Annotated in this window: 188 protein-coding genes and 12 pseudogenes; 90 read left to right on the top strand and 110 right to left on the bottom strand. The window is 62.6% G+C overall.

Annotated elements, in window-relative coordinates:
* The first annotated feature begins 124 nt into the window (after positions 1 to 124).
* Positions 125 to 1,144, top strand: a complete 1,020-nt coding sequence (locus tag MMB74_RS12605) for a GlxA family transcriptional regulator (protein ID WP_277428952.1) — start codon at positions 125 to 127, stop codon at positions 1,142 to 1,144.
* A gap of 3 nt (positions 1,145 to 1,147) precedes the next feature.
* On the opposite strand, the gene MMB74_RS12600 is transcribed toward MMB74_RS12605, so the two are convergent.
* Positions 1,148 to 2,566, bottom strand: a complete 1,419-nt coding sequence (locus MMB74_RS12600) for a PLP-dependent aminotransferase family protein (protein WP_277428951.1) — start codon at positions 2,564 to 2,566, stop codon at positions 1,148 to 1,150.
* A 160-nt stretch (positions 2,567 to 2,726) separates the two neighbouring features.
* On the opposite strand from MMB74_RS12600, the gene MMB74_RS12595 reads away from it, so the two are divergent.
* Positions 2,727 to 3,476, top strand: coding sequence for an NAD(P)-dependent oxidoreductase (locus MMB74_RS12595; RefSeq protein WP_277428950.1), 750 nt, complete (start codon positions 2,727 to 2,729; stop codon positions 3,474 to 3,476).
* A gap of 25 nt (positions 3,477 to 3,501) precedes the next feature.
* On the opposite strand, the gene MMB74_RS12590 is transcribed toward MMB74_RS12595, so the two are convergent.
* Positions 3,502 to 4,404, bottom strand: a complete 903-nt coding sequence (locus tag MMB74_RS12590; RefSeq protein ID WP_277428949.1) for a LysR family transcriptional regulator — start codon at positions 4,402 to 4,404, stop codon at positions 3,502 to 3,504.
* Positions 4,405 to 4,531: 127 nt separating this feature from the next.
* Between MMB74_RS12590 and MMB74_RS12585 the strand changes: the two genes are divergently transcribed.
* Positions 4,532 to 4,996 carry a heme-binding protein gene (locus tag MMB74_RS12585; protein ID WP_277428948.1) on the top strand — a complete coding sequence of 155 codons (465 nt, stop codon included), beginning with the start codon at positions 4,532 to 4,534 and terminating at the stop codon, positions 4,994 to 4,996.
* A gap of 28 nt (positions 4,997 to 5,024) precedes the next feature.
* On the opposite strand, the gene MMB74_RS12580 is transcribed toward MMB74_RS12585, so the two are convergent.
* Positions 5,025 to 5,672 carry a TetR/AcrR family transcriptional regulator gene (locus MMB74_RS12580; protein WP_277428947.1) on the bottom strand — a complete coding sequence of 216 codons (648 nt, stop codon included), beginning with the start codon at positions 5,670 to 5,672 and terminating at the stop codon, positions 5,025 to 5,027.
* A 76-nt stretch (positions 5,673 to 5,748) separates the two neighbouring features.
* On the opposite strand from MMB74_RS12580, the gene MMB74_RS12575 reads away from it, so the two are divergent.
* On the top strand, positions 5,749 to 6,381 hold the full coding sequence (locus MMB74_RS12575; RefSeq protein ID WP_277428946.1) for a glutathione binding-like protein: 633 nt from the start codon (positions 5,749 to 5,751) through the stop codon (positions 6,379 to 6,381).
* A gap of 68 nt (positions 6,382 to 6,449) precedes the next feature.
* Here the strand turns inward: MMB74_RS12575 and MMB74_RS12570 are convergent, their stop codons facing one another.
* Complete coding sequence (locus tag MMB74_RS12570) at positions 6,450 to 6,914, bottom strand: cupin domain-containing protein (protein ID WP_277428945.1); 465 nt, start codon at positions 6,912 to 6,914, stop codon at positions 6,450 to 6,452.
* A gap of 95 nt (positions 6,915 to 7,009) precedes the next feature.
* Here MMB74_RS12570 and MMB74_RS12565 point away from each other — a divergent pair, with 95 nt between their 5' ends.
* The gene (locus MMB74_RS12565) at positions 7,010 to 8,506 is read left to right on the top strand and encodes a PLP-dependent aminotransferase family protein (protein ID WP_277428944.1); all 1,497 of its coding nucleotides are present in this window, start codon (positions 7,010 to 7,012) and stop codon (positions 8,504 to 8,506) included.
* Positions 8,507 to 8,650: 144 nt separating this feature from the next.
* On the opposite strand, the gene fdhA is transcribed toward MMB74_RS12565, so the two are convergent.
* On the bottom strand, positions 8,651 to 9,847 hold the full coding sequence (gene fdhA, locus MMB74_RS12560; RefSeq protein WP_277428943.1) for a formaldehyde dehydrogenase, glutathione-independent: 1,197 nt from the start codon (positions 9,845 to 9,847) through the stop codon (positions 8,651 to 8,653).
* A 275-nt stretch (positions 9,848 to 10,122) separates the two neighbouring features.
* On the opposite strand from fdhA, the gene betB reads away from it, so the two are divergent.
* The 3 genes from betB to MMB74_RS12545 all read left to right on the top strand — a co-directional run bounded on the left by betB (position 10,123) and on the right by MMB74_RS12545 (position 13,924).
* Complete coding sequence (gene betB, locus MMB74_RS12555; RefSeq protein ID WP_277428942.1) at positions 10,123 to 11,601, top strand: betaine-aldehyde dehydrogenase; 1,479 nt, start codon at positions 10,123 to 10,125, stop codon at positions 11,599 to 11,601.
* Positions 11,602 to 11,625: 24 nt separating this feature from the next.
* Positions 11,626 to 13,383, top strand: coding sequence for a choline dehydrogenase (gene betA / locus MMB74_RS12550; RefSeq protein WP_277428941.1), 1,758 nt, complete (start codon positions 11,626 to 11,628; stop codon positions 13,381 to 13,383).
* Positions 13,384 to 13,615: 232 nt separating this feature from the next.
* A complete protein-coding gene (locus MMB74_RS12545; protein ID WP_277428940.1) occupies positions 13,616 to 13,924 on the top strand; it encodes a DUF4148 domain-containing protein in 309 nt (102 codons plus the stop codon).
* A 239-nt stretch (positions 13,925 to 14,163) separates the two neighbouring features.
* Here MMB74_RS12545 and MMB74_RS12540 read toward each other — a convergent pair whose 3' ends face one another.
* Positions 14,164 to 15,216, bottom strand: coding sequence for an NAD(P)-dependent alcohol dehydrogenase (locus tag MMB74_RS12540; RefSeq protein ID WP_277428939.1), 1,053 nt, complete (start codon positions 15,214 to 15,216; stop codon positions 14,164 to 14,166).
* Positions 15,217 to 15,407: 191 nt separating this feature from the next.
* On the opposite strand from MMB74_RS12540, the gene MMB74_RS12535 reads away from it, so the two are divergent.
* On the top strand, positions 15,408 to 16,394 hold the full coding sequence (locus MMB74_RS12535; RefSeq protein ID WP_277428938.1) for an AraC family transcriptional regulator: 987 nt from the start codon (positions 15,408 to 15,410) through the stop codon (positions 16,392 to 16,394).
* Between the two features lie 44 nt (positions 16,395 to 16,438).
* Here the strand turns inward: MMB74_RS12535 and MMB74_RS12530 are convergent, their stop codons facing one another.
* Positions 16,439 to 17,428: an aldo/keto reductase gene (locus tag MMB74_RS12530; RefSeq protein ID WP_277428937.1), complete on the bottom strand. Its 990-nt coding sequence runs from the start codon at positions 17,426 to 17,428 to the stop codon at positions 16,439 to 16,441.
* A gap of 257 nt (positions 17,429 to 17,685) precedes the next feature.
* Between MMB74_RS12530 and MMB74_RS12525 the strand changes: the two genes are divergently transcribed.
* Positions 17,686 to 18,681, top strand: coding sequence for a sensor domain-containing diguanylate cyclase (locus MMB74_RS12525; protein ID WP_277428936.1), 996 nt, complete (start codon positions 17,686 to 17,688; stop codon positions 18,679 to 18,681).
* Positions 18,682 to 19,217: 536 nt separating this feature from the next.
* A complete protein-coding gene (locus MMB74_RS12520; protein WP_277428935.1) occupies positions 19,218 to 21,404 on the top strand; it encodes a M1 family metallopeptidase in 2,187 nt (728 codons plus the stop codon).
* Here the strand turns inward: MMB74_RS12520 and MMB74_RS12515 are convergent.
* Genes MMB74_RS12515 through MMB74_RS12490 form a run of 6 tightly spaced genes read right to left on the bottom strand, consistent with a single transcriptional unit; the run spans position 21,379 to position 28,505 of the window.
* A complete protein-coding gene (locus MMB74_RS12515; protein ID WP_277428934.1) occupies positions 21,379 to 21,864 on the bottom strand; it encodes a dihydroneopterin aldolase in 486 nt (161 codons plus the stop codon). The genes MMB74_RS12520 and MMB74_RS12515 overlap by 26 nt on opposite strands.
* Positions 21,861 to 22,487 (bottom strand): sarcosine oxidase subunit gamma, encoded by a 627-nt coding sequence (locus tag MMB74_RS12510; protein WP_277428933.1) that lies wholly within the window; start codon positions 22,485 to 22,487, stop codon positions 21,861 to 21,863. Before MMB74_RS12510 ends, MMB74_RS12515 begins: the two co-directional genes overlap by 4 nt.
* The gene (locus MMB74_RS12505; RefSeq protein WP_277428932.1) at positions 22,477 to 25,503 is read right to left on the bottom strand and encodes a sarcosine oxidase subunit alpha family protein; all 3,027 of its coding nucleotides are present in this window, start codon (positions 25,501 to 25,503) and stop codon (positions 22,477 to 22,479) included. Before MMB74_RS12505 ends, MMB74_RS12510 begins: the two co-directional genes overlap by 11 nt.
* 1 nt (position 25,504) lies before the next feature.
* Complete coding sequence (locus MMB74_RS12500) at positions 25,505 to 25,828, bottom strand: sarcosine oxidase subunit delta (protein WP_277428931.1); 324 nt, start codon at positions 25,826 to 25,828, stop codon at positions 25,505 to 25,507.
* Between the two features lie 24 nt (positions 25,829 to 25,852).
* A complete protein-coding gene (locus MMB74_RS12495; RefSeq protein WP_277428930.1) occupies positions 25,853 to 27,097 on the bottom strand; it encodes a sarcosine oxidase subunit beta family protein in 1,245 nt (414 codons plus the stop codon).
* Between the two features lie 22 nt (positions 27,098 to 27,119).
* Entirely contained in the window at positions 27,120 to 28,505 is a 1,386-nt protein-coding gene (locus tag MMB74_RS12490) for an L-serine ammonia-lyase (protein WP_277428929.1), read from the bottom strand.
* A gap of 313 nt (positions 28,506 to 28,818) precedes the next feature.
* On the opposite strand from MMB74_RS12490, the gene MMB74_RS12485 reads away from it, so the two are divergent.
* On the top strand, positions 28,819 to 29,889 hold the full coding sequence (locus MMB74_RS12485) for a GlxA family transcriptional regulator (protein WP_277428997.1): 1,071 nt from the start codon (positions 28,819 to 28,821) through the stop codon (positions 29,887 to 29,889).
* Positions 29,890 to 30,073: 184 nt separating this feature from the next.
* Here the strand turns inward: MMB74_RS12485 and MMB74_RS12480 are convergent, their stop codons facing one another.
* From MMB74_RS12480 to MMB74_RS12465, 4 genes and pseudogenes are all read right to left on the bottom strand, one after another.
* Positions 30,074 to 31,021: a choline ABC transporter substrate-binding protein gene (locus MMB74_RS12480; RefSeq protein ID WP_277428928.1), complete on the bottom strand. Its 948-nt coding sequence runs from the start codon at positions 31,019 to 31,021 to the stop codon at positions 30,074 to 30,076.
* Positions 31,022 to 31,115: 94 nt separating this feature from the next.
* Positions 31,116 to 32,102 (bottom strand): GlxA family transcriptional regulator, encoded by a 987-nt coding sequence (locus tag MMB74_RS12475; RefSeq protein WP_277428927.1) that lies wholly within the window; start codon positions 32,100 to 32,102, stop codon positions 31,116 to 31,118.
* Positions 32,103 to 32,118: 16 nt separating this feature from the next.
* Positions 32,119 to 33,027 carry a choline ABC transporter permease subunit gene (gene choW, locus MMB74_RS12470; protein ID WP_277428926.1) on the bottom strand — a complete coding sequence of 303 codons (909 nt, stop codon included), beginning with the start codon at positions 33,025 to 33,027 and terminating at the stop codon, positions 32,119 to 32,121.
* Positions 33,020 to 34,300: pseudogene (locus MMB74_RS12465) on the bottom strand (glycine betaine/L-proline ABC transporter ATP-binding protein); the annotation flags it as partial. The pseudogene MMB74_RS12465 and the gene choW, both read right to left, overlap by 8 nt.
* A 235-nt stretch (positions 34,301 to 34,535) precedes the next feature.
* Here MMB74_RS12465 and MMB74_RS12460 point away from each other — a divergent pair.
* From MMB74_RS12460 to MMB74_RS12445, 4 genes are all read left to right on the top strand, one after another.
* Positions 34,536 to 35,432 (top strand): TorF family putative porin, encoded by an 897-nt coding sequence (locus MMB74_RS12460; protein WP_277428925.1) that lies wholly within the window; start codon positions 34,536 to 34,538, stop codon positions 35,430 to 35,432.
* A 113-nt stretch (positions 35,433 to 35,545) separates the two neighbouring features.
* Positions 35,546 to 36,346: a CDP-diacylglycerol diphosphatase gene (locus MMB74_RS12455; RefSeq protein WP_277428924.1), complete on the top strand. Its 801-nt coding sequence runs from the start codon at positions 35,546 to 35,548 to the stop codon at positions 36,344 to 36,346.
* Positions 36,347 to 36,542: 196 nt separating this feature from the next.
* Positions 36,543 to 37,076 carry a hypothetical protein gene (locus MMB74_RS12450; protein ID WP_277428923.1) on the top strand — a complete coding sequence of 178 codons (534 nt, stop codon included), beginning with the start codon at positions 36,543 to 36,545 and terminating at the stop codon, positions 37,074 to 37,076.
* Positions 37,073 to 37,576 carry a hypothetical protein gene (locus MMB74_RS12445; protein WP_277428922.1) on the top strand — a complete coding sequence of 168 codons (504 nt, stop codon included), beginning with the start codon at positions 37,073 to 37,075 and terminating at the stop codon, positions 37,574 to 37,576. The genes MMB74_RS12450 and MMB74_RS12445 overlap by 4 nt, the downstream gene beginning before the upstream one ends.
* Positions 37,577 to 37,866: 290 nt before the next feature.
* Here MMB74_RS12445 and MMB74_RS12440 read toward each other — a convergent pair whose 3' ends face one another.
* The 4 genes from MMB74_RS12440 to MMB74_RS12425 all read right to left on the bottom strand — a co-directional run bounded on the left by MMB74_RS12440 (position 37,867) and on the right by MMB74_RS12425 (position 43,619).
* Positions 37,867 to 39,873: an acetyl/propionyl/methylcrotonyl-CoA carboxylase subunit alpha gene (locus MMB74_RS12440; protein ID WP_277428921.1), complete on the bottom strand. Its 2,007-nt coding sequence runs from the start codon at positions 39,871 to 39,873 to the stop codon at positions 37,867 to 37,869.
* A gap of 36 nt (positions 39,874 to 39,909) precedes the next feature.
* Entirely contained in the window at positions 39,910 to 40,698 is a 789-nt protein-coding gene (locus tag MMB74_RS12435; RefSeq protein WP_277428920.1) for an enoyl-CoA hydratase/isomerase family protein, read from the bottom strand.
* 77 nt (positions 40,699 to 40,775) lie between these two features.
* Positions 40,776 to 42,383 carry a carboxyl transferase domain-containing protein gene (locus MMB74_RS12430; protein ID WP_277428919.1) on the bottom strand — a complete coding sequence of 536 codons (1,608 nt, stop codon included), beginning with the start codon at positions 42,381 to 42,383 and terminating at the stop codon, positions 40,776 to 40,778.
* A 54-nt stretch (positions 42,384 to 42,437) separates the two neighbouring features.
* Positions 42,438 to 43,619: an isovaleryl-CoA dehydrogenase gene (locus tag MMB74_RS12425; protein WP_277428918.1), complete on the bottom strand. Its 1,182-nt coding sequence runs from the start codon at positions 43,617 to 43,619 to the stop codon at positions 42,438 to 42,440.
* 203 nt (positions 43,620 to 43,822) lie between these two features.
* On the opposite strand from MMB74_RS12425, the gene MMB74_RS12420 reads away from it, so the two are divergent.
* The 3 genes from MMB74_RS12420 to MMB74_RS12410 all read left to right on the top strand — a co-directional run bounded on the left by MMB74_RS12420 (position 43,823) and on the right by MMB74_RS12410 (position 46,246).
* On the top strand, positions 43,823 to 44,632 hold the full coding sequence (locus MMB74_RS12420) for a TetR/AcrR family transcriptional regulator (protein ID WP_277428917.1): 810 nt from the start codon (positions 43,823 to 43,825) through the stop codon (positions 44,630 to 44,632).
* Positions 44,633 to 44,759: 127 nt separating this feature from the next.
* On the top strand, positions 44,760 to 45,770 hold the full coding sequence (locus MMB74_RS12415) for a DUF2891 domain-containing protein (RefSeq protein ID WP_277428916.1): 1,011 nt from the start codon (positions 44,760 to 44,762) through the stop codon (positions 45,768 to 45,770).
* A 179-nt stretch (positions 45,771 to 45,949) separates the two neighbouring features.
* Positions 45,950 to 46,246, top strand: a complete 297-nt coding sequence (locus MMB74_RS12410; RefSeq protein ID WP_277428915.1) for a hypothetical protein — start codon at positions 45,950 to 45,952, stop codon at positions 46,244 to 46,246.
* Positions 46,247 to 46,271: 25 nt separating this feature from the next.
* On the opposite strand, the gene MMB74_RS12405 is transcribed toward MMB74_RS12410, so the two are convergent.
* The 4 genes from MMB74_RS12405 to MMB74_RS12390 all read right to left on the bottom strand — a co-directional run bounded on the left by MMB74_RS12405 (position 46,272) and on the right by MMB74_RS12390 (position 51,692).
* The gene (locus MMB74_RS12405; RefSeq protein ID WP_277428914.1) at positions 46,272 to 48,563 is read right to left on the bottom strand and encodes a glycogen debranching N-terminal domain-containing protein; all 2,292 of its coding nucleotides are present in this window, start codon (positions 48,561 to 48,563) and stop codon (positions 46,272 to 46,274) included.
* Between the two features lie 159 nt (positions 48,564 to 48,722).
* The gene (locus MMB74_RS12400; RefSeq protein WP_277428996.1) at positions 48,723 to 49,505 is read right to left on the bottom strand and encodes an alpha/beta hydrolase; all 783 of its coding nucleotides are present in this window, start codon (positions 49,503 to 49,505) and stop codon (positions 48,723 to 48,725) included.
* Between the two features lie 101 nt (positions 49,506 to 49,606).
* Entirely contained in the window at positions 49,607 to 50,476 is an 870-nt protein-coding gene (locus tag MMB74_RS12395) for an MOSC N-terminal beta barrel domain-containing protein (RefSeq protein WP_277428913.1), read from the bottom strand.
* 178 nt (positions 50,477 to 50,654) lie between these two features.
* The gene (locus MMB74_RS12390) at positions 50,655 to 51,692 is read right to left on the bottom strand and encodes a rod shape-determining protein (protein ID WP_277428912.1); all 1,038 of its coding nucleotides are present in this window, start codon (positions 51,690 to 51,692) and stop codon (positions 50,655 to 50,657) included.
* A gap of 192 nt (positions 51,693 to 51,884) precedes the next feature.
* On the opposite strand from MMB74_RS12390, the pseudogene MMB74_RS12385 reads away from it, so the two are divergent.
* Positions 51,885 to 53,557: pseudogene (locus tag MMB74_RS12385) on the top strand (AarF/UbiB family protein).
* Positions 53,558 to 53,655: 98 nt separating this feature from the next.
* Here MMB74_RS12385 and MMB74_RS12380 read toward each other — a convergent pair.
* From MMB74_RS12380 to MMB74_RS12370, 3 genes and pseudogenes are all read right to left on the bottom strand, one after another.
* Positions 53,656 to 54,738 (bottom strand): annotated as a pseudogene (locus MMB74_RS12380) (L,D-transpeptidase); the annotation flags it as partial.
* A gap of 446 nt (positions 54,739 to 55,184) precedes the next feature.
* A complete protein-coding gene (locus tag MMB74_RS12375; protein ID WP_277428910.1) occupies positions 55,185 to 56,846 on the bottom strand; it encodes a peptidase S1 in 1,662 nt (553 codons plus the stop codon).
* A gap of 144 nt (positions 56,847 to 56,990) precedes the next feature.
* Entirely contained in the window at positions 56,991 to 58,616 is a 1,626-nt protein-coding gene (locus MMB74_RS12370; RefSeq protein ID WP_277428909.1) for a S53 family peptidase, read from the bottom strand.
* Between the two features lie 367 nt (positions 58,617 to 58,983).
* Between MMB74_RS12370 and MMB74_RS12365 the strand changes: the two genes are divergently transcribed.
* Positions 58,984 to 59,490 carry a DUF1993 family protein gene (locus MMB74_RS12365; protein ID WP_277428908.1) on the top strand — a complete coding sequence of 169 codons (507 nt, stop codon included), beginning with the start codon at positions 58,984 to 58,986 and terminating at the stop codon, positions 59,488 to 59,490.
* A 106-nt stretch (positions 59,491 to 59,596) separates the two neighbouring features.
* Here the strand turns inward: MMB74_RS12365 and MMB74_RS12360 are convergent, their stop codons facing one another.
* The 9 genes from MMB74_RS12360 to MMB74_RS12320 form a co-directional block, all read right to left on the bottom strand.
* Positions 59,597 to 60,235, bottom strand: coding sequence for a LysE family translocator (locus MMB74_RS12360; RefSeq protein WP_277428907.1), 639 nt, complete (start codon positions 60,233 to 60,235; stop codon positions 59,597 to 59,599).
* Positions 60,236 to 60,559: 324 nt separating this feature from the next.
* Positions 60,560 to 62,425, bottom strand: coding sequence for a biosynthetic-type acetolactate synthase large subunit (ilvB, locus tag MMB74_RS12355; protein ID WP_277428906.1), 1,866 nt, complete (start codon positions 62,423 to 62,425; stop codon positions 60,560 to 60,562).
* A 298-nt stretch (positions 62,426 to 62,723) separates the two neighbouring features.
* Positions 62,724 to 62,924: a copper chaperone gene (locus tag MMB74_RS12350; RefSeq protein WP_277428905.1), complete on the bottom strand. Its 201-nt coding sequence runs from the start codon at positions 62,922 to 62,924 to the stop codon at positions 62,724 to 62,726.
* Between the two features lie 301 nt (positions 62,925 to 63,225).
* Positions 63,226 to 64,455, bottom strand: coding sequence for an MFS transporter (locus MMB74_RS12345; protein WP_277428904.1), 1,230 nt, complete (start codon positions 64,453 to 64,455; stop codon positions 63,226 to 63,228).
* A 103-nt stretch (positions 64,456 to 64,558) separates the two neighbouring features.
* A complete protein-coding gene (locus MMB74_RS12340) occupies positions 64,559 to 66,091 on the bottom strand; it encodes an efflux transporter outer membrane subunit (protein ID WP_277428903.1) in 1,533 nt (510 codons plus the stop codon).
* Positions 66,088 to 67,176: an HlyD family secretion protein gene (locus MMB74_RS12335; protein WP_277428902.1), complete on the bottom strand. Its 1,089-nt coding sequence runs from the start codon at positions 67,174 to 67,176 to the stop codon at positions 66,088 to 66,090. The genes MMB74_RS12340 and MMB74_RS12335 overlap by 4 nt, the downstream gene beginning before the upstream one ends.
* 12 nt (positions 67,177 to 67,188) lie before the next feature.
* Positions 67,189 to 68,820 (bottom strand): MFS transporter, encoded by a 1,632-nt coding sequence (locus MMB74_RS12330; RefSeq protein ID WP_277428901.1) that lies wholly within the window; start codon positions 68,818 to 68,820, stop codon positions 67,189 to 67,191.
* A 686-nt stretch (positions 68,821 to 69,506) separates the two neighbouring features.
* Complete coding sequence (gene mug / locus MMB74_RS12325; protein WP_277428900.1) at positions 69,507 to 70,067, bottom strand: G/U mismatch-specific DNA glycosylase; 561 nt, start codon at positions 70,065 to 70,067, stop codon at positions 69,507 to 69,509.
* Positions 70,060 to 71,025 carry a GlxA family transcriptional regulator gene (locus MMB74_RS12320; RefSeq protein ID WP_277428899.1) on the bottom strand — a complete coding sequence of 322 codons (966 nt, stop codon included), beginning with the start codon at positions 71,023 to 71,025 and terminating at the stop codon, positions 70,060 to 70,062. The genes mug and MMB74_RS12320 overlap by 8 nt, the downstream gene beginning before the upstream one ends.
* Positions 71,026 to 71,336: 311 nt before the next feature.
* Here MMB74_RS12320 and MMB74_RS12315 point away from each other — a divergent pair, with 311 nt between their 5' ends.
* From MMB74_RS12315 to MMB74_RS12280, 8 genes are all read left to right on the top strand, one after another.
* Entirely contained in the window at positions 71,337 to 74,162 is a 2,826-nt protein-coding gene (locus MMB74_RS12315; RefSeq protein ID WP_277428898.1) for a 2-oxoglutarate dehydrogenase E1 component, read from the top strand.
* A gap of 6 nt (positions 74,163 to 74,168) precedes the next feature.
* A complete protein-coding gene (locus MMB74_RS12310) occupies positions 74,169 to 74,747 on the top strand; it encodes an AraC family transcriptional regulator (RefSeq protein WP_277428897.1) in 579 nt (192 codons plus the stop codon).
* A gap of 28 nt (positions 74,748 to 74,775) precedes the next feature.
* The gene (locus tag MMB74_RS12305; RefSeq protein WP_277428896.1) at positions 74,776 to 75,075 is read left to right on the top strand and encodes a helix-turn-helix domain-containing protein; all 300 of its coding nucleotides are present in this window, start codon (positions 74,776 to 74,778) and stop codon (positions 75,073 to 75,075) included.
* A gap of 57 nt (positions 75,076 to 75,132) precedes the next feature.
* Entirely contained in the window at positions 75,133 to 76,077 is a 945-nt protein-coding gene (locus MMB74_RS12300) for a LysR family transcriptional regulator (protein ID WP_277428895.1), read from the top strand.
* Positions 76,078 to 76,332: 255 nt separating this feature from the next.
* The gene (locus MMB74_RS12295; RefSeq protein ID WP_277428894.1) at positions 76,333 to 76,635 is read left to right on the top strand and encodes a helix-turn-helix transcriptional regulator; all 303 of its coding nucleotides are present in this window, start codon (positions 76,333 to 76,335) and stop codon (positions 76,633 to 76,635) included.
* Positions 76,636 to 76,732: 97 nt separating this feature from the next.
* Complete coding sequence (locus MMB74_RS12290; protein ID WP_277428893.1) at positions 76,733 to 77,791, top strand: alkene reductase; 1,059 nt, start codon at positions 76,733 to 76,735, stop codon at positions 77,789 to 77,791.
* 18 nt (positions 77,792 to 77,809) lie between these two features.
* Complete coding sequence (locus MMB74_RS12285) at positions 77,810 to 78,568, top strand: SDR family oxidoreductase (protein WP_277428892.1); 759 nt, start codon at positions 77,810 to 77,812, stop codon at positions 78,566 to 78,568.
* Between the two features lie 106 nt (positions 78,569 to 78,674).
* The gene (locus MMB74_RS12280) at positions 78,675 to 80,408 is read left to right on the top strand and encodes a tetratricopeptide repeat-containing glycosyltransferase family protein (RefSeq protein ID WP_277428891.1); all 1,734 of its coding nucleotides are present in this window, start codon (positions 78,675 to 78,677) and stop codon (positions 80,406 to 80,408) included.
* A 115-nt stretch (positions 80,409 to 80,523) separates the two neighbouring features.
* On the opposite strand, the pseudogene MMB74_RS12275 reads toward MMB74_RS12280, so the two are convergent.
* Positions 80,524 to 80,929, bottom strand: a pseudogene (locus tag MMB74_RS12275) (DJ-1/PfpI family protein); the annotation flags it as partial.
* 7 nt (positions 80,930 to 80,936) lie between these two features.
* On the opposite strand from MMB74_RS12275, the pseudogene MMB74_RS12270 reads away from it, so the two are divergent.
* Positions 80,937 to 81,164 (top strand): annotated as a pseudogene (locus MMB74_RS12270) (rhodanese-like domain-containing protein); the annotation flags it as partial.
* On the opposite strand, the gene dapA reads toward MMB74_RS12270, so the two are convergent.
* Positions 81,130 to 81,987 carry a 4-hydroxy-tetrahydrodipicolinate synthase gene (gene dapA / locus MMB74_RS12265; RefSeq protein WP_277428890.1) on the bottom strand — a complete coding sequence of 286 codons (858 nt, stop codon included), beginning with the start codon at positions 81,985 to 81,987 and terminating at the stop codon, positions 81,130 to 81,132. The pseudogene MMB74_RS12270 and the gene dapA overlap by 35 nt on opposite strands.
* 350 nt (positions 81,988 to 82,337) lie before the next feature.
* On the opposite strand from dapA, the gene MMB74_RS12260 reads away from it, so the two are divergent.
* From MMB74_RS12260 to MMB74_RS12240, 5 genes are all read left to right on the top strand, one after another.
* Positions 82,338 to 83,630: an aspartate carbamoyltransferase gene (locus MMB74_RS12260; protein ID WP_277428889.1), complete on the top strand. Its 1,293-nt coding sequence runs from the start codon at positions 82,338 to 82,340 to the stop codon at positions 83,628 to 83,630.
* A gap of 226 nt (positions 83,631 to 83,856) precedes the next feature.
* A complete protein-coding gene (locus MMB74_RS12255) occupies positions 83,857 to 84,540 on the top strand; it encodes a 2Fe-2S iron-sulfur cluster-binding protein (protein WP_277428888.1) in 684 nt (227 codons plus the stop codon).
* 18 nt (positions 84,541 to 84,558) lie between these two features.
* Positions 84,559 to 85,581 (top strand): xanthine dehydrogenase family protein subunit M, encoded by a 1,023-nt coding sequence (locus tag MMB74_RS12250; RefSeq protein WP_277428887.1) that lies wholly within the window; start codon positions 84,559 to 84,561, stop codon positions 85,579 to 85,581.
* Positions 85,578 to 87,800, top strand: coding sequence for a xanthine dehydrogenase family protein molybdopterin-binding subunit (locus tag MMB74_RS12245; RefSeq protein ID WP_277428886.1), 2,223 nt, complete (start codon positions 85,578 to 85,580; stop codon positions 87,798 to 87,800). The genes MMB74_RS12250 and MMB74_RS12245 overlap by 4 nt, the downstream gene beginning before the upstream one ends.
* Positions 87,801 to 87,840: 40 nt before the next feature.
* On the top strand, positions 87,841 to 88,431 hold the full coding sequence (locus tag MMB74_RS12240) for a nucleotidyltransferase family protein (protein WP_277428885.1): 591 nt from the start codon (positions 87,841 to 87,843) through the stop codon (positions 88,429 to 88,431).
* Here the strand turns inward: MMB74_RS12240 and MMB74_RS12235 are convergent, their stop codons facing one another.
* On the bottom strand, positions 88,432 to 89,457 hold the full coding sequence (locus tag MMB74_RS12235) for an NAD(P)-dependent alcohol dehydrogenase (protein ID WP_277428884.1): 1,026 nt from the start codon (positions 89,455 to 89,457) through the stop codon (positions 88,432 to 88,434). It abuts the gene before it with no gap.
* Positions 89,458 to 89,588: 131 nt separating this feature from the next.
* Here MMB74_RS12235 and MMB74_RS12230 point away from each other — a divergent pair, with 131 nt between their 5' ends.
* The 8 genes from MMB74_RS12230 to MMB74_RS12195 all read left to right on the top strand — a co-directional run bounded on the left by MMB74_RS12230 (position 89,589) and on the right by MMB74_RS12195 (position 98,685).
* A complete protein-coding gene (locus MMB74_RS12230; protein ID WP_277428883.1) occupies positions 89,589 to 90,524 on the top strand; it encodes a LysR substrate-binding domain-containing protein in 936 nt (311 codons plus the stop codon).
* Positions 90,525 to 90,742: 218 nt separating this feature from the next.
* Positions 90,743 to 90,889 carry a hypothetical protein gene (locus MMB74_RS12225; protein WP_277429001.1) on the top strand — a complete coding sequence of 49 codons (147 nt, stop codon included), beginning with the start codon at positions 90,743 to 90,745 and terminating at the stop codon, positions 90,887 to 90,889.
* A 225-nt stretch (positions 90,890 to 91,114) separates the two neighbouring features.
* Complete coding sequence (locus tag MMB74_RS12220) at positions 91,115 to 92,656, top strand: methyl-accepting chemotaxis protein (protein WP_277428882.1); 1,542 nt, start codon at positions 91,115 to 91,117, stop codon at positions 92,654 to 92,656.
* A 239-nt stretch (positions 92,657 to 92,895) separates the two neighbouring features.
* Entirely contained in the window at positions 92,896 to 94,647 is a 1,752-nt protein-coding gene (locus MMB74_RS12215) for a penicillin-binding protein 2 (RefSeq protein WP_277428881.1), read from the top strand.
* 118 nt (positions 94,648 to 94,765) lie between these two features.
* Entirely contained in the window at positions 94,766 to 95,854 is a 1,089-nt protein-coding gene (pdhA, locus tag MMB74_RS12210; protein ID WP_277428880.1) for a pyruvate dehydrogenase (acetyl-transferring) E1 component subunit alpha, read from the top strand.
* Positions 95,847 to 96,830, top strand: a complete 984-nt coding sequence (locus tag MMB74_RS12205) for an alpha-ketoacid dehydrogenase subunit beta (protein WP_277428879.1) — start codon at positions 95,847 to 95,849, stop codon at positions 96,828 to 96,830. Before pdhA ends, MMB74_RS12205 begins: the two co-directional genes overlap by 8 nt.
* Positions 96,827 to 97,951, top strand: a complete 1,125-nt coding sequence (locus tag MMB74_RS12200; RefSeq protein WP_277428878.1) for a dihydrolipoamide acetyltransferase family protein — start codon at positions 96,827 to 96,829, stop codon at positions 97,949 to 97,951. Before MMB74_RS12205 ends, MMB74_RS12200 begins: the two co-directional genes overlap by 4 nt.
* Before the next feature lie 578 nt (positions 97,952 to 98,529).
* Positions 98,530 to 98,685, top strand: a complete 156-nt coding sequence (locus MMB74_RS12195) for a DUF3309 family protein (RefSeq protein ID WP_277428877.1) — start codon at positions 98,530 to 98,532, stop codon at positions 98,683 to 98,685.
* A 139-nt stretch (positions 98,686 to 98,824) separates the two neighbouring features.
* Here MMB74_RS12195 and MMB74_RS12190 read toward each other — a convergent pair whose 3' ends face one another.
* Positions 98,825 to 99,535 (bottom strand): MgtC/SapB family protein, encoded by a 711-nt coding sequence (locus MMB74_RS12190; RefSeq protein ID WP_277428876.1) that lies wholly within the window; start codon positions 99,533 to 99,535, stop codon positions 98,825 to 98,827.
* A 184-nt stretch (positions 99,536 to 99,719) separates the two neighbouring features.
* On the opposite strand from MMB74_RS12190, the gene MMB74_RS12185 reads away from it, so the two are divergent.
* Positions 99,720 to 100,259 (top strand): DUF4142 domain-containing protein, encoded by a 540-nt coding sequence (locus MMB74_RS12185; protein ID WP_277428875.1) that lies wholly within the window; start codon positions 99,720 to 99,722, stop codon positions 100,257 to 100,259.
* An 81-nt stretch (positions 100,260 to 100,340) separates the two neighbouring features.
* On the opposite strand, the gene MMB74_RS12180 is transcribed toward MMB74_RS12185, so the two are convergent.
* Entirely contained in the window at positions 100,341 to 101,642 is a 1,302-nt protein-coding gene (locus MMB74_RS12180) for a UDP-N-acetylglucosamine 1-carboxyvinyltransferase (RefSeq protein WP_277428874.1), read from the bottom strand.
* A gap of 614 nt (positions 101,643 to 102,256) precedes the next feature.
* On the opposite strand from MMB74_RS12180, the gene MMB74_RS12175 reads away from it, so the two are divergent.
* Entirely contained in the window at positions 102,257 to 102,880 is a 624-nt protein-coding gene (locus MMB74_RS12175) for a YigZ family protein (RefSeq protein WP_277428873.1), read from the top strand.
* Between the two features lie 808 nt (positions 102,881 to 103,688).
* On the opposite strand, the gene MMB74_RS12170 is transcribed toward MMB74_RS12175, so the two are convergent.
* Both MMB74_RS12170 and MMB74_RS12165 read right to left on the bottom strand, forming a co-directional pair.
* Positions 103,689 to 104,915, bottom strand: coding sequence for a diguanylate cyclase (locus MMB74_RS12170; protein ID WP_277428872.1), 1,227 nt, complete (start codon positions 104,913 to 104,915; stop codon positions 103,689 to 103,691).
* Between the two features lie 78 nt (positions 104,916 to 104,993).
* A complete protein-coding gene (locus MMB74_RS12165; protein WP_277428871.1) occupies positions 104,994 to 106,169 on the bottom strand; it encodes a GGDEF domain-containing protein in 1,176 nt (391 codons plus the stop codon).
* Between the two features lie 435 nt (positions 106,170 to 106,604).
* Here MMB74_RS12165 and MMB74_RS12160 point away from each other — a divergent pair, with 435 nt between their 5' ends.
* Complete coding sequence (locus MMB74_RS12160; RefSeq protein ID WP_277428995.1) at positions 106,605 to 107,078, top strand: ABC transporter substrate-binding protein; 474 nt, start codon at positions 106,605 to 106,607, stop codon at positions 107,076 to 107,078.
* A gap of 162 nt (positions 107,079 to 107,240) precedes the next feature.
* Positions 107,241 to 107,723, top strand: coding sequence for a hypothetical protein (locus tag MMB74_RS12155; RefSeq protein WP_277428870.1), 483 nt, complete (start codon positions 107,241 to 107,243; stop codon positions 107,721 to 107,723).
* Here MMB74_RS12155 and MMB74_RS12150 read toward each other — a convergent pair.
* A complete protein-coding gene (locus tag MMB74_RS12150) occupies positions 107,716 to 108,495 on the bottom strand; it encodes an NAD(P)H-dependent oxidoreductase (protein ID WP_277428869.1) in 780 nt (259 codons plus the stop codon). The two genes, MMB74_RS12155 and MMB74_RS12150, sit on opposite strands and share 8 nt — an antisense overlap.
* 71 nt (positions 108,496 to 108,566) lie before the next feature.
* Here MMB74_RS12150 and MMB74_RS12145 point away from each other — a divergent pair, with 71 nt between their 5' ends.
* A complete protein-coding gene (locus tag MMB74_RS12145; RefSeq protein WP_277428994.1) occupies positions 108,567 to 109,481 on the top strand; it encodes a LysR family transcriptional regulator in 915 nt (304 codons plus the stop codon).
* A gap of 208 nt (positions 109,482 to 109,689) precedes the next feature.
* Here the strand turns inward: MMB74_RS12145 and MMB74_RS12140 are convergent, their stop codons facing one another.
* Both MMB74_RS12140 and MMB74_RS12135 read right to left on the bottom strand, forming a co-directional pair.
* On the bottom strand, positions 109,690 to 110,109 hold the full coding sequence (locus tag MMB74_RS12140) for a type II toxin-antitoxin system VapC family toxin (RefSeq protein ID WP_277428868.1): 420 nt from the start codon (positions 110,107 to 110,109) through the stop codon (positions 109,690 to 109,692).
* A complete protein-coding gene (locus tag MMB74_RS12135; RefSeq protein ID WP_277428993.1) occupies positions 110,096 to 110,329 on the bottom strand; it encodes a DNA-binding protein in 234 nt (77 codons plus the stop codon). Before MMB74_RS12135 ends, MMB74_RS12140 begins: the two co-directional genes overlap by 14 nt.
* Positions 110,330 to 110,885: 556 nt before the next feature.
* On the opposite strand from MMB74_RS12135, the gene tssI reads away from it, so the two are divergent.
* The 4 genes from tssI (at position 110,886) to MMB74_RS12115 (ending at position 116,892) form a co-directional block, all read left to right on the top strand.
* The gene (gene tssI, locus MMB74_RS12130) at positions 110,886 to 113,573 is read left to right on the top strand and encodes a type VI secretion system tip protein TssI/VgrG (RefSeq protein ID WP_277428992.1); all 2,688 of its coding nucleotides are present in this window, start codon (positions 110,886 to 110,888) and stop codon (positions 113,571 to 113,573) included.
* A gap of 35 nt (positions 113,574 to 113,608) precedes the next feature.
* The gene (locus MMB74_RS12125) at positions 113,609 to 115,561 is read left to right on the top strand and encodes an alpha/beta hydrolase (RefSeq protein ID WP_277428867.1); all 1,953 of its coding nucleotides are present in this window, start codon (positions 113,609 to 113,611) and stop codon (positions 115,559 to 115,561) included.
* A gap of 74 nt (positions 115,562 to 115,635) precedes the next feature.
* Complete coding sequence (locus tag MMB74_RS12120; RefSeq protein WP_277428866.1) at positions 115,636 to 116,592, top strand: T6SS immunity protein Tli4 family protein; 957 nt, start codon at positions 115,636 to 115,638, stop codon at positions 116,590 to 116,592.
* Between the two features lie 12 nt (positions 116,593 to 116,604).
* Complete coding sequence (locus MMB74_RS12115) at positions 116,605 to 116,892, top strand: PAAR domain-containing protein (protein WP_277428865.1); 288 nt, start codon at positions 116,605 to 116,607, stop codon at positions 116,890 to 116,892.
* Positions 116,893 to 117,634: 742 nt separating this feature from the next.
* Here the strand turns inward: MMB74_RS12115 and MMB74_RS12110 are convergent.
* Complete coding sequence (locus MMB74_RS12110) at positions 117,635 to 117,814, bottom strand: hypothetical protein (RefSeq protein WP_277428864.1); 180 nt, start codon at positions 117,812 to 117,814, stop codon at positions 117,635 to 117,637.
* A gap of 727 nt (positions 117,815 to 118,541) precedes the next feature.
* Between MMB74_RS12110 and MMB74_RS12105 the strand changes: the two genes are divergently transcribed.
* From MMB74_RS12105 to MMB74_RS12090, 4 genes are read left to right on the top strand one after another with little or no spacing between them, the layout of a single operon-like run.
* On the top strand, positions 118,542 to 119,903 hold the full coding sequence (locus MMB74_RS12105; RefSeq protein ID WP_277428863.1) for a heme-binding protein: 1,362 nt from the start codon (positions 118,542 to 118,544) through the stop codon (positions 119,901 to 119,903).
* A gap of 19 nt (positions 119,904 to 119,922) precedes the next feature.
* Complete coding sequence (locus MMB74_RS12100) at positions 119,923 to 122,004, top strand: ferritin-like domain-containing protein (protein ID WP_277428862.1); 2,082 nt, start codon at positions 119,923 to 119,925, stop codon at positions 122,002 to 122,004.
* A 13-nt stretch (positions 122,005 to 122,017) separates the two neighbouring features.
* Positions 122,018 to 122,974, top strand: coding sequence for a DUF692 domain-containing protein (locus tag MMB74_RS12095; protein ID WP_277428861.1), 957 nt, complete (start codon positions 122,018 to 122,020; stop codon positions 122,972 to 122,974).
* Positions 122,971 to 123,810, top strand: a complete 840-nt coding sequence (locus MMB74_RS12090; protein WP_277428860.1) for a DNA-binding domain-containing protein — start codon at positions 122,971 to 122,973, stop codon at positions 123,808 to 123,810. Before MMB74_RS12095 ends, MMB74_RS12090 begins: the two co-directional genes overlap by 4 nt.
* Positions 123,811 to 123,994: 184 nt before the next feature.
* Here the strand turns inward: MMB74_RS12090 and MMB74_RS12085 are convergent, their stop codons facing one another.
* Positions 123,995 to 124,594 (bottom strand): hypothetical protein, encoded by a 600-nt coding sequence (locus MMB74_RS12085; protein WP_277428859.1) that lies wholly within the window; start codon positions 124,592 to 124,594, stop codon positions 123,995 to 123,997.
* Positions 124,595 to 125,906: 1,312 nt separating this feature from the next.
* On the opposite strand from MMB74_RS12085, the gene MMB74_RS12080 reads away from it, so the two are divergent.
* Positions 125,907 to 126,764 carry a hypothetical protein gene (locus tag MMB74_RS12080; RefSeq protein ID WP_277428858.1) on the top strand — a complete coding sequence of 286 codons (858 nt, stop codon included), beginning with the start codon at positions 125,907 to 125,909 and terminating at the stop codon, positions 126,762 to 126,764.
* Between the two features lie 115 nt (positions 126,765 to 126,879).
* On the opposite strand, the gene MMB74_RS12075 is transcribed toward MMB74_RS12080, so the two are convergent.
* Both MMB74_RS12075 and MMB74_RS12070 read right to left on the bottom strand, forming a co-directional pair.
* A complete protein-coding gene (locus MMB74_RS12075; protein ID WP_277428857.1) occupies positions 126,880 to 127,749 on the bottom strand; it encodes a hypothetical protein in 870 nt (289 codons plus the stop codon).
* A gap of 528 nt (positions 127,750 to 128,277) precedes the next feature.
* Positions 128,278 to 129,711 (bottom strand): annotated as a pseudogene (locus MMB74_RS12070) (tyrosine-type recombinase/integrase); the annotation flags it as partial.
* A gap of 189 nt (positions 129,712 to 129,900) precedes the next feature.
* Here MMB74_RS12070 and MMB74_RS12065 point away from each other — a divergent pair.
* Together MMB74_RS12065 and MMB74_RS12060 are read left to right on the top strand one after the other, a co-directional pair.
* The gene (locus MMB74_RS12065) at positions 129,901 to 131,490 is read left to right on the top strand and encodes a Mu transposase C-terminal domain-containing protein (protein ID WP_277428856.1); all 1,590 of its coding nucleotides are present in this window, start codon (positions 129,901 to 129,903) and stop codon (positions 131,488 to 131,490) included.
* Positions 131,490 to 132,359 carry a TniB family NTP-binding protein gene (locus MMB74_RS12060; RefSeq protein WP_277428855.1) on the top strand — a complete coding sequence of 290 codons (870 nt, stop codon included), beginning with the start codon at positions 131,490 to 131,492 and terminating at the stop codon, positions 132,357 to 132,359. Before MMB74_RS12065 ends, MMB74_RS12060 begins: the two co-directional genes overlap by 1 nt.
* A gap of 117 nt (positions 132,360 to 132,476) precedes the next feature.
* Here the strand turns inward: MMB74_RS12060 and MMB74_RS12055 are convergent, their stop codons facing one another.
* From MMB74_RS12055 to MMB74_RS11975, 17 genes and pseudogenes are all read right to left on the bottom strand, one after another.
* Positions 132,477 to 132,698: a hypothetical protein gene (locus tag MMB74_RS12055; RefSeq protein WP_277428854.1), complete on the bottom strand. Its 222-nt coding sequence runs from the start codon at positions 132,696 to 132,698 to the stop codon at positions 132,477 to 132,479.
* 354 nt (positions 132,699 to 133,052) lie between these two features.
* Complete coding sequence (locus MMB74_RS12050; protein ID WP_277428853.1) at positions 133,053 to 133,211, bottom strand: hypothetical protein; 159 nt, start codon at positions 133,209 to 133,211, stop codon at positions 133,053 to 133,055.
* Between the two features lie 14 nt (positions 133,212 to 133,225).
* Positions 133,226 to 133,432, bottom strand: coding sequence for a hypothetical protein (locus tag MMB74_RS12045; RefSeq protein ID WP_277428852.1), 207 nt, complete (start codon positions 133,430 to 133,432; stop codon positions 133,226 to 133,228).
* 47 nt (positions 133,433 to 133,479) lie between these two features.
* Positions 133,480 to 133,935, bottom strand: coding sequence for a hypothetical protein (locus tag MMB74_RS12040; RefSeq protein ID WP_277428851.1), 456 nt, complete (start codon positions 133,933 to 133,935; stop codon positions 133,480 to 133,482).
* Between the two features lie 31 nt (positions 133,936 to 133,966).
* Positions 133,967 to 134,245, bottom strand: a complete 279-nt coding sequence (locus MMB74_RS12035) for a hypothetical protein (RefSeq protein WP_277428850.1) — start codon at positions 134,243 to 134,245, stop codon at positions 133,967 to 133,969.
* A 744-nt stretch (positions 134,246 to 134,989) separates the two neighbouring features.
* Entirely contained in the window at positions 134,990 to 135,400 is a 411-nt protein-coding gene (locus MMB74_RS12030) for a hypothetical protein (RefSeq protein WP_277428849.1), read from the bottom strand.
* Between the two features lie 52 nt (positions 135,401 to 135,452).
* On the bottom strand, positions 135,453 to 135,683 hold the full coding sequence (locus MMB74_RS12025; RefSeq protein ID WP_277428848.1) for a hypothetical protein: 231 nt from the start codon (positions 135,681 to 135,683) through the stop codon (positions 135,453 to 135,455).
* A 450-nt stretch (positions 135,684 to 136,133) separates the two neighbouring features.
* On the bottom strand, positions 136,134 to 136,352 hold the full coding sequence (locus tag MMB74_RS12020; RefSeq protein ID WP_277428847.1) for a hypothetical protein: 219 nt from the start codon (positions 136,350 to 136,352) through the stop codon (positions 136,134 to 136,136).
* A 25-nt stretch (positions 136,353 to 136,377) separates the two neighbouring features.
* Entirely contained in the window at positions 136,378 to 136,950 is a 573-nt protein-coding gene (locus tag MMB74_RS12015; RefSeq protein ID WP_277428846.1) for a biotin/lipoyl-containing protein, read from the bottom strand.
* Positions 136,951 to 136,977: 27 nt separating this feature from the next.
* Positions 136,978 to 137,691, bottom strand: a complete 714-nt coding sequence (locus tag MMB74_RS12010; protein WP_277428845.1) for an endonuclease NucS domain-containing protein — start codon at positions 137,689 to 137,691, stop codon at positions 136,978 to 136,980.
* A gap of 11 nt (positions 137,692 to 137,702) precedes the next feature.
* Positions 137,703 to 137,966: a hypothetical protein gene (locus tag MMB74_RS12005; protein WP_277428844.1), complete on the bottom strand. Its 264-nt coding sequence runs from the start codon at positions 137,964 to 137,966 to the stop codon at positions 137,703 to 137,705.
* Positions 137,967 to 137,992: 26 nt separating this feature from the next.
* A complete protein-coding gene (locus MMB74_RS12000) occupies positions 137,993 to 138,433 on the bottom strand; it encodes a hypothetical protein (protein WP_277428843.1) in 441 nt (146 codons plus the stop codon).
* A 36-nt stretch (positions 138,434 to 138,469) separates the two neighbouring features.
* Positions 138,470 to 138,871, bottom strand: a complete 402-nt coding sequence (locus MMB74_RS11995) for a type II toxin-antitoxin system VapC family toxin (protein ID WP_090872272.1) — start codon at positions 138,869 to 138,871, stop codon at positions 138,470 to 138,472.
* On the bottom strand, positions 138,871 to 139,107 hold the full coding sequence (vapB, locus tag MMB74_RS11990) for a type II toxin-antitoxin system VapB family antitoxin (RefSeq protein ID WP_090872269.1): 237 nt from the start codon (positions 139,105 to 139,107) through the stop codon (positions 138,871 to 138,873). The genes MMB74_RS11995 and vapB overlap by 1 nt, the downstream gene beginning before the upstream one ends.
* A gap of 241 nt (positions 139,108 to 139,348) precedes the next feature.
* Positions 139,349 to 139,600 (bottom strand): annotated as a pseudogene (locus MMB74_RS11985) (tyrosine-type recombinase/integrase); the annotation flags it as partial.
* Complete coding sequence (locus MMB74_RS27415; protein ID WP_346780679.1) at positions 139,597 to 140,727, bottom strand: hypothetical protein; 1,131 nt, start codon at positions 140,725 to 140,727, stop codon at positions 139,597 to 139,599. The gene MMB74_RS27415 and the pseudogene MMB74_RS11985, both read right to left, overlap by 4 nt.
* A gap of 2,886 nt (positions 140,728 to 143,613) precedes the next feature.
* Positions 143,614 to 143,796 (bottom strand): hypothetical protein, encoded by a 183-nt coding sequence (locus MMB74_RS11975; protein ID WP_277428842.1) that lies wholly within the window; start codon positions 143,794 to 143,796, stop codon positions 143,614 to 143,616.
* A 173-nt stretch (positions 143,797 to 143,969) separates the two neighbouring features.
* Between MMB74_RS11975 and MMB74_RS11970 the strand changes: the two genes are divergently transcribed.
* Genes MMB74_RS11970 through MMB74_RS11960 form a run of 3 tightly spaced genes read left to right on the top strand, consistent with a single transcriptional unit; the run spans position 143,970 to position 146,009 of the window.
* Positions 143,970 to 144,596 (top strand): hypothetical protein, encoded by a 627-nt coding sequence (locus MMB74_RS11970; protein WP_277428841.1) that lies wholly within the window; start codon positions 143,970 to 143,972, stop codon positions 144,594 to 144,596.
* Positions 144,597 to 144,608: 12 nt separating this feature from the next.
* Positions 144,609 to 145,283: a hypothetical protein gene (locus MMB74_RS11965; RefSeq protein ID WP_277428840.1), complete on the top strand. Its 675-nt coding sequence runs from the start codon at positions 144,609 to 144,611 to the stop codon at positions 145,281 to 145,283.
* 57 nt (positions 145,284 to 145,340) lie between these two features.
* Positions 145,341 to 146,009, top strand: coding sequence for an RES family NAD+ phosphorylase (locus MMB74_RS11960; protein WP_277428839.1), 669 nt, complete (start codon positions 145,341 to 145,343; stop codon positions 146,007 to 146,009).
* Between the two features lie 133 nt (positions 146,010 to 146,142).
* Here MMB74_RS11960 and MMB74_RS11955 read toward each other — a convergent pair whose 3' ends face one another.
* The 9 genes from MMB74_RS11955 to MMB74_RS11915 all read right to left on the bottom strand — a co-directional run bounded on the left by MMB74_RS11955 (position 146,143) and on the right by MMB74_RS11915 (position 154,367).
* Entirely contained in the window at positions 146,143 to 147,240 is a 1,098-nt protein-coding gene (locus MMB74_RS11955; RefSeq protein ID WP_277428838.1) for a hypothetical protein, read from the bottom strand.
* The gene (locus MMB74_RS11950; protein WP_277428837.1) at positions 147,240 to 148,526 is read right to left on the bottom strand and encodes a hypothetical protein; all 1,287 of its coding nucleotides are present in this window, start codon (positions 148,524 to 148,526) and stop codon (positions 147,240 to 147,242) included. Before MMB74_RS11950 ends, MMB74_RS11955 begins: the two co-directional genes overlap by 1 nt.
* 125 nt (positions 148,527 to 148,651) lie before the next feature.
* Complete coding sequence (locus MMB74_RS11945) at positions 148,652 to 149,215, bottom strand: hypothetical protein (RefSeq protein ID WP_277428836.1); 564 nt, start codon at positions 149,213 to 149,215, stop codon at positions 148,652 to 148,654.
* 15 nt (positions 149,216 to 149,230) lie between these two features.
* Complete coding sequence (locus MMB74_RS11940; RefSeq protein ID WP_277428835.1) at positions 149,231 to 149,710, bottom strand: hypothetical protein; 480 nt, start codon at positions 149,708 to 149,710, stop codon at positions 149,231 to 149,233.
* Between the two features lie 16 nt (positions 149,711 to 149,726).
* Positions 149,727 to 150,323, bottom strand: coding sequence for a hypothetical protein (locus MMB74_RS11935; protein WP_277428834.1), 597 nt, complete (start codon positions 150,321 to 150,323; stop codon positions 149,727 to 149,729).
* Between the two features lie 15 nt (positions 150,324 to 150,338).
* Complete coding sequence (locus MMB74_RS11930) at positions 150,339 to 150,902, bottom strand: hypothetical protein (RefSeq protein ID WP_277428833.1); 564 nt, start codon at positions 150,900 to 150,902, stop codon at positions 150,339 to 150,341.
* Between the two features lie 586 nt (positions 150,903 to 151,488).
* Positions 151,489 to 153,351 (bottom strand): site-specific integrase, encoded by a 1,863-nt coding sequence (locus MMB74_RS11925; RefSeq protein WP_277428832.1) that lies wholly within the window; start codon positions 153,349 to 153,351, stop codon positions 151,489 to 151,491.
* Between the two features lie 2 nt (positions 153,352 to 153,353).
* Positions 153,354 to 153,638 carry a hypothetical protein gene (locus tag MMB74_RS11920; RefSeq protein WP_277428831.1) on the bottom strand — a complete coding sequence of 95 codons (285 nt, stop codon included), beginning with the start codon at positions 153,636 to 153,638 and terminating at the stop codon, positions 153,354 to 153,356.
* A 45-nt stretch (positions 153,639 to 153,683) separates the two neighbouring features.
* Positions 153,684 to 154,367, bottom strand: coding sequence for a hypothetical protein (locus MMB74_RS11915; protein ID WP_277428830.1), 684 nt, complete (start codon positions 154,365 to 154,367; stop codon positions 153,684 to 153,686).
* Positions 154,368 to 155,023: 656 nt separating this feature from the next.
* On the opposite strand from MMB74_RS11915, the gene MMB74_RS11910 reads away from it, so the two are divergent.
* Entirely contained in the window at positions 155,024 to 155,173 is a 150-nt protein-coding gene (locus tag MMB74_RS11910; RefSeq protein ID WP_277428829.1) for a hypothetical protein, read from the top strand.
* Between the two features lie 352 nt (positions 155,174 to 155,525).
* Here the strand turns inward: MMB74_RS11910 and MMB74_RS11905 are convergent, their stop codons facing one another.
* Positions 155,526 to 156,761, bottom strand: coding sequence for an MFS transporter (locus MMB74_RS11905; RefSeq protein WP_277428828.1), 1,236 nt, complete (start codon positions 156,759 to 156,761; stop codon positions 155,526 to 155,528).
* Between the two features lie 195 nt (positions 156,762 to 156,956).
* Between MMB74_RS11905 and MMB74_RS11900 the strand changes: the two genes are divergently transcribed.
* Positions 156,957 to 157,841, top strand: a complete 885-nt coding sequence (locus tag MMB74_RS11900; protein WP_277428990.1) for a LysR family transcriptional regulator — start codon at positions 156,957 to 156,959, stop codon at positions 157,839 to 157,841.
* A 36-nt stretch (positions 157,842 to 157,877) separates the two neighbouring features.
* On the opposite strand, the gene bktB is transcribed toward MMB74_RS11900, so the two are convergent.
* The 7 genes and pseudogenes from bktB to MMB74_RS11865 all read right to left on the bottom strand — a co-directional run.
* Positions 157,878 to 159,065, bottom strand: a complete 1,188-nt coding sequence (gene bktB / locus MMB74_RS11895; RefSeq protein ID WP_277428827.1) for a beta-ketothiolase BktB — start codon at positions 159,063 to 159,065, stop codon at positions 157,878 to 157,880.
* Between the two features lie 81 nt (positions 159,066 to 159,146).
* Positions 159,147 to 160,934, bottom strand: a complete 1,788-nt coding sequence (locus MMB74_RS11890; protein ID WP_277428826.1) for an acyl-CoA dehydrogenase — start codon at positions 160,932 to 160,934, stop codon at positions 159,147 to 159,149.
* A gap of 223 nt (positions 160,935 to 161,157) precedes the next feature.
* Positions 161,158 to 162,213: an AraC family transcriptional regulator gene (locus tag MMB74_RS11885; RefSeq protein ID WP_277428825.1), complete on the bottom strand. Its 1,056-nt coding sequence runs from the start codon at positions 162,211 to 162,213 to the stop codon at positions 161,158 to 161,160.
* A 36-nt stretch (positions 162,214 to 162,249) separates the two neighbouring features.
* The gene (locus tag MMB74_RS11880; RefSeq protein WP_277428824.1) at positions 162,250 to 163,074 is read right to left on the bottom strand and encodes a GNAT family N-acetyltransferase; all 825 of its coding nucleotides are present in this window, start codon (positions 163,072 to 163,074) and stop codon (positions 162,250 to 162,252) included.
* Positions 163,075 to 163,162: 88 nt separating this feature from the next.
* On the bottom strand, positions 163,163 to 164,329 hold the full coding sequence (gene ampC / locus MMB74_RS11875; RefSeq protein ID WP_277428823.1) for a class C beta-lactamase: 1,167 nt from the start codon (positions 164,327 to 164,329) through the stop codon (positions 163,163 to 163,165).
* Between the two features lie 360 nt (positions 164,330 to 164,689).
* Positions 164,690 to 165,064: pseudogene (locus MMB74_RS11870) on the bottom strand (LysR substrate-binding domain-containing protein); the annotation flags it as partial.
* A 293-nt stretch (positions 165,065 to 165,357) separates the two neighbouring features.
* A pseudogene (locus MMB74_RS11865) lies at positions 165,358 to 165,867 on the bottom strand (LysR family transcriptional regulator); the annotation flags it as partial.
* Positions 165,868 to 165,983: 116 nt separating this feature from the next.
* On the opposite strand from MMB74_RS11865, the gene MMB74_RS11860 reads away from it, so the two are divergent.
* Complete coding sequence (locus MMB74_RS11860) at positions 165,984 to 166,859, top strand: aldo/keto reductase family oxidoreductase (protein ID WP_277428822.1); 876 nt, start codon at positions 165,984 to 165,986, stop codon at positions 166,857 to 166,859.
* A 49-nt stretch (positions 166,860 to 166,908) separates the two neighbouring features.
* Here the strand turns inward: MMB74_RS11860 and MMB74_RS11855 are convergent.
* A pseudogene (locus MMB74_RS11855) lies at positions 166,909 to 167,610 on the bottom strand (GNAT family protein); the annotation flags it as partial.
* Between the two features lie 197 nt (positions 167,611 to 167,807).
* On the opposite strand from MMB74_RS11855, the gene MMB74_RS11850 reads away from it, so the two are divergent.
* The 3 genes from MMB74_RS11850 (at position 167,808) to MMB74_RS11840 (ending at position 170,131) form a co-directional block, all read left to right on the top strand.
* A complete protein-coding gene (locus MMB74_RS11850; protein ID WP_277428989.1) occupies positions 167,808 to 169,250 on the top strand; it encodes a PLP-dependent aminotransferase family protein in 1,443 nt (480 codons plus the stop codon).
* 78 nt (positions 169,251 to 169,328) lie between these two features.
* Entirely contained in the window at positions 169,329 to 169,607 is a 279-nt protein-coding gene (locus tag MMB74_RS11845; protein WP_277428820.1) for a hypothetical protein, read from the top strand.
* A gap of 215 nt (positions 169,608 to 169,822) precedes the next feature.
* Positions 169,823 to 170,131: a hypothetical protein gene (locus tag MMB74_RS11840; protein ID WP_277428819.1), complete on the top strand. Its 309-nt coding sequence runs from the start codon at positions 169,823 to 169,825 to the stop codon at positions 170,129 to 170,131.
* 28 nt (positions 170,132 to 170,159) lie between these two features.
* Here MMB74_RS11840 and egtD read toward each other — a convergent pair whose 3' ends face one another.
* The 4 genes from egtD to ggt form a co-directional block, all read right to left on the bottom strand.
* Entirely contained in the window at positions 170,160 to 171,152 is a 993-nt protein-coding gene (egtD, locus tag MMB74_RS11835) for an L-histidine N(alpha)-methyltransferase (RefSeq protein WP_277428988.1), read from the bottom strand.
* Positions 171,153 to 171,165: 13 nt separating this feature from the next.
* Entirely contained in the window at positions 171,166 to 172,377 is a 1,212-nt protein-coding gene (gene egtB, locus MMB74_RS11830) for an ergothioneine biosynthesis protein EgtB (RefSeq protein WP_277428818.1), read from the bottom strand.
* Between the two features lie 89 nt (positions 172,378 to 172,466).
* A complete protein-coding gene (locus MMB74_RS11825; RefSeq protein ID WP_277428817.1) occupies positions 172,467 to 173,414 on the bottom strand; it encodes a DUF72 domain-containing protein in 948 nt (315 codons plus the stop codon).
* Between the two features lie 123 nt (positions 173,415 to 173,537).
* Positions 173,538 to 175,244: a gamma-glutamyltransferase gene (ggt, locus tag MMB74_RS11820; RefSeq protein ID WP_277428987.1), complete on the bottom strand. Its 1,707-nt coding sequence runs from the start codon at positions 175,242 to 175,244 to the stop codon at positions 173,538 to 173,540.
* A 309-nt stretch (positions 175,245 to 175,553) separates the two neighbouring features.
* On the opposite strand from ggt, the gene MMB74_RS11815 reads away from it, so the two are divergent.
* On the top strand, positions 175,554 to 176,648 hold the full coding sequence (locus tag MMB74_RS11815) for an Imm72 family immunity protein (protein ID WP_277428816.1): 1,095 nt from the start codon (positions 175,554 to 175,556) through the stop codon (positions 176,646 to 176,648).
* Between the two features lie 293 nt (positions 176,649 to 176,941).
* On the opposite strand, the gene MMB74_RS11810 is transcribed toward MMB74_RS11815, so the two are convergent.
* Positions 176,942 to 177,427, bottom strand: a complete 486-nt coding sequence (locus tag MMB74_RS11810) for a hypothetical protein (RefSeq protein WP_277428815.1) — start codon at positions 177,425 to 177,427, stop codon at positions 176,942 to 176,944.
* Between the two features lie 678 nt (positions 177,428 to 178,105).
* On the opposite strand from MMB74_RS11810, the gene MMB74_RS11805 reads away from it, so the two are divergent.
* Positions 178,106 to 178,807 (top strand): BPSS1780 family membrane protein, encoded by a 702-nt coding sequence (locus MMB74_RS11805; RefSeq protein ID WP_277428814.1) that lies wholly within the window; start codon positions 178,106 to 178,108, stop codon positions 178,805 to 178,807.
* Between the two features lie 78 nt (positions 178,808 to 178,885).
* A complete protein-coding gene (locus MMB74_RS11800) occupies positions 178,886 to 183,337 on the top strand; it encodes a DEAD/DEAH box helicase (protein ID WP_277428813.1) in 4,452 nt (1,483 codons plus the stop codon).
* Positions 183,338 to 183,342: 5 nt separating this feature from the next.
* Here the strand turns inward: MMB74_RS11800 and MMB74_RS11795 are convergent, their stop codons facing one another.
* Positions 183,343 to 184,557, bottom strand: a complete 1,215-nt coding sequence (locus tag MMB74_RS11795) for an EAL domain-containing protein (RefSeq protein ID WP_277428812.1) — start codon at positions 184,555 to 184,557, stop codon at positions 183,343 to 183,345.
* 256 nt (positions 184,558 to 184,813) lie between these two features.
* On the opposite strand from MMB74_RS11795, the gene MMB74_RS11790 reads away from it, so the two are divergent.
* Positions 184,814 to 185,773 (top strand): chemotaxis protein, encoded by a 960-nt coding sequence (locus tag MMB74_RS11790; RefSeq protein ID WP_277428811.1) that lies wholly within the window; start codon positions 184,814 to 184,816, stop codon positions 185,771 to 185,773.
* Positions 185,774 to 185,864: 91 nt separating this feature from the next.
* Here the strand turns inward: MMB74_RS11790 and MMB74_RS11785 are convergent, their stop codons facing one another.
* Positions 185,865 to 186,326: an Lrp/AsnC family transcriptional regulator gene (locus tag MMB74_RS11785; protein WP_277428810.1), complete on the bottom strand. Its 462-nt coding sequence runs from the start codon at positions 186,324 to 186,326 to the stop codon at positions 185,865 to 185,867.
* A gap of 119 nt (positions 186,327 to 186,445) precedes the next feature.
* Positions 186,446 to 187,099, bottom strand: a pseudogene (locus tag MMB74_RS11780) (ABC transporter transmembrane domain-containing protein); the annotation flags it as partial.
* A gap of 251 nt (positions 187,100 to 187,350) precedes the next feature.
* On the opposite strand from MMB74_RS11780, the gene MMB74_RS11775 reads away from it, so the two are divergent.
* Entirely contained in the window at positions 187,351 to 187,740 is a 390-nt protein-coding gene (locus MMB74_RS11775; protein WP_277428809.1) for a hypothetical protein, read from the top strand.
* A 116-nt stretch (positions 187,741 to 187,856) separates the two neighbouring features.
* Here the strand turns inward: MMB74_RS11775 and tkt are convergent, their stop codons facing one another.
* Positions 187,857 to 189,950, bottom strand: coding sequence for a transketolase (gene tkt, locus MMB74_RS11770; RefSeq protein WP_277428808.1), 2,094 nt, complete (start codon positions 189,948 to 189,950; stop codon positions 187,857 to 187,859).
* 232 nt (positions 189,951 to 190,182) lie between these two features.
* Between tkt and MMB74_RS11765 the strand changes: the two genes are divergently transcribed.
* From MMB74_RS11765 to treF, 5 genes are all read left to right on the top strand, one after another.
* A complete protein-coding gene (locus MMB74_RS11765) occupies positions 190,183 to 190,416 on the top strand; it encodes a DUF2795 domain-containing protein (RefSeq protein ID WP_277428807.1) in 234 nt (77 codons plus the stop codon).
* Between the two features lie 174 nt (positions 190,417 to 190,590).
* Positions 190,591 to 191,064, top strand: coding sequence for a PRC-barrel domain-containing protein (locus tag MMB74_RS11760; RefSeq protein WP_277428986.1), 474 nt, complete (start codon positions 190,591 to 190,593; stop codon positions 191,062 to 191,064).
* Between the two features lie 829 nt (positions 191,065 to 191,893).
* Entirely contained in the window at positions 191,894 to 192,091 is a 198-nt protein-coding gene (locus MMB74_RS11755) for a hypothetical protein (protein ID WP_277428806.1), read from the top strand.
* A 101-nt stretch (positions 192,092 to 192,192) separates the two neighbouring features.
* Positions 192,193 to 192,936, top strand: a complete 744-nt coding sequence (gene phbB / locus MMB74_RS11750; protein ID WP_277428805.1) for an acetoacetyl-CoA reductase — start codon at positions 192,193 to 192,195, stop codon at positions 192,934 to 192,936.
* A 200-nt stretch (positions 192,937 to 193,136) separates the two neighbouring features.
* Entirely contained in the window at positions 193,137 to 194,879 is a 1,743-nt protein-coding gene (treF, locus tag MMB74_RS11745; RefSeq protein ID WP_277428804.1) for an alpha,alpha-trehalase TreF, read from the top strand.
* Positions 194,880 to 194,898: 19 nt separating this feature from the next.
* On the opposite strand, the gene MMB74_RS11740 is transcribed toward treF, so the two are convergent.
* Complete coding sequence (locus tag MMB74_RS11740) at positions 194,899 to 195,222, bottom strand: chemotaxis protein (RefSeq protein WP_277428803.1); 324 nt, start codon at positions 195,220 to 195,222, stop codon at positions 194,899 to 194,901.
* A gap of 233 nt (positions 195,223 to 195,455) precedes the next feature.
* On the opposite strand from MMB74_RS11740, the gene MMB74_RS11735 reads away from it, so the two are divergent.
* Both MMB74_RS11735 and MMB74_RS11730 read left to right on the top strand, forming a co-directional pair.
* Positions 195,456 to 195,662: a hypothetical protein gene (locus MMB74_RS11735; RefSeq protein WP_277428802.1), complete on the top strand. Its 207-nt coding sequence runs from the start codon at positions 195,456 to 195,458 to the stop codon at positions 195,660 to 195,662.
* A gap of 127 nt (positions 195,663 to 195,789) precedes the next feature.
* Positions 195,790 to 196,317 (top strand): PRC-barrel domain-containing protein, encoded by a 528-nt coding sequence (locus MMB74_RS11730; protein ID WP_277428801.1) that lies wholly within the window; start codon positions 195,790 to 195,792, stop codon positions 196,315 to 196,317.
* 195 nt (positions 196,318 to 196,512) lie between these two features.
* Here MMB74_RS11730 and MMB74_RS11725 read toward each other — a convergent pair whose 3' ends face one another.
* The 6 genes from MMB74_RS11725 to MMB74_RS11700 all read right to left on the bottom strand — a co-directional run bounded on the left by MMB74_RS11725 (position 196,513) and on the right by MMB74_RS11700 (position 202,183).
* Positions 196,513 to 197,778, bottom strand: a complete 1,266-nt coding sequence (locus MMB74_RS11725; RefSeq protein WP_277428985.1) for a cytochrome c — start codon at positions 197,776 to 197,778, stop codon at positions 196,513 to 196,515.
* A 104-nt stretch (positions 197,779 to 197,882) separates the two neighbouring features.
* On the bottom strand, positions 197,883 to 198,299 hold the full coding sequence (locus MMB74_RS11720; protein WP_277428800.1) for a hypothetical protein: 417 nt from the start codon (positions 198,297 to 198,299) through the stop codon (positions 197,883 to 197,885).
* Between the two features lie 3 nt (positions 198,300 to 198,302).
* Positions 198,303 to 198,917, bottom strand: coding sequence for a cytochrome c oxidase subunit 3 (locus tag MMB74_RS11715; protein ID WP_277428799.1), 615 nt, complete (start codon positions 198,915 to 198,917; stop codon positions 198,303 to 198,305).
* Position 198,918: 1 nt separating this feature from the next.
* A complete protein-coding gene (ctaD, locus tag MMB74_RS11710; RefSeq protein ID WP_277428798.1) occupies positions 198,919 to 200,928 on the bottom strand; it encodes a cytochrome c oxidase subunit I in 2,010 nt (669 codons plus the stop codon).
* Positions 200,929 to 200,938: 10 nt separating this feature from the next.
* Positions 200,939 to 201,901: a cytochrome c oxidase subunit II gene (gene coxB / locus MMB74_RS11705; protein WP_277428797.1), complete on the bottom strand. Its 963-nt coding sequence runs from the start codon at positions 201,899 to 201,901 to the stop codon at positions 200,939 to 200,941.
* Between the two features lie 12 nt (positions 201,902 to 201,913).
* On the bottom strand, positions 201,914 to 202,183 hold the full coding sequence (locus MMB74_RS11700; RefSeq protein ID WP_277429000.1) for a hypothetical protein: 270 nt from the start codon (positions 202,181 to 202,183) through the stop codon (positions 201,914 to 201,916).
* A gap of 195 nt (positions 202,184 to 202,378) precedes the next feature.
* On the opposite strand from MMB74_RS11700, the gene MMB74_RS11695 reads away from it, so the two are divergent.
* The 9 genes from MMB74_RS11695 to MMB74_RS11655 all read left to right on the top strand — a co-directional run bounded on the left by MMB74_RS11695 (position 202,379) and on the right by MMB74_RS11655 (position 213,176).
* Positions 202,379 to 203,554 (top strand): HlyD family secretion protein, encoded by a 1,176-nt coding sequence (locus MMB74_RS11695; protein ID WP_277428796.1) that lies wholly within the window; start codon positions 202,379 to 202,381, stop codon positions 203,552 to 203,554.
* A 15-nt stretch (positions 203,555 to 203,569) separates the two neighbouring features.
* Positions 203,570 to 205,135 carry a DHA2 family efflux MFS transporter permease subunit gene (locus MMB74_RS11690; protein WP_277428795.1) on the top strand — a complete coding sequence of 522 codons (1,566 nt, stop codon included), beginning with the start codon at positions 203,570 to 203,572 and terminating at the stop codon, positions 205,133 to 205,135.
* Between the two features lie 49 nt (positions 205,136 to 205,184).
* Entirely contained in the window at positions 205,185 to 206,765 is a 1,581-nt protein-coding gene (locus MMB74_RS11685; RefSeq protein WP_277428984.1) for an efflux transporter outer membrane subunit, read from the top strand.
* 86 nt (positions 206,766 to 206,851) lie between these two features.
* Positions 206,852 to 208,030, top strand: a complete 1,179-nt coding sequence (locus MMB74_RS11680) for an enolase C-terminal domain-like protein (protein WP_277428794.1) — start codon at positions 206,852 to 206,854, stop codon at positions 208,028 to 208,030.
* Positions 208,031 to 208,046: 16 nt separating this feature from the next.
* On the top strand, positions 208,047 to 209,045 hold the full coding sequence (locus MMB74_RS11675) for a hypothetical protein (protein WP_277428793.1): 999 nt from the start codon (positions 208,047 to 208,049) through the stop codon (positions 209,043 to 209,045).
* Positions 209,042 to 209,755: a gluconate 2-dehydrogenase subunit 3 family protein gene (locus MMB74_RS11670; protein WP_277428792.1), complete on the top strand. Its 714-nt coding sequence runs from the start codon at positions 209,042 to 209,044 to the stop codon at positions 209,753 to 209,755. The genes MMB74_RS11675 and MMB74_RS11670 overlap by 4 nt, the downstream gene beginning before the upstream one ends.
* Positions 209,745 to 211,388, top strand: a complete 1,644-nt coding sequence (locus tag MMB74_RS11665; protein ID WP_277428791.1) for a GMC family oxidoreductase — start codon at positions 209,745 to 209,747, stop codon at positions 211,386 to 211,388. The genes MMB74_RS11670 and MMB74_RS11665 overlap by 11 nt, the downstream gene beginning before the upstream one ends.
* Positions 211,389 to 211,466: 78 nt before the next feature.
* Positions 211,467 to 212,039 carry a DUF3005 domain-containing protein gene (locus MMB74_RS11660; RefSeq protein ID WP_277428790.1) on the top strand — a complete coding sequence of 191 codons (573 nt, stop codon included), beginning with the start codon at positions 211,467 to 211,469 and terminating at the stop codon, positions 212,037 to 212,039.
* Between the two features lie 117 nt (positions 212,040 to 212,156).
* Positions 212,157 to 213,176, top strand: coding sequence for an SDR family oxidoreductase (locus MMB74_RS11655; RefSeq protein ID WP_277428789.1), 1,020 nt, complete (start codon positions 212,157 to 212,159; stop codon positions 213,174 to 213,176).
* 46 nt (positions 213,177 to 213,222) lie between these two features.
* Here the strand turns inward: MMB74_RS11655 and MMB74_RS11650 are convergent, their stop codons facing one another.
* The 4 genes from MMB74_RS11650 to MMB74_RS11635 all read right to left on the bottom strand — a co-directional run bounded on the left by MMB74_RS11650 (position 213,223) and on the right by MMB74_RS11635 (position 218,768).
* Positions 213,223 to 214,638: a hypothetical protein gene (locus MMB74_RS11650; RefSeq protein WP_277428788.1), complete on the bottom strand. Its 1,416-nt coding sequence runs from the start codon at positions 214,636 to 214,638 to the stop codon at positions 213,223 to 213,225.
* A gap of 44 nt (positions 214,639 to 214,682) precedes the next feature.
* The gene (locus MMB74_RS11645) at positions 214,683 to 216,122 is read right to left on the bottom strand and encodes a hypothetical protein (RefSeq protein ID WP_277428787.1); all 1,440 of its coding nucleotides are present in this window, start codon (positions 216,120 to 216,122) and stop codon (positions 214,683 to 214,685) included.
* Complete coding sequence (locus tag MMB74_RS11640; RefSeq protein WP_277428786.1) at positions 216,119 to 216,934, bottom strand: hypothetical protein; 816 nt, start codon at positions 216,932 to 216,934, stop codon at positions 216,119 to 216,121. The genes MMB74_RS11645 and MMB74_RS11640 overlap by 4 nt, the downstream gene beginning before the upstream one ends.
* Positions 216,935 to 217,025: 91 nt before the next feature.
* Positions 217,026 to 218,768: a hypothetical protein gene (locus MMB74_RS11635; protein ID WP_277428785.1), complete on the bottom strand. Its 1,743-nt coding sequence runs from the start codon at positions 218,766 to 218,768 to the stop codon at positions 217,026 to 217,028.
* 581 nt (positions 218,769 to 219,349) lie between these two features.
* Here MMB74_RS11635 and MMB74_RS11630 point away from each other — a divergent pair.
* Positions 219,350 to 224,515, top strand: a complete 5,166-nt coding sequence (locus tag MMB74_RS11630; protein ID WP_277428784.1) for an autotransporter domain-containing protein — start codon at positions 219,350 to 219,352, stop codon at positions 224,513 to 224,515.
* A 22-nt stretch (positions 224,516 to 224,537) separates the two neighbouring features.
* Here the strand turns inward: MMB74_RS11630 and MMB74_RS11625 are convergent, their stop codons facing one another.
* From MMB74_RS11625 to MMB74_RS11610, 4 genes and pseudogenes are all read right to left on the bottom strand, one after another.
* On the bottom strand, positions 224,538 to 226,331 hold the full coding sequence (locus MMB74_RS11625) for a thiamine pyrophosphate-requiring protein (RefSeq protein ID WP_277428783.1): 1,794 nt from the start codon (positions 226,329 to 226,331) through the stop codon (positions 224,538 to 224,540).
* A gap of 78 nt (positions 226,332 to 226,409) precedes the next feature.
* Positions 226,410 to 229,244 (bottom strand): DNA ligase D, encoded by a 2,835-nt coding sequence (ligD, locus tag MMB74_RS11620; protein WP_277428782.1) that lies wholly within the window; start codon positions 229,242 to 229,244, stop codon positions 226,410 to 226,412.
* Between the two features lie 53 nt (positions 229,245 to 229,297).
* Positions 229,298 to 230,113 (bottom strand): annotated as a pseudogene (locus MMB74_RS11615) (Ku protein); the annotation flags it as partial.
* A gap of 145 nt (positions 230,114 to 230,258) precedes the next feature.
* Entirely contained in the window at positions 230,259 to 230,417 is a 159-nt protein-coding gene (locus tag MMB74_RS11610; protein WP_277428781.1) for a DUF1328 family protein, read from the bottom strand.
* Positions 230,418 to 230,686 lie beyond the last annotated feature (269 nt).

Raw genomic sequence — 230,686 nt, 5'->3', positions numbered from 1 at the left:
GCCCGCCCATCCTAGGGTTAAGCCGTATGGCATGCTTGTTGCCCTCGATCCCACAATGAAAACGCGCCTTTGGCTCGGCAAGACCAGCGGCAGCACACGATTCGGATTCGAAGGAACACCCCACATGTCGCCTGATCGCACTGCGTCGCTTTCAAACTTCGCGTTCATGGCTTTGCCCAACTTCACGATGATCGCGTTCTCGAACGCGGTCGAAGTGCTTAGGATGGCGAACTATCTCAGCGGCCAGGAGCTGTATCGCTGGACCGTCGTGAGCCCCGACGGAGGTCCGGTCACGGCCAGCAACGGCCTCGCCGTCGAGACGGCGCCGGTCGCATCGCTCCAGCAGCAACCGGACGTCGTCTTCGTGTGCGGCGGCGTGGATGTGCAACACGCGACGACGAACACGCATCTATCGGAGTTGCGTCGCTTCGCGCGATCCGGCGTCGCGCTCGGCAGCCTTTGCACCGGCACGTACGCGCTCGCTCGCGCGGGCTTGCTCGATGGATACGCATGCGCGATCCATTGGGAGAACATGTCGGCGCTGAAGGAAGAGTTTCCCAGCACGCGTTTCTTGAAAGAGCTGTTCGTCATCGATCGCGATCGCATCACTTGCACGGGCGGGGTCGCGCCGCTCGACATGATGTTGCACCTGATCGCCCCCCGGATCGGCACGCCGCGCGTCACGCAGATCGCCGAGCAATTCATCGTCGAGCATGTCCGCGATACGAGCGCTCAGCAACGCATGCCGCTCGTCGCCCGCTTGGGGTCCGCGAACAAGTCGCTGTTCGAAGTCATCGCATTGATGGAGAACAACATCGAGGAGCCGCTATCGCGCGAGGAGCTCGCGCGGCTCGCGAACATGTCGCAGCGGCAGCTTCAACGCTTGTTCAGAGAACATCTGGGCATGACGCCCACGCACTACTACCTCACGCTGCGCCTGCGCCGCGCACGCGAACTGCTGTTGCAAACCGACATGTCCATCATGCACATCACGATGGCGTGCGGCTTCCAATCGGCGTGCCATTTCAGCAAGAGCTATCGCGACGCGTTCGGCACCGCGCCCACGCGCGAACGCCGCAAGCAGGTGGCGCCGTTTGCCGGCGCGCCGAGCGCCGCGCCGGTAGTGCCTGCGCTGCACTGTTGAAACTCACTCGATAGCGAACGCAGCGCGCAAACCGCGCGCGATCTCTCGCGCTTGCGCGGGCGACCCCACGTTGGTGAAACCCATCAGCAAGCCGTGGCTGCGCCGGCGCAGCGCAGTCGTCGCATACCGCTCCGAAAGCGCCTGACACGCGAATCCCGCTTTTTGGGCCCGGCGCGCCAGCGTGCGATCGCCGACGCGCGCGCGAATGCGCACGACCAGATGCATCCCCCCGCGGGTCGGATCGACCTCCAGCCGCTCACCGAGCGCCTCGCGCAATGCCTGCACGAGCCAAGCGCGCCGTCGCGCATAGAGCAAGCGCATTTTCTTCAAATGACGGGCGAAGTGTCCAGCCGTCAATAGTTCGGCAACCGTCTCCTGCAACAAGCGCGAACCGCGGCTCGGCGCGGCGCGAAGCGCGCGTTCGAACGCGGGTGCGGTTGCCTTCGGGGCCACCACATACCCGAGCGATAGCGCGGGGAACAGCACTTTCGAAAAGCTCCCGGCATAGACGACGCGGTCGCGCGCATCCAAGCTCTTGAGCGCGGGCAACGTAGGCCCGGCGTAGTGAAACTCGCCGTCGTAGTCGTCTTCGAATATCCAAGCCTTCGCATGCGACGCCCAGTCGAGCAACGCTAGCCTGCGCGCGACCGTCATCGAGACGCACAGCGGCGCTTGGTGCGACGGCGTCACCACGGCCATACGAGCGTGGGGCGCCCCCTCGCGACCGGCCGCGTCGTTCAGGCCGTCCGCGTCGACGGGGACCGGATGCGCAATCCACGACCCGCTTTCCAACACCGTGCGCGTGAGCGGGTAGCCGGGATCTTCGATCCATACGGTCTCGCCACGCCGCAGCAGCACGCTCGCCGCCAACGTGAGCGAGGCGCAATAGCCTGTCGTGACGAACACCTGATCGGCGCTGCACGGAACACCGCGCGACACGAGCAGATATGCGGCGATGGCTTGCCGAAGCGCGGGCTCCCCGCACGGATCGCCATATCCGAGATCAGCTATCGAGCTCGTCCGAACGCGGCGCGCCGCGAGCCTTGCCCACACTTTGCGCGGAAATGCATCGAGCGCCGGGATGCCCAATTGCAGCGGCAACGGCGACTGAGCTTGCGACGCCAGCGAGGCGAGCCGCTTCGGCTTCGATGTTATCGTGGCCCGCCCCACTGGCGCAGGTGCGGAAGCACGCCCGGCGCGCGGCGCGCGCGGCAGATGGGGCGACACGATCGTCCCGGCCGGACCGCGCGCCAATAGGTAGCCTTCTCCGGCCAGCCGCTGATACGCGGCTTCGACCGTGCCGCGCGCGACGCCCAACTCGCTCGCCAGCGTACGCGCGGACGCCACCCGCACTCCCGGCGCGAGCACGCCGGTGTCGATCGCCATCAACAAGCGCTCGTAGATTTGGCGTGCGAGCGGCACCCGCGTTCGCCTATCGATGGGGGAAAACGCAGCGTTTCGATGAACGTCGCGCGGCGCGCGCTTTGACGATGGCCTAGTCATTTCACGTGATTTTGGTTCTTTTCACTGGTGCATCGTACGCGCAAACTCGCGCAATCCACAACCGAGGACCCGATCCATCATGAGCGAAACCATCTTTCTTGCTGGCGCAGCCGGCGCGATCGGCGCCGCACTCACGCCGTTGCTTGTCGAAGCGGGCTATGAGGTCTACGGAACGACCCGGCGTCTCGATCGCACCGACGGCATTCGGGCGGCAGGCGCGCACCCGATCCTCGTCGACGTGTTCGATCGCGAAACGTTGGCCGATGCAATCGAGCGCATCGCACCGTCGATCGTGATCCATCAGTTGACCGATCTGCCGCCAGGACTCGATCCGAAAGCCATGGGAGACGCCATCGCGCGCAACGCCCGCATCCGCGCCGAAGGGACCGCCAACCTCGTTGCGGCGGCGCGCGCTGCGGGCAGCAAACATATCGTCGCGCAAAGCATCGCATGGGCGTATGCGAGCGGACAGGCGCCGTATGCGGAGTCGCAGCCGCTCGACTCCGAGGCGCAAGGCGCCCGCGCCATCACGGTCAATGGCGTGATCGCGCTAGAGCGCTCTGTCTTGAGCTTCAATGAATCGGGCGGCATCGGCACCGTGTTGCGCTACGGGAATCTGTATGGTCCGGGAACGGGCCGCGAGACCGCACAGGGGGCCAGCCCCTTGCATGTCGACGCTGCGGCTTGGGCTGCCTTGCTTGCCGTGCAGTGCGCGCGCGGCGGCGTCTTCAACATCGCGGAAGACGGCGCGGAAGTGACGAGCGAGAAGGCCAAGCGCGAATTGGGCTGGCGTGCGGCTATGCGGTTCGCGCAGTCGCCCGCGCAGTAAAGGGCCCGCCGATGCGCGCCAGCGATCAGCTTCGCGCCAGCGCGCGCTCGGTTTCCGGGACGATCCGTTGCGCGAGAAAGTCCACGAGCGCGCGCACCCGCCTAGGCAGCGCGCGCCGGCTCGGCCAGACGAGATGGATCGGGGCCGGCTCGGGTTCATACTCGGTCAAGACGAGTTCGATGCAGCCTGCGTCCAAGTACTCCTGCACTTGGCCCAACGGCGCACGCGCAATGCCGAGCCCAGCCACCGCAGCCCGATTGCACGCTTGCGCGTGGCTCGATCGAAACCGCCCTTTGACACGGACAACCCGACCGTCGGGGCCGAATCGCCAAGATTCCGCCTCGATGCTCTTTCGCAGCAGGCATTCATGACCGGCCAAGTCTTCGGGCACCCGCGGGTACCCCCGAACGGCGAAGTAACCCGGCGCGCCGAAGATCACCCGCCGCAGCGTGCCAATGTGCCTCGCCTTCAGATCCGACGGCGGGAGCGCGCCCAGTCTGAGCGAAACGTCGATGCGCTCCGCGGCCAAGTCGACGTGCCGCTCCGATAACGACAACTCGATGGCGACGTTGCCGTGCAGCGTCATGAAATCGGCGACGGCAGGCGCCAAGTAGTGCGTCCCGAACCAGGTCGGAGCCGCCAACCGGATCGCACCGCGCAGCTGCGGCCCTTGGTCGGCCAGCGCCTCGCGCGCCGCAACGATCTCGCGCATCGCCGGCCGGATTCTGTCGATGAACGCAAGACAAGCGGGCGTGGCGTGGACGCGCCGTGTCGTCCTGATGAAAAGCGCCACGTTCAATTGCCGTTCCATCGCCGCCAACGTCCGGCTGACCGATTGCAGCGAACGCCCCAATGCAGCGGCCGCGGCGGTCAAGCTGCCGTGATCAGCCACGGCCAGCAACACCGCGTAGTCCTCGTCTGCCCTCATATCTGGATTCTCTCGATTTACGGAAGAATGACTGACGATTCCCGCCGCTACCGCGGGCCTCGAACAAGGCCTACATTCTAGGCCGAGGCATGACATTCGCCTCGATCTTCCTTAAAAGAGAAACCGCATGACCGACACGAACGACACCCTTCCTACGCTCTCCACCCTTCGCTACGGCGCACCGATTACGTTCGAGCTTGCCCAACGCGTCGCGCAGGCCGCGCAGCGCGAGGCGCAGCGCAACGGCTGGCCGATGGTGATCGCGATCGTCGATAGCGCAGGGCATTTGGTTTTATTGCAGCGGCTCGATCAAGCGCAGCTTGGCAGCATCGAAGTCGCTCGGCAAAAGGCACAGACTGCCGTGTACTTTCGCCGCCCGACCAAGCGCTTCGAAGACGCGCTAGCGCAAGGCGGGCTGCATCTGCGCTTGCTCGGCATGACGAATCTGACGCCGCTCGACGGCGGCCTGCCGCTCGTCGTCGACGGCGAAGTGGCAGGAGCAATCGGTGTCTCGGGCATGCAGTCGCACGAAGACGCCAAGGTCGCGCAAGCAGGCGCGGCGGCGTTGGACTCGTTGAACTCCTTGCACTAGCGCCCGGCGCTTGCCGCCCAGCGGTCAGTTAGACCCCGCCCTTGGCCGCACCGGCGGCGCATATCATCGCAACGCCGGCCTCGGCCGTCGCCCGCAGCGCCGCTCGCTTGTCTCCGGCACGCGAGCGTACCGCTAGCGTGTGCAAGATGGCGGACGCAATCTTCGCCAGCATGGCTGCATCCGCGTCGGGCCCCAGTTCCCCGTGCGCTTGCGCGCGAATGAACCGCGCCTCGAAGGCACGATCGAACGCGCGCAATCCCTTGGCTAGGATCTCGCGCACGGCATCGTCATTCACCGCCTCCACGGCCGCGGTGCCAATCAGGAAGCACCCCTGCGGCGGGTTACCGGCGCAAAAGTAAAGCCCCAGGGCAAGATCGTAGACACGCCGGAGGGCATAGGCGAGCGGCGCATCGCCGCTCAACGCCTCTTCCATCGCGATTCGATTGACTTCGACATAGCGTTCGAGCGTGGCGAGATACAGCGCACGTTTATCGCCGAACGCGCCGTATAGGCTCGGCCGGTTCATGCCCGTCGCGGCGCTCAGTTCATCCAGCGTCGTCGCGCTATACCCGCTTTGCCAGAACGTATCGCGCGCTCGGGTCAACGCTTGCTCGGCGTCATAAGCCCGAGGACGTCCGCGCGAGCGCCGCTCGCTCACATCATCTTTTTGTACCATTTCGAATAAAATACTTGACGCAGTGAATTTCTGTTCAATATAGTACAAAAATCAAACGAGGAGGAGGAGGTCGAACATGGAGCTGTACTTTTCGCCGCTGGCGTGTTCGCTGGCTACGCGTATCGCGTTTTACGAAGCCGGGTACGAGGCGCGATACATGCAGGTGGATACAAAATGCAAACAAGTGCTCGGAGGAGGCGATTTCTTCGAGATCAACCCGGTGGGACAAGTGCCGGTCCTACGCACTGACGAGGGGGTGTTGCTGTTCGAGAACACGGCCATCCTGCCATACGTGGCCGATCGTCTCCCTGCGGCCAAGCTTGCGCCCGCCGGCGGGTTCGAACGTGCCAAGCTCCAGCAGTGGCTGGGCTTCATCAGCACGGAATTGCACAAGGCGCTGTTCGTGCCGATGCTCGATCCCGCCGCACCGGAAGACGTCAAACGCTATGCGCGCGAAAAGGTCGCGCTGCGCATGAGCGTGCTGCAGCAGCACCTGAGTTCTCGGGAATGGTTGCTCGACGCGTTCAGCGTTGCCGACATTTACCTAGTGGTGGTGCTCAACTGGGCACGCTATTGCGACGTCGATATCGCACATTGGCCTGCGGTCCACGCCTATTTCAAGCGGGCGTTGGCCAGGCCAGCCGTGGCGCGAGCGTTCGAAGAGGAAATGGCGCTTTATCGGGAAGCGCTCGCACGCGAAAACGCGTAGCTCACGGCACAGCACGGCAGGACACTGCCCGGCGCGCACCCTCGCGCCGGGCGGATTCCTTCGCCCGCTCAATCGACGAGATCGAGCACGTTCAGCCCATTTGCTTCGCAGTACTGACGATAGGCATTGAACTGCGTCTCGGCGGAAACGCGGTTGCGCACGGCGCCATCCGCGCCCAAGAAGTCGACCTCGCCGTATACGACCACGAATACCGTCAGCGGCACTTCGCCGACCACCTTCCACCAATCGGTATTGCCCGGCGGCTCATAGACATACTCGCCCGGGCCCACGCGCTCCCCCGTGCACAGCACCCGTTCGCCTTCGAGATTGAATGCGTGAATTTCGCCGGTATGGCGATGCAGCGGCATCGTTGCACCGGGGCTCATGCGCATCATTTCCACGAAACCGCGACCATCGGCAAAAAAGCGTAGCGGCTTCCACGACTTGACCGGCGATTCGGGAATCCATGGCATGTCATGTGCGCTCGCGATGCGCGCGGGAAGATATTGGATCGTCGATTCAAACTCGCTCATGAGCTTGGCTCCGGTACGGGCGACAAAAGCGCCGTTTCATGTGCTCACTTTAGCGGTACACTGGACCGTTTTTTGAGCCGGATTTCACCCGTTTCATGGAACCAGTTTTCGAGTTTCCACTCTCGCTCGACAAGCATGGGCCGCAGACCCTCGCGCGGCGGCTCCATCAACAGTTGCGCGCCGCGATCGTCGAGCAGCGGTTGGCCGCCGGAACACCGCTGCCATCGACGCGCCGCGTGGCGCAGGCTTATGGCGTCGCGCGCAATACCGTCATCGCCGCGTACGACCTGCTGATGGCAGAAGGTTTCATCGTGACGCGCCCCGGTGCGGCGGCCGAGGTGGCGGATCTGGCGCAGTGGCGGCAGATGGCCCCGCGCACTCGCACTCGCACTCGCACTCGCACGCGACCGGCGCCGCCGCCCGCCATCGATTGGCGCAAAGCGCAATCAAGCGAGAAACCTATCGGCTCTGCGGCGACGGCGGCGTCCGCTCGCGGCTTCCACCTTGGCCTGCCTGATCATCGCTGGTTCGCCGCGGACGTTTGGCGCCGCTTGTTGCTGCACTCGAGCAGCTTCGCGCTGCCCGACGCGTTCGGCTACCCGTCCGCCGCGGGCCGCCCGTTACTGCGGGCTGCCATCGCACGGTGGGTCGCCTACACGCGCGCAGTGGTCTGCACGGAGCAGGACGTAGTCGTCACATCGGGCGCGCAACAAGCGTTCGACTTGCTCGCGCGCGTGCTCGTCGCGCCCGGCCATACCAAGGTCGCGATCGAAGACCCGGGTTATCCGCCGCTTCGCGCGGCCCTGCTCGCGGCCGGGGCGCAACTCTTGCCGGCGCCGGTCGACGAATACGGGCTCATCGTCGATACGTTGCCAGCCGATGTCCGGATCGTGTGCGTCACGCCATCGCACCAATTTCCCACCGGCGTCGCAATGTCGCTCGCGCGTCGGCAAGCATTGCTCGACTTCGCGCGACGCACCGGTGCGGTCATCATCGAAGACGACTACGACGGCGAGTTCCGTTATGGGAGCGACCCGCTCGATGCGCTGCAGACGCTCGACCGCGAAGCGCGAGTGATCTACGTCGGCACGTTTTCGAAGATCATGTTTCCTTCGCTTCGAGTGGGCTATGTCGTGGCGCCACCATGGTTGATCGGCGCCTTGGCCGCGGCCAAGCAATGCGCCGACAACGGCGGCAACGTGGCGCTTCAAGAGGCGCTCGCACGCTTCATCCTCGACGGACACCTGGCGAAGCACACACGCGCGATGAGAAAGCGCTATGCGAGCCGGCGCGATGCGTTGCTCGGCGTAGTCGAGCGCGAACTCGGCGAATGGTTGATCGCGGTCCCGCCTAGCGCAGGCATTCACTTGTACGCCAGGTATCGAGATCGCCGCCAGGCGAAGCGGATCGCGACGCTCGCCGCGCATCATGCTGCCGGCGCACAGCCTGCCGGCGACTTTCTACTCGATCGCCAAACGACGTTCGACAGCGGTATCGCGTTCGGTTTCGGCTATATCGACGAAGCCGAGATCGAGGGCTCGATTGGCAGATTCGCAAGCGCGCTGCGCGGCAGCTATGCGAGCGCCGATTGATATGGGCGAACCGAACTCGCGTGTATGCCGATGGACGGTTGGTACAGGGATCGAACTGCCTTCGAGACCCATGGTGCGAGCCTGGGGCGCCGCCGGATAACGTTTTGCCGCGCGGCGCCCTACACGCTCAGGTTTAGGCTAGGCTCAGGCCGCCTTGAGCATGCCGTGCGGGTCGATGACGAACTTGCGCGGCGCGCCGCCGTCGAACGCGCGGTAGCCTTCGGGCGCTTGATCGAGCGAAATGACGGTGACGTTGACGATCTTCGCGATCGGCAATCTGTCCCACAGGATGGCTTGCATCAAATTGCGGTTGTATTTCATCACCGGCGTTTGGCCTGTATGGAACGAATGGGACTTGGCCCAGCCAAGGCCCAGCCGCAGGCTCAAGCTGCCGCGCCGCGCCGCCGGATCGGCCGCGCCCGGATCGTCCGTGACGTAAAGGCCGGGGATGCCGATGGCGCCGGCCGCACGCGTGACTTCCATCAGCGAGTTCAATACGGTGGCCGGCGCTTCTTGCGTGTGCGCGTTGCCGTGTCCGTGCGCTTCGAAACCCACGCAATCGACGGCGCAATCGACTTCCGGTTTGCCGAGAATTTGCTCGATCTGCTCGCCGAGCGAAGCGTCCAGCGACAGGTTCACGGTCTCGAATCCCATTGCCTTCGCGTGCTCGAGACGCTCCGCATTCATATCGCCGACGATCGTCACCGCTGCGCCCAGCAAACGCGCGGACGCCGCGGCCGCCATCCCGACGGGGCCCGCGCCGGCGATATAGACGGTCGAGCCCGGTTTGACGCCTGCGGTGACGGCGCCGTGATAACCCGTCGGCAAGATATCGGACAAGCAAGTCAGATCGCGAATCTTCGCGAGCGCTTGATCGCGATCGGGAAACTTCAGCAGATTGAAATCGGCGTAAGGCACCAGCACATACTCGGCTTGCCCGCCAATCCACCCGCCCATATCGACATAGCCATAAGCGCCGCCGGCTCGCGATGCGTTCACGTTCAAGCAGACGCCGGTGTGCTGGTCCTTGCACATCGGGCAGCGGCCGCAGGCGACGTTGAACGGCACGGAAGCGATATCGCCGATCTTGAGCGTCTCGACGTCGCGTCCCACCTCTACCACCTCGCCGGTGATCTCGTGGCCGAGCACGAGCCCAACGGGCGCCGTGGTGCGGCCGCGCACCATGTGTTGATCGGAGCCGCAAATATTCGTGCTGACCACCTTCAGGATCACGCCGTGCTGGATCGAGCGGCCACTCGGATCGACCATCTTCGGATAGTCGATCGATTGCACTTCGACCTTGCCCGAACCTTGATACACGACACCTCGGTTGCTGCTCATCGTATTCGTCTCCTTTCGTCTCGATCGCCGACGGGCGATCATCTTGCGGCGGGGCGCGCAACGCTGGAATTCGCAAAAACACGAGATGCGCGCCACTCGCTCGCTGCCGTTTGCAGCGTAGTCCGCAACGGGCCGCCGCGATCGTACAAAACGCGACACGTGCTTGCTAGAACACGACACGCGGCGCGCGATCCGGTCCATATCGATTGAACGGCGGACGCAAAACGCCTATCGTGGAAGCCTTCGAAAGACTGACGAAAATTCTGGAGAGTTCGATGACCTTGTCCTCCGTCTACGGTCCGCAGCGTCTTTACATCGGCGGGGCCTACGTCGACGCGACATCCGGCATGCAGTTCGAAACGTTCGATCCGGCAACCGGCGAACGCTTGGCCACGCTCGATCAAGCGAGCGCCGCCGATATCGAACGCGCGGTGGCGTCGGCGCGCGAGGGGCAGGCCGCGTGGGCCGCGCTCGGCGCGATGGCGCGCTCGCGCATTCTGCGCCGCGCGGTCGAGCTGCTGCGCGAACGCAATGACGAGCTGGCCGAACTCGAAATGCGCGACACGGGCAAACCGATCGCCGAGACGCGCACAGTCGATATCGTGACGGGCGCCGATGTGATCGAGTACTACGCCGGGCTCGCGCCCGCGCTCGAGGGGCGCCAGATCCCCTTGAGAGAGGACTCGTTCGTTTATACGCGGCGCGAGCCGCTCGGAGTCTGCGCCGGGATCGGAGCATGGAATTACCCGATTCAGATCGCCTGCTGGAAGTCGGCGCCGGCGCTCGCCGCCGGCAACGCGATGATTTTCAAGCCGAGCGAAATCACGCCGCTGTCGGCCCTCAAGCTAGCGGAAATCTACACGGAAGCCGGTGTGCCGCCGGGCGTTTTCAACGTCGTGCAAGGCAACGGCGCCGTCGGTTCGATGCTGGCCGAGCATCCGGCGATCGCGAAGGTATCGTTTACCGGCGGCGTGGAGACGGGCAAGAAGGTGATGTCGCTGGCCGGCGCGTCGTCGTTGAAGGAAGTCACGATGGAACTGGGCGGCAAGTCGCCGCTGATCGTGTTCGACGATGCCGATCTCGAACGCGCGGCCGATATCGCCGTCACCGCGAACTTCTTCAGCGCGGGCCAAGTGTGCACCAACGGTACGCGCGTATTCGTTCACCGTTCGGTCATGGAAGGATTCGAAGCGCTCGTCGTCGAGCGCGTCAAGCGTATTCGCATCGGCAAGCCCTCCGATCCCGAAACGAACTTCGGGCCGCTTGCAAGCGCCGCTCAGCTCGACAAGGTGCTCGGCTATATCGAGAGCGGCAAGCAGGACGGCGCGCGCGTCGTCATTGGCGGCAAGCGCATCGTCGACGGCGAATTCGCTGGCGGCCAATACGTGCAGCCCACGGTGTTCGGGCAATGCCGCGACGATATGCGCATCGTGCGCGAAGAAATTTTCGGTCCCGTGATGTGCCTGCTTGCGTTCGACGAAGAGCACGAAGCCATCGCGAGGGCGAACGCAACGCAATATGGCTTGGCGGCAGGGGTCGTGACCGAGAGCCTCGCGCGCGCGCATCGCACGATCCACCGTCTCGAAGCAGGTATCTGCTGGATCAACACGTGGGGCGAATCGCCGGCGGAGATGCCGGTCGGCGGCTATAAGCAATCGGGCGTCGGCCGAGAAAACGGCATCGGCACGCTCGAGCATTACACGCAGATCAAATCGGTGCAGGTGGAGCTCGGCCCTTATCGGCCCGTGTTCTAGGCTCCGTTGCTAAGGAGAGCGCTCGTGAGTGCTAACGAATACGACTACATCATCGTCGGCGCGGGGTCGGCGGGCAATGTGCTCGCCACGCGATTGACGGAAGACGCCGACGTCACCGTGCTGCTGCTCGAAGCGGGCGGCCCCGATTATCGCCTGGACTTCCGCACGCAAATGCCGGCCGCACTGGCCTATCCGCTGCAAGGCAGGCGCTATAACTGGGCCTACGAAACCGAGCCCGAGCCATACATGAACAATCGGCGCATGGAGTGCGGGCGGGGCAAAGGGCTAGGCGGCTCGTCGCTCATCAACGGCATGTGCTACATCCGCGGCAATGCGCTCGACTACGACGGCTGGGCGCAAAACGAAGGGTTGGGGAACTGGAGCTATCTGGACTGTCTGCCCTACTTCAAGAAGGCGGAGACGCGCGATATCGGCCCAAACGCCTATCACGGCGGCGATGGCCCCGTGCATGTCACGACGAGCAAGCCGGGCAACAACCCGCTGTTCGGCGCGATGGTCGAGGCCGGCGTGCAGGCGGGCTACGCACGCACCGACGATCTCAACGGCTATCGCCAGGAAGGGTTCGGTCCGATGGACCGCACCGTCACCGCGCAAGGCCGCCGGGCGAGCACCGCGCGCGGTTATCTCGACCAAGCGCGGCAGCGGCCGAATTTGACCATCGTCACGCATGCGCAAGCCGATCGCGTCATATTCGCCGGTCAACGCGCAAACGGGGTGACGTACCTGCACCGCGACACGCCGGTGACCGCCCATGCGCGACGCGAAGTGCTCGTCTGCTCAGGCGCGATCGCCTCGCCGCAATTGCTGCAGCGCTCGGGCGTCGGCCCGGGCGAGTGGCTGCACGAAGCGGGCGTGCCGATCGTGCTGGACCTGCCGGGGGTCGGCCGCAATTTGCAGGACCATCTCGAGATCTATATGCAGTACGAGTGCAAGGAGCCGGTTTCGCTCTATCCCGCGCTCAAGTGGTACAACCAGCCCGCGATCGGGTTGGAATGGCTGATCAAAGGAACGGGCATCGGCGCGAGCAATCAGTTCGAAGCGGGCGGCTTCATCCGCACACGCGACGACGACCTCTGGCCCAACATCCAGTACCACTTCTTGCCGATCGCGATCAACTATAACGGCTCCAACGCCATCGAAATGCACGGCTTCCAAGCGCACATGGGGTCGATGCGCTCGCCTAGCCGCGGCCGGATCAAGCTGCGTTCGCGCGATCCGCGCGCGCATCCGAGCATCCTCTTCAACTACATGGCCGAATCGCTCGATTGGCGCGAGTTCCGCGACGGCATCCGCATCACGCGCGAAATCATTGCGCAGCGTGCGCTTGATCGTTATCGCGGCAAAGAGCTCAGCCCCGGCGCCGACCTGAAATCCGATGCGGAGCTCGATGCATTCGTGCGCGGCCGAGCCGAAACCGCCTATCACCCCTCGTGCTCGTGCGCGATGGGCTACGACAACATGTCGGTCGTCGATGCCGAAGGGCGTGTGCACGGCATCGAAGGCCTGCGTGTGGTGGATGCGTCGATCATGCCGCGCATCACGACCGGCAATCTGAACGCGCCAACGATCATGCTGGCCGAGAAGATCGCCGATCGGATCCGCGACCGCGCGCCGCTGGCGCGCGCGGACGTGCCCTATTACGTGGCGCAGGGAACACCGGCGCGCAATGCACAAGCCGCACACGGGCCTTCATCGAACGAGGCCAGACAGCTCGCGTCGTCGTCCGAACGATCCGCTGCGACGTTGACCATATCCCACTAGCCGGCGCCTCCTCGCCGAAAACGCTTCGGTGAGCGGCCCCGGGTGTGCGAAAGACGCGCAGCCGGGCACGCCGCCCGACCGGCGCGCCCGCGCCGATTGTGAACGAATTTGCAATGATGATTTATCAAAATAGGCGTTAACCCTAAGACCTCCAATAGCTACACTGCAGTCATCGGTTCACGCAATGAACGCGATGCAACAGATAGATAAATAACTTTTGGAGGTAATTACCATGAAATCGCTGATCAATTCCGTCGTTATCGCTGCCGCTTTTGCCGCCCCCGTTGCCGTTTTCGCGCAAACCAATGCGCCTGTGACGCGCGCTCAAGTCAAGGCCGAACTGGTTCAATTCCAACAAGCCGGTGGCCGCACCAATTTCAGCAACGACCCGTACTACCCGGCGGACGCGCAAACCGCGCAAGCGCGCGTCAACGCGCAAAACGTCAATGATCAAGCTGTCGGCGGCGTTCACGCCGGATCGTCGGCGGCGGGTGCGCCAGCCAAGGCCGACGGGGCCAAATCGTTGTTCTTCGGCATCTAATCGCCGGTTAATGTGACAAACCGCTCAGCGCCGCATGAACAGAAACGCTGAGCGGCGCAAACAAATATTCGCTGCGTCGAACGAAATCGGCTTGCTTTCAGGCAAGCCGATTTCGCGCCGATACCTCCGCCGCCGGACACCGGCGGTTTCGCCTAGCCCTTAATTCGGCTAGGCGCTTTTTCTGTGGATGCGAAGCATCGTATAACCGCCGGCCATCGGCGGCGCCACGCGGCGTTAAGCTACTGTCGCAGCGAATCGAGGTCGATCACGAAGCGGTACTTTACATCGCTCTTCAACATCCTTTCGTAAGCTTCGTTGATGGCCTGCATCGGAATCATTTCGATATCCGATGTAATGCCGTGCTCGCCGCAAAAATCGAGCATTTCTTGCGTCTCGGCGATGCCCCCAATGAGCGAGCCCGCCAGACGGCGGCGCTTGAAGATCAGGTTGAACACCTGTGGCGACGGGTGATCGTGCTCGGGCGCGCCGACGAGCGTCATCGTCGCATCGCGTTTGAGCAGCGCGATGAACGGATTGAGATCGTGCTGCGCGGCCACCGTATTGAGGATGAAGTCGAAGCTGTTCAGGTGGGCCTGCATTTGCGCCGGATCTTTCGAGATCACGACTTCATGAGCACCGAGGCGCTTCGCATCTTCGATTTTCGACGGCGACGTCGTGAACAGCACGACGTGCGCTCCCATTGCGCGCGCGAGCTTCACGCCCATGTGGCCGAGGCCGCCCAAACCGACGATGCCCACTTTCTTGCCGGGGCCCGCGCCCCATTGGCGCAGCGGCGAGTACGTCGTAATGCCGGCGCACAATAGCGGCGCGGCGCCCGCGGGGTCGAGGTTGCCAGGCACGCGCAGCACGAACGCTTCATCGACGACCACGCTCGTCGAATAACCGCCGTAGGTGGTCTCGCCGCTCACACGATCGACGCCGTTATAGGTGCCGACGAAGCCGTTCTCGCAGTATTGCTCCAGGCCCTCGGCGCAGCTTGCGCACGTACGGCAGGAATCGACGAGGCACCCTACGCCAACGAGATCTCCGCTCTTGTAACGCGTCACGGCGGGACCGACCTGGGTGACGCGGCCAACGATTTCATGACCCGGAACGACGGGATAGACGGTATTGCGCCATTCGTTACGCGCTTGATGTAGATCGGAGTGGCAAACGCCGCAAAACAACACCTCGATTTGCACATCATGCTCGCGCAAGTCGCGGCGTTGAATGTCGAACGCAGCGAGAGGAGAATCGGCATCCTTTGCGGCGTAGCCGTGGGTCGTATACATATCTGATCACTCCTGCAAGGATGCGGCGCTTCGACATGAAGCATCGCAGCAGCACATGGTAGAAACTCGCACGCCCCTACGGAATGCCTGAATCTATCGAACGTTTGCCTATTTCTCTCGGCGGCAAGCGAAATCGCCGAATCGGCGCTATATTTCGAGCCCGATTCTCCTAAATTGTGCGTTCGACGGCCATGTCCCTGCCCGCCTCGACCTCTTCATTCGTCAGTCCAGCGCAAGCGCGCATGGTGGAACTGCTGGCCACGCTCGCCCCCGGCGAGGGTTATACCTATTCGGCGCTCGACGGCGTGAAGTTCATGCGAACGAACGTATCGATTCCGCGCGTGCCGGTCATGTACGAGCCGAGCATCGTCATCGTGGCTCAGGGGCGCAAGCGCGGCTTTCTCGGCAGTCAAGCATTCATCTACGATGCGCAGCACTATTTGGTGCTGTCGGTGCCGCTGCCGTTCGAGTGCGAAACCGAAGCGACGCCGCAAGAGCCGATGCTGGCCATTTCGTTACGCATCGACTTGAGCGTGATCGCCGAAATCTTGATGACGCTCAACGATACGCGCGGCCCCATGGACAGCGAGCCGCGCGCCGTGTACGCGACGCCGCTCGATCGCACGCTGAGCGACGCGGTGCTGCGATTGCTCGAGTCGCTGGCTTCGCCTCACGACGCGCGCATACTCGGCCCTTCGATCGTGCGTGAAATCTGCTATAGGGTGCTGACCGGATCGCAAGGGGACATGATCCGCGCGGCGCTCACCCATCAGGATCACTTCGGCAGAATTGCAAAAGCCTTACGACGCATTCATACCGGGTTCGCCGACAATCTCGACATCCCCACGCTCGCACGTGAAGCCGGGATGAGTCCGGCCGTGTTTCACGCGCAATTCAAAGCCGTGACGGAGACTTCGCCGATGCAATACGTGAAGACGACGCGGCTGCATCAGGCGCGGCTGCTCATGATGCAGAACGGACTGAACGTCAGCGCGGCCGCGACGCGCGTCGGTTACGAAAGCGCCTCGCAATTTAGCCGGGAATTCAAGCGCTTGTTCGGGTTGAGCCCAGTCGATGACGTCAAGCGCTTGCGCGGCGACGACCTCCCGCCTACGCGCGCCGACGCCACCGCGACGCAAGCCAAGCGCAACGCGCCGCGGCACTTCACCACCGAATAGTCGCCCAATAGCGCGGCGCGACTCCCGCTGACCGCGCCCAACTGTTAGCGCGTCGCGTCGCCGAACCGATATTCGTGAGTCAGCTCGTCGAGCTTCGCCTTCAATTGCGGGGCGAGCGTCAGATCCAGCGCTGCCAGCGTGTCGCCCAACTGCTCCGGCCGGCTCGCGCCGAGAATGGCGGAAGTCACGACGTCGTTCGCCAGAACCCATGCGACCGCGACCGTCGACAGCGTGAGGCCTGCGTCGGCCGTCAACTGCTTGAGCGCTTCGATCGTCGCGAACTCGCGCTCATGCCAATAACGGGCCTGATAAAGCGCTCCCGCCGTGCCCACGGTGAAGCGGCCCTCGGGCGGCGGCGTCTCGCGCCTGTGCTTGCCGGTCAACAACCCGCCCGCGAGCGGGTTGTAGGGCATGACTGCCAAGCCTTCCTCCTGCGCAAGCGGCAGCAGCTCGCGTTCGATCTGACGAAACAGCAGGTTGTAGCGGGGCTGAACCGAAACGAAGCGCGCCGTGCGCAACGCATCGGCGCGCCCGAGCGCCCGTGCAAGGCGATACGCCAGAAAATTCGAAACCCCGACGTAGCGTGCGCGGCCCGAGCGCACGATGACGTCGAGCGCTTCGAGCGTCTCATCGAGCGGCGTATCGAGATCGTCGGAGTGCAGCTGATAGAGATCGACGTAGTCGGTGTCGAGCCGCTTGAGCGAAGCGTCGATGGCGTCGAGCAAGTGCTTGCGCGAAGCGCCCCGGTCCCACGGGGACGGCCCCATCTCCCCAACGGCCTTGGTTGCGAGCACGAAGCGAGCGCGCTTGCCTTTGAGCCAGCGGCCGACGATCTCCTCGGTGCGCCCCACACGCGATAACCCGCCGCCGAGCGGGTAAACGTCGGCCGTGTCGATGAACGTCACCCCGGCATCGGCTGCCGTATCCATGATGCGGATCGACGTCGCCTCGTCGATCTGAAACCCGAACGTCATCGTCCCTAGGCAAACCCGCGACACGTTGAGCCCGGTCGCGCCGAACTTGCGGTATTGCATTCACTGTCTCCCGAAGCGTGCCGCAATGCGCGGCGAAAGGGCAAGGATAACCCTATGTCGAGGCGGGTGCTTCGGCCCGCGCAGGCGCCCCCGCCACGCAACGGCCCGCTCCCACGCCTTGCGCGCACCGAATGCGGCGGCAATGCCCCGAAACAGCCCCCGATCGCCGTTCTATTCGGTCCATCGGGTTGCAACGATTGGCCGTACCCTGCATTGGTCGAAGTGGGCTCCCATACCCGTCCCGAATCGGAATCGAAATGCAAACGCCTTCTTATCCATCCAACGAAGCCGCGCGAATCGCGGCGTTGCAGTCGCTGCACGTTCTCGATACGCCGCCCGACGAGCGCTTCGATCGCCTGACGCGCTTAGCCAAGGCCCTGTTCGACGTGCCGATTTCCGCGGTTTCCCTAGTCGATGCCGACCGGCAATGGTTCAAATCGTGCACGGGCCTACCCGTACGGCAAACCCCGCGCGACGTGTCGTTCTGCGGGCACGCGATTCTCGAGGACGCGCTGTTCGTCGTCGAAGACGCCCTCACCGATCCGCGCTTCGCCGACAACCCGCTCGTCACGAGTGCGCCGTGCATTCGCTTTTACGCAGGCTTCCCATTGACGCTGCGCACCGACCTTCGAATCGGCGCATTTTGCATCGCCGATACGAAACCGCGCACGTTCGATCAGACGCAGCGCGCGTTGCTGTGCGATCTGGGCCGAACCGCCGAGCGCGAGCTCGAAGCCGTGGAACTGGCGGCGACCGACGATCTGACTGGCCTCTACAATCGGCGCGGCTTCGAAGCGATGGGACTGCACCTGTTGCGGTTGTGCAAACGCGCACAATCGCGCGCATCGCTGCTCTTTTTCGATTTGAATGGGTTCAAGCTGATCAATGACGGTTACGGCCACGCGGAAGGCGACCGCGCAATCGTCGGTTTCGCCAACGTGCTACGCCGATCGATGCGCGAGACCGACGTGCTCGCGCGCCTGGGCGGCGATGAGTTCGTGGCGCTCGTGACAGGCGTCGATCCGGGATCGGAGGCACAAATCATCGAACGCGTGCAACGAGGGGTGCAGTGTTACAACGGTGAGGCCCGACGCGGATACGACCTGAAGTTCAGCGTAGGCCTCGCGCCTTACGATACGTCGGAGGAACCGTCGGTGACGCATTTGATCGATGTCGCGGACCACGCCATGTATGCGAACAAACGCGCCGGGCAAGCAGCGCGCGCGCTGGATGCTCAGCTCATGCACGAATGAACGACGTACAGACCGTCCCATTTAATAAAAATTAAAAACAAATCACCATCCCGAGTCAAATTTTCATATTTAAAATGTACTCGGAATACATTACCTCAATCATCCCACCCGAATCGTCATAGGACACTACAAATAATCGTAGCGTGCGCTGCACCATAACCGTTATTGAAATAAAAATCTGAAAGGAAGTTGACACGCGCGACGGTGCGCCCCTAATCTCTCTGCATCGTCTGCCGCCGCTCAGGCACGGTTCGCATGGCTTGCTTATCGTCGCTTGACACTGCGACTAGGCGCACTCCCGAAAGACAGTCCTGTTCGTTTTTATGTTTTTGGTCCGTTCTGTTTCATTTTTTAATTAGCAGTCCTATCTAACCATGCAACCTTAGGTTCAATCGTAAAACGAGCCTGGGCAACGCACGCCCACGACTATCGAACGACTCGATCGCTCGCGGGTATCGCTTTGCCTTTCTCGAGATAGCGGGGAAAAAGAAATTCATATCGCAATGAATGAACACTTTCCAGTCGAGGGTTGAAAAATGCGCCTTTCCTTTCCACTCAATACGAAGTTTCACTGCATCTCGCTAGCCGCGGCTCTGGCGTTGGCCGGTTGCGGCGGAGGAGACGGCTCGTCCGCCGCGGGCACGCGAGCAGGCGCCGCAACGACGCCTTCCACGCCGCCCGCAGCCGTCACTTCCCCTGCAACGCCGGTCGCCGCGACGCCCGGCATCGACAAGACCGTTGCGCCGGTCGAAATGCCGGACACCGTCACACCCGTCAACTACCGGCTGTGGTTCCGGCCCAATCCCGCGTTGAACGCATTCGACGGGCGCGCTGACGTCGAGATCAAGGTGCTCAAGAGCGTCAATGCGATCGTAGTGGCTGCGCACCGGCTCACGTTCACGAACGGCGCCCTGATGTTGCAACCGGGGAACATTCCGTTGATTGCGACGCCGCAAGACGACGGCGACTACTATCAGTTGCGCCCCGCGAGCGGTCAGATCGCACCGGGCACCTACTCGTTGCATATGGAGTGGAAGGGCATCATCAACTTCAAGACATACGACGATCCGGCCACGAAGACGGGCGGCAGCTGCGGCAACGACCCGTATCCTGGATGCTCGGCCGCCGAAGGCGTGTTCCGCGTCGACTTGAAAGCGACCGACGGCAAAACCAGCGGCGCGATACTCACGCAAGGCGAATCCGATCTTGCACGGCAATGGTTTCCCGGCTGGGACGAGCCCGCGTTCCGCCCAACCTACGAGGTCAGCGCGGACGTGCCGCAAAACTGGCGTGTCGTCTCCAACGCAGCCGAGAAGGACGAAGTCGACGTCGACCAGGGCTACAAGCGCGTCACGTTCGAAAAGACGCCGCCGATGCCCTCGTACCTATTGTTCTTCGGCGGCGGCCAATTCGACATCTTGGAGGACGATTTCTCTACCCCGCTGTCGGACGGCAAGGGCCTGCATTTGCGGATCTTCACGCCGCCGGGCATGAAGGACTGGGCCAAGCCCGCCATGCAGCAGACGAAGCAGGCGCTCGATTTCTACTACCGCTACACGGGCGTGCCCTTGCCGCTCAAGAAGTTCGACACGATCGCCGCCAACGACGCCTTCAAAGCCGAAAAAGACCTGAATTTCGGCGGCATGGAGAACTGGGGCGCCATTCTCGAATTCGCCGACGACATCTTGCCCCCGCCGGGCACGACGATGTCGAACTATGGCGTCACCGTGCTGACGCACGAGGCGGCGCACCAATGGTTCGGCGATCTCGTCACGCTCGATTGGTGGGACGACGTCTGGCTCAACGAATCGTTCGCGACGTTCTTCGAGAACAAGACGAAGGTCGCCTTCTTCCCGGATCGATTCAGTTGGGAGGGGGAAGTCAAGAACAAATACCGCATCATCGCGGCCGATCTCGCCTCGACTTCCTACCCGATTCAGCCGAACTTCAACGCATGGGCGTCGAACGATTTCGTCATCAACGCCGCACCGTTCGTCTACGACAAGGGCGGCCAGGTGCTCAAGATGTTCGAGGGTTATCTGGGCGAGGACGTGATGCGCAAGGGCCTGCAGCAATACTTGACCGACTATGCCTTCGGCAACAGCACGCCCAAGCGGCTCTGGGACGAGCTGTCACGCGCCAGCGGCGGCGAGCCGATGAACGCCATCGGCGACAGCTTCGTGCGTCAAACCGGGGTGCCGCTCGTCTCGCTGGAAACGCAATGCGACATGACGAGCGACCAGACCGTCGTCTCGCTCAAGCAGCAGCCGTTCCCGAACAAGAACCTTTATCCGGGCTCGCAGTGGACGATTCCGCTGACGCTCGCTTATGGCGACAACCTCGCGAACAGCAAAACGATCGCGATGAAGGACACGAGCATGCAGGTGCGTTTGCCCGGTTGCGGCGCAGTGCTGGCCGATCCGAGCGGGCAAGACTATTACGTCGTCAATTACGGCGACAACGCTTGGGGACAACTGCTGGCCCAACGCAACGCGCTGCAAGATCCGCCGCGCCTCACGAATCTGAAACTCGAGGCGCATCTGCTGGTTGGCGCGGGGCTGGCCGATCCGTCACGCGAGCAGAGCATCGGTTCGATCTCGGTCGCGCCGAGCATCGCAGCGCGGATGCAACGTCTCGAGAGCACGCCGGTGCAAACCGTGGTTCGCCGCGTGCCGTTCTACCAAGGGCGGTTGAAGGCTACGCAGAAGCCGAAGTCGAATTGATGCTGTCGGTGCGGCGGCGGGCGTCGTAATCCGCCCGCGTCCAATCCAGCTCGATGCCGATACGCTGCGTGCCAGGCCGAATCTTCGGCTTATACAGCACCAGCGTAACGGTATCGAGTGCGCCCCACTGCTCGAACGAGAGCGCCGCCAGCTCCATCGCCAGCGTTTCGAGCAACCTCGTATGCGGCTTCATTTCCAAGAACCGCGTCAAGCGTTCGCAATACTGCTCGTAGTCGATCCATTCGTGGGCATCCGTTTCCGCCGGCGCGCATCGATACCCCAGCCGGGCATCGATCATGACCGGCTGAGGCGCATCATGCTCATGCGCGTGAATGCCGACGCGCGTGTGCGCCTCCAGCCCCTCGACGAACACGGACCATCCGCGCCCGCCGCGCCCCGGAAGAGGGGCGGCGCCGCGCCAGAGCGCCGCGTCGACGGCGAAAGGCTCGCTCGGCTTCACGATACGATCGGCGCGGCCGCGTCGAGCATGATGCGGCAGAAGTAGTCGGCAAAGCTGCGGCGCACGACCAGCTCGAACGCATCGTAGGCAGTCGGGATCAGGATGATCGACGCCTTGAAGTAATGACTCTGCGCGCATTGACCCGGCTGCAGCACCTGCGGGTGCAGATCGAGCGGGCACCCGCGGGCGATCACATCCCGCACGCGATCGCCGCTAGCCTCCAACACGGTATAGCCGCTGCCGACGTCCACGGCCGACGCGAACAGCGTGCCCATCGCCCTGCGCAGTTTCGCTTCGAGCTCGGGCGTGCGCGCTTCGTTCGACCGTACGAGCCATTCGTCCGGCCCGAGCCAAAGCACGTCATACTCCGCGCCTTTAGCGACCGTGTTCGGCTTGACCGGCAGGCGAACCCCGATCGCGCGCTCCACGGCGGCGACGAACTCGCGATCGCGCGCATCGCCACGCAGGTTTGCCAGATCGAGGAAGGGCCGCTCGCGCAAGCGAAACGCCTTCGCCTGCAGCGCCTGATTGGCATCGAGGAGCGCCTGTGCGCCGACGAGGGGCGATTCGAGCGGAGAACGCACATCCGCTACCGCCGCATTGCTTCGGTTTTCATTCCACATGTTGACGCACTCCTTCGACGTCATAGAAGACGGGGCTCGCAATCGTCGCCGCCATCGATTTGCCGTTCAGATCGATCGATACCTTCTGCCCCATCTTGCCGAGCCCGCCCTTCACCACGGCCATGGCGATCGAGCGCTTCAGAATCGGGCTGTAGTAGCTCGACGTCACGTGCCCGAGCATCGGCACGGGTTCCGTGGCGACTTGGTTCGCAGCCGGTCCGTTGACGCCCTGCGGCAAGATCTGGCTGCCTTCGGGCAGGACGTACGAAGGATCGTCCGTTAGGAGCCCTACCAATTGTTTGCGGCCCTCCTTCGCCGTATCTGAGCGCGTGAGCGAACGCTTGCCGAGGCAATCCTTCGTCTTGGCCACGAGACCACCCATGCCCAAGTCGAACGGCGTCATCGAACCGTCGGTATCTTGGCCGACGATGATGTAGCCCTTCTCGGCACGCAGAACGTGCATCGTCTCGGTGCCGTAAGGCGTGATGTCGAACTCTTGGCCCGCCGCCATCAACGCTTCCCAGACCGCGCGACCTGCGTTGGCCGGCACGTTGACCTCGTAGGCGAGCTCGCCCGAGAAGCTGATGCGCATGATGCGTGCGGGAACATCGGCAACCTTCCCCTCCCGGAACGTCATGAACGGGAACGCTTCGTTCGAAAAATCGACGTCTCGGCATACCTTGCGCAGCACCTTGCGGCTGTTGGGGCCAACCACCGCAAACGTGGCGAAGTGGTCGGTCACCGACGTCATACGCACCTTCATGTCGGGCCATTCGGTTTGCACCCAACGCTCGAGCCAGGTCAGCACGCGTGCGGCGCCGCCGGAAGTCGTCGACATCAGATAGTGTTGCTCGCCCAAGCGCGCGGTTACGCCATCGTCGAACACCATGCCGTTCTCGTCGAGCATCAAGCCGTAGCGGCACTTGCCCACTTCGAGCTTCGACCAGGGGTTCGTGTACACCCAGTTCAACAGCTTTGCCGCGTCGGGACCCTGCACGTCGATCTTGCCGAGGGTCGAAGCGTCCATGATGCCGACACTCGTTCGCACCGCGAGGCATTCGCGGGCAACCGCGGCATGCAGATCCTCGCCGGCTTTCGGGAAGTACCAAGGGCGCTTCCAGTTGCCCACGTCCTCGAACAATGCGCCATGCTCGACATGCCATTCATGAATGCAGGTCTTGCGGATCGGATCGATGAAGTCGCCGATCTCGCGGCCCGCGATCGCGCCGAAAGTGACCGGCGTGTAATTGGGGCGGAACGTCGTCGTCCCGGTTTCGGGAATCGTCTTGCCAAGCGCCTGGGCGAGAATCGCCATGCCGTTGATGTTGCCAAGCTTGCCTTGATCCGTGCCGAAACCCATCGCCGTATAACGCTTGACGTGCTCGACCGATTCGAAGCCTTCACGCGCGGCAAGCAGAATGTCGGCCGCCGACACGTCGTTTTGAAAATCGACGAACTGCTTCGGCCCGCGCGACGCGCGCTCATGGCTACCGACGAGCCACAGCGGAAGCATCTTCGATTCCTTGATATCGGCCACTTGCGGCGACGCGGGGCGCGAGGCGCCCTTGAAACCGAGCGCACGCGCAGCCTCGACACCAGCGTCGATTGCAAAGCGCACGCCGCGCGCGAGCCCGAATTCGCCCGATGCCGCACCCACGCTGACTTCGGGCTGCATGCCCTTGCCCGGCACGAAGCAGGCTTTCTCGTCATGCCAATGCGCCTTGCCGCCCGACTGCGCGAACAGGTGCAGCACAGGGCTCCATCCGCCCGACATCGCCACGAGATCGCACGACAAATTCGCGACGGTCCCGCCCACTTTGCCGCCCGCGAACGACGCGACTTCGACCGAGGTCACCTGACGCTTGCCGGCAGCTTGATTGATCACGGCGCCCGTCATCACGACCACGCCGTGACGGCGCGCCGCGGCGGGCAGCGAGCCATCGCTTTGAGCACGCGGATCCACCACCGTGACCTTCGCGCCGCTCGATCTCAAATCGAGCGCGCATTGATAGCCGTCGTCGTTATTCGTGAAGACGACCGCCTCGCGTCCCGGAAGCACGCCGTAGCGATGGATATACGTCGACACGGCCGACGCCAGCATGATCCCGGGCAGATCGTTGTTGCCGAACACGAGCGGCCGCTCGTGCGCACCCGTGGCCAGGATCACGCGTTTGGCGCGAATCTTCCAAACCAGTTCTCGCGTACCCTTGCGCATCGACACGGGCAAGTGATCGGTCAGCCGCTGCACGACGGTCACGAGATTGTGATCTTGATAGCCGAACGCGGTGCTGCGCGAGAGCACTTTGACGTCGGGCATCTGAGCGAGCGCATGTTCGATCTTCTCGACCCACTGCACCGCGCTTTTTCCGTCGATCTGCGCACGGCAGGAAAGGAGCGAGCCGCCCAGCTCGCGCTGATCGTCGACGAGGATCACGCGCGCGCCGGCGCTGCCTGCCGCATGGGCCGCGGCGAGCCCTGCCGGACCGCCGCCGACGACGAGCACATCGCAATGAGCGAAGCACTTGTCATAGCGATCGGCGTCGGGCGTATCGGGTGCCTTGCCCAGGCCGGCGGCTTCGCGAATCTTCTCCTCGTACTTCGGCCACCACTTGCGCGGCCACATGAAGGTCTTGTAGTAAAAACCTGCCGGAATGAAGCGCGCGATCTTTTGATTGATGGCGAGCTTGTCGTTCTCCAAGGAAGGCTCGGCATTGACGCTGCGCGCAACGAGCCCTTGATACAACTCGACTTCGGTCGCGCGCGCATTCGGCACGGTGTACGCCCCGTTCTCGAGTTGAACGATCGCGTTCGGCTCTTCCACGCCGGCCGTCACGATGCCGCGCGGCCGGTGATACTTCCAGCTTCGCGCAACGAAACGCACGCCGTTGGCGAGTAGCGCCGAGGCGAGCGTATCGCCTTGATAGCCCTGATAGGTCCGGCCGTTGAACGTAAACGTCAGCGGAATCGCCCGGTTGACCCGGCCGCCGGTCGCCAAGCGATCTTTTTGATTGCTCATGTTATTTGCCCCCTTGCGTGTTCTTGCGCGCAGACCCGTTCGGCTCACTCGCGCCCGGCGCTGCCGCGCCCCCGAACGTTTCATAGCCGTGGAACGCATAGCTCACGGTATCGCGAGTGGCCATGAACCAGCGCCGGCAGCCTTGCGCATGCAGCCATTGCTCGCGATGCACGCCGCGTGGATTCTTACGCATGAACAGGTAATCGCCCCACTCGCGATCGCTCAGTTTCTCGGGCTCCAACGGGCGTGCAATATCGGCCTCGCCGCCGCAGGAAAACTCGCTTTCGGCGCGCGGCCCGCACCAAGGGCATTCGATCAGCAACATGTGATTCTCCTTCGTAGCGGTGCGTCAATGCGCGACGGCGGCAGCGCCGTGCTCGTCGATGAGGTGGCCCGTATAGAAACGATCGAGCGAGAACGGCGCGTTCAGCGGATGCGGCGCATCGTTCGCGATCGTGTGCGCGAACACCCACCCCGATCCGGGCGTCGCCTTGAAGCCGCCCGTCCCCCATCCGCAGTTGAAATAGAGCCCCTTGACATCGGTCTTGCTGATGATCGGGCAGGCGTCGGGCGAGACATCGACGATGCCGCCCCACTGCCGGTTCATGCGCACGCGCGAGAACACGGGGAACATTTCGACGATGGCCTCCAGCGTGCCTTCGATGACATGAAAGCTGCCGCGCTGCCCAAACCCGGTGTATTGATCGATGCCCGCGCCGATCACGAGATCGCCCTTGTCGGATTGGCTGATATACGCATGCACCGCGTTGGACATCACGACGGTATTGACCACGGGCTTGATCGGCTCGGACACGAGCGCCTGCAGCGGGTGGCTCTCGAGCGGCAAGCGCACGCCCGCCATGTCGGCGAGCGTGGTGGTGTTGCCCGCGGCAACCACGGCCACCTTCTTCGCCTTGATGAAGCCCTTCACCGTATCGACGCCGACCACGGCGCCGCCTTGTCGGCGAATGCCCGTCACCTGGCAGTTTTGGATGATGTCGACGCCATGCGCGTCCGCGCCGCGGGCGAAACCCCAAGCCACCGCATCGTGCCGCGCCACGCCGCCGCGCCGTTGGAACGACGCGCCGAGCACCGGATAGCGGGCGTTCAGGTTGATCGTCGGCTCGATCTCCTTGATCTGCTCGGGCGTCAGGAATTCGGCGTCGACGCCATTCAGGCGGTTCGCGTTCACGCGCCGCTGCGTATCGCGCACGTCCTGCAGCGTATGGGCCAAATTCATCACGCCGCGCTGGCTGAACATGACGTTGTAGTTGACGTCTTGCGACAGCCCTTCCCAAAGCTTCATCGCCTTCTCATAGAGCGCGGCCGATTCGTCCCACAGATAGTTCGAGCGAATGATCGTCGTATTGCGCGCCGTATTGCCGCCGCCGATCCAACCTTTTTCGAGCACGGCGATATTGCGCACGCCGTGCTCCTTGGCAAGGTAGTAGGCTGTGGCAAGGCCGTGCCCGCCTCCGCCGACGATCACGACGTCGTACTCGCGCTTGGGTTCGGGGCTGCGCCATTGGCGCTCCCAGTTCTCGTGGTACGACAACCCGTTGCGCACCAGACTGAATATCGAAAAGCGGCTCATAGCGGTGGTCCCGATGGGTCGATTAGCATTCGATGACGTTCACGGCCAACCCGCCGCGCGACGTCTCCTTGTATTTGGTCTTCATGTCCGCGCCCGTCTCGCGCATCGTTTTGATGACCGAATCGAGCGAAACATAATGTTGTCCGTCGCCTTTGAGCGCCATGCGCGAGGCGTTGAGCGCCTTGATCGCTCCCATCGCGTTGCGCTCGATGCAGGGAATCTGCACGAGCCCGCCCACCGGGTCGCAGGTCATGCCGAGGTTGTGCTCCATGCCGATCTCGGCCGCATTCTCGACTTGCCTCGGCGTGCCGCCCATGACGGCCGCAAGCGCCGCGGCGGCCATCGAACAGGCCACGCCCACCTCGCCCTGGCAGCCCACTTCCGCACCCGAGATCGATGCCGTCTCTTTGTAGATGATGCCGATCGCGGCGGCCGTCAAAAGGAAGTCGACGATGCCGTTCTCGTTCGCGCCCGGCACGAATTTGACGTAGTAGTGCAGCACTGCCGGAATGACGCCGGCCGCGCCGTTCGTCGGCGCCGTGACGATCCTGCCGCCCGCGGCGTTCTCCTCGTTCACGGCCATGGCATACAGATTGACCCAGTCGAGCATGGACAGCGGATCGCGCAGCGACTCTTCCGAACGCGCGCGCAGATTCTTGGCGAGCTCCGCGGCGCGGCGCTTCACGCGCATCGGGCCGGGCAGCTCCCCTTCGGTGCGGCAGCCGCGCTCCACGCAGGCGGCCATGGTGCGCCAAATGGCGAGCAGTCCTTCGCGCACCTCGGCGGGCGAGCGCGTGACGCATTCGTTTTCGAAAGCGACTTGGGCGATCGACAATCCGCTTTCGGCACATGCGCGCATCAAGTCGGCGCCGGTGCGAAACGGATGCGGCACTTGCGCGCCGGCTCGCACGCCATTGACGCGATCGCCCTCGCGATTGACGACGAAACCGCCGCCGACGGAGTAATACTCTTTTTCCACCAACAGTTGGCCGTGCTCGTCGAAGGCCTGAAACCGCATGCCGTTGGGGTGAACGATCGTCGTGCCGCTCATCAGCTTGCGATAGAACGAGAGATCTTCCTTTTCCTCGAAACGGATTTCCGAGCGGCCCAGCAGTTGCAGCGCCTTGCTCGATCGAATCGCCGCGAGCCGCGGCTCGATCAAGTCGGGATCGATCGTATCGGGCAAGTTGCCCTCGAGGCCGAGCAAGACCGCCTTGTCCGTGCCGTGTCCCTTGCCCGTGGCGCCGAGCGAGCCGTAAAGCTCGACTTTGATGCGGCGCACATAAGCGAGCAGATTGGCGTCCTCGACATGCGCGACGAAGCCGCACGCCGCGATCATCGGCCCGACGGTGTGCGAACTGGACGGGCCGATGCCGATCTTGAATAGATCGAAGACGCTTACGTTCATGGGGCTGCCTCGCGTTGGGATCGTTCGATCGTTTCGGTTGATCGCTCGATCGTTGAGAGAGACGATTTACGCGGATTCGGGCCGCTACGCATGGACTCAAGTACACCAAAGCGTAAAATTCCCCGATAGAACAAAAACGGCATCGCCTTGGGATGCCGCCGCCAAACGCCGAGCCAATAGGCCATTGCGTGCGTTTGAACTATGATTGGCGGCGGAAAAACACAAGCGTCGCAGGTGCACTGCGGCGACGCTGTATGCATACGCCGCTGGTTGGGTCCCTCTATTCTTCATGAGCTTCATTAGCTTCATTCGCATGAACGCCGTCGATCCGTCACCGCTCGTTTCACCCCTCTCGCGAGAGCGCATCCGCTTCGGCATCGTGTTGCTGCCCAATTTCACGCTGACGGCGTTTTCCGGCTTCGTCGATATGCTGCGGCTTTCGGCCGACGATAGCGATTTCAGCAAGCCCGTCCGGTGCGCTTGGAGCGTCGTCGGCAAGGCGCTCGCGCCCGTGCGCGCGAGTTGCGGCATTCAGATCACGCCGTGGGAGACATTCGACGAGGCTGAGCCGTTCGACTACGTCGTCGTGGTGGGCGGGCTGCTGCATTCCGGGCCACAAGCGGATGACGAAACGCTGGCCTTCATTCGGCGCGCCGCAAGCGGCGGCGCCACGATAGTCGGGATTTGCACGGGCGTCTTCACGCTGATGCGAGCGGGCGTGCTCGAGGGCCACCGCGTGTGCGTGAGCTGGTTTCACTACTGGGATTTCATCGAGCGCTTCCCGTCGGCAAACGCCGAGATGCTCGTAGCCGACCGCCTGTTCGTGATCGATCGGCGGCGCATCACGTGCTCCGGCGGGCGGGCTTCGATCGACGTCGCCGCGGCCATCCTGCTGCGGCACTTCGAGCATTCGACGGTGCAGAAGGCGCTGCGCATCTTGCTCGTGGGCGAAATGCAGAAAGGCAACGCGCCGCAACCGCATCCGCCGGGGCTCGAACCGGCTACGCATCCGAAGATCAAGCGCGCGATTCTGTTGATGGAGCAGCATGTCGGGCGCGCGCTGCCGCTCGAGGAGCTGGCCTGCAAGCTCGATCTTTCGCCGCGTCAGCTCGAGCGGCTGTTCAAGGCGCAAACGGGAAAGACGCCGCAGACCTTCGCCAAGCACGTGCGTCTGCGCACCGCCGCCTGGTTGTTGACGAGTTCCGACAGAAGCGTCGCGGATATCGCATCGAGTTGCGGCTTCTCCGACGCGTCGCATCTGGGCCGCGAGTTTCGCAAGCAGTACGGCATGCCGCCCGTGGCGTTCCGCGAGCAACGGGCGGGCAGCGAGTCCAATGATAAGGAGTACGAAGAGTATTTCTCGGCGTCGGGCGCGCTTTCGTAGCGGTTGTTAGCTCGCGCGAGCGTGTCTCGCTTTGCGATGCGTTCCGCGCGATTTAAAGGCTTCGCGCATTTTCTTCTCGGCTTCTGCGTCTGCTTCCGCCTCTCCGTCTGCTTCTCCGTCGTTCGACACGAGTACCCGTGCGACGCACTGCCGAGACAAGTGCGTCGCGCGAGCGCGGCTCTAATCAATGCGTCGAAATATACGACTTGACGGCGGCCAAGCCATCCTTGCCATCGATCGTCGTCACACCCGCCAGCCACTTGTCGAGCACCTGCGGGTTCTTCTTCAGCCACTGCGCAGCCGCCTTGTTCGGGTCCTGTTTGTCCATGATCGGCATCATGACGTGATTCTCGATGTCCGTCGTGAAATGCAGATTCGACACGAGTTTCGCGGCGTTGGGGCAGCGCGCGGAATAGTCGGGCGGCGTTGCCGTGAAAACCTTCGCCTCGCCGTAGTTCGGCCCGAAGACATCGTCGCCGCCGCTCAAGTAGTCGATCTTCATCTGCACGTTCATCGGATGCGGTTCCCAGCCGAGGAAAACGATCCACTGCTTTTCGCGCGTCGCCTTATTGACCTGAACGAGCATGCCCGCCTCGCTCGATTCCACGAGCTTGAACTTGCCGAGTCCGAATTGGTTGGCGTCGATCATCTTCTTGATCAGCGCATTGCCGTCGTTACCGGGTTCGATGCCGTATATGCGGCCGCCGAGCTTATCGGCATACTTTTGAATATCCGCGAATGTTTTCAAACCGCCGTTATAGACATAATCGGGCACGGCGAGCGTGTATTTGGCCCCGGTCAGATTCGGCGTGGACAGCACTTCGATTTGCTTAGCTTTGACGAACGGTTCGATCATCGGGTCCATGGTCGGCGACCAGTAGCCGAGAAAGACGTCGATCTGTTTGCTCTTGATGCCGGCGAACGTAATCGGCACCGAGGCGATCGTCTTCGTCGGGTTATAGCCGAGTCCTTCGAAGACGGTCGAGGCGAGCCCCGTCGTGGCGGCGATGTCGGTCCACCCCACGTCGGCGAATCGCACGTTGCGGCATGCGGCCGGATCGGCTGCATTGGCGCTCGTCATCAAGATCGCAGCGGCCGCAGCCAGACCGCACTTCATCAAGCGATGGTTCATATACTCTCCTCAGTTCGCACAGTTATGTCGGCGCTTGGCCGTTTTCGAGAACATCGACCGCAAAGACAAGAATGCCTAAACCATCGCAGCAGCATCAATGCGCCTGCCGGCGCTCCCGGCTTGGCGCATAGCCGAACTGAGCTCGATAGGCTTTGCTGAAATGACAGGGTGATTGAAAGCCGCAAACCGAGGTGACGCGTGCGATCGACGTATCGGTCGTTCTGAGCAGGTCGCGCGCGCGCCGTAGCCTCAGCGAAAGGTAGTAATGCGTTGGCGATACATCGAGGTACACCTTGAACATGCGCTGAAGGTGGCGCTGCGAGAGCCGTACGAGACGCGCCAGTTCCTCGAGCGACAGCGGCTCTTCAATGTTGGCCTCCATGAGCCGTACGACTTCGATCAATTCGGCTCGCGAAAAACCGATGCGCGCATCGACCGGAATCGGCTGATGGTCGGAAGCGCTGCGGATTCGCTCGAGAATGAACTGGGCCGAAACCTGTGCCGCGAGATTGCGGCCGCACCGCTCGCCCACGAGGTGCAACATCAAATCGAGCGGCGCCGTGCCGCCCGTGCAGGTCAAACGGTCTCGATCGATGACGAAGAGTTCGTCGGAGAATTTCACGCGAGGAAATTCCGCGTGCAACGCGGACATGTCCTCCCAATGCACGGTGCAGCGATAGTCGTCCAGCAAGCCGGCGCTCATGAGCGCATAAGCGCCCGTGCACAGGGCACCGAGCGGCACGCCGCGCGCGCCGAGATCGGCGAGCAGCGCCTTCACGCGCGTATCGACCGCACTGCGAATTTGCGTGCCCCCGCAGACGATCAGGACGTCGGGCACGCCGACTTCCTCGAGGGTGCGCGTGGGCGTGACCGTTACGCCGTTGCTAGCGCGCACCGGCACGCCGTCGGTCGAGATGACCGACCAACGATAGTGCGAGGCGCGGCCGACATAGTTCGTCATCCTCAGGACTTCGACGGCGCTCGTGAACGCGATCATCGAAAAGTTCGGCAGCGTCAGAAACCCGAAATGCACGGGTGCGAACTGAGCCGCTTCAGGCTGCATCACGGTGGCGGGCGTCATGCTGGCCTCGCTCGCGTCAGCTTTGCGTCGCGGGCTGCTGGGCGCCGCCGCGCAGCCGCATCACACTGCGCAACCCTTTGAAGCGCGGCGCGTTCGCCATCCCGGGCGTGCGGCCGAAGCTTTCGGTAATGCGATCGAGAATGATCGCCAGCAAGACGACGGACAAACCGCTCTCGAACCCGAGACCGATGTCCAGCCGTTGAATACTGGCCAGCACGTCGTTGCCCAAACCGCCTGCGCCAACCATCGACGCAATGATCACCATCGAGAGCGCCATCATGATCGTCTGATTGACGCCCTGCATGATCGAAGGCAACGCGTTCGGAAACTGCACCTTGTAGAGCAGTTGCAATGGCGTGCAACCGAACGCCTGCCCCGCCTCGACGATTTCGCGATTGACATGGCGAATCCCGAGGCTCGTCAAACGCACCGCAGGCGGCATCGCGAAGATCACCGTCGACAAGATGCCGGGAACGCGGCCGAGGCCGAACAGCATCGCTGCCGGAATCAGATAGACGAACGCCGGCATGGTTTGCATCAGATCGAGAATCGGCCTCACGACGAGGGCGACATGCTTGTCCTTGGCCGTCCAAATGCCGAGAGGAATGCCGAATACAAGGCTGATCAGCGTCGACGATAGCGTCAACCCGAGCGTGATGACCGTCTGATCCCAGAACCCCGTCGCGTAAATCAACAGCAACGACAGCGTGGTGAAGAACGCGAAGCGCCAGCCGACTCGCCACAACCCTATGGCGATAAAGAACGCCATCAGCGCCCACATCGGGATGATTTGCAAGCTATGTTCGACGAGAGCGGCGAAGGCTTCGATCCCGCGCCCGATCGCGTCGAACGTGCGGCTGTCGTGATCGAGCAGATAGTGAACGGATTGGTCGACCCAAGTGCCGAGCGGAATGAGTTCAGACATGGGAGCCTCGCGTGCGGGTGATGGCTTGAAGGACGACGGCGCGATCGACCGAGCCGCAATAGCAGCCGTCGTCGTCGACGACGGGCAGAGGGCGCGCGTTCGCTACGACGCGCGAAACGACCTGGTCGAGCGGCGCGTTACGCGCGATCGACTCGACCTGGGTGAGTTCAGGGCTGCTCGCGCCTAACGCCTCGCGCGTGACGAAGCCGCGAAATTTGCGCTGTGCATCGAGCACGAATGCGTAATCGGCGCTGCCGTTCAACGACGCCGCGATGCCGGCGGCATTGAACTGCCTGACGAGCGGCACGGCATCGGTCTGCATCAAGTCGCCCGCCGTCAGATAGCGGCTCGTGTCGACGCCCTCGAAAAAGGCACGCACGTAATCGTTCGCAGGGCGGCCGATGATTTCCTGCGGCGTGCCAAGTTGCACGAGGCAACCGCCTTCCATGATCGCGATGCGGTTGCCGATGCGCAGCGCCTCTTCCAAATCGTGCGAGACGAACAGAATCGTGCGGCGCTGCTCTTTTTGCAGTTGCAGCAACACGTTCTGCATTTCCTTGCGCTTGAGCGGATCGAGCGCCGAGAAGGCTTCGTCCATGATCATCAGCGACGGGTTCACGGCGAGGGCGCGAGCCAGACCGACGCGCTGTTGCATGCCGCCCGACAGCTCGGCCGGCAGCTTATGGGCGAATGGCGCTAGCCCGACTTGCTCGAGCACCGTCATCGCGCGCGCTTCGCGCGCCTTGCGCGAGAGCCCGGCCACTTCGAGCCCGAACGCCGCGTTCGACAGCACGGTGCGCTGCGGCATGAGCGCGAACGACTGAAACACCATGCTCATGTCCGTTCGACGCAGCGCGGTGAGCTCGCGGCGCCGCGCCGATGCGATGTCGCGTCCGTCGATCAGCACCTGACCCGCGGTCGGATCGACGAGCCGATTGATCAGGCGAATCAGCGTCGACTTGCCGGAGCCGGACAGCCCCATGAGGACGAAGATTTCGCCCTCGGGCACATCGAACGAAACGTTATGCACGCCGACGATCTGGCCTGATCGCGCGAAGATTTCATCCTTCGTCGCGCCGGCCGCCAGCATCTCGAGCGCTTGCTTGGGGTTCGTGCCGAATACCTTGCAGAGCCCCTGCACCCTTACCTTCGGTGAACTCATCTCTTCCGTCTCCTTGCGGCAGGCCGACGCCTGCACAGTCTGCCTACATGGTTGCGAGAAAAATCCCCGGGCGGCCGACGAATTCCGACGCACGCTTGCGAAAATGCGACACGGGCGTCGTCCCGCAGCTGCCTTTGTCCCCCGCCGAGCGCCGAAGCATAAGGCCGCGCGCCACAAATGCAAACCGCGCACGCGATCGGCATGTCGCGAAAGCACAAATTTCCGTCCAAAAACGCCACGGCACGGCGTATATCGGCTGGCAATACTCAGCCAACCGGATCCGCACCCGATAAGCATCCGAGAGAGCTGACCGGCCATACCGATTACAACGACGACGGAGCGCATCATGACTCACTCGAAAACGAAGTCACGCCTGAAATCCGCCGCAGTCAGCGGCGCGGCGCTTTTGGCCGGATCTCTGTATGCGCACAATACGCTCGCGCAGACGGCCGAGCCGAGCGCTGCCAGTGCGCCGGCCGCAACGGCTGCGAGCGCGCAGCCGGCGGCCCCGGCAGCGCCCGCCGCTTCGCCGTTCACCGCCAACGTCACGCTTGCGTCGCAATACGTCTCGCGCGGTTTCCGGCAGACGTGGGGCAAACCGGCGATTCAAGGCGGGTTCGACTACACGCATTCGAGCGGACTGTTCGCCGGAACGTGGCTCTCGAGCGTCAGCAGCAAGTTCATCGAAGGGGGTAGCGTCGAGTGGGATTTGTACGGCGGATACGGCGGCGCGCTCGGCGATCTGTCGTACACGGGCACGCTTTACTACTATGTGTACCCCGGCGCGCGCATGTCGGCAAGCAACACGAGCTACAACTATGGCGAGTTCGTCGCGGCGTTGACCTACAAATGGTTCACGGCGAAGTATTGGCTGACCTATACGCCGAATTACTTCGGCTATGACAGTCAATCGCTCGGGATAGGTAGCGGCAAGGGCAGCCGAGGCTCCGGCTACCTCGACTTGAACACGAACGTCGATCTGACGCACGGCTTCTCCCTGCTCTTGCATTACGGCTGGCAGCGCGTGCAGAACTTCTCGGCATACAACTGGCAAGACGCGAAGGTTGCCGTATCGAAGACGTTCGACGGCGGCTGGACCTTGACGGGCGCGGTGACCAAGGGCTGGGGCGCAACCAACGCCTACGATCACTACACCACGGGCGCGCCCGATTCGTCGGGCAACATCGCCGTGTCGAACCCGTTGCAAACGACGTTCTTCGCGACGCTCACGAAGGTATTCTGATGGCTGCCGCCTTCGGCGGCAGCGCACGGACGGCGCTGCGCAGTTTGGCGTCGTCCGCCTGGCTTACGTGACACAATGGCCGCGTCTCGTCATCCGCACCTACGCGACAGGCCATGTTCAACTCGATTCGCCGCCGCGCTCTAGCGCTAGCCGCTTGCGCCGCCCTCATCGCATCCGGATGCTCGGTGCTGGCGGCAGCCGATCCCAACGCACTCTGGCAAATCGTCAGCTTCGACTGCGTGCCCGCCGCGCGCACGACGGGCAAGCCCGGCATCTGCGCGACGGTCGATCTTCCTCGTCGCTTCGCCATCTTGCGCGATCGACAGGGCGTGGCGCAGCATCTGTTGATCCCGACCGATCGGATTTCCGGCATTGAAAGCCCTGGCCTGCTTGCCCCCGACGCACCGAATTATTGGGCCGATGCATGGGGCGCGCGCAGTTTCGTCGAAGCCAGCCTGAAGAAAGCGCGACGCGCTCCGCTCGCCGATGACGAAATCGGACTCGAAATCAATTCGGCGATGCGGCGCTCGCAAGAGCAGTTGCACATCCATATCGACTGCATGCGCTCCGATGCGGTATCGGCGCTGGCCGCGCATCGCAGCGATCCGCCGCGCGCGTGGGCTCCGCTCACGATCGACGGCGCCCGCTACCGCGTGATGCGCATGCCGGGCCCCGCCTTCGACTTCAATCCTTTCGACATCGTGGCCGGCGGCACGACGAGTCCGGCCGCGATGGCCGGGCAAACGATTCTCGTCACCGGCGCAGGCCCTTCGGCCGAGCAGGCGGGATGGTTGATCGTCAACAGCAGCATCGATGCGGATGCCGGAACGGGCTCGGCCGAAGCCCTGCTGGATCATCGATGCGCGAATGCACGCCTAAATCCCCCTTCCGCTCAATCGCGAACATCCTCGTAGCGGTTCGCTCATACTGCAACTTTGCAATTTTTTGCAATTTTCGAATGCCCTTTTTTAATCCATTGCTGCAAAATGCCGCGGCGTCGCGCGCGCCGCGGCGCCTCATGAGGCGCTGAAACGCTCGCCAAGCGCAAGGCGTGCTTCATGCTGTCAGTTCGTAATAAAGCAAAGGGCTATGGATAAAAAGGCAGCGGATATGCAAAAGACAATGCGCCGGTTCGCGGCCGCCGCGCTCGTCGCAGCGGCCATCGCCGATTTGAGCGGCTGCAGTTCCATGTACACGGAAAGCGCCTCGGCTGGCGCCGGTATCGCCGGCGCAGCCGTCGCATCGAAAGTCACCCGCAACGCGGCGGTGGCGACCGGTATCGGTCTTGGCGCAGTCGCCGCCGCCAAAGCAGGCGTGCAGTACACGGAACGGATAGTGCACCGCGACACGCAAAATACGATCGCGGCAGCTGCCGGGCCGTTGGCCGTAGGCGCGGTCGCGCCGTGGGCGAGCCGGCATAGCGTCCCGCTCGATCCCGACGAGCACGGCCGCGTCACGGTTAGCCGCACGATCAGCACGGGGGCGTTGGACTGCAAGGAAATCGTGTTCTCCGTCGATCGCGCTGCGACCAAGAACGACGCGGCGTCGAGCGCGTTTTACGTCGCCTCGGTTTGCCGCGACGGCAATACGTGGAAGTGGGCGTCGGCCGAGCCTGCCACCGAACGATGGGGCGCCTTGCAATGAGAGAGCGCGCGATTCTCGTCGCGCTCGCGTGCATCGGCGCGGGCGCCCTCGTGAGCGGCTGCGCGTCGATCGGCGCGGCGAGCGGTGCGGTAGCGGGCATAGCGACGGGCGCGGTCACGGCCAACCCCGCGGTCGGCATCGGTGTGGGTATCGCGGTGCAATCGGCCACCGACGAAGCGGTGAATCGCTATATGCGCGCCATGCATCGCGACCAGCAAGATGCCATTGCCGCGCTAGTCGGGCAAACGCCGGTTGGCGCCGCGCAACCGTGGCGCGTCGAACACACGCTCCCGATCGAAAACGGTCACGGCGAAGTGCGCGTGACGCGCGAAATCGACAGCGCGCTGGCCACGTGCAAGGAGTTTGCGTTCTCGTTCGTGGACGGCAACAAGCCCGATTCGAAGGTGTACTGGTTCACCGCCAGCGCTTGCAAGCAGGGAGCCCAATGGAAGTGGGCCTCGGCCGAGCCGGCGGTGGAGCGCTGGGGCACGCTGCAGTAACGGGCTTTTTTCGTTCCGCGTCGCGAATCTCGAGCGTTTATTCGTGTCAGGAATAAACGCGTTTTATGCCTGTGGAGAATATTTTCGCTGATCGCCCGCGGCTGCGTGTCACGGGTGGCCTACGCGAGGCCGCGCAACGCCTTCACGCAATGAAGGCCAAACGCATCGCCTAACGAGGCGGGGCGATTGCAGTTGTCCCGTTTCGTCTTCGCCTTCCGCGGCTTCGTCTCCCCGCGCGAGCACCTCACCGCCGCGACACTCATGCCGGCGGCGTCGCCCAGCCGACCGCCCTACTGCGCCTCCATGACGAGCAACTGCGCACCGTCTGCCACTTGGTCGCCCACCCCGTAGAGCACTTCGGCAACCTTGCCCGCGGCGGGCGCACCGATCGTATGCTCCATCTTCATCGCCTCCATCACGATCAGCGGCGCGCCTTTCTCCACCACGGCGCCCGGCTCGACGAGCACGGCAATCACCTTCCCCGGCATCGGCGCGGTCAAGCGCCCTTCGCCATGCTCGGCATCGGCCGCATGGGCCAGCAAGTTCTGCCACTCGAACGCCAGCGCCGCGCCGTGGCAAAACACGTGAAACACGTCGCCGTCGATGAACACGCGCCCAGTGATGCGCTGCTCGCCCAGACGCGCTCCGAATGCATGCGGCTCGCTGCCGCGCCACCAATCGAACGCGTCGCGCTGGCCGTCGTGCTCCAACTCGCGCACCTCGCCCTCGCGCGTGTAAGCGACCTTGAAAGCGGCGTCGTTTTCCACGTCGCGCCATTCGATCGTTTGAAGGTAACGGCCGTTCAGGCGCCAATGCGATAGCGCATCCCACGGCGACGCGCCATGTGCGACGCCCCCCTCGCGCGTGAGCAGTGCCGCGCACGCCAATGCCATGGCAGCCTTGAACGGCCGCTCCACCGGTGCGAACAAAGCATCGTAATGACGCTCGATCAGGCCCGTATCGAGATCTGCCGTCGCAAACGGCTTGCTTTGCACGATGCGCTGCAAGAACGCCACGTTGGTTTGCGGGCCTACCGCCTCGCAAGCCTGCAACGCGCGGGTCAAGCGCGCGAGCGCTTCGTCGCGATCGGCCCCGTGCACGATCAGTTTGGCGATCATCGGATCGTAAAACGGTGTGATCGTATCGCCTTCGCGCACGCCGCTATCGATCCGCACCGGCGCTCGCTCGGGCGCGCCGATCGCGAACTCGACGCTCTGCGGCATGCGCAGATACTTGAGCGTGCCCGTCGATGGCAAGAACCCGCGCGCCGGATTCTCGGCGTACACGCGCGCTTCGATCGCATGGCCGTCGATGCGCAATTGTTCTTGCGCGAGCGGCAGCGGCTCGCCGGCGGCCACGCGCAGTTGCCATTCGACGAGATCCTGCCCCGTGATCATTTCGGTGACCGGATGCTCCACCTGCAGCCGCGTATTCATCTCCATGAAATAGAACGCGCTGTCGGTCATGATGAATTCGACCGTGCCCGCGCCGACATAGGAGACCGCCTGCGCCGCCGCCACCGCGGCTTCGCCCATCGCGCGTCGCACGCGGTCGGAGAGCCCGGGCGCAGGCGCTTCCTCGAGGACTTTTTGATGGCGCCGCTGCACCGAGCAATCGCGATCGAACAAGTAAACCGCGCCGCCGTGCCGATCGGCGAACACTTGCACTTCGACGTGACGCGGACGCGTCAAATACTTTTCGATGAGCACGCGATCGTTGCCGAAGCTGCTTGCCGCCTCACGCTTGCACGATGCCAGCGCGGCAGCGAAGTCTTCCCGCTTCTCGACCACGCGCATGCCCTTGCCTCCGCCCCCGGCGCTCGCCTTGAGCAACACCGGGTAGCCGATGGCATCGGCTTCGCGCTGCAGCAACTCGGCATCTTGCTCGTCGCCGTGATAGCCCGGCACGAGCGGCACGTCCGCTGCGTGCATCAGCGCTTTGGCCGCCGCCTTCGACCCCATCGCCGCGATGGCCGACACCGGCGGCCCGATGAAAACGAGCCCGGCCGCCTCGCACGCTTGCGCAAATGCTTCGTTCTCCGAAAGGAATCCGTAGCCCGGATGAACGGCCTGTGCGCCCGTGCGCAATGCTGCATCGATGATGCGCTCGATGCGCAGATAGCTCTCGCTCGCCGCCGCACCGCCGATATGGACCGCTTCGTCGCATGCCGCCACGTGCTTCGCATTGGCGTCCGCATCGGAATAGACGGCGACGCTCGCAATCCCGAGCCGCTTGCACGTCGCGGCCACGCGGCAGGCGATCTCGCCGCGATTCGCAATCAAAATCTTGTTGAACATGGAGTGTCTCGCAGTGAAGCGGCTATGGGATGGCGGTCAGTGCGCTGCCCACGCGGGCGCGCGCTTTTCGAGGAACGACGCGACGCCTTCGCGCCCCTCCTCGCTCGCGCGGATTCGCGCGATGCGGCGGGCGGTATCGTCGATCAAGGTTTCGTCCAACACGCGGCCGGCGACGTCTTGCACCAGGCGCTTGGATTCGCGCACCGCCTGCGGGCCATTCGCGCACAGCGCAGCCGTGATCTTTCCGATGCGGGTATCGAGCGCATCGGCGGCGACCACTTCATGCACGAGCCCGAGCCTTAGCGCCGTCGCGGCGTCGAACGGCTCGGCCGTCGTGAAATAGCGGCGCGAGGCGCGCTCGCCCAGCGCACGAATGACGTACGGCGCGATCGTCGCCGCAATGAGGCCGAGCCGCGCTTCGGAGAGGCAAAAGCGCGCCGAGTCCACGGCGACGACGATGTCGCTCGCCGCGACGAGACCGACGCCGCCTGCGAAGGCATCGCCCGACACACGCGCGACGACCGGCTTCGAGACACGGTAGATGGCCGACAACATATCGGCGAGACGGCGCGCGTCGACCCGATTTTCCTCGTCGGAGAACGTGGCCATCTTCTTCATCCAGTTCAGATCGGCCCCTGCGCAAAACGCCGGGCCGTTGGCCGCGAGCACGATCGCACGCACGTCGTCGCGCGCATCGAGTCGACGGAACGCATCGGTCAACTCGGCGATCGTCGTCTCGTTGAACGCATTGCGAACGTCGGGGCGATTGAGCGTCACCGTCGCCACATGGGCCGCAAATCGAACTTCCAACATGCTGTACTGCATTGAGCGTCTCCTTGCCTTGGGCTAGGTTGCGTTCGCCCCGAATCCAAGCTTGCGAACGCGCCTTGCCCGCATCACCATCACATTCTGAACACGCCGAAGCGCGTCTCCTCGATGGGCGCGTTCATCGCCGCCGAGAGCCCGAGGCCCAACACATCGCGCGTTTGCGCCGGATCGATCACGCCGTCGTCCCACAACCGCGCGCTCGCGTAGTACGGATGCCCTTGATGCTCGTATTGCTCGCGAATCGGGCGCTTGAACGCTTCTTCCTCGTCGGGGCTCCACGTGCCGCCTTTCGCTTCGATCCCGTCGCGCTTAACCGTGGCGAGGACCGAAGCGGCCTGCTCGCCGCCCATCACCGAGATGCGCGCGTTCGGCCACATCCATAGGAAGCGCGGCGAATAAGCACGGCCGCACATGCCGTAATTCCCCGCACCGAACGAGCCGCCGATGATGACCGTAAACTTGGGCACCTTGGCAGTCGCAACGGCGGTCACCATCTTCGCCCCATTTCTCGCGATCCCTTCGTTCTCGTACTTGCGGCCCACCATGAAACCCGTGATGTTTTGCAGGAACACGAGCGGGATCTTGCGCTGGCAGCAAAGCTCGATGAAGTGCGCGCCCTTGAGCGCTGATTCGGAGAACAAGATGCCGTTGTTGGCGATGATGCCGACGGGGTGGCCCCAGATATGCGCAAAGCCGGTGACGAGCGTCGTGCCGTAACGCGCCTTGAATTCGTCGAACTCGGAATCGTCGACGATGCGGGCGATCACTTCGCGCACGTCGAACGGCTTGCGCGTATCGACGGGAATCACGCCGTAAAGGCTTTGGGCATCGTAGCGCGGCGGCTTCGGCGCGCGCAGGGCAAGCGCGGGCTGCTTCGTCAAGTTGAGCTTGCCGACGATGCCGCGTGCGAGCGCCAACGCGTGCGCATCGTTCTGCGCGAGATGATCGACCACACCCGACAAACGCGTGTGGACATCGCCCCCGCCGAGATCCTCGGCGCTCACTTCCTCGCCCGTGGCCGCTTTGACGAGCGGCGGGCCGCCCAGAAAGATCGTGCCTTGATTCTTGACGATGATCGATTCGTCGCTCATCGCGGGCACATAGGCACCGCCCGCCGTGCACGAGCCCATCACGACGGCGATCTGCGCAATGCCCGCGGCCGACATGTTCGCTTGATTGAAAAAGATGCGGCCGAAATGATCGCGATCGGGAAACACCTCGTCTTGATTGGGCAGGTTCGCGCCGCCCGAATCGACGAGATAGACGCACGGCAGCCGGTTTTCGAATGCGATTTCCTGCGCGCGCACGTGCTTCTTGACGGTGATCGGATAGTAAGTTCCGCCCTTGACCGTCGCATCGTTGCAGACGATCACGCATTCTTGTCCCGCGATGCGGCCGATCCCCGTGATGACGCCCGCGCCCGGCGCCGCATCGTGATACATGCCGAACGCGGCCAGTTGCGAGAACTCGAGAAACGGCGTGCCGGGATCGAGCAACTGCGCGATTCGATCGCGCGGCAGCAGCTTGCCGCGCGAGACGTGCTTGTCGCGCGCGGCCTGGCCGCCGCCCATCGCGACATGCGCGACCTTCGCGCGCAGATCGGCGACGAGCGCCTCCAGTGCGGCGGCATTCGCTCGAAACTCGTCCGAGCGTGGGTTCAACTTGCTTTCGATGATCGGCATAAGCTCGGTGCTCCGTCTCGCAGCTTGTAACTCAAAGGTGGATCGAGAGCGGCGTCAAACCGTCTCGGCGAACAGCTCGCGGCCGATCAGCATGCGGCGGATTTCGCTCGTGCCCGCGCCGATTTCGTAGAGCTTCGCATCGCGCCACAACCGGCCGACAGGGTATTCGTTGATGTAGCCGTTGCCGCCGAGAATCTGGATGGCTTCGCCGGCCATCCACGTGGCTTTCTCCGCCGTATAGAGAATGACGCCCGCGCAATCCTTGCGCACTTGCCGCACGTGTTCCTTACCGAGCGTGTCGAGCTGGCGGCCCACCGCGTACAGATAAGCGCGGCATGCTTGCAACGTGGTGTAGAGATCGGCGACCTTGCCTTGGATCAGTTGAAATTCGCCAATCGCCTGGCCGAACTGCTTGCGGTCGTGAATGTAGGGCACGACGGCGTCCATGCAGGCGAGCATGATGCCGGTCGGGCCGCCGGCGAGCACGGCGCGCTCGTAGTCGAGGCCGCTCATGAGCACCTTCACGCCGCCGTGCAGGCTGCCGAGGATGTTTTCCTCCGGCACTTCCACGTCTTCGAACACGAGCTCGCCCGTATGCGAGCCGCGCATGCCGAGCTTGTCGAGCTTTTGCGCGACCGAGAAGCCCTTCATTCCTTTCTCGGCGATGAAAGCCGTGATGCCGCGCGGGCCGGCTTCGACGTCCGTCTTCGCATAGACCACGAGCGTGTCGCAATCGGGCCCGTTCGTGATCCACATCTTGGTGCCGTTCAATACGTACCGATCGCCGCGCTTATCGGCGCGCAGCTTCATGCTGACGACGTCCGAACCGGCGTTGGGCTCGCTCATCGCCAGCGCGCCGACGTGCTCGCCCGACACGAGCTTGGGCAAGTATTTGCTCTTTTGCGCCGGGGTGCCGTTGCGGTGGATTTGATTGACGCAGAGGTTCGAGTGCGCGCCGTACGACAAACCGACCGACGCCGATGCGCGCGAAATCTCTTCCATCGCCACCATGTGCGCCGTATAGCCCATGTTCGCGCCGCCGTACTCCTCCGAAACGGTCATGCCGAGCACGCCGAGTTCGCCGAACTTGCGCCACAGGTCCATCGGGAATTGATCGGTGCGGTCGATCTCGGCCGCGCGGGGGGCGATTTCCTTCGCAGCGAAATGGGCGAGCGTATCGCGCAGCATGTCGATGTCTTCGCCGAGCGCGAATTGCAAACCAGGCACATTGCTCATGGATGTCTCCTCGAATTCCGATTGGGGCCGGACCGGCCCGCGAGCGGCAAGCGCGCTCGATCACCGCGCATTTCACGCCACATTTACGTAAGCGTCAACAATTTTTTTGAGGAATACTCATTTTCCCATATACCCACATGCCGTGCGCCAACACAGGTGCTACTATCCTATGCACCATCCGCGCCGATCCGCCAAAGTTGAATATGACTCAAGCCGTTGAAGAACCGAAGGCCGAAGCAAGCGGCGCCCGTCGCCAGCCGGCCGGACGCAAGTCGCAGCAACGCGTAAAGGACATTCTTCGGGCCGGGCGCGAAGTGTTCTCGGAAAAAGGCTACGAGCGCGCGACAACGGCCGAGATCGCCCAACGGCTCGGCGTGTCGGAGGCGACCGTCTTCAGCTACTTTCGCGGCAAACGCGAACTGTGCGCGCGCGTGATCGCCGATTGGTACGACGAAATCATCGCCGCCATCGAGACCGGGCTGCCGCGAGAGAGCGGCCCGCGCCAACAATTCGCCTTCATCGTTCGCACCCATCTGCGCTTGATGCTCGTGCACGGCACCGGCATGTGCTCGCTCGTGTTGTCGGAAGGCCGCGCGAAACATCACGAATTGAGCGCCGAACTGACGGCGTTGCAACGCCGTTATACGGCTCCGCTCATGCGGGTGCTCGCGCAGGCGCAGCAAGCGGGACAGATTCGCACCGATGTGCCGCTGCGCTTGATGCGCTCGATGGTGTTCGGCCCGATGGAGCACGTGCTGTGGGACGCAACGCTGGGGCAGCGCACCCCCGACATCGACGCCACGGCAGAACGCCTCGTCGATGTGCTCTGGACCGCGCTGCAGCCGCCCGCGCCGGCCGTTGCGTCGCTGCTGCGCCTCAAGGACGACTTGAGCGAGGCGATGCGTCGCTACGAAGCGGCCCCCCAGTTCGAACGCGACGAGCGCGACGAATCCGAGGCATCGGTCGCGGCTAACGGCAAGCGCCAAACGCGACGGGTCAAAACGGGCGATTGAAACGGCGGTGCGGCTGCCGCCATCGTCGAGTTCCCAGCGCCCCCCGAATCGTTCTCGCCCATGGCTTGCCGAAGCTTTTGCGCCGGACTATCGTTAGCGCACTCCATCCGATCGACTTCCCGCCTCGATGACGACTCGACTCACGCCCGCGATTGCCGCCAAATTCGCCGCCCTCGCACTGGCCCATCTCACCCGCGAATACCCGAACAAGCTCACGCACTCGCTCGCCGGCCCGCAAGACGTGCGATCGCCGCGTGAACTTCATCCGATTTTCTACGGCAGCTACGACTGGCACTCATGCGTGCATGGCTATTGGTTGCTGTTGCGTCTGCTGGACCGATATCCCGGCTTGCCGCAAGCGCCGCAGATTCGCGCCGTCGTGGACGCGCATTTCACGCCAGCCAATGTGGCGGGCGAACTCGCTTACTTGAGTCTGCCTCACAATAGTGGGTTCGAACGGCCGTATGGCTGGGGCTGGTTGCTCGCGCTCGCCGGTCAACTCGATGCCATGCGCTCCACCGAAGCCACGCGATGGGCCGCGACGCTTGCGCCGCTGACGGGCTGGTTCATCGAGCGCTTCACGGAGTTTTTGCCCAAGGCGACTTATCCGCTGCGCGTCGGGACGCATTTCAACACCGCGTTTGCGCTTGCGCTCGCGCTCGATTTCGCGCGCGAAACGGGCAGAACGTCGTTCGGCGCGCTGATCGAAGCCACTGCCCGGCGCTGGTACGAGCATGATGTCGACTGCCAAGCATGGGAGCCGAGCGGCGACGAATTCCTCTCGCCGACGCTCATGGAAGCCGAATTGATGCGGCGCGTATTGCCGCTCGACGCATTCTTCGTCTGGTTCGATCGGTTCCTGCCGCGTCTTTCGCAGCGGCAACCGGCAACCTTGTTCACGCCGGCCACCGTCACCGATCGCACCGACGGCAAGATCGCACATCTGGACGGCCTGAACTTGAGCCGCGCGTGGTGCCAGCGTTCGATCGCAGCGGCCCTGCCCGAAGGCGACGCGCGCAAGCTTGCATTAGAGCAAGCAGCGCAAACGCATCTGAATACGGCGCTCGCTCACGTCGCCGGCGATTACATGGGCGAGCACTGGCTTGCAACTTTTGCTTTGCTTGCACTCGAAGCCTGACCGCCCCCGTCGCGCCTTCTCCGTGTCGGGCCGGCGCCGTGCATTTTTAAGCTTTTTTTAAGCATCGCTGCCTAGATTTCATGCGCATCGGCGTGCGGCGACGGGCGAGTCGATCGCGCGCCGCACACCGTTGCTGCCGCGAAGGCAGCTACGCTTTCTCACGACGATGAGGTCCAGCCATGTCTCATCCACTAATCGCATCGCTGAGCATCGCCTGCGTGGCCGGCATGCTTCCGCTCGCCGCTCAGGCAACCGACGATACCGCGCTGTCCGCTCCGAACCCGCTGCTTTCAGCGACGCAACTCGCGACCGGCAACTTCACGGTGCTGCACGTCAAGTCCGGCGCGACGAATTCCGGCGCGCGCATGGCGCCGCTTATCTACGGGCCCGACTTCGTGCCCAAGTGGCAACTGCGCCCGGGCATGCCTCGCACGGGTGCATCGAAACTGCAAGGCGAACGGTTCCGCTTTCGCTGAAGACCGAGGCCGAGGCCGCGCGGCATCACAACATTGCCACGACGCGTACGTTTCCGTCGTTGGTCGACGGAACCACCTTCTCGCCGAGACGCCGGAACGTGATCGATACCGAGCCTTCGCCGACGCGCAGATTGCGCAATTCGAGCCAGTCGATCCCTTCTGGCAGTGCGGGCTGATCGATGCGCACCTCGCCACGCACAGCGTCGACGGTGACGCCTAGACATGCTTCGAGCATCATGAACGGCGCGCCCGCGGCCCAGGCTTGCGGCAGACAAGCCACCGGATAGGCCGTGGGCGGCTCGCCGCGCCGGCGTGTGAAGCCGCAAAAAAGCTCCGGCAGGCGCATATCGAAGCTGACGGCCGCTTCGAACAGGGCCTGCAGCAAACGCACGGCGGCCTGCTTGTTGCCGTAGCGCGCCAGCCCGCGCGCGCACAGCGCGTTATCGTGCGGCCAAACCGACCCGTTGTGATAAGCCATCGGGTTGAAGCGCGCTTGCCCCGCGGCGAGCGTGCGCACGCCCCATCCCGTATGGAACAGCGTCGATTGCAGTTGCTTGGCTACCGCCTCTCCCCGCGCGCGCGAGGGCAGCCCGAAGGCGAGCAAGTGCCCGGCATTCGACGCGAGCACGCGGCATAGCTCGCCGTGGCCATCGAGGGCAATGCCGTAAAAATCCTGATCGGGCATCCAATACAGTGCCTCCACGCGCTCGCGCAGCGCCGCGGCACGAGCCGCGTAGCGCGCCGAGTCTTCGGCCAGCCCGCGTTGCGCCGCGAATCCGGCCATCGTATCGAACGCCGCACTCGCGTAAGCCTGCACTTCGACGAGTGCGATCGGGCCGTCGGGCATTCTGCCGTCTGCATGAAAGACCGAGTCGTGGCTATCCTTCCAGCCTTGATTGGCGAGACCACGATCGGACTCGCAACGATAATCGACGAGCCCGTTGGGGTTCTTGTCGCAGACATTCGCGACCCACTGTGCGGCGCGCTCGAGCGCCGGCCATAACTCGGCGATGAATGCTTGGTCTCCCGTGCGAGACGCATAGGCGCCAGCGAGCACGATGAACAGCGGAGTGGTGTCCACACCGCCGTAGTACAGCGCGAATGGCACCTCGCCCGTAGCGGCCATTTCGCTCTTGCGCATTTCATGCATGATCTTGCCCGTCGCCGCATCGCGGAACTTCGAATCTTCGCGGGCCTGATGTTCGGCAAGAAAACGCAGCACGCCGCGCGCGAGCCACGGCTGCAGCCATAAGGTCTGCAACGATGTGACGACTGCATCGCGCCCGAACGGCGTCGAGAACCATGGGATGCCCGCGTATGGATAGGGCCCCGTCGGCAGGTCCGTCGTAAGCAGGCTCAGATCGGCGAACGAGCGCTCGATCCATGCGTTGAACAATGGATTGCTCGAGCGCACCCGGGCCGTCGCCCGACGGCGTTCGCGCATCGACAAGTGTGCGTTCGCCAGCGCCGCGCGCACAGCCGCCCGCCCTACGCGCGGCCGCACGGCGTCGATCTGCGTCAAATGCGCCGGGTGCGAACTGTGCGGCGGCTGCGCAACTTGCGCACTCGTCGGCTCGGCCCCTTGCTGGGCCGCCAGCGCATGGGTGTGGGTCGCGACCGACAGGTAAATCGAAACGCAAGCGTGCGCCGACAGTTCGATCGTGTAATCGGCGCGATCGGCGAACAAGTGATTCGGCGTCGGGGCGAATGCGACGTCGACGTGCCGTTGCACTCGATCTAGGCCAACATAGCCTAGACGCACGTCGTCGCGGCCGACCTTCGGCGGCTCGTTGGTGCCGTGTTGCGTGCGCTTCAAGCCGCGCACTTCGAACATGTCTTTGAAATCGCTGGCGAACGAGATCGACAGCGGCACGACCGCGTCGCTGTAGCCGTAGTTCGTCAACGTAATCGCTTCGTAAAGGACCGTGCCGCTCAGGATGCGCAAGCGTTCGACGTGAATCACGCCCTCGGGCGTCCCTTCATCGCCTATGGGCGGCAGCGGCCTATTCGTGAGATGCGCCGTGAACGAGGCATTGTCGTTGCTGACGTTGCCCGAGAGCAGCGATGGCGCTCTGCCGCCGAACGTGAGCCGCAATTGCGACAGCATGCGCGTGTCGTTGACGAACAGACCGTCGTCGACACCGTTGATGTCCCCCAGGGGATCGTTAACGACGAATGTGTCGCCCGACTTCAAGACATACTGGCTCGTCCGGGCGATGTAAGGGTGCTCCGGCGCGATGAATGCGCCGTCCGGCTCGCCGCGCAACGGGGCGCCGGTTTGCGTTGGGGTGTCGCTGAGTGCTTCGGTGTCGAGCATCGTTTAGCTCCTTTGCTCCAAGCCCATGCTGTGCAGGCCGTCGGCCTGCCTCGATTGTAGGCGACCCATGCATAGAACAGCCGAACAAGCCAAAGTTTCCGCGTTCAGGCAGCGGCGCAAACCCGATGCCCGCGCGGCGCGCCTACCCAACCGGCGCGCTCAATCCAATTCGCGCAGAAATTCGTCGACGTGGCGATTGAACGCGCTGGGGTGCGCCAGATTCATTCCATGCGAAGCGCCGCGTATCGTATGGCGCCGGACATCGGGCAGCCAACCCTCGAGCATATTCACGTTGCGCCGGAACAAGTCGGGGCTCTTCTCGCCGTCGATCAGGAGCGCCGGGCACCTCAAACTCCATGCGTCTTCACGCCGGTAGGCGGGCAGCGGGTCCTTGAATTGCAACGGTAGCGTCGACGCATTGTCCAGCGCCATCGCGCGAAACGCCTGCGTGCTCTTGGCCCACGAGCCGACCCGGCTTACCGAATCGACGAACAGCTGCACGCCGGGCTCCGTGTGCCCCTGTTCGATCAATTGAGCGGCGCGCGCGCGCAGCGCATTGACCGTATCGGGCAGCACCGCATGGGGCTGCGCGGGCGCCGATAGCGGGCCGCCCGGATCGGCGAGCGTGAGCGTTTGCAGGTGCTGGGGATGACGCACGGCGAATTGAAACGCTACCGCGCCCCCGCGCGAATGGGCGACAACGTGTGCGGGGCCGCCGTCGAGCTTTTCTAGGAATTCGGCGAGCTCGTCGGCGTGCCGGCTCCAACTGAACGGAAACGTGCGCGGCAAACCCGGCAGCGGCCAATAATGCGTCAAGCTCACGGCGACGCAGCGGTAGCGGCCGGATAAGCCCGCAAGTTGCGGTTGCCAATACCGATAGTCGCAAAGCGAGCCGTGCACGAATAGGATGAGCGGGCCGGCGCCGCGCTCGACGTAAGGCATGCGCAGGCCGTTGTCGAGGGCAATCGAGCGGACTTCGTCGACAGGCGCTGCCGAGACGCGGCCCGCCCTAGCGGAGTGAGCAGTCATGAGCGCGGTCTCGCTCATGCATCGAAGCGCAGTTCGGCGTCGACCGTTTGACCGACCTCCAAGATGCCGCCAACACCGGCGAGAATGATGGCGTTCTGCCCGAACGTGAGCGCGCCGTCCATGCGGCTGTCGGCGCGGTAGGCGCTCAGGGTATCGGTCGGTTCCGTCGGCCAGCGCGGGTCTGGCATGCCGCGGGCTTGATCGATCGTGGGAATCGGGCAGCGCGTGCATGGCTTGACGATGCGCAGCGCGATCTCCCCGCTCGCCGCGGCAATCGATAAGGACTCTGTGTAGTCCTCTTCGTAAGCGGGCATCCCCTCGATGACGAGGTTCGGCCGAAAACGATTCATCGGGATCGGATCGACGCCTTTGCTTGCCAAACGCGCGTTCAAGTCGTCGAGCGAGGCCTGGCCGATCACGAGCAGCGGAAAGCCATCGGCGAAGTAGACGTTCGCCGCGACCTCGCCCGTCCAGTCGCGGCTCGCCGTCCGTTCATAGCCTGGCTCGAAACGCACGAGGCGCACCGGCTCGCCGAGGAAATCGGAGAACCAGCGCTCGGCCTCTTGCCCTGCATCCAGCGCCGGCACCGTATCGCCCCAGACCGAAGCCGCGACGACGGGCGCCCCCTCGAGCGCGGCAGCGTCGAGCGCAAGACGCAGCGTATCCATGCCCGGCGCGCGGACGGCCAGCGCATCGCCTTCGAACGCTGGCTGAACCAGCGCAAGACGTGCATGCGTACGTTGACTGATGAAGCGGCCGCGCGCATCGATCACCATCCAGTTGCGATCGTACTCGAGGCCGTAATGGGTTAGGCGCACAGCGTCGCGCGCAATGGCGGCACACGACTTGATGGGATAAACGTTGAGTTGGCTGATCGAGGGCATAAACGGCCGGCGCTAGCGAACGCAGAGAACGAAATGGGGATGGTACCACCGGGGCGGCCAGCTCTCGGCCCCCGCTCATCGCAACCCGAATCGGACCTATGCGCCGCGCCGCCGTGAGCGGCGCTGTCCCGAGCGGCACGCGCCCAATCGCGCCCCGCGCCGTGTGGAATTTTCCGATTTATTGCAAGAACGAGGCCGAATCGACATAGTCGGCCGCCGCGCCCGCCCCGCGCACGGCGCAGGTGAGCGGCTCGTCCGCGATGCGCACGGTCAGTCCGGTTTCCTCGCAAAGCCGCTTGTCGAGATTGGCCAACAACGCGCCGCCGCCCGTCAGCACGATGCCCGTGTCGGCGATGTCGGTGACGAGTTCGGGCGGCGCGTTCTCGAGCGCATTCTTGACGGCTCCGATGACGGTTTTCAACGGCACGGCCAGCGCCTCGGCCACGTCGTGGTTGGTCAACTCGACCGTGCGCGGCAGGCCGTCGTTCAAGCTGCGTCCGACCGCGCGCATCCGCTGGTGCGGCACGTCGAGCGTCGCCGTGCCGATCGTCTTCTTCACGAGTTCGGCCGTCTGATCGCCGAGGATCACGCCGTAAGTGCTTCGCACATGGCTGACGATCGCCGCATCGAATTGGTCGCCACCCACACGCACCGAGGTTTGGTAGGCCACGCCTCCAAGCGAGACGACCCCCACCTCCGTGGTGCCGCCGCCGATGTCGACGACCATCGAGCCGCGCGCCTCCGAGACGGGCAACCCGGCTCCGACCGCGGCAGCCAGGGATTCGCCGATCAGCGTCACTCTGGCGGCCCCGGCGGCCAGCGCCGCCTCGCGGATCGCGCGCCGCTCGACCGCCGTCGCATTCGACGGGACGCAAATCGTGAACTCGGCTCTGCGGCCGAACATCGAGCGCAGTCGCGCCATATCGATGAACTCGCGGAACATGCGCTCGGCGGCGGAAAAATTGGCGATGACGCCATGGCGCATCGGCCGCACGGCTTCGACGTTGCCTGGCGAACGCCCGAGCAATTGCTTCGCTTGATCGCCGACCGCGGTCACGCGGGCCTGGCCGACATCCGTGTTCTTCTGGAAGCAGACGACCGACGGCTGGTTCAGGACGATGCCTTTGCCGCGCGTATAGATGAGCGTGTTGGCCGTGCCGAGATCGACTGCCACGCCTTGTGGGAACAGTCGATTGAAGAATGCATGATGCGACATCGTTGACTCTCTCATGGATGACAACAACGACGTACGTCCCGTCGAGGCAGGCGAGGCGCACGTTGTGCTCGTTGCGGGTAAGCACCGACGGGCCGATGTCCCCTTTACGGCAAGGCGAGGCGCAACTTTAGGGGTCAGTAGAGTTTTTCTCGTTGTGCGCCGCCGCAACAAGCCGCCTTCATCGCACTTTCGATGACATCCGTGCATGCACACGGCCAGCGGCTCGTGGCATGCTTGCCGTCCGTATCCTTACCAATTTGTCCGGCTTTCCGTCTCCTTTTATGCGCACTACGTTTCGCCGGCTGCTCCTGCTGTGTTTCGCGCTGCGCTACGGCGCGCGCCTGCTGTGGTCCGCCACGCCTCGCGAGCACCGCTTGCATTGGGTCGCCACGCTAGCGCTTCGGCTGCACGCGTCCCCGCATGCAAGAGAAGCACTGCATAGAGCGCTCCCGCTCCTGGGGCCGCTCGCCAGCGCCTTCGCTAGCCAATTCGCGCAGAATCCGCAAGCGCTCGTCCGCTCTCTGCACGAGGCGTTCGACCTGATCGCCCGCGCAGAAGCCGCGCTCGCCGCGCCGCTCCCTCCCGACGCCGTGCTGCCCGCACTGCGCGCGGCGCTGCCGCGCCCGCCCGACCTCGCTTTCGCCGCCATCGACCTCGTCGCGCTCGACAGCAGCATCGGCGAACAGGTGCATGCCGCTCAGTTGGCCCGGCCAGAGAGCACGACTCGCGAAGGCCGCGGTTATGTCGATGTCGCCGTCAAATTGCTCAGGGTGCAGGAGATCGAGCGCATCGACGACGATATCGCCGTGCTCGGATGGGTCGCCCGCTGGCTCGATCGCTTTCTGCCCGCCGCGCGCGCGTTGCGGTTGCATCCGCTGGCACAAGCCCTTGCGGTCGAAGTGCAACGCCGCTTCGACCTACGCGCCGAGGCGGCGAATCTGTCGCAGACGGGGCAGCATTTGCGCAACGACGAGCGCGTCGTCGTGCCGGACGTCGTTTGGGAGCTGAGCAGCGACCATGCGCTCGTCATCGAGCACATCGAGACGCTCGCGGTGACCGATCTGGACGCGCTGCGCCGGCGCGGCATCGATCAGGAGGCGCTGGCCGAGCGCGTCGTCGAAGTGATCGTCGAGCAAGCGTTCTCCCACGGTTTTTTCCACGCCGCTCTGGACGCCGAACGCTTGCGCGTGAGCGTCGAGTCCGCCACGTTCGGCAAGCTCGTGTTCGGCGACGGCAAAGCCATGACGACGCTCAGTGAGCCGGAGCGCGAATTCTTCATTCATGGCGCTTGCGCGTTGTTCGAGCAGGAGTACGGCCAGTTGGCGGCGATGCACCGCCAAGCCGGTCACGTCGCCCCCGAGACGCGCGGCGAACTATTGGAAGCGGAGTTGCGCACGCGCGCGGAACCCCATTTCGCCGCAACGATCGACGCTCGTTCAGCCGCCGCGCTCTTGCAGCACCTGCTCGGCGCTGTCGAGCCATTCGACGGCCAGATCTCTGCGGCGCTCGCGCTCGCGCATCAAGCGCTCGAGCGGGCCGAATCGATCGCGCGCACGCTCGCGCCGAGCCTCGACACCTGGGCCATCGTCAAAGGCTCGCTCAAGGCGCTGGCCCGAGAGGACGTCGGCCACCGCGGCTGGATCAAGCGCCTTTCGCGCGAATTGCCGCATCTGGCGACGATGCCGCGTCTGCCGACGCTGCTCGCCCAACGTCTTCAGCATTGGCACGAGCACCACGAACGGCGCGATTCGGTCGCCTGGCTCGTGCAACTGCGGCGCGAGCAGATTCTCACGCGACGCTTGCTGTGGGCCTGTGCGCTGGGCGGCATGCTGCTCGGCGCGGGAGCGATCTGGCTGGGCCGGTAATGCGTCGTGCCGAGGAGGCCGCACAGCGTCGTCGAGCTTGGGTCGGGCTTGGGTGGCGGATTGATTGATCGGCGCGTCAGCGAACCTTGGGCACAACCTTAGTCCGCCGTGTCGGCATTGCCCCGCATCCGCGCCCGCAGCTCCGGCCGCGGCAGCGGCGACCATGCGGGCCGGACTTTCGCTCTCGAATCGATCACGACCAAATAGCGCCCGGCCCATGGGGTGACGGCACGGTCCGGATGCAAGACCCAAAGGCCGATGCCGGCATCGGCCACCGCCTCGTATTCGGCGTCGAGCACCCCGTGATGGTCCAGGAAGCGATCGAGGGAATTGGGGATTCGCACACAGCCCTTCGAGTGGCGAATGCCGAGTAAGGGCTCGAGCTTGTCGGGGTCGGTCGCATGCATTTGAAAACGCATCGACGATATTCCACCCTTGCCCCAACCGCGCTCGGCATCGGTCCAACCGAAATCGAAAATGCGCATGTCGCGTGCGCCGTAGCCGCGTATGCCGTTTTCGTTCAGCGTGCCTTCAGCCCGAAAATCCATGTTGCTCGGCGTATGCTCGAACACGCCGAGCGGCGTGACGAAATGGTCGTAGCGGCCCGGCCACCCCGTCGAGACCGGTGAGGCGCCGATCAGTGTCCACTTGCTGGCCGGGTCGCCGCGGAAAAAGATGAACAGTGCTTGCACGTTCGGATTGCGGTCGACGAGCACCACGTACTGCCGCGCTAGCGCGCCAAGCCCCTTGGCCGCCAACGCGGCTTGCAGCCGCTCTCCATAGGCCGATTGGTCGGCCGGCGGAACCGCCAAGCGCCGCGTCACGTCGCTTTCGAATTGGCTGGCGAGTTTGAGCGCTTCCCGCGGGTCCAGATGAGCGGCAACGTCGGCGGCGTGCTTGGCGGCGGTCGATACTGCCGCCGATGCTGCGGACGCCGCCTCGGCGATGGCGGCGGCTTGCGCCGCGGACGTCGCTGATGACGCCGATGCAGGAGATGCCGCGGATGTCGCTGAAGCTGAACGTGCGCCGGATGCAACGGACGTCGGCGCTCCTGCGGCCGCCGCGGCCGCACCGAGGACAGCCGCTCGAGCCGCTGCCACGGCCGATGCGGATGCCGATGCTGCCGGCGTCGAAGCCGAAGCCGAAGCCGAAGCCGCAGCCGCAGCCGAAGCCGGTGTCGAGCCTGAACCCGATGCGGGCGAGGCCACCTCCGCACTTAGGGCGAATAACGGCCAAGTCAGCAATGCGCCGACAACAGCGCGAACGGCCACAGAGCAGCGAGTTCGTGTGCGGTTTCCTCGATAACTTTGCTTATACGAGTCCTGGTTGCTCAACGCGCTGCCTCCCGGACGGCGCTCTGGACGCCAACCGGCCATTCTTACATCGGTCATCAATGGTGGTCGCCAAAAGTTGCTTCCCCAGACACCGATGCAAGAAGCGCGCCCATGATCGAGAAAGGTCGAGGCTGACCGGGCAGCCTCCGGGCGGCGGTAAAAAAAACGGCGGTGCCGACCAGCGTCGACACTGCCGCTCGACTTGCCAGCGGGAACCTGGCTACGCCCTCGCAAGCGCGTTTGTCGCGTTTGTCGCGCTTTCCTCCTACGCCTTGCCGCTGCCCAACGGCCGCTTACGAACGATGCTGCTGCTGCAACGTGCGCACACGCGCCATCGCAGGCGCATCGGCGCTCACGGTGTCGTACATCTTCGCCAAATCGGCTTTGAGCGCAGTGCGTGAGCCGCCATCGAGATAGACCATGTGGCCCGACGGATAAAACCGTGCCGACAAGTTGTTGCGGACCGACTGCTCGATCAACGGCATCTGCTGTAAATCGAGCACCGTCTGATAGAACGGCGTCACAAAATCGTAAAAACCGTTGGCCGACAGCACCTTCAGGTCGATATTGAGCGCCATCACGGCGGCCAAGTCGCCCGCCGTATACAGGATGATGTTCCCGTGCGCGTCCTTGCCCTTTTGCTCGCCCGTCGGGTCGGTGTGACTGAAATCCCAATACTTGAAAGCCTGATCGTTCAAGTCGGTGAACGAGGAGGTGGACGTGTACTTCAATTGCTCGTTCAGGTACTCGTTCCACATCGTCGTGTAGACGCCCGAAACGGCCGTCATCGTCGGATCGTTGCCACCCGAGTTGGGATCGATTTGCCCCGCGATGCCGGTGTCGATCGCCGTCACGCGCCCGTCGTAGGCGCCAAGCGCCATGCCCTTGGACTTGAGCAGCGTCGTCAAAAACAGCGAATTGCCGCGGCTGTCGTAGCCGGCGATGTCCAAGCTCCACGCAAGCAGCGTCGCCTTATCGATACCGGTGTACTGCGATAGTTTTTCCACCACGGCGTTGTCGGTCTGCGGGAACTTGCGCAGGGCGGTCAGGTAGTCGGTGCGAGCGAACTGTGCCACTTCTTCGACGAACGCGCCGAGATCGGAAGGCCTCGGCGCGATACCGAGCCGCTTGTGGTACCAAGCATCGGCCGCCGCCGTCGGCAATGCGCCCACCGGATTGCCCGCTTGCGCGTAATCGAGGATCGACGACTGCAGCGTCACGCCGTTCAAATCGATGCCGTCCTCGTGCAGCATGTATGCGAGCACGCAACTGCGCGCGGTGCCGTACGATTCCCCGAACAGGTACTTCGGCGAGTTCCAGCGATCGTTCTTGGTCAGAAAACGCTTGATGAACTGCTTAATCGAGCGGGCGTCCTGATCGACGCCCCAGAAGTCGCGATTCTTATTGGGCGCAATGGCCGCCGAGTAACCGGGCCCGACTGGATTGATGAAGACGAGATCGCTGCGATCGAGCAAGCTGTCGGGATTGTCCTCGAGCGTATAGGGCGCCGGGGGGGTGAAACTGGGCATCGACGTCTTGATGCGCTTGGGTGCGAACGAGCCCAGCAGAACGAAGACCGCGGACGAACCCGGGCCGCCGTTATAGAAAAACGTGACGGGCCGCGTCTGTTCCTGCTGTTTGTCCTCGGTGAACGCAACGTAGAACATTTTTGCGTTCGGCTTCGAGCTCGATTCGTCGACCGTGACCAAATGGCCGGCCGTCGCCGTGTAGTCGATCTTCCTTCCGCCGATCGTGATGGAGTGGTGGGTGATCGCCGCCGTTTCGCTCGTATCCGTGACGAAATCGTCGGGCCCCTTCCCGTAGGCCACTTCATCGTAGAAAGGCCGGTCCCCCTGCTGACGACTCAAGAAAACGTGCGGCATCGAGGCTCTGCCCGGCGAGGGCGCATGAGCGTTGTGTGGCGACGGTTGCGGGCTGCCCGTATCGGAATTCATCGTAATCGCTCCATCGGTTATGGCCGGCACGCGGGTCCGAGCGCATGCACCGGCTACGTTGGCGAACTACTCCTCTTTGCCCTCGCGACGCGACCCGACGCGCGGACGAGAAGACCTACCCAGAAAACCTATTTAGTCAACCTACTACGGCTGGCCGCCGGATTTGCCGCCGGACTTGCTGCTTGATCCCGGCGCCGACGTGCTCAGTGCATCGGCAATGCGACGGCCGTTTGGACTGCCCAGACCCGTGCAAGCGTCCCACCCCGGCGCAGCGGCATAGCTGCCGTTATTGCCAGAAGTGATGTCGTTGAACGCATGCGCCGATGCGTAGAGCTTCGCGTTCAAAAACCCAGCCGCTTTACCGGCATTCGCGTTGATACGCGCAACGAGCCCCGCGAAGAGCGGCGCCACGGCGCTCGTCCCGCCGACAGGCGCGCTCTGCCCATCGATGAGCACCTCGTAGCCGGAGCTCGGCGACGCGTCCGCGGCGATGTCGGGCACGCCACGCCCCGTCAACGGCGCCGCCGTGCCGTCCACGCGCGCCGCCTTCAGGCCTTCCTGCCAGCGAGGCAGAGCAAAGCGCGCGCTGATGCCGCCACCCGTTGCCCCGCCCGCAGCCCCGTCGTTCCACACTACTTCTCTCGCGATCGACTTGCCCGCCGAGGCCGTCAAATGCGTGCCGCCGCACGCAAGCACGTAGGGGCTTGCGGCCGGAAAGTCGACGTTGTCGGCGCCGTCGTAGGCGCCATCGCTCGAACCGCTATCGCCCGAAGCCGCGCAAACAGTCACGCCGAGCGCCACCGCCGAGCGCAGCGTGTCGTTGAAACTGGTGATCGCCTGCTCCGTCCACGAATGCTCCGGACCACCCCAACTGATCGACAAGACCGATGGCTTGTTCGCGGCATCGTGCAGCGCGTGCGAAACGGCATCGATGAAACCCGCATCGCTGTTCGGCGAGAAGTAGACAGCGATCGACGCCTTCGGCGCAACCGCGCCCGCGATTTCGATATCGAGCGTCACCTCGCCATCGGCGCTGCTCGGATCGCCCGTGGGACGATTGCCTCCGCCGTCGACCGGCACGGACACGACACGCGGGGTAGGCACGCCGAGACGGCCGAAGTAGGCAGACAAGTCCGACGCCGCATAGCCTCCGCCCAGCTCGATCAAGCCGATGCATTGACCGGCGCCGTCACCGTCTGGAAAACCGTAGAGCGCAGCCAGTTGCAAGGGCGTGAATACCTGCGCGGCGGCGTGCGTCGTCAAGGGACCGGACACCGGGCGCAGCCGAAAATGCGGTCGCGCTTGAGGTCGGTTGTCGAGCCCCAGCACGGCCGTGACGACTTCGGCAATCGCATCCGGGATCGTAATCGCACCCGTACGGCCGCGATAGCGCCCGAGCGCGGGATGCTCGTAGTCCGAAAGCTCCACGCCGAACGCGGCTTGAAAATGCTCGGCCGTTCCGGCCAGCACTGCTTTGGCGGCGCATGGGTCTTGCCGCTCGACGCGTAATTGGTATTCGCGCGCAAACGCTTCGAGCTTCGCGAAATCCTCGGGCGCAACGGCGAAACGCGTTTCGAATTCCTCGCGCGAGAGCGGCTCGGCGTGATTTTCGGCAATGCGCCGCGCCAGATCGTCGAGTTCGCGTTCGCCGCGGCGGCGCAGCGTGACGACGACGTGAAGGGTTTCGTTCGGGTCGATCGGACCGAGGCACTTCGAATCCGCAACGGCTGCACGATCGCTGCCGGCAAGCCTCTGTCTCGCTTTGGTCATGTGTGACGCTCCTCACGCGGTGGGTACGTCGAAGCTCCGACACACGCCTTCCCCACACAGTTCCTGATGCCGCGCGCCACGCGAGCGCGCCGCAGAGAAATGGCGATGGACCAAGGAAAGGCATTCGTCGGACAACTCACCAAAGTGTAGTGCATCGAAGGCCGTGCGCAGCGTGCGCCAGGCGAACGTTGGCCGTTCGGTCTACGCTATGACCGCTCGGCACGGCTATGCCATTTGCACTCCAGCAAACATTGCGGCGCCGGCATATGATTGCCGCGCGGCGGCGCGAATCGATTGACGCGCCGCGCCGTCTGCCCCTGCGGCCGACCGTTTGGAAAACGCCAGATAAAAAAGGAAGACTCTCGACATGACCCTGTCTATGTACCAAGCCTCGGTGCCCGTATTCGCACGCGGGCTCACTAACCTGCGCGCCGTCCTGCAAAAAGGGCACGACCATGCTTTGACACAGCACTTCGAGCCGTCGATCTTGCTGTCGAGCCGGCTCTATCCCAACATGCACCCGTTGACGCGGCAGGTGCAGATTGCCTCCGACGCGGCGAAGTTTTGCGTCGCACGGCTGGCCGGCGTCGAGCCGCCCAAGTACGAGGACGTGGAGACGACCTTCGACGAGCTATACGCGCGTATCGACAAAACGCTCGCTTACTTGCAAGGTTTCGAGGCGGCGCAGCTCGAAGGCAGCGACTCGCGCACGGTGACACTGACCGTGCCGAGCGGCAAGCACGAATTCATCGGGCACGCGTACCTGCTTCATTTCGCGGTGCCGAACTTTTTCTTCCATGTGACGACGGCTTACGCCATCTTGCGCCACAACGGCGTCGAGCTTGGCAAGTTCGATTACCTCGGTCGCACTTAAGCGCACGACGAACAGCGCCGTCATGCCCGATATCCTTTGGGGCTATCGGCCTTGACGGCGTGCGGCGTGCGGCGTGCGCAATCGTTCGGGCTATATCGGGTTTGTTTCAGTCGAGGGATAGACGCACGGCGAAGCCAAGCAGCGCTGCCGAGAATGTCCAGCGCTGCAGTGTCTGCGCGAGCGGGTATTTGCGCAGTAGCACGGCAATGCGCCCCGCGCCTACGGCATAGAGCGCATCGAACAGCATGCCGACGACGAGCAGCACGATGCCCAATTCCGCGACCTGCAGCGCGATGGGACCGGCGGCAGGCCGCAAGAATTGCGGAAGCAGCACGGAGCAAAACAGCAGCGCCTTCGGGTTCAGCAAGTTCGTCAACAGCCCCTTGACGAACGCTTGCCGCAGCGCGCCGGGCTCGTTCGTCTGCGGGCTCGCGGCGCCGCTCGCTTGCAGCGCGAACATCGGCGAACGAAAGATTTGAATCGCGATGTAAGCGAGATAAACCGCGCCGCCATATCGAACGATTTCGTAGAGCCACGGCGCAGCCTTGAGCAGCGCGGCCACGCCGCATGCCGAAAGCGTCACGTGCGTTGCCCGGGAGACGGCGAGGCCGCCGGCCGCGGTCAAGCCGGTGCGCGTGCCGCGAGCAATGCTGGTTTGGAGGATCAACGCCATGTCGGGGCCGGGAATCGCGTATACGACGATGAGCGCGACGATGAAAGTAATGAGCAAGTCGGCGGAGACCACGGCAACCTCGGGAAATCGTATGGTGTTCAGGGTGTCATATTGTGCCGCGCGATGCGGAGCGATTTTCGGCAAAATTCCTCGACCATTCGCCATTTTTTAGTGCTTTCCACCCATAATCCGCTGCTAAATCACGACATTCCACTAACCTCGAAGGCGATTCATCCGAACCTGCCACCGCAGCCCCACGGGCCCTCGATCCGTGGGGATCTGGAACCGAGCGCTCGCCGAGTCGCGGGGGCGGGGCGGCCGCTCATGGCACGTTGGTCAGCGTCTTCTTCGTGATGTGTTATGCGCCGCACGAGCAGATTGTCGCGATCGTCCCGGCTAGAACATGTCAGAAGTGCCTTGAGGACCGTCGCGCATGCGCCCCAGTTCCCCGCCATCTCTAGACGGGATGAACGGACCGGTGATCATGTCCGAATAGCTCATGCCGGGCCCAACCATCGGAAACACATCGGCATCCTGATCGATCATGACTTCGAGGAACGCGGGACCATCGAACGCCACGAAAGCTCGGAGCTTTTCCTCGACTTCGCTCAGTAGCTCGACGCGCTGCGCGAACTCGAACCCGTCGGCACGCGCAGCCATGACAAAGTCCTTTCGATGCAGCGACTTGTCGCTCTTGCACAGGCGCCCGTCGTAGAAGAGGCGCTGCCACTGCCGAATCATCCCGTCTCCGAGGTTGTTGAACAGCAGCACCTTGACCGGCACGCCATATGTGGTCGCAGTCTCCAGATCGCCGACATTCATGCGCATGCTGCCGTCGCCGTCGATGTCGATCACGAGGGCATCCGGACGTCCCATCTGGGCGCCGATCGCGGCGGGCAGGCCAAAGCCCATCGTCCCCATACTGCCCGACGTGAGAAAGCTGCGTGGCTCGACGAAGTCGAAGAACTGCGCGACCCACATCTGGTGCTGGCCCACGCCTGTGGTAACGATGGCCCGCCCGCCTGTCATCTCGCTCAGCTTCTCCACCACGAACTGCGGCTGAATGAGCGGGCTGGCGCGGTCATAATTCATCCCGTATCGCTGCTTCAGCTCCCTGATGTGGTCGAGCCATGCCAAAGGCGCCTGCGCGTGCGTTTCGTGTTGTATCAGCGAAACCAGGGTATCTTTCGCGTCGCCCACGTGGCTCCAATGCGCGCGCTTCACCTTGTTGATCTCCGCTTCGTCGATATCGATGTGCGCGATATGGCGCGCTCGCGGCGCGAATGCATGCGGGCGGCCGCCGGCGACACGATCGTCGAATCGCGCGCCCACGGCAATCAGGAAGTCGCAGTCTTCCACCGCGTAGTTCGCGCAGGCAGCGCCGTGCATGCCTAGCATGCCGAGCCCCAACTCATGCTTCACGGATATCGAGCCAAGCCCCATCAGGGTGCTCACCACGGGAATGCGGTAGCGCTCGGCGAACTGCCGCAGTTCAGCCGTCGCGCCGGCGGTCATGACGCCCCCGCCCGCATACAGCAGCGGGCGCTTGCTTTGCGCCAGCAGGCCGAAGAAGTCGTCGCGCTTGCTCGCTTCGAGACGCGCACCCTTCGCCACCTTGCGAAGTCGGTCCGAGTAGCCACGAAACGCAAGGGTGCCGTGCCCCTGCCAGGTGCCGGTCCAGTTCTGGATGTCTTTGGGCACATCCACGACGACCGGGCCAGGACGGCCAGTGCGCGCGACTTCGAACGCCGTGCGCATCGTCTGTTCGAGCTTGTTCGGATCGGTCACCAGAAACACCTGCTTCGCGCACGCCGACATGATGTTGAACACCGGCGCTTCCTGGAAAGCGTCGCTGCCTATCGCGGCGCGCGGTACCTGCCCACAGATGAGGACCACCGGGACCGAATCGCCATTGCAGTCGGCAATCGGCGTCACCGCGTTGGTCGCGCCGGGCCCCGACGTCACCATGAACACGCCGACCTTTCCGCTCGCGCGTGCGTACCCTGCGGCCATGAAACCGGCGGTCTGTTCGTTGGCGGGAACGACGAGGTTGATCTGACGCTCGGGCTCGTCGGCGTGCAGTTCGTTGAAACGAAACACCGCGTCGTAGGTCGGCAGGATCGCGCCGCCGCTATAGCCGAACACTGTATCGACACCCTGCTCGCTGAGTACGCGCAAGATGATGTCGGCACCCGAGATCGGTGCGCCGGGCAGCGGCGCTTTCTGGAGGCATTCCGGAGCAAATTTCGAGTTCTGGGTCATAGCTGGTTCGCACGGAAACGGGCGCTGATACGATCAGCGGCCAAACACAACGGATCATTTCCCTTCCAACTCGAGAACAGCATGTGTTCCCGACCAGATCGTGGACGACGGCGCTAGCGGGTTCTCCGCATGCACAGTCCACCCGGCACTCTTTCGACGTGCGCCTGGAAATAGCGGGAGAAAGGGTTTTGAAGATTCTGACAACGATCGAAGCGGCGCGCGTCAGCAATAAGGCTGTTCATAGGCCAGGACGCGCCGCATCTGGGCCACCACGGCTGATGGCTGACGTTCCTACCATTCACCATTCGGCAATGCCCACCTCCATATCCTCGTCGTAGAACGCAACGAGAAACTCTTCGGGCATCAACCACGAATCGACGCTCACGGTTTGCGCGCCAACATCGACATCGACCTTCGCGTCGGCGTCTACAGACTTCATCGCATGCACGATCGTCGCGAGATCGTCGGCGCGAATTTCAGTCTTCATCGCGAACTTCATTTTTCACCTCTCTGGCTGGATATCCAGCCCCAACTATAGGATCAACACCCCCTGCCACCAACCAAGTTCGCCTCAATTCACTCGTTACATCGCGTAACGCAAACCGAGAGCACGGGGGCCATTCATGGCGACAACCGGCCTCGTTCCCTCGACGGCAAGGCCGGCCGCCAGCGTGCCGGCGGGCTGTTGGGCGATACCCGCGTCGATGCAGCGATCCGGATGTCGACGCTCGAATCTCGTCAAGCATGGCATCGCCCCTAACCGCAGGAGATTCCTGCCAGCAGATGCTCGCTGCCTCGTGTCAATCTGCGTTTGACGGGACTCGGCCGGCGGACTGGCGAGGCACGCCCGCCCAGTGGACGGCGGCGGCAACGATCCCGAGAACGACACCGAAGGCGACGATGCCCGACCAGCCAAAGCGGCTCATGAGCCAGCCGCTAACCGCTGCACCGACTGCGCCGCCGAAGAAGGTGGCCGTCATATACAGGCTGTTGATGCGCCCTTGTGCCTTCGGATCGACCGAGAAGGCGCGCGTCTGGTTGGAAACGAGACCGGCCTGCACACCGATATCGAGCACGATCACGCCCACGATCAGTTGCGTGAGCGACGTAGCCGCGCCGGAGAGAATCAGGTAAGCAAGCGTCGCGATGCCGATACTCGCGCCGATGACCTTGCGAAAGCCCACGCGGTCGGTGGCGTTACCGCCCAGCGATGCGGCGAATGCGCCGGCCGTGCCGATGATTCCAAAGCCGCCCGCCCAGGCGCTGCCGAGGTGCCACGGTCCGCTCTTGAGCAGCGCGGCGAGATTGACCCAGAAGGCGTTGAAGCAGGCCCACAGCAACGCCTGGATAATCATCGATTCGCGAATCGGACGATTGTCGCGAACGAGGGGCCACAGCGATGCGAGCAAACGGCCATACGAAAGATTCGTGGATGGCACGCCCTTCGGCAGAAGCGCAGCGGCAGCAATCAAGACCGGCACCATGAAAGCGGCTTCCGCACCGTACACCACGCGCCAACCCCACGTCGCGCCAATCACGCCCGCGATCGTGCGGCCGACCAGAATGCCGACCATGATGCCGCTCACGACGGTGCCGACGTTACGGCCGCGCTCGCTCGGCAACGACATGACAGCCGCGAAGGGCACGAGCTGCTGGGGTACGCAGCTCACAATGCCGAGCGCAAACGAGGCCGCGATCAGCGCCCAGATGTCGTGCGCAACAGCCGCCATCGCCGCAAAAACGAGCGCGAGCACGATTTGCGTGAGCACGAGCCTGCGCCGGTCGAAGCGGTCGCCAAGCGGCAGCAGAAGCGCGAGGCCAGTCGAGAAGCCGAAAAGTGCCGCGCCGGCGACGAAATCGACCGCCGTAATGCTGACCCGCAGGCTCGCTGCGATTAGCGGCAGGATCGGCTGCGTGCAATAGATATTGGTGATTACTGCGCCTGCGATGATCGCCATCATGACGACCTTGCCGCGCGATGCGACGGCGGGCGTAGCTGCACTTTCTCGAGTGCTTGGTGATCCACTCACGACAGCCTCCTTTTTCCTAGAATTTCTCCGGTAGTCGCAACCATTTTCCGCGATCCAGATTGAGGTCGAACGTCACGCACTTGCATTCACGTCGCGCCATGGATTACCCGCCATATGTCGACTCCCATCCGCCTCCCAGCGCTTTGCAAAGCGTAATGAGATTCGTGGCCGCCGTGGCTCTGCTCTGCTCGAGATTGCTTTGCGCTTCGAGCAACTGCTTCTGCACGTTCAACACGTCGAGGTAATCGAGCGCCCCGGCCTTGTATCGATCCCGCGCGACCGAGAGCGCGCGCTCGTTCATGGTCACGGCCCGGGCCAACCGGTCGCGGCGGCACTGCTCGGCGTCGTAGGCGACGAGCGCGTCGTCCACCTCCTGCCACGCGCGCAGCACCGTCTCCCTGTAGGCAATCGCGGCCTCCTTCTGTTGTGCTTCGCGCAGCTGAAGCATGCCTTTCAGGCGACCACCTTTGAAGATCGGAAATGTAATGGAGGGGCCGGCGACGAACTGGCCGGACGCCCAACTGGCCAGACTCGAGAGTTGAAGACTCTGAAAGCCCGCGCTTCCGTTAAGCATGATGCGCGGATAAAAATCAGCCTTCGCCACGCCGATCGACGCTGTCGCCACGTGCAGTTCGGCTTCCGCCTTACGGATATCCGGGCGGCGCCGCACGAGTTCGGAAGGAAAGCCGATCGCCACCTGCGCGGGCAACGCGGGCACCTGCTGAGTTGCGGCGAGCGTATGCCCCAGCGCGCCTGGCTCCTCGCCGAGCAGCAGGCCGATTGCATTGATCGTCGTTTCGGAGTGCGATTCGAGCGTGGGAATTAGGCTCTCGATATTCTCCACCTGGGCCGCAGCGTTCGAAACATCGAGATCGGTGGTGACGCCTTCATGCTCGCGCACCTGCGTGAGCTTCAGCGCGTCGTTGGCAATGTCTAGGTTTTGATGCGCGATCTGCAGGAGCTCCTGCGTGTCGCGCAGTTCGATATAGTCTCGCGCAAGCTCCGCGCGCGCGCTGAGCAAGACCGCGTTCCGGTCCTCATACGAGGCGTCGGAAAGCGCAGTCGCCGCTTCCACGCTGCGTCGCACGCGGCCCCAGATATCGATCTCCCATGACGCGTCGAAGCCGGCCTGATACAGGTTATAGGCAGGCGAGCCCTTGGACCCCGGCATGGCCGCCACACCGAGAGGCGCGGCGCCGGAAGCCGACTGCGGCTGACTCTGCGTCGGGGTCGCCCCAAGCAGCGAGAGAACGCCGTTCTCGCTGCCGCGTTCGCGGTTATACGATGCGGCGCCGTCGAGCGTCGGATATTCGGCTGCGCCCGCCACGCGCCGCTCGGCGCGGCTTTGCAACAGGCGCGCCGACGCAGCCGCCACTTCCAGGTTCGCATCGGCAAGTTGCTTTTCCAGGCCGTTCAACACGGGATCGTTGAACAACGTCCACCATTGCCGACCGAACCGGCCTTCCACGGCTTTGCTCTGCGCCTGCTCCGTCTGCGTACGGTTGAAAACCTCTGGCGTCGACGACTTTGGCGGTTCGAAGTCGGGACCCACCGTGCAACCCACAAGTGCCAGGAAAGCCACGCATGCGAGAATCTCGAGAACGATCGCACGAATTGAATATTGGCTCGTGTTCATTTTCTTTCCGCTGCCTCGGCTGTCCCTTCTGCGCCCCGCCCAACGGCCACCTCGGCTTCCACTGAGAGGCCGACCCCCAATGCGGCTGCAGCGGGCTGTCCGCGATCGATCGTGATCTTGACTGGCACGCGCTGCACCACCTTCGTAAAGTTGCCCGTTGCGTTGTCAGGCGAGATCGGTGCGAAGCTCACGCCGGTGGCCGGCGCGAGGCTGTCGATGCGGCCGTGAATCACGACGCCGGGAAGGCTGTCGACCGTCACGCGCGCCCTTTCACCGGGCCGCATATTGGTGATCTGGCTCTCCTGGAAGTTGGCGACGACATATGCATCCGAAAGCGGAACGATTGCCAGCAAAGGCGCGCCGGGCGTCACGAATGCGCCGACCCGCGCCGAGCGGCGTCCCACTTTGCCGTCGACGGGCGCGCGGACTTCCGTATAGGAAAGGTTGAGCTTCGCCTGTTCGAGCACCGCTTCGGCGTGTTCAAGCGCGCCAGCGGCCTTCTCGCGCTCGGTGCGCAGGACGTCCAGATTCTGTTTCGTGGCCATCAGAACCGCCCGATCGTGCGACTGCTGCGCAAGCTGCTCGGCGAGCGTGCTCGATGCCTGTTGTTGCTCCTGCGCGGTCCCCGCCCCCGCAACGGAAAGGTTCTGATAGCGCGACGCGTTCGCCCGCGCGAAGCCGATCGCCGCGTCGTCGGAGCGCAGCGTGGCACGCGCCTGGTCGACGAGCGAAGGCTGGCGCGCGATCTGCGCGTCAAAGTTTGCCACCGACGCCTTCGCGCCCACCACCTGAGCCTCGGCGCTCATCAACGCGGCGCGATAGTCGCGCTCGTCGATGCGCACCAACAGCTGACCCGCCTTCACGTCTTCATTATCATTCACCAGCACGTCGGTGATCTGCCCCGAGACTCGCGGCGCCACGAGCGTGAAATCCGCAGCAACGTAGGCGTCATTCGTGGATTCGGAACTGGCGTGAGACAGGAGCTTCGTGCCGGCCCACGTAGCGACGCCGGCAACGACGGCGAGCGCTGCAAGACGAAGCCATTTCAATCTGGGCGGTGCGGGGATGGGATTGGTCGATGACATGGAAAACGTACCTCATTTCGAAGCGGGCGGCATGGTGCTCCACGGCGGATAGATCCGCACCGGCAACACAGGGACAAGAAGAAGCAGAGCGAGCGCAACGCACGCCATCACCCGATAGAGATCGGCGCAAGTCAGCACCACTGCCTGCTCGTGAATACGGTGCGCGAGTTGCCTCAGCGCAAAGGGTGTGACGAGGCCGGGGCTTGCCACCAGCGCGCGGTTGCCCAGTTGGTCGACGAGCATGCTCGAATGGAAGTGTCCGCGCGCGGTGCCCACGCCTTCGAGCAGACCCGTCGCTATTGCGGCGGAGAACGTCTTGAGCGTATTGAACATTGCCGAAGCGAACGGGCCTTCCGTTGGCGGCAAACCCGTTGTTACGCCCATGAGGATCGACATGATCACCATGGGCTGTACGATGATCTGCAGCGCCTGCAGCACATAGAAGTTGTCACGAATCCACTCGGACGTCACGAAGCTGCCGAGAGCACACGTCGTGAACATCAGTGCCAGCCCTGTCGCGATCACCCAGCGATGATCGGCGCGCCGCGTGTTCAATAAAGCCGCCGTCAAGGGGAGCGTAATCAGCAGCGGAATGGCAAGCAACAGCGAAAGCGGCGCCGTCTGCAGCGGCCGGTACGCGTGAACTTTGGCGAGAAACTGCCCGGGTATCGCCGCGACGCCCACGAGCAGGATCACTGCGCCGAACAAGGTCGACAGCCCGTGCGTGAAATTTCTGCGCTCGAGCAACTGGAGCTTGAAAAATGGCACGGGCTGAAACCACTCGTTGACTAGGAAGACCACGAGAAGCAGCCCGCCACCGCAGAACATCACGCGGATAAAGTCCGATTCGAACCAGTCGAGCCGGTCGCCTTGCAGAAGCCCCGTCACGAGCATGGCGAACGCGGGGAAGCCTGTAACGAACCCGACCCAGTTGAACGTGCGAAAGCGTTCGAGCTTGACGGGATCGGCGGGCAGGCCCTGCTGAATCGCAACACAGCACAGCAAGCCGAGCGGAATGATTTGCCAGAATGCCATGCGCCAGTTCACGAACTCCGTCCACAACGCGGCGAGCGGTGTGCCGAGCGCAGGGCCGAAGGTCGCCGTGAGCGCATAGCCGGCGAGCCCATACAGTTTGAATTTCGGCGGCAGATAACGCAGCGCCACGATGATCAGCATGGGGGGCAGACAGCCGCCCGCGATTCCCTGGAAGATACGCAAGACATAGAGCGTCGCCAGATTCGGCGCGAACGGGCACAGCAACCCAAAGAACATCGTGGCTAGCACGGCGCCAATCGTGAAGCGCTTGAGCGTAAAGGTGATGCCGAACCAGGGCGCGAATACCATCGTCGCGACGTTGGCGGCTTCGAAAAGTGAAGTGAGGTACGTCCCGTCGTCATGTCCGATCAGGAACGCGCCCTGGATATCTGCCATCGCCGCCGCCGTCACCTGTTCGTTGAGGATGGCCAGCAACGAAGCGAACAGCATGCCGAGCAGGCCCACCACGATTCGTCCAGTAAACGCAGCTTGCGCGGGGGCAGGCTGCGTCGGCGCCGCAGCTTCGCGCACCGGGCGCGGTTCCAGTACCTGTGCGGCCGTTGCCGTTGCCGTTGCCGTTCCAGTCGTCAAAGAGTCCGCAGTTGTCATGGCGATCATCAACTTCTCGGGTTTCGTTAGCTGTACCGTTTGAGATGGCTATTCCACTGAAAGCCAATTCAGCGCGCAGCATTCTCACGCGATGCGATGACCGCACTATCGGTTCCGCCTCGCATCGTTACTATCCACTGACGGCTTTATTGTCAGAGATGAGCCCGATTTCTTAAAGTCTCGCTTGGTTTGATTTTGGGCCATCTATTACGGGAATTCGGCCAGGCCATCCGGCCATGATCCGCCCATCGCGTATGCGCTGCGTCATTGCAAACCCGACTGATTATGCGCGGGTCATTGCTGCGCGCTTTTGGGTCAATCGAGGTGAGGAGGCCATGCCAGATGGAACGCGATGCTTAGAATCGCGGCCTATAAATACAGGACACGGGTGAATCGCAGTAGACACGATCAATGAAAGTCTGAACACGAACCAGAAACAGTAGACAAAAAACCTCTTTTGCTTTTGCTTTTGCTTGTGCTTTCGTTTGCCAGAGACTCGGCATGGGAAGTCAAGACGGCAGATTTCGCGAGATGCAGGTTCTTGTAGCCATCGTCGAACGCCGTAGCTTCAGCGCCGCCTCCAAAAAATTCGGCTCGCTTACCACTCGTCGACGTTCGCGGTGCGCCTGGGGTCCGTGAGCGAAGAGGCACAGCGAAGCGCATGCCCCACATCTACAGCCGCTCGTTCATCCACTCGATAACCGAGCCGCAATACGAAGTTCACGGTAGGCGCTCACGAGCGCGTCGAGGCTGAATGCGCGATTCAAGCCGCTCGGGTTGGGCAGAACCCAAACGAGCGCGCCGCCGAACTTGCTGGATTGCAAACCCCACTGAATATCTCGCTTGCCGGACATTTCAGCCAGCGCCATCTTGCCAAGAAAGGCGACAAACCGTGGCGCGTAGCATCGAATCTTCAGCTCCAATCGTGCCGCGGCAGCCCGAAGCTCGGCTCCCGACAATTCGTCCGCGCGTGGCGTCGCGCGCGAGACCGCCGTAGTCAGACCAAAGCCATGCTGCAGCAACTCACGGTCGTTCTCGGGGCGGAACTCCTCCGGCGTAAAGCCGGCGCGGTGAAGCACTCGCCAAAACCGGTTCCCTCTGCCATCGAAGTGGCGCCCCGTGGCCACCGCACGCATGCCCGGATTGATCCCGCAAAACAATACCGACAAGCCGGGTTCGATGATGTCGGGAAGAAACGTCGCGGAATCGGCGTTTGCTAGCTCCGCAGGGGAATTGCCGCTATGCACTCGCCTCCCCGCGGAATCGCAGGCGATATTGTTTTGGCGTGACGTTAAGGCGCCGCGAGAATGTCGTGCGCATATGCGTGGCACTACGAAAACCACATTTGAATGCGACGGTCTTGAGCGGCGCATCCGTGTCCTCCAAAAGCTTCCTCGCCGTGTCGACGCGAATCTGCTCCACGAACACGGAGGGCGTGACCTTCGCGTTCTTCGCGAATATGCGCGACAAGGTGCGCCGGCTCACGGAAGCCGCGCTTGCAAGCGCCTCGATCGAAAGCGTATCGGCGATATGCTCGCTCACATAGCGATACACCTTGTTGAGTATGGGGTCCTCATCCTTGCCCGCGCCGATGTATGGGCTGTACTGAGACTGACCGCCTTCGCGCTGGATATACACCACCAGCCGCTTAGCAACCCGCACCGCCAATTCGTGCCCCCAGTCTTCCGCAACCAGCGCGAGGCACAAATCGATGCCCGCGGTCACGCCCGCCGACGTGAACAACCGCCCGTCACGAACGAAAATGCGATCCGGCCGCACAATGGCGTGCGGGAATTCATTGGACAGACGGCCGGCATCCGACCAGTGAGTCGTCACTTCCTTGCCATCGAGAAGCCCCGCATGAGCCAGGACAAATGCGCCGTTGCACACGGAACCAAAGCGGCTCGCGCTGCGCGCCTGATTTTGCAGCCAGGCGCGCAACTCGTTCGACGGATGAACGTCGGGCAACTGCGGCCCGCCAGCTACGAGGAGCAGGTCCCATTGCATGTCGCTGTCGGCATAGCCACGCGAGACAGCCAGTTGCATCCCATTCGAGCAAGTCACGGCTCCCGCCGCGCGCCCTACGAGCGTCACCTCGTAGCGCTGATGCTCGGGGAGAAACGTGTTTGCCTCTGCAAACACATCGAGTGGGCCTGCAACATCTAGCGCCTGCACACCATCGAATACAACAATGGCGACTTTCATGCCGTGACCTTCAGTGGTGGTGTCCCAACAAGGACCGTGGCGCAGCTTAACGCACGGTCGTTAGCCGATGCAGTCGGTCCCCGGAAAAAGTATTTTGCGTCGGTGTAACAAATCGGCAGCGTGGCCCAATACAACCACTAATTGGCAGCCAGCGGCACCATGCGCGCGTTTCCCCAACTGCCACGCTTAACTAGACTGTGTTCACGATTGCGGCTGGGCAAACATCCCGGGCGGGCCGGAAGGCGCTAGCGCCATCACTCCACGTGTTATGCCCGATATTGGACCGCATACCGAGCAAAGGCAGATTCATCATGCTGAAAGAACGTCAGAGCTCTTTCCTCTTCGGGGGCAACGCCCCTTACGTCGAAGAGCAGTATGAAACTTACCTCGTTGACCCGGATGCGGTCACCGGTGAATGGCGGGCGTGGTTCGATGCACTGCGCGAAACGCCCGCCATCGACGGCAGCGATCGCGATGACGAGCCGCACGCTCCGGTCATTTCCAGTTTTATGGAGCTTGCGAAGCGGGCACCGCGGGCGATCGTCCAAGTCGACACTACCCGCGCCAACGACTCCGGCCTTGGCCTCGCACGTAAGCAAGTGGCGGTACAGTCGCTGATCGCCGCGTTCCGGATGATCGGCTCGCGCACGGCCAATCTCGATCCGCTGATGTGGACGCCCCCACGCGCCTACGCCGAATTGACCCCAGCTTACTATGGCCTGACGTCGTCGGACATGGCGAAGAGATTCAGCACCGCCGACACGTACCTGTTCGACGACGACGCCACGCTGCAAGAACTCGTCACGGCGCTGGAGCAAACCTACACGGGCACGCTCGGCGCCGAATTCATGCATCTTACCGACGCAGAGCAGCGGCGTTGGTGGCAGATGCAGCTGGAATCCACGCGGGCGAAGCCGTCTCTGCAGGCTGCGGAAAAGCGCAGACTATTGGAACGCCTGAGCGCGGCAGAAGGCATCGAGAAACACCTTCATTCACGCTACGTCGGGCAAAAGCGCTTCTCGCTCGAAGGCGCGGAATCGCTGATTCCGATGCTGGACGAAGTCATCCGCTACGGGGCTTCGAAGAAACTGCGCGCGGTGGTGATGGGCATGGCGCACCGCGGGCGCCTGAACGTTCTCGTGAATATCGTCGGCAAGCCATTGCGCGCGCTGTTCGACGAGTTCGATGGCAAGGATCCTGAAAGACTTCCAGCGGGCGACGTGAAATATCACAAGGGCTTTACGAGCTCGATCGATACCCCTGATGGGCCGGTCGAAGTGATGCTTGCGTTCAACCCGTCGCATCTGGAAATCGTCAACCCGGTCGTGCAGGGCATGGCGCGCGCCAAGAGCGAGGTTCTGGGCAGCGCCGACGGCGTCGAGGTTCTACCGGTCGAGATTCACGGCGACGCGGCGATGTCCGGCCAGGGTGTCGTGATGGAGACCTTGAGCCTCTCCTATACGCGCGGCCACGGCACGGGCGGCACCCTTCATATTGTCGTCAATAATCAGATCGGTTTCACGACGTCCGATCCGCGCGACACGCGTTCGTCGTTCTACACCACGGACGTCGCCAAGATGATCGAGGCGCCCATCCTGCATGTGAATGGCGACGACCCCGAAGCCGTCGCGATGGCGGTGCGTCTTGCGCTCGACTATCGCACCGCGTTTCGGCGGAGCGTGGTCATCGATCTCGTGTGCTTCCGCAAATACGGGCACCAGGAACAGGACACGCCCGGCATCACGCAGCCGCTGATGTATCGCGCGATCGCAAGTCATCCCGGTGTGAGAACGCGCTATGCGCAGAAGTTGGTTCAACAAGGCGTGTTGACAGCGAAAGAAGCCGAGGACTATATCAGCGCGCAGCGTGAACTCTTCAAGCGTGCGAACGAAACCGACGGCTCCGAAGCTTCCTCTTCACGCGAGAAAGCCGCGAGCCTGCTTTCCCACCCCGCCCCTTCGACGGAAACACTGCGCAGCCTCGCCCATCAGATATCGACCGTTCCTGAAAGCCTTGCGCTTCATCCGCTCGTCAAAAAAATGATCACCGGGCGGCAGGAAATGGCCTCGGGAAAACGGCAGCTCGACTGGGGCATGGGCGAGCATCTGGCCTTCGCTTCCCTGCTCGGCGCGGGGGTCAGCGTTCGACTGAGCGGGCAGGATAGCGCGCGCGGGACGTTTAATCATCGTCACGCCGTGCTGCACGATCAAACGCGCATGAACCGTCCGGATGGCGTTTATATTCCGCTCGATCATATCGATGATGCGGGGGGAAGAACGCCGGGCCGCTTTAGCGTGACGAACTCCATCCTCTCCGAAGCAGCGGTACTCGCGTTCGAGTACGGCTATACGACGGTGAACCGAGATGCGCTGGTGATCTGGGAAGCGCAATTTGGCGACTTCGCAAACGGCGCGCAGGTGGTGATCGACCAGTTCATCGCAGCGGCCGCCGCCAAGTGGGGGCAAAGCAGCGGCCTGACGCTCTTCCTTCCTCACGGGCAGGAAGGTGCGGGACCCGAGCATGCATCGGGCAGGCTCGAACGCTATCTGCAACTGAGCGCGCAGGACAACATGCGCGTCGTCCAGCCGACGACGCCCGCGCAGCTATTCCATTTGCTGCGCATGCAGGCGCTCGCATCCGATCGCCGCCCGCTTGTCGTCATGACGCCCAAGTCGCTGCTGCGGCACCCGGAAGCGGTCAGCACGTTCGAAGAATTGAGCGAGGGCGAATTTCGCGCGGTTCTCCCGGACACGCAAATCGAAGCGTCGCGGGCATCCCGTGTCGAGCGCGTCATTGCGGCCACGGGCAAGGTGTATTTCGAGTTGATCGAGCGTCGCCGCGCGGACGCGACCGACACGCCGATCGTGCGCGTCGAACAGCTTTATCCGTTTCCTGCACAACAGCTAGCCGCCGAATTCGCGCGATATCCAAACCTGAATACGGTCGTTTGGTGCCAGGAGGAATCGCGCAACCAGGGAGCATGGAGTTTCGTCGAGCCGCAGTTGCGCGAGTTGCTGGCATCGGGTGCGAAGCTCGTCTACGCTGGTCCTGAGGCCGGCGCTTCGACCGCGCCGGGGTACCATTCGGCGCACGTCGCGCGCCAATCCGCGCTGGTCGAGCAGGCGTTCTCTGGGTAACGGCGCATGCGTATCGCGATGTTGCTCTACGCGGGGTTTCAACTGCTCGAGGTGAGCGGCCCGATGGATGTGTTTCATGCCGCGAATCGCCTGTATGGCCGCGCGTTTTATGAGCCGCACGTCGTCGGGACCTCGCCTGGGCCCGTGCTGTCCTCCAACGGCACGGCGGTGGGCACGACTGAATGCCTGTTCGAAACGCGCGCGCGATTCGATGTCGTCGTTGTGCCCGGGTCGCCCGTGGTCAGTTCGGTGCGCGAGCATCGCGAACTCGTCACGTGGCTCGGCGACGCCGGGCCCAGAACGCAAAGGCTGGCCTGCATTTCCAATGGCGCGTTTTTGCTGGCGCGCGCCGGCGTTGCCGACCGTCGCTGGCTAACCACGCATTGGCGCGACGCTCACCGCCTCGCAGCCGAATATCCACGCGTGCACGTCATGTCCAGTCCAGGCTGCCTGAAGGATGGCAACCTCTATTCATCGGGCGGCGCTAGCGCTGGTATTCATCTGGCGCTGTCGATCGTACGGGAAGACCTTGGAGCAAGTACGGCGGAAGCGATTGCCAGAAGGTTGTTGATGCAGCCGCATTGAAGTGCCGCGAACAGGCGCAAGGAACCCAATGATAGACGCGAATCGAATTCATAAGGCACTCGCCAATCCACTGCGGCGCGAGATCCTGGCGTGGCTGAGGATCCCCGCCGATGCCTTTCCGCAAGGCCATGTCGATCTGGGCCGCGGCGTGCCTGCACACGCCATCCAGGCGCGCAGCGGGCTCGCGCAGTCCACCGTATCGGCGCACCTTGCCGTGCTGGTCGAAGCAGGACTGCTCGTTTCGACACGAGTCGGACAATGGATGTTTCTTTCACGTAACGAAGAAGTGATACGGACATTTTCCGAACAGATTCGCCTTCATTTATAGGGGATCTCGCGTGGCGCGAAGTTGCGTGCGAGGCAGATCTTTCGCGGAAAACGCTTAATGGACAAGCTGGACATGATGCGGATATTCGTCCGCATAGCGGAAGAAGGAAGCTTTACGGGCGCGGCCTCGCGCTTGGACATTCAAACCGCCAATGCGTCGCGGGCGATCTCGCAACTCGAGTCGCAGTTGCGCACGCGCCTGCTGCATCGGAGTACGCGACGGCTTGCGCTAACCGAAGCGGGACAGCGCTATCTGGATCGATGCAAGCGGATCCTCGAGTGTGTCGACGAGGCGGAGGCAGAGGCAGCCAATGCGCGGGTCGACCCTTCAGGGCGGCTGCGCGTTCATGCATCGCCGAGCTTTGGCCAGGCGTACGTTGTCCCAACGCTCGTGCGCTATCGCGAGAGCTACCCCGCGGTGTCGATCGAATTGACGTTGTCGCACCACACGCCCGATATCATTGAGGCCGGCTACGACGTGATGCTCCAGTTGAGTACGACCGAACTGCCGGACTCGCGACTCGTGTCGCACCGGCTCGGCGATGTCCATAACGTGTTGTGCGCGGCGCCCGCGTATCTGAATACGCACGGCGTGCCGCGCACAGCGCAGGACCTCGAAGCGCACACGTGCCTGCAGTTCGTCACGACGTTTCTTCCGCGCGATCGCTGGCATCTGCACGGCCCCAACGGCCGGGAGACGGTTGCTTTCCCGAAGGCGCCCGTCGAAATCAATCTGCCCGATGCGCTTAGTGTCGCCCTGCGCGAAGGCATCGGCATTGGCGCGCTGCCGATGTCGACAGCGCTGGCCATGTTCGATCGCGGTGAACTAGTGCGTGTATTGCACGAGTATCGCCTGCAGAGGCTGACCGCCTATGCAGTGCACGCCTCACGAAAGTACCTCGACGCCAAGATCAAGACGTTCATGGACTACCTGCGCGAGACGGTGCCCAAAGCGCTTGCCGCGGATGCGCAAGCGCTGTGCCGGGCCGCCAGACTCCCCTAGCCCGCTCTGCCCTTATCAACCCTCGCCGCCACGCGTTGCGGCGAGGGTTACGAAGCGATCGCACGCGCGGCCATTTCGTTTTGCTCGATGATCTTCTCAATCTCGGGGCCGCTGGCTTTTTTGTGTGTCGACACCTATCAACCCCTTCGCAAACGTGGGCTTTACTTATATCGTAAAAAAACGATATAAGATTCAGTCAACGGCGATCCTGCCATCGGGTTTTGTGCCCGCTGCACGGACGCCCGGACGTTTGAAATGACGATAGATATAGACGCCATCCACAAGGCCCTGGCCAATCCTGTGCGACGCGAGATCCTCGCGTGGCTCAAGGAGCCGGAGGCTTGCTTTCCCGCGCAAGAGGTACCGCTCGAATGCGGCGTATGCGTCGGGCAGATCAACGCGCGCTGCGGCTTGTCGCAGTCGACGGTGTCGGCCCACCTCGCGACGCTGCAAAGCGCGGGACTCGTCACGGTGAAGCGGATCGGTCAGTGGAGCTTTTTCAAGCGAAACGAAACCGTCATTCAAGCGTTTCTCGCATCGCTGCACAACGACCTATAGGGCCGCCGCCGTCCCAGCTGGGCGGCACAGCGATGAACCCCATTGACGCTAGCATCGCGACGAGCTCGATCCGTCGCGCTTATGAGGAAAGCTTGCCATGCCCACATTGTTCGATCCGCTCGTCGTCGGCGATTTGACCTTGCCCAACCGCATCATCATGGCCCCGCTCACGCGCCAGCGCGCGGGCGACGAACGCCTGCCGAACAGTTTGATGGCCCAGTACTATGCGGAACGCGCATCGGCCGGCCTCATTCTCAGCGAAGCGACCTCCGTCACCCCACAGGGTGTCGGCTATGCAGCCACGCCGGGCATTTGGTCGGCCGAGCAAGTGGCAGGATGGAAGCTCGTCACGGAGGCCGTCCATGCCGCTGGCGGCCGCATTTTCTTGCAGTTGTGGCACGTCGGTCGCGTCTCCGATCCCCTCTTTCTGAATGGCGAGCTGCCGGTAGCGCCTAGCGCCATCGCACCGAGCGGTCACGTCAGCCTCGTGCGTCCGCAACGGCCGTTCGTCACGCCGCGCGCGCTCGAACTGGATGAAATCGCCGACATCGTCGCCGCCTTCCGCAGGGGCGCCGAAAACGCCAAGGCCGCGGGTTTCGACGGCGTCGAGGTGCACGGCGCGAACGGCTATCTTCTCGATCAATTCCTCCAAGACAGCACGAACCAGCGCACCGATGCTTACGGCGGTCCGATCGAAAACCGCGCACGGCTTTTGCTCGAAATCGTCGACGAATGCATTGCGGTGTGGGGTGCGGGCCGGGTTGGCGTGCATCTCGCGCCGCGCGGCGATGCCCACACGATGGGCGATTCGAATCCTGCCGAAACGTTCGGCTATGTCGCGCGCGAACTCGGGAAGCGCCGCATCGCGTTCATCTGCGCACGCGAATCGCTGGGCGAGAATCGTCTCGGGCCTCGGTTGAAGCAAGCATTCGGCGGCGTTTATATTGCGAACGAGAAGTTCACGAAGGAAACGGCGCAGCACACACTCGACGCAGGCGAAGCGGATGCCGTGGCGTGGGGCCAGTTGTTCATCGCGAACCCCGATCTGCCCACGCGCTTCAAGCTCGATGCGCCGCTGAACAAACCGAATCCCGAGACCTACTACGCCGCGGGCGCTGCCGGTTACGTCGACTATCCCGCGCTGGAAACCGCTTGATCCACGACTGAAGAGACCATGACGCCTACTTCGAAGCTCGTCACCAAAGCCATCGTCACAGGGCATACCCGCGGCCTCGGTGCGGCGATCGTCGATGCCCTGCGCTCGCGCGGCATCGACGTGCTCGGTGTCTCGCGCTCGCCTGCGCCGCCAGCGGCGAGGGCTGCCCAGCACCCGGGCAGCTTCGAAGAGGTGGAACTCGATCTCTCCGACAGCCAAGCGGTTGCACAATGGCTCGCAGGCGATCGATTGGCCAAGTTCGTCGGCGGGGCACAGCTTGGCCTGCTCGTCAACAACGCAGGCACGCTCGGGCCGGTGGGCCCTAGCTCGGTGCAGCCGCCGCTCGAAGTCGGGCGCGCGGTCGCGCTGAACGTCGCGGCGCCGCTGATGCTTTCGAGTGCGTTTTGCGCCGCCACGGCCGAGGTGCCCGATCGCCGCATCGCGCACGTATCGAGCGGCGCTGCGCGCAATCCGTATGCGGGATGGAACGTCTATTGCGCGACCAAGGCCGCGCTCGATCATCACGCCCGCGCGGCCGCCCTCGACGCCGAACGCGGCTTGCGCATCGCGAGCGTCGCCCCGGGCGTCGTCGATACGGACATGCAGGCGCAGATCCGCGGCGTCGACGATGCGCGCTTTCCGATGCGCGAACGCTTCGAGCAAATGAAGCGCAACGGGCAATTGACGTCGCCCGAAGAGGCCGCCAGCAACTTCGTCGGATACCTGCTGTCCGACGCGTTCGGCCAAACGGCGGCGGCGGACATACGCTCGCTGTGATCGATGCTGCCGCGCGCGCGTGAAAGCATGTCGCGGGGATCGGCGATAATCGCCACCATTTGCCCGATGCCGCACGCGCCGCTCGCCGCACCGAACCGTCACGCCCATGAACAAGCCCGGCAGCCCACGCCACATCGACCAACTGCTTCGCGAAGCCGTCGAGCTTCAGCAAAACGGCGCATTGGCCGAAGCAGAAACCGTCTACGGTGAAATCCTCGCACTGCGCCCTCGTCATTTCGATGCACTGCAACTGCTGGGCGCGCTCGCCTTGCAGACAGGCCGGCACGAAGAAGGGGTCGCATGGCTGAGCAAGGCGCTCGAGGTCGACCCGCGGCATGCCCATGTGCATTCGAACTTGGCCTTCGCCCTGAACGCACTCGGCCGCCACGATGCGGCGCTTGCCGCCGCCAACCGCGCGCTCGCGCTCAAGGCCGGGTTTGCCGATGCGCTCAACAACCGCGGCATGGCGTTAGCTGCACTGGAGCGCCCCGGGGAGGCGCTCGCCAGCTTCGAAAAAGCCCTGTCGGCCAAGCCCGATTTTCCTGAAGCGTGGAGCAACCGCAGCTGTGCGCTGCGGGACCTGGGCCACCCGCAAGACGCCGTGGCCAGTTGCGACCAGGCAATCGCACTGCGCCCGAACTACGCCGAAGCATGGAGCAACCGCGGCAATGCTTTGTCCGATCTGAATCGTCCGCTCGAGGCGCAAGCAAGCTATGAGCGTGCGTTGTCCGCGGCATCGAACCTCGCGGATGCTTGGAACAATCTGGGGCTGACGTACGTCGACATGAATCGGCATGCCGACGCGCTCGCCTGCTACGAGCGCGCGTTAGCGCTTGCCCCCGATTCGGCGGAAACGCATTGGAACCGCGCGCTTTGCTTGCTGCAAACCGGCGAGCTCGCCACGGGCTTCGCCGAATACGAATGGCGCTGGCAGCGCAAGCGCATCGCGCCGAGCCGGCGGGACTTCGATGCGCCGTTATGGCTCGGCGACACCCCGCTCGACGGCAAGACGATCCTGCTTCATGCCGAGCAGGGCCTTGGCGACACGTTGCAGTTTTGCCGCTACGCTCGACTCGTCGCGGCGCAGGGCGCGCGGGTCGTGCTCGAAGCTCAGCCCGAGCTCACCCGCCTTTTGGCCGGGCTCGACGGCGTGAGCGAGCTCGTGACCGCAGGCGAGGCGCTGCCTCCTTTCGATTGTCACAGCCCGTTGCTGAGTTTACCGCTCGCGTTGCACACAACGATTGCAACGATCCCTGCGCGAACGCCTTACCTCCTCGCCGATCGTGCCGCCTCGGCGCGCTTTCGCACCCGCATCGAAGAAGTGGCTGGCGCGCCTTCCTTGAAGGTCGGCCTCGTATGGGCGGGCGGCCACCGTCCGCACGTGCCCGAGTTGCGCAAGAACGATGCACGCCGTTCGCTCGCCTACGACCGCTTTGCGCCGATCGTCGAAGTGCCCGGCGTGCAGTTCTTCAGCCTGCAAAAAGGCGAAAACGCTGCACATCAATTGAGTGCGATGCGCGAGCGCCACGAGCCGAGCCGGCGCGTGATCGATTGGACTGCGGAGCTGACCGATTTCGCCGATACGGCGGCGCTCGTCGACAACCTCGACTTGGTGATCTCGGTGGATACGTCGACGGCGCATTTGGCGGGCGCGCTGGACAAACCCGTGTGGATCCTGAACCGGCTCGACACCTGCTGGCGCTGGATGCTCGAGCGCGAAGACAGCCCGTGGTACCCAAGCGCGCGGTTGTTCAGGCAACCCGCGTTGGGCGACTGGGATAGCGTCATCGAATCGATTGCCAGCGCCTTGACGGCGCTCGCCGCCTCGCGCGGCCGTTGAAACACGCGTGCTACCTATACCTAGGCAGCCCTTCCCATAGTATCTAGCGAAGCGGCTTCATGCCTTCGGATTCCCGCGTGCGAATTGCTGTCGATAGGCGGCCGGGCTCGTCATGGCGATGCGGCGCCACCACGAGCCGCTGTGCGACGCGGTTGGCCACGGCACCGCCATGGTCGCGGCGCACCAGGTGCAGCAACATATCGAGCCCAGCTGCCGATCCCGCAGCGGTGACGATTCGACCTTCGTCGACATAGAGCGTATCGGGTTGCACGCGCACCGATGGATACCGGAGTTTGAGCTTGTCGGCATACCGCCAATGCGTCGTCGCCGTCTTGCCATCGAGCACGCCCGCCGCCGCCAATACGAACACGCCGGAGCATATCGAGCACAGGCGCGCCCCGCGAGCGGCCGCCAATCGACGCCAAGTTCGGGCGCGGCAACGCGAACAACTCGACGACGCAGCCGAATTCGAAAGTGCAAAGCCGATCGTATGCGACGGCGACGACAAGATGACGGGGCATGGCGCGATCGAAGCTCGCCCAGTACGCGCCCGACACGCTGTTCGTCACCTATTGCGCGGGGCCGCACTGCAATGGCGCGACGCGTGGCGCGATCCGCCTGGCCCGATTGGGACGCCCGGCCAAAGTGATGGCCGGCGGCATCATGGGCTGGCTCGACGAAGGCTTCGCGCTAGACAAGTCAACTGCGCCGGACCGCGAACTCACGCTGCCAAACGATCCGCCAGCACACGCGTGAGCGCCTCGCTCGCGGGCGTCATCGGCGAGCGCAGTTCGTTTTCCACCCAGCCTTGCGCGGCCAAAGCGGCCTTCACGGGCGCAGGGTTGGGCTCGGACGCCAGCGCCCGCAAGAGCGGCGTCAGCTCGTGGTAGATCGCACGGCCTTCGGCCAAATCGCCGCGCGCCAAGGCCTGATACATGGCGACGAAGCGTTCGGTGCGAACATGAGCCCCGGCCGCTATCGCGCCCGCGCCGCCCATGCACAATGACGCGAACATCGCATCGTCGTTCCCGGCGAGCACCCTCAGGCGCCCGTCGAGAATCAATGCGAGCGTGGTCTCGGGGCTGCCGGCACAATCCTTGATTGCCTGAATGCGCGGATGGCCCGCGAGCGTGAGCAGCGTATCGAGTTCGATGCGCACCCCCGTCCGGTACGGAATGTCGTAAATCACGATCGGCTTGGCGCTCGCATCGGCGAGCGTCGAAAAATGCTCGAGGAGCCCCGCTTGAGACGGCCGGATGTAATAAGGCGCACTGACGAGCACGCCCGCGATCGGCTCGTCGTTCAGGCTCAATACCCGCTCGCGCAGCGCGCTGGCCCGGTTGCCCGCGACACCGGCCACCACGGGCAAGCCCTCGGCCGCACGCAGCACAGTCGCCAGCACGGCGTCCTGCTCCTCGCCCGAAAGCGCCGCCGGCTCGCCCGTCGTGCCGAGCGCAGCGAAGCCCGCGACGCCCGCGTCGCGATAGCGTTCGACCAGCGCGGCAAGCGCGCGATGATCGACAGCGCCCGCGGTAAACGGCGTGACCAGCGGAATCCAGATACCGGAAAAAATCGACATAACTTCACCTCGTGACAAGACCGAATCGAAACCGAGGGAAGGCGCCGGGCAGGCTAGAAAAACTGAGAAGGCGGTGTTGCTGTCCCGTCGCGCGTCCGACGGCACAGCGCACCGGTCAGACGTGCGGCTGTTTTTTGGCTTTGGAAACGGCAAACGCCGGGGCGTCGCTGCATACAGCGCGCACCGCGGTCGCTACAACCGACGAAAAATAAACGGGGTTCGTTTCCATCCGGCCGAGTGTACACGGTCATCCAGCGCGACGACAACATTTTTGCGGGTGCTTCCTTGACTTCCGCGTCGGACGAAGTACTATACGCAGCGCGCACACACCCCCCTCATCGAGGCCGCTTATGACCGTTCCCCAGCAAGCCTTCCTGCGCGACGCGATGCGCCGCATGAACATGACACGCGATGCGTTCGCCAACCGCATCGGCGTTAGCCGGCGCGCGCTCGATACCTGGCTTCTGCCCGAGGATTCGCAGGAATCGCGCTCCATGCCGGAGATCGTCGAGCGCTTCGTCTCGGAAATCGTCGTCCACGGCACGCAGAGCGGCGAATATACGCATCGCGCACATCCACCATCGCTTGCGGGTCAAATCCTGTTCGAGGGCAAACCGCAACTTCTTTCGGTCGATCAGTTTTCGCGCGAATCGGTCGAGGCGCTGTTTCGCGTGGCCGATGTCATGCAGCCGATCGCGCGGCGCCAGAAGATTTCGCGCGTGCTCGAGGGGGCGGTGCTCGGCAATTTGTTCTTCGAAGCGAGCACGCGCACGCGCGTATCGTTCGGTGCGGCCTTCTGCCGATTGGGCGGATCGGTTTGCGACACGACCGGCTTCACGTTTTCGTCGATGGCCAAAGGGGAATCGATCTACGACACGAGCCGCGTCATGAGCGGCTATGTGGATGCACTCGTGGTGCGGCATCCGGAGCAAGGCTCCGTCGCCGAGTTCGCGCGAGCGACGAACCTGCCCGTGATCAACGGCGGCGATGGCCCCGGCGAACATCCAAGCCAGGCCCTGCTCGATCTCTATACGATTCAGCGCGAATTCTCGCGGCTCGGCAAGATCGTCGACGGCGCCCACATTGCGCTCGTCGGGGATCTGAAATACGGTCGCACGGTTCATTCGCTCGTAAAGTTGCTCGCCCTGTACCGGGGGCTCAAGTTCACGCTGATCTCGCCGCCCGCGCTCGAGATGCCTGCGCATATCGTCGATCAGATCTCGCGCAATGGCCACGTGATCGAGCAATCGAACGATCTAGCAACGGGGCTTCGGGGTGCGGATGTCGTCTACGCCACGCGAATCCAAAAAGAGCGCTTCACTGACGAATCGTTCGAAGGTTACACGCCGGAATTTCAAATCAACCAAGCGCTGGTCGATGCAACGTGCGGCCGCGACACGCTGATCATGCATCCGTTGCCGCGCGACAGCCGCCCCGGCGCGAACGATCTATGCACCGATCTGAACCACGACCCGCGGCTAGCGATTTTTCGTCAAACCGATAACGGCATCCCCATCCGCATGGCCATTTTTGCGGTGCTGCTCGGCGTCGAGCATCTCGTTCAGCATTCGATGCGTGACGCGGCTTGGCGCCCGCCGGCATTCCTCGGGCCGGACGACGCGGTCTTCCACGGCATCGATTGACATCCGGGCGGTGGCCTCGCCGCCTCGTCCCTCCCCTCCCCGGCAAATTTCGCGCTAGCTGCTATAACAATCGGACACGCAGCGCGCGCCGCCACGCGCGCAGACTCGCGCCACCCGCTTGCATGGCGTCCCTCGGCGCGGCGGCACGCGAGAAGTCGCGACAACCGGCACTGCGATGCGGGCATCGCGATTGCTCGCCTTCGATCCGAAGCTTCGCTCATCGACCATGTCCAAGCCCGCCGCCCCCGATGACCTGCCGCGCACGCCAAACTTGGCGCGTCGCCGCTTTCTTCAATCCGCTGCGGCAGCCGCCACCGTCGGCGCAGCGCCGCACTTATCCGCAGAGGTACCGCCGATGGCTCAGAGCGTGCCGCCTCCCATAGCCCACGCAGCGCCGCCCGCGCGCGCCGTGAAGCTCACGATCAACGGAAAGCCCTACCAGCTTCAGATCGAGCCGCGCGTCACGCTGCTCGACGCGCTACGCGAATACGCGGGCCTCACGGGGACGAAGAAGGGCTGCGATCGCGGGCAATGCGGCGCCTGCACAGTGCTCGTCGATGGCCGCCGCATCAATTCATGCTTGACGCTCGCCGTGATGCACGAAGGCCAATCGATCACCACGGTGGAAGGACTCGCTCACGGACAGACGCTGAGCCCCTTGCAGCGCGCTTTCATCGAGCACGATGCCTTTCAATGCGGTTACTGCACGCCGGGGCAGTTGTGTTCGGCCACCGCGCTGCTCGACGAATTTCGCGCCGGTGCCGCAAGCGCCGTCACGGCCGACGTTCGCACTCGACCCGCCGCCCTGACCGACGATGAGATCCGCGAACGAATGAGCGGCAATCTGTGCCGCTGCGGCGCCTACCCGAACATCGTGGCGGCGGTGCGCATCGTGCATGAGCGCGGCTAACGACGCAAGGAGTCACGCATGGAGGCAATCGCTTACGAACGCGCGACCAGCATAGCCGATGCGGTCAAGGCGGCGCGCGAGCCCGGGACGGCGTTCATCGGCGGCGGCACGAACCTGCTCGACCTCATGAAAGGCGGCATCGCACATCCGTTGAAGCTCGTCGATATCACGCACTTGCGCGACGACGGACTCGATGCGGTGCGCGCCCTGCCCGACGGCGGCATTCGTATCGGTGCGCTGATGCGCAACAGCGACGCGGCCAATCACACACTCGTGCGCGAACGCTATCCGTTGCTCACGCAAGCGCTGCTGGCCGGTGCATCGGCGCAACTGCGCAACATGGCGACGATCGGCGGCAACCTCATGCAGCGCACGCGTTGCCATTACTTCTACGACACGACATTCGCCGCTTGCAACAAGCGCGCGCCCGGCAGCGGCTGCGCGGCGCGAGACGGTTATCAGCGCCTGCATGCGATTCTCGGTGCGAGCGAACACTGCATCGCCGTCAACCCATCGGACATGAGCGTGGCGCTCGCCGCCCTCGATGCGAACGTTCAAGTCGTCGGCCCCGACGGCGCGAGGCAAATACCGATTGGCGAGTTTCATCGCTTGCCCGGCGATCGCCCCGATGTCGATACGACGCTGCGTCCCGGCGAATTGATCACGGGGGTCGATTTACCGCCTTCCCGCCTCGCCGATCGCGCCTTTTACCTGAAGATTCGCGACCGCGCGAGCTACGCGTTTGCACTCGTCTCCGTCGCCGCGGCGCTGCAGTTGCAAGGCGATAAAGTCGCAGCGGCGCGCATTGCGCTCGGCGGCGTAGCGCACAAGCCGTGGCGCGCGAGCATCGCCGAAAACGTGCTGATAGGGCGAACGCTAGACGACGAAACCCTGCGCGAAGCGGCCGCCGCACAGATGCGCGATGCCCGGCCGCAGCACGGCAATCGCTTCAAGGTCGCGCTCGCCGAGCGCGCCATCGTACGCGCGGTCAACGTTGCCGCGGGCCGCGAGCCTGCCGGCGTCACCGGAGCACCCGCATGAACACGATCGGTCAACCGCTCGATCGCACCGACGGCGTCCTCAAAGTGACGGGCCGCGCCCAGTATGCCGCCGAGTTTCCCGCGGCCCACCTCGCGCATGGCGTGCTCGTCACGAGCACGATCCCATGCGGACGGGTCGCCTCGATCGACACCTCGCGCGCCGATTCCATGCCGGGCGTGCTGCACGTCATGACTTCGCGCAACGCGCCGCGTTTGCCCCAGGGCGGCCGGCCCAATGTGTCGCCGCCCGCGCAACGCCAGTTGTCGCTGCTGCAGGACGACGAGATCCGCTACGACAACGAGCCGATCGCCGTGGTCGTCGCCGACACGCTCGAACGGGCCGTCGATGCGGCGGCGAAGCTGCGCGTCGTCTACGAGCGCGCTTCGCCCAACCTCGACTTCTCGAAAGCGAAAGCGCTTGGGCATGCGCCCGCCTCGATGATCGGCGGCAAAGCCGACACCGAGCGCGGCGACATCGAGCAAGGGCTGCGCGCCGGCGCCGTGCGCATCGACGCCGTCTACACCACGCCGATGGAGCATCACAATCCGATGGAGCCTCACGCGGTGATGGCCTCGTGGGACGGTCCGCGCCTGACGCTTTACGACACGACGCAAGGCGTCGCCAACGCGCAGCGGGCCGTGGCGACGTTTCTCGGCATCGCCCCACAAGACGTACACATCATTTCGCCATTCGTCGGCGGCGGCTTCGGCTGCAAAGGCTCGGTGTGGTCCCATGTCGCGCTTTGCGCAATGGCGGCGCGCCAGGTCGGCAGGCCCGTGCGCCTCGCGCTCACGCGTCCGCAAATGTTCGGCCCCGTGGGCGGGCGGCCCCATACCGAGCAACATCTAGCGCTTGCCGCGCGCAAGGACGGCACCCTCACCGGCCTGCGCCACGCGACGTTCTCGAACACATCGACGTTCGAAGACTGGACCGAAACCTCGGGCGTCCTGACGCGAATGCTTTACGAAGTCCCGAACCTAGCAACCTCGCACCGTCTCGTGCCGCTGAACGTCGGCACGCCTACGTTCATGCGCGCGCCCGGCGAAATGACGGGCTCGTTCGCGCTCGAATCGGCGCTCGACGAACTCGCCGTCGCGCTGAAGATGGATCCGATCGCATTACGGCTGAAGAACTACGCCGAGATCGACCCGCAGGAAGGCAAACCTTGGTCGAGCAAGCAACTGCGCGAATGCTATCGCCTGGGCGCCGAACGCTTCGGCTGGTCGAAGCGTCAAGCTGCGCCTCGATCGATGCGCGACGGCACGACGTTGATCGGCATGGGCATGGCGACGGCGACCTATCCGGGACATCGCAGCGAAGCCGCAGCGTTTGCGCGCATCATGCCCGATGGCACCGCCGTGGTGGCCTCCGGCACGCAGGATCTCGGCACCGGAACTTACACGGTCATGACGCAGGTCGCCGCGGACGCGCTGGGGTTCCCGCTCGAGCGCGTGAGCTTCGCCCTCGGCGATTCGACGTTACCGCATGCCCCCGTGTCCGGCGGATCGCAATCGGTGGCGAGCGTCTCGCCCGCCGTGCGCGAAGCCGCGACGCAGGCACGGCAGCACCTGATCGCCACCGCCTGCGCGGATCCGGCTTCGCCGCTGCATGCCATGCCTGTAAACGAGGTAACCGTCGTCGAGGGCTGGGTGGTCAGCCGCACCGATGCTTCGCGCCGCGATCCGGCCGCCGCCGTCATCGCCCGCAATGGCGGCCACCCCATCGAAGCGCAGGTGACCGCCAAGCGCGGCGACGAAACCGGTCGATATTCGTTCCATTCGTTCGGCGCCGTGTTCGCGCAAGTGCATGTCGATGAGGCGCTCGGCGCCATTCGCGTGCCGCGCATCGTCGCCGTCTACGACGTGGGGCGGTTGCTCAACGAAAAAACGGGCAAGAGCCAATTGATGGGCGGTATCGTATGGGGACTTGGGGCCGCACTGGAGGAAGCGAGCGAACTCGACGCCCGCTATGGACGCTTCGTCAACGCGAATCTGGCCGAATACCACGTGCCGGTCAATGCCGATGTAGGGACGATCGACGTCAGCGTGCTCAACGTGCCGGATCCGCACTTCAACTCGCTCGGCGCGCGCGGCATCGGCGAGATCGGCATCACCGGCGTCCCGGCGGCGATCGCGAACGCCGTTTATCATGCGACGGGCGTGCGCGTGAGGGACCTGCCCATCACGCTCGACAAAGTGCTACAAAGCGCAACCGTCTAACCTATAGCACCTGCTTCGTCAGCGACGAGCCTATGGCCCCATGACCTACGCTTCATCCACAACGGCGCTACTGCTCGCGGCGGGCCGCGGCACACGCTTCGATCCGGCCGGGGTGCAGAACAAGCTGCTCGCGCCGCTGCCCGACGGAACGCCCGTTGCATGCGCGGCAGCCCATGCGTTGCTCGCGACGATGCCCAACGTCATCGCCATCGTGCGGCCGGGCGCGGAAGCGCTCGCTCAAGCGCTCAACGATACGGGCTGCAACGTCTTCTTCTCCACCGATGCCGAGCGTGGCATGGGTGCAAGCCTTGCTGCCGGCGTGCGCGCGACCGCCGACGCCGAAGGCTGGATCGTTGCGCTCGCCGATATGCCTTGGATCGCGCCGTCCACGATCGAAGCGCTGGCGCGCCGCGTCGATGCCGGCGCATCGATCGTCGCGCCGGTCTTCCGCGGCCGCCGCGGGCATCCGGTCGGCTTCGGCGCGATGCATCGCGCGGCGCTGTCCGCGCTCGACGGCGACATCGGCGCGCGGCGGCTGCTCGAAGCAAACGATGTCGCAGCGGTCGAAGTCGACGATGCCGGGATCCTCGCCGACGTCGACACCCATGCCGACCTGCAACGACAGCGCTGATCAGCGCAACTCAATCACGAGCTTGCCGAAGGCGCCGCGCTTCAGATGCGCGAGCGCCTGCGGCAATTGCTCGAAGGCGTAGCGTGCGTCGATCACGGGCGTCAGGCCGGTGGCGTCCACCGCGCGCACGAGATCTTCCAGCGCGCGCCGATGCCCCACCCCGATCCCTTGAATCACTGGCCGTGTCAAGAACGACGGTACGCTCGGAAACGTCATCGTCTGCTCGCCGAGCACGCCGATCAGCGAGATGCGCCCGCCCTGGCGCAGCGCGCGCAGCGACGCGGCGAGGTTCTCGCCCCCGGCGAGCTCGAAAATGTGATCGACGCCGCGCCCGTTCGAATAATCGCGCGCCAATAGTTCCCATTGCGGGTGCGCGTTTCTGTCGATGACATACGATGCGCCCAGATCCAACACCGCGCGCCGTTTCTCTTCGCTGCCGGTTGTGACGATCACTTGCGCACCATGCGCGCGGGCGATCTGCATACCGAACAAGGCCACGCCGCCGGTGCCCTGCATCAGCACGGTCTGTCCCGCGTGCACGTGGCCCATCTCGACGAGCGCGAACCACGCCGTCAAACCCGCGCACGGCAGCGTGCTGGCTCGCGCGGCATCGAGCGTGCGCGGTGCATGAACGAGCCAGTCCTCATGCAGCACGACGTACTGCGCCAGCACGCCCGGAAGCGAGCCGCCGAGCACGCGGGCCGTCGACGGCCAGTCGCCGTCGAGCCATCCGGCCCAAAACGTACCGAGCACGTCGTCTCCGTCGCGAAAACGCGTGACCCGCCCCCCGATCGCAACCACGCTGCCCGAAAAATCCGATCCCGGCGTGCAAGGGAACGGCATGGCAGCGCCGTCGTCGCCCTCGATGACACCGAGATCGCGGTAGTTCAGGGAAACCGCGCCGATGCGAACCAGCACCTCATGCTCGCCAGGCGTTGGAACGGGCACCGTCTCGAGCGTCAGATGCTGGGCTCCGGGACGGGTTACCGTCCATCTTTTCATCGTCGAACGCTTTGAAGCCGTCATGTCGTCATCTCCCATAAAGTCGATGGAGAGAAAGCATACTGACGATCAAATGTCTCCAGTGACGGCAAATATTCGTTTCATTGTAGACTTGCTAGCACCAATCGATCTGACCTGCAATCAGGCTTGCACCGATGACCCGAGGCCCTTCGATCAAGACCGACCGTTTAACAGGCATCGCCATATTCGTTCAGGCGGCCGAGGCGGGCAGTTTCTCGCTGGCGGCCGAGCGGCTTCGGTTGACGCGCTCCGCGGTGGGCAAGAGCATCGCGCGCTTGGAGGAGCGGTTGGGCGCCCGGCTCTTTCTGCGCACCACGCGACAACAAACGCTGACGGCGGATGGGCAGGCGTTCTACGATCACTGCGTACGGGCCCTGGCCGAACTCGATGCGGGCGAAGCTGCGTTGAGCGATGCGCGCTTATCGCCTCAGGGCCGGCTGCACGTGAGCGCCCCTGTCCTGTTCGGCCGCTTGTGCGTCGCGCCGGTGCTGCTCGAACTGGCGTCGCGTTATCCAAAGCTCGAGCTGCAGATGAGTTTGACGGACCGGGTGGTCGATCTCGTCGACGAGAATGTCGATCTGGTCGTGCGCAGCGGCGCGCTGCGCAACGCGCCGGCCGATTTCGTCGCACGCAAACTCGGCGATCAGACGATGCGGCTGTGCGCCAGCCCCGACTATTTGGCGCGCCACGGCACGCCGCGTACAGTGGCCGAGCTCGACGGGCATCACGGCGTGTTGTACGCGTCCGGCCGCCGCGACGTCGCGTGGCCGCTCAGCGACCAGACCGGGACGATGCGCACGGTCACGCTGAGGCATCGGCTTCGATTCGACGACCTCGAAACGATCGTCGCTGCGATCAAGGCCGGTGCGGGCATCGCGCGGCTGCCTTGCTGGCTGATCGCGGACGATCTGCGAGCGGGATCGCTGGTCGCATTGCTGCCCGACGCTTCCGGGCCGCGCATCGAGGTGAACCTTGCATGGCGGCGCACGCGGCACTTGCCCACGCGCGTACGCATCGCCATCGATATGTTGGCGGCACGCCTGCCCGCCACGCTCGCAATCGGCGGTTAGGCGGTGGCCCGTCCCCACCTGCCCCACGTGCCCGCATCGCCTCAGGCACAGCACATGCTTCGCAGCCTCGCTTCGGAAGCGCGGCGCAATGACATCCGCCCGCGCCACAAACGGCAGGCAGCGCACTGACGGATGGCCTATAAAGGAGTGACGCCGCTATCCTTTGTATTGATCCCCTCGTCACCTTTATCGATACGCATAAGACAATGGACTATCGCATGCACACCGCACCGATTCCCGACCCCCTCGCCGATCCCACGCGCGATCCGGAAGGCGAGCCGGTGGTGCCTCCCGCGCCGGGCCACCATAACGACGAGCCGCAGCGGCCCGAAGGCCCGCCCGACAAGAATCCGTCGCGAACGTAAAACGTAAGACGTAAGCGCAAGCCGCCCCTCGGCACGCGGCGCAACGCCGCGGCATGGCGCGGCAGCCCGCGACAGTTGGCCCCACGCACCCTCCGATCAGGGTTTCCCCCTCTACGCCCCTTGAAACGCGACGTCGTTAAACCGGGTACGCGCGGCTTCGGGGATTTGCTCAGACGAAGCCGTTGATTGACAGATCGACCCTTCGTGAGCGACGTAATGCAGAAAATGACTTTGAATCGAAAGCTCGGCTCGATGATCGCCGTCCTGTGGGCGGGACTCATCCTGATCGCGGTAGCGGGTGTTTGGCAGAACCGCGCATCGATGATCGACGACCGAAAAGACCGGCTCGTGGCACTGGTGCAAGAAGCCAATAGCGTCGCGCAGCACTATTACGACGCCGCGCAGCAGCACGCGATGAGCGAGGAAGACGCCAAGAAGCAAGCGTTGCAAACGATCGGCATGCTCCGCTACGGCACGGACGGCTACTATTCGATCAACGATTCGCAATCGGTCATGCTGATGCATCCGATCAAGCCGCAGTTGGTCGGCAAGAACTTGTCCGGCTTCACCGATCCCGCGGGCAATCATCTGTTCCTCGATATCGTCAAGGCAGGCAATCAAGAACACGGCGGTTTCGTCCCCTACCTCTGGTCCAAGCCCGGCAGCGACGTGCCCGTGCCGAAGCTGTCGTACGCGCTGCGCTTCGCGCCGTGGGATTGGGTGATCGTCACCGGTATGTACATGGACGACGTCAACGCCGCATTCGTCTCGAACGTGATTCGCTGGGTGTTGATCATCGGCGTGCTCGGCACGCTCGCCACCGTTGCGATGGTGCTGGTCCTGCGCAGCGTGCGGCGTGCTTTGGGCGGCGATCTCGAGGTGGCGGCCGCCACGGCGCAGCGCATCGCGAACGGCGATCTGACGGGACACATCCCCGTTCGGCACGACGACGAAACGAGCCTGATGGCCGTGCTCGCGCACATGCAGTCGGGTATCGCCAATGCCGTCAAGCGCGTGCGCTCGGGCACCGAGAACATCAACGTCGGCGCAAGCGAGATCGCCGCCGGCAACACCGACTTGTCGCAACGCACGGAGCAACAAGCCGCCGCGCTCGTCGAAACGGCGTCGAGCATGGATCAGATGACGACCAACGTCAAAATGAACGCCGACAGCGCCTCGCAAGCCGCCAAGCTCGCCGAGCAAGCGGCCGATGTCGCGACGCGCGGCAGCAGCGTGGTGGACGATGTCGTGCGCACGATGAGCGAGATCACGTCGAGCTCGCAAAAGATCGGCGACATCATCGGCGTGATCGACGGCATCGCGTTCCAAACGAACATCCTTGCGCTGAACGCGGCAGTCGAAGCCGCGCGTGCCGGCGAGCAGGGCCGGGGCTTTGCCGTCGTCGCCTCGGAAGTGCGCAGCCTCGCACAACGCTCGGCGACGGCCGCCAAGGAAATCAAGGCGTTGATCGAATCGTCGACCAATACGGTCGATCAAGGGGCCGCACTCGTGGCCAACGCCGGTTCGACCATGGGCGAGATCGTGCAATCGGTGCGCCGCGTCAACGAGATCCTAGAAGAAATCAGCCATGCATCCCGCGAGCAAAGCGCGGGCATCGAGCAAGTCAACCGCGCAGTCGGCGAAATGGATAAAGTCACGCAGCAAAACGCAGCATTGGTGGAAGAAGCCGCCGCTGCCGCGCAATCGCTGAAAGACCAGGCGAACGTGCTGCGCGAAGCGATCTCGGGGTTCGCCCTGCCCGCTTAGGCGATCCGCTCGTCGCGCGGCTACGGCGCTACTCGATCCAGGGCCGCAGCCGCGAGCGAACGCCCCGCTCTCTTTCCGGGCCGCCGCTTTTGCGGCGGTTTTTTTTCATGCGGCCGAGAACGCTCGCGCCACGCGCTCCTCGCGCATTGCCTATAGCGCGCTGCCCGCTTATTTACATTTTCATTACAATGTCGAGCTTGCGCCGTCCGGCGTGATCTTTCAAACGCTCGTACATTTCGATGACCGCATCGCCCAAGAGACGCCCGACGCCCTACTCGCCTTCCGCGCTCGCCACCCAGCCCGCGCTCGCCTCGCACAGGCACCCGAAGCGCTCGGCGCTCGTCATGCTCGTCATTTCGCTGGCCTTCGCCGGCCTGGCCGCGCGCGCCGGGTGGATCCAGATCGTCGAGCATGACTTTCATGTGGCCCAAGGCGAAAAGCGGCACCGCCAGATGCTCGAACTGACCGCGAAACGCGGGCCTATCGTCGACCGCCACGGCGCGTTGCTAGCCGTGAGCCTGGCCACGTATGAGATATGGGCCGAGCCCGAGCGCTTCGATCGCTCTGCCGCCCAAGGGCTGGCGCAAGCGCTGGCGCTCTCGCCCGAAGCAGTGTTGGAACGCCTCGACACCGGGCGCGCCAACGTATTGCTGAAGCGCCACGTCGATGCGCAAACGGCAAGCCGCATCGCAAGCATGCGCATTCCCGGCGTCACGCGCGTCGTCACGTCCAAGCGCTTCTATCCCGAGGGCGAATCGGCCGCGCACGTCGTCGGGCTGACCGATACCGACGACGTGGGCCAAGAAGGCGTCGAACTCGCCGCCAACGCACAACTGACCGGGGAGCCCGGTGAACGCGAAGTGATTCGCGACCGGCTCGGGCGCATCGTGTCCGACCTGCGCCCCCTCACTCCGGCGCGGCATGGGCAAACCGTTCGTCTCACGATCGACCGCCGCATTCAGCAGCTCGCCTTTGCGCAACTGAAGGCCGCGCTCGAGCGCCATCGCGCCCAAGCGGGCAGCGTCGTCGTGCTCGATGCGCGCACAGGCGAAATTCTGGCGCTGGCCAATGCACCGTCGTTCGACCCGAACGCGCGCAACGGCTTGAGCGCCCAGACCATGCGCAATCGCGCGCTTGTCGATACGTTCGAACCCGGCTCGACCATCAAACCGCTTGCGATCGCAACCGCGCTCGATACAGGGCATCTTCGGCCCGATTCGTTGATCGATACCGAACGCGGCCGCTATCGCATCGGCAAGCACACGATCCACGATACCGCCAACCACGGGACGGTCAGCGTCGCGCAAGCGCTGGCGACATCGAGCAATATCGCGCTAGCGAAGATCGCCATGACGTTGCCGGCCGAAACGCTTTGGAGTGCTTATCGTCAATATGGGCTCGGGCTGGCGCCGCCGCTGCCGTTTCCGGGCGTCGCTGCCGGCAAGCTCAGGCCGTGGCAGAAATGGAGGCCCGTGGAGCAAGCGACGATGGGATACGGCTACGGCTTGTCGACGTCGCTGCTGCAAATGGCGCAGGCCTACACGGCGCTTGCCGGCGACGGCACCTTGCGGCCCGCGGCGCTCATCGCCCGCGACGAGCGTGCGGCCGACGACGAGGACACGCAAAGCGGGGCGCGCGTCACGACCGAACGCACGGCCGCGACACTGCGCGCGATGCTCGAAGCGGCCACGCTCGAAGGCGGCACGGGGCGCCGAGCGCAAATCGACGGTTATCGCATCGGCGGCAAGACCGGCACCGCGTGGAAACACGCGGGCGCGGCCACGGGCTATGCGCGTCACAAGTATCGTTCGCTGTTCGTCGGCATTGCGCCGATCGATGCGCCTCGGCTCGTCGTGGCCGTCATGATCGACGAGCCCGCGGGCGCCTACTACGGCGGCGCGGTGGCGGGACCCGTCTTCTCGGCCGTCGCCGCCGGGGCCCTGCAATTGCTCGGCGTGCCCCCCAGCATGCAATCCGCACCTCGAGCGTAGCGTTCGCATCCGCATTCAATGCATAAAGAAGCGCTCGCCATTTGCGCCACGCCGCCTAAAATCTGAAAACGAGCACACGGTAGCGCCTCGCACGAGGCGCTCATCGAGGACATCGATCATGACGACGGCTGCCAGTTTTCAAATCGAGTACACACAGTTCCTCGATGTTGACGGCGTGCCGATGCAACCCCTCCCCGATTTCGCCAAAGACACTGAAACCCTCGCGGCGTTTTATCGCGCCATGGTGCTGACCCGCGCGTTCGACAACAAGGCCGTTGCGCTGCAGCGCACAGGCAAGCTCGGCACCTTCGCTTCTTCTGTGGGACAAGAGGCTATCGGCGTGGGGCTCGCCGCTGCGATGCGGCCCGAAGACGCCTTCTTTCCGTCATATCGGGATCATGCCGCGCAATTGCTGCGCGGCGTCACGATGACCGAAAGCTTGCTCTATTGGGGAGGCGACGAACGCGGCAGTTGTTTCGCCGCGGCGCCGCACGACTTTCCGAATTGCGTGCCGATCGGCACGCAGGTCTCCCATGCAGCCGGGGCGGCCTATGCCTTCCGTTTGCGCGGCGAGGCGCGTGCTTGCGCGACGATCGTCGGCGACGGCGGCACGTCGAAGGGGGACTTCTACGAAGCAATGAATATGGCGGGCGTATGGCAAGCCCCGCTCGTGATCGTGGTCAACAACAATCGATGGGCCATCTCCGTGCCGCGCGAACGCCAGACGGCCGCGCAAACGCTCGCACAGAAGGCGATCGCCGCCGGCATCGAGGGCCGCCAGGTGGACGGCAACGACGTGATCGCCGTGCACGAAGCGGCGCGGACGGCGCTGGCCAAGGCGCGAGCCGGCGGCGGCCCGACGCTCATCGAAGCGCTGAGCTACCGTCTCGGCGATCACACGACGGCCGACGACGCCACGCGCTACCGCGACCCCGAACTCGTGGCCAAAGCATGGCAAGGGGAGCCGATCGTGCGCCTGCGCAAATATATGCTGTCGCTCGATGCGTGGGACAAGGCGCGCGAAGAGGCGTTGATTCAGTCGTGCCAGCGGTCGATCGAGGAGGCGGTTCAAGCGTATCTGGCCGTGGCGCCGCCGGAGGTATCGTCGATGTTCGACCACCTTTACGCATCGCTACCGCACGCGCTCGCCGATCAGTTGGCGAGCGCACGGCAATTCGCGGATCGTCCGGAGAACGGCCATGCCTGAGCTCGCGCTCGTCGAGGCCGTCAATCTTGCGCTCGCTCATGCGCTCGAGCACGATCCATCGGTCGTGCTGCTCGGCGAGGACATCGGCGTCAACGGCGGCGTATTTCGCGCGACCCAAGGTTTGCAAGCCCATTTCGGGGAAGCGCGCGTGATCGACACGCCGCTGGCCGAAAGCGCCATCGCGGGCACGGCGATCGGCATGGCTGCGATGGGGCTGCGCCCTGTTGCCGAAATCCAATTCACGGGCTTCATCTACCCCATCATCGATCAGATCCTGAACCACGCCGCGCGCCTGCGCCACCGTACCCGCGGCCGCCTTTCCTGTCCGCTCGTGATGCGTTCGCCGTGCGGCGCCGGCATCCATGCGCCCGAGCATCACTCGGAGAGTCCCGAAGCGTTGTTCGCGCATATTCCGGGGCTGCGGGTGGTGATGCCGTCCTCGCCCGCCCGAGCCTACGGGTTGCTGCTCGCGGCCATCCGCGATCCCGATCCGGTCTTGTTTCTGGAACCGACACGGCTTTACCGCTTGTTCAAGCAGAGCGTCGACGACGATGGTCAAGCGCTACCGCTCGACACTTGCTTCACCTTGCGCGAGGGCTCCGATGTCACGCTCGTTTCGTGGGGCGCGATGCTCCAGGAAGTGCTGAGGAGTGCCGATCAATTGGCCGAATCAGGCATCGCGGCCGAAGTGATCGACGTCGCAACGCTCAAGCCGCTCGACGTCGACACTATCCTTGCGTCCGTCGCCAAGACGGGCCGTTGCGTCATCGTGCATGAAGCGCCGCGCACGTGCGGCCTAGGCGCGGAGATCGCAGCGGCCATCGCCGAGCGCGGGCTTTATTCGTTACTGGCGCCGATCGAGCGCGTGACCGGTTACGACGTCGTCGTCCCGCTATTCAGGCTGGAGACGCAGTACATGCCGAGCGTCGCGCGCATCGTTGGCGCCGTCAAGAAAACGCTCGAGGCATCCACGTGAATATCTTCAAGCTGCCCGATTTGGGCGAAGGCCTGCAAGAAGCGGAAATCGTCGAATGGCACGTACAAGCCGGCGATGAAGTGAAAGCCGATCAGCCGCTCGTATCGGTGGAAACGGCGAAGGCGATCGTCGACATCCCTGCGCCGCAAGGCGGGCGCATCGCCAAGCTCTACGGCAAGAAAGGCGACATCGTGCATTTGGGCGCGGCGCTCGTCGGCTTCGAGGGCGAAGGCGGCCAGGCCGACACGGGCACGGTGGTCGGCCGCATGGAGACGAGCGAGCGCGTCGTGCACGAAGCGGCCTCGTCCGCGCCCGCACCGATGGGAGGGTTGAGCGTCGGGACCGCGGCGGTCAAGGCGACGCCGGCCGTGCGCGCGCTGGCGCGCAAGCTGGACATCGATTTGACGATGGTGATGCCGACCGGCCCCGACGGCATCGTCACGTCGAGCGATGTCGAGCGCACGGCAAAGCTGTTGACCGAGCTGGGGCCGCCCGAAGCGCTGCGCGGCGTGAGACGCGCGATGGCGCTGAACATGGCGCAGGCGCAAAGCGAGGTGGCGGCGGCCACGGTGATCGACGATGCGGACATCGACGCATGGAAAGCCGGCGCCGATGTCACGATTCGCTTGATTCGCGCGTTGGTGGCCGGGTGCCGTGCGCAACCGGGACTGAACGCATGGTTCGACGGGCGCAGCGCGAGGCGACGCGTGCTCGCGAAAATCGACGTCGGGATTGCCGTTGATTTGCCCGATGGGCTGTTCGTGCCCGTGCTGAGAGACGTCGCGCACCGCGATGCGGCCGATTTGCGCGCGGGGCTGGACCGGATGCGCGCCGACGTTCGCGCACGCAAGATCCCCCCGGAAGAAATGCGCGGCAATTCGATCACGTTGTCGAACTTCGGCATGATCGCCGGCAAGTACGCGGCGCCGATCGTCGTTCCGCCGACCGTGGCGATTCTAGGCGCGGGGCGCGTGCATGATGCCGTGGTGGCGCACAACCGCCAACCCGTCGTGCATGCCCTCTTACCGCTCAGCTTGACCTTCGATCATCGCGTCGTAACGGGCGGCGAAGCGGCGCGATTTTTAGCGGCGGTCATTCAAGATTTGGAATTGGCCGATTAGCGCACCGATTGGGAAGCACCATCAGCTTTACAGATGGCGCGATGGTGCTGGATGCAACGGTATGGGGCGCGGATAGCCTTGGCATGGACATCGACGACATCCTATGCGCTACGCATGGAGAAGCTGGTTGCCGCCTCGACGCGATTTGCGAGCACGGGACGTGAATACAGGCTAGTCGGCCCAACCGGACGGATGTGCAAAGAAGTGGCGGATGTTCGGGACTGGCTGCTCTCGGAGATGCAGGCCGACATGGACTGCTTGAGGGAGCGATACCACCCGTTTCTACATGACGCGCTTTCCGCTTGAAGCGGGTTCGCTTATCGAAACTCATGAATTTTCCCTGGAACGCAGCAACATTTATTTGCTGCGGCGCGGTGAGGAAATCGAATTGAATGTCGTCGCGGCAAAATCGTTTGTAACGTCGACGAATTGCCGACCATATCGGAATCCGGCGAAAACGACGCAACGCCACCCAGCCAATGCGCCCAAGCGAAAGCGACCCACGCGGCATACAAGTTGCGGACCTGTTCCCAAGCGGCTCGCGCCGCCTGTCTTCAACCACTTCAAGGGAGGGCGCTATGTTGGGCACGATCTTGCTAGTCATTCTCATTCTGCTTTTGATCGGCGCATTTCCAGCTTGGCCCTACAGCCGCGGCTGGGGCTACGCGCCAACGGGCACGTTGGGGCTTATCGTCGTCATCGTCGTCATTCTCGTCGTACTCGGTCGAATATAGCCTTAGCGCACTAGCCGATTCGTCGAAGCGTCGTTTGCGTCGCTGGTCTTGCGATGCAGCGACTGCTTCGACTTTTCCTGCGACATGTCGTGCCGAACCTCCTCGGACGTCGCGGTCTCGTCAGGTCAGGTCACGTCATTCAATCCAGCATCGACCATTGCACCCTGATCGCGCCGCTGGCGCGGCCGAGCGAGGCGAACGACGGCGCCATCAAATGCACGTCGAACGCCTCCTTCCAACGCACGAGAAAGCGTGACTCATAGGCGCCATCCTGATCGCTGACGCAGTCGTCTCGCGGCTCCACGCTGCAGCCGATCTCGGCCAATTGCGCCGTCACCTTGTGCGGACAGTCGGAGCCGATCGGGTAACGCAGCGTCAGCCACGCCGCTTTGCGCCGCTCGAGACGGTGTTCGGCCACCCGGAGCACCCACAGCACGAGCAAGCCCAACACGACACCGCAAGCGCCGAGCGTGTACTGACCACCGCCGAAGCACAGACCGACGACTGTGATGAACCACAACATCGCCGCGGTCGTGACGCCGGTCACGAGCCCGTCCTTACGCAGCACGGCCCCAGCGCCGATAAAGCCCATCCCCGTCAGAATGCCGAGCGGTAACCGCATCAAATCGAGCACGGCAAAGCTTTCCTTGCCTTTACCGGTTTGATCCAGCAGCGCATTGGCTTGCAGCATCGCCAAGCAAGCAGCGAGACAGACGAGAATCGTCGTCCGCAATCCAGCGGCTTTGCCCGATTCGCTGCGATTGACGCCGAAGGCGGCCCCTGCGGCGAACGCGCAGAACAGGCGCACGGCGATCGTCGGCCAATCGAGGGTGAGCGGCATCGTCTCCATAGCTGTACGGCACCGATCAAGTCCATGCCGCCTTTGGATTCTTCCATGCGAAGGTGCGAGCAAGACGCACGCCCACCTCTGCACACGCTTCGCGGGTACGCCCTTTGCAAAGCAGCAAACGCGATCGAGCCGGCGCTTGCGCCGTGCATTGCATCCGTCAACGCATACTTCGACAGGAGCCCTCATGAAACGAACCATCTTAGCTTTGACGTGCTGCGCCTTGCTGCTGCCCGTCGCTGCCACCTACGCGCAAACGCAAGCCGCGTCCACCACGGCGGCCAATCCCCTTCCCGAGCCCGATCGTGACTTCGTGCAGGCGGCCTCCATGTCGTCCTCGACGGAAATCGACGCCGCCAAGTTGGCCCAAAAAAACACGAACGATAAGGACGTGAAGTCCTTCGCTCATCGCATGCTGCTCGATCACACGAAGTTGACGGTGGAGCTCAAAGCTGCGGCGCCGCATGGCGTCAAAGTGCCGAAGGACAACTCGGATACGAGCGTCCTCGATTCGTTGAAGCCGCTAAAGGGCAAGGAATTCGACGACGCCTATATTGCGAAGATCGGTGTAAAAGGTCACGAGGACGCCGTGGCCGCCTTCAAGAAAGAGATTTCCGATGGCCATAATGCCGACCTGAAGAAGCTCGCGCAAAAGGGGCTGCCCACGATCGAGCATCACTATCAGCTCGCGCAGGAATTGGCCAAGAAGAAGGGCGTCCAGCAATAAGCGCCGCGGCGGCGAAGCCCATGCCGCCGTATGCGCCTTATTCCGCCGGGGTATAGGTGTGTTCGCCGGGTGTTCGGCGATTCAATCGCCATGCGTCCATTCGACGTTTGCCCCCACCGACCGCAAGTTCTCGACGAAGTGCGGATGCGCGCGGCGAATCGGCAATGCATTCGCTATCACCGAGCGCCCCTCGATGCTCGCGGCTACCATGAGCAGTGCGATTGCGACGCGAATGATGTAGGGGCTTTCCACTTTCGCTGGGCTCAAGGCGATCCCGCCGAACGTAATGAGGCGATGCGGGTCGGACAGGAAAACGTGCGCGCCGAACTTCGAGAGTTCGACCGACCAACCCATCGCGCCGTCATACACCTTGTTCCAAAACATCGCGCTGCCTTCGGCGCGCACGCCGAGCGCGATGAAGATGGGCAGCAGATCGACGGGCAGATACGGCCATGGCGCCGCTTCCACCTTCGTCAAAATGTTGGGCGTGAACGGACGGCGAACCCGCAGCGGGCCATCGCGCAGCGCGCGCGACCAGCCGTCGCGATGGACCAAATTGACGCCGAACTTTGCGAACGTGCGATCGATCAACGGGAACTGCTCGGGTGCGCTGTTCTTGACGACGATGTCGCCGCCCGTGATCGCGCCGAGCGCGAGAAACGTCGCGATCTCGTGGAAATCCTCGCTGAAGCGAAACTCGCCGCCTCCCAAGCGATGACCGCCTTCGATGATCAAACGCGAGGTGCCGATCCCTTCGATCGGAACGCCGAGCATCGCGATGAAACGGCAAAACTCCTGTACGTGCGGCTCCGAGGCGGCGTTCACGAGCGTCGACGTGCCCGCTGCGCCAGCCGCGCACAGGACGAAATTTTCGGTGGTGGTGACCGATGCGTAATCGAGCCAGTGATCGTTCGCCGCCATGCGCGCCTGCGCGCGAACGATCAGCGAATCGGGCGAGCGTTCCACCATCGCGCCGAAGCGTTCGAACACTTCCACGTGCGGATCGATCTCGCGCACGCCGAGGGTGCAGCCTTTCACGTCGTTTTCGAGCCGTGCGACACCGAAGCGGGCAAGTAGCGGCGGCACGAGCATGATCGACGAGCGCATTTCCTCGGGCAAACGGTGTTTGACCGGATCGAACGACGTGGCGTGGTGATGCAGGTCGAGAATGCCCGTGGAGAAGTCCATCGACACGCTGCTGCCAAGGGCGCGGAAGATGTCGAGGATTTTTTTGACGTCTGTGATGTCGGGCACGCCGATGAGCCGCAATGGCTGATCGGTCAGCAGCGTAGCGCACAGAATCGGCAAAACCGCGTTCTTATTGGCGGATGGCGTGATCTCGCCGCGGAGCGGGAGGCCACCATGGACGATCAGATCGGACATATTCGGGGGCGAAACAGAATGTAAGGGGCGTGGCGCAGAAACGCAGGCGCATATCATGCCATCGTCGGGCCCATCTTGGTCGACAAAGTTTCCGACGGATCGCGCAATGGCCAATTTCCGATCCGGCCGCCGCGGCGGGGCTGCTCGAATGCGGCCGTCCCCCGCGGGCGTGCCACAAACGCGAACTCGAGTGCGAGGTGCTTTCGCATCAAGGACTTGCGCGGCCTATGAGCAGGTTATTCACAGCCTTGCCAACAAAATCTGTGAATAAGTTCCCGTCGGCATGGAGTGCCTTGTCTGCACTGGGCTTGTGGGACCGATCGCGGCATGACCTACTGGGACGCCTCACACCAATCAATTCCGAGCACCGAGTCAGAATGTTGCCGACGTGGTGGGAGTTGGTCAGAGCGAGATTGCCGCTGTTTAGCTAGAGCATAATGCGAACACCTTGCCACGCTCGAGCTTCGGTGGCGCACGTGACGCTAAGATCACTCTATTCGGAATCGTGGGTGCCCCTTCTGCAGACAAGCCTTTGTTTTTAAAAGAAACCTTGTTGTATCGGCCACCCGCGCGCCCGCCGCGGCTCGCCACACCTAACCAGGAACAACTGCGTCTTGCCTAGCTTCACACTTGCCGCCCCTGTGACGGCCGAACTCGAGATTCGTAAGAGCCGCTTCATCGCCCATGCGATCCCGGTTGCGGACCGCGATGCGGCCATGCTCGAGCTGCGCCGTCTGCGCGATGCCAACCCGGGCGCGACCCATGTGTGCTGGGCCCTGCTCGCTGGTGGTCAGTCCGGAATGTCCGACGACGGCGAACCGTCGGGCACCGCCGGCCGCCCCATTCTCGAAGTGCTGCGCCATCAGGATCTGGATGGCGTGCTGGCGGCCGTGGTGCGGTACTACGGGGGAGTGAAACTCGGCGCCGGCGGCCTCGTGCGCGCGTATACGGACGCTATCGCGAGCGCGTTGCAACTGGCCGAGCGCGTCGAGCGCATCGCCCAAGCGCACCTTATCGTCGAAACGAGCTATCCCGACGAAGCGCGGGTTCGGCGATGGATGGAACAGGAAAGCGTCGAACTCGTCGAAAGCCGCTATGGCCTGTCGGTGCGGCTTTCGCTACTCATGCCCGCCACGATGGTGGACGCGGCCCGCGCAGCCCTGCGCGATCTGACTCAAGGACGCGCGACTTTTCCCGAAGTCGATGAAGCCGCCGCCGGCGATCCGGCGCATCGCTAGCAAGCAGCCCGATTCCGCCTGTAGTGGCGGCGCACTTCCCACTCGCTGATCTGCCTCTTAGCGCCTCGCGCGCACTGGCCACGGCCGATTCCTTGAATTGGGCGCGAAAACGCACTCCTTTCATCCAATTGGTTTTGGTCGGACAGACCTACACTGCTTTCCATGGAGCGAGACATCGGCTCCATCCACAAAGCCCTCGCGAGGCAACGTGGCGCCGGACAGTCGTAGCAGGAGCTGTGCAGCGATTCCACTCAGCAGTCAGGGTTATCGCTGGTTAGGGTCAACACTGGGGTTCGAGCAGAACGTTGTCGCAGTACGGAGTAGTTGGTGGGTAGTACGCATCACCTGGCAGTTCGCATCACCTGGCAGTTCGCATCACCTGGCAGTTCGCATCACCTGGCAGTTCGCATCACCTGGCAGTTCGCATCACCTGGCAGTTCGCATCACCTGGCAGTTCGCATCACCGAGCAGTTCGCATCACCGAGCAGTTCGCATCACCGAGCAGTTCGCATCACCGAGCAGTTCGCATCACCGAGCAGTTCGCATCACCGAGCAGTTCGCATCACCGAGCAGCACGCATGACCTGGCAGCACGCATCACTAGCAGCATCGAGTACCTGATGGGCAGCACCGTAGTTCGCAATACTTGAAGTACCTCACCTCGGATAGCAGCACCTAGCAGTTGCAGCACCCTGGAAGTAGAAGCACCCTAGCAGTAGACTCACCTCACCTCGAAGTTGCAGTAGACGGGCCCTGCCTCTTCCCTGGGTAGGGCCCATAGCTTTTGGGCGTTGCCCGCTTCGCAGCGCTCACTCGAGCTTTCGCGCTGAAACGGCATATTCGCTTTCGTTGTTCGCGCCAGAAGCGAAGCGAAACGTCGACGAATCGTCGCCCTTCGCCGTGTACATCGCTGCGTCGGCCGCATCGATCAGTTGCCGCAGATGCCTCACCCGATCGGGAAACGTCGCGATCCCGATGCTCAGACCGATATCGAATCGGTCCGCATATTCCGCATGTGCCACCGCCTGAACTTGCCCGATCAGCCGACGCGCCAGCTGCCGAAGATCCTCGTCGCCGCCGTAATGAGTAACGAGCGCGACGAATTCGTCGCCGCCGACGCGCGCCAACATATCGTCCCGCCGCACCACCGCAGAAAGCCACTGCGCGAGCCGCCGCAAAAACGCGTCGCCCGCGCTATGCCCAAGCTCGTCGTTGATCCGTTTGAAACCATCGACGTCCATGAACAACAACGCTACCCGCAAGGTGCCGCTATCGGGCCGGGCAGCCAGCGCATCGATTCGAGCGAGTACGCGCCGACGATTGGGCAGGCCCGTCAACGGATCGCACCCCGCTTCGCGATCCATCGCCTCGGAGTATGCGCTGATATTGGCAAACGCCCGTTGCTCGATCACCAAAGCGTAAACCAAAAGCCCGCCGACAAAAATCGCGAACGCCCCCAAGGCCCCTGCACCAAACAGCAGGCGATCGCGCGCTTCATCGGCAGCCTGGCGCCGGCGCGCCTCCCAACGCCTGCGTAACCGTTCAAATTCGCCGCGAAGGCTATCCATCTCGCGTTTGCCCCGCCCCGTGTTGACGAGCGCGATCGCGGCGCTTCGGTCGCCGGCGCGCGCAAGCTCGATCGACCGCGCGAGTTCCCCCAACTTGCTCTCGCGCAAAGAGTCGATGCGCCTCAAAATCTCGAGCGAAGGCGGATCCGTTGCCAAGAGTTGGCGTAGACGCTGTAACGTATCCTCGACATCGCGGACGCCACGGTCATACGGCTGCAAGTATTCCGCGGAGCCGGTGACCAGATACCCGCGCTGCCCCGTTTCGGCGTCTTGCAGATCGTCGAGCGCGCGGTTTGCGACGCCAAGCACAGTAAAGGCCTCTTCCTCCATGGCGCCGTCTCGAACAATGATGCGGACTTCCCATACGAAGGCCGCAGCCGCGAGCAACAGGCCCGCGACGAGTACAACATATAAGACGACGAAACGTTTGCGATCGCGGCGAGCCGATCGAAAGAGTCTCGTAGGCAAAGCGTTCTCCGCAAAATGACGTTTTGGCTCCCGATCACTTCAGAATAGTCGAGCATGGCCGCTGCGCACGAACCGCAATCAGTTCACTTGCGCGATGCGCTGATCGGGTTCATCGTCGGCCGAAGCCAAGACGACGCAATCGCGCCCGAGGGCCTTGGCCGCATAAAGGGCTGCATCGGCCCGTGCCATGACGGATGCGAGCGTATCGCGCGGGCCGAACTCGTCGATTCCGGCGCTAAACGTATTGGGCGTGTGCTCGCAAGGCGCAGCCGCGATAGCTGCGCGCAAGGCATTCGTCAGTTGCCATGCCTCGCCCTTGCGCGTCGCAGGAAAAAGAATGGCGAATTCCTCGCCGCCAAGGCGACCGAACAAGTCGCCGCGACGCACCGAGCGCGACACCACCGCCGCGAAGTGCGACAGTGCGCGATCGCCCGCTGCATGACCGTAGCGATCGTTGACGCCTTTGAAATTGTCGATATCGAGTATGCCGAGCGCAAGCGGCGTTCCACTCGCCTTCGCAGCGGCAACGGCGGCCTCGGCCTTCTCGATGAACGCGCGCCTGACCAGCGCGCCAGTCAGTTCGTCCACCGTCGCCAAGCGCTCCATACGCTCGGCCAATCGATCATGGGCAAGCATCACCATCGCGATCGACATGAACGGAAAGCTCAAGATGCCGAGCCCTAAAAATCCGATGTTCAGCGGCGAAGGATCGAGAAACGCCCTTTCATGTGCGAACCCGAAGCCGTAAGTGATCGATCGCACCACATGCAACAGCGCCCCGGCAAGCGCGGCGATACCGAGAAAGTAGTAGTTGTATCGCGGGCGATTCGGCGGACGATACCGCAAAGCGGTCCACCCGATAGCAATACGCACGTAAGCGAAGTAGGCGGAACTCACGGCAACGCGCGCATCCAGATTCGGCCTGAAACACGTCAGATAGACCAACGCGACCAACACCGCTGCGGCGACTGCATACTCGAAGACATACGCCGTCGGTCGGCCAAAAAATTCGCGAGTGCCTTGAACGATGATTAAACTGGCCGCGATGAAGATCGGAAACGCAACGACTGTGCCGAGCGACGCCGACGTACGTTGCTCGATGAGCAAAAGCGCAGCGCCGACCGCGAAAAAACCATAGGCGGCGCACCACCGCGGCACGCCGCGCACGTGCGCTCGCAACAGCGAGGCGAGTACCGCCGCGCTCATCACGCAAGACATGGTCGCGATGCCGAGGAGGGCAACGGTACTGGGCATGAGTCGGAGAATTACTGAAAACGATCGATGGCGCGGTGCGACCATGGCATGCACCCGCACGGCCACCTCCCCGGATGCGCGTAATCGTATCGCACTCTAGGGTCGGATTAAACAAGTGTTGCGTGCCTGCACGCGCGCCTTCTCGGCGACCGGCTGGGAAGACCGCACGACTTTCGTATTACAGATATAGCGGATGCAGCTGAGATACGGATCAGATCAAGGATCCGGCCTTCTGCGACTGTTCACCCAACGCACTGAACAGTACGGTCCAAACTGTTTGCGACTGTGCATGTCCTCGCGCATCCTTTGTCGCAACAATCGCGGCAGCTTCGGCACCGGCGCAATGCGTTTGGTCGGTCGAGGCTCGATCCCATCTATCTCTCGCTCGCCCCGCACTCACAGGAGCCACTGCCGGTGGACACCTCACAGCCGAGAATGCCAGCCCAACGCCACCGCGGCCCCGCCGTCACGATTGGAGCGCTCGCCCCCTTGAGCGGCCCCGGCTGGATCGACGCTGGCCGGCATCTGCTTGCCGGCCTCCATCTCGCCGTTGATGAGGCCAACGACAACGGCGGCGTTCTCGGAAGGCCGCTCGAACTGATCGTTAGGGACACTACGGCCGACCCGCAAAAAGCCATTGCCGCCGTGGATGAATTGGCGCAACTCGGCGTGATTGCTCTGGCGGGTGAATATCACAGCGTCGTCGCGCGGGCCGCGGCCACCCGGGCCGACGCGCTACGCATGCCGTTTCTGTGCTCCTCGGCGGTGCTCGATGCACTGACCGAACAGCCGTCGGACTGGGTCGCACTACTGTGCCCCACACAGTCCCGCGGTTGGCGAATCTATGCGGACTTTCTCTTGAACGCCGGACATCGCCGCATCGCGGTCGCGAGTCAGCAAAGCCTGTAGTGGGCATCGGGCACGCGCATCCTGCGCGACCGCCTCGCCGAGTGCGACGGCACACTCATCGAACTCGACGCGAGCACGCTTTCACCGACGGCTGTGTGCGACGCCGTAGCCGACGATGGCGCGACAGCGCTTCTGCTATTGACCGGCCATCCGGAGCCTGCGGTGTCGATCGTCAAAAGCGTTCGTCGCGATCGGCGGCTTGCCGCACTACTCATCGGCGCACCAGCGGGGCAACCCGAGTTGCCCACGTGGACAGCGTTGCTGGGAAGCGACGGCCTCGCGATTCCGTTCCTGCGCTATCGCCAGGAGCGTCTCAGCCCACTCGGCGTTCGCGTTGAAACCGCCCTGTGTCGGCGCCTGGGTAAGCCGCCGTCCTTCGTCGCGTTCGAGGGCTACGACACCGGCGCCGTGCTCGTAGAAGCGCTGCGATCCAATGGAATCGGCCAAGCCTTCGGCCCGGACTTATGGCCTAGCCTCGTCGTAGAGGGAACGCGCGGGACGATCGCGTTTTCTCGCCCGCCGCAGATGCACGTGTGGCAATGGGCGTGGGCGCCGGTGGAAGTCGTCGATCGCGACCCGGAGCAACCGGATCGCTTTCGCGTGCTCCACGTCGGCAACAAGGAACCGAGGGAGCCCGTCACTTAGCGACATGTGCGCCGAGGCCGACCTGCCCGGGCGCCACATCCTCCTTCAGCGTGCATTCGGGAATGTCATAGTCGCCGCCATTCTGCCGCCGATAGGGGATCGGGCGCGTGCTCCAAAGCTCGTCGAGGCGCCGCCCCAGCGCATCGCAGGTTTGCGCGAACCTCGCCTCGTCCATCTTGCCGGCTCGATAGACGACGAACGGCGGCAGCACCTCGAAGCCCGGGTAGAACAGCACGCCGTGATTGATCGGAAACAACACGTCGTCGATCGGCCCGTTGATCCCACGCGCGCTGTAGTGCGGCTCCCACCCTCCGGCGGACACGACCAACATGGCGCGCTTGCCGGACAAGGATCCCTCGCCGTAACGATCGCCCCACCGATGGTCGGAATGTTCCCCGACGCCATAGGCGAAACCATATGCGAATACCCGCTCGACCCATCCTTTCATGATCGCCGGCATGGAAAACCACCACAGCGGAAATTGAAAGATGACGGCATCGGCCCATTGGAGTTTCTCCTGCTCACAGGCAATGTCCTCGCTCTGCGTACCGTTCGCGAACGCATGCTTGGAATCGCTCGACGGGTGAAACACAGCCCCGGGCACATGATCGGTACTGTCATCGGCATCGAGCACCGCCTTCCACTTCATCTCGTACAGATCGGAAACGCGCACGGTATGTCCCGCGTCTTCCAATCGCTTCACGGCAAATGCCTTCAGCGCTCCGTTGAAAGACCTTGGCTCGGGATGCGCATGCACGATTAGGACGTTCATCACTCAGCCTCCAATTTTATCGAAGGCTCAGACTACGGCGCCGCAAGGTATAGTTGAAATGAATTCCTAAAATTGCAGGTATTACCTTGGATAATCGCCTTCGACGCCTAGATCTGAACTTGCTCGTCACGCTGGACGCCTTGCTCAGCGAATTGAACGTGACGCGCGCTGCTTTGCGCCTGCATTACTCGCAGCCTTCCGTCAGCGTTCAATTGGCCAAGCTGCGCGATATATTCGACGATCCGCTGCTATTGCCCGGTCCGCGCGGCATGCGCCCGACGCAACGCGCCGAGCAATTGCGCGAGCCGTTGCGCGAAGCGCTCGATGCGCTCGAGCGTGCAGTGGCGCCGGCCCGGCCTTTCGATCCTTTGGCAGCCGCTCACACATGGAAGCTCGCCGCGACGGACTACGCGGAATCGACCATCGTGCTACCGGCCTTGCAGGGCCTTCGTACCAGTGCCCCGGGGTCACGCCTCGCCGTGGTGGAGATGGCGCCGCCTCGCTTCGAAAAGCAAGCCGAACAAGGCGACATCGACATCGCTTTCCATACGACGATCGGGGCGCCGGAAGGATTGCGCCGACGCATATTGTTCGCCGAGCGCTACGTGTTGATCGGCCGCGCCGGTCACCCGCGCTTGAAAAGGCGTCCGACGCTCGCGCAGTTCTGCAAGCTCGAACATGTCATCGTGTCGCCGGACGGCGGCGGGTTTCGCGGCGTCACCGATGAAGTGCTCGGCGAAGCAGGACTCTCACGGCGAGTAGCGCTTTCGGTTCCGCACTTTCTCTTTCTCATCGCCGCAGTGGCGCAGACGCACCTTGTCGCGATGGCGCCACATCGCCTCGTGCGAGGCAACGCGGCGCTCACCATCGTCGAAGCCCCCGTCAGCGTTCCCGGCTACGAGATGTGCATGCTGTGGCACGAGCGAGCGCATCGTGATCCCGCGCATCAGTGGCTGCGGGAGCATATCGTTGCGTCGGTGGGATGATTGCTTGGAAGTGGCCGATGAAATGGCCAAGCTCGAGCAGCGCGTTCTGACGGGCGCGCGGCTTCAGCTCAGCAAAATATCGAACAACAGCGGACGCGCCTGCCGCGGCCCAGCCGTTGGTTTAATTGGACTTTGCTAGAAGCCGGTTGGCCCTTCAGAAGGGGGTAGGTCAATCCACTTCTCGTTACCCAGTTTTCCCACTGTGAAACTATCCTTTGAAGGGATTCAGCACGCGGGTGCCTGTGCGCGCGAAATCATCAACATTTCGCGTCACCACCGTCAGATCGTGGATCAACGCGGTTGCCGCAATCAACGTGTCCAGCGCGTGCTCCGGGTGAGGGACGCGCAGACGCCCCCATAGCTGTCCCATCTCGCCGTCCAACGGGAGAACGTTTTGGCCAAACTCGCGCAGCACGCCATCGAGCCAGGTTTCAAGGCGCGTTGTCTGCGACTTGTCACCCCGATGGCGAATGATCTCGACGCCACGCCGCAACTCTCCAATCGTGACCACGGAGACGTATAGGTCCACATTATCCTGTGCAGCCTTGCGGAAGAAGGCTGCCACGCCCTTATCGGCCCGCTCCCGCTTTCGCACTTCGCTGATGACGCTGGTATCAACCAAATACATTCGCCGCCTCGCCGTCATCTACACGCGCGAAGTCGGTGTCATCCCCCACGTTCGGCATGGCCATCAAAACCTCCGCGAACGTCTTGCGCTGCGGCCGCCGGAGTGCCTTTGCCAAAATTTCGCGATGCTCCGCCTCCGCGCTACGGCCGTGCGCCGCTGCCCGTTCTCGCAGGCCCTGCACCAGCGCCTCGTCTACGTTTCGAACCAGAAGATTTACCATGATCCGCTTCAAGCACTTGTTGCTATCAATGCTAGCGTTCAGCTCGGAGATCGCAAGCATTGCTATCACGCATCGCAAAGCTGCCGGCAGACCGAGAGAACATCAGCGTCGACAAGGAGCCCCCTTGGCTGAGATCGATCGTGGCCGGGGATCCACAAGAATCAATGGCTTACGACGATAGGTAGACGCTGCCCACCCACTGCTCTGAGCAGCCGTTGCAACCCTGAAGCTCTTGCGCCAAGGGTCTCTGAACAACGCCCTCAATAATTAGGCAAAAGATGCGGAGAACGCGGCGCAATAAACGGTATGCGCGGACTCTGCCAAATGAGAATGCCACGAACGGTGCAATCCACCGAATAATGATGCTTGCATGGTAATATTTCGCAATAATCACAAACGAAGCCGCATTCCTTTCGTGCGGCTTCCCCGCTCCGCGGCCGTCTGGAGCAACTGAGAGATTGGAACAATCATGCTAATCAGATCCGCCTTGCCGGGGGAGCTGAAGTACGGTGACGTATACGATGCGATTCAGCGGGGCGTTTTTTAACAAGGACGCCTGCTTAAACTCGATACGCCGCTCGGCCTCGATGTCCTGATTCCGCTGCGCGCACAAGGCTGGGCGAAGATCGGCCGCGACTATCGCTGGACGATAGACGCGGCCTCGATCCGTAACGATATTACCCTGTTGGCGTTGATGCATCAGCCCGTGACACTGTGGCTTCAGCAGACGACGGCGCCGTCGTCCAGTTCGAGTTACCGTCCCATTCACGGCTTTGTTCATCGTATCAGCGTGCTCGGCAGCGACGGCGATCTAGCCGTCTATCAGCTTGAATTTTCGTCGGCACTTTATTTTCTTGGCCATACCCGCGACGACCATTACTGGCTGGAGAAAGACGCGCCCCAAATTGTATTCGACGTCTTCGACCGATATCCGCAGTTGCAAGGTCAGGTCCGTCTTGACATCACGACAGAGCCCCGCGTGCGCTCGTATTGCCGGCAGGCGGAATCCGATCTGAATTTCGTCCACCGAATTCTCGAGGATGAGGGCTGGTACTTCTATTGGGAGCACGCGAGCGACAACGCGGGACAGACAACGCTCGTCATCGTGGATCGACTCTCCGCCCTTCCCAAGGGAAAGTCGGCAATGTACTACCGCGGCAATACGGACGACGAAGTCGACGGCCTTACGCAATGGGCCGCCCTGCAGCCCCTTCAAAGCGTCCGTTATACCAACCGGTCGTTCGACTACATGCGCCCGAGCCGTGACTTCGAAGGATCAAGTCAGCTCAAGGCAACGACGTATACCGTTGAACAACGGCGCCATGAGGAGTCGCATCAGATCCCAACGGCACCGATGGAGGTTTTTGAGTCCTTGCCCTACGGCTACCCCAGTTCGGACGCCGGATATGATCGAGCCCGGCTGCGCACCGAAGCTTGGGACGCGCAGGCCCGTCGCTATTCTGGCGTGGGTGCCTTGAGGTGGGTTGATGCAGGGTCACACCTCGAACTTAACAATCACCCACGGCACACCAAGGAGCAGGATCGACAGTTCGTCATCATCGAATTGCGCTGGCACATCGAGAACAATGTGCCGATCGGCAGCCACGACGCGGCCTTCCCTAACAGTCTTCAACGCGTGATCGCGGAAGCAAAGGCCGCACACGGCAAGCGCTTCACATCGAAGCCGCATATTGCCGATGGGCAGACGGGCTTTTTTGTCGTCGAACTCGAGGCGCAACCGGCAACCGTTGAATACCGAAGCCCCTTCGAGCACCCGAAACCTGTCATGCAGATCGAGCATGCGCAGGCCGTCGCTCCGCAGGGCGAAGAGGCATGGGCAGACGCTTTGAATCGGATCCGTGCGCGGTTTGCGTGGGACCGGCAAACACCGGAAGGCGCATTCATTTCCTCGCCATTGTTGCTCTCGATGCAAGCGGATACGGGCGACGGCTACGGCGGCGTCCACGTGCCCCGCGCGGGCGAATGGCTGGTGATAGGCCATTGGGGTGGTGATTGTGATCGTCCATTCATCCTCGGCCGCCTCACGGGTGGCACGACCCAACCGCCTTGGCACACGAACGTCTTGCTGTCCGGTTTCCGCTCGCGCGGGTTCGGCAACTCCGGCGCCTACAACGCGTTCGTTCACGACGACGCGACCAATCAGAGCGCAACGCGCCTCACGAGCTATACGGGTAAGAGTTACAGCGCCTTTCATCAGGGCTACTTGATCCAGCAGAACGGCAACACGCGGGGCAGCTACCTGGGCAGCGGCTTTATCTTGCACACCGATGACTACGGCGCCGTGCGGGCCAATCGCGGGCTCTATGTGAGCACGCATGCGAAGTCTTACGACAGCGAACAGCTCGGCAGCGATGAGCTACAGGATCAGTTAAAGAGCACGGGGATGCTGGTCGAATCGTTGTCGAACGCCAGCGTGACGGCACAGGCTGAGCCTCTGCAAGCGAGTCAAGATGTCCTTAAGGCAATGACCGGCGCCACGCGCCAGAGCGCCTCCGGTTCCGCGTCCGGCGGGCGCACCGGAGGAGGCGGTACAGGTCAAGCCAATAGTTTTGCGACACCGGTCATCGCAATGGCCAGTCCTGCGGGCATTGTACTGTCGACACAGCAATCGACGCAGCTCGCTGCGGATAAGCAGATTAGCGTCGTCAGCGGCGAAAACGCGAACATTGGCGCCGGAAAGTCGCTAATCATGGCGGCCGCCGAGAAGATCAGCTTGTTCGTCCAACAGGCCGGGATGAAGCTCTTTGCTGCGAAGGGCAAGGTCCAAATTTCGGCCCAAAGCGACGAGATGCAGCTCTACGCCGATCAGAACATGACGCTGACAAGCAACCAGGGGCGAATCATCCTCGAGGCCAAACAGGAATTGATGCTCAAGTGCGGCGGCTCGTATATCCGCATTACGGCCGACGGCATCGAGGACGGAACTCGCGGCGGCAGGACGTTCAAATCGGCTTCGTTCAGTCGACAGGGGCCGAGCTCGGTTGCTGAGCACATGAACAGCTTGCCAAAAACGAAGTTCAACGATCCCTACGTGCTGCGTGATCGCATTACCGGCGAAGTATTGAAAAACCATCCGTTCGAAATTGTTCGCGCGGACGGCACGCGGATTACCGGTATGACGAACGAACTGGGACATGTGTCCGAGCAGAAGAGCGAAAACGTTGAGTCGATCATGCTGCGCGCGCTGCGACCGGGCCCGAAGGCTGGCGGCACGACTGCTTGAGACCCACGACAATAACATCAAACCAATAAGCGGAAATGAGCGATAACCAGGCAGACGGTCAGAGCGGCGGCTCGCCCTTCGACGACAGCGCCCAGCAAGAAGTCGTGCGATTGGCGAGACGCACGGACAAGGACGGGTCGTCATACACACACGCCACGTTGACGCCCGCGAGCGATACTCGGCCAAAGGAGATGCTGTGCGACGTGCGGCCGATCATTCCGGTGATTTTCTTGCCCGGCGTGATGGGGTCACAGTTGGCGAATAAGGAGACGGGTGGCGAATTGTTTTTCGCACCGAACACGGACACTGTGCTCGCGGGCCTCGGCGCGCTAGGGACGCTAATCGAGTTGTGGTTCACCGGCGCCTCGTCGCGAGAGAAAAACTTCGACCCGACACAAGCGGCCGTGACGCCGCTCGGGCCGATCAATGTCGGAAAGCACGGTAAGGACGACACCGAAAACCAGTTTATCGACGAAACCGAGGCGCGACGGCGCGGCTGGGGATCGGTGCATCGTACAAGCTATCATCCGATCTTGGCTTGGCTAGAAGAACAGCTCAACGAGCCGATGCACCTAGGCGAAGCCAAAGGAGCCTGGGTCGATCGGGATCCGGATGGTCAGAAATGGACGCTCAAGCCTTTGTTGGGCACGTCTCCAGCCGCCTATGGTGCACTCGGTAATGGCGAGGCGCTTACGGAGGATTCCCCAGCGTTCCAGCACTTCGCGAAGTTTCGGTATCGGCTATACGCGATCGGCTACAACTGGCTGCAATCGAACGCAGACTCGGCCAAGCAAGTAATCGAAGGCTCCGACTACTACGATCCGAAAACGAAGAAAACGACGCGGCTGATGGGCATCAAGGAGATTTGCGCGGAGAACCATACCGGAAAGGCGATCCTATTGACCCACTCAATGGGCGGTCTGGTCGCCCGAATGGGGATCGCGATGCATGGTGCCGCCGATTTCCTGCACGGAGTGTTTCACAGCGTGCAGCCGGCAACGGGTGCGCCCGTGGCGGCCAAGCGCTTTCGAACGGGCGGCGGCAACGAAGGAGGCCTCAACAGCTTCGTCAACGGTAGCCTTCTCGGAAGGGACGCCAACGAGTTTACTGCCGTTTTGGCGAACGCACCGGGCCCGCTCGAGCTGATCCCAATGCCGGACTACATCAACGGCGAGCCTTGGTGGATATTTACACGGCTCGATGGGACACCCGTGATGCAGTTGCCTGCAAACGGCAACTCCTTCCAAGAGATCTATACCAATTCAAAATGGTTCGGTCTTCTGCCGGACGAGAAACTGCTCGACCCGGCAGGCATTGTGAAGGCGCGCCTCGATAAGAATCACGAAACGCAGACCGTACTCGAACACTTTCACAAGACGGTCCGAAATGCGGTCGTGAATCAAAACAACATTATTGATCTGTACCATGAAAGAACATATGCCGCATACGGCGATGGCGCGCTCAGCAGTCCACCAGGCTCTGCCGTTGCAATCGGCAGCAACGGCGAGGGCAAACCATCGATCGAAAAGGGCGAGGCGCGCGATGCACTATTGACTTGGGGGCGGGTGATCTGGAAAGGCAATATGCCGTCGATCATTACGGAAGAGGAACTGCGCACGGCAACCCTCCTGCACGACTCACATACTGGCAACATTCGCGTTTACCTCCAATCGCACAAGCAAGCAGTCGAGTTCGAGGTTCAAAAAGTCAATAAGCTGCCTGCTGGTACGAACTCATCTGATCCTTCGCCGTATGAGAGCCGGAACGGCATCATTGCGGGCGACGGCACCGTCCCGGTCTGGTCGGCAGAAGCGCAAGCGCGCGGTTTAGATCCGCGGGCGAAGGGCGATGCTGCCAAAGGCGTACAGATGGCGTTTGTCCAGCATGGTTATAACCATCAATTCAGCTATAACCATCCGTGGACGCGTTGGGCCGTGCTATATAGCATCGTGCAACTCGCTCAGGACGCACCGGACCCATCATGTTGAAACGCATTTCGAAAGCGCTCCTATTTGTGGCAGGCGTCTGCGCCAGCTCAATCGCAATCTCTGTGGAACCGACGATGACTAATCCTCTGCTTTCTAACCCACGCCCGTGGTGTGTTGGCCGCCTCGTGTTCGAGCGGCCTGCGGCGAGCGAGATCTCGAATCAACGGTACGAGTTTCGAGGGGAGAAGCTCGAAACTCTGTACAACGTGCCGCTTGCGACATATGAAGCTAAGGTCGATTCGTTGAGAGACGAGCTGCGCACAAAAAAACGCATCGATCCTGGAAATCGTAACAAAGAAACGAACCATGCTTGGCTAGAAAAAGAACTTGCTCCAACGCAACATTCTCGGGTGTTCGTCTATCAGAGTTCTGAGACCGACGGCGTTACGTTGCCATTCGACACCCAGGGATACGTCTACGACCAAGGCACACTTTTTCACACTGTTGGGGAAATCGGTTCGGGAGCAATCGGCCGAGTGCAAGGCATCTATGACGATACGATTCGTCGCATCAAGGCGCGGGATAACTGGACGGTGCCGACTGAAGCGGGATTCTGCTTTGACGGTGGGATCGTAACGGGCTCGTCGACATACACGGAGGAGGTGAGCCAGTCCTTCGCGCTTATGCCCGGGCGGCCCGCGTTACTGGTCATCAAGATGCGCGATTCGGTCGAACAGGATCAAAGCGAGCCCCTGACCAAGACACTGCCCGCCCTCCGTGCACAACTGTCCAGGCAGCCGGGGCACTACCGCATTCTTCGCGAAGGCAAGCGCACCATTGCCGGCATGAATGCCGAAGAGGTCTTGTTCGAGCTCCAAGACGGCGGTATCACTTCCTATCGATTTTACCTCCTCGCACCAGGCGACCCGAGCACGCTGGCGAAACCTCACACGGCCATTCAACTATTGCTCGGTGCAAGCAGTCCCGATCGGACGCCGGAACAAGCGACCGCCCCTGTCGACGAAGCCGGTGCGCTTCAAGTGTGGGACACGTTGTTGAACAGCTTGCATCTGCGCCCCGGCGCCGTGTAAAGGGAGTCGTCAATGCGGCGGTACGACATTGTCAAGGGAGACACCACGACTGCAGGTGGCATCGTACAGAGCGGGGATGGTAACGATCTAATTGGCCAGCGTGAGCAGGCATATGAGAACGATCCCGTTTGGTGTCCTGTTTGCAAGGCGATGGGCAAGATCGTATGCAATGGTCCGCGAATATCGACAACGGGACCGGACGGCCGACAAGCTGCATTGAGCGACGACCTCTGCGTCTGCCAGTGCCCAACGCCTCCCCGACTTGTTGCCTCACAATCGGCGTCATACATCGAAGTCTAAACTCGGAGAGGGAAGAATGCTCAGGAAGCTGATAGAAATTGCGACGGTACTCATGCTTGCGATCGGAATGTTTGGATGCGCCTCACTACAATGCATTCCGGTGTGCGGGTAGGGTAATAACGCCCGTTGTCAATGATCGCCGCTATGGAGCCAAACCGGAATCGGCGTAATGGCGCCACCGACGACGTAATCGAAACGCGTTTCGAACTTCCATCAACTGGTTACTCTTCGAGCTTCTGCTCGGAGGAGCCGTGGGTAACAGGAGGTTCGCCTCTTTTAAAGATTCGACGGCCGATTGCAGGAGGATAACTGCCTCGCGTACGGCCGGCTCGACAGCCCGGCGCAGCGCTTACGCCTCAGAGCCCGCGTCGCCCATGACCGCGCGGTACCGCTTGCGGTCGGCGGCGCGGCGGACGATTGAGCCCACGCGATCGCCCTTTGAATGGTCGGAGCCGAGGGGCGACGCTTGATGTGTTCGATGCCAAGCGTGCTGCGGATGAGACGATCGTAGGTCGATTGTCCGTACAGGCGCCCCGTCACCGTCGCGATACCGGCGATCGGCGCATCGAGGAAGCTATCGTTGTCGCTCGGATGCCGCTGATGCTCGTCTCGAATTGTGCGCATAATGTCGCGCATGTCCTTGTCGGGCCGACTCAGTGCCGTACGTGCCAGCTCTTAGCCCTATTGCTCCTCGAGCGAGAGACCCTTGCGCCAGTCAGCAAGATCATCGTCGATGGCGCCGTCATAGCGGATCGAGTTCCGCGCGCAAATAGAAGTCGAAGGTCGGCAAATCGTCGCCCTCGAGCTGCTGGGCCGCGATCGGCAGAACTGCACCATGACGCAGCGCGGCCATGACCTCGCCACGGTAGTGCAGGCGCAGCGGATAGAACTGGCCCGGGTGCAAGGTGTAGCGATGGCCCATCGATGAGCGTCACAGGGCGACGCTCCCCGCCGGACAGCAGTTGCGTAACGATGACGTAGTAGCCATCGAGGCGCGAAATCAGGCAGATCTCGTAGGTGCCGCTCACGCCATGACGAGTGCGCGGCTGAAAGCGAATGGTCTTCTGGTGCTCGTCGCCGTCGATCTAATTGCCGCTACTGAGCATTACCCCGTAATGTTCAGTAGATTCGTAGGAATGTCGTCCCGCTCTTCCGGAGCCGCAGGAGCCGGCATAACCCAATAGAACGCGCCTAGCACGAGGCGATCTTCCTCACCCACAGCCCCTCCATTCTCTTCTCGGCCGCTGTGCGAGCGATATTAGTCGAAACGATCCACAGAAAAACCGACGCCAAGGTTTTCAGACGCGAAAGCCCTCTCGAATCTCACTATTTACGACGAACCGATAAAAATCACTGTTTGTGCAGAGCCTTTCTCGATCATACTGGTATCTGGCGATGTCGACCCATTTAACGGCAACAAGCATCCCAACCCAAATTATCGTTCCGAGCGAAACCGAGCTCATGAAGACGCCTTTTCATTGGCCGAGCTGAGATTCGGCTATGAATAAATGCCTTTTCAAAAATTTACCTGTCAACCTTAACAGCTACTTTTTGATCAGCACTGCGAGTGGAATAAAACAAGAGCAGCCTGCGGTCTAGGTCGAAGAATTATTAAATCCAACGTCAGTAACTACTTTTATGGTGGGCACATGGAACGGGGATTTTCAGCGCAAGCGGTTACGGTGCAGTCGAATCAAGGGTGGCAGTCAACGGGTATCACCGTCGACGGCAGTATCGGCGTGACCGTCGCGTATCAAACCGGTCAGTGGGAAGTGGACGCCGACGACGATGACGACGTGCCCTATGACGCGAATGGCAGTCAGATGCTGGACGCCATCGACGGTGCTCCGTTACCCAACAAGGCACTCGGTGCGCTGGTAGGGCGAATCGGCACTTCCGGACAACCGTTCTGGGTCGGTGACGGTCCCACGACGCTTCCCAAAGGCCAATCCGGCATGCTTCAGCTTGCCACCAATACCGACTTGAGCAAGGACCTAAGCAGCAATGTCGGCAATGTCACGGTATTCATCTACCCCGAGACCACCGTTCCTGATCTATCGACGCCCCTCGTCACCGAACCGCCGCAGAGTACCCCGGGCGTGCCGACGGAGAGCTTGGGACCACTCGCGTATTTGATTGGCACCTGGACCAACCAACCGCTCGGGAGCTCGGGCAAAGGCGGTACCGACAGTCCCTTCTCGTACAACGTCATGCCGTTACCGCAAGCCGATCCCTCGGCGCCTCCCGGCTACATCCTGAAGAACTTCTCCTACTACGAAGAGCTCACCTTTACGGCCATCCACGGCCCGGTTCTCAACCGCAACGGCAACGGTGCGCAAGTCGCCTATACGCTGTTTTACGAGCAGCGCGTCTATTTCGCGGAGGGTCCTAAAAAGGATGCCCTGGTACATGCCGAAAACGGCTCGATGTTGTTATTGGGCGATCAGAACCAACCGCTCGGCCCCTACGGGAACGGGTTCCTGCATGGCGTGGGCAATCAAACGGTCCTGGGCAGCATTGTGCCGAACCAGTCGTTCAACGTTGCGAAGCAGCTATCCGTGCCGCACGGTAATTCGATCCTCGCCCTTGGCTCGTACACCACGGGCAGCGGTGCCCCGGTCATTCCACCGGCGACGGTGCTGCCCTCAGCGGACATCGATCCCTTTCCCTACACATGGAAGAACGAGCCCACGAATCCGCAGCCAAGCTATACCGCCAATCCCAACCAAGCGCTGACGGACGCGCTGGCGATTCGAGCACCAACAAATTTCATCGCGCTGACCGTCAGCTCCGCGAACGGAAGCGGCGCAGTCAGCAATATCGGCTTCGAGCAAAAGTACAGCAACGTCACCCGCTACGACTTCACCTGCTGGCTAGAGAGCTTTGACGGTGGAAGCAGTTTTCCGCAGCTGCAATACAGCCAGACCATCACATTACTGCTGCAGATCAAAAACGGCCTCGTGTCCTTCCCGCATGTGACGACCAATACGCTGACGAAGAAATCTTCGTGACCGACTAGGAGAAATGAGTATGTCCCACCTCGATTCAACGGGCAAAGATCTGCCTGTGCGTCCGCTCAGCGAAGCGGAGCAACGCCTGGTGCGCCATATCGATGAGCATTGGAATCGCGCCCGCGCGTTAAGCGAGCTACGTGATGGGCTGCAGACCGCCGTCGAAATCGAACTTGCAACAGTACCGCTTTACTTGTTCGCCTATTACTCGATAAACCGTACGCCCGAAGGCTTTCCGGAGACCGAACTGTCCCGCTTCGCCGGTCAGGCGGGCGGCATCATGATGAGCGTCGCGGTCGAGGAAATGCTTCATTTGTCGTTGTCGTCCAACATGCTCTTTTCGCTCGGGGTGCAGCCGCAGCTCTATTTGCGCTCACCCTCGCCCTATCCAACGGATCTTCCGGGTCATGCCAGGCTCGGACCGGACCGCAAGCCGATGGCGCTTCCCCTGGCCAAGTTCTCGCGCGAGCAGCTATGGCAGTTCCTCGAAATCGAATATCCGGCGTCGGCGGATGCCCCGCCTGAGTTGAACAATTGGCAGACGATCGGCCAGATCTATTCCTTCCTTCGTTGCATCATCAGTTCGAAGCACATCACTGACGACGATTTCAAGTCGGGGCGAGCGCCGGCTCAGATCCAACCGTCCAACTATTCGCCGAACAACATCGACTCGGTATATCCGACTGCCGTCTTCAACTACGGCTGTCCGGTTCCGGCGCCCGCGGGTGGCTCAGCGGCGACCACCGCCGCTTATGCAAGCCGCGGCGATAGCCACGCCGGCCGCAGCGCGTTGATGACCATTGCATCGCGCAAAAACGCTCTCCAGGCGATTCAAACGATCGACGCCGAAGGCGAGGGCTTTGGCCCTGAGAAGTTCGACGATGAGAGCGACCACGAGCTCTCGCACTACTACAAATTCCTGACGCTGCAATCGCAACTCGTAGGTTACGATCCCCACGACGAAAAATTGCGGAACCTGCCGCCCCCGCCTCCGCCGGCGGCACGTCAGTTCGGCCCGGATGAGCTCGCGAAAATCATGTTCAATTTTCCCGACAATCCCGTTGCCGCCGCTTACCCGCCGGGGCGCCGTGAGCTCGCTGACATCGTCAGTGGTCTGTATCAGTACATGTTGATCATGACCGAGAGCATCTTCCTCATCGAACCGAGCCAGCAGAAGCTCTACTTCAATCAGACGCTGCACCGATCGATGATCTGGATCCTCGATAAGGTCATCCAGGCGATGCGCAAGCTCTCCTTGAACGGTGCGGATGGCTACCCCGGTACGCTCCAATTGGCACCGACTTTCGAGAACATCAATCTGGGCCCGCGCAATCAGGCCTTCGCTACGCTGGTCGCGATGTGTAAGGGGATGGATGCCAAATATAGCGGCGAATCCTGGTACAGCAGCGACGCGAAATATTTCGTCGACATGGTCCCGACTTTGCCGGATGTCAGCGGGCTATGGCAGGCACAGCCCGATCAGCCGACATTGGGCAAGCCCGGCTGTGACGTCAGCAAATATCAAGGCATTCCGAAGTTTCCCGCGACGCCGCCTGCGCCCGGCGATCTACTGGCTGGCGAGGTCCGGCATGCCTGCATGGGGTTGAACCAATGCAAGGGACAAGGACGCACCCGCGATAATGGGTGCGCTGGCCAAGGCTATTGCTCGACGGCGCTGGAATTCAACTTCGCCGACCCGGCCGCGCCACTCGTATCGGATCACACCTGCCGCGTTCAGAACGCGTGTGCAGGTCAAGGCGGTTGCGGTCTGTACGGCACGGGACATGAACAAGAGACGCCAGGCGCGAACGCCTGTGCCACGCAAGGCTGCTGTGCCACGCCGATCAACGCCGAGCGGTTCAGCACCGACGGGCACAACCGCGGAAAGAGCGTGTGGTTACGCGCACGCGAAGTCTTCACCGAGCAAACCTGGCCGGAATTGCGGAAAAAGAACGCGTCGTTGTCCGCTCAGCCGCCCGAGCCGCCGCATCCCGAATTGTTCCAGTATGGTCCCACCATCGAGTGGATCCAGGAATATAGCGGTCATGGCATGACGGCGTGCGGGGCCAGCGGCATGAGCGGCGCGGGTAGCTGCAGCTGAGGAGCGCTGAGATATGACGGCACTTCGAGGAGGCGCTGCTGCCGGGCATCAGCTCGGCTTCGGCGTCGGACTGCGCAACCAGCATTTCGACCATATCTTGGCAACCCGGCCGCCCGTGGATTGGTTCGAGGCGATCTCGGAAAATTTCATGGATTCGGGCGGCCGGCCGCGCGCCGTCCTGCGCCGGATCGCCGAACATTATCCGGTCGTACTGCATGGCGTATCCCTGTCGATCGGCAGTACCGACCCGCTCGATCGCGACTATCTCGCCCGCTTGCGGCAACTGGCCGACGAGGTATCGGCCCGCTGGGTCAGCGACCATCTGTGCTGGACCGGCATGCAGGGGATCAACAGCCATGATCTCCTGCCGCTTCCGCTAACCGAAGCGACGTTGGTGCATGTGAGCGCGCGGGTTGCCGAGGCACAGGAGTTTTTGGGGCGGCCCTTGGTATTGGAAAATCCCAGCACCTATGTCCGCTTCCGCCAGTCGACTCTGGACGAGCCGACCTTTCTGCGCGAACTCAGCCGGGCAACGGGCTGCTGGCTGCTTCTCGATGTCAACAATGTATATGTCAGCTGCTTCAATGCCGGCACCGATCCGGTCGACTATCTGGACCAGTTTCCATTCGATCGCGTCGTGCAATTGCACTTAGCCGGACATCAGCATTGCGGCACCCATATCGTCGACACGCATGATCGACCCGTTTCCGAGGCGGTGTGGCAGCTCTTCCACCTGGCTTGGCAACGTAGTGCGCAAGCGGCCACATTGCTCGAGTGGGATGGCGATGTACCCGCCTTCGAGCGTCTGTACGCCGAATTGATGCGGGCGCAACAAATTATCGATGGCGACGGTTCCGTCGATGCCGAGGCTGCCGACCCGCAGCAACGAGACGACGCAGAGGCGGTATCCACCCCGGTCGCATTCTTGGTGCCCGAGGTCATGAGTAACAGCGACACGTGCCAGTCATGAACATCGACCAGGATCGATTTGCGGTGCTGCAACACTGGATGCTCGACGCATTGGTCGCACCGGATGGCGTGAACGCCGACACCGTCAACGCCACCTTTCTGCCGGGGCCGAAGCTGTCGCCATCGGCCTGCCTCGCGATTTATCAGCGCAGCTACATCCTGCGCTTGCGCAAATGCTTGGAAGAGCAGTTCCCGGCCAGCCGCCACGCCCTGGGACCGGCTCTTTTCGCCGACTTCGCAGACGAGTATCTGCGAGTCTGTCCTTCCGAGAGCTATACGCTGCACGAGCTCGGCCGGCACTTCCCGAAATGGCTCGAGGACAATCGGCCGGATCGAGACCAGCCGCCGGAAAGACGCGAGTCATGGATCGATTTCATGATCGATTTAGCGACTTATGAGCGCGACCTCTACCGTCTGTTCGACGCACCTGGCCACGAGGGTCAGCCTTGGCCTGACGTGTCGGTCGACGACGACACACTGGTCCTTCAGCCTTGCTTGGTTCTAGTCGAGTACTTCTATCCCGTCGCCTGGTATTACCACGAGGTGCGTGCCGGGCGTTCACCACAGTTTCCAGCTGCCAAGCATTCCTACGCAGTGATCCTGCGCCGCGATTTCCTCACGCACACTTTTCCGGTCACTCGCCTGCACTACAGATTCCTGTCGCTTGTGAAACAGACTCGAAATTTACAGTGGTCTCTGGAGGCAATTGCCGCCGAGTCAGAGTTTCCCATTGACGACGTATGGAGATCCTGGCGCCGCGAGGTACGCCGATCTTGGCTGGAAGCGGGCTTCTTCGTCGAGAAAAAGGGCGATCAACGGCCCACACACCAGACTTGACCTTATCTCATTTTTACGCAGCCACCCGCGATACAGCCACGCGTAAAAGGCCTTATCGCGACGAAGCCAAGGAGCGGATCGTGACCAAAGAAACCTTTGTTTGGCATCCCGACGAAGATGACGTCTATGACGGCAACCTTGAACCGCCCCATGACAGGGGCTGTAAGAGAGAGCGGTGTCGAACTCAGCGATGCGATTGTGGTCGGCTTCCACCAACCAACGACACCGCGGCTCCTGGGGTCTGGGCCGCAGCAGTCGAATCGTTGTTCGCCGATGAATCGGCGGTGCGTTTCATTTCCGCCGCGATGTTCGCGAACTGCTGCTCGTAGGCCGCTGTATGGCCAGACTTCACGGCCGCGCGCACGTAGTCGTTCACCGTCGGGTAGGCACCGCGAACGTCGCCGAATGGTCCGATACGGGCGTACCAACTGGAAGGATTGCCAAAGCCCATTTGCTCCAGGCCCCGACGCGCTTCGGAAAAGAACGTGACCATATCGCTCACGGAGCCATATTCCGCCGTTTCCTTCATGCGCGCGGCATGCTCGATGCCGAGGCGTCCATTCTTGAAATGCCGGTTGAGCGCATCGAACTCGTCCCGCCGATATAGATTCAAAATCTCCACCGCGAGCGCCGGCAGCGACCGGTGCGCGGCGCCCGGGGCATCGGTTGCCACTTCCTCCGAAAGATGGATGCGACGCAGGCCAGGGTGCGTAAATGCTTTGGGCAAATGATCAGCTCTTGCGACCGTGATCGTGACGCCGCCTTCGTCGACTATTTTTTTCATACGCGCGCGAAACGTCGGGGATCGCTCGTGGAGCACCTCGAGTTTCGCGACGAGATTCGATACCTGCGGATCGTTGGCCGGATTTCGGATGTGCGTGGCAATAGCAGCCCAGGAGTTGGGCTTAGCCGTTGCGGCCGGTCGGGCCGCGGTCATACCTCTGCTGGGGAGCCCTTGCAGGTATGCATCCGTCGATGCTCGTCGACTACTAGACGCGGACGCGCGCTCGGCATTCGATGACGATGTTTGGCTCGTGCCCGTAGTGGAAGCAATCTGGTGCGCCCCTTGCGTGCGAGTGATGTCTATCCCCATTTCCGCGCTCTTGCTGTCGTAACCGATAAAGGCGAAGCGCCATGCTGCCCGAGCATGTTTGAAGTGCCGCATTGTCCGGCGAAATGCAAGATCGATACGCGAAGCCTTCGCGAGGCGTAGGCCGTATTAAAAATCACTGTGAGGTGGAGTCTGTGCCGAACTGATCTCGTGCCTTCGAAGATCTCGTCGTGCAAGCCTGTGCGCGGAGCCAACGGACGCGCGCTGTCGCGATATTGTGCATGGTGTTGTCCTGCCGACTGCCATCAGGCGCCGCATGTAAATGTGCTCGGTGGATCCGCGCTGGTCACACCTCCACTCAGTTGATCAAATATTGACGCTTCACACGAAGCATCGTGCCTTGCTGCGAACAACAGGATAGCGCTCGCGCGTCATGGGCTTTCCTTCTTGCGGGCGCCGCGGCGTCCCGCGGTACCGGACGTTGCGTTGTCGCGGCAAGCTTGATGCGCTACAAGCTTCGGCTGACGCGACGCAGGTTCGCCGCGCGACGAGGCCCATACCAGCAGCACTGTCAGACTAACTGATCCATCGCGTTGCGATTGGAGCAACGCTTGCCGAGGTCGTCGGCCGGCATGTTGCATGGTGAACGACAGAGCGGATCAAGGGTATGACACGGCCTGTTGCCGGTAGAACGCGAGGCTTGCTGTCCGCATTGCTCAGCGGGGACGCAACTGACCGGCAGTCCGAACAGCAGCCGTCGCAAGGACCATCGTTCAGCCATGCGTTGCACGGCGATCCCGCGCTGAGCGGCCTCACGGGCTGGCAGTCTCGCGAGACCAGCAGTCCTCATCAAGCAGGCGGTGCGACGCTGCGTGCACCATGGGCGGTTCAACCGCCCCCACGAAGTCACTCGCCGGAGGGACCTTCGCTTTTCGGCGCCATGCGCAGTGAACTGGCGCTGGACGTTTGGCTGCCGATGGGCGGATATCTACTCGCCCGGCATATCGACGGCCGTCCGATCGACGCGGCCGGTATCGACCGGCTCGTGCCTGCGCAGGAAGCCCTGGTCGACGCGCGGCAAGCGCTGCCGTTCGGGCGCGGCAATATCGACATGGACCTCCAGCGCACCAACGGTGCAAGCCGGGTGCGCACCCATGCGGCGAGACAGTTGCGGCTCGACGCGCAGATTGCCGACACGCAATTAATGCCCGGCATTCCGGCCTCGGTGAATCGGCACCTTCTCATTGCGATGTCCGCCTACGCGTTTCTCGCCGGCAATTGCAGCGAATACGCGCGGGTTGCGGCGTTCGCTTATGGTAGCCGCGCACAGCAACGGGGGCGGCCGGCCAGCGATGCCGTCGCCCTCTACGAACTGCCAAACGGCGAACACGTCTGGGCAGAAGCGCCGAGCAGTGCCGCCGGGCAATCGCCGGTGGTCATTGACGCATGGGCCGACGGCCCCGCGGTGTTCGTCGAGGACGCCCAGTTTCCGAAGGACCGGCGCACCGCCGCAACCGTCGGGTGGTTCGATCTGCGGCGCGCGGCGCGGGCCAGCAATATCGCCAGGCTCGAGGCTGAAAGCATTCGACGACAGCCCCGCAACGGCATCGCGGAACGGCTTGACAGTGCGGAACGGGTAATCGCCAGTCCGACCGCCGCGTTGTTGAGCGGCGAACAACCGCTTCCCAGGCGCTATCCACGGCCGCAGCGAATACTCTCCGATGCGTTCGCCGCACGCGTGCACGACCGCCTGGAAACGGGCGATCCACGGTATGCGTGTCTGACGGAAATACAGGCCGCCTGTATTGCGATGTCGTTCGGCAGCGAGGGCGTCAAAAGGATCGCGAACGACGCTGCGAAGATCGTCGGCAGCGCGACGGCGCTCACTGCCCGCGATCAATGAAGCGTCCGCGCCGACTGAATTTCGAGCCGAGCCACTGGGTGTGATGGTTGGACTGCTTTTCCTGTTGATCCCTCCAATCGGGCCGCGTACAGGCCGAGCGTCTCGCGCTCCACCGTCACATCGACGCCCTGTATATGTCGTCGATCCGCTTGGCGAGCGTTGCGAGTTCCGCCCCGCTCTCTTTTGAGATTTGCGCGTCGGTATCGAGTGCATGTCCGGCGTCCGGTGCCACGCGTTGGAATGCGGTCAGCAGACGACTATCGATCAGCCCACCCGACTGCCATCGGCCAAGCTCTGTCACCTCGGAACGACAGGCTTGGCTGTCCGGAGCGTTAGGGCATGCGGCCGTCAGCTTTCCCGTTGCGACGGGTACGGCTGCATTTATCGCGGCGATGCGCTGATTCAAGTCGGCGATCGCTTGTATGTTCTTGGATTGGGCGTCACGCACACTCTGCGCCGTCTGGTCGCGGGCATAGCTATCATTGTCGACCGCCAGGACGCACGACTGCCACTTCCAAGAAGGAACATGCGCTGCGGCGAGAGGCGTGATCGTACTCAGGCACCGGTTGTAGTTCTGCAATCGGACTTCATACCAGTTCCGCAGTCCTGCTGCCCGATCGATCCGCTGTCTTGCCCATGCGACATAACGATTTAAATCGTCATTGAGCTTCGCCGCGTCTCGCTGAACGCGAGCCATTGCATCGAATGCGGAGCGAGAAGCCGCAATGCGAGCACCCCGTTGCCGAAGAGCGGCCAGCATACTGTCATATGCGCCTTGAGATACTTCCTGAAAATGCTCGACCTGATTTCCCGCGCTGAGGGTGAGAGAGTCGCCGCTCAATGTCCCAACAAAATCCGTCGGACCGCCGAGCCAGCGTGCCACAGTCGCAAGGCCACCATTCAAAGACAACGCCACGTTTTCGCCCGTGACTGTTCCGGTCACGTTGTAGGCGGCGCTATTCTGCACGGATCCGTCGTCTTTCAAGCTTGTATCGTTCATTGAGCCCGAGAGATGTCCGCGGGGTGATTCGACGAGGCGGAACATCTCGAGGCCCGGCGGTGACTCAAGCGAACGCACGAAGATCCCCGAGACCATTCTCGGAGCGCACCCGGCGAAGAGCATCAAACTCACCGCCACGAGCACCGTGATTGCGCAGCGACATGTTTGGCGTTTGCTGACCATATCGGCCGTCCCCGTTTTCTACTGAGTCGTTGTTCTCATTACTACACAGAAGCGACACATTCATGCCGAGTGCCGGCGTCACGCGGTCATAGTCATTCCTCGAGCTCGCCAAGCGGCGATAAAATGTTCGAGCGCAGCACCATGCATAACTCGGTTCCAACCGATCGTGCGTCCCGTTGGCCCCATGGTCTAAAACCGTCGTTAGCCGGTCCGGGCACGACCCCGCTCGACTAAGCGAGCGGAGCGGCTCATCAGCCAATCGGCGTTTCTTTTAGTGTAGCGCGTCCCGGGAAAATCGCCCCTTGCCGCAGCCTCGCGGTCGTCAACGCATCAGCTCTGCATCAGTCGGGCGTGATACTTGGCCGCTTCCCGCCGCAAGCGGGACTGCTCCGGCGAGATGTAAATCGAGGTCGTGCCGAGGGACGCGTGACCGAGCGTTTGCTGCACCACCTCGAGCGCCGCGCCGCTCGCGAGCATCTGCGTGGCGACCGTGTGGCGAAACGCATGGGGCGAGGTCCGTGCGAGCTTGCGTCGCTCCGCGTCGGACAACTCGGGCAGCGCTTCGAGCAACAGATCGATGGCCCACTGCGTGAGGCCGCGTGCCCCGCGCACCGAATAGCCCCCCTTAACGTTGGTTACGCTGGGTGTGGCGTCGCCCTTCTCATCGCCGAATTTCGTGCGGGCCCGCGGCGTCGCCGGCACCACCAACGGCGCGACCAACGGCCCCTGCGCATCGGCCGCGTCGAAGTCCTGGCCGCGGTCATGCCAATGGGCGCGGATCGCCTCGACACACTCATCGCTGAGCGGCACGAAACGCTGCTTCATGCCCTTGCCGATCACCTCGAGCAGCCAGCTGGCCGGCGCGTCGTCGTCGGCCGGCAGCCAGACCAGCGCGGCCCGCGCGCCGGCGGCCGCCTCGGCGATGCGCAGGCCACCGTCGCCCAGGATCAGCAAGAGCGCACGCGCCGCGCGCCAGCGCGCCCCCACGGGGCCGAGCAGCGCGGCGCGTTCCGCGAGTGTCCCGCGCATGCGTGTCCACAAATCGAGCGAGAGCGCCCGCTCGACCTGCAGCTTGCGCACGCGTTTGACGGTCACGGGATCGGTTACGGCGCGCCAGGGATTGCCCGCGAGATAGCGCACGTGGACAAGCCAGGTGAACGCGGCGCGGATCGCGCGCACCGCGTAATGCCGACTTTCCGGCCTCAAGCCGCCCGGCGCGAACGGGCGCCATTGGCGGCTCGCGCGCGCCACGGGCGGGCCGGTGAAGCGCTCGCCCGGCGCTTTCAAAAATGCCTTATACGCTTCGCAATCCTCGACCGTCATCGACGAGAGCGCGACGCCGCGCTCGGCCACGCACCACAGCACCAGCCGCTCAAGTTCGCGCTTATACGCGCGCTGCGTCTCGGGCCGGTCGTCGTACCGATGCAGATAGGCGCGCACGGCATCGAGGTCATGCGCCGCGCGCACGTAGGCGAAGCCCGGCGCGCGATTGGCGCCGCGCCCACCCGACAATTCGGCTGGCACCGCGAGCCGCTCGAGCGGCGCCAACTGCGCGGCGCCCGTCGTGACCAGGATCGTCGCGTTTGTGACCGGCGCGGCCAGCGGATCGGTCAGCTCGACGTCGTCCTCGACCGTTTGGCCGATCGACGTTGCGTGCCGGCGCAGCCAGGCCACCAGCACGCGTGCGCGCCCGACGCCGATGCGCGGCACGGAGCGCCACCAACTGCCCCCGCGGCGATTGTTGAGCTTCTCAAATTCTGCTAGCGGTGATCATAAAATCCGCTAGCGAGAAATTGGCGCAACCCATTGATCTATATGCGTTTTGATCCCCTCATCTGCATCGCTTCGTCCTGTGGCGATCCGGCCACTTTTCCGTCGCGCTGTTCGCGAAACTTGCTAGCGACCAAACCATGGTCTTAAATTGCACTAGCAACCGTTTCTTGCAGAGGCGCTATGTCCCTGTCGGCCATGTTAACCGAGCGGGAAATCGAGATCGCGCGCGTGTTCCACCCGCTGGGAACCAAGCCGATGACGCGGCCGCAGGCTGCGATGGCGGCACGTCTGCTCGGAGTACATTGGACGACCGTGTACCGCCTTCGGCAGCGCTTCTTACGTGACCCCGTCGCTTCCAGCCTGATCCCGGGCAAGCGGGGGCGCGTCAATGAACCACAACGCCTTGCAGCGACCGTCGAAGCCATCGTGCAAGATGTTGTCGAACGCTGGCTACCGCAACAGCGCCATTTGGCGCATCCTGTCCTGGACAGCCATGTCGAAATCCGTCGACGTTGCGCCAAGCACAACTTGCCTGCCCCCTCGCGCAGCACCGTCTCGCGTCGCATAAAAGCCCACTGCGATGCCGAACTGGCCCGCGCAGCGACGGAGTCGGCAGCGTCCATCGCGCCGGGTGACTTCGGTGCCGCGAAACCCCTTGACATCGTGCAGATCGACCATACCCAGGCCGATGTGTTCGTCGTCGACCGATTTTCCCGGCGGGTCATCGGCCGACCTTGGTTGTCGGTGGCCATCGACTTGGCCACACGCTGCATTGTGGCGTTCTATCTGGGCATGGAACGCCCTAGTGCCGCGACGGTGGCCCTGCTAATCAGTCGCATTGTGCTGCCCAAGGCCGATTGGCTGGCCTCCCTCGAACTGGACTTCGATTGGCCGATGGCCGGACTGCCCAAGGTGCTGCACATGGACAACGCCGCGGAGTTCCACTGCCGGGCCCTGCGCTTGGGATGCGCCCAATACGGTATCGAGTTGCAATACCGCCCTGTCGGGAAACCTCAGTTCGGCGGCCATATAGAGCGGATGAATCGCACGCTCATGCAGCGCCTGAAGGGCCTGCCGGGAGCTACTGGCAATTCGCCCAAAGGCCGCAAGCAACTCAAGCCCGAACGGCAGGCCTGTCTCACGCTCAAGGAATTCGAGCGTTGGTTGGCACTGGAGGTCGGCCAGCGCTATCACAATAGCCCACACCGCGGTTTGTTCGGCGCCACACCGTCCGGCTGCTGGCTCCGGAAAGCAGCCGATGCGCCGGTGCGTCTGATCGAACCCGGTCCCGACGCTGCACTGCGGCTGCTAATCGATTTCATGCCTGTAGCTCGGCGCTCGATCCAGCAAGACGGATTGACCATTTTCCATATTCGCTACTGGCATCCAGTGTTCACCGCCTGGCGTGCCGATCGGCGCACTGTTCGCGTGCGCTACCACCCGGAGGACTTGTCGCGCGTCTATGTCTCCGTTGACGGAAGCCACTACGTCGAGGCCCGCTATGCCGACTTGCGTCGTCCAGCAATCACATTATGGGAGCAACGTGCCGCCGTACGATGGCTGCGTGGACAAGATCATCCGCGCCTATCCGAACTATTGCTGTTCAAGGCCATCGAGCAACAGCGCGAGATCGTGCAGCGCGCTGCACGCCAAACGCGCCGCGTACGCACGGGCAAGTCCGTCAACGTCGCGGATACGGCGAGCGCTGCAACACCCTCGCACTTGAACTACGACAAGAAGGTGGCCGCCTTTCCGGTGGAGATCTGGTGATGCGCGGCGGCGAACTCAAACACCTGCATCCGGCGGTACGCGAGATCGCCATGCTTGGCGACGCCGAGCGCATTGGCCTATTACAACGCGAACGCTGGATCGATTATCCCCGCGCCAGCGAGGCGCTGGGCCGCCTCCTACGTCTACTGCACACGCCTGAGCGGCAACGCATGCCATGCATGATGCTGCATGGCCCCTCCAACATCGGCAAGACGTTAATCGTTGCAAAGTTCCTGCGCGAGCATCCTCCGGTCTTCGACGAACTACGCGGCGTGGAACGACGCCAGATCATCGCCTTGCAAATGCCACCGACGCCAGATCAAGCGCGCTTCTATCGCGCACTGCTGTTCGAGCTAGGTGCACCGCAGGCCGCCCGCACGACGCTAGCGGTACTGGAGCAACTTACACGAGATTTACTTCGGCGCATGGCACCGCGTATGCTCGTCGTTGACGAAGTGCATCATCTTCTCGCCGGCAACTACCGCGAACAGCGCGCATCACTGAACCTGTTGAAGTACCTCGCCAACGATCTACGCATCAGCATCGTGGCAGTGGGCACCGACGACGCACCGGTGGCACTGCAGACCGATCCGCAGATGAGCAGTCGCTTCACGCCGTTGGAGCTGCCGCGCTGGAACGAATGCGATGAGTTTCGAGCGCTGCTTGGCGCTTTCGAACAAGTGCTGCCACTGCGGCACGGTTCTGACTTGCAGCAGCGCCCCTTCGTACAACTGCTGGTCGCTGCCAGCGACGGCCTGCTGGGTGATGTCTCCCGTATTCTCAATGCGGCGGCCGAGCAGGCGATCTTGGACAACAGCGAGCGTATCACGCTGCGGCACCTACAGCGGGCCTGCGATGCGCGAACCTGAGCGAGCGTGGCCGTTGTGCCCTCGTCCATTTGCCGATGAAACCTTCGGTAGCTGGTTCGGCCGGGTTGCGGCGCGCTATCGCCTCGATGTCGATCAATTGGCCGTGGCCGCTGACATTCAACTCGACTTGGGCCCGAACTGTGAGAGATGGCTGACGATAGCACCCACCGAAATCGATGTGCTATCGCGCATCTGCTCACTGGCGCGCGTGACCCCGGATGCGCTGTCGGCACTGGCCGGCAACGCCTGTCCGCCTTCATGCCCAATTGATTTGTGGTTCTGCTGCCGATGCGTATTCGTCAATCCCATTGAAATCGAATCACCGTATTGGCGTTTCACTTGGATCTCGGAAGGCCCTGGCGCATGTCCAATCCATCGCGCCGCGCGCGAACGGTTGCCGCCCGCCGCGCTCACCAAGGCCCGCAACATGGATAAGCTGCTCTCGTATATCAGCGAGCACCGTGCGACGCTGTTCGAATGGGAAGCTCCCCGGCAAGTCGCGCGACAGCATCGGCGCCACGGCCGACGCTAGCGAATTTCGTGCACACCGCTAGCAGGTTTCGTGACCATGGCTAGCAGAATTTGCGAGCTTCAACAACAAGTTGCACATCTGTTGTCCTAGAGTTCGTGAATCGCGAGCCGCATCTGCGCGCCATTGCGGTCGCTACCCGCGATAGTCGTCCACCTGCGGCCTCATTCATCGACTTCTATACCGGCGGGTTGCCAATGCTCGGGGTTGCGCAGTCTGTTCACCCAGCCTCGAATCTCACCGTGGAAAAACACCACGACGCCACCCTTGCCAACAAGCCCCTCCTGCTCGCGATAGCGACGCGCGTCCTCGATCGTTGTCACGGTCGTTTTCCGGTTTAACGCTTGCGCTTCGATATAAGGAACTCAACAACCACCGCCACCAAGAACAGCGGCCACAGCCACATCAGTTCGAGAAATGGCGCACTTACGCCCCACCCTCTTGGGCTAAGTTTTCCGGATATGGCGGTCCACAGGGTAATCACGAAGCCAATGGTCACATACGCGAGGAGCCAGTAGAGAAACAGGTCGCTTTGGTTCGCCATCTTGGGTTCTCCCGTGCGATGCCAATCTTGTCCCGTTTTCCTTTGGCTCACCCAATCTCGTGTGCAAGGGCGTCGAGTTCCAACGGGGCGGCTTCGTATCCGATCGTGGCAATCTGTCTCAGGTACTCCGGCAGAAAAGCCTTGATTGAGCCGCTACGCTCGTACTGGTGGACATGTCGGCATTCGTGGGTCAGCAACCGCCGGCTGCCGCGACCCTCGACCAGAAAAATCGCATAGCCCAACGTAAGTCCCAAAACGTGGGATCCGAGAAGACCGGTGTCTTGCGCAACTGTCCTCAACCAAGGATCTGTGGGCATTGGAAGGCTCGGCGCTGTGACGACGCGGATCTTCTCGGGCATGCGGACCCCGACGGCTCGTGCGTCGGCTATCTCATACGGTCCCAGTGGCGAGCCGACGACGAGGGCATTCCGCTCTTGTTCTTCGGCCCACATAATCGCTGGCTCTACGAGCTGCGGCAATACGGTTTTGAGGCTTATCGTCATGCCCATGTTTCCTATATCCCTGAGCCAGCGACTACTTCACCATCCCGAGAGGGTGCGGGCAGTCACTACGGCCAGTATTGCGGCCGAAGATGCCTTGCGACGATTTTTCGCACTGTATCGAGATCGCTGTATCCTGCCCCCGCATTTCCATAAATCTCGCCCGACGTGCAGCAACCTGGCGCTCCGCACATTGAGAAAATTCTGGAGTACCACGGGCATAGCCCATTACCTCGCAATCGTTGGCAGCCCGCTGGGCCGCACACCCTGCAAGCACCAGTGCGCATGCGAAGACGATCAGCAGATGTTTCATCCCTTCCCCCGTTCTTTTCCTTGGCTCAAATCTTGACGCTGAACGTCACGCCTTTGGGACCGGACGCTCGATCCGCAGTTTCATAATCACCGTACACGCCTTCAAAGCGATGGACGTCCATCGTCCGGTCGTAGGTCTGCGCGACATAGACGAACTACGGGTCGGCCTGCGGACCAACTACCTTGACCTCACGAACCTTTGATCCCGGCCGATCATCAGGTCGAGTCCGATGAACACCAGCGTACTGGTCCCCGCCCATTGCGTCATCGATAACAACAAATACGTTCATGATCTGTTCTCGTTTTCCAGCGCCAGTCGAGCCGGCGCGTTTTCCGCTCTATTTCGCCTGTGCTTCGGCTTGTCTACTAAGAACCACCCATAACGTCGTGAGTAGCACAACAGCGCCCTCAAGCAGAATCATACGCATGAGATTCCCCATCGATCCAACCGACCCAAGGTTGCGCACTGGTCCATTGAGGAAACGGTAGGTCTCTTGATCCTTCACGAGCGCATTGTTTCGCTTGTTCGATGCTGCGATCGATATCGGCTTGCGTCATCGTCCTGACATCCGCTTTGGCGACGTTCAAGCACTCCGGCGTTAGCGGATTCGTCCATGGCGTCTCCGTGAGATAACCATTGAACGGGTTGTGGGCAAGCAGCACAACAATCGCCAAGCAAGACCCGACGAACATTCCAATGCGCTGCCGGCGTTGTAGACGCCTAGGTGCCATGACGTTTTCCCGGTTATTTTGACGGCTTTCCGAGCAACCTAATACCGTAGTGACCGCAGGCCTCAGACAAGGCGGAGTACACCACGCCATGCATGTCGTCGCCCCACAGCACTGGATTGGAATCGAGGTAACGGTCGACAATTGCGGTCAACTGTTGGTCTGTCATGTTCATCCGTTCTTCACACTGGCCGAGCGACCGCGCTCTCGGCAAGTCGCTTGTTGCGATCATCGGGGAGAAAAGCATCCCGTCGAAAACCCCCATTACGTAGGCTCGTCGCATCATGTCCGGCATACCACGGTAGCCGTTCCCGGTTTCGAATGAGTGATGGATGAACACCCCCTCGGTCTGCGCTTGAGCTTGTGCTGACGCCAATGCTGTCGGTATGGCGATAGCCATTACGAGTCTTCTCAGTTCGCGTAGCATCAGTTCTCCTTGAGAGTGCATCGGCGCCGTCACCCGTCCCGTTTTCCGATTGCTATAGGGTTGGCAGTTGCATTTTCACAGTCGTCGCCATTGCTGTCAGCGCCGCCTTCGGGGCTTGTGACAAATACGTTTGGAGGGCTAGAAATTCCGGCGCAGCGCTTATGAGTAGCATCGGGCCCTCGCCATCGCGATACACACTGTCTAAGACGGAGACGATTACCTTTACCGCTTCGCTTGGCCTTGGATCGAACACCTCGGGATCAGCGTCAACCACCTGCTTCATGTCAGCCTCCACTGCGGCTGCGAATAGGTCAATCACGTCCAGCAAGTTCTTTTGTTCGATTGCGCTAAAGCGCGACCCATCAGGCCCAACCAGCTCTTTTAGTCCCAGCGAAAGCCCATTGCGCATCTGGGCCAGGACAGAAGCCGGTGCATTTAGAGTGGCCCGCGTGTACGCCAGATAGCTTCCTGCGTAGAGCGCAGTCAAGTACAAATGAGCTACGGCCGGCTTCGCCGCAATCAGATGCCCCCCCTTGCACCCCTCGTCCCGGGCTTCCTTCGCCGAAGCAGCTATCGAAAAGTTCCGCCGCTGGTCCGTGGGATAAGCGCATCAGCACACGTCCGAAATCACCCGGCGTATGCCTGCTGCCGTCGGCAAGGGCAATCACTGCCTGGCGCTCCGTGGTTGACGGTTCCCTAAAAAGCCACTGTAGGATGCCCATTGTTTTCCGTGTCACCCGATCTGGATCGTCCCGCGCTCAACCAAGCTACGGAAGTCGCACTCCGTGAAGCCTGCATTCGAACTGGTGAAGTCGGAGATGTAAAAGCCGACTTCCTCTCGCAGGCGATCGCGCAGCAATTTCTGAGCATCGCGATCCGCAGCCCGAATCTGTCGTAATAGGTCACACGCACGCTCCGCCTCGGCCGCTGAAAAGACGTTCTTGCCCTTCATGCCGACTCCTCTCGCATTTTCCTATTCAGTCCGCTTCGTTGTTCTCAATCACAAGGATCGGGACACCGTCCGATATTACATCGCCGATCTTCACCTTCAGTTGCTTGACGGCGCCGGTAATGGGACTCGGCACATCGGTTGCCGCCTTGTCGGATTCGAGCGACACCAGCGGTTGCCCCACTTTGACCTTATCGCCCACCTTTACGAAAATCTCTACTACCGACATACCCGCAAAAGACGTGTCCTGCACTTCAACCTCGACCGGGCCACCGCTCGCGGAAAGCGGCAGCACGGCGGCAACGCGCGGTTGACGGTGTTGGGACGCAACATCGACGCTGCGATCACATTGACCGCTACGGCGTTGTCGTCGGCGTTCTTTGAGCGCATCCCACGCCCACTGCGCCGCGATCAGGATAAGCCACACCACAATCAGCACCAGCCAGCCCCAGGCGGCAAGGACCAGAAAGGCAGCGAGACCCATCATGCCGCCAACGCCGATCATGCCGTACTCGCGCGTGCGGTTCCCTGCGAGGAAGCCGGCGATCATCCCCCCGATCACGAACACATAGCCTCCAACGCTGTGATCGGCGAGGTGCATCCGCTTCTCCCAATTTTCCTATCTTTCTTAAGTGCCCACAGCACAGCCGATTTCGCTCAGCTCAAACTTGACGTGGTATTCGAACAACCAGACGTCTTGGAATGCAGCAATGGCGTATCGCAAGTTGTCGCTGATCCGATGCGCCACTATCACCCCATGCACGGGGCGCCCGTTTGCGAGGTGGGTCTTCACCCACCCCATGTATCGCGCAAGTTGCCCGATTGCCTTGTCTGGAGCCCGGCCGCGCTTCAACTCAAAGACTACAAACCCGCCATCCTGGTCGACGGCCAGTATGTCAATCGGACCCACGGCAGTGGGATACTCGAGTCCATCACCCCCGCCTTCCGTATAGAGCCGCAGTCGAGCTGTACCGACACGGATAGACTCGATGTTGTGCGCGATGAACTCTTGCAACTGACGTTCGAGTTCGAAGACTGTCTCGCCAAGTTCTCCTGCCTCATCATCACTTGAAGAATCGTCGCCCGCGACGCCGCCCAGCACTTCGTCTACCGCTTGGGCGGAAGCTGGCGGGGTGATGCGGACCTCAGTTTCGGTCTCCTGCACCGACCAGCCCATGCGTTGAAATCCTCGCCTCAGCATTTGTGAGTTGGTGAAATCAGGATCCATTTCGGGCGGGCTCTGATCGCGGTGCGCGCGGCACCACTTCTTCATGGGGTGAAACTCAATGCCAGCGCCGTCGGCGGACGCCTCGACGATCAGATAGGTTTTCGGAGGTCTCATCGTTTTCCATCTTAGTTGAAGACGCCCGCCTTCAGGTCGTTCTCGAAGTCGACGATCCAGTGGCTGACGTGACCGCCATCGTAAAGCTTCACTGTATCCTTCCCCCGGAGCGCCACGGTGACTTCCCGCCGAATCGCGCCAACTGCGCCGCCCGCCGGATATTGATCTTCGTCGCGAACTTCAAACTCGGCGACAGTGCGCCCGTGCCTCTTGCACACAGCCGCAAAATCGTCCTGTTCGTCCTGCCGGAACTCATGAAGTAGATGGTTTGCCATCACGCCCTCCGTCTCTTTTCTCCGTTCTATCTCTCGCTGGCTGAAGGTTCCTGCTTTCGATAAATCCACGGATACTGCTTTCGCAACTGATCTTGATACTCAGGCTCGTCTTTGGCCCATGTTTCCGCATCTTGCTCGTTGATGAATAGCGTCGTTGTCCCGTCGCCCCAGTCCTTCGTATGCCCACCTTGGCGGTAGCCATCGTAGTCGTTGTAGAGACATGTAAGCAAATGGTTCGCGTCAGCTTTCGGAAAGTGCTTGGCGACGACAGCAAGATACCTCTGTTCCGCTTGGCGCAAAGGGATCGGGTGCGGAGACTTTGCGAGGTAAAAGCGGGCAAGAGCCTTTTCGAACTGAACGAGTTCTTTTTCGGCGCCATCGCTAACCGCAGGCTCATTCTGCTTGGACGTGCGCTTCCAAGCCCAAATTCCCAAGACCGCCAACGCGATAATCACAATGTACGCCACAGTTCCCCCTTTGCGCTCTATGTTGTCCCTGTTTTCCTACTTGTTGAGCCAGTTTTCGAGCCTGATACCGGGATAGCTGGCAAAGTCGCGCTCGTTGTTGGTCACGAGAATAACGTCCAGCGCAATCGCGTGTGCGGCGATCAGTTTGTCAAGAGCATCCTTCTTTCGCTCGCGCGTCGCTTCGCGCACAGGCCCGTAGGCCGTTGCTGCGGCAGCATCGAACGCGGCCACAGGAATATCTTCGATTAGAGCGGCGAGATTGCGGCGCTCGCGAGTTCGGTTCGCAGACACTACGACGCCGTATTCAAGTTCAGCGTAGGTCACTGCGGACATAACCACATCCCCGACGTAACACTGCGCAAATCGCTTCGCGACTTCTTCGGGCTGATTCTTCATCAGGTAGATGCACATGTTCGTGTCCAGCATGAAGCGCGGCATCACAATCCCTCGCGCTCAGCCTGCTCTTGCTCGCCGCGCCCTTCTGCCATGAAATCCGGCCCGAATTTCGCGAACTTCTTGAGCACTCCTGCCAGCGGACGACGCGCCGGACGGATACGGATCTCATCGCCTACGCGCTCAATTTCGACTTCGACATCGCTGCGATCGTAAGCAAGGTCGGCCGGAATGCGAACGGCTTGCGAGTTGCCATTCTTGAAAACGCGGGTGGTATGCATATCGGTTCCTGCTGTGTGTACTGTGGATGTACTATAAGCCATCCCGCGCTCGATGTAAATACGCGTATGTACATGGGCGGAGACTGCACTCCACGCCCTGACGCAGATCGAGCAAGGTCATGCCTCGGAACGAGCGCGCCTTGGGTCACTGTTACGAGGATGCCTGTATCCACGAGCGCAAAAACCGGTCTGCGAGGCGGAATTTTCGGCTTTCCTCGGAAAAGAATCGACGCTGCGCGAGCTATATGTAGATGCGCTCAACCTCATCCAGACTGATGTCGTCACGACGTCGATCATAGAACTGTGTCGTGCGCGTTGACGCGTGATTGGCCATCGCCGCGGCGCTCTCGAGCGTGCCGCCGCTCTTCAGGTAGGCCGTGATGCCCGTCGCCCGGAACGTATGGTTGCCGATTTTCGTGGCAATCCCTGCAGCCACGGCACGGCGCCGGACCATTGCGTAGGCATTGGCCTGCGGCAGCGGCGTGGCGCTCAGCGACGACGATACTGCCGGGACAGCATTCCACGAAACAATCTCCTGATGTGCCGCGGAAGGTGGCGACCATTACGACCGAAGACTCCCAGACGAGGGGCGAATACTTTCTTGAGTTCGTCTTCTGTGGCACGTCCGCCATAAGCAAGCACCTCGACAGCCATGACCGCATACCGACCCGTGGTCGATGGTGGTAGCTTCCTCACGGCCAGTCTCAGAAAATCGGCGCAGACCTTGACCCCCGACGAAAACATCAACGTGGGACGCCGAAAACTCTGAAACGCGGCGCGCACGGCCGGGTGTACCTTGCCAGGCGTACGAGTGGCCAACTGCATCAGGTCCGGAGCGGCGACAGCTACGAAGTCATGATTGCCTAAAAGCTTCGAAGCCAAGCAATTGACGTAGGTGGAATGACTCAAACGGTCTCGTGCGAGAGCCTCGAGCCACACTGGCTGTAGCCCTGATGACTTCGCGACACCGACCGGAGCAGCCAACTGTCGCAGCCCTCCGTCTTCAGTAAGCAACGCCGCCCCCCTCTCGAGACACAGAAGAATGCAATCCGCCGATGGATCATCGAGAATCTGCGCTAGTTCACGCAGTTCCCTAGATTGTTCCTCTGGGCCCGCCGTTGCAACTACCTCGCAGCAATCGTCAATGAACGCAAGCATCGAGCGTAAAAAGCTTGCCCGTTGATGCTGATATCGATTTGACAGTTCAACGATTCGAAGCCGGCCGTTGTGCTCGTGCATTGTCGTCGCACGATCGACAACGCGGCTTTTTTGTATGATTTCGAGTAGCTTTTGACGTTGTGATTCGGGTACAAGGGGCCGTCCGACCGTCTGCACGACGCTGTCGCCCGTTTTCTGAAGCACCACTTCAGCGATCGTGAAAAGATCGACCACAAAACGCTGGCCAGGCTGCTGGATCGCGCTCTGCGCTGCATGCCGCTCATCCTCTGTTCCTAGGCCGACAAAAAGGGAAGCCTCTTTGTAAGGCCAGTCCAGTCGCAGAGTAACTGAGTCGGTGCCGATAAGCTGGGCGAGCAATCCGATCGGAATGCGGTGGTCCCGATATAGGGCGAAGGCCGCTTCAGCCTGCTCACGTCGCCGACGCGATTGCTGCAGAAGCATGTCAATGTCGAGCTCGCCGTCATTCTTGACAACCTTCATGCTCCAGACTGGACCACGCGTGTTAGCCACCGATGCGATGATGCCTCGCGCCTTCTCTACCGCGTAAGCAAAAAGGCTTACGATTCGCGCCACTTGCGCTTCGACTGTAGCGATTCCCCTAGTTACTGTGAGCGCGGATCCTGCTTCAGCTCCTTTCAGTTCTTGGGCGACGGCCGACGTAGAAGAGACTAGTTCAGGCCACGACTCGACCGGGTCGGCGTCGTCGTGGTCGATCGCTACCCACCAGCTCTCCGATTGTGAACGCAGCTCGACGGCGCATCCTGGAACAACGCGCACAGGTACCTCGAGCGCCCGTAAGGACTTCGCAGCAAGTACCTGCATGAAGAGAAACCCGGCGACTTGGGAGTCGTTGGGATGCATCCTGAAGAGGCGGAACAATCGCTGCAGACCCTGCTCTGGAATCCCAGCGGCAACTTGCAGCTTTGCGAACTCCAGCTCCTGATCGACCCGGGCGTTCGCGAACGTCGGGTCGGTGGCCACGAAATGCCTCAAGCGCGCGATGTCGTTCAATCTGTAAAGTGCGTTTCCAAATCCCAAAGCGACATCGGCACGGATGGGGACTTCGGTGAGATCCGGCTCAAGTAAATCTCGCATGCGCGCCCAGTCCATCATGCGCGCCGCCAGGTTAATTTCGATGTGCCTGACAAGTTGCTGGGTTCGATCCTCAGGCCGGAGCTTTTCGAGCGCGAGCAGAGCCTTCTTCCGCTGGTTCGACGAAACTAGACATTGAAGCCAATTGGTAGTCAGTTCGTCAGCACAAGGATTCTCGATAAACCGCTCGTACAGGGACGCGGCTTCTACATACAATTCCACACGCATCAACAAATTTGCAACCTGCAACGCATCTGCACTTGCAATCTCATCTGGTAGCAGGGTGTTGCACGTACGCGCCTCGTGCTTCGCTTCATCGAAGCGCCCCGATCCGATCAACATATCCGCGAAGACGACATGGCCGAAGACGTGATCTGGGCGTTGAGCGACGTAATGTTTTGCCTGGTCGAGTGCCGCCGCGTGGTCACCTTGCCGCCAGATCGCAACTGCGGCCAGTGGAGCAAGCTCGACGAGGCGCGCATCTTCCTCGGAGCGACGTGACACTACCCCCAGGATCTCTGCATTCCACGTGACGTCCCCCTGGTTCGCAGAGGCTTCAGCGAGTATCGCAAGGGCAGAAGGCGGGAGCAAATCCAGGCGATCCTTCGCGAGCGCTTTGAGGTTCTTTTTGTCGTTGTTTTCCACCAGCTCGACTAGGCGGATGCGCAGCAGCTGATCGAGAGCAGGATGCCGCATGAGAAGCTGCGCCGTGATTGCACGCGCACGATCTAGCTGCCCCAACAGTTTTAACGACGAGGTGATGTTGGTCGCCAGCTCCGCAGAAAGCTCCACGCTCTGAATCGACGCAAGCGTTTCGTTAAGTGGCTCGAACTGCTGCAGTGCATCCTCAAGCGCTTCGCGACGCCCCTGCGGCATCTGGCCGAAGAAAGCCGCAACCGAACTAGGGCCGACCCACATTAAAGCCTCGGCCAGGTAGGCGCGTCGAGCTTCGAGAGATCCACCATCGAGCTCAATGCACTTCTTCAAAAGTTCGATGGCGGTCGCCTGATCGCCCTTGTCGCCATGAATACGCGCAAGCGAAAACAGATAATCCGCCGTCTCGCGCGCTTCCGTCGGTACTGCATCGCCCTCCGGCTCCTCACCTTGCCGGAAGCGGACGTGTAGCCGCAACCCCCACAGCGCACCGCTCGTCGGGAACCGGACCAAGGCTTCTTCGCACATCACCCCGGCAGTTTCAACCTTGTTCTGCAGCAGGTAAGCACGCACGCGGTTGATGTGTGCCCTCTCGTCATCTCGAGCGAATTCGAAGGCATTCAGGAACTCGGCCGCCGCCGGTTCGAGTCTGCCATCAATCAGATCAACGGCAGCGACATTGGTATGCCACCGAAATCGGGAGAAGTCGTCGCGGAACAGACTTGGATCGCCCAGTTCCTCCAATAGTTTGCGTGCGTCGCGGGTTTTACCTTCACGCAACCTGTCGCGCACATGATTGAGACTGACAACGATTCCAGGGTCCGCCTCATTACCCTTGGGCTCTGGACTCAACGAGCGGGCGCTGGACGTCTGTAGATCGGATAGCCCACGCAATATGTCCACATGGCCCGCCTTCAGGACCTCGAACTCACGCTGTGACGTAGTCGCATGTTCCTCGGCTATTGACAGCACTGTCAGGACGTTTTCTTGCACATTGAGCAGCGCGCCGCCGGGGAACCCTGGTATGAAAGCCCGTCCGATCTCCGGAAACATCCGGATATGGGCCTGGATGGTGTTCCAGTACTCGACGGACACGCTGAATTTGCCCTGCCTCCGCCGGTGCTCGCTCAGTTCGTGCACCTGCCGAACGACATCTGCGTTTGCCGGTGCCGTTGTCGCGAAGGTCAGGTGTTCGATCGCGAGGTTGGCGTTATCCGCCTCCGTGACGTCGTCAGTGACCGTGCGCAGCGTGAACTTTTTCGCCTGGTAGTGCTTGCACTGGATGCCAGAGCTTATGCCCGTCGGACTTCGCCGGTCAGCGCCGAGCAGATCGACTCCGAACTGCGCCTGACCCGAGCGTCCCACCCGCATGAGACCAGGATCGTTGTAGACGCGCTGGTACAGCATGCAACACATTGCCTCAAAATCTTCCTCAGTCTCGGGCCTTGCTAGTTCTGTATTTACAGGCATGTCCGGCTCACATTTTTAGATCGCCCGCCCCTGCGGGTCACTCACTTTAGCCTAGATCCGTCGCATCGCCAGTTCGAGACGTGGTCTGCAGTAGGGAGCCCCCTTCCCCAACTAAACAAACGCGCCCACGATTATCTCGAACACGACGACGAGTTCGACGGTCGTGGCCTTACTGTCCCCGCAATCGGCGGCCGCCGTCTCGGCGAGTTCCTGCCTCCTCATGAACGGTTCCTGTATAGCTGAAATCGCAATGACGCCAAGCTCCTGCCCGCTCCCGCGGAACACAACCGCCACATCTGATAACTATCCTTATCAGGTGTGACGATTCCTCCGCAGGCCGGGGCCCCTGCATGACTGCGGCTTAGTACCAGCATTGAACCAGCACTGGGAAAACTGGGAATTGTTGGGAAAAACGGGAAATCTGCTATACTGGGCAGCACGTACCCGAAACCCCGCTGGGGAGACTCATGCTGAACTGGGATGACAGAATCCGCCTCTCGCGACTTGAGGTAGAGCAAGCGAGGCAGATCGCCATTGCGCCGCTGGACGATGCAATTGCGGATGCGGACCGCTTGCTCGCCGCGGTCCAGCGCTTGCACGCGTGCTCTGAGCGCGATCAATTGATCGAAAGGGTCCTTGCGCTGCGTGAGGAAAGGTTGGCCATCAAACGGGCTCGCGTGGCCGAACTGGATCTTACGCTGCCGGAAAACGAACGTGTCGTCTCGGTGCGGGCGGACAAACTAACGGAAGCGTTCAACCGCGGCGACGACTATCGGGTTGTGCGACGCGATGGTCAGGTCGTCAGCTTTGACCCATGCAAGGTGGCCATCGCTGTTCTGCGGCCACTGTTCCGTATCCGCACCGTGCGACACATCGGCAGTTTTCTGTTTGCACGCAAGGTTGGTCTTCAATTTGCACGCACACGTGGGCTCAATTTCGTCCTCAGCGTGCTTCGCCGGAACGCGGCTCATTTCCTGAAAGCTTGTTGCGACGCAGACGTTCGGCGACCTCGTGCGCACCCCTTCGAGAGCCGAAGCGTCGCCTCCCGGTCCCGCATACTCGCGCCCGTTGGCGCGCCCCCCTTGGATTGCTGAGCAGGAGTTGAAATGGAACTGGCAACCAAACGTAGCAACGCTAACGCGAAGGCTGACCTCCGTGCCCTTGTGAACGGACAATACGTAGGCGATGCGAACGCGTTGATAGAAAAAGTCGCGGCGGACTTGCTCGCAGGAGTGTCTGCGCGTATCGAGGCGAAGTCGCGAACGGGAGAAGTCGCCGGCCTGACGAGCGGGGTGGCCCGTCGAGCCATTGCTTCCCGGCTCGCCAAGTGGTTGATCCGGGACAATGGCCGCGGCGGTGTCGCTCGCGCGGCTTGTTTGCCAGTTGCCAGATGGAGCCCTGAGGAGGTGATCGAGCACACCGGTATGTCCAAGAGCACGCTCTACCGCGGTGATCACGCGCAGTTTTACAGCGTGGTGCCGCCCGGCAAGAAAAACGGCCGCGCGTACCCCGCCTGGCAATTCGTTGCCGAAGTGCCCTCGCACCTGCCGCAGTTGCTCGAGGTTCTCCGCAGTAATTCAAGGATGCAGGTCAACACCTTTTTTATGTCCGAGCAGGACTCGTTGAATGAGTTGTCGCCCGCGGAAGTGCTCGCGGGAATGCCGTTCGAACACCGCCGCACGCTGGCGCCTGAGCAGGCTCGAATGCTCTCGCTTCCAATAAAGGTACGGCTGAACAAGATCAACGCGTTGGCAAAGATGGAGGTGGCTGATCTGGATTGAGCACAAAACAATCCGATGCCAAAACACGAAGAATCTGAAGTCTCACAGCAGCTACAGTTGGACGGCAAAGTTCCGACCGCAGCACAGATTTACCAAGCCCTGGCAGCACAGAGGTACACCTACGACCAAGCACGCGCTTTCGTACGAGCCGTCGACAACCCGAAGTACGTATCGACGGCTTCGCCATTCAGGCCGGGCCGCTTCGGGCCTCCGCTCGAAATGGTTGGCACCGACGGCAGGCTCCCTTTCACCTGGGTATACTGCGCCACCGACAAGCTCGTGGCAGTATGGGAAAGTCGGTTCGTACTGAACAATTTTGGTCCAGGAAGCGGCTTCCACATTACCCGCATGGCCGAAGAGTTTGGCGTCCTGGCCACGATCCGCTTTCCGCGACCGCTCCTTCTATGGAATCTCGGTGAGGACCACAGCAGCCGGTTAGGTTTTCAGGACACAATCTCGGAACGCGACCACGAGGCTTGCCAGCTATTCGGTGCGAGACTGCGCGAGGCGATGCTGATGGAGTCTCCGGCTGAAAGGCCTGACGGTTTTGTGTACCCATCGCACCGGGTTAAGGGTTATCCGGCGCTCGCACTCGCCGACTGGGCCACAAAGAACCTCTTCGAAGGCGCCGAAATCGCGATCGAGCGGTTCGCCGATTCAGAAATCTACGCGCGCTTTCGCGTCGATTCCATGCGTACTGATCCCCCAGATCTCGACGTGCCCTAGACGTTACGAACGTGCGCCGCACTTGTGGCGCACGTTCGTCTCATGTGGTTGGTCGCTATTATTGCTGCTTAAATTGGCGGATGTCGTTCTGCGAGCCGAAGCAGAATTTACGAACCTCAACAGCAGCGCCAACCTATGGTGCTATTACACTGATCTCTGAAATTTTTTTCGCCAAGCCGTCGCAGCATTCCTTCGTCAGCTTTGACAAGCCAGCGAAATAGTTCATCAGTACAAGCGAAAACTGATGGATGCGATTGTTTGCCTTCAAGCGCCGCGATAATTCGAAATCTTGCTTGGCGGCACTAGTAGCTATCTCCCTGAATGCAAGCTCCTTCATCGGCAAACAAGCGGCGCTAAGGGAGAATGGAGCGTCGAGATAGGCCCGCATCAACTCCTTGAATTCCTCCCAATTTGGAAGATCAAAGCTTGGCGGTTCGTTTATTCCCTTGGCCGCTTTCAGCGAGACATTGAGCCTGTGACGCAACTCGTAGCTTTCCTTGCCACCCCAAATGTAGTACCGCAGCATCCTCTCAAACTGCACTGGTTTCGCGTCCGCATCGAAGACATGATGAAAGGCGCACGCCATTTCACTAAGAAATACGAGGGCTTGGCTCAACATCATGCCAAATATGGCACGGTGGACGGCTTTGGACGAGTCAATCTCGCCCTCGGCTCGCTTGAACTTGGCGAGTAGACTGCGAAACCCTGCGACCGGGTTATCTTCAAGGGGAGCGCCAGCGGTCAGGTAGTTGACCAGCTCCTCTAACCGCGGATACGCCTTGCGAGCTTCGAATACTTTTTCCCACGCCTCCATGCTCTCCAGATAGGATGAGTCGACGAAGTAGTCCTTCGACGCAGATGCCGCAAACTTGTCAAAGAGCGGTTCGGAGAAAAGGCGGACGCCGAGGGCTCCGGCGGCAAGACGATGCCCCTCTGGCGCTGCTTTGTTCAGAATCACGAAAGCATGGTCCGCAGAGACGAACTGCTTCAGTCCAGCTGCCCATAGTGCTCGGCTGATACCGCTTACCTTCGAGAGGGTCTTGCAGTCGAAGATGATGCGTTGCGACCGATTCGCGTCACTCGGTCTTATGCCAAGGACATCCACGTCCGTAATATCTGACACAACATCGGAGACCTCTGCGTCATAGCGGACGAGTGCTTCAAGATATGGCACGATGCCCATCGCCACGCAGTATCGAATCGCTTTTTGTTTTTGACCGCTATCTTTCATTATCGCAAGTCCAACAGGAGCTGTTCTACTTCGGCCTTCCCTGCCTCATCGAGCTCAGGGCGTTTGATCGCGCGTAGATGTGCGGCGCCGACGATCGAGTGCATATAAGCCTCATCCTTCTGCAGCGCAATCCTAGCGTCATCTGAGTACCCTGCGTCAAATGCCGCTCCGCCCGAGAAGAGCGCGATGGCTCCGTCGACTGCCTGGATGTTCTCAGGAGTGTCGATCAAAGAAAGCCTATAGCGGTTGCCGGACACCTTGTCTAGTCGACCGACCGAAAGAGATACCAGATTCTGGTACTGGAAAGCCGCCTCTGTAGTGGCCCCGATCTGCTTCTCGTCTCGCAGCTTCCTTAGGAGCGCAGTCGGATACTTGATAGGATAGGCATTCGGCAGCAGTTGTCCCTTCCGCACCGCGGCCGCCAAGGCCATCGAGCGTTCAAAGATCGTGCGATTGGCACCATCCAGCCTCACCTTGCCGGGCTTCGGCGTGAAAATGAAATGTTCCAGCGCTCCTGTCGCAACGTTCTTGATGGTAGGTGGCTTAAGGATGCCGTCAGCAACGAGACTCTGCAGCAACGCGAGTTCGGTTGGGTCGAGCTTCGTCCCGTTCACCTCCCCCGTTTTCAGAATGATCGAGAGCGGCCACCCTTGCGTTGCTTTGATAATGCCAAGGACCTTCTCGATCTTTTTCGCACCACCCGCCGCAGCAAGATTCGCAAGTGCATCCAAGTTGTCTGCGAAGTACGTCGGGCTCACGAGGATGTCATGCCCACGTGCCCGTTTGGGTACGACAAGTCCGCCGGCTTTGGTGATCGACTCAACACGCGAAAATGCTCGCGTGTCGGCGCCGAGCCGCGTGAGCAGGGCATCGCGCTTCTCGGCCTTCTGCGAGAGTTCATGCAGGATGGCCACCGAAAGTTGCTCGTGCTCCGTCAGAGCAATGGTGCCTACATAATCGCCAAGCCCCTTGTAAACAGACGTGAAGTGCGGAACCATCGGAATGACCTTCTTAATAGTCTTCCCTTCGGTCACAAGACTGACATGCCGAACCTCTTCCATCACGCTCAGGACCTGCGGCAATACCATCGTTGGGATGTCAAAGTAGTAGTCCGCGACGGGCTTCATGACTGTATAGTCGATCTCGCCCAGCCCCCGAATGTGAAGTGCCAACGAAGCAGCCATGCCGATAATCGGCAACTGCTCGAATTCCGGAACACTGTGCCTGGCCAGGCCAGTTTGGATGTCATGGGCGAACTCTGCAGTCGCTTGGTTCTTTGTCATCATGTGCCCCTTTCTTATTTTTCCGCACCGATATCACGGTAATCATAAAGCAACTTTGGCGTTTTAATAACTCTTCAAAGACACGGCTTGGGTGCAAGCCCAGAATTGGCGGGCTTCGGCTGGCTTTCCTATCTCGCCGTCCGATGGTCCGAAGCAATTCTTCGACCGACTTCCCTCAACTCGTCATGCCTTCGCAAGCGAAGGTGCCTGCCGTACTGCCGAACAGCTGACCCCGACAACCGCGCGACGGCCGCGTTCGCAATAGTGCCGTGCGCAATGATCCAGCGAGGTTCGATCGCGTTGACCAGAAACGCGAGCATGCTACGACTCCGGGCCGCAGTGCCAAGGTCGGACTGCCGAGCAGACGGTTCGGCGAACACATTCGTTTCGAGGCACTTCAACGGACGGCAACTTTCGATCAATATTTCGATAGCCCGCCGGGTTGGACTGATTTCACGCTTTCCGGCATTACGTCTTTGCGCCTTGTAGTCGGCCAGCCATGCGTCCTTGTCGAAACCGTGCCCCACACGCCAATAGGACCAAAAATCCGTATCCATCGCAGTGGCCGGATTGCACCCCACGATGAAAACCTCGCACTCGAGGGGCGATCCGTTGCACACAAACGGACGCATTCCGCCAAGGTCCATCGTCATTTCCCGAAGCGTTAATTCGAACTCGGCCAATTGCGACATATGCGTTCCTCCTAACTACGCCCCGCGGAGTGCGGACGAAAGTCGGTTTCTCCACGCACCAGGTCGAACCTCGTATGGAGACAGCAGACTGAGAACTTTCTCGCTCGGCGCCGTCGTCGTGTAGAGCCCACGCTCGGCCCAGGACTTGGTTTCCAGCCATCCCATTGCTTTGCCAACACCCAAAGATTCGACGTAAGTCAATGCATAGATTGTGGATGATTCCGGCGTTCCAACGCCCCATACGAAGGCCAGCAAGAGGTTGGGAAATTTCGCGTACTTCCGATCGATGGCGAACCAGCGCTGGGTTGCCGCCTTGATCTGGATAGGTACGGCAGTGAACCGGCCGCTCTGCTCATCGATGTCGACATACGCGATCAGATCGACGCCACGGTCGCGAACCGGCGTGGCCACCTCGACGCCGCTCAACAAGAGATCGTTGACCAGTCGGTTCCGCCCGAAGATCTCCGTGACCTGTGTATCCGTCGTCGTCGGCATCCTCGAATCCTTTTCTCTATCGCTGCAGCTCGCGGAGGAAGTCGATGTCTTGACGGTCCCGGGCGATCACACGCCGAGCTTCCTCGACTCCTGCATCGATCCATTCGCCGGCCACGATGCGCGCTTCAGTCGAAGCGACCGCAATCTCCTTGATGCGAATCTGGTCGCCGACGCTGGGGACGCGCAGCGCAGTCAACTGCCACGTGACTTCGTTGGCCGCGCCGTAGACTTCATCGAACGACAGGTCGCCGATTGACGTCAGGATATCGATTTCCGGATTGTGCTCCGACGGGATGGCTACGCGAACGTTTTCGCTACGAAGCCGCTCAAGAAAAATATCTGGTGCTCCGCAGACCTTCTTCAAGGTGGCAAAAACACGCTCGACTGTCTTTTCGTCCCGAGCGACCCAAATGTCAAGGTCGACAGTCTCGCGTTCCATTCCGACCGATTGCAACGCTTTCCCGCCGATCACAAGGAATCGCGCACCAGATCTTGCGAGTTCACGAGCGAAAGGCCCCTGCATGTTAGGAAGATTGATCGACGCACGAGCATTCTTCTGAATCGCCTGCGCGACTCGGCATTCTCGCGTCCCTCGTCGCTTCGCCTCGCCCATTTGCGTTGTCCGTTGTCACGTGAAGTCGAAGAAGTCAGCCAAAAGGAGCCCGTTTGGATACTCATGGCGTGCGTGCTGGCCGTCGATCCTCACCAACTCGACGTGCCGTCTGCGGAGTTCCGATATTGTTTGCGTTGACAAGGACGGGCCAGGCTGACCATCTTGTCGCGGATCGATCACAACAACCCGCATACGCTCAGGCAGTAGCTGATGGAGAGCTTCCGAGCATACGTCGTGCAGATCGGGCATGGCGCGGGCAGCGAACGGCTGCAACGCACATGCGACGTTGAATCGTCGGAAGCCGAGCCGCGCAGCGCGTCGCTGCGCGGCTTCGATCGTCTTTAGGAACTGATTGATGTTCTGCTTTGTCTCGTGAGGCGAAGTTAGGCGCATGAACAAGCAGCGTTCCTTGGACAACCCAACCAGGCGAATGCGGCTCTCGGTTGGCACCACGCGTTTGGTACCAAACCGCGGATCCACAAAGAGGCTACGGAGAGTTGTGCTCTTGCCGGCGTCCGGTTCCCCAACGACGAACATCATCCGCTCGATTCTTGGGAGGTTCTTCGGTTTGTCCGTCATCTAGTTTTCCTTGCTACCTTCCCATCGCGGCTCATAGACGTTTCCACGGTCCACCGAGCCGATCACGCAACGCGTCCGCTAGACCCGCAAGAGTAGCCTCACACGCGCAACTCTTCACAAAACGCTCGAGCGAGTCATCGTCGTCTGGCAGAGAACAAAGGACGCGAACAGCCGCCGCTCGCTGCTCGCCAGTCACATTGGTCTCGGCATACGTGACAAGCTTGACGACTAACGACTCGGCTGAAGCAACGTCGTGCAACACCAATTCCTCCCCTGGACTGATTTCACTAGCTATCGGCGCCCTACGAACGTGGTCTTAGTTGATTCACGCAATACCAGACAGGCAAGGTCGCCCCTTGTATGCCCGAGAGGGGCTTGCAAAAAGCAGGAGGAATTCGAAATTGCGGCCAGCGGATCGCCACGCTAGTTTTCAATTGAAAGATCCCGATACTCTTCAAGCATAGCCACGGCTGCATGATGGCCTCTCTCTGTTTTCGTCTTCTTTGCTCGCGCCCCGCGAGTCAGCCCATGATAGAGGTACGAGCCGTCCATGCCAACAAAGCTTAGTTGCTCCTTTCCCCGCAATCTACCGATCGGACGGCATCAGGCGCGCATGATATTTGGCCGCTTCGCGGCGCAAGCGGGACTGCTCCGGCGAAATGTAGATCGACGTGGTGCCAAGCGACGCGTGACCCAGCGTTTGCTGCACCACCTCGAGCGCCGCGCCGCTCGCGAGCATCTGCGTGGCGACGGTGTGGCGAAACGCGTGCGGCGAGGTGCGCGCCAACTTCCGGCGCTCCGCTTCCGACAGCTCGGGCACCGCCTCCAGCAACTGATCGATGGCCCACTGCGTGAGGCCACGCGCGCCGCGTACCGAATAGCCGCTCACCTGATGGCCGCCGATGGCGCTCGACTCGACGCCAGGCGCGCCGTCCTCGTTCTGGACAGCGAACTTCGCGCGGGCCCGCGGGGTCGGCGGCACCACCAACGGCGCCACGAGCGGCCCCTGCGCGTCGGCCGCGTCGAAGTCCTGGCCACGATCGCGCCAATGGGCGCGGATGGCGTCGACACACTCATCGCTCACCGGCACATCGCGCTGCTTCATGCCCTTGCCAATGACCTCGAGCAGCCAGCTCGCTGGCGCCTCCTCGTCGGCCGGTAGCCAGGTCAGCGCGAGCCGCTCGCCGGCGGCCGCCTCGGCAATGCGCAGGCCGCCGTCGCCCATGATGAGCAACAGCGCACGCGCGGCGCGCCAGCGTGCCCCCACGGGGCCGATCAGCTCGGCGCGTTCCGCGAGTGTCGCGCGCATGCGCGTCCACAAGTCCAGCGACAGCGCCCGCTCGACCTGCAGCTTGCGCACGCGTTTGACGGTCATCGGATCGGTCACGGCGCGCCAGGGATTGCCCGCGAGATAGCGTACGTGCACGAGCCAAGTGAACGCGGCGCGGATCGTACGTACGGCGTAATGCTGACTCTCGGGCGAAAGCCCGCCCGGCGCGAACGGGCGCCATTGACGACTGGTGCGCGCCACGGGCGGGCCGGTGAAGCGCTCGCCCGGCGCCTTCAAAAACGCCTTATACGCCTCGCAATCCTCGACGGTCATGGAGGAGAGCGCGACGCCGCGCTCAGCCACGCACCACAGCACCAAGCGCTCGAGTTCGCGTTTGTACGCGCGCTGCGTCTGGGGCCGATCGTCGTAGCGGTGCAGGTAGGCGCGCACCGCATCGAGGTCGTGCGCCGCGCGCACGTAGGCGAAGCCCGGCGCGCGATTGGCGCCGCGCACACCGGACAACTCGACCGGCACCGCCAGGCGCTCGAGCGGCGCCAACTGCGTGGCACCCGTCGTGACCAGGATCGTCGCGTTTGTGACCGGCGCGGCGAGCGGATCGGTGAGTTCCACCTCATGCTCGACCGCCTGCCCGATCGACGTCGCGTGCCGGCGCAGCCAGGCCACGAGCACGCGCGCGCGCCCGACGCCGATGCGCGGCACGGAGCGCCACCAGCTGCCGCCGCGGCGATTGATGAACGCAACAAGCTCGCCGAGCGTGCGAATCCCCTCGCCTGCGAGCCGCGCGGCGATGAGCGCCCGGAACCAGCGCGCGATCGGATGGTCGGCCGCCGGCTGCGCCGCGGCCCACCGCCCGGCCGCCTCCTCGATCAGCTGCAGCGTGACGGGCGTGAGGCGCACTTCGCCGTGCTTGGCGATCGATGCCTGCAAGTGCGCGGTGAGCACCGACGAGCCCTCGCGCAGCGCGAGCGCCACCAGATCCTCGCGCATGGTGCGCAGCAGCCGCTCGATCTCGAGCGGCTCGGTCGTTTCGGCATCGAAGTAGGCGCGCGCGATCGTCGCAATCGACAGCCCTTTTACACGCGCGCGCAGCGCCGTGAACTCGGTGCGGCTGTACGTGCGCGGCGCCGGCAGCTCGAGCTGTTGCGGTTGGTTCGCCATGGCTAGAAAAGTCCGACGACCGACGACAGGGTGCCGAGCAACACGGCTGCGGCGGTCCACCGTGCCGCGAGCGTGTTCAGGCGGCCGATTTCTCGCTCGGCGCGAAACTGCGCCGTCCACCACATGGGATCGGCAATGTCGGTGCCGGCCGCCGGCATTGCGTAAGGGTCACTCGCGAACAGATCGACGCGCACGCGCGTCGTGCGCTCCCAGAACCAGGCCGCCAGCAGGCCAGCCGTCAACGCGCCGAGCGCCAGCGCGATCGCGAGGCTTTTAGTGGGGGTCATCGTCGTCATCGGTAGAAGTTAAGTCTCATTACGCGCCCGTCCGCGTCATCCGAGGCCAATCGGTGCGCGATCGTTCGCACGGCGCGCGCCGCGTGTCGCTATCCAATCGGGGTTGTCACTGGTGGCCACGAATAGGGTCCGGCTCGTCTCGCCCGGTTTGTCGCTATCGACCAGCTCGACGCCGCCAAAAAAGGCCATCTGCCAGAGCGTGACCTTGGGATTGGTTCGGGAATAGAGCCCGCGATATTCCAGAACGCCATTGCCCCAGTTGCGCGCAATCCGGTTCGCTGCATCCAGAGTGCTCAACATCTCTTCGAACGACCGGGTTCCGACGGTGGTGAACGAGCGCGCATTGGCCAGCGCGGCCGGCGCGATCTGCAGGCCCCAGTGGTGCCAAGCAAGGCCAAGCGCGATGTAGCATGCCAGGGTGGCAAGTTTCTCCGCCTCGAACGGAACAGACAGGCCGGCTTGCCAATACCCGTCCGGGCTCATGATGGCGCGATCGCGGTGGCCCACGAAGAGTGCGCGCTTCAACGCCGCGTTTTTCTCGAGCCGCGGCCCCACCTGGTCGATGATGGCCGCTGAAGCGCCCGGATGCAGCCCACCCATCGGCAGCACCGCCAGCACGTAGTGCTCGAGCTGCGACTTCCAATTATTGCAGTCGCGACAGGCCGGGACCTTCGGCAAGTCGGCCCGCGCGTCCAGCGGGAAAAACTCGCGCGCAATCACGTGATCGGCCGTCTCCGAGCGGGCCGGTTCGCCGCAGTACACGCAGGTCTTGTTCCGATACTTCTTGCTGGACACCGCCCCGCCCCCCCGATACAGAAATGCTCGTCGACCGCGCATGCCGTCGACAAAACCCCGCCCTCGAAGGGCGGGGGTGAAGGTTGGTCGGCGGTTACTGGGCCACGGTGGGCCACAGCACCACGAAAATCACGACGGCGAGCCGCACGGCTCGTCGGCACCACTTGGCGGACATCACGTCCTCCTTTCAACGTTGATGGAGTCACGTGATGACCAACAGGAACCGATAAACCTGGGCCGCCCCGCTCTCGCGTTCCCGGTCGTGCGGAACGCAGCGCCCGGGGCAGGCAGCGAAAATGAGCCCGCCTTGCGTATAGCTCACGAACGGCTCATGGCGGGCATTACTTAGTGCAAACCCTTATCTCGACTGAGACTCAAACCGATTTTCCTGTATTTTGCCCATTAAGCGAAATGCCGCTAATGAGACTTAGCGGCATTGGTATAGGTCCACGGCGCCCGCGCGGCGATTCATCGCCCATTAGCCGAATGGCGCAGCGCGTATGCTCGCTCATGGCGGTCGTCGGCACCCTTCACCGGTCGCCCCCCCTCCCACTTGAAAGCAGAGCCGCGATATGGGAAATGTGACAACGAACGCAGATGAGGTCCTCAACGTCACGACGGAACTCGATGAAACGGCGCGCGACGCGATGTCGGCCGTCGTCGCAGTCAAGCTGCCGAGCAGTCACATGGAGTTCTCTCAAGCCGACAAGTGCGTGTTCACCCAGGGCTAGCGCGTTGGACAACGCCTAATGCATGTACTGGCGACGAGGTACGGCCAGATCCAATCGATTCCCGCGCGAGCCACGGTCGTTTTTGTGGCTCAACTGAGTCCCCGCATTGAGTGCACGCAACAATTAATTCTTGGTTTTTTGCGCGACGCAGACATCGTCAAACGACGGATTCGCGCAAAGTCCCGCTTCGAGAAGTACTACACCCAGGACACCTTTCTGCGAGGAGACCGAATGTCAGCCAAGAATCTCGGGGCCAGCTCTCGCGTGGCCGACCATACAATCGCCTCTCTTGCCCTAGTACGTCGCGGCGGCTCGCCAAGGGACGACATCATGCTTTACGAGTCCTACCCGCTCAACGCGGCCACATCCGCACCGCCAGCGCGCCAAGCGACGATACGACAGCGAGTCCAATCACACCGGCCCAGCCCCATTGCGCCAACGCCAAGCTGCCGATGCCCGCGCCCGCCGCCATGCCGATGAACATGCCGACGAACAACACTGCGTTCAAACGGCTGCGCGAGGCGGGGTCGATGCCGTACACGATCGTTTGATGCGCGATCAACGTCGCCTGCACACCAAGATCGAAACCGACCGTCGCGAGCGCAAGCAACACCAGTTGCGTGTGCGGCGCCATCGTCAAGCCCAGGCCCATGGCCGCGAACGAAAGCGTTGCGACAACGATGCCGAGGCGCGTCACGAGCTCCGGCCCGCGTCGATCGGCCAAACGCCCTGCAATGGGCGCCGCCAGTGCGCCAGCCGCACCCGCAAGACCGAATGCGCCCGCTACCGCGCTGCCCAGATGAAACGGCGCGCCGTGCAACATGACAGCCAGCGTCGACCAGAACGCGCTGAAGCCCAATGACAGCAGCCCTTGCGCGAATGCAGCACGGCGCAACGCACGGTGATGCCACCAAAGATGCGCGAGCGAGCCGATCAGCGCGCGATACGGCAGATGCGTCGTCGGCTTGAACGACGGCAATCCGCGCCAAACCGCCACGCCGATCGCGGCCACGCTCGCCGCGGCCGCGAAGAACATCGTCCGCCAACTCGCATGTTCGGCAACGAAACCGCTGACCACGCGCGAGAGCAAAATCCCGAGCAACAACCCCGTCATCACCGTGCCGACGATCTTGCCTCGGCTCGCGTCGGGTGCGAGCGTGGCCGCTGCCGGGACGATGTCCTGCACCATCGTCGCGGATAAGCCGATCGCGAAACTCGCCGCCAACAAGTATCCGATCGAGGGCGAGACTGCGGCAAGCAACAACGCGCCGAAGAGCGCACCCGCCTTGACGAGAATCACGCGGCGCCGATCGTACCGGTCGCCAAGCGGCGCGAGCAGCAAGATACCGAGCGCATACCCGAGCTGCGTCAACATCGGCACCATCCCGACGGCGCGTGCCGAGGCGCCGAGATGGGTTTCCAGAACGCCGAGCATCGGCTGACTGTAATAAAGCGTCGCAACGCCAAAGCCGGCCGCAGCCGCGAGCAATAACACCAGGCGAGGCTTCAGCGCGTCCACCCCTCCTTGCACCCGCGCGGCGGGCGGCAAGGTGGAGGGCGCGGCTTGCAGAGTCTGTGAAGTGGACATCGTCAGGTCCTTATTCGTGTGTCGAAGGAATGGACGGAGTGTGACGTTCCTATCCAAGTCTCGGTAGTACCGCGGGGTGAAAATTTGTTATACGCTGCACGTATGACAACGAAAAGCCGCCAATTCGCCACCCCAAGCCCTCAATCTCGCACGCCGGAAGGTTTCTCCGAAGGCGCAAGCCAGCGTTTCGAGCTAATGGAAACGTTCGTGCGTATAGTTGAGGCGGGCAATTTGTCGGCTGCGGCAGCCCAGATGCGAACAACGCAACCCACAATAAGCCGCCGTCTGCAGGCGCTCGAGCGGTCGCTAGGCGTCAGGTTGCTGCAGCGCTCGACGCATACGATGCGGCTGACGGTAGATGGAGAACGGTGCTTCAAGCGCGCCAAAGAGTTGCTGGCGAGTTGGGCATCGTTCGAAGCCGATGTGCGCGGGGCGCAGGAGGAGCCCGAAGGACTGCTGCGGGTCGCGGTGCCCCATGCGTTCGGACAACACAGATTGGTCGAACCGCTGGCGACGTATTTGAACGATCATCCGCGCGTATCGGTCGAGTGGTTGCTGCGAGACGATGTGCGGGATTTCATCGCCAACGGCATCGATTGCGCCATCCAAGTGGGCGAACCCAGCGATCCCGCCGTGGTGGCGATCCGGCTCTCGAACGTAGACAGAATCGTGGCCGCATCGCCGTCGTTGCTCGAAAACGGGCGCGTGCCCACGGAGCCTGAAGAACTCATGTCCCTGGCGTGGCTCGCACTGCGGACGTATTACCGAACCGAGTTGACCCTGACGCATGAAGAGACGGGCGAGAGGCGCCGCATCACGATCAGCCCCCGCATGAGCACCGACAACCTCTATGCGTTGCGCAACGCGGCACTGCTCGGCATCGGTGCATGCGCGAGTTCGGCATGGCTGCTCGCCGACGATCTAGCCGCGCAGCGCCTCGTCCATCTCGCGCCGAAATGGCGCGCGGCGGCGCTGCCCGTCTACCTCATCTACCCGCACGCGCAGTTTTATCCATCGCGGTTGGTGCGGTTCATCACGTTGATGCGCGAGGCCGTTCCGCTTGCGATAGGCGGCGTATAGGAACGTGGCCTCACGCCATCGAGCTTCTTGCTATAGCTATTGCAGGTTCTCGAAGATAGCGGCAATGCCTTGGCCGCCGCCGATGCACATCGTCACCAGGGCATAACGCCCGCCGATGCGCTGTAGTTCGTCGATCGCCTTCACCGTGATCAACGCCCCCGTTGCGCCGATCGGATGCCCGAGCGAAATGCCTGAGCCGTTCGGATTGACCTTGGCCGGATCGAACCCGAGTTCGCGCGTGACCGCGCACGCCTGCGCGGCGAACGCCTCGTTGGCTTCGACCACGTCGATATCGCCCACCGCCAGGCCGGCTCGCTGAAGTGCGAGCCGCGTCGCCGGCACGGGGCCAATGCCCATGTGCAAAGGATCGACGCCGGCATGCGCGTAGGCGACGAGGCGCGCCATCGGCTTGGCGCCATGCCGCTCGGCTGCCTCGCGCGACATCAGCAGCACGGCCGCGGCGGCATCGTTGATGCCCGAGGCATTGCCCGCGGTGACCGTGCCGTTCTCGCGTTCGAAGACTGGCTTCAATTGCGAGAAGTCCTCCAGCGTCGCACCCAGGCGCAAGTGCTCGTCCGTGTTGAAGACGACATCCTTTCCTTTGACGCGACGCGTGATCGGCACGATCTGACGCTCGAACCGGCCTTCGACGATCGCGCGTTCGGCGCGCCGATGCGATTCGAGCGCGAGCGCGTCTTGGTCGGCGCGCGAGATCCCGAATTTGCGCGCGACGTTCTCCGCGGTCACGCCCATCGGCACGCCATGGAACGGATCGTTCAGCGCGCCCAGCATCATATCGATCATCCGCATGTCGCCCATGCGCGCGCCAAAGCGTGCGTCGCTCGCGATATACGGGGCGCGGCTCATGTTTTCAGCGCCACCGCCGATTGCGACTTCCGCGTCGCCCAGCACAATCGTCTGCGCAGCGGATACGATCGCCTGTAGGCCGGAACCGCACAAGCGATTGACGTTGAACGCCGGCGTGGTTTCGGGAATCCCCGCGTTGATGGCGGCAACGCGCGAAAGATAGAAGTCCTTCGGCTCGGTCGGGATGACGTTCCCGAACACGACGTGCTCGACGTGCGCAGCATCGACGTGCGCTCGCGCGAGCGTTTCGCGCACGACGATCGTCGCAAGCTCGGTCGGAGAGACATCCTTGAGACTGCCGCCGAATTTACCGATGGCGGTGCGTACGCCGCCGACAACGACCACTTCCTTGTTCATACGTTCTCCTAAATGTCTCGTCTCGCTGGAAGGCTCGCCTGCCGCGTCATGCCGAGAGGCAACCCGCCGTTGTTGCCGTGCTTAGAACTGTTCGGCGGTCAGACCGATCCCATCGCCCTCCTGCGCGCCGACGATCGACGTTTCGAGCGCCATTGCATGCGGCAGCAGATGCGTGGCGAAGAACGCCGCGGTGGCGACCTTAGCGCCATAGAACGCAGGATCCGCGTCGCGTTTGTCCTGCGCAATCAGCGCCGCCCGCGCCATTTGCCACCCGGACAGGACGAGCCCGGCCAACTCCAGATAAGGCACGCTGCCCGCGAAGACGGCATTCGGATTGCGCTTTCCGTGTTCGACGACGAACGCCACGACGCGCGCCAAGGCATGCCGCCCGGCTTCGAGCTGCGTCGCGATCGTGCGCAGCGGTTGCGCGTCATGCGCTTTCAACGCTTCGATCGTCGTATCGATTTCGCGCAGCAGGCCCTGGGCCACCGCGCCGCTATCGCGCAGCGTCTTGCGGCCGACGAGATCGTTCGCTTGGATCGCGGTCGTGCCTTCGTAGATCGGCAGGATGCGCGCGTCGCGATAGTATTGCGCCGCACCCGTTTCCTCGATGAATCCCATTCCGCCGTGCACTTGCACGCCAAGACTCGTCACTTCCAGCGACATCTCGGTGCTCCATCCCTTGACGATGGGCACGAGATATTCGTAGATCGCCAGATGCTTGGCCCGTTCCTCTTCACTCACGCCGTGATGCGCGATATCGCTATGCGCGGCCGCCACATAGGCAAGCGCGCGCGCGCCTTCCGTCAAGGCGCGCATCGTCGCGAGCATGCGCCGCACGTCGGGGTGATGAATGATCGTCACGGCCTGCTTGGCCGAACCATCGACGGGCCGGCTTTGCACACGCTCCTTGGCGTAGGCGACGGCCTTTTGATAAGCGCGATCGGCCACCGCGACCCCTTGCATCCCCACCGCGAAGCGCGCCGCGTTCATCATGATGAACATGTATTCGAGCCCGCGATTTTCTTCGCCGATCAAATAGCCCAAAGCCCCGCCGTGATCGCCGAACTGCAACACGGCCGTCGGGCTCGCCTTGATGCCGAGTTTATGCTCGATCGACACGCAATGGACATCGTTGCGCTCGCCGAGCGCGCCGTTTTCATCGATCAAGAACTTCGGCACGATGAACAGCGAGATGCCCTTCACGCCTTCCGGTGCATTCGGTGTGCGCGCCAACACGAGATGGACGATGTTCTCGGCCATGTCGTGTTCGCCCCAGGTGATGAAGATCTTGGTGCCGAACAGGCGGTGGGTGCCATCGCTTTGCGGCTCGGCGCGCGTGCGCACGAGCGCCAGGTCCGAGCCCGCCTGCGGCTCGGTCAAGTTCATCGTGCCCGTCCACTCGCCCGAAAGCAGCTTGGGCACATAGCGTTGTTTTTGCTCGTCGCTGCCGGCCGTCAGCAGCGCTTCGATGGCGCCGTCGGTCAGCAACGGGCACAACGCAAACGACAGGTTCGACGCATTGAGCATTTCGATGCAAGGCGTCGCAATCAGTTTCGGCAGTCCCTGCCCGTCGTATTCGACCGGGTGCTGCACGCCCTGCCAGCCGCCGTCGGCAAACTGCCGGAACGCCTCCTTGAAACCAGGGGAAGCCGTCACGACGCCGTCTTTCCAAGTGCTCGGGTTACGGTCGCCTTCGACGTTCAGCGGGGCCAGCACTTGCCCGCATAGCTTGGCCGATTCTTCGAGCACCGCTTGCGCGGTATCGATGCTGGCTTCTTCGAAGCCGGGGAGTTCGGCAATCTTGGCGATATCGGCCAATTCTTCCAAGACGAACAGCATGTCCTTGATCGGGGCGGCGTAACTCATGACGGACAGTCCATATGAAGAGAGGGAACGTTCAGGTGGGCGGACATGACAAATGCGGCCACCCTGACATGGCATTTTCCCGATCGTACCGCCAAACGAGCGTCACAGGCTGGCTAAACCGGACCGCCTACTGACATATCTGGCCACGATTTCGTTCGTCAGCGCTTCGCCGCGCACATCCGCAGCCCTGCGGCGCAGCAAGCGCGTCTCGACGGGACCCGCCCTACGCGCGGCGCCGATAGGTGCCCGGCGTGCTGCCGGTCCAGTGGCGAAACGCGCGGTGAAATGCGCTTGGATCGTCGAAACCGATGTCGCCAGCGATTTGGGTGATCGTCTCGTCCGTTTCCGTCAGTCGCGCAATCGCGACGTCGCGCCGCAATTCGTCCTTCAAGGCTTGAAACGTCGTATCTTCGACGGCCAAGCGCCGGCATAGGGTGCGCACCGAGCAATTCAGGCTGGCAGCCGCTTGTTCGATCGTCGGCAGATCGGGCAAGCGAGCGGCCAAATATTGGCGTACCCGGTGACTGACCAACTGCTCGCTGAACGAACCGAAAATCCAATCCCCGGGGGCGCGCGCGAGAAACCGGCGCAAGTTGCGCTTGCTCTGCCGAATCGGCAAATCGAGGTAGGCTGCGCTAAAGCGCATCAAGGTGGCCTGACGATCGAAGCTCACGGGGCCGGAAAAGAAATAACGATGATCGAGCGCGTGTGGCGGGCGCGGACAAGCGAGGTCGACTTGCAGCAGCGGAATATGCTGGCCGATGAGCCACGAGCCGACGCCATGCGCGAGCTTGAGCATCAACTCGTGCCCGAGCGGCCGGATCCGTTCGAACGCCGGATTCGGGGCCAAGGTCAACTGTGCGATGGGCCCGTCGCGCCGCGACTCGATGCGGAAATCGTCGAGAACGATATGAAAAAACTGTGAGAAGCGATGAAGCGCCGTTTCGAGGTTGCGCGCATCGAGCAGGCTCAAGCATAGGAACTTGAGCGTCCCGCTGCGCAGCGGCCGGCTGAAGAATCCCGGCATTTCGTCGTCGAGCGCAATCGCCAGCACTTGGTACAGCGTCGAAAACTGCTCTTCCGTCACGCGCGCACCGGGCTCAGTCAGCAATTGCTCCGCGATGCCGGCCTCCTCCAGATAGCGACGAATCGTATCGGGGCGCGCGTCTGCACCGGCGAGGAACGCCTTCACCAGGGAGATGGGAACGGTGGCGCTCGGCGGTTCGGGCGCGACGTCCAAAGACGGCACGCCTGAACCGCCGCTGACGGGCGAATACATAGGCAACTCCAATGCGAGCGCCAGCAGTATAACGAGCTATGTTTCGCTATGAGCGGGTACGCTCGCGGGCATGTGGCACAAGCTGCCGATGCGGGCCTCCCGTGTGAAGCCGAGCGCTTCGTAGATCCGCAACGCGTGGTACGACTCGTCGGCAACGATCACTAGCCGATCGCGCATGCCCGCCGCGCGTTGGGCAACTTCCGTCAGGAGCGTTCGGCACACGCCCCTATTGCGCTGGTCCGCGCGCGTAACGATGGACTGAAAGCGGCCGATGCGCCCGAAGAAAAACAGCCCCAAGCTTCCGACAAGCTCGCCGCCGATGAATGCGCCCCACCAATTGCCCAACTGCTTGTCGATCAACCGGCGATAAGCGACGCGCTGATATTGGACGCACCGGCGCGACACTTCACTGGCCGGATCGGGCATCTCGGCAAGCGCAATGCGCGTCCAATCGTCCCAGTCGCGATCGGATTCGAACAGCCGGACCTGAACCGCGGGGTTAATCGCGGCCGGGTGCAACCCCGCACGCTCGGCGACGAGCACGCTGCACATGGATGCGCTGTAGCCGTGAACGACGTATGCGTCGAAATCGGCGGGACGCGCCGCATCCTCGGGCCACGAGAAACCACGGTGAGCAATCGCCGGCGGCGCGCCGACCAATCGCCCGAAATCCGCTTCCAATCGTTCGCGCTCGTCGTTCGACGGTCGATGCTCCAGCACGAGCGTGTTACCCGCGAAATAGTCTGGCGCTTCGGGCGTGCGCATGACGACGTACGGCCCCTCGCGCGCCACTACGCCGATTTCCGCATGGAGCAAGAGGTCCGTCGCCAATCCTAAGTTTTGTTCTATTTTTCTCTGCATTTTAAAATCGACCGCTTTTTTGCCATTTACGCTCGGCGAGCATAAGACAGGCAATGATAACGGTCCATCGCATTTTCCGCTCTTATTCTCATTGCGCTGCAAGCGCGCTCAATATTTCATACGCGGCGCGCACACGCTCGTGGATTGGGAAGTTCTTATTCGCGAGCATGACGATCCCGATTTGCTTTTTCGGAATGAAAGCAACATAAGCGCCGAGGCCATTGGTCGAACCCGTTTTGTTGATCCAGACATCCTGCCGCGGCGCCTGCGGGGGAGATAGGCGCGATACCGGCGTCGGGTGCAGGATCATGGCGGCCGAGTTGCCTTCCAGCAAGGCGCTGAGCGTGGCGGGATAGGCGTACTGCTCCCATATCAGGTCCTGCGTCATCGGCCCCGCTTGAAAGTAGCTCGTATGAGTGCGCGCAACAGCACGCTGCCACTCGTCGTCGAGTTCGACGAGGTTCATGTTCGCTTGCACGAAGCGCAGCATGTCCGCTGCGGTCGTCTTCACGCCGTACGCTTGCGCGGACAAGACCCCCGGCTTCATGCGAACCGGCGCGCCTTGCTTCGTATAGCCTTGCGCATAATCGGCAGTTCGCGCTTTGGGCACATCGATAAAGGTCTGCTTCATTCCCAACGCAGGGAAGAGCCGCCGCTGCATCAACGACTTGAAATCGCCCCCCATCGTCGTTGCGGTAATCTCGCCGAGTAGGCCGATACCGAGGTTCGAGTAAGTGCGATATGTTCCGGGGGGAAAACTCGGTCGCCAGGCTTTCAGGTAAGCGATCAAATCCGCCTCGCTCTTGATTTCGTCCGGTACCTGCAACGGAACGCCGCCCGGCGTGTGCGTGCCTAAGTTGAGGAGCTCCACCTCGCCGAATTTCGTGCCCGCCAATGCCGGCATGTATTTGCTCGTCGAATCGGACAGCGAAAGATCGCCGCTCACCTCTGCATAGGAGGCCAGCGTCGCCGTCAACGTTTTGCTGATCGAGCCCAGTTCGAACAGCGTATCGTTGGTCACGGGACGTCTTGTCTCGATCGATGCCACGCCGTAATCGAAGACGTACGACTTGCCCGCAGCAATGATGCCGACCGCCATGCCGTGAATGCCCTCTTTTTGCATCAACGGCCCAACAACCGGATCGACGGATCGCTTCACATCGCTTTGCGTGGTGGCGGCCGCAAAACCCGGCGACGGCGTGACGCTCGCCGCGAGCATCGCGGCGGCGAGCAAGCGCAGGACGATACCTTTCATTTCGATAGTTTTCCTAGAGAGCTGGGAGGGGCCGAAGCGAAGCCGGCGCGTAATCGGCGCGCTTGCGAGGCCGCATGCATCGCCGTTTATAGGCGGGTATGCGCAAGCGCGATGGCGGCAATATCCGCCAATTCAGCAGCGCCGACAAACGACGATTAGTTGAGCGAAGGTAAAGAAAATCTAGTGCCCTGTCCCGTAAGTTCTTTGATAAATGAAATTGTCCATTTGGCCGTCAGGCAAGGAACGAGGAGGCGCCATAGCCGTAGCTATGGCAACGACGAGCGACGCCGCATGGCGGTCAAATGGGCGATTTCATATCAAAGGAACTTGCGGGACAGGGCACTAGGGAGCGACGCGCCGTCATTGCTGCTTGACGAAGTCGATGAACGCCCGCAGCGGCGCCGGCACGTGGCGATGGCCCGGGTAGTAGAGAAAGGGACCGGGAAACGACTGCCACCATGGCTCGAGCACAGGCTCGAGCCCTCCGCCCTCCAAGTGGGGGCGCAGCACCTCTTCGAACAGATGAACGATACCGCCGCCCCTCACCGCGATGTCGACCGCGAGCGCGAGCGCTGCGACCGGTTTGACGAGCAACGGCCCGGGCGGGTCCAATCGATACTCTTCTTCGCCACGCTGAAAATTCCACATCGCCATCGCGCCGCCTGAAAATTGCCCGCGCAAGCAGGCGTGCGACAACAACTCGCGCGGGTGCACGGGCCTGCCGTGCGCATCTAGGGCCTGTTCACGCTAATTCCAGGCTTGCGAACGTGCCTTACCGGGCGCAGTGCAAGAAGTGACGAGGCGCAATAGCCGTAGCTATTGCAACGAGGAACGACGACGCAATGCGCCCGGTAAGGCACGTTCCCCTGATCAAAAAATGCTTTGTGGGGCTGGCCACCAGAAGGGCCGATCGCCGCGTCATGCTCCTCACGAATACGTCGAGTATTCGCTTCGTCGCATTCCTTGCGCTCGGCCCTTCTGGTGGCCAGCGCAAGCCTGGAATTAGCGTGAACAGGCCCTGGGTAGCTCGGCGCCGCGGCCGTCGCAAATCGCTGCGTGCGCGGGCCGATGGGGATCGCGATCATGTCTTGCTCGAGCCGTTCGTCGTAGCGGATGCCCGCATCGCATCCCATGGAAAGCAGATCGACGAAGCCGTCCTCGACGAGCACTTCGACCCGAATGCCGGGATACGCCTTCATGAACGAGGCAACGATGTCCGGCAGGATGACCCAGGCGGCGCTGGCCGACACGTTCAGCCTCAGTGTGCCGGTAGGCTTGTCACGGAAAACGTTGAGCACATCCAGCGCCGCTTCCATTTCCCCGAAAAGCGGCGTGATGCGCTCGAGCAAGCGTCTTCCGGCTTCCGTCGGCGCGACGCTGCGGGTGGTTCGGTGCAGCAAGCGCAAATCGAGCTTCGCCTCCAGGCGGCGCACGGCAGTGCTCAAACTCGATGCCGAGACGCCGCTCGCGCGGGCGGCTTCCCGAAAGCCGCCTGCGCGGACGACGGAAGCAAAAGCTGCAAGGTCGTTGAAATCCATGTCATCGTGCAAGATTTTGAACAGCCCGTACAACTTAAATCGGATTATCGAAAGGCGCAATCGCAGCAATACTGGGCGCCAAGCAATCATTCATTGGATCAACCCAGGAGAGCGCGATGTTCAAACTTGCAACCAATGACACTTTCACGCTCGGCGGCCGCCGCGTCCGCCGCATGGGCTACGGTGCAATGCAATTGGCCGGTCCCGGCGTGTTCGGCCCGCCGAAAGACCGCGGCGCAGCCATCTCCGTTCTGCGCGAAGCGCTTGCCGCGGGCGTCGACCATATCGACACGAGCGACTTCTATGGCCCGCATGTCACGAATCAGGTGATCTGCGAAGCCTTGCATCCCTACCCGGAGTCGCTCGTCATCGTCACCAAGATCGGTGCGATTCGCGGCCAAGATGCCTCGTGGCTACCCGCGCAGGAGCCGGAGCAATTGCGCCAAGCCGTGCACGACAATCTCCGCAACTTGAAGCTGGAAGCGTTGGAGGTCGTCAATTTGCGCGTGATGGGCGCGACTCACGCGCCGATGGAAGGATCGATCGAGCAGCAGATGCATGCGCTTGCCGAGCTTCGGCAAGAAGGGCTCATTCGGCACATTGGCCTGAGCAATGTCACTGCAAAGCAAATCGAACAGGCGCAACGCATCGCACCTATCGTCTGTGTGCAGAATCACTACAACTTGATTCATAGAGATGACGATGCACTCGTGGACGCGCTCGCGCAACAGGGCATCGCTTATGTGCCCTTCTTCCCGCTCGGCGGATTCTCGCCGCTTCGATCGGCAGAACTGTCGCACATCGCCGAGACGATCGGCGCCACGCCGATGCAGACAGCGCTCGCTTGGCTGCTGCATCGGTCGCCCAACATTTTGGTGATCCCGGGCACGTCGTCGGTCGTGCATCTCCGAGAGAATCTAGCGGCCGCCACGATCCGTCTGTCGAACGCGGTCTATGCGCAACTCGATGCCATCGCATCAATGGTCGACTGAGTGGCCGAAGCCTGTTCGCGCTTGGATCGCTCGATCATAGGTACCGCTTGCGCACCTCACCGAGCGACGCGCGCTGCCGCCCTTGCTCGTCGAAATTGTCGGGATTGAGCCATGCCTCGAATGCCGGCTTGAGCAGGGGCCATTCGCTATCGAGTATCGAGAACCACGCCGTGTCTCGGTTGCGGCCCCGGTAGACCACCGCCTGCCGGAAGATGCCTTCGAACTTGAAGCCCAACCGTTCGGCTGCCGCGCGCGAAGGCGCGTTCAAGCTGTCACATTTCCATTCGTAACGGCGATAGCCGAGCGCGTCGAAGGCGTATGCCATCAACAAGAATTGCGCCTCCGTCGAAATCGGCGTGCGTTTGAGCAGCGGCGAAAACGTCACCGACCCGACCTCGATGACGCCGTTGTTCGGGTCGATGCGCATCAAGGCCAACGTGCCGACGGCCTTGCCCGTTCGTTTGTCGATGACGGCATAGTGTCTCGGATCGGCGCTGCGCTGCGCGGCTTCGGCGTGCTGCCGGTACGCTTGCGGATCCTCGAACGGCCCGACGTTCAGATACGTCCAGTCGCGATGATCGGGCGCGGTGCGATAGGCGGCATAGAGGTCGTCGGCATGACGTTCCGCGCTCAACCGTTCGAGGCGGCAAAACGCGCCCTCGAACGTTTCCGCCGTAGGTAATGGCCGCGGCGACCAGCCGGGCACGGGCGAGCCGATCGGCTGGCCGTATTCGTTCGTTGCAATGGACATCGCTTCTCCCGGTTGCATATGGCAAGGAAAACTTTAGAATTTCCGTGGACTGCTTGGAAGTGCCACGCGCGGCCTATTCGATGGTGCCACGCACTGTGCGTCATTGATTGCGATCCTTCATCCCAGCCCCTATCGTGCACCCCGCTATGTCCGCCGTCGACGAACTCGTCAGCCCCGCGATCGATTTCTTGCTCGAAATGCCCCTCGTCAAGGATCGCAGCGGCGTATCGCTGCAAAAGCAATTGCACGAGAGGATCCGCGGCGCGATCTTGGACGGCCGCTTCCCCTCCGGTTGCCGCCTTCCCGGTTCGCGCGCGCTGGCTGTCGCGCTCGGCATTTCGCGCAACAGCGTAACCGCCGTGTACGAGCTCCTCGGCGCGGAAGGCTTTATCGCGCCGAGCCGCCAAGGCACGCGCGTCACCGACCTCAAGCAACGAAACGGCGCGCGGCGTGGCATCCGGCGCCCTCCCGCGTACCCGGTTTCGAACCGCGCCACGCTGATTCGAGGCACGCAATTGGGCGCGCCCGATACTTTGTCATTGCGGCCCGGCGTGCCCGCACTGGCGCGTTTCCCGTTGAGCGCGTGGAAGCATTGCCTCGACCGCGCTATCCGCACTGCCGGCGCCAGCGGGCTCGGATATGGCGATCCACAAGGCGAGTTGGCCTTGCGCAAGGCGATCATGCGTCATCTCGCCGTCGCGCGCGGCGTGCGCTGTGCGCCGGACCAGGTGGTCATTACGGAGGGCGCCCAAGAGGCGCTGTCGTTATGCGTTCGCCTTGTGACGAATCCCGGTGACAACGCTTGGGTGGAAGAACCGGGGTATCGCGGCGCGAAAACCGCATTCATCTGCGGCGATCTCGACGTCGTGCCAATCCGCGTCGATCAGGACGGGCTGTGCATCTCCGATCTCGCATGGGACAGGCACACGCCCAGGCTCATCTATACGACGCCCTCTCACCAGTACCCCACGGGCGCGGTCTTGACCGTCTCGCGGCGCCTCGACCTCATCGCCAATGCGCAAGCGCACGGCGCGTGGATCATCGAGGATGACTACGACAGCGAATACCGTCACTCGGGCGAACCCATCGGCGCGATGCAAGGTCTCGTTCCGCACTCGCCGGTACTTTACGTGGGCACCTTCAGCAAGACTTTGTTTCCGTCGCTGCGGCTCGGTTTTCTCGTCATGCCCGAGGCATTGCTCGACAAGGCTTCGGCGTTGCTGCGAGAAACGCTGCGCGGCGGCCATCGTTATGAACAGCTCGCATTGGCCGAATTCATCGAGAGCGGTCAGTTCGGCCGGCATCTCGGGCGTATGCGCCGCCTCTACCGGCGGCGGCAAGATGCGCTGCGCGCGGCGTTGACCGAACACTTGACCGTGCCTCATACCATCACCGGCGGCGATAGCGGCATGCATCTGACCGTCAAACTGCCCGCCGACTGCTCGGATGTGCGAATTGCCGAGGCGGCGCGGCAATACGACATGGCACCGATGCCGTTGTCGCGTTTCGCCCTGAATCCGCAAGCGCAAGACAACGGCCTGGTGCTTGGATACGGGAATACGTCGGAGTCGTTGTTCGTTCCGCTCGTCAAACAACTTGCACGACTGATTCAAGCCGACCGGCGCGGCGCGAATCTGTGAGCCTTGCCTATTCGGGCGTGGTGCGGTTGGGTCTGCGTACAATACGCACTCGTCGATTCCAACCGCAGGACGTGTTCCATGGCAATGAAGAAAACCGACCTTGAAAAGAACAAGGCGCTCAAACTAGCTCAGTCTTTGAAGCAGGCGCATTCGGAGCGCTTCGGCAAAGGCGCCGCGGACGCCACCGTCAATCGCCGCGAGCAGCGCAAGCTCGATCAAGCGAAGGGACTCGTGCCGTTCGCCTGCAAGCTCGACGGCGAACTCGTCGCGACCCTCAAGGAACGCGCCGCGACACATCCGGAAGGGATGAACGGCCTCATCGACGCGTTGCTGCGGCAGGCGCTGGGGCAGGCGTAACGCTGCACGCATGCTCAACTTGCGGCGGAGCGTTTCGATCGGGCCAGCGCGCGCATACGAACCGTCCGCCGCTGCCTCCTCCGAGGCCCGCCAGGCAAGGCGGTAATGCAGCGTTACGAATCTCGCATGCCGCTTTCACATGTATCGCGGGTCCGCTCCTACACTGCGGTCGTCTTCCCCAGAAACGAGCGCAAGCAGCGCGCAAGGAGTACCAAATGAACAAGAAGCTCGTCGCAGTCATGTTCGGTGTCGGCATCGCCGCGCTCGGCATCTCGAAGGCCGCATCGGCCCACGTCGATCTCGCCGTCGGCATCGGCATCCCTTCGCCCGTGTACGTTGCCCCCGAGCCCGTGTACGTCGCCCCGCCTCAGGTCGCCTACGCGCCCGCGCCGGTCGTCACCGGGTATTGGGGTGGCGGTGACGGCTGGCGCGAACGGCAATGGCGCCGTCGCGAGTGGCGCGAGCATCAATGGCGCGCACACGAGTGGCGCGAACATCACGGCTGGGGCCGAGGCGACGACTGATACACGAATCGCTCCCGGGCGTCGCGAATCACGACGCCCCCGCCCCCCGCTCCGGACTACCGAGCCAGTGAACGCTAAATAAGCGCGCCTCGTCGGTCCAGACAGGCCCGGGCCGGAACCCCGCCGATACGGCAAGCTTACGAAAGCCTTCTATCGTGAACTTATGCGAGCTCTCGGTATGAAGGCTTTCTCCTTCCTCGAAGTCGAAGCTTTCTCCCGCCACGCGCACCGTTTGCGCACATTGGCTCACGAGATGCATTTCGATCCGATGCTTATGCGGATCGTAGAAGGCATAGTGCGCGAATGCCCCCACATCGAAATCGGCCGATAGCTCCGTATTCGCACGCCGAAGCAAATTCAAATTGAACGCAGCCGTGACGCCCTGCGCGTCGTTGTAAGCCTGATGAAGGGTTTTCGGATCTTTGACGAGATCGACACCAACGAGCAAGCCACCGCCTTCGAGCAACCGCGCAGCCAAGCGCAAGAAGGTCATCGCTTCATATTCGTCGAAGTTGCCGATCGTCGAGCCCGGGAAGAAGCCCACGCGACGCCCCGTCGCCGCATCGAGGCCCTTCAGTTGCGCTTCGTTCATGTAATCGGCCGCAACGGGCCGCACTTCCAGCCAGGGACACTCGACGTGCATCCTCCGTGCGGCCTCTTTCAAATGCGCCGCCGAAATGTCGATCGGAAAATACCGGCGCGGCAGGGTCCGTGGTTCGAATGACTGCAATAGGAAACGAATTTTCTCGAGCGAGCCCGCGCCGAATTCGATGATGTCCGCTTGCGGTCCGATCACTTCGGCCATTTCTCTGCCATATCGCTCGAGAATGCGCCGTTCGGTGCGCGTTGGATAATATTCCGGCAGTTCGCAAATACGATCGAATAGCGCGGAACCTTGCGCGTCGTAGAAGTACTTCGGCGCGATACTTCGCGGCATGCGCGACAATCCGGCCAACAGATCGCGGCAAAATGCGCTGTCCGAAAGATCGGCACGCGGGCGCCCCGGGGGCGCCGCGCCCACGAGGGCGGATGCGTCAGTTGTCTCGTACAAGGCGTACTCCGGTGAACTGCCAGCGCGCAGCCGGCGGGAAAAAGTTGCGATAAGTCGGGCGGCTATGTCGCGGCGGCGTTGCGATGCTGCCGCCGCGCAGCACCTGCTGCCCCACCATGAACTTGCCGTTGTATTCGGCCGCCACGCCAGGCAACGGACGAAAACCCGGATACGGGTCGTACGAGGAGCGCGTCCATTGCCAGACGTGCCCCGTCATCTGTTCAATGCCGGGGGCGTCGAACGCGGCCTCCCACTCGAATTCCGTCGGCAACCGCGCACCCGCCCACTCGGCGTAGGCCGCGGCTTCGTAAAAACTCAGATTCGACACGGGCGCATCGGGATCGAGCGCATACAAGCCCGACAAGCCGAATACCCGCCAGTTCTCGCGCCCAGCATCGTCGGCGCGCATCCAGTAGATGGGCGCGCTCCAGCCTTCGCGTTGCACCGCGGCCCAACCGTCCGATAGCCAGAGCTCGGGCCGCGTGTACCCGCCATCGGCGATGAACGCCGCGTATTCCCCGCACGTCACGAGGCGATGCGCGATCTCGTAAGGTCGCAATAGGTACTGATGCCGCGGCCCTTCGTTGTCGAAGCAAAAACCTTCGCCGTCATGCCCGATCTGCACAACGCCACCCGCTTGACGCAACCACTCGATCGGTTGCGAATGCAGCGGCTTGGACGCGGCGTCGTTGAGCTTGGCGCGATACGCGGGCAACAGCGGATTGCAGGAAAACGCGTGCAAGATGTCGGTCAACATCAATTCTTGATGTTGCTGCTCGTGATGCAGGCCAAGGGTAATCAACGGTTCGACGCGCGCGGCCAGATCGCCGTCGGCCGAAGCGAGCAACGCCGCCACCGATGCGTCGACGTGGCGGCGGTAGGCATGCACTTCCTGCAAGGACGGCCGTGTCAACAGGCCACGTTGCGGGCGGGCGTGCCGCGGGCCTAAGGCTTCGTAATACGAATTGAAAAGGTAGGCGTATCGTTCGTCGAACGCTCGGTACCCCGGCGCATGCGGCGCGAGAACGACGGTTTCGAAGAACCAAGTCGTATGCGCCAAATGCCATTTCGTCGGGCTTGCGTCGGGCATCGACTGGACACCCTGATCTTCTGCGGAAAGCGGTTCTGCGAGCGCGAGGCTATAGTGCCGAACCTCGTCGTAAGCTCGCTGCAATCCTGATACGACGACGCTCATCGGATCGCTCCTGTTCTTGGGTGGGGTGGCCGAATTCAGGATCGGCCGCGGTGGCGGTTCACGTTGCGGTAGCCCGCAAGCGTTCCACTTTAAGTCGTTTTCGGCGCGGCTGCTTTAACGCGTGCCGGGCGCCGCCGGTGGACGGGCACCGGCACGGGCAACGGGTCGATGTCCCCGCTCAGCCGCGCCTTCAACCTTCGAGCGTCAAACGGCGCCTCCACCTTCTGATCGTTGTCGAAATAGCAAAACACATCTCGCCTCCCATGGACAGGCCGCATCGGCGATAGCCGCTTCGCGTCGCGCGGTTCGTCGCCGCGAGACCATGTCTGAATGCGTTGGGCCCAGCGATCGAGCGCAGGTTCCGAATAAGCGCCGCTGTATAGGGTTTCCGAGCCGTGCAACCGCATGTAGACGAAGTTGGCCGTGACGTCCTCGAAGTATGGCCACCCCGCCACCGAATCGGATATCACGAGCGATGCATGATGGCGCCGCAAAATGTCAGGAAATTGAGCGACACAAAAACTCGCATGCCGCACCTCCACCGCGTGGCGCAGCGGGCCGCGCCGTTCGGTTTCGCACCATGGACGTTTGACGCGCGCATCGTGCTTCTTAGCCAAGGCAATCGCGTCGTCGATCGTGCGAGGGAGCAGCGTCAAAAACCGATCGAGCCGCTTTGCATCGAACGAAAAATTTGGGGGAAATTGCCACAGGAATGGGCCTAGCTTGTCTTCGAGCGCCAGTACGCCCGACGCGAAAAAATTCGCAATCGCCGGCAACGCCATGTCGTCGCGAAACCGCAGCATGTGGGTCAAATAGCGCGGCCCCTTCACGCTGAAGACAAAATGCTCGGGCGTCGCCTCGTACCAAGATCGGTAGCTGCCGATGGTCTGCAGCGAATAATGCGAGCCGTTGATCTCGATGGTATCGACCGCGCGCGACGCGTACTCGAGCTCCCGCGCCTGCGCCAAGCCCTTCGGATAGAACACGCCGCGCCAGCCTGCATAGCGCCAGCCCGATATGCCGATGTGGATCGTCATCGTCCTGGTACGGTGTTTATCGAAGCTGCATTGCAGCAAGCGCCGTTCCCGGGATGGCGCTCGCTGCGCAAGACGGCCACGGGGGTGGGCCGCCTCGCGTCATCGTGCGCATTTAGTGCACTGTTATTGCACCGTGCGCGTCACCCCGCGGCCGCGCGGATCGGCTACGGCTTCGGGCGAATCGCCGTCCACTTTGATGACCTGAATGTCGCCGTTGAAGTTTTGTCCCTTCAATATATAGCCTTTTGCTTCGAGCACCTGCGCGAGATCGCCCTCGATCGGCTTGTACGGCTCCCAGAAGATCGTGTTGGGCGGCAACAACTGGTGATGGAAGCGCATCGCGGCCACGGCGGCAGGCAACGGCATGCCGAAGTCGTAGACGTTCGTCATCACTTGGAAGATGGACGTGAAGATGCGCGAGCCCCCGGGCGTGCCGATCACCATCGCGACTTTGCCATCTTTGGTCAGGATCGTCGGCGTCATCGACGATAGCGGCCGCTTCTTCGGTTCGATCGCATTCGCGTCACTGCCCACCACGCCGAACATATTAGCCACGCCGGGCTTGGCCGAGAAATCGTCCATTTCGTCGTTCAACAGCACACCGGTGCCATCCACCACTTCGCCGGAGCCGAAGTAGCCGTTCAGCGTGTAGGTGTTCGATACGGCGTTGCCCCATTTGTCGACGATCGAGAAATGCGTCGTTTCGGCCTTCTCGGGCATGGAGGTACCGAGGCCCGGTTGCACCGCGTTCGTGTCGGTGGGCTTCTCGGGATCGACTTCGGCGGCTCGCTTCGCGATGTAGGCGTCGTCGGTCAATTGAGCGATCGGCACTTTATAGAAATCGGGGTCGCCCAGATATTGCGCGCGATCGGCGAATACCCGCTTCTCGATTTCGGCGACGAGATGGACGTATTGCGGCGAATTGAGTTTCACGCCTGAGAACTCGTTCTTGAGATCGGCCTTCATCTTCAGCAACTGCACGAGGCCGATGCCGCCGGAACTCGGCGGCGGCGCCGTGATCACGCGGTAGCCGTTCCAATTGGCTTGAACCGGTTGCCGCCATACGGCCTTGTATTCGTGGAGGTCCTCTTTCGTGATGAGACCGCCGCGCGCTTTCATCGACGCGGCGATCAAAGCAGCCGTCTTGCCCTCGTAAAAGCCTTTCGCGCCTTGATTGGCGATGCGCGCCAGGGTGGCGGCCAACTCCGGTTGCTTGAACGTATCCCCTGCTTTCAGCTGCCCGAAGTATTGGCCGAAGTTGGTTTTGTCGTTGAGCTCTTTGGCCGCCGCATCGCGCCGCTGCTGCAGTTGCTCGCTGACTTCGAAGCCATCGCGCGCATAGTGGATCGCAGGCGCGAGCACTTGTTTCCACTTCAGCTTGCCGAATCGCTTTTGCGCTTCCCACATGCCCTCGACGGTGCCGGGCACGCCAACCGCGCGCATGCCGACCAAGCTCATGCCTTTGATGACGTTGCCGTCTTTATCGAGGTACATGTCTTTGGTTGCGGCGATCGGCGCGCGTTCGCGGTAGTCCATGAAGTACGGTTTGCCGTTGACGTAGAGCGTCATGAAGCCGCCGCCCCCGATGTTGCCCGCTTCCGGATAGGTCACTGCGAGCGTGAACGCCACCGCGACCGCGGCATCGACCGCATTGCCGCCTTCCTTGAAGATCCGTTCGGCCGCGTCGGCGCTGAACTCGTCGGCCACCGCCATCGCCGATGCGGACAAGACCGGCTGAGGCGTCCCCCTCTTGGCCCATGCGGGCATGCTCGGCGCAAAACCGAGCGAGACGGTTGTTACGAGTACCCACCCGCGGACGCGGATAGCCATGCCGATCCCACTCGTCGCTTTCATGCCCGATCCTCCATGGTCGTCTCATAGAAGTAAGCCAAAATGACCGCTTCGCCGCTTATAGCACGCGGAAAGCATCGAGGGAATCAAGCATTTGCGTAGGGGCGGATGGGCGGTGCAAGTCGGGTTGCGTCGGGCGATGAAAAGCGGCGTTTATGGCTATGGCGAGCGGGAAGCCGCTGCCGATGCGGCTCGGACTCGTACGCTAGGATTCGAGGGGATTCAAGCCAAAACGAGCGGCGCCCAACCTCCGTCTCTCGCAGATGAAGCCAGTGAGGAAAGCAAACGATGACTATCGGGCCACACAAGCATACGTTTGAAGAACGTGATGCAAGGCGCAAGGTATTTTGGCTTCTCAAGCGACTTACTAGCTACACCCTGTGGCAACGGAAGTACCACGCATGGGAGACGTTTGTCGAAGCTTACGAACACGCGATAAAGCACTGGGCACCGGAAGAGGTCGCGTACCTGGGCGTCGACCTGTTGCCGCTCGCCTACGATGCGCTAGCACGATACAAAGAGGGCCTCGGGAATCTCGCCCACGGATATCGCTTCGTATGGCGAATCGGGCGACCGCTGTATGAGGCGCACCATATGACCGGAACGGTGTTCGCCAACTTTTATGGACATCCCGACTATTGGGAGCGCGGTACTCAGCTGCAACCATACCCTGAAAACATCGAGCGCTTGCGGAAGCTAATGCTCGCGGGTCGCTTTCACGGTGACCGAAGCCCTTTAGAAATCTCGGCTGGTGCAGCTTACCGCGCGGCGCATTGGTCCAGCCCGCGCGGGCTGTTGGATTTGAGCTCATACGAACAAGGTTTCTATTCGCTGCCCTATCCGGTCTTTCCGAGCGATTTGGGTGACCCGCCAGCCGGTAATGACGCGATGGTCGTATCTACCGGCGATAGCATTCCAGTCGATGGCATTTGGGAGCCGGTCACGGTGTCGAAGCAGTTACTGGGGGTCATTCCGACGCGAAAAGCGCAGTACTCTAGTTGGGGTTGTTTTAACTATTTTGTGAAAGGTGTCTGCGCGCCACGCATTGGAAAATTTAACGACGCAACGAAACGTGTTGATCAACTGGAGACCCTTTGGCGTCTGGTCTGGGCAGACGATAGATACACGGATGGAATTGCGGGCGACGAGTCGGAGTACTTCTTAATGCCCCGCCCTACGGCGGAACTCGATTCCGCCATGGATCCCGGAGAAATAATGACAAACTCGGTCTGCCCGGCATCCGGATTGTGGCAGGCAATCGGCTATGAGCACCCAGCGAGACACATCGCGGCCGGCGCCATCATGCCGGATCTCAGTGTGCGTGATGCAAAAGGAGACATGGTGTTGCACTACGTTCGATGGCAGTTGGTAAAGACAGGATAAAATTTTCCGTTCGGAGCTACTGAGTATTCTTCGACGCTCACCAGTGACGGGTAACTAGTAGGCGAGCGGACAGACGGAACAGGTCGTCGAGCAGCCCGATACGTTTTGGTCTCCATTTTGGCAGACGATTTGTACATGGATGGAATGGTCCGCGGCGCGTCAACGTGGAAAGGACAACGGAGCAACTGCGTGATCGCGACAAGAGCATGTATAAGAAACAAAGGCAGAGCGGGAGAGGGACACCTAAAATTGCGACGCCGTTTCTGCGTCGACTTACAGCACTAGCCCCAGCGTTATCGAACAATAAATGACGGAACCTCAATCTGATTGGTTTGCTCGAAGCGTTTTCCATTCCACCGAAATGAGGTGACGACACCGCCACCATCAGCGTCATCTGTCAGCTGGAATGCATCTATTGTAGTGCGCCCGCCCTTGTGATTCCTTATCTTTATGTCATTTGCAAAAACAACCAGTTGCAAGCGAACCTTCCTCTCGTCGAATGAAAAAATAGCTTGATACCTGTTTTTAACGCTCGCACTGGTTGTCACAAAACAAAGGTTTGCAGGCGTGCCTTTTAGTTTTTCGATACGATAATCTAAATATCTCTCCATCGTTTCCTCGTCGCAGGACTCATCACCGCACACAAAACCTCTGAGCTCCTTATTTCCATACAACATCAAGGCAGCTTGATGCTTCTGATTGTCGGTCTGACAGCCGAACGCACTCGCGGTCGAAATAGAAAATCCTAAAACCAAAAGAGCGATTATGGTCTTTGCCATTTCAACAATACTCCTAGTGTATGGGTAGCCGGATAGAATTTCTCTTTTTGGTGGCCGCGAGCGTCCAGTTGTGGGTGTCCCTGCGAATCGAGGACCGGCTCCAACTGCGAGCTCCGCCTCCAGACAAACTGAATAGGCTCCTCGCTGCTCGTTGGAATATCCAACAACAAAACATACTTGAGCCGCACACCCAATTACAATCTGACGTCAAGCCCATTGATGTTTTCGATAGGCACATTTCCATTTACCAGCCTTGACACCCCAATAATCTTATCGGTTGCGCAATCATCGTCCAACAATTTTAGTCCGTTTTTTATGGACAGCGGTAATAATTGGACATGCCCAATATAAACCCGCACTGTCGGCGGCGTTATTGGCGGCGAAATGGCTATCGTTTAAGACCAGCAACACATCGGGGTTCCACCCTGCTTTCCGGCATTCTATTTGTCGATCCGGATCGGATCAATGACTTGCGATATTTTCGGACGAGACTTAGATAAATCTCGCGGATGGCCCAATAGGCGCCAACGACCAGAGAAAATATTCCCTCACCTCACCCCCGCCCACCCTAAAATCGGCAATTCTTCCCTCCCCGCCCGCACGCTTGCGACAATCACGCCATAATTGCGCCTAAGCTCGAACAGCTTCCCCCTGCCTTTCAATTCAGAGGAGTCTTACATGCAAATGCGCCTGGTCGTCGCACGCCAGGGCTCGCGATGGTTCGCCGAGGGCTGGACGGTATTTCAGCAACGTCCCGGGATGTGGATCATGCTCGGCCTCATCGATCTACTCGTCACCATCCTGCTGGTTGAACTGCCCTACGCAAGCGACCTCACGGCTGTCTTCACCGTGCTCTGGACCGGCGGCATGATTTACGCCGCCGATCATTGCCGGACGACAGGCTCCGTTAGGTTGGCCGATGTAGTGCGCGGCATTCGCGAGCATTTCGAGCCGCTGTTCGCGGCGGCCGTGTTCGGGTTGCTGATCGCGATCGTCTGCGACCTGACGGGCGAGCGCGCATCGAGCGCGCTGCGTCTATTGGCGTTCGGCGGCGCAACCGGGGACGCGCGAACAGTGCTCGCGCTGATAGCCGGAGCGCTATATTTGGTAACGGCCGTCATCGGCACGATGGCCTTGTGGATCGCCCCGGCATTAATCGTGCTGAACGGCGCGACGGCGGCCGACGCGCTACGAGCCAGTTTCGCGGCAACATGGCGCAATGGGTCCGCCGCGCTCGTGTACGGCGCCATCGCGGCGGGCCTTTTGATCGCATGCGTGCTGACGCTCGGCGTCGCCACGCTCGTCGTCGCTCCACTCATTTATCTATCGACGTATGCCGCAAGCCTCGACATGTTCCCGCGCGACCCAACGATCGGCTAAGCGCTCCGGCCCCCGACGCGCGAGCCGAAATCCTTATGCGTCCTTGATCATTGCCGCGCCCATCGCCACATTGACGACATGAATGCTCCCTCGGCTGTCGATCCGCTGGCCACATTTCACCCGGCCGTCGCCGCATGGTTCGAGTCGACCTTCAGCGCACCGACCGACGCCCAAATGCGCGCCTGGCCGCACATTCGCAGCGGCACGTCGACGCTCGTCGCCGCGCCCACAGGCTCGGGCAAAACGCTGACGGCATTCCTATGGGCGCTCGACGAACTCGTGCGCGATGGGCTCGCTCACGACGGCGTGCTCCCCGACGAGACGCTCGTCGTCTACGTGTCGCCGCTCAAGGCGCTGTCCAACGACATTCACACCAACCTCGAACGCCCGCTTGCGGGCATCGGCGAAGCACTGGCGGCGCAAGGGCTGCCGCGCGTGGAGATCCGCACCGCAGTTCGAACAGGCGACACCACCGCGCAAGAGCGCAACGCACTCAAAAAGCGGCCCGCGCATATTCTGGTCACGACGCCCGAATCGCTGTACGTCTTACTGTCTTCCGATTCCGGTCGCCGTATCCTTTCTACCACGCGCACCGTCATCGTCGACGAAATCCACGCGATGGTCGGCAGCAAGCGCGGCGCCCATCTCGCACTGTCGCTCGAACGTCTCGACACGCTGTGCAAGCGGCGTTTGCCGCGCATCGGGCTATCAGCCACGCAAAAACCGATCGAGGCCGTCGCACGCTTTCTCGTCGGCGTGAGTGACGACGCACGCTGCGCCATCGTCGATGTCGGTCATCATCGGGCACGCGATCTCGCACTCGAGCTGCCGCCCGTGCCGCTCGAAGCAGTCATGCCCAACGAGGTTTGGGACCGCGTCTACGATCGGCTGGCCGAACTCGCCAGCACGCACGCCACCACGCTCATCTTCGTCAATACGCGCCGCATGGCGGAACGCGCCGCGCGCCATTTGACCGAGCGCCTAGGCAAGCAAGCCGTGGCCGCGCATCACGGCAGCATGGCGAAAGAGCATCGGCTCGACGCGGAGCAACGCCTGAAGCGCGGCGCATTGCGCGTGTTGATCGCCACGGCCTCGCTCGAATTGGGCATCGACATCGGCGATGTCGATCTCGTCTGTCAGCTCGGCTCGCCTCGCGCCATCGCGCCTTTTCTGCAGCGGGTCGGGCGCTCGGGGCATCAAGTCGGCGGTATGCCCAAGGGCCGGCTCTTTCCCACCTCGCGCGACGATCTCGTCGAATGCGCCGCACTCATCGATTGCGTGCGACGCGGCGAACTCGACGCTTTGACGATGCCGCATGCGCCACTCGACGTACTGGCGCAACAAATCGTAGCCGAAGCGGCCTGCGAGGAATGGAGCGAAGACGCCCTGTTCGCTTGTTTCAAACGCGCCGCGCCTTACGCCGATCTCGCGCGCGAACAATACGACGCGGTGTTGCGCATGCTCGCGGAAGGCTATACGAGCCGCCATGGCCCGCGCGGCGCCTATATTCACCGCGACATCGTGACCGGGATGCTACGCGGGCGGCGCGGCGGGAAGATGACGGCCGTCACCTCGGGCGGAACGATCCCCGACAACGCCGACTATGCCGTGCTGCTCGAACCGCAAGGTTTGAACATCGGCACGGTCAACGAGGACTTCGCCGTCGAAAGCCTTGCGGGCGACATCTTCCAACTCGGCAATACGTCGTATCGGATTGTGCGCGTGGAGCCTGGCCGCGTGCGCGTCGTCGACGCTCAAGGACAAGCGCCGAACATCCCGTTCTGGCTAGGGGAGGCGCCAGGACGCAGCGATGAGCTTTCGGCCGCCATCTCCCGCCTTCGGATGCGCATCGACACATTGATCGGCAGTGCCAAGCAATCGAACGACGCGGGCGAAGACGGTCAGGCGCTTGGGCGTGTCATCCAAACGCTGATGCACGAGCTAGCCATCGATGAAGTCGCCGCGCGCCAAATCGTCGAGTATCTCGCTCGTGCGCGAGCGGCGCTCACGGTCCTGCCCTCGCAAAATGCGCTGGTCATGGAGCGGTTCTTCGACGAATCCGGCGGCACGCAGCTCGTCATCCATTCGCTCTTTGGGAGCCGCATCAATCGCGCTTGGGGCCTTGCGCTCCGAAAGCGCTTCTGTCGAACCTTCAATTTCGAGTTGCAAGCCGCGGCCACCGAAGATGCGATCGTTTTGTCGCTGACGGGTAGCCACAGCTTCGCGCTCGACGACGTCTGGCGCTTTCTCCATTCGAACAGCGCCGAGCACGTGTTGATTCAAGCGTTGCTCGATGCGCCCCTGTTCAACGTGCGCTGGCGCTGGAACGCCACCACTTCGCTCGCGTTGCCGCGCTTCACCGGCGGGCGCAAAACGCCGCCGCAATTGCAGCGCATGAAGAGCGAGGATTTGCTCGCCGCCGTGTTTCCCGATCAGGTGGCGTGCCTCGAGAACATCGCCGGCGAGCGCGAGTTGCCGCATCATCCGCTCGTCGATCAGACGATCGACGATTGCCTGCACGAAGCGATGGATTGCGACGGGTGGCTCGCGCTGCTGCGCCGGATCGAGCAAGGCGACATCGCGCTCGTGACGCGCGAGCTTGCCGCGCCCTCGCCGCTCGCGGCCGAGATTCTCAATGCTCGGCCCTACGCTTTTCTCGACGACGCCCCACTAGAGGAGCGCCGCACGCAGGCCGTTCTATCGCGACGCTGGAGCGATCCCGAAGACGCGTCGGATCTGGGTGCGCTCGATGCGGACGCCATCTCGGCCGTGCGCGAGGAAGCCTGGCCGCCGGTGCGCAGCACGGACGAGATGCATGAGGCGTTGACTGGGCTAGCGTGCATCAACGAGACCGAGGCGCGCGCGAACGAAGGTTGGCTCGCATGGCTCGACGCACTAGCACGCGCGGGACGGGCCACGCGCATGCAGATCGCCGAGAACGAAGCGCTGTGGCTACCCATCGAACGCCTCACTTGCCTGCGTGCCATCTACCCGGATGCCGCCTTCGCACCGCGACTCGTCGCGCCGCTTGGCTTCGACGACGAATGGACCGACGCCGATGCGCTCGTGGACGTATTGCGCGCCAGGCTGTCAGGCCTCGGGCCCGAGCCGGTGCCGGTCCTCGCGCGCGCGCTCGCGCTGCCGGCGTCGCACGTCGCCGCCGCCCTCGTAAAGCTCGAAAGCGAGGGCTACGCAATGAGGGGCCGCTTCACCCCGGGCGCGGAGCAAGACGAATGGTGCGAGCGGCATCTGCTTGCGCGCATTCACCGATACACGATCAAGCGGCTGCGCCGCGAGATCGAGCCCGTCGAGCGCGCCGATTTCGTGCGTTTTCTGGTCGAATGGCAACGTCTCACCCCGGCCGCGCGCGGGATGGGTCGCGAGGCGCTTGCCGCCACGCTCGAACAGCTCGAGGGCTTCGAAGCCGCGGCGGCCGCGTGGGAGGAAGACATTTTGCCGGCGCGTCTGCGCGACTATGCCGGCATCACGCTCGACGAACTCTGTCGCTCCGGCCAATTCGTCTGGGCGCGATTCGCTGTCGACGGTCGCGGCGCCTCCGCCCCGGTGCGAACGACGCCTATCGTCTTGCTGCCGCGCCGCACGCTGGCGATTTGGCACGGGCTGATCGATCGCCGGTCGGCCGAGCCAGGCCCCGCTGAGACCGATGCCCTTTCGCCCCGCGCGAGGCTGCTGTTCGAGGCGCTATCGCGACACGGCGCGATGTTCTTCGACGAACTGCTCGGCGAAGCGCGCGCGCTGCCGCTCGAAGTCGAAACCGCGCTCGGCGAACTGGTCGCGGGCGGGTTCGTCAATGCGGATAGTTTCGCGGGGCTGCGCGCGCTGATTGCGCCCGCGGCGACGCGCCACCGCGGTTCTCGCGCCATGACGCGGCGCGGTGCGCATCGCGGCGCGTTCATCGGCGGCATGCAGGATGCGGGCCGATGGGCATTGCTGCGGCGCCCGACAGTTTCAGAGCGATCGACCGAGGGCAACACACAGCCAGGCGCGAATGAGGCATCTTCTCCGCCTTTGCCGCTCTCTTCGTCATCGCGCGTTAGCGCTCATGCACTGCCGCCCGATATCGCCGAACACGTCGCCCTGTCGCTGCTGCGCCGCTATGGCGTCGTCTTCTGGCAACTGTTGGAACGCGAAGCGGGATGGCTGCCGCGTTGGCGCGACTTATTGCGCGTGTTCCATCGCTTGGAAGCGCGCGGTCTCGTTCGAGGCGGCCGCTTCGTCAACGGCCTTTCCGGCGAGCAGTTCGCATTGCCCGAAGCGCTCGCCTTGCTGCGCGACGTGCGCAAGCGCACGCCGGACGGGCAACTCGTCTGCGTTTGCGCAGTCGATCCGCTCAACATCGTCGGGACGGTTTTGCCGGGCGAGAAGGTGCCCGCTTTGGTCGGCAATCGCATCGCCTTGCGCGATGGCGTATGCGTCGCCACGCTGATCGCGGGCAAGTTCGAGTTCGCGGCGCACCTATCGGCCTCGGAACAAGAAGCCGCGCGGCTTTGTCTTGCCCACCGTACGTGAACGCTTCAGGCCAGATGCCGCGACCACCCTTCGAACGCGATATCGGCGCCGAGCACGTAGCCGTGCTCACCCAAGCGCACGAATGCCGACAATGTCACGCATAAGTTCGTCGAACTCGACGACATATAGGGCTCGCTGACGATCGTCTCGCCCGGACGCAGCAACGCCTCGCGAAAGTAGGCGCGCTTGGACCAATTGGCGCCTGCTCTACGCGCGAGCAAGGGAAACGTCGCACAGCGCCGCTCGCAGCAATGATCCGATTCGACGTTCTCGCCGACTTGCCGCCCGCTCTCGTCGAGCACGAACACGCGCAACGCCCATTCGCACTCCAAGAAATGGCGCGCGGCGAACGCCAGCGGTTGCCCCAGGCACCAGGCGTCCTTGAAGCGCCCGAATGCACGCCGGTAGGGCGCGAGTTCTTCCAGATCGGCGATCCGGCGCAATTTGCGCGCGTCGCCGAGCCGCGCATCGAGCGGCGGCGATGAACCCGCGCCAAACGCAGCGAGCGCTTCGATCTCGATCGCCGGCCGCGCAAAAAAATAGCCTTGGACGAAATCCGCATCGCAGTCGGCGCTCAGCCTCGCCTGCTCTTCGGTCTCGATGCCTTCGATCACGACGAAGGTTCCAATGTCGTGCAATAGATCGACGAGACGCAGCAAGCTGCGCGCCTTGCGATAGCTTTCAACCGCCTTGCAAATCAACTCGCGATCGAGCTTGACCACGTCAGGGCGCAAATCCCACACACGGCCGAGATTGGTCAAGCCTGCGCCAAAATCGTCGAGCGCAATCAAGAAGCCGTGCGCTCGCAAGCGCTCGACGGCATCGACGAGCGCGGCGGGCGTTTCTTGCCGCGCCTCTAGCACTTCGATGACGATGCGATTGGGCTCCACCGCGCTTTCGACGAGTTCTTGCGCCAGCGCGGGGCCATGCACGGGATCGACCAGCACGTCCGGGTGCAAATTGGCGAAGAGAACATCATCTTCACGAGCGAACTGGGCGAACCGCGCCACGTGGCGTCGCAAGCAAGCGCGCTCGTACTCCCCGCAACGCCCCGCCTGCCGCGCCACGGCGAACGCGGCTTCGGGCGAGCACGGTTTGCCGGCGGCATCCCGGGCGCGCAGGAGCGCCTCATAGCCCACGGGCGCGCCGTGGGCCAGCGAGAGCACGGGCTGAAAGGCGCTTTCTATCTGCGGCAGTTCGGGCGCTGAGGCATCGATCATGAAGAGAATCGATTCGTTGGGGTCGTAAGCAAGCGTCGCGTGGGAGTTCCTCGGACAAGCCTCGCATGGCGTCCTTGACACGATATATCGTCAGTTGTTTGCCCCAACTTGATAGCTTTCTCGGGGGAAACACGGAGCCGTATCAATTTTCTGGGCGAAACGCCGTTATCAGCGTTATAGCCCGTGCGGCCTCGGCGCTCGCCTTCCGGAAAAGGTGCAACCGCCGCTCACGGGCGCAACCCACAAGGAAATTTCGATGGCCGCTGATCATCACTCGATCGACGAACGCACCAACCTGACGAGCACGAACAAGTTCGAACTCCTGCTGTTCCGCCTGGGGGCCGCGCCTGGCAACGACGACTCGCACGAGTTGTACGGCATTAACGTGTTCAAGGTGCGCGAGATCATGACCATGCCGGCCATCACGCCGATCGCCGGCGCATCGGATCACATGATCGGCGCCGTCGACATCCGCGGCCAGATCATTCCCGTGATCGACCTGCCCAAACTGATGGGCTGCAATCCGACGCGCGGCTTGAACATCTTGCTCGTGACCGAGTTCGCACGGTCGACACAGGCGTTCGCCGTGGAGGAAGTGGACGACATCGTTCGTCTCGAGTGGAATCAAGTGCTTTCGGCCGAAGGCTCGGCCGGTGGCGGCTCGGTCACCAGCATTGCCCGCATCGACGGCAATACGGGCGATTCGCGGTTAGCGCAAGTGGTCGACGTCGAGCAGGTGTTGCGCGACGTCTTCCCGGCCCAGCATCCGAGCGTCGAGGCGGCGGACGTGGGCACCTCGGTCAAGATGAGCGGCGGGGCCAAGATTCTGGCGGCCGACGATTCTGGCTTCGCGCGCAAGCTCATCGAGCAGAGCCTCGCGGCGCTCGGCGCGCAGTACATCATCACGAAGACCGGGCAGGAAGCCTGGGATACGCTCACGAGAATTGCCGAAGAAGCACAGAAGGAAGGCGTTCGAACGCGCGACAAAGTGGCGCTCGTGCTGACCGACCTCGAAATGCCCGAGATGGACGGCTTCATGCTCACACGCCAAATCAAGGCCGACGAGCGCATGCGCGACATCCCCGTCATCATCCATTCCTCGCTCACGGGCACGGCCAACGAGGCGCACGTCAAGAATGCCGGGGCGACGGGCTACGTCGCCAAGTTCGCCGCCGGCGACCTGGCAGAGGCGATCCGCCAGGCGCTCGCCGCTTAAGCACTTCGCCCGTCCGCAGGTTCGACCCGCTCCCGGGCGATCTGCGAGCGGTGCGCGCCTCGCCCCACGCGTCGTCATGCGGGCTTATTGCTCAGAGCAGCGGCAGGCCCGCGTCGCGTTTCACTTCGCGTAGCGACAGCACCGATTCGACCGACGTCACCCCCGGCAATGCGCGCAGTTCGTCGCGCACGAAGGCGCCGTAATCTTCGAGATCGCGTGCGACCACGTGAAGCAGGTAATCGGCGCTGCCCGAGACGTTGTGACAGGAGACGATGCGCTCGATCGCTTGAATCTGCCGCTCGAACTCGTCGGCCAGGCGCCGGTCGTGAACGCCGAAGCGCACGAGTGCGAATGCGGTCACGCCAATGTGCAGCGCCGATTTCGACAGCACGGCACGATACCCCTCGATATAGCCGTCGGCTTCCAACCGCTTCAAGCGGCGCGCGCACGGAGTTTCGCTCAAGCCTACCGCTTCGGCGAGACTCGCGTTCGTGATGCGGCCGTCCCCTTGCATCGCCATGAGAATGGCTCGGTCGGTCTTGTCCAAAGTCATGCGTCGCAGCCCGTCGTTCCGAAGCTGCGATGGTAGCGCATGCATGCGGGCACCGGGTTTGCTGCGCGTTGCGACATGCGAACGCGCCCCTCTTCATGGCGGCAGGATGCCGCCCCATGCCGCGCCGGATCGTAGCCGAAATCGATATGCTCGAATGCGATCTCGCCCGCGCTCACGATCAGCGGCTTGGCGCCCGGTTCGTCCCGGTCCCGGTCCTCGTCCGCGCCAGCCTCGCCGCTCTGAAGACTGTCGCCCGCAAGCACGGTGAACATGCGCTCGACGTTCACGAGCGCATCGTTCGTTTCGCGGAATACGAAGCCGAGCGCGTTCAGCGGCATGCAGACCTGCACGATGTACGCATTGACGAGCACGAGATCACCGAGCGTCATGCGTCCTGCAACGACGTATTGCACGGCCAACAGCATCATCGCGGCAATGCCCAGACACACGTCGGCGCTTTGCCCGAGGTGCAGCGCCGTGAGCGCGCGCTGATTGGCCAAGCGCGCGACGACCCAGCGGCTCAACACGCCGCGATAACGCGCGGTCTCCTATTCCTCGGCCGCGAAATACTTCGCCGTGTCGTAGTTGAGCATGCTGTCGACGAGCCGGCCGTCCGACGCCGCTTCGAGCCGGTTGATCTCCCGCTGCACTTGCATGCGGCTGCGCGTAAAGATCACCGTGTACGTCGCATAACTTACGAGCGTCCCGGCGATGATCCAGGTGAATGCGATCGAGTAACCACTGGCGATGATGCCGATCATGGTCGCTATTTCGATGAACGCAGGCAAGAGCGCCAACGCTGTGCGGTGTCCGAGGTCGTCGATGATCTCTCGCAGCGTCTGAATGCAAAAGCGAGGCGGCCCGCGAGTGCCGCGCTTGATCTGCGGTGCAATGCGCGTTCCCACCCCGTTCAATGCAGACGCGCGGCATCCGCGGCACGCCCTTTGCAGCACGGGAGACGTGCGTGAGAAGTTGAAATTGGGCGCGCATTCAGTCCCTAGTCAACACTTAGATGGAGGACCGTATGAAGACCACGACGAAGACGCTGCTGGTTTCTGCCCTCGCGATGGCATGTGCAGGGGGAGTGTATGCACAGGGCGCCGGCGGCTCAGCCGGTGCGGGCGGCGCGGGCGGCACAGGCACGGGCATGCGCGGCGGCGCGGCCCCTAGCGGAAATACGCTGGAACAGCCGGCCATCCAGCCGGGCATGAACGGCGGCAACACGAGCACGTACGACCAGAAGCATTCGACGCGCAGCCGCCGAAATGAGGGCGGCTACGGCAGCCCGGGTGCCACGGGCACGGGTTCGGGCCGCTCGACGGTCTCGCCGGGCATGGATCAGCAGCGCCCATCGGGCACGGGCGGCTATTCTCCGCAGCAAAACAATCAAACTTATAAGGGGCATCAAGAGTAACGGGGATCACCCCGTCGCGTTGCTTGCGGCGGGTGCGCCGGGCGGCGCCTGCGGGCTCGCCCGGACACCGCCTCTTCGAATCCGAACCATCATCGCCAGAACGACCTTAGGCCCGCTCAATTCCCGCCGGGTAATCCTCTTGAACCAACGACCCGCGCGAGCTGCTGTTTAGCGGCTTCATAGACGTGATCGGGCGTGAATCCAAACTTGCCCTGCAGGTCGCGTATCGGCGCAGACGCCCCGAACGTATGCATGACGATCTTCGCACCAGTGCGGCCGACGTACCGGTCCCATCCGATCGTCGCTGCCTGTTCGACCGCAACGCGCGCGTCGATTTCGGGCGGCAGCACGGCGTCCTGATAAGCGTCATCCTGCAACTCGAAGATGTCCCACGACGGCATGGACACCACGCGAGCGGCAATGCCTTCTTGCGTCAAACGTTCGAACGCTTGAACGCAAAGATGCACCTCGCTGCCCGTGGCGATGAGAAGCACTTGCGGCGCAGCGCCATCGGGAGGGTCGGCCAGCACGTATGCGCCGCGCCGCAACCCTTCGGCTGCCGCATAGCGCTTGCGATCGAGCGTAGGCAACGGTTGGCGCGAAAGCACGAGTGCGGCAGGGCGTCTTGCGTTGCTTAGCGCGACACACCACGCCTCGCGCACTTCGTTCGCATCGCAGGGGCGCAGCACGGTGAGCCCGGGGACGCCGCGCAAAGAGGCCAGCTGTTCGACGGGTTGGTGCGTAGGACCGTCTTCGCCGAGGCCGATCGAATCGTGGGTAAAGACGAAGACGACGGGGATCTCCATGAGCGCGGCCAGGCGGATCGGCGGCTTCATGTAATCGCTGAAAATCAAAAACGTTCCCGTATACGCCCGCAAATTCGCCAGTGCGAGGCCGTTGGCCACCGCCCCCATCGCATGTTCGCGCACGCCGAAGTGGAGGTTTCTTCCGCTCGGTGTGTCGGCCGAAAAACTGCCCGCCCCCTCGAATTTGAGCAGCGTCTTCGTCGAAGGCGCGAGGTCGGCGGCGCCGCCCAACATCCAAGGCACGCGCGCGGCGATCGCGTTCAACACTTCGCCCGACGCCGCGCGGGTCGCCTCGCCTTTCGCGTCCGCTTCGAACGAGGGTAGGCCAGCGTCCCACCCCTGCGGCAGCGCATGATGCTCGATTAACTCAAGCTCCCGCGCGAGGTCGGGATAGCGCTGCGCATAGGCGTCAAAACGCTGCTGCCATTCGCCGCGCGCTTGCTTGCCGCGCGCCCCCACGCCCTCCGCGAACCGCTCGCGGACATGCTCGGGTACGTAGAACTGCTTGTCCTCGGGCCAGCCATAGGCGCGTTTGGCGAGGGCGACTTCCTCTTCGCCGAGCGCATCGCTGTGCGCGGCAGCCGTGCCTTGCTTGTGCGGCGCGCCCCAACCGATGATGCTTTTCACGACGATCAGCGTAGGTGCATCGATCATGCGCTTCGCGGCCGCGAATGCGGCCTCCACTGCCGATAAGTCGTTCGCATCGTCGACGGTCAGCGTGTGCCAGCCGTATCCGCGAAAACGCGATTGCACGTCATCGCTATAGGCAAGGTCGGTTCCGCCTTCGATCGTGACGCGATTGTTGTCGTAGATCCACGTGAGATTGGAAAGACGCAAATGCCCCGCCAGCGAGGCGGCTTCATGCGACACGCCCTCCATTAGATCGCCGTCCCCGGCGAGCGCATAGACGTGGTAGTCGAACAATGAGAAGCCGTCGCGGTTATAACGCGCCGCATACCAGCGCGAGGCGATCGCCATGCCGACGCTGTTGCCCAGACCTTGACCGAGCGGGCCAGTGGTCGTTTCGACGCCGGTCGTCATGCGGTATTCGGGATGGCCCGGGGTCTTGCTGTCGAGTTGCCGAAACCGTTCGATCTCTTCGAGCGGAACGGCAGCGTCGCTCGTGGGGCAGCCGCGCTCATCCACGGCTTTCACGTTGGCCAAATGCAGCAACGCATACAGCAGCATCGAGGCATGGCCCACCGACAGCACGAACCGGTCGCGGTTGGACCATAGCGGCTCGTCCGGGTCGTAACGCAAATGGCGCTGCCACAGTTGATATGCGACAGGCGCGAGGCCCATCGGGGCGCCGGCGTGGCCCGAGTTGGCCCGTTGCACGGCGTCCATGGCAAGCGTGCGAATCGTATCGATGCAAAGCCGGTCGAGGTCGGGGTCCGAGCGCATGACTAGCGTCCTTCAAAAAGGTGGTGATCGATGAAACGGCGAGCAATGCCCATACCTTGCCGCTTTCAACGTGCCGAGACAAGAGAGCCGGCAAAGACTGCACCGTCGCCGCACGATTTACGGCACGCGGACCGGGGCCCGTCGATCGGCGCCAACGCGGCCGCGCATGCGCCGAAGGAATGGTCGTTGCTGAACTCGCAGGTGTGTTCAACCTCGTTCAAGGAGGCAATACATGGCCCAACATCCGGCTCACTCGCAAGACCATCGACACCCTGGGCAACCCTCGCCGGTCGCCGTGCAAAAGGCGTTAGCGGGCATTGATTATCCGACGACGCGCGAGCGGCTTTCGGAAACGGCGCGAGCGCACCACGCCGATCGCGAAATCGTCGAACTGCTCGATCGGCTGCCGGAGAAGAACTACGACAGCCCCGCCGCAGTTTCGAAGGCGATCGCACAAGTGCAGTAGAGATGCAATAGACGAATAGGAGGATCGGCTCAATCGGCAAATCGGCCGAAGCAGCCAGTTCGATCGTTTGGGCATATGGCCGGCAACGGTATCGCCCTATGCGCAAGGGCCACTGCCGGCCCGTCGAGATCAACACATGAAAGGAGCATTGCTATGAGCATTTCACCCGATCCCATGAGCAGCCGCGGCGAAACCCGCATCGTCGGCAAAGGCAGCACGACGGCGGAAGGTCCGGGGCCCTATGTGATGGCCGCGAGTACGCTCGACGGCGACAAGGTCATGAGTTCCGACGGCGAGGACGTCGGCAAGATCAAAGAGATCATGCTGGACGTGTATACGGGCCGGATTGCGTATGCGGTGATGTCGAGCGGCGGCTTTCTCGGCATCGGCGATAAACTGCTCGCCATTCCATGGAGCGCGCTCACGCTCGATACCGATCGCAAGTGCTTCTTGCTATCCGTGAGTTCCGAGACCGTGCGCAACGCGCCAGGCTTCGACAAGGATCATTGGCCGGCCATGGCGGACGCCGCATGGGCGAACGAGCTGCATACCTACTACGGCAGCTCGCCTTACTGGGACGCGAATAGGGAGAACGTAGAGACGACCGGCGTCGCCTCGGGCACCGCGCCGCGGCGCGATCATCACTAAGTTCGCGTAGCGGCGCAGCGGGCGGTCACCGTTGTCGCACCCGTGCGCGGCGCATCGTCGCAGCGCACGGGCAACACGGCTACCCGCCGCCGATTCCCTGCAATACGCGTCCCGTTCCGCCGCAGATCGTACACGGCTGCCCCTCGACCATGCCGGTCCCCCGGCAGACGCGGCACGGGCTTTCGCCGACCCCTGGTGCGTCGGGCGGCGCTTCGTCTCCTGGGTTCTTCGGTTCTTGGCTTTCTTGCATGGGCGGTTTCCTCCGTTAGCGGTCGCGACCTGCCACCGCAGCAATAAACGGACCGGGGATCTCGTTTCCCCGGCTTCCTTAAAATTGTGACGGGCAAATTAAAGATTCGCATTTGATGCAAAGACATCAAGCGAACACATTCGAAAGTTAATGTGCAACCCGTCATCGGCGCGCACCCGTCTAAACAAATGGGGCTGTAGAGATAGGTCGCTCTGCCGTATTGCGCACTACGCACGACGGTATTAGTATTGCGCCAACCAAGAATCGAGCCTGGTCCGCACGAACCAGGACGGTCCATCGAAACAATTACCGTATCGCCCGCAGGATGCGTGCCTGCGGCGGGTAATTAATACCTTGACGTACCCAGCCGAAATAAATAATCGAAAACGTTTTATAGCGTCATATGAATAGCCATTCCGTTCGTCACCCGTTTCACGTTTATCGCCTGGAATTCTTTCCGATTTTTCTCAGTGCGTTTCGTCGACGATGTAATTGATGCGTTAAGTACTACTGGTGCAACCCGCCCCAGGCGTCAATTGAGGACACGGACAGACCCTCTATAGCCGATTGGAGACAAGCATGCTGAGCCCACACGAACTCGCCACTTTGATGCTCGTCAGGGACGCTCCCGATCAGATCGGCGATCGCGCCGAACTTGGCACGTTGCTCGAGCATCATCTGATCAAGCTCGAGCAAGCCGAGGACATCGGTTTGCCGCGCCCGCGCATCACCGAGAACGGGAATTCCATTCTCGAAGCCTGCTCGCGCTTGCGCTAATTCGCGGGCGGCAAGGTAAGGCGGTGCGAGCGGTTTGAGAGGCCTGCAACGCACCGTCCGAAGTTTCACTTCGTCAAACACTCATCTAACGGAGAACAGATATGACAAAAAGAATTGCCCTCGTTACGGGTGGCATGGGTGGCATCGGCGAAGCGATCAGCATGAGGCTCCACGACGTCGGTCACGCCGTTGTGGTCACCTATTCGCCGAGCAACACAGGCGCCGATGCATGGTTGGCGCGCATGGAGGCATCCGGCCGGCAGTTCCGCGCCTATCCCGCCGACGTGGCGGATTACGATTCGTGCGCGCGCTGCGCCACTCAGATCAAGAACGAGATCGGCCCCATCGACATTCTCGTCAACAACGCCGGCATCACGCGCGATGCGAGCTTCAAGAAGCTCGAGAAGGACAGTTGGGACGCGGTGCTCAGCACCAATCTCGACTCGGTCTTCAATATGACGAAGCAATGGTACGAAGGCATGAGCGCGCGCGGCTGGGGCCGCATCATCAACATTTCGTCCGTCATCGGTTGCAAGGGCGGTTTCGGGCAAACCAACTATGCCGCCGCCAAAGCGGGCATGCACGGCTTCACGAAATCGCTCGCACTCGAACTCGCGCGCAAAGGTGTGACCGTCAACACCGTCTCGCCAGGCTTCATCGCCACGCGCATGGTCATGGCGGTGCCGGAAGAAATCATGAACACGAAGATCCTGCCGGAAATTCCGGTCGGACGCCTCGGGCAACCCGAGGAAGTCGCCGCGCTCGTCGCCTACCTGTGTTCGAACGAAGCGGGCTTCGTCACGGGCGCCAACGTTGCGATCAACGGCGGTCAGCATTTGCAATGACGCGCCGGGGCTCGCCTGCCCAGCCCGGGCAGGTAAGCCATTGAATCGCTGATGGATGAGCGGCGCACGACGCGCCGCCATGTCGCTTTCGACCGGTACCGCCTCTCGCCCTCATTCGCCCGGCCCGGTCGGGTTATCCCGCGCGGCATGCGCGTTGCGCCGCCGCCGGGCACCGATCACCCCGACGAGAGGAACCGCCCATGCATTTGGCCTTCGTGCGCCATGCGCTCGCCGCCGCACTCTTGACTGCCGCTTCGTGCGTTGCCGCCCAACCCGTGGCGAAGCCCGCCGCGCCAGCGCGCGCGAACGCGTCGTCAACGACGTCGATGCACACGCCGGCCTCGCATCCGCACGCACAGTCTTCGCCGGTCGTGCCCGCCCCGCCATCGCAAACACTGGGCGAGCTATTTCGCACGGTCGAGCTGGCCCATGTCTTCCCGGACAGCAAGACCTTCGCAGACCGCGTCCCCAAGGAGAACCCCGCACGTATCGTCGCGGCATACGAGGCGGCCCGCGGCCAACCGAGTTTCGATCTGCGCAAGTTCGTCGACGCCCATTTCAGCGCACCGCGGCATGAGGCGCGGCAGTATGTCTCCGACCCGAAGCAAACCGTCGTCGCCCATATCGATACGCTGTGGAACGTTCTGCGCCGCGATCCCGATCCGGTGGCCAGCGCCTGGTCTTCGCTGTTGCCGCTGCCCGCGTCTTACGTCGTGCCGGGCGGCCGCTTCGACGAGGTGTACTACTGGGACTCGTATTTCATCATGCTCGGCCTCGCCGCCAGCGGCAGGCACGATCTGACGCGCGACGAGTTGGAGAACTTCGCCGCGCTCATCGATCGCTACTCGCATATCCCGAACGGCAATCGCACCTACTATCTCAGCCGCTCGCAGCCGCCGTTCTTTGCGCAGATGGTCGGGCTGCTGGCACAGCGCGAGGGCGATAGCGCTTATCTGCAGTACCTGCCCGAACTGAAGGCCGAATACGACTATTGGATGGACGGCGCGGCGACGGTCGGGCCAGGTCACGCCGCGCGCCATGTCGTTCGTCTGTTCGACGGCACCGTGCTGAACCGCTACTGGGACGAGCGCGATGCGCCGCGCGATGAATCGTATCGGGAAGATGTAGAAACGGCACGCTCGATGCCGCAGCGAAACCCCAAGGACTTATGGCGCAACCTGCGCGCGGGGGGAGAGAGCGGTTGGGACTTCAGTTCGCGTTGGTTCGCAGACGGCCGCACGCTCGCGACGATCGACGTCACCTCGCTCGTGCCCGTGGACCTGAACGCCCTGCTCTACGGCCTGGAACGAACGCTGGCGAAGGCGTATCGGCTGCAGGGCGACGCCACGCGAGCGGAAAACCTCGAAGCCCGAGCGAGAGCGCGCGCCGAGGCCATTCGCCGCTGGCTCTGGGATTCACGCATTGGTGCGTTTTCCGATTACGACTACGTCCATCGCACGCTGCGCCATCGGCTGACAGCGGCGACTGTGTATCCGCTGTTCGCGGGCGTCGCCTCGCGCGAACAAGCGAAAGCCGTCGCCGAATCCATCAAGCGGGGCTTGCTGCGTCCGGGGGGCATGGCCACTACACAAGTGGCGACCGGTCAACAGTGGGACGAACCGAATGGCTGGGCGCCATTGCAATATCTGGCCGTGATCGGTCTGCGCCGCTATGGTGAAATGGCCCTCGCGCGCACGATCGCGACGCGCTGGCTCCGCACGAACGTCGCCTATTACGCGCGCACTGGCAAGCTCGTCGAGAAATACGACATTGGCCGCGACGCCACGCAAGCATCGGCCGGCGGCGGCGAATATCCTTTGCAAGACGGCTTCGGCTGGACCAACGGCGTCTTGCGCGTGCTGCTGCAGCTTTATCCGCAGGCCGCGGATATCCAAGCCGCTACGCCCGCGGCCGCCTCGGCGCTATCCTCCATGCCTCATTGAGACACGCCGCCGGGCTGCCTTACGGCTCGATGTCTCGGTCGGGGTTACCTGGCGTGTCGATGCGATCGGGCTCGATATCGGCGTCCTCGCTCAGCGTCGAATCGCCGTCCGCCGACGAGCGCTCACCCGTGCCCGCGCGGTCCGTATCGCTAGCCAGTTCGGCGTCGCCGGTTTCCAGCGCGTGCTGGTCTAGCTCGGTGTCCTTGTCGAATTCGTGCCGCTTCGCACCCGCAATATCGCTGCCGCTGTCGGACGAATCGCTCGGCCCAAGCGCGCCGGTTTCTCGACCGGGCGCTTCGGAGCTACCGGAGGACGAAAGGCTGTCGGGGTCTAGTGTGCTCATGTGATCTCCTTATGACGCCAATGAATGATTTCGGTCGCGTCGGCGGTCTCGATGCGTGTCGATCGTTGCATATGGATATCGCTCCATATCGCCCCATCGCACCGCGACACCGCCGCGCCCTACCTCCTCGACGCAGCAACGGGCGCGCCATGAACGCCTTGGTCGGCGCGCCGCCGCGGCACGCTCTATGCGCATTCATTCGAGGAGCCAAGTGGCCTTCAAAGGAGGATTCCATGAACGTTCACAGCGGCAAATCGCAGGACGAACGCGTAGCCGCACGCAAGCAGCAACAGCAAGCGTCGCTCGAGCAGCCCGGGGGCGAAATGGCGATCGAAGGCACCGAAGCCGACGCCACTCACAGCTGCGGCCAGCTGTCCGACGCAGGTCGACGCGCTTGGCAGGTCGGCACCGGAATGGACGGCGGCGGCAAGACCTGCTGACGCGCGGCGTAGTCACGCAACGGGCGTGGTGTTCCGCCGGTGTTTGCTGATCTCTGTCGTTCTCTGTCGCGAACCGACAGCGCGCCCGTTCGCAGAATGCTTCACCACACGAAATAGGAGAGATGCTATGCGTACCCATACCACCCCCACGACTTCCGGCATGGCGCAAGGCGCGCGCATCGTCGGTAAAGGCAGTGAAACGGCAGCGGGTCCGGGCCCGGATGTCATGGCCGCCAGCACTTTGGACGGCGATAAGATTCTGAGCACCGACGGCGACGAAGTGGGCAAGGTCAAAGACATCATGCTCGACGTTCAAACCGGCCGCATCGCTTATGTCGTCATGTCCTCGGGCGGTTTTCTCGGCATCGGCGATAAATTGATGGCGATTCCTTGGAGCGCGCTAACGCTGGACACCACGCGAAAATGTTTCCTGCTCGCGCTCTCTTCGGAGCGCATCAGGAACGCGCCGGGGTTCGACAAACAACACTGGCCGTCGATGGCCGATGCGACCTGGGCAACGTCGATTCACCAGTACTACGGACGTGAGCCCTACTGGCGCAGTCTCGGCGCGGACGACGAGTACGAAGCCGATTACGACGTGGCGCGCGACGACTTGGACCCGGATGCGCCGGAGGCTGGCGGGGTCAAGCTGTAGTTCTGACTTTTTTCATCCATAGATAGCGCGCCGTTCGCTGATCGCTATAGCTATTCGTCGCGGTATGAATCTTCATTCGATTCCCTACTTGGACGATGACGATCCAAAGGGTCGACATGCCGTGCCGAAAGCCTGCATGCCGGCCCGATGCGCCGCAACACGCATCCCTCGGCACACGACGCTGGCTGTCGCGCCTCACCGGTGCAAGACGCTTCTCATCCGGGAAACGTCGCGCGGTGCGACGGGTTGAGCCTCGTTACCCCATGCATTGCGGACGAACGTGAGCACGCGAGCTATCTCCGTATCGCTCAACTTGCCCTTGAACGAAGGCATCCGCTGCGGCTTGGGTCCACCCTTTGTCGCGGCGCTGCGACCGCCCTCGATCAACAAACGAATAAGCGAAGTCGCATGCGGTGCGACCACCGTCGGGTTACCCGCCAATGCCGGATACTTTCCCGGCTCGCCGCGACCGTCGGCATGGTGGCAGCGCGCGCAATAAGCATTGTAGACGCCAGCGCCCGGATATTCGATCGCGCCTGTTCGCAACACGCCGACCGTGGCCGCGTTACGCGCCGGATCCGTATCGACGTGCCCGCTCTTTCGTCGCGGCGGCAGCGTCTTCAAGTACATCGCGATCGCACGAAGATCGTCGTCGGTCATGTACTGGCCGCTGTTTTCGATCACCTCGACCATGCTGCCGAACGCCGACAACCCGGCTCCGTGACCTTGCTTGAGAAATGCGGCAATGTCGTCGGCCGAGAGGCGGCCTAGGCCTGAATCGGGATCGCCCGTCAAGTTTGGCGCGGACCAATGATCGTTCGTTCCGCCCGTCAAATAAAGCGGATCGCCATCGTTGTACCCGCGCTCTTCATAGGCAGGCCCGCGCGGGGTGTGGCAAGCGCCACAGTGGCCCAACGCTTGAACGAGGTATGCCCCGCGATTCCACTGCGCGCTTCTGTCCGTGCGCGGCTCGAAGCGCTCTTGCGGCGCAAACAGTTCGTCCCATGCCGTAAGCCCTAGGCGTTGGTTGAACGGAAACGGCAGCTTCGTCTCGGGCGAGGGTTTCGCCACCGGTGCGACCCCATGCATGAAATACGCGTACAGCGCATGCATATCGTCGTCGCTGATCTTCGAAAAGGACGGAAACGGCATGGCCGGATACAAGCGTTTGCCGCCCGGCGCGACGCCTTCGCGCACGGCCCGCTCGAAATCTTCGTAGCTGTAACGGCCAATGCCGTAGGTCGGATCGGGTGTGATGTTCGTCGTCCAAATCGTGCCGAACGGCGAACCCATCGGCAAGCCGCCCGCGAAAGGCGGCGACGGCTGCGGCGGTTGACCCGTGGGCGCATTCGTATGACAGCCGGCGCAATCGGCGAGCTTGGCAAGATAAGCGCCGCGCGCAATCAGCGCGGCATCCGCCGCTTCGCCAGCGCGGCACGGCGTTGCCAACATCATCGCCATCGCGAACAGGCAGGCGTATCCGAATCCGCCACGCACGCAGCGCCGAACCAGCGAACGAGTCCACGAGCCGGGCACCATTTCTCCCTCGTTATCGACGCATTGCATCAGAGGCACGCTTTGACGAGCGCGGTTGCGACGTCGGTCGCCACGAGGGCGAACAGAAACAACCCGCTTGCCATGAGCCCCACCCTTGCCACGAAAGCTTGCCCCTCCACCTTCGTATCGGGCGCATCCGGCGGCTCGCTGCGCTGCGTGCGCGCGAGGCGCCGCCAGTTGCGCCATGCAAGCGACGCGCCAAGCACCCCGACGATCAGCAACAGCGCGCTCATGCCGACGACGCTCCAGCCCACCGCCGGCGCGAGCGGCACGCGCAACGGCACGTCATGCGGAAAGCAGGTCTGAGCGATGAGCGCTTCGCCCGCGCAAATCTGCAGGAGCCACGCGACGGGCGTCGCCAGCACGCCGACCGTCAGCGTCCATTTCGAAACGGGTTCGCCGCTTACGGCGCGCTTCGCTTCCATTTTCTAAAACCAATAAGGCGTCAAATACAGCGTCGTGAAGATGAAGAGCCACACGACATCGACGAAGTGCCAATACAAGCTGCCAATGGTCAGCGCGGCATGGCGGCGCTCGTCGAAATAGCCGAGTGCCGTCCACCATCCAAGCAACACCAGCACGAAGATGCCGACGATCACGTGGGCCAAATGAAACCCCGTGATCGTGAAATAGAGCGAGCCGTAAAGGTGCGACGTGGGGCCATAAGGATGGTCGTGCCATTCGTGCAACTGAATGCCGACGAACACCACGCCGAGCGCCACGGCTACCGCCATCGCCGCCACGGCCCACTTCTTTTTTCGACGGCGAACGAACCGCTCGCACAGCCAGGCGAACACGCTGCTACTGATGAGGATTGCCGTGTTGACCGACGACAGGCCGAGCTTGGGCAACCCCTCGGGCGGCCAGTGCGTCGTCTGCTGCACGGCCAGATAGAGGTACGAGAAGATCAAATAGCCGAACAGCGCCGCCTCGGTTGCAATCAGCATCGCGCATCCGAGCAAGCCGCTCGCGCGCTCGCCCGCACTGCCGACGGGCAGCGCATTGGCCGGACGCAGCAGAACCGCTTGCGCATCCTCGTTCATTTCAACTCTCCTCTATGGGCGCGGGCTCGCGTTGGATCAGTTCGCGCTGCGGCCAAAGCCAGACCGCAATCGAGACCCCGCAGCCGAGCAACATCGCAAGCGCAGCGCCCCACCACTCGAGCGCGAGCGCCGCGAAGAACAACGCGGCGAACAAGCCCAACATGAACGGCGCGTACGAATCCTCGGGCATTTTCAGAATGACGTAGGGCTTGCCGCTCAACGCCGTGGTGCCGAGCGCTTCGCGCCCCTGCACGAGCAAGTAACCTTCGTCGAGATGCGAGCGCCCGTCGGCCGGCTTGTCGGCCTCGCCTTCCATGCGCGCTTCCCACAACGGGTGCCGGCTCGCGACGATCGGGAGGACGGCGAAGTTATAAGGCGGCGGCGGCGAAGGCACGGACCATTCAAGCGAGGGCGCGTCCCACGGATTGGCGCCTGCGATCGGCCCGCGCTTGAGGCTGTAAATGAGGTCGACGAGAAACACGAGAATGCCGAAGGCGAAGACGAAAGAGCCGATCGAGGTCAGCATGTTGACCGTGTTCCAGCCCATGTCCGGCGGATAGGTATAGATCCGGCGCGGCATGCCGAGCAAGCCGGCGATGTGCATCGGAAAGAAGCCGAGATTGAAGCCGACGAACATGAGCCAGAACGCGATGCGGCCAAGCCGTTCACTCATCATGCGGCCCGTGAATTTCGGAAACCAAAAATAGGTGCCCCCCACTACCGGAAATACGTTGATGCCGATGAGCACGTAGTGCAAGTGCGCGACCACGAAGTAAGTGTCTGTCAGTTGCCAATCGAGCGGCACGGCCGCGGTCATGACACCCGATACGCCGCCGATGACGAACAGCAAGACGAATCCGGCAAAGAACAAAAACGGCGTTTTGAATACCGGACGGCCAAGCCAGATCGTGGCAATCCAAGCGAACGTCGCCACAGCGCTCGGAATGGAGATAATCATGCTGGCCGAGCCGAAAAACGCGAGCGCGAGCGGCGGCAGGCCCGTCGCGAACATGTGATGGATCCATACGACGAAGCCGATCACCATCGTCGCCACGGTCGAGATCGCGACGGGTCCGTAGCCCACGAGCGGCCTGCGGCAAAACACCGGCAGCGCATCGGAGACAATGCCCATAGCAGGCAGCACCACGACATACACCCATGGATGCGCGAAGATCCAAAACAGATGTTGCCAAAGCAGCGCGCGCCCACCCCCGCCCGTGACGTCGAAGAAATGCATGCCGATGCGTCGATCGAGCCACAGCATCAGGAACGCCAGGCTCACCGAAGGAACCGCGAACAGATTGCCGACGGAAATGGTCAACGTGCCCCAAACCAGCACGGGAATCCGATCGATCGACATGCCCGGGGCGCGCATGCGCAACAACGTCACGACAAAGTTAGCCGCGCCGACGGAGGTGGAGACTCCGAGCAGCACCATGCCGAGCGCGTAGACGTCGATGTTGGGGCCGACGTCATAGGTCAAACTCGACAGCGGAACGTAATTGAACCAGCCCGCATCCGCCCCCTGCCCAAGTGGAAAACTGGCATAGAGGAAGATGCCGGCAAATAGAAACACCCAATACGAAAACGCGTTGAGCCGCGGAAACGCCATGTCGCGACTGCCGAGCACGAGCGGCCACAGATAATTCGAAAAACCGGACAGCACCGGCAGCGCGTAAAGAAAGATCATCGTCACGCCGTGCATCGTAAACAGCTGGTTGTATTGCTCGGGTGTGAGGAGGTGCTCGTTCGGTCGCGCGAGCTGAACCCGCATGACGAGGGCTTCCACCCCGCCGATCAGCAAGAACACGAACGCCGTAACGAGGTAGCGCAGTCCGATGGTTTTGTGATCGACCGTCGAAAGCCATCCGCGCCAGCCCGGGCGCGTCTCCCACAGCTCATGCAAGCGCGCTTTCTCGGCTTCGTCCAGCGCGCCGCGTTGCAGCGGCCGGGAAAGGCGAACGGTGCCGGGCGGGTCGCCGGGCAATGCGGAGATGGGCGTCTCTGACATTGTGCTTCGCTCACTGCAAAGTGGAGAGATAGGCCGATAACGCCGCCGCTTCGGAAGCAGGCAAGGCGATCGACGGCATCAGCGAATCGGGCTTGATGCGCTGCGCGTGCTCGATCCAATCGAGCCGGTGCTCGGGCGTGTTCGTCATCTGGCCCGCGGCAATCAAGCGGCGCGAAGCCAAATGCGTGAGGTCGGGCGCTTGCATGCCGGACGCATCCGAGCCGTGCACGGAATGGCACCCCGCACAGCGCTCACCGAAAATGCGCTGACCCGCCCGCGCATCGGGCGTCGTCGCAGCCTGCGCATCGCGCCGCTCGGCATCGCGCCATGCGTCGAACTCGGCCTGCGGTTGAGCGACGACTTCGAACGCCATGTGGGCGTGTTGCGCGCCGCAAAACTGCGAGCACTGACCACGGTAGACGCCGGGTTCATCGGCTTCGATCCATTGGACGTTCGTTTGGCCCGGGATCATCTCTGTCTTCCCGGCGAGCTTGGGCGCCCAAAACGTATGAATCACATCGGCGCTGCGAAGCTCGACGCGCACCGGCACACCGACCGGAATATGGATTTCGTTGGCTGTGACGAATTGACGCGACGGATCCTCGGCATCGGGATAATCGACTTTCCACCACCAGTCGTAGGCAGTGACGACGATCGTCAACCCCGCCTCGCGGGAGGGTGAGGCGACCGACTCGAGGGTGACCATCGCATAGACGAGCGCGGCGAACAACGCGACCGACGACACGCCGGTCCCGATCGCAAGCCACCGCAAGCCGCCTGAATCCGCAGGCAGCCGCTCGGCCTGGCCCGGCGCGATCGCGCGCCGTCGCCTCGCGATCGCGGCGACGAGCAGGACGGCGATCAACACCATCACCGTCGTCACGAGCGCGATCAAGGCCCAACCCAGCCGGTAGGTCGGCGCGGCCGCAGGCCCGGCCGCATGCGTCAAATATTGAAGGGGCGCGACGCTCATCGCCATCGGTGCTCAACCCGCAATTCCGGCCAGTCCGTTGTCGCTATCCGCGCTCGGGTTGACTGCCCCGTGCTTCGCACCCGCGTCCTTGGTGTCGTCGCTGCCGCCACCGTCCTCGCTAGATCCGCCTTCGCCAGGCTTGGGCGATCGACCGGGATCGACGCGCGTCGCGCCGCCCACGGCAGGCGGATCGCTCGCCGGAAACGTTTCGTCCACCCCGTGATCGATGCGCGCCTCCTCGTGGTTTTTTTCAGCCGGTTGCTTACCGTTCGGGTCCGACATGATCTGTCCTCCACACGCTTGAAAACGAGCGTTGCCGCGCAATACGCATGCCCGCTGGCAGGCGCCAGTCGGCCGACGCCGTGCGGGCCGATCATCGCCTCGCCGGGCTTTTCGCCATGCAACGCAAACGGGCGCTGCGTGCGCTCGGGTACGCGGTTTGCGTGCCGTCGATCGTTTTTGCGATCACGACCTGTTATGCCCGACGCCGACGACTCTCCCCGTGAAACTGCTCACGACGAACGACGCGACGAAGGCGGCAATCCGCAAAGCAAGGATGCAAACGACGGAGCGAGCCACGGCAAGACCGGCGGTGGGGCCCCTGACGACGAACGCAAGCCGCGCAGCAAAAAACCGCTGATCATTTTGGCCGTCGTCATCGTATTGCTCGCGGTTGCGGCTTTCGTCTGGTGGTTCGCGACGCGCAACCAAGAAAGCACCGACGATGCCTACACCGACGGCAACGCCATCACGGTCGCGCCCAAGGTGGCCGGCTATGTCGTCAAGCTCGACGTCGACGATAACGTCTACGTTCACAAGGGCGACGTGCTGCTGGACATCGACCCGCGCGAGTACCGCGCGCAGATGGACGCGGCGCGCGCGCAACTCGGTCTCGCCACGGCGCAAATGCAAACGGCGCAGATCCAACTCGATATCGCGCGCGTGCGCTACCCGGCCGAATACCGGCAGGCACAGGCGCAAACGGCCTCGGCGCGCGCCGACTTCAAACAAGCGCAGGCATCGTACGAGCGCGAGCATCAGGTCGATACCCGCGCCACGTCGCAGCAGAGCATCGATGCCGCCGACGCGAAAGCGGCATCGGCGCGCGCCTCGGTCAAAGAAGCGGATGCGCGGCTCGCCACGGCATCGCTCGTCGCTCAGCAAATTCGCCAAGCCGTGGCCGCGGTGGAGGAGCGCCGCCGCCAAGTGGATCAAGCGCGGGCGCAGCTCGAGCAGGCCAAACTCAACCTCGCATGGTGTCAGGTGCGTGCGCCGTCCGACGGCTGGATCACCCGACGTAACGTGCAATTGGGCGCCTTTTTGCAACCTGGCGCCTCGTTGTTTTCGATCGTCACGCCGCAGCTATGGGTAACGGCCAATTACAAGGAATCTCAGCTCGCCAGGATGCGCCCCGGCGATAAGGTGGAAATCGACGTCGATGCTTACCCCGACCTGACACTGCACGGTCACGTCGACAGCATTCAGCAAGGAAGCGGCTCGCGCTTCTCCGCGTTTCCGGCCGAAAACGCCACGGGCAATTTCGTCAAAATCGTGCAACGTGTACCTGTAAAGATCGTCATCGACAGCGGCCTGCCAACCGATCATCCGTTACCGCTCGGCCTCTCGGTCGAGCCAACGGTCTACCTCAAGTAACGGGCGAGGCGATCGATGGGGCAGGAAAACTGGAAACCGCGAGCGAACCCTTGGCTCATCGCCGTCGTCGTCACGCTTGCCGCCTTCATGGAAGTGCTCGACACGACGATCGTCAATGTCGCGCTCCCGCATATCGCGGGCACGATGTCGGCGAGCTACGATCAAGCTACGTGGACACTCACGTCATATCTCGTCGCCAACGGCATCGTCTTGCCGATCTCCGCGTTCTTCGCGCGTCTGCTCGGTCGCAAGCGTTACTTTCTGCTGTGCATCGTGGCGTTCACGGTTTGCTCCTTTCTCTGCGGTGTCGCAACCAACCTGGGCGAGCTGATCGTCTTTCGCGTGGCGCAGGGATTTTTCGGCGGCGGACTGCAGCCGAATCAACAATCGATCATCCTCGATACGTTTCCGCCCGCCCAGCGTTCCCGCGCGTTCTCGGTATCGGCCGTGGCGATCGTCGTCGCCCCAGTGCTCGGGCCGACGCTCGGGGGCTGGATCACCGATCACTTCTCGTGGCGCTGGGTGTTCCTGCTCAATGTCCCGTTCGGCATTTTGACGACGCTCGGCGTGCAGCAGCTCGTCGAGGACCCTCCCTGGGCGCAAACGAAGCATGAAAAGCTCTCGATCGATTACATCGGCATCGGCCTCCTTGCCGTCGGACTCGGTTGCTTGCAGGTCATGCTCGATCGCGGCGAAGATGAAGATTGGTTCGGATCGCCGTTCATCCGCGTATTCGCCGCGCTCGCCGCGATCGGTCTGGTGGGGGCGGCGCTCTGGCTCAGCTATGCGCGCCACCCCGTCGTGCGGCTGAGTCCCTTGCGGGATCGCAATTTCGCCCTCGGCAGCGTGGCAATGGCCGCCTTCGCCATGATTTTGTATGGCAGCGCCGTATTGATCCCGCAGCTTGCGCAGCAGCGACTCGGTTACACGGCCACGCTTGCGGGACTCGTCCTCTCTCCGGGCGCGATCCTCATCACGCTCGAAATTCCCATCATCAGCAAAATCATGCCGCACGTCGAGACGCGCTTTTTCATCGGCCTGGGCTTCGCGTTCCTTGCCGCAGCACTCGCCTACGCGCATTGGCTCACGCCCGATATCGACTACAAAACCTTGGTCATGATGCGCAGCGCGCAATCGCTCGCGATCGGCTGTTTGTTCGTGCCGACCACGGCCCTGGCGTATCTAAGCGTGCCGCGCGATCTGAACAACGACGCATCGGCGCTCTTCACGATGTTTCGCAACGTCGCCGGATCCATCGGCATCTCCGTCTCCACGGCGCTCGTGCGCGAGCGTGCCCAAGCACGCATGGCGCATCTCGCTTCGCACATGACGCCGCTCTCGCAGAACTTCACCGACGCGCTGAACGCTCGCACGGCGACCATTTCGTCCCTGCTGGGCCAACCGAGCGCGCAAGCCGAGCAAACCGCACATGGGATGCTGTATCAAACGTTCGTCTCGCAAGCGACCATTTTGGCTTATGTCGATGTGTTCTCCATGCTGGCCATTCTGTGCGTGTTTTGCGTGCCGCTCATGTTCTTCTTCTCACCGGTGAAGGCCGCCGGCGGACCGGGAGGGCATTGAAGTGGAAAAGCTCGCCTCTGCCCGCAACTACGTTCGGCGCACGCTGGTTATGGCACTGCCGATCGCGCTCAGTGCGCTGTCGGCTGCATGCACGGTGGGACCGGATTTTCACCCGCCGCAAGCGCAAGTGCCCGAGGCATGGCACGACCTCGCGCGGACGGACACTGCCCGAAGCGCCTCCGCTGCGAGCGACGCGCGCGCTGCGATGCCGCCGGACGAACCATCCCGCTCCGCCATCGACATGGATAGCGATCCCGATCCGCGCTGGTGGCGCACGTTCCGCGATCCGACGCTGGACGCGTTGATCGAGCAAGCGCACGCAGGCAATCTCGATCTGCAGCAAGCGGTGCTGCGCATCGTCGAAGCACGGACGCAGATGCAGTCCACGGCGGCGCAAGGCCTACCGAACCTGCGCGCGAGCGCGAGCTATCAACGGGAACAACTGGGCCTAAAAGGTTTTCTGCAATCCAACGGCGTTTATAGCCAAGTCGATCAACTCGGCGCACCGAATTCGCCGGTCGACGCAGTGGCGCCCGGCACCGGCCCTGCATTGCAACGACAGGCCAACGACGTGCTCGATCGATTGACGTCACCGGTCAACCTTTGGCAGGCAGGGTTCGACGCGTCCTGGGAGCTCGACTTGTTCGGCCGCGTGCGCCGCTCGGCCGAGGCCGCATCGGCGGCCGTCGACGCCGCACGCGAGAGCCGCAACGATGCCTTGCTGTCGCTCGAGGCCGAAGTCGCGCAAACGTATCTGCAACTGCGCGGGGCGCAAGCGGCGCGCGATATCGCGGCGCATCTGGCCGATGACGCGCGCGACACGCTCGCGTTGACGAAAAGCCGCGCCTCGGTGGGCCTCGCGAGCGCGCTGGACGTGCAGCAAGCCGCCGCCGATCTCGCGCAAGCGCAGGCGCGCGTGGCGCCTTTCGACGGCCAAATCGCTCAAGCGCAAAACGGTCTCGCGTTGCTCGTGGGCGCGGCCCCCGGCGCACTCGACGCGCAACTCATGCAACCGGCGCCCCTGCCAGCGCTACCGCCGCGCATTCCGATCGGCCTGCCGTCCAGCCTCGCGCGCCGTCGCCCGGACATTCGACAGGCGGAAGCGCAATTGCATGCGGCGACGGCCGATGTCGGCGTGGCCGTCGCGCAGTTCTACCCTGACATCACCCTGACGGGGAACATTGGCACGCGCGCCAGCAACGCGTCGGACCTCGCGCGCTGGTCGCATCTTTTCTATTCGTTCGGACCGGCGATTTCGCTGCCGGTCTTTTCGGGCGGCGCGCTCGTAGCCAATCTTCATCTCGCGAACGCGCGCCAAGCGCAAGCCGCGCTCGCCTATCGGCAAGCCGTTCTCGTTGCACTGCGCGACGTGGACAACGCGCTAGCCGTCTATCGAACGGACCTTGCGCATCGCGATGCGCTCTCCACCGCGGTGGACACCCAACAAAGCGCTTACGCACTTGCGCGCGAACGCTATCGAAAAGGCTTTGTCAGCTTCATCGACGTGCTCGATGCGCAACGCCAATTGGCACAAGTGCGGTCGCAATTCATACAGGCGCAAACGCAACTCGAAACCGATCTCGTCGCGCTTTACAAGGCGCTCGGCGGCGGATGGCAACCCGCGGCATAGGGCTTGCTGGTTCGTCGAAGGCAACCGCATCGCTGCCTTGAGCATCGCGCGATGCCCATGACCGCACTCCCACGACCGATACGACGATGGCACCAGTTCCCAGCGATCCCCCCGGCACGCCGCCGGCACGAGCACGAGACACCGATTGCGCGCCAAGCCCAACCGGCGTGCTCGATGCGACGCCGATTGCTGCGGTGCGAGCGCACGCCTATCGGATTCCGACGGACGCGCCGGAAGCGGACGGCACGTTCGAGTGGACCTCGACGACGCTCGTCGTCGTCGAAATCGACGCGGGTGGATGCACGGGTCTCGGTTATACGTATACCGACGCGAGCGCAGTCGCATTGATCAACGAAACATTGGCCAAGGAGTTGCTTCACGCGCCTGCCGCGACCGTACGCGCATTGACACAGCGCTTATGGCGCCGAGTGCGCAACATCGGCCGCTCGGGTCTGTGTGCCACCGCTATCTCTGCGCTCGATTTCGCGCTATGGGACCTCGACGCAAAATTGCTCGGCGTTCCCCTCGTGCGCTTGCTCGGCGGCGTGCTGCGCGAGCGCGTGCCGATCTACGGCAGCGGCGGCTTCACGAGCTACGACGATACTCAGTTGCGCGATCAGTTGGCGCATTGGGTGACCGTGGATGGCTGCACCGCAGTCAAGATGAAAATCGGCGCGCAGCCGGAGCGCGATCCACAGCGCGTCAAAACCGCGCGCGAAGCGATCGGTGACGCCCAACTGTTTGTCGACGCGAATGGCGCGCTGACCGTCAACCAAGCGTTGGTGTGCGCCGCACGTATTGCAGACGAGGGCGTAGCGTGGTTCGAGGAGCCCGTTTCATCGGACGATCTCGCGGGGCTGCATCTCGTGCGCGAAGCCGCGCCGGCCTCGATGGACATCGCGGCCGGCGAATACGCGTACACGAGCGACGATTTTCGCCGAATGTTGGAGGCGCAGGCGGTCGATGTCCTGCAAGCCGATGCCACCCGCTGCGGCGGCGTGACGGGTTTCATGCAAGCGGCGCAGCTGTGCGACGCGTGGCACATCCCCCTCTCCGCGCATTGCGCGCCCGCGCTGCACCGCCACTTGGCCGCGGCCGCGCCGCGGCTACGGCACATCGAGTGGTTTCACGACCACGTCCGGATCGAATCGATGTTGTTCGACGGCGCGCCGCACGCCGAAGGCGGCACGATCGCGCCCGATCTCTCGCGCCCTGGTTGCGGGCTCGAATTCAAGCGAGCCGACGCGCAACCTTACGCTCTATGAAAGGAGAAGACCGCCCATGAATCGCAAGGCGGACGGTATCGTCACCGTCTTGGGCCTCGCCGCCGGTGCGTTGGCCGCGGCGGCGATGGTCAAAGGCAACTGCGTGCGCCGCAACGCGCGCGGCGAGCCTGCGGCGAACGCGTTGCGCGCCGTGCGAGACGCCGGCATGTCGGCCTTGCACCACGCGCACGCGGGGGCGCAGAAAGACGCCCACATCCATGCGGCTCGCGCATTCAACCGTAGCTCGGCGCTGCTTGCATGGTCCGCGCTAACGGACTCGGCCGTCGAGCATTACCGCGGCTCGTTCGAAAACCGCGCAATGTACGCGCCCCTGGTCGTCGGCGCCCTTTCCTTGGCCGCGGGCCTTCACGGCGGCGCCGATCACGTCGGTAATCGCCACCGAGTGCGCAACGGAATTTACTTGGCGGCCGCCGGCGTCGGCATCGCGGGAACGGGCTTTCACCTTTACAACGTGACGAAACGGCCAGGCAGATTCAGTTGGCACAACTTGTTTTACGGTGCGCCGCTCGGCGCACCTATGTCGTTGCTTCTGTCCGGCGCGCTCGGCGCAATTGGCGAGAGGCTTCGCGACGAACCCGGGCATGACCCGCAGTTGTTCGGCATGCCGGCCGGCAAAGCGCTCGCCTTGTTCGCTGCCGTGGGCATGGCCGGCACCGTGGGGGAGGTCGCCCTGTTGCATTTTCGCGGCGCCTTTCAAAACCCCGTCATGTATGCGCCCGTGACCGTACCGCCGATCGCGGCCGCGCTGCTCGCACGCGCAGCGCTCGGGCCGCCCCGAACGAATTGGTGGACGCGCCTCTGGTTGCGCATGACAGCCGCGCTCGGGGCGATCGGCGTGGGGTTCCATATCCGCGGCGTCGCGCGCAATCAAGGCGGCTGGCGCAACTGGTCGCAAAACCTCTTGAGCGGCCCGCCACTGCCTGCGCCGCCGAGCTTCACCGCACTCGCGACCGCGGGCCTTGCGGCATTGCGTTTGAGGGACACCGAACGATGAATACCGAGCGCCGCCCGCGCTATCCGGGCTACGACGTCATGCGCAAGCGCGACACGCCGTCGTGGGACGACGCCACACGCGAAGTCATCGACGCACGGCTCGCGCAGCGCAACGCCCCGAGCTTTTGCAACGACGTGCAATGGCGCGCACTCGATTCGCTGTGCGCGGTGATCGTTCCGCGCTCGCGCGCCGCGACACGAGAAGTGCCCGCGTCCAACGAAGGCACGCCGACCGATGCCCGCCGTTGGCGCCCGGCGAGCGTTCCCGTCGCGGCTCTCGTCGACATGAAGCTTCTTCACGACGGCCGAGACGGCTATCGCGACGCGCGGCTGCCTCCCCTGCGCGACGCCTGGCGCATCGGCCTTGCGGCGCTCGACGCCGAAAGCCGCCGCGCTTTCGGCGCGGCGTTCGCAGACATCGACGAGGCCAATCAGCGTGAACTGGTGACGCGCATGCAAAGGGGCGAGTTGGCCGACCCCGCGTGGGAAGGCATGGCCTGCGACGTGTTCTTCAGCTTGCGAGTGCTCCATGACATTGCCAGCGCGTACTATGCGCATCCGCAAGCGTGGAGCGAAATTGGCTTCGGCGGCCCCGCGAATCCGCGCGGCTACGTGCGCATGCAGGCGAACCGGCGCGACCCGTGGGAAGCGGCGGAAGCGGCACCCGGGAACGAAGCGCGCGCGCTCGAGGAGAACCGCCGTGCGCGATGACGCCCTGCATACGCCGCGCGGCAAGAACGGGCGCGCGCCCGATGTGTTCACCATCGGCGGATGGGTGCCGATGCAGGCGTACCCGCAAGACGACCCCGTCGATTTCGCGATCGTCGGCACGGGCGCGGGCGGCGGCACGCTCGCTTGCCGCCTGGCTGAACAGGGTTTTCGCGTGGTCGCGTTCGATGCCGGCGCGTGGTGGCGGCCACTCGAGGAATTCGCGTCGGACGAAACCCACCAATCGAAGCTGTACTGGACCGACGAACGCATCTGCGACGGCGAGCAGCCGCTCAAGATGGGCAGCAACAACAGCGGCAAAGCGGTGGGGGGCAGCACGGTCCACTTCGCGATGGTGTCGCTGCGCTTTCGCCCCGAGTGGTTCAAAGCGCGCAGCCTGTTGGGATACGGCGCCGACTGGCCCATCGATTGGCGCGAGATGTGGCGCTATTACGCGTATGTCGAAGACGCGTTGAAGATTGCCGGTCCCGTCAATTACCCGTGGGGCCCGCATCGCCCTCGCTACCCCTATCGCGCGCACGAACTGAACGCCGCGGCGTTGGTGCTCGCGCGCGGGTGCGATGCGCTCGGCATCCCGTGGACCCCAACGCCGCTCGCCACCGTTTCGGCGCCGCGTGGCAAGTCGCATCCGTGCGTCTATCGCGGCTTTTGCGTGACCGGTTGTGCAACGAATGCGAAGCAAAGCGCACTCGTCACGTGGATACCGCGCGCGGTGAAAGCCGGCGCGGAAATTCGCGACTTGTCGATGGTGGGGCGCATCGTGCTCGACGAGCACGATCGCGCTCAGGGCGTGGAGTATTTCCGCGAGGGGCGCTGGCAATTTCAGCGCGCGCGCAACGTGGTCGTGGCCGGCTACGCGATCGAAACCCCGCGGCTGTTGTTGATGTCTGCAACACCCCGCTTTCCCGATGGCCTAGCGAACCGCTCGGGCCTCGTCGGCAAGAATCTGATGGTGCAGTCCAATCAAGCCGTCTGGGGCTTGATGGACGAAGAGATCCGCTGGTACAAGGGCCCGCCCTCGCTTGCGATGAGCGAGCATTGGAACTACACCGACGAGGGTAAGGACTTCTTCGGCGGCTACTGCTATATGAGCCAGGGCCCATTGCCGAACGCATGGGCCGCCGTGCAAGCAGGCCGGGGCCTCTGGGGCGAAGCGCTGCACAGCGAGATGGAGAAGTACAACCATCAAGCAGGATTGAAGATCGTCGGCGAAACGCTCCCGCAAGAAATGAATCGCGTCACGCTCGCCGATGAGAAGGACGCCTATGGCTTGCCGATTGCGCGCATCACGCATTCGCTTTGCGACAGCGACAAGCGGTTGGCTCGGCACGCGCTCGATTTCATGACGACTGCGCTCGAAGCGGCCGGCGCGAAAGAAGTATGGCGCCAGGAGGACGATACGTGCCACTTGAACGGCACCGCGCGCATGGGCGACGATCCGAGCACGAGTGTCGTGAACGCCGACTGCCGCAGTTGGGATATTCCGAACCTTTGGATCTGCGACGGCTCGGTGTTTCCGACGGTCGGCGGCGTCAATCCATCACTGACCATTCAAGCCATTGCATGCCGCACGGCGGATCGCATCGCGGCATTGCGCTCGCGCGGCGAGTTGTGAGGCACACGATGCCATTGCACGGGCACGATCATTGCATGAAATTCGCAAAGGACGTCCAACTTTCGGAGGACAGCTACCGTGGAAAATGCGCAGAACAATCCCACTCAGAGCCAGCAAAACGAAATTGCAGCGAAGAGCCCGGCGAAAACGCCGGCCGCGGGCGATATGCCCGACGCGAAGACACAAGCGCGCGAGTTCGCCAAGAACAAGAGGGCAACCTCGCCTGCATCGGTGGCCGCCAAGGAGCCTGCCCCGCTGCCGTCGATCGAACATGGCACGAAGGATATCGATAGCCCCGATCCGGTCGCGCGAGCCAACGCGCGCACCGTTTCCGTGGACAACGCGGGCATGGCCGCGTCGGACGACACGGTCGATACCGACGGCAAGGGTCTCGAAGCGCGACGCGGGGCATCGATGTGGCAGGACAACGTCATCCATTCCAATGCGAGCGTTGAAAACAACATTCCGGTGCCGCCTGCGGGCCTTGTCGATCTCGACAGCCGCCCCGGCGGGAATGTACCGGTCATTGCGACGCGAGAAGGCTGGCGCGTGGCCTATCACGGGACGGTCGACGTGAAGGAACGCAATGGGTCGCGGGCCGAGCAGGTGATCAGCTTGGAACGAACGGGGAACGGCTACTCGCACGGATAACGATGGCTTGGCGGTGCACTCGAGCGCTTTGGGTGCGAGCCGCATCGGCGCGAATGCTCGGTCGCTCGCGCACGGTACCCGCTTTATAGACGACAGACCGCTTCCCAGGAGCCCGGCATGCCGCACTCGCGTCGTTTCCCGAACATCGTAGTTATCACCGGCGCCAGCGCGGGCGTGGGCTGCGCGGCAGCGCTCGCTTTCGCACAGCAAGGGGCCGACGTCGCCCTGCTCGCCCGCGACGAAGAAGCGCTCTCGCAAGTGGCGCAGATCGCCCGCGGGTACGGCGTGCGTGCGCTGACGATCGCCACCGACATGAGTTCGGCGCAAGCCGTCGAAGCCGCCGCAGAGCGCATCGAGAACGAGCTCGGCCCTATCGACGTCTGGGTCAACAACGCCATGGTGACGATGTTCGCGCCCGTCGCCAGCACGACCCCGGAGGAGTTCGCTCGCGTGACGGAAGTGACCTATCTCGGCTACGTGTGGGGAACCATGGCCGCGCTCAAGCGCATGAGCAAGCGTAACAAAGGCGTGATCGTGCAAGTGGGTTCGGCCCTCGCCTACCGCGCGATTCCGCTGCAATCGGCGTACTGCGGCGCCAAGCATGCGATCCGAGGGTTCACCGATGCACTGCGCTGCGAACTACTGCACGACAAGAGCCGCGTGCGGGTGACGATGGTGCAGATGCCCGCCCTCAATACGCCTCAATTCGATTGGGCAGCGAGCCGAATGCCCGGGGCACCACGCCCCGTCGCGCCCGTCTACGAACCGGAAGTGGCTGCGCGCGCGATCGTATGGGCCGCGCGGCATCCTCGCCGCGAACTGTACGTCGGGCTTTCGTCCCTCAAGGCGATCGTTGCCAACAAAATCGCACCGGGCTTGTTGGATCGCTATCTGGCCAAACGCGCGTTCAAGGCGCAGCAACGCAAGAGCGCCACCGATCCCGAACATGCGGTCGACCTGTGGCAACCGGTCCCGGGATCGCATAGCATGCGCGGATCGTTCGGCAAGGAAGCAAAGTCGACATGCGCCTCGCTATGGATCGACACGCATCGTGGCCTGGCGTTGGGCGCGGCCCTGACGTTGGGGGTGGTGGCGTTGCTCGCGCGGCGCGCAGCGGGGGACGCGTCGCACCGCTGACGCATCGCTACCTCGCGCGATGGGAACGCCGCTCGCAGCGCAACGATCAGTACGGGTAGATTAAAATCGTCGCCGTATCGCTGGCGCCACGGTAGCTGACGGTAACATAACCGAACTGCGCCGACTTCCCGACCACCGTCAACCCAGTCACACTGAAAGAGAAGTTGCCGTCCGTCGCCCAGACGCTGCTCGGGGCGTCGATAGGGCCAGGGCCCGAGCACCCGACGCTGCAGGTATCCGTGACGTTGCCCCCGGTTTGCCTATCGACGACCGTGCCGACGATTTCCCCTGAAACGCCATTGGACAACCACGATGGCGCCTGAGTGATCGTTACCACGTAAGGCGATTTCGGCGAAAACGTATAGTCCTGGTTCTGAGGCGGGACCTCTGCATGGTCCGTCAGGTACGCTGTCAGCGTGACAGTCTCGCCGGCCTCGTTGCTATCGATGAAACCTGCGCTTGCAACGGTCACCCCTTGCATGAACGTCGCGTTCACCGAGATCCAAGCGCTCCCGTCCGGCTTGGTACCGCTATCGACGACGTTGCAGTTATCCGACGCGAATTGCGCCGAGCCTGCCGGCAACTGAAATGTCACCCGCGTTTTGTCGGGAGCGGGGGCGTTACCTTCCCAGGTCGTAACGTTTGCCTTGTTCTGCGCGGCGCCATCGGCTTGTGCTCGATTCGACAGTCGATTGAGGCTAAACGAGTAATTATTCGACGGGACTGCAGTGAACGTGAAATCCTGCGTCTTGAACGGGGCATCCGTATGGTCGCGCAAAGAAGCCTTGAGCGTGACCGTTTCCGCCTGAGCATCGAAGAACGACGCGTCGGCGATGTCCTGCTGGACGTCGTTGTCGAAATGCGTTTTTACATAGAGAACAGTCGGGCTGGAGTCGGGTTGAACGTAACCCGCAGGCTGGGTCGTATCGAAGCGGGCAGACGTGCCGTTATCGAATTCGAACTTCACGATCTGCGCTTGGGTGAGCGCACCGCCGTTTTGCGTGACGACGGCGCGTCCCGCATTCTCGGATTTGCCATCCGCCGGTTCGTCGTTCACGTGCGAATCCAAAGCGATGGCGAAAGCAGTCTCCGTGGCACCGATAAATGTGTAGGGAGTGGGATCGCTGCGAATGTGCGGGCTAGCCGTCAGCCAAGCGACGATTTCTCCAGACTCAGCCTTCGTATCGACGAACATGACGTCAGAGCGGCCCATCGGGCCGGTTTCCGGGCCAGTTATCTGCTGTGATCCATCACCGAACGTTGCAGACCCTGAGGAAATTTCGAATGTGATCGGGACACCAGGTTGAAGATAGCCATTGCGTGTGAGTTTGGCTTCAGCTTGGTCGGCGCTCTTCCCATCGGCGGCAACATCGTCCGTGGGAAGCGTAAGAGAAAGCTGATAGCCCGATTCGTCGTCGGCCGTCGCTCGCTGCAACGAGGGAGGTGTTTGCTGCTCTGCCATGCGAAGCCCCTGAATTGACGCTACACATCATCGATCGGCATCCATTACGATGCGCACGGGAATGAGATGAATTCAACAGGATACGGAAATCGGATCGCCTCCTGCTGCCCCGGCACCGACAAGGTGACATTGACTTTCTCTTCGCAGGTGTCGACGATCTCAGCGAATCCAGTGCCATCGGCAAACAACTTGATAGTCCGCGCATGAGGCGTCTCGGGATCGGCTCCCACTACGCGCGCTTGGCTTTCCTCGTCAACGATGGTGACCGCCACACCCTGTGAAACCCATCGAGGCGAAACTTTGAAATAGATACAACAGGCCGTGACCCCATCGCACGGCACGGCGCTCGTGTAGTTGTATCCGACGATACCCGAAGCGCCGCCATCGGCGTACTGGCTGAACGTCGCGTTCACTGTCGGCGGACTGCCAGGAAGAACTTGGGAGTACGCTGCGATGCAGACCAAGCTTTGATCTTTCGACGACACGCTGAACCTGGCAAGGCCATCGCCGTTCAGTTGCGTTGTGTAAATCGTCGGATCTCCGCCCGTAGCCTCCGCAATGACCCCACCCGCCGAAACCGAGATCGTCACGGCAAGTCCGGGCGCGCCGAAGACGGCCCCATAGTTGCAAGGCTTGAGATTGGGGAGCTGACTTGACGTATTCGCGGCGCCCCGAGTACAGCTCAGCTGCAGTGCAGTGATGTCCGCCCACGCAATTTCGACCTCGGTATTCAGCGAAACATGAAGCGACTTCGTGTTCCGTGAAACACGCGTCGCACTGTCCCGCAACACCTCGTAATACGCCACACCGCTACCGAAATCGCCGAGCAACTGGATACTGCGCAAAGGGATCGTATCCTCGATATAGCCATTGCAGGCATCTTGCACCGTAAGCGGCCGGCCCGACACATACGCTGCCTCAGGAATTTCCTGACCTGTCTCGTCGAAGCCACGCCAATAGAACACGACCTGATCGCCCTGCTGCACATCGTATTGCGTCCGAACCGGCGTGCCGTTGCACTGTGCAATCTTCGTGTAAAGCAACACGCCGTTGTTGGCGTCCGGGAAGACGGGGCCAGGGTATTTGCTCGACGTGGAACCCTCGATGGTGACCGGCGTCGGGAGCGACGACGCGCAGTCGTCGACAGCATTGATTCGCGTGTACGTCGCGACATAAGCTCCGTTCGGAATATTCTCGGGATCGAATTCCGCATCCCACGACGCGTTGTCTATATTACTTTTATCAAGATAGATATAGTTATCCGACGGCGTATCGTTCAAATATCCGCGCAATCTATCCCCAAAGCTCGGATGCCAGCCAGTGTTTTGATAGTTGGGAATCTGAACGACAATCTTTTGATTGGGCGAAAGCTCATCAACGTGAATGACCCACTGCCCTTGCTCTTGAACCGCCTCGGGAAGGCTGGGCGCCTCCAATTGGATCGTCTTTCGGCCGGCCAGACGCATGGCGTTCTCTTTCTTCATGCGAGGTTCCCATCCCGCTGCGCGGGCGCCGTCGAAGTCGGAAAAGCTTGAAATCGGACCGCGAACGGCCCCAGTTGATAAGTACCGGGCGCGTTGGGAAGCGTCATCGTGAATTGGACCGACTCCTCGGTCTTATTGACGAGCAGGATGGTGGCGCAGCCATCGCTCTGCAGCTTCACGTCGCGCCACTGAGGGTGCTCAGATGACGCATCGACGATGGTCGCGTGGCCACTGGTGACGGCAACCCTCACGACGCCCCAGTCAGAGCTATCCGCTTTTATCTGCACGCAACAAGGCGTGACGCCGTCGGAGGGCGCGCCCGATGTATACGCGTAGCCGACAAAATGCTGATTGGGGTCGTTCTGCGGGTTGGCGTCCCAATAGTCCTGGAACGACGGGAATATCGAGACAGGGTGATCAGGATCATCCTGATCCGCTACGCTGCCAGAGATAAGGAGCAGGTTCGATGCAGACGCAAGCGTTGATTTCGACCTTGCGCCTCGAATCAGGAACCATGTGAACCCGTCCGCATTGAGCATGGGCCGGTAAGGCCCCGTGCCGTATGAGGTACCCTCTCCGGCCATGAGGATGCCCGGAAGTTGGCTACCGTCGTTGGGGTCGCTTGACCCGATGATCTCTCCGCCAACCGTCACGTTGCAAATCATCGTGTGTCCCGGCGTGCCATGGACCTTGACCCAATTGCACGGCTTGAGGGAAATGCCCTCGGCGTAGTAATAAGCAGCCTGCGTCGTGACGATCGCCTGCAAGGAGACCGCGTCATGTCCCGCGGTATCGCGCTTCGCGCCACCCATTCGTGCTCTCCCCTCGGTCGGCATCGACCATGCACCGGCGTGGCGAGCCTCAAGCCTTGCCCTGCCGAGCCGCCACTTTCGGAACGAATTTTCAGACCGGCGTGTAGCTTTGATTCGCCGTATTCAATATGACGGTGAGCAGCCCGGAACTCTGATTTGGCTGACCGGCGCGGACCACCGTATAGACGATGCAGCATTGACCCTGCGTCCCCCCGTCCTTCTTTTGATCCCAGCCTTCGAACGGCGCAGCGGGGAAATGAAGCAACACGGATCCCTTTCTCAAATCCCCCTCCGCAATGGGCGGTAAAACGTTGGCCGGAACCGTAATCGGCACCCTCAATGCATCGCTATCGGGCCGGTAGCCGGTCAACACAGCCGTTGCGCTCACAACATCGCCTAATTGAGCATTCCACGAGGCATCCGGTTGTTTCAATTCAACCTGTATAGTCACGAAACCCTTGTTGAGGGTGGTTTGGTTGATGTGTCCCGCGTACGGGTACAATTCAGGGGAATCGAGGTTTCCACCGGTCAATCGGATGTTGTTGCCCGTGCCGAAAAAACCTCTTATCGTGCTCGCGCTGGGCAAGCCGGTCTCCATCCCGCCGACGACGAACAACATCTCATTCTTTTGCCCACCAGGCATCAGATCGCTATAGGCGAGACTCGCAAGAAACTCACAAGGCACGGAAGAGCTATCTGTCTTATAGTGATATGGACCGCCGGCGATTGCATTATTTACGACCAGATATACGTTATCCGCCGGATGTGCGTCTTTGTAGTGAGGAATTGAAACCGTTACATAGGGAGGATTTTGGAGATCATCGAAGTTAAGTGTATCGTTTGTCATCGGGTCGAGAATCTTCGGATAGCTATCCTCCAAAGCCTGGGCGTAATTATTAATATCCATAACGAGGAATGGCCGCGGATATTCATATGTCACATTGAAGTTGTGCCGTGCCGTGACGCTTTGCGCTATCGGGCCCGTGCTGTCTTTGGCCACGAGATAGAGACTCGCCACACCGTTAGCATCGGTCATCATGCGAACGTAGTAACCCTGCTGATTGATATCTTTGACGAAAACCGCATCGGCTGACGGAAGCACGTCTGCCCAAGCGGCTGTGGAGGAAGTATATGCATTCACCAGACTGCTAAAGAGTCCGAATGACTGATCGCTTCCCTCATGCCACTCGACCACGTACCCAGGAACCGGGTTCTCGCCGTCTTTGACGACGCAAGTGAAGCTCGTCGTGTACTGGGTCGCAGCGGGAGTGAGCTGGTCTCCCTGCCCCGTAGGCAGCTCGAGCAGTGTGCTGCTGGGACCTGAGCAAATGATCGTCGGATCGGTCGTCTCGAGCGTGTAGGTCACCGTCGACGCATCGTCCGGCTTAGCCGCCCCTATCCATTCGCTACCCGCCGTCGCATTCATGACTATGGAATTCGACGTATCGGAGTAGTCATGGCGAATAAATAGTTTTGCCGTGCCAGAGGCATTGCCGGGCGCAATATCGATCGGCACGTTCGTCAATTTATATTGACCCAAAAGTGCCGCAAAATGGCTGCTAACGCCCTTGCTACTGCCGGAGAAATCGATCGTTGCTCCTTCTGGAATCTTGTTGGATCCCGTCATCGTGACAGTTGCTACGATACACAAGCCCTGGTGAGGATAGACTTTCGTCGATGCGTCTGGAGTCAGTTCGATCGACCCGGCGCCACCGAGATCCTGGCTCGCTCCTTGTTCACCGTGCGTCATGACGATTGCCCTCCAAGAGTGAAAGATATCCGCTTCAGGGAATGCGTTGGCGAGTGTCGGGATGGACACCTTCACTGTCGCCATACACTTTCTCGCGGCGCACAGTGGTTGGAATATTCTCGATATACGAACCAGGAGTCAATGCCGTAATTGAGAATTTTCACCCTCGTTGTCAATTGACGAGATCATTCGTCAGCCCCACAATTTCGAGAAATTATCAATTTTTGAGATTACGTTGAGATCACGGCCAATCCAACGCAATCTCAAGACAACGACCTGGTCGATATCCGGCGATATCTTCGCGTGAACCAACGTGAAAGCGGGCCCGGTCCCACATTCTGAATCTTCATGATCGATTCGCTCTGAGTGGTGTTGTAAGGCGTTTGCAACTCATGCTAGATCGATACATCGATCGGCTTGGATTTCACAAGCCCCAAGGAGCCCGTCGCACCGACGTCGAGCTTTGCATCGAACGCGCTCCCTTTTTTCATTACCGCATTACAACTATGAAAATTCGACAGAAACCGAATTCTCTGGAGGCGAAGCCAGCCAACACGGCACAGCGGGGTCATTGCAACTGCGTGACATATTTGGAACCACCCGCCCCGAGCGGACCATTTGCCTCGCGCACTTCCCCCGGGCGGCACATCAAGCCGAAACACCGTATGCGCGCTTCAGTCGCCACGCTGTCCATGGCGGGCGCAATCACGGCGGCAGGCATACCTGCCCCCTGTGTCGCACAGGTCCTCGAGGTGGGTGGCGGTGCGGGCGCGTCTGCGGCAACGGGCAACGGCGGCGCAGGCGGCGGCAACAACGGTGGCGGCGCAGGCGGCAGCGTCGGGGCGATTGCAGGCCTTGCGGGGACGCTTCAGCAAGGTGGCGACGGAGCAAACGCGACACAGTGCGCCATTACGCCCTCGGGCTCGGGCTGCGGTGGCAAGACGCAAATCGTCAATGCGCCCATAAGCGGCTTCGTAACGGGAGGATCCGGCATGCACGGAGGAGCCGGAGTGGGCGGTGGCGGCGGAGGCGCCGCAGCGGTCATCACGTCTGGCGACTTGGTCCTCGGCCCCCCGGGCAGCACGGTGTTGCGCGGCGGCGCAGGCGGCGCGAATGGCTCGACCGGCGCCGGGGGCGGCGGCGCGGCGCTCGTGTTCATCGGCGGCGTATTGATCGATGACGGGAATCATATCTACGGCGGCACGGGCGGCTCTGGCACGGCGACCAGCGCAGGCGGCGGTGGCGGTGCCGGCTTGTTCTTTCAAGGTGAAACGTTCACTTTCAACGCAGAAGGCACCTACATAGTCAGGGGGGGCGATGGCGGGCAGTCCGGCGGCAACGGCGGCGCAGGCGTAGTCGCCAGCAGCGACGGCGCGACCATCACCAATATCAGCAGCGGCATCGGCACCGGCTTCAACGGCGGCACCGGCGCGGCCGGAGCGGGCACGATCCCGGACGGCAGCGGCGGCGACGGCATCGATATTTACGGCAGCAACAACACGCTCGTCAACCGGGGCCTCATCAACCCCGGCGCTTCCGCAGGGAGCGCGGCGCTCGCGACCGGCGTCCATGTTCACGGCGATGGCAATTACGTCATCGCAGCCAATGGCGGTGACTTGGAGGGCGGATGGCGGTCCACGGATCCGACGCAAGCCGCGCCAGGCGGCGTCGCAGTCAGGTTCGACGGCAACGGTAATACGCTCGAGCTACAAGCGGGCGCTATCGTCGATGGCAAGGTCATTGCAGCCGGCGGCGGTAACATCCTCGCGCTCGGTGGCCCGGCAGACGGCACGTTCGACCTCACGAAGATCGTCTCGTCGCTCGACAACACCAATGGCGCCGAGCAATACCAAGGCTTCGCGGTCTACGAAAAAACCGGCCTCGGCACGTGGACAGTCACCGGGCGCGTGGGCGACAGCCACTCCTGGGCCATCGAGCAAAGCACGCTCGAGCTCGGCGCCAACGGCGACCTCTCGCCCGCAAGCGATGTGAGCGTCGACGCCACCTTCGACGTGTCTGGCGTCACGACAGGCAGCACGGCCATTCAAAGCCTATCGGGCGCTTCGACGGGCACCGTCGCGCTCGGCAATAAAACGCTCGTCATCACCAACGGTCAGGGCGGAAGCACGCCCGTCGATGCAGGCAACTTCGCCGGCAACGTCTCGGGCGCCGGCGGGGTCCAGATTGCGGGCGGGACACAAGTCTTCTCGGGCATCAATACCTATTCAGGCGGCACACTGCTGACCGGCGGCACGCTGTCCGTATCGACGGGCGCCAATCTTGGCACAGGCGCCCTCTCGTTCAACGGCGGGACGCTCGAGAACACCGGCACATTTCGTTTACCGCGCGCTATCGCACTGAACGGCGGCGGCGGCACGTTCCGGACCGACGCTGCCCTCACGCTTGCCGGCACGATCTCCGGCCCGGGCGGCTTGACGAAGACGGGGTCGGGCGCGCTGACGCTAACCGGCGCTGGCACCTATTCAGGGCCCACTACGATCTCCAGCGGCGCCTTGACGATCGGCGACGGCTTCGATAGCTCGTTCGTCGGCAACATCGTCGATAACGCCACCCTTCAGTTCAACGACAGTCAGGCGTTCTCCTACGGCGGCGCCATCAGCGGCGCGGGCAGCATCGTGCAAAGCGGCGCGGGCACCGTTACGCTCTCCGGTAACAGCGGCAGCTTTTCGGGTTCGACTACAGTCAATGCAGGCACCCTTTCCGTCGACGGCACGCTCGGCGGCGCCGTGACCGTCAACGGCGGCACGCTCAAAGGCACGGGCACGCTCGCTGGCGACACCACGGTGGGCGCCGGGACGCTCTCGGGCCGGCAAGGCGACGTGCTCGATTTCGGCGGCAACTTGACCCTGTCGAGCACCTCGTCGGTGAACGCCTCGCTCGGCGCGCCGGACGGATCGGCGGGGTTGTTCAATGTGGCGGGCAATCTCACGCTCGCGGGCGCACTCAATGTGACCGACCTCGGCGGCTTCGGCCCGGGGCTTTATCGCTTGTTCGACTATACGGGCAATCTGACCGACAACGGCCTGCAGGTCAACCGCGTGCCCGCCGGCATCGGTGCGAGCGACTTGTCCGTGCAAACGTCCATCGCGCACGAGGTCAATCTCGTGAACACCGGCGGCGCTGCCGTCGACTTCTGGGACGGCGGCAACGCCGCGAACCACAACAACGGCGCAGTGGATGGCGGCAGCGGCGTCTGGAACACCGCCAACGACAATTGGACGAACGCGAGCGGTGCGCTCAATGCGCCCTGGCAGGCAGGCCAGTTTGCGATTTTCGCCGGGCAAGCGGGGACCGTCACGGTCGACGACACCGCTGGCGCCGTCTCCGTCGCGGGCATGCAGTTCGCCACGGACGGCTACCAGATCGACGGCGGTGCGATCACACTCGCCAACCCGCAGACGATCATTCGCGTCGGCACCGGAGGCGGCGCCTTCAGCCGCGGCATCACAGCGACGATCGCCGCGCCACTCACGGGCTCGGGCGGATTGGAGAAGACCGATAACGGCACGCTCGTCTTATCGGGCGCCAACACCTATACGGGCGGCACTTTCGTTGAAGGCGGCACGCTGTCGGTTGGGTCGGACGCGAATCTGGGCGCAAGCTCCGGTGCGCTCACGCTCGATGGCGGCACGCTCAAGACCACCGTGAAGTTCAGCTCGGCACGCAACGTGACGCTCGGGGCCGCCAGCGGCGAAATGAAGACGGATGCCGACCTCGCGCTCGCAGGCGCCATCGGCGGCGCGGGCGGATTGCTCAAGAGCGGCAGCGGCACGCTCACGCTCAGCGGAAACGGTACGTACGCGGGCGGCACCGCGATCTCGGCGGGAACGCTGCAATTGGGCGACGGCGGGACGTCGGGCTCGATCGAGGGAGATATCGACGACGACGCACGACTCGTTCTCGATCGCTCCGACGTGTGGACGCTGGCCGGCGCAATCAGCGGCAGCGGCAGCGTGACGCAGGCCGGCACCGGCACCGTCGTGCTGACCGCGGACAGCAGTTATCAAGGCGGCACCACGATCTCGGCCGGCACGCTGCAGTTGGGCGATGGCGGCGCCTCGGGCTCGATCGCCGGCGACGTCGTCGATAACGGCACGCTGACCTTCAATCGCTCGGACGCCGTGGTCTTCGACGGCAAAATCAGCGGCAACGGCAACGTGAAGCAAATCGGCTCGGGCCTCACCGACCTGACCGGCGATTCTTCCGCATTCACCGGCGCGACAACCGTATCGAACGGCACCCTGGCGGTCGATGGCACGCTCGGCGGAACCCTGTCGGTGCTGGCAGGCGGCACGCTGGCCGGCACGGGCGCCGTGGGCACGACCACGGTTGCGGCGGGGGGCGTGATGGCCCCGGGCCACTCGCCGGGCACGCTGCACGTGAACGGGGACTTGACCTTCGATGCAGGCTCGACCTATGCCGTCGATATCGCCCCCGATCAAACCGGCGATCTGATCGCCGGCAGCGGCAAAGTCACGATCAAAGGCGGCACGGTGCAGACCGTCAAAGCCGGGGGCGTCTACACGCCCGGCGGCCAATGGACGATCGTCTCGGCCAACGGCGGGGTTGCCGGCAGCTTCGATGCGCTCACGCAGAACCTGCCCTTCGTCGACCTCTCGCTGGCCTACGACCCCACACACGTCTACATCGCCTCGGCGCGCAACAACGCATCTTTCTGCAGCGTCGCGCTCACGCCGAACGAATGCGCCACCGGCGACGGCGTGGAAAGCTTGCGCCAAGGCAATGCGCTTTACGACGCGCTGGCGGCCGCGCCCGACGACGCCACCGCGCGCCGCGCGCTCGATGCGCTTTCGGGCGACACGTATGCGTCGCATAAGAGCGCGATGATCAACGACAGCCGCATCCCGCGCGAGGCCGCCGTCGCACGGATGCGCGCATCCTTCGACGACGTCGACGCCGCCGTGGCGACTCAAGTTGCCTCCACCGACGATGGCTTCCTGCCGCTTACAGCCGGCGCCCAACGCGTCGCCTTCTGGGCGCAAGGCGTCGGTGGCTGGAACCAGTGGGACGGCGACGGCAACGCAGCGACCTACAGCCGCTCCGGCGGCGGGCTGTTCATCGGCGCCGACGTCCCGGTGATGCAGAACTGGCGCATCGGCGCAATGGCAGGCGCAAGCGACTCGCGCTTCAATGTCGACGCTCGCAATGCATCGGGCTCGATCGTGAATGGCGATTTGGCGCTCTACGCCGGCTCGCAATGGGGCCCGCTCGGCTTGCGCTTCGGCTTGGGCTATACCTGGCACGACATCGATACGCATCGCTCGATCGCCTTCCCGGGGTTTGCCGCCGATCTGAGCTCGCACTACGGCGGGCAGACCGTGCAAGGGTTCGGTGAAGTCGCGTACCGTCTCGTCTTCCCCGCGCTCACGCTAGAACCCTTCATCGACCTCGCAACGATCAACTTGCATACGAACGGCTTCACCGAAACCGGCACGGGCGGCGCCGCTGCGTTGACGAGCCCCGCGAGCACGAGCAACGTCACGTTTTCGACGATCGGCGTGCGGGGCGAGAAAGCCTACGTGGTCCACGGTTGGAAGACGAGCGTTCATGCCACCCTCGGCTGGCGTCATGCCGCTGGAGATACGAGGCCGCTGTCATCGTTCACCTTCCCGGGCGGCAGCGCCTTCACCATCGCAGGCGTGCCGATCGCCCGCGATGCGGCGAGCGTCGATGCGGGCGTCGATGTGGCATTGAGCCGGGCGGTGACCTTGAGCATCGGCTACTCGGGACAATATGCGCACCATGCGACCGACTATGGCGCACAAGCCAGACTCATGGTCGCGTTTTGAAATCGCGTATCGGACCGATCGACTAATCCTTCTTCCCCGGCAATACCGACGCCATGACCTGCTTGGCCGTGTTGACGATGACGCTGCCCTCTTCGGGATCGCCCTCCATCAACGTGCGCGCGAACTTGCGGGCCTGCACGAGCGTCACATGCGGCGGCAGGGGCGGCACTTCAGGATCGGTCTTGATTTCGAGCACGACGGGCCGGCCCGCCGCTAACGCCTCGTCCCATGCCGGGCCGATCGCTTCGGGCGTATCGACGTAGATCCCCTTCAGTCCGATCAATTCCGCGAAGCGATGAAACGGGACGTTCGGCAATTCCTGCGACGCCTCGAACTTTGGATCGCCCTCCATGACGCGCTGCTCCCACGTCACTTGGTTCAGGTCCTCGTTGTTCATCACCATGCAGATCCAGCGGCCGTCCTTCCATTGCTGCCAGTACTTCGCCACGGTGATCAGCTCGGCCATGTTGCTCATCTGCATCGCGCCGTCGCCCACCATTGCAATCACGGGGCGATCCGAATGCGCGAACTTCGCTGCGATCGCATAGGGCACGGCGGCGCCCATCGAAGCGAGCCCGCCCGAAAGCGAGCACATCATGCCGCGCCGCATCTTCAGATCGCGCGCATACCAGTTCGCGCACGAACCGGAGTCGCTCGTCAAGATCACGTCGCTCGGCAACTTCGGCGAAAGTTCGGTGAAGATTCGCTGCGGATTGACGCCGTGCTTGGCCGATTCCATGGCGCGCTTATCGAGCGTCTCCCACCATTCCGAGGTCCATCCTTCGATGCGCTTGCGCCACGCGTCGTCGGTCTTTTGATCGAGCAGCGGCAACAGGCCGCGCAGCGTCTCCGCGCTATCGCCCACGAGATTGACTTCCATCGGATAGCGCAGGCTCAGCATGTCGGCGCCGATGTCGATTTGCACGCCGCGCGCGTCGCCCTCTTTCGGCAAGAATTCCGAATATGGAAAACCCGAGCCGATCATCAAGAACGTATCGCAATGGGTCATCAACTCCCAGCTCGGCTTGGTACCGAGCAAACCGATCGAACCCGTCACCCACGGGTATTCATCCGGCACCACGGCCTTGCCCAACAGCGCCTTCGCCACCCCCGCTTTCAATCGCTCGGCCACGGCGATTACTTCGTCGGTGGCATGCAAAGCCCCAGCGCCCACCAGCATCGCCACGCGGCTGCCGGCGTTGAGCACTTCGGCCGCACGTGCGAGATCGGCAGGCTCGGGCATGATCCGCGGCCGCGAGTAGCCGACGCCGGAATGCACCGTGCCGTGCTTGCGCGGCGGCGGGGAATAATCGAGTTCTTGCAAGTCGTTGGGCAGAATGATGGCCGTCACGCGGCGCTGCGAGAGCGCGATGCGCACGGCGCGATCGACCATGTGCCGCACCTGTGCGGGGACACTCGCCTGCTGCACATACGATCCGGCCACGTCTTTGAGCAGCGAGGCGAGATCGACCTCCTGCTGATAATGCGAGCCCAACGCAGCACGCGCTTGTTGTCCGCAGATGGCCAGCACGGGCATGTGGTCGAGCCTGGCGTCGTAAAGGCCCGTGACGAGGTGCGCGGCGCCGGGGCCCGAGGTCGCGATGCACACACCCAGTTCGCCCGTGAACTTCGCATGCGCGCTCGCCATGAACGCGGCCATTTCCTCATGGCGGGCCTGCACGAACTCGATCTTGCCGTCCGCGCGCCGCAGCGCGCCGAACAAGCCGTTGATGCCGTCGCCGGGGTAGCCGAACATGCGCCGCACGCCCCATTGATGCAACCTTTCGACGATGAAATCGCCTACCGTTTGCGCCATCTGTGCCTCCGATAGAGTATGTTTGCCAGACTCTATGCGGCGCAAAAAGCGCGCCCGAGGCAGCGTTTACGGCAGCCGTCAAGAACCGTTCAACCCCAGGCTCTCGCGCATGCCTTTCGTAATGCGCTGCTTCGCTCCCGCATAGTCGGCCCATGGATCCGCACCCTGCGATCGAAGCCGCTCATAGACGTTTTCGACGGTCCATTGCGCCCCGCCCGTCGTATCGGCCAGTTCGTCCCACGCGAGCGGAACCGACACCCCCATGCCCGGCCGCGCCCTCGGAGAGAACGCCGCTACGGTGCTGGACCCGCGGTTGTTGCGCAAGTAATCGACGAAGATTCGGCCACGGCGGTTTTGCGCGCCCATCTTCGCGCTGAAGCGGTCGGGCAGCGTCGCGGCCATGTGCTGCGCGGCCGCTTGAGCGAACGCCTTGACGTCGTCCCATTCAGCATGGCGCGCGAGCGGCACCACCACATGCAAGCCCTTGCCCCCGCTCGTCTTGCACCACGATTGCAAGCCGAGTTCCGTCAGCAGATCGCGCGTCAGCTGCGCCGCTTCGATCATCCGCTCCCAGCCCAGCGACGGATCGGGGTCGAGATCGAACACGATCCGGTCGGGCTTTTCGATGTTCGTTGCCAGCGCGTTCCACGTATGAAGCTCGACGGTTCCCATTTGAGCGGCGCCCACGAGCGCTTGCTCGCTCTCGATCGTGAGCAACGGCGGATGGCCCGGATCGAGCCCTTCGTGTTGCGTGATATGGGGAATCGACAAGCGCGAGCTGTGCTTCTGAAAGAACAGCTCCCCGTCGATGCCGTCGGGCGCCCTCACGAGCGCGATGGGCCGTCCCTTCACATGCGGCAAAAGCCAAGGCGCGATGCGCTCGAAGTAGCGCACCAGGTCTTGTTTGGCAAAGCCGATCGAGGAATCGATCATCCGTGAGGGATGCGAGATTCGAACGCCCGCGACCGTATCGCCCTCTTTGATTGGTTCGCGCACTTGCTTCAGTCCTCTTACTGTTTTTCGATTCTCTTCGTCATTCGCGACCTTGTCCGCCTTTTTACTCGCAGTGGATTTTTTCGTCCGTCCGCGCTTGTCTGAGTCATCTGCGTCCTGCCCAGAAGGCCCCGCCGTCGGCGCCTCGGTTCGAACCTCATCTGCCCGATGCGGCGCTTCTTGAACGATCTCGCGCGCAGGCTTGTCGCGGCGCAGGCTGATGAACGAAGCCTGCCGCACGATGCGCTCGCTCGTCCACTCGGAAAAATTGCATTCGGCGACGAGTTCGGGACGCACCCAATGAACCTTCGTCCGGCTGCGTTCGCTGGGAGGCTCCGCGAACGGCGATCGCTCGGTCTCTAACGCATCGAGCTCCCGTTTGATGGCGCGCAATGCCGCCGCATCGAAGCCGGTCCCCACACGCCCGGCGTAATGCAGCTTGCCGCGGGCATCGAAGAGGCCGAGGAGTAGCGCGCCAAAGCCGCTGCGGCTGCCCGCCGGTTCCGAATAACCGCCGATCACGAACTCTTGCCGGCGACGGCAACGCAGCTTGATCCACGCGCCGCTGCGCGTCGACGTATAGCGGCTGTCGCGCCGTTTGCCGACGATTCCTTCCAGCGCCATTTCGCACGCGCTATGCAGCAGGTCATGCGCGTCGAGCGCGAAGTCTTCGGAAAAGCGCACGGTATCGTCGTCGAAATCGGCCAGCAATGCCCGCAACAACGCTCTGCGCTGAACGAGCGGCACGCCGCGCAAGTCGTAGCCGTTCAAATAGGGCAAATCGAATACGAAGAAGACGATCTCTTGCGGGCGATTCGCATCGAACGCATTCTGCAGCGCTTGAAAACTCGGCACGCCGTTTTCGTCCAGGACCACCGCTTCGCCGTCAATCCAAGCCGTTTCGACATCGAGCGCCGCCAGCGCCTGAGCTTGCCGTTTGAACTTGGCAGTCCAATCGAGACCGCTGCGCGTCAACACGCGCACCGGCTTCGCCTCGCCGTGGTCGATGCGAATCAGCGCGCGATAGCCGTCGAACTTGATCTCGTACGACCAATCGTCGCCGCTCGGCACATCCTCGACCAGCGTCGCCAATTGCGGCTTGAGCGACTCGGGCAAGCGCGCCTTGACCGCGCCTTCGATCGATGGCGACACGGCAAGCTCGCGCAGCGATTGCGTCGTGCGCGTGGCGACGATGTCCGGGTGGCCGGAGCCCGAATGCCCCGCATGGGCGGCATGTGCGCGTACGGGTAGCTCGCGCTTTCTCGATCCTTTGGCCGCGGCGCCATTCGCGGCGCGCTTGCCCGTTTTGGGCGGCTTGCGCGCCGGGCAGTCTCCGTCCGACAGCGCACTGCCAGGCCGCTCGGCAATCACGTCGAACTCGCTCTCGGGCCGCGCTTCGTCGTCGCGTTCCTTGATTAACAGCCATTGTTCTTTGTCGCCGCTGCCGCGCATGCCGCTGCGCACGAGCGCCCATCCGCCGTGCAGCTTCTTTCCGTGCAGCGTGAACTTGAGCTTGCCGGCCGCGTAGGCTTTGCGGGCTTGCTCCACGCCGCCGGCCGGCTCCCACGTGCCGCGATCCCATACGATCACCGTTCCGGCGCCGTAGTTGCCGGGCGGAATCTCACCCTCGAATGTTCCATATTCGACGGGGTGATCCTCGACGTGAACCGCGAGCCGTTTGACCGACGGGTCGAGGCACGGCCCCTTGGGCACCGCCCACGACTTGAGCGTCCCATCGAGTTCGAGTCTGAAGTCGTAGTGCAGGCGCCGCGCGTGGTGTTCCTGAATCAAGTACGACAGCGCCGGACCTGCGCTACGGCTCGCCGCCTTCTGCGCGCGACGTGCGCGCTCGGCGCCCGACGGTTCGGGCGTGTCCGCGAAGCGGCGTTTCTTGCGATAAGTTTCGAGTTTGTCCGCCATGCTGTTTCACTCGCCTCGTTGCGCATGACCAGCCGCGGGCGGGCGGCATCTCATGCGGCATGCTTGCCCTTGCCTCTGCCGAGGCTACGCTTGAGCAGTTCCGACAAATCGACGACGTCGGCCGTCGCGCGCGTGCGCGCCGGCGCTCGCCCGCCTTCGCTGATCTCGTGCGTCTTGCCTTCGCGCACTTTCCGATCGACGAGCGCGAGGATATCGTCGCGAAACGTGTCGTGGTACCGCATCGGCTCCCACTCCTCGGTCATGTCCTCGATCAACTTCTTGGCCATCTCCAATTCGCGCGGACTGACGCCTGCGGATTTCGCATCGGCCGGCGGCAATGAAAGATCGCCCGCGTCGAGCACCTCGCCGCCCCAGCGCAAGGTGTTCAGCGCCAGTACCGGTCCGGCCGGGATCAGCGCTGCGAGATGCTGTTTGTTGTGCAGCACGACGTTGGCGATACCGATCTTGCCCGATTGGGCGAGCGCCTCGCGCAACAGCGCATAGGCTTTCTTGCCTTGCCGCTCGGGCACGAGATAGTAGGGCGTGTCGAGATAGAGGAAGGAGACCGCGTAAGCCTCGACGAACGCCAAGATATCCACCGTCTGCGTAGACTCGGGGCTCGCCGCTCGAATCTCGTCGTCGGTGAGGATGACGTAGTTGTTCTTCTCGTATTCGTAGCCACGCACGATGTTTTCGCGGCGCACTTCCTTGCCGGTCCGCTTATTGATCTGCTTATAGCCGATCGGATCGGCCGTGTCTTTGTCGAGCAGATTGAAGCTCGTGCGCTCGGCGCGCGTGGCCGGATGCAACTGCACCGGCACGTTGACGAGACCGAAACTGATCGCCCCTTTCCAAATCACGCGTGACATGGCGACTCTCCTTGAGCGGCCGGCTCCGCTGCCGATGGCGGAGCGGGCGCCGGCCGCGCTTGGGTTGGCGGGACGAGCGTTGTGCATTCCTTGCAATGCGCTCGTAATCCCTGCCACCGCAGCAACGATTACGTTCCTCGCAGCGTCACCTGAGCACACCGATCAGCAGCGTCGCCAGGAAGATGACGAGGAAGATGAAGAACAAAATTTTCGCGATTTCTGCGGCGCCGGCCGCAATGCCGGTGAAACCGAAGATAGCCGCGATGATCGCGATAATGAAGAATACGACTGCGTATCGAAGCATGGCGTCCTCCTGATGAAAGCCGGCGCGCCGGCAGGCGTCGCCGCCGCGCTGGCTTACCGCGGCAGGCACTCAGCGTTGTGGTTGTTCAAGTCAACGCTCGATCTGATACTGCAATGACTATGCCCATCGAGTGAGGCGCGCGGCAGTGCGATGCGCCGCATTGGCCGACCCAAGCGGGCTTCGAGTCGCTGCAGCCGAAGGCATTGAAAAAACCGCGATAGCCTATCGGGCGATCGCGGTCGAGGACGAAGCCGTCGGATCGCTTCCTA

The organism is Trinickia sp. Y13, from assembly GCF_029522115.1.
Classification (GTDB): domain Bacteria; phylum Pseudomonadota; class Gammaproteobacteria; order Burkholderiales; family Burkholderiaceae; genus Trinickia.
The sequence above is the reverse complement of the archived record's forward strand: the minus strand, read 5'-3'. Positions and strand labels throughout refer to the sequence as shown.

Coding starts and splice junctions, on each gene's coding strand:
- MMB74_RS12485 (WP_277428997.1), top strand. CDS start 28,819: ATGAACGCCGTCGATCCGTCACCGCTCGTTTCACCCCTCTCGCGAGAG.
- MMB74_RS12440 (WP_277428921.1), bottom strand. CDS start 39,873: ATGTTCAACAAGATTTTGATTGCGAATCGCGGCGAGATCGCCTGCCGC.
- MMB74_RS12060 (WP_277428855.1), top strand. CDS start 131,490: ATGCGCGGCGGCGAACTCAAACACCTGCATCCGGCGGTACGCGAGATC.
- MMB74_RS12125 (WP_277428867.1), top strand. CDS start 113,609: ATGAGCGATAACCAGGCAGACGGTCAGAGCGGCGGCTCGCCCTTCGAC.
- MMB74_RS11700 (WP_277429000.1), bottom strand. CDS start 202,183: ATGTCGGACCCGAACGGTAAGCAACCGGCTGAAAAAAACCACGAGGAG.
- choW (WP_277428926.1), bottom strand. CDS start 33,027: ATGTCTGAACTCATTCCGCTCGGCACTTGGGTCGACCAATCCGTTCAC.
- MMB74_RS12340 (WP_277428903.1), bottom strand. CDS start 66,091: ATGAACACGAGCCAATATTCAATTCGTGCGATCGTTCTCGAGATTCTC.
- MMB74_RS12205 (WP_277428879.1), top strand. CDS start 95,847: ATGCCTGAGCTCGCGCTCGTCGAGGCCGTCAATCTTGCGCTCGCTCAT.
- ligD (WP_277428782.1), bottom strand. CDS start 229,244: ATGGCGGACAAACTCGAAACTTATCGCAAGAAACGCCGCTTCGCGGAC.
- MMB74_RS12450 (WP_277428923.1), top strand. CDS start 36,543: ATGCAAAAGACAATGCGCCGGTTCGCGGCCGCCGCGCTCGTCGCAGCG.
- MMB74_RS12240 (WP_277428885.1), top strand. CDS start 87,841: ATGACCTACGCTTCATCCACAACGGCGCTACTGCTCGCGGCGGGCCGC.
- MMB74_RS12020 (WP_277428847.1), bottom strand. CDS start 136,352: ATGAAGGGCAAGAACGTCTTTTCAGCGGCCGAGGCGGAGCGTGCGTGT.
- MMB74_RS11950 (WP_277428837.1), bottom strand. CDS start 148,526: ATGATGACAAAGAACCAAGCGACTGCAGAGTTCGCCCATGACATCCAA.
- MMB74_RS12580 (WP_277428947.1), bottom strand. CDS start 5,672: ATGGTACAAAAAGATGATGTGAGCGAGCGGCGCTCGCGCGGACGTCCT.
- MMB74_RS11810 (WP_277428815.1), bottom strand. CDS start 177,427: ATGGCAAAGACCATAATCGCTCTTTTGGTTTTAGGATTTTCTATTTCG.
- MMB74_RS11925 (WP_277428832.1), bottom strand. CDS start 153,351: ATGGCGAACCAACCGCAACAGCTCGAGCTGCCGGCGCCGCGCACGTAC.
- MMB74_RS11905 (WP_277428828.1), bottom strand. CDS start 156,761: ATGTCCACTTCACAGACTCTGCAAGCCGCGCCCTCCACCTTGCCGCCC.
- MMB74_RS12255 (WP_277428888.1), top strand. CDS start 83,857: ATGTCCAAGCCCGCCGCCCCCGATGACCTGCCGCGCACGCCAAACTTG.
- MMB74_RS12490 (WP_277428929.1), bottom strand. CDS start 28,505: ATGAACGTAAGCGTCTTCGATCTATTCAAGATCGGCATCGGCCCGTCC.
- MMB74_RS11680 (WP_277428794.1), top strand. CDS start 206,852: ATGGCACCAGTTCCCAGCGATCCCCCCGGCACGCCGCCGGCACGAGCA.
- MMB74_RS12230 (WP_277428883.1), top strand. CDS start 89,589: ATGACCCGAGGCCCTTCGATCAAGACCGACCGTTTAACAGGCATCGCC.
- MMB74_RS12195 (WP_277428877.1), top strand. CDS start 98,530: ATGTTGGGCACGATCTTGCTAGTCATTCTCATTCTGCTTTTGATCGGC.
- MMB74_RS12260 (WP_277428889.1), top strand. CDS start 82,338: ATGACCGTTCCCCAGCAAGCCTTCCTGCGCGACGCGATGCGCCGCATG.
- MMB74_RS12090 (WP_277428860.1), top strand. CDS start 122,971: ATGAACATCGACCAGGATCGATTTGCGGTGCTGCAACACTGGATGCTC.
- ggt (WP_277428987.1), bottom strand. CDS start 175,244: ATGGCTATCCGCGTCCGCGGGTGGGTACTCGTAACAACCGTCTCGCTC.
- MMB74_RS12575 (WP_277428946.1), top strand. CDS start 5,749: ATGGAGCTGTACTTTTCGCCGCTGGCGTGTTCGCTGGCTACGCGTATC.
- MMB74_RS12310 (WP_277428897.1), top strand. CDS start 74,169: ATGCGTATCGCGATGTTGCTCTACGCGGGGTTTCAACTGCTCGAGGTG.
- MMB74_RS12475 (WP_277428927.1), bottom strand. CDS start 32,102: ATGACGCCCGCCACCGTGATGCAGCCTGAAGCGGCTCAGTTCGCACCC.
- MMB74_RS11825 (WP_277428817.1), bottom strand. CDS start 173,414: ATGACGATCCACATCGGCATATCGGGCTGGCGCTATGCAGGCTGGCGC.
- MMB74_RS12335 (WP_277428902.1), bottom strand. CDS start 67,176: ATGTCATCGACCAATCCCATCCCCGCACCGCCCAGATTGAAATGGCTT.
- MMB74_RS11610 (WP_277428781.1), bottom strand. CDS start 230,417: ATGCTTCGATACGCAGTCGTATTCTTCATTATCGCGATCATCGCGGCT.
- MMB74_RS11890 (WP_277428826.1), bottom strand. CDS start 160,934: ATGAGTTACGCCGCCCCGATCAAGGACATGCTGTTCGTCTTGGAAGAA.
- MMB74_RS27415 (WP_346780679.1), bottom strand. CDS start 140,727: ATGCTTCTGCAGCAATCGCGTCGGCGACGTGAGCAGGCTGAAGCGGCC.
- MMB74_RS11795 (WP_277428812.1), bottom strand. CDS start 184,557: ATGATCGATGCCTCAGCGCCCGAACTGCCGCAGATAGAAAGCGCCTTT.
- MMB74_RS12135 (WP_277428993.1), bottom strand. CDS start 110,329: ATGGTAAATCTTCTGGTTCGAAACGTAGACGAGGCGCTGGTGCAGGGC.
- ilvB (WP_277428906.1), bottom strand. CDS start 62,425: ATGACCCAGAACTCGAAATTTGCTCCGGAATGCCTCCAGAAAGCGCCG.
- MMB74_RS12455 (WP_277428924.1), top strand. CDS start 35,546: ATGTTCAACTCGATTCGCCGCCGCGCTCTAGCGCTAGCCGCTTGCGCC.
- MMB74_RS12520 (WP_277428935.1), top strand. CDS start 19,218: ATGCGCCTTTCCTTTCCACTCAATACGAAGTTTCACTGCATCTCGCTA.
- MMB74_RS12300 (WP_277428895.1), top strand. CDS start 75,133: ATGGACAAGCTGGACATGATGCGGATATTCGTCCGCATAGCGGAAGAA.
- betB (WP_277428942.1), top strand. CDS start 10,123: ATGACCTTGTCCTCCGTCTACGGTCCGCAGCGTCTTTACATCGGCGGG.
- MMB74_RS11930 (WP_277428833.1), bottom strand. CDS start 150,902: ATGACGGACAAACCGAAGAACCTCCCAAGAATCGAGCGGATGATGTTC.
- MMB74_RS12295 (WP_277428894.1), top strand. CDS start 76,333: ATGACGATAGATATAGACGCCATCCACAAGGCCCTGGCCAATCCTGTG.
- MMB74_RS12350 (WP_277428905.1), bottom strand. CDS start 62,924: ATGAAGTTCGCGATGAAGACTGAAATTCGCGCCGACGATCTCGCGACG.
- MMB74_RS11735 (WP_277428802.1), top strand. CDS start 195,456: ATGAACGTTCACAGCGGCAAATCGCAGGACGAACGCGTAGCCGCACGC.
- MMB74_RS11640 (WP_277428786.1), bottom strand. CDS start 216,934: ATGGGTGGCGCGAAGCGCGATACCGCGGGACATGACGCGGTCTCCTTG.
- MMB74_RS12330 (WP_277428901.1), bottom strand. CDS start 68,820: ATGACAACTGCGGACTCTTTGACGACTGGAACGGCAACGGCAACGGCA.
- MMB74_RS11800 (WP_277428813.1), top strand. CDS start 178,886: ATGAATGCTCCCTCGGCTGTCGATCCGCTGGCCACATTTCACCCGGCC.
- MMB74_RS12525 (WP_277428936.1), top strand. CDS start 17,686: ATGCAAACGCCTTCTTATCCATCCAACGAAGCCGCGCGAATCGCGGCG.
- MMB74_RS11845 (WP_277428820.1), top strand. CDS start 169,329: ATGGCAATGAAGAAAACCGACCTTGAAAAGAACAAGGCGCTCAAACTA.
- MMB74_RS12220 (WP_277428882.1), top strand. CDS start 91,115: ATGACTTTGAATCGAAAGCTCGGCTCGATGATCGCCGTCCTGTGGGCG.
- MMB74_RS12150 (WP_277428869.1), bottom strand. CDS start 108,495: ATGAACGTCCTAATCGTGCATGCGCATCCCGAGCCAAGGTCTTTCAAC.
- pdhA (WP_277428880.1), top strand. CDS start 94,766: ATGACGACGGCTGCCAGTTTTCAAATCGAGTACACACAGTTCCTCGAT.
- MMB74_RS11840 (WP_277428819.1), top strand. CDS start 169,823: ATGAACAAGAAGCTCGTCGCAGTCATGTTCGGTGTCGGCATCGCCGCG.
- MMB74_RS12095 (WP_277428861.1), top strand. CDS start 122,018: ATGACGGCACTTCGAGGAGGCGCTGCTGCCGGGCATCAGCTCGGCTTC.
- MMB74_RS11970 (WP_277428841.1), top strand. CDS start 143,970: ATGCTGAACTGGGATGACAGAATCCGCCTCTCGCGACTTGAGGTAGAG.
- MMB74_RS12160 (WP_277428995.1), top strand. CDS start 106,605: ATGCCAGCCCAACGCCACCGCGGCCCCGCCGTCACGATTGGAGCGCTC.
- egtB (WP_277428818.1), bottom strand. CDS start 172,377: ATGAGCGTCGTCGTATCAGGATTGCAGCGAGCTTACGACGAGGTTCGG.
- MMB74_RS12035 (WP_277428850.1), bottom strand. CDS start 134,245: ATGAAACATCTGCTGATCGTCTTCGCATGCGCACTGGTGCTTGCAGGG.
- MMB74_RS11645 (WP_277428787.1), bottom strand. CDS start 216,122: ATGAAGAAAGAGAACGCCATGCGTCTGGCCGGCCGAAAGACGATCCAA.
- MMB74_RS11720 (WP_277428800.1), bottom strand. CDS start 198,299: ATGGAAGCGAAGCGCGCCGTAAGCGGCGAACCCGTTTCGAAATGGACG.
- MMB74_RS12185 (WP_277428875.1), top strand. CDS start 99,720: ATGAAACGAACCATCTTAGCTTTGACGTGCTGCGCCTTGCTGCTGCCC.
- MMB74_RS12405 (WP_277428914.1), bottom strand. CDS start 48,563: ATGCTCGACACCGAAGCACTCAGCGACACCCCAACGCAAACCGGCGCC.
- MMB74_RS12315 (WP_277428898.1), top strand. CDS start 71,337: ATGCTGAAAGAACGTCAGAGCTCTTTCCTCTTCGGGGGCAACGCCCCT.
- MMB74_RS11760 (WP_277428986.1), top strand. CDS start 190,591: ATGAGCAGCCGCGGCGAAACCCGCATCGTCGGCAAAGGCAGCACGACG.
- MMB74_RS11940 (WP_277428835.1), bottom strand. CDS start 149,710: ATGCCGACGACGACGGATACACAGGTCACGGAGATCTTCGGGCGGAAC.
- MMB74_RS11860 (WP_277428822.1), top strand. CDS start 165,984: ATGTTCAAACTTGCAACCAATGACACTTTCACGCTCGGCGGCCGCCGC.
- MMB74_RS12165 (WP_277428871.1), bottom strand. CDS start 106,169: ATGCCCAGTACCGTTGCCCTCCTCGGCATCGCGACCATGTCTTGCGTG.
- MMB74_RS12495 (WP_277428930.1), bottom strand. CDS start 27,097: ATGAGCCGCTTTTCGATATTCAGTCTGGTGCGCAACGGGTTGTCGTAC.
- MMB74_RS12400 (WP_277428996.1), bottom strand. CDS start 49,505: ATGCCTTACGTCGAGCGCGGCGCCGGCCCGCTCATCCTATTCGTGCAC.
- MMB74_RS12565 (WP_277428944.1), top strand. CDS start 7,010: ATGGAACCAGTTTTCGAGTTTCCACTCTCGCTCGACAAGCATGGGCCG.
- treF (WP_277428804.1), top strand. CDS start 193,137: ATGCATTTGGCCTTCGTGCGCCATGCGCTCGCCGCCGCACTCTTGACT.
- MMB74_RS11900 (WP_277428990.1), top strand. CDS start 156,957: ATGGAAACGTTCGTGCGTATAGTTGAGGCGGGCAATTTGTCGGCTGCG.
- MMB74_RS11880 (WP_277428824.1), bottom strand. CDS start 163,074: ATGCAGAGAAAAATAGAACAAAACTTAGGATTGGCGACGGACCTCTTG.
- MMB74_RS12235 (WP_277428884.1), bottom strand. CDS start 89,457: ATGACGGCTTCAAAGCGTTCGACGATGAAAAGATGGACGGTAACCCGT.
- MMB74_RS11790 (WP_277428811.1), top strand. CDS start 184,814: ATGGCCGCTGATCATCACTCGATCGACGAACGCACCAACCTGACGAGC.
- MMB74_RS12410 (WP_277428915.1), top strand. CDS start 45,950: ATGTCTCATCCACTAATCGCATCGCTGAGCATCGCCTGCGTGGCCGGC.
- tkt (WP_277428808.1), bottom strand. CDS start 189,950: ATGCGCTCGGACCCCGACCTCGACCGGCTTTGCATCGATACGATTCGC.
- dapA (WP_277428890.1), bottom strand. CDS start 81,987: ATGTCGATTTTTTCCGGTATCTGGATTCCGCTGGTCACGCCGTTTACC.
- MMB74_RS12395 (WP_277428913.1), bottom strand. CDS start 50,476: ATGCCCTCGATCAGCCAACTCAACGTTTATCCCATCAAGTCGTGTGCC.
- MMB74_RS12500 (WP_277428931.1), bottom strand. CDS start 25,828: ATGTTGCTGATCGAATGCCCTTGGTGCGGGCCGCGCGCCGAAAGCGAG.
- MMB74_RS12280 (WP_277428891.1), top strand. CDS start 78,675: ATGAACAAGCCCGGCAGCCCACGCCACATCGACCAACTGCTTCGCGAA.
- MMB74_RS11685 (WP_277428984.1), top strand. CDS start 205,185: ATGGCACTGCCGATCGCGCTCAGTGCGCTGTCGGCTGCATGCACGGTG.
- MMB74_RS12030 (WP_277428849.1), bottom strand. CDS start 135,400: ATGCTACGCGAACTGAGAAGACTCGTAATGGCTATCGCCATACCGACA.
- fdhA (WP_277428943.1), bottom strand. CDS start 9,847: ATGAGCAGCAACCGAGGTGTCGTGTATCAAGGTTCGGGCAAGGTCGAA.
- MMB74_RS11815 (WP_277428816.1), top strand. CDS start 175,554: ATGACTATCGGGCCACACAAGCATACGTTTGAAGAACGTGATGCAAGG.
- MMB74_RS12225 (WP_277429001.1), top strand. CDS start 90,743: ATGCACACCGCACCGATTCCCGACCCCCTCGCCGATCCCACGCGCGAT.
- MMB74_RS12100 (WP_277428862.1), top strand. CDS start 119,923: ATGTCCCACCTCGATTCAACGGGCAAAGATCTGCCTGTGCGTCCGCTC.
- MMB74_RS11885 (WP_277428825.1), bottom strand. CDS start 162,213: ATGTATTCGCCCGTCAGCGGCGGTTCAGGCGTGCCGTCTTTGGACGTC.
- MMB74_RS12110 (WP_277428864.1), bottom strand. CDS start 117,814: ATGGGCCATCGCTACACCTTGCACCCGGGCCAGTTCTATCCGCTGCGC.
- MMB74_RS11805 (WP_277428814.1), top strand. CDS start 178,106: ATGCAAATGCGCCTGGTCGTCGCACGCCAGGGCTCGCGATGGTTCGCC.
- MMB74_RS11935 (WP_277428834.1), bottom strand. CDS start 150,323: ATGGGCGAGGCGAAGCGACGAGGGACGCGAGAATGCCGAGTCGCGCAG.
- MMB74_RS12570 (WP_277428945.1), bottom strand. CDS start 6,914: ATGAGCGAGTTTGAATCGACGATCCAATATCTTCCCGCGCGCATCGCG.
- MMB74_RS11920 (WP_277428831.1), bottom strand. CDS start 153,638: ATGACCCCCACTAAAAGCCTCGCGATCGCGCTGGCGCTCGGCGCGTTG.
- MMB74_RS12605 (WP_277428952.1), top strand. CDS start 125: ATGTCGCCTGATCGCACTGCGTCGCTTTCAAACTTCGCGTTCATGGCT.
- MMB74_RS12540 (WP_277428939.1), bottom strand. CDS start 15,216: ATGTATACGACCCACGGCTACGCCGCAAAGGATGCCGATTCTCCTCTC.
- MMB74_RS11955 (WP_277428838.1), bottom strand. CDS start 147,240: ATGAAAGATAGCGGTCAAAAACAAAAAGCGATTCGATACTGCGTGGCG.
- MMB74_RS11715 (WP_277428799.1), bottom strand. CDS start 198,917: ATGAACGAGGATGCGCAAGCGGTTCTGCTGCGTCCGGCCAATGCGCTG.
- MMB74_RS11690 (WP_277428795.1), top strand. CDS start 203,570: ATGGGGCAGGAAAACTGGAAACCGCGAGCGAACCCTTGGCTCATCGCC.
- MMB74_RS12445 (WP_277428922.1), top strand. CDS start 37,073: ATGAGAGAGCGCGCGATTCTCGTCGCGCTCGCGTGCATCGGCGCGGGC.
- vapB (WP_090872269.1), bottom strand. CDS start 139,107: ATGCATACCACCCGCGTTTTCAAGAATGGCAACTCGCAAGCCGTTCGC.
- MMB74_RS11965 (WP_277428840.1), top strand. CDS start 144,609: ATGGAACTGGCAACCAAACGTAGCAACGCTAACGCGAAGGCTGACCTC.
- MMB74_RS12305 (WP_277428896.1), top strand. CDS start 74,776: ATGATAGACGCGAATCGAATTCATAAGGCACTCGCCAATCCACTGCGG.
- MMB74_RS11755 (WP_277428806.1), top strand. CDS start 191,894: ATGCTGAGCCCACACGAACTCGCCACTTTGATGCTCGTCAGGGACGCT.
- MMB74_RS11630 (WP_277428784.1), top strand. CDS start 219,350: ATGCGCGCTTCAGTCGCCACGCTGTCCATGGCGGGCGCAATCACGGCG.
- MMB74_RS12420 (WP_277428917.1), top strand. CDS start 43,823: ATGACTCAAGCCGTTGAAGAACCGAAGGCCGAAGCAAGCGGCGCCCGT.
- ctaD (WP_277428798.1), bottom strand. CDS start 200,928: ATGTCAGAGACGCCCATCTCCGCATTGCCCGGCGACCCGCCCGGCACC.
- MMB74_RS12530 (WP_277428937.1), bottom strand. CDS start 17,428: ATGCAATACCGCAAGTTCGGCGCGACCGGGCTCAACGTGTCGCGGGTT.
- MMB74_RS11650 (WP_277428788.1), bottom strand. CDS start 214,638: ATGGCAGAGCAGCAAACACCTCCCTCGTTGCAGCGAGCGACGGCCGAC.
- MMB74_RS12535 (WP_277428938.1), top strand. CDS start 15,408: ATGTCCCTGCCCGCCTCGACCTCTTCATTCGTCAGTCCAGCGCAAGCG.
- MMB74_RS12505 (WP_277428932.1), bottom strand. CDS start 25,503: ATGAGCAATCAAAAAGATCGCTTGGCGACCGGCGGCCGGGTCAACCGG.
- MMB74_RS12585 (WP_277428948.1), top strand. CDS start 4,532: ATGACCGACACGAACGACACCCTTCCTACGCTCTCCACCCTTCGCTAC.
- MMB74_RS12545 (WP_277428940.1), top strand. CDS start 13,616: ATGAAATCGCTGATCAATTCCGTCGTTATCGCTGCCGCTTTTGCCGCC.
- MMB74_RS12375 (WP_277428910.1), bottom strand. CDS start 56,846: ATGAATTCCGATACGGGCAGCCCGCAACCGTCGCCACACAACGCTCAT.
- MMB74_RS11625 (WP_277428783.1), bottom strand. CDS start 226,331: ATGGCGCAAACGGTAGGCGATTTCATCGTCGAAAGGTTGCATCAATGG.
- MMB74_RS12320 (WP_277428899.1), bottom strand. CDS start 71,025: ATGAAAGTCGCCATTGTTGTATTCGATGGTGTGCAGGCGCTAGATGTT.
- MMB74_RS11635 (WP_277428785.1), bottom strand. CDS start 218,768: ATGGCGACAGTGAAGGTGTCCATCCCGACACTCGCCAACGCATTCCCT.
- MMB74_RS12460 (WP_277428925.1), top strand. CDS start 34,536: ATGACTCACTCGAAAACGAAGTCACGCCTGAAATCCGCCGCAGTCAGC.
- coxB (WP_277428797.1), bottom strand. CDS start 201,901: ATGAGCGTCGCGCCCCTTCAATATTTGACGCATGCGGCCGGGCCTGCG.
- MMB74_RS12105 (WP_277428863.1), top strand. CDS start 118,542: ATGGAACGGGGATTTTCAGCGCAAGCGGTTACGGTGCAGTCGAATCAA.
- MMB74_RS12365 (WP_277428908.1), top strand. CDS start 58,984: ATGACCCTGTCTATGTACCAAGCCTCGGTGCCCGTATTCGCACGCGGG.
- MMB74_RS12285 (WP_277428892.1), top strand. CDS start 77,810: ATGACGCCTACTTCGAAGCTCGTCACCAAAGCCATCGTCACAGGGCAT.
- MMB74_RS12590 (WP_277428949.1), bottom strand. CDS start 4,404: ATGAGGGCAGACGAGGACTACGCGGTGTTGCTGGCCGTGGCTGATCAC.
- MMB74_RS11740 (WP_277428803.1), bottom strand. CDS start 195,222: ATGAGCACACTAGACCCCGACAGCCTTTCGTCCTCCGGTAGCTCCGAA.
- phbB (WP_277428805.1), top strand. CDS start 192,193: ATGACAAAAAGAATTGCCCTCGTTACGGGTGGCATGGGTGGCATCGGC.
- MMB74_RS12010 (WP_277428845.1), bottom strand. CDS start 137,691: ATGAGACCTCCGAAAACCTATCTGATCGTCGAGGCGTCCGCCGACGGC.
- MMB74_RS12245 (WP_277428886.1), top strand. CDS start 85,578: ATGAACACGATCGGTCAACCGCTCGATCGCACCGACGGCGTCCTCAAA.
- MMB74_RS12595 (WP_277428950.1), top strand. CDS start 2,727: ATGAGCGAAACCATCTTTCTTGCTGGCGCAGCCGGCGCGATCGGCGCC.
- MMB74_RS11655 (WP_277428789.1), top strand. CDS start 212,157: ATGCCGCACTCGCGTCGTTTCCCGAACATCGTAGTTATCACCGGCGCC.
- MMB74_RS12480 (WP_277428928.1), bottom strand. CDS start 31,021: ATGAACCATCGCTTGATGAAGTGCGGTCTGGCTGCGGCCGCTGCGATC.
- MMB74_RS12015 (WP_277428846.1), bottom strand. CDS start 136,950: ATGCACCTCGCCGATCACAGCGTTGGAGGCTATGTGTTCGTGATCGGG.
- MMB74_RS12430 (WP_277428919.1), bottom strand. CDS start 42,383: ATGCCGATCATCGAAAGCAAGTTGAACCCACGCTCGGACGAGTTTCGA.
- MMB74_RS12140 (WP_277428868.1), bottom strand. CDS start 110,109: ATGTATTTGGTTGATACCAGCGTCATCAGCGAAGTGCGAAAGCGGGAG.
- MMB74_RS11765 (WP_277428807.1), top strand. CDS start 190,183: ATGGCCCAACATCCGGCTCACTCGCAAGACCATCGACACCCTGGGCAA.
- MMB74_RS12005 (WP_277428844.1), bottom strand. CDS start 137,966: ATGGCAAACCATCTACTTCATGAGTTCCGGCAGGACGAACAGGACGAT.
- MMB74_RS12415 (WP_277428916.1), top strand. CDS start 44,760: ATGACGACTCGACTCACGCCCGCGATTGCCGCCAAATTCGCCGCCCTC.
- MMB74_RS12435 (WP_277428920.1), bottom strand. CDS start 40,698: ATGCAGTACAGCATGTTGGAAGTTCGATTTGCGGCCCATGTGGCGACG.
- MMB74_RS12290 (WP_277428893.1), top strand. CDS start 76,733: ATGCCCACATTGTTCGATCCGCTCGTCGTCGGCGATTTGACCTTGCCC.
- MMB74_RS11695 (WP_277428796.1), top strand. CDS start 202,379: ATGCCCGACGCCGACGACTCTCCCCGTGAAACTGCTCACGACGAACGA.
- MMB74_RS12085 (WP_277428859.1), bottom strand. CDS start 124,594: ATGAAAAAAATAGTCGACGAAGGCGGCGTCACGATCACGGTCGCAAGA.
- MMB74_RS11670 (WP_277428792.1), top strand. CDS start 209,042: ATGAATACCGAGCGCCGCCCGCGCTATCCGGGCTACGACGTCATGCGC.
- MMB74_RS11775 (WP_277428809.1), top strand. CDS start 187,351: ATGAAGACCACGACGAAGACGCTGCTGGTTTCTGCCCTCGCGATGGCA.
- MMB74_RS12045 (WP_277428852.1), bottom strand. CDS start 133,432: ATGGCGAACCAAAGCGACCTGTTTCTCTACTGGCTCCTCGCGTATGTG.
- MMB74_RS11675 (WP_277428793.1), top strand. CDS start 208,047: ATGAATCGCAAGGCGGACGGTATCGTCACCGTCTTGGGCCTCGCCGCC.
- MMB74_RS12180 (WP_277428874.1), bottom strand. CDS start 101,642: ATGTCCGATCTGATCGTCCATGGTGGCCTCCCGCTCCGCGGCGAGATC.
- MMB74_RS12370 (WP_277428909.1), bottom strand. CDS start 58,616: ATGACCAAAGCGAGACAGAGGCTTGCCGGCAGCGATCGTGCAGCCGTT.
- MMB74_RS12120 (WP_277428866.1), top strand. CDS start 115,636: ATGACTAATCCTCTGCTTTCTAACCCACGCCCGTGGTGTGTTGGCCGC.
- MMB74_RS12115 (WP_277428865.1), top strand. CDS start 116,605: ATGCGGCGGTACGACATTGTCAAGGGAGACACCACGACTGCAGGTGGC.
- MMB74_RS12040 (WP_277428851.1), bottom strand. CDS start 133,935: ATGACGATAAGCCTCAAAACCGTATTGCCGCAGCTCGTAGAGCCAGCG.
- bktB (WP_277428827.1), bottom strand. CDS start 159,065: ATGAACAAGGAAGTGGTCGTTGTCGGCGGCGTACGCACCGCCATCGGT.
- MMB74_RS11785 (WP_277428810.1), bottom strand. CDS start 186,326: ATGACTTTGGACAAGACCGACCGAGCCATTCTCATGGCGATGCAAGGG.
- MMB74_RS12215 (WP_277428881.1), top strand. CDS start 92,896: ATGACCGCATCGCCCAAGAGACGCCCGACGCCCTACTCGCCTTCCGCG.
- MMB74_RS12190 (WP_277428876.1), bottom strand. CDS start 99,535: ATGGAGACGATGCCGCTCACCCTCGATTGGCCGACGATCGCCGTGCGC.
- MMB74_RS12065 (WP_277428856.1), top strand. CDS start 129,901: ATGTCCCTGTCGGCCATGTTAACCGAGCGGGAAATCGAGATCGCGCGC.
- MMB74_RS11730 (WP_277428801.1), top strand. CDS start 195,790: ATGCGTACCCATACCACCCCCACGACTTCCGGCATGGCGCAAGGCGCG.
- MMB74_RS12390 (WP_277428912.1), bottom strand. CDS start 51,692: ATGTCGCATCATGCATTCTTCAATCGACTGTTCCCACAAGGCGTGGCA.
- MMB74_RS11725 (WP_277428985.1), bottom strand. CDS start 197,778: ATGGCGATGATGTTGGCAACGCCGTGCCGCGCTGGCGAAGCGGCGGAT.
- MMB74_RS11850 (WP_277428989.1), top strand. CDS start 167,808: ATGCCCCTCGTCAAGGATCGCAGCGGCGTATCGCTGCAAAAGCAATTG.
- MMB74_RS11945 (WP_277428836.1), bottom strand. CDS start 149,215: ATGTCGCAATTGGCCGAGTTCGAATTAACGCTTCGGGAAATGACGATG.
- MMB74_RS11995 (WP_090872272.1), bottom strand. CDS start 138,871: ATGCCGCGCTTCATGCTGGACACGAACATGTGCATCTACCTGATGAAG.
- MMB74_RS12250 (WP_277428887.1), top strand. CDS start 84,559: ATGGAGGCAATCGCTTACGAACGCGCGACCAGCATAGCCGATGCGGTC.
- MMB74_RS12025 (WP_277428848.1), bottom strand. CDS start 135,683: ATGAAGCAGGTGGTTGACGCTGATCCCGAGGTGTTCGATCCAAGGCCA.
- MMB74_RS12510 (WP_277428933.1), bottom strand. CDS start 22,487: ATGTGGAATGAAAACCGAAGCAATGCGGCGGTAGCGGATGTGCGTTCT.
- ampC (WP_277428823.1), bottom strand. CDS start 164,329: ATGAAAGGTATCGTCCTGCGCTTGCTCGCCGCCGCGATGCTCGCGGCG.
- MMB74_RS12425 (WP_277428918.1), bottom strand. CDS start 43,619: ATGAGCAATGTGCCTGGTTTGCAATTCGCGCTCGGCGAAGACATCGAC.